The organism is Vogesella indigofera (assembly GCF_028548395.1).
Lineage (GTDB): Bacteria > Pseudomonadota > Gammaproteobacteria > Burkholderiales > Chromobacteriaceae > Vogesella > Vogesella indigofera_A.
Window position 1 is genome coordinate 1 of record NZ_JAQQLA010000003.1, and the last position, 225318, is coordinate 225318.

The following is a 225318-nucleotide window of genomic DNA, read 5'->3' on the forward strand; positions in this document are numbered from 1 at the left end:
GCTTCAGCATCGGCGACAGCAGCTACGCCGCTGGCGCCAGCGCCAGCATCGACGGCGTCGGCAGCCTGCAGCTGAACGCGGACGGCAGCTACCTGTTCACCCCGGCGGCCAACTACCACGGTGCGGTGCCGCTGGTCAGCTACACCGTCAGCGACGGCGTCAGCAGCGACAGCTCCACCCTCAGCATCAGCGTTACCCCGGTGGATGATAAAGGTGTGGCAGCCATCGACAGCAACACTACGCTGGAAGATACGGTTGTGGCTGGCAATGTGCTGGATAACGACAGTGATATTGATAGCGACCTGACGGTGGCTGGCTTCTCTGTGGACATCAATGGCGATGGCACCACAGAAAGCTTCACTGCGGGCCAGACGGCAACGATCAACGGTGTCGGGACACTGACCCTGGGCAGCGATGGCGGCTACACCTTCGCGCCGGCCGGCAACTGGAGTGGTGCAGTTCCAACGGTGACTTACACCACGAATACTGGTACCAGTTCTACCTTGAATATTGACGTAACACCGGTAGCAGACAAACCGGCTCTGACGATCAACAATTATCAGACCGTGGCTTCAATGAACTTTGAAGATGTGGCGCTGCCTTCCAAAGGTTATTCCGAGACGATCCAGATCAACACGATTTCGGGCACTAGCACGGTGGGCACCTGGAGCACATGGAACGGCAGTGGTTATGTCGAGGTCGGCAAGGAAGGCATCTACCAAGGCGGTAGCTCCAGCAACAAAGTCATGGAGATTGAAGCCGCCACCGGCGACAAGACCCTGTATGCAGATATCCAGGTTGAAGCCGGCCGCTTCTACGAGCTGGATTTCGATGTTGCAGCGCGCAATGGGCATATTGCCAGTTCCGGCATGTCGGTATCACTGGTCAAGCTGGATGCCTCCGGTAACGCGATCACCGGCTCGGCTGTCGTGCTGTACACCTTCTCTCCAACGGACAGTAGCTGGCACAACGTGACCGAGAACTGGACGGCAGAAACATCCGGGACTTATCGTTTGATCTTCACGTCTACGGATTCAGGTAACAGCTACGGCGCCCTGTTGGACAACATCACTTTCTCGGCGGTTGAGAACAAGGGCTACGAGAACAGTTTCTTCAGCCTGGGCGATATCAATACGGCGTTGACCGATACCGATGGCTCCGAAGAACTGGCGGTCGAGATTTCCGGCCTGCCGGTTGGGGCGGTGTTGAAGGATGGGGCCGGCCATGAACTGACGGTTGGTGCCAACGGCAAGTTGGACGTGACTGGCTGGAGTCTGACCACCCTGCAGATTCAGGTGGACCAGCCGGGCAACTACACCCTGACTGTGACCTCGACTTCCAGCGAAGTGGTAAATGGCAGTGTGGTGGATAGCGACAGCAGCCAAGCCAGCTTCACTATCACCGTACTGGATGTGGCCAACTTCACGGATGCCAACGAGGTCGTGACCATGGCGGAGGACGGTGTGCTGAGCGGTTCGGTGCTGACCGGAACCAGCAGCATCGAAGGCGCGGTAACGGTAAGCAGCTTCTCTATCGGTGGCAGCAGCTACACCGCTGGCCAGACTGCCACGGTTGCCAATATTGGTGCGCTGAAGGTCAATGCTGATGGCAGCTATGTCTTCACGCCGGTGAAAGACTTCAACGGCCCGGTGCCTACCGTGAATTACATCGTGACCGATGGCAAGACCACTGATGCCTCCACGCTGAATATTACGGTTACCGCGGTGGAGGATACCCCTGTGTCGTATAGCAACGGCAATAGTGGTGCCTACTGGCTGATGAACTACACATCGAATGCCAACGAATTCGACATGAAAGTGAAGAACGGCACGATGACGTTGGCCGTGGGCGAGTCGCTGCACTGGGACATTCTGGTGACCGACAGTGACCAGAATGCCACGCTGGCACTGATCAACAAGAGCCTGCCAAGCGGTGCGACACTGTCGTACGAGCGCCTATATGCCGAGAATGGCGAGGTGATGCTGCGGGTTTACCTCACCGTGACTGGCAACTCGGCAATCACCCTGTCGCAAGACAATCAGTTCACGATTGACGTCAATGGCGCCAGCGGCACTGCCTTGCTGATCAACTCGGACGAGTATGTTGGCGTACACCCCAACAATGAGTATGACTACAGCGCACAGTTCGATAATGGCAATGCATCGCAGTGGGACGACACTGACTGGCTGAGCAGCAACGTTAGAGGTGGTGAGCTCGCTACCTCGGCCTCAAGCCAGGCTGGCCAGACAGTCAGCTACGACAGTGGTGAAGATATCGCCTATGGCACCATCGGCGGCGATACTCTGAGTGGTGGTGCCGACAATGACTTCATCGATGGTCGGGCTGGCAACGATATCCTGCATGGCGATGCAGGTAACGATGTGGTGCTGGGTGGTCATGGCAATGACACGCTGTATGGTGATGCCGGTAACGACTACCTGGATGGTGGCCGCGGTAGTGACACGCTGTATGGCGGTAGCGGCAACGATGTGCTGAAAGGCGGCGCAGACAGCGATACATTGATTGGTGGTGCTGGTAATGACACGCTGACCGGTGGCACAGGCATCGACACCTTCAAGTGGGCGCTAGGGGATGCGGGTGCCGTGGGCTCGGCTGCGAGGGATAGCATCACCGACTTCAAGGCCGGTGTCGGTGGTGACGTACTGGACCTGAAGGACCTGCTGCAGGGCGAGAACAGCAGCAACCTGAGCAATTACCTGCATTTCGACAAGGATGCCGCCGGTAACGCCGTCGTGCAGATCAGTTCCAGCGGTAATGTTGTGGGTGGTTTCGATCAGGCCATCACGCTGGAAGGTGTGAAACTGTCTGACCTTGGGGCTGGTGATGCGAATATCATCAACAACCTGCTGGCGAATGGCAATCTGAAAGTGGATCTGTAAGCAGCGCAAACTGTCAGTGCAAAAGGGCCGGGTTTCCGGCCCTTTTTTATCGCCGTGATATTGGTAAACCGCCATGGTATGGCGCGAGCAATATGATCGCTTATGTTGACTGGTCAGATGCCGACAGTTGTAGTGTCAAGACCTGCTCGTGCGCCTAAGCTCGAGAAAAAAGCCAATCCGAACACGGATTGGCTTTTATGCGATGGTTTGCCTGAGACAAGCAGCCCGGTAGACTACGTTTGCCGGGTGAATACGGTGGCGGTGTTTTGCAATAGCAGGCACTCATGCCGACAGTCAGTCCATCGTCTGATGGTGTCCCCAGATATGGACACCGTCTTTGAGACCGGGTTCTTTGAGACTGTCAGGCGTGTTTCACAGCATGGATCGGTCTTGGATGCCCATCTTCAATCCGGACAGATTTGGAGCAAGACAGTCTGCCCGTGTCGATCGGTACGCTAGGCCCGAGCAGTGCTCGGGCCTAGCGTACGTTTTGCTGCCACCACGATGCTTACGGGTGGATGACCAGTGCCGTGAACGGTGGCAGGTAGGCCATGGCCGAGACGACCAGGCCGACCAGGCAGGCCAGTGCCAGCGAGTGGAAGAACACAAAGCGCAGGATCACGCCTTCCTTGCCGTAGTACTGGGTGGCGGTGGAGGCGACCACGATGGACTGTGCATCGATCATCTTGCCCATCACGCCGCCGGAGGAGTTGGCGGCGGTCATCAGGATCGGTGACAGGCCCAGTTGCTGTGCCGAGGCTTTTTGCAGGCCGCCGAACAGCACGTTGGCCGCAGTGTCGGAGCCGGTCAGTGCCACGCCCAGCCAGCCCAGCAGGGTGCCGAAGAACGGGTAGAACACGCCGGTATGCGAGAACGCCAGGCCGAGGGTGATGTCGACGCCGGAGAAGCGGGTGACATAGCCCAGTGCCAGCATCGCCACGATGGTGGTAAGCGAGTAGCGCAGCGACCAGAAGGTTTCCTTGTACACCTTCAGCATTTCGGATGGACGGTAGCCCATGATCAGCGCCGAGATCAGCGCGGCGACCAGAATGCCGGTGCCGGTGGTGGACAGCAGGTTGAACTTGTAGATGGCGGCTTCCAGATGCGGCTCGGTCACCACTGGCGGCATCTTGTAGATCAGGTTGTGCAGGCCCGGCCACTGGATTTCCAGCGTGAAGATGCTGTCCAGCAGTTTCTTGATGGTGGGCGAACCGAAGGCGAACACCGCCACAGACAGGATCAGCCACGGCAGCCAGGCGCGGATCACTTCGCCGGTGCTGTAGCCGTGATGCTTGTCGGAGATGATGGCCTTGGCGCCGTTGGCGGCTTCACCACCCATGGTGCCGGCGGTAGAGGTGTAGATTTCTTTCGGTTTCCATACTTTCAGGAAGCCGACCAAGGCGGCGATGGAGCATACCGAGGCGATAACAGCGACCAGTTCCGGCCCCATGGTGTTGGACACGATCAGCTGCGGAATGGCGAACGACAGGCCGGCTACCAGCACGGCAGGCCAGATGCGCATGGTATTGCGCCAGCCGCAGAACGCGATCAGCAGCCAGAACGGCACGATGATGGCGAAGAGGGTCATCTGGCGGCCAACCATGGACGAAATCTGCAGCACGTCCAGGCCGGTAACCTTGGCCAGGGTGGTGATCGGGGTGCCCAGCGCGCCGTAGGCCACCGGCGCGGTATTGGCGATCAGCGATAGGCCGGAGGCGGCCAGCGGCGAGAAGCCGAGGCCGATCAGCATGGCGCCGGTGACGGCTACCGGGGTGCCGAAGCCGCCGGCACCTTCAAAGAAGGCGCCAAAGCAGAACGCGATCAGCAGCAGCTGCAGACGGCGGTCGGTGGTGATGCCGGAGATCGACTCGCGCAGGATGGCGAACTGGCCTTTGCGCTCGGTCAGCTGGTACAGGAAGATCACGTTGAGGATGATCCAGCCGATCGGCAGCAGGCCGTTGGCGGCACCCAGCAGCGTGGCGCTGGCGGCCAGCTCGGCCGGCATGCCGAACACGCCGATGGCGACCAGCAGCGAGGTGGCCAGGCCCAGCAGCGCGGCCTTGTGCGCCTTGACGTGGAACAGACCCAGTGCGCCCAGCAGGACGATGACCGGGATGCTGGCGGCCAGCGTGGATAGCCACGGGCTGCCGAGCGGGTCGTATACGTGTGACCACATGATGTAACTCTCCTTGTTGTGATGCGCGATCTCGGTGCTGCTGCCTGACGGCAGGCGGTTGCGCGAGGCGTTATGTGCCGTGCGCGAACTTTAGCGGCAGCCGACGGTCGGCGTCATTTGGGGCTTGCCCTTGCGGGTTAACCCTCAGCGACCAGGTCAAGTTACTGAAAATAAAGGAAAAGGCGAAAAAATGGCCGCAACGCCGAATCGGTGTTGCGGCCAACCTTGTGACAGGCGGAGAGCTTACGACAGCGGGTGGGCGGAGACGCCGCTGTCATCCAGGCGCAGGTAGCCGGCACTGCCGTCGTGCCAGTCCTGGATCACCCAGCGTTCGCGCGGCTGGCCGGCCAGCGGGTAGTGATGCCGTGCCGGGCGATGGGTGTGGCCGTGAATCAGCGTGCAGCCAGGGTTGGCCGCAAGCAGGGTGAGCACGGCGTCTTCGGTCACGTCGCTGATTTCGTTGGGTCCGTCCTGCTGCTTGCGCGATTCGCTCTGCTCGCGGATGTGGCGGGCGATGGCGTGGCGTTCTGCCAGCGGCTTGAGCAGGAAGGCCTGCTGCCAGGCTGGCTGCCGCACCATGGCGCGGAACTGCTGGTAGGCGGTGTCGTCGCCGCACAGCGCGTCGCCGTGGCTGAGCAGGTAGCTGCGGCCGTAGGCCTGCAGCGCGTGCGGGTCGGACAGTAGCGTGGCGCCGCTGGCGGCGGCAAAGCCGGTGCCGAGCAGGAAGTCGCGGTTGCCGTGCATCACGTACAGCGGCGTGTGGCGGCTGAAGTCGCGCATCGCCGCGACCATGCTGCGGGCGAAGGCGTCATCGTCGTCGTCGCCGACCCAGTACTCGAACAGGTCGCCGAGGATGTACAGCGCGTCGATGTGGCCGGCCCACTGCCGCAGCGTGCGCTGGAACAGCTCGCCCAGCCACGGTGCTTCGGCGTGAAGGTGCAGATCGGAGATCAGGTGAATGGCCATCGTGCGGCACCATGAATAAGGGCCGCATGCAGCGGCCCCGGGTCTTGCGTGAACGGGATCAGGCGGCAGCCACGATCTCGGCTTTTTCGACGATGACCGGCTCGACCGGCACGTCCTGGTGACCACCGGTGCGGCCGGTTTTCACGCCCTTGATGCGGTCAACCACGTCCTGGCCGGCAACCACCTGGCCGAACACGGCGTAGCCCCAGCCCTGCATGGTTTCGCTGCGGAAGTCGAGGAAGTCGTTGTCCGACACGTTGATGAAGAACTGTGCGCTGGCGGAGTGCGGGTCCGGCGTACGTGCCATGGCCACGGTGTAAGTCTTGTTGGACAGGCCGTTGTTGGCTTCGTTCTCGATGGTGTCGCGGGTGTCTTTCTGCTTCATGTCGGCAGTGAAACCGCCGCCCTGGATCATGAAACCGTTGATCACGCGGTGGAAGATGGTGCCGTCGTAGTGGCCGTCCAGCACATACTGTTCAAAGTTGGCGACGGTTTTCGGTGCCTTGTCGGCAAACAGTTCCAGCGTGATGTCGCCGAAGTTGGTAGTCAGTTTGATCATGATGGGAGTCCTTGGGGATCAGGGTTTGTAAGTGGCTTTCTGGATGACGATGGGTTCCATCGGCACATCCTGCATGCCGCCAATGTAGCCGGTGCGCGACTTGGCAATGCGGTTGACGACGTCCATGCCGGCGGTCACCTTGCCAAACACAGTGTAGCCCCAGCCTGGCGGCGTCTTGCTGCGGAAATCCAGAAAATCGTTGTTGACCAGATTGATGAAGAATTGCGAGGTCGCCGAGTGCGGGTCGTTGGTGCGCGCCATGGCGATGCTGCCGATCACGTTCTTCAGGCCGTTGTCGGCCTCGTTGGCGATCGGCGCGCGTGTCGGTTTTTGTGACAGCGCACCGCCGTCGATGGTAAAACCGCCACCCTGGATCATGAAGCCGTCAATCACGCGGTGGAACACGGTGTTGTCGTAATGGCCAGCCTTGACGTAGCGGGTGAAATTGTCGACGGTCTTGGGCGCGCTTTGCGGTGCCAGCTCGACGGTGATCAGCCCCTTGTTGGTCTGCAGCTCCACTTTGGGTGCGGCGGTCGCCAGCAAGGGCAGCAACAGCAAGGCGAGGGCGGCAATCTTCTTCATGGCCATGGTTTCCGGAGAGTTGATGCGCGCAGTTTAGCATGAGGCCGCTGGCGATGTGCCAGCCGGCGCGGGCCGCGGCGCGTCCGTCAGCGGTTAAAGATTGTGCGGCAACGGCCGATAAAGCGATGAAGCAATAACACGACATGTAATCAGTAGGCGGAGAACGCAATGAAAAAAACGGTTTTGGCAGCAAGTCTGCTGGCACTGGTGTCCATGACGGCCTGCGCCTCGTCCGCGGCACCGGTGGTGCAGGAAGCGGCCGGCGAAGGCTGGATGGTGGTTGCCGATGCGCCTGCCGTGGCGGGAAGCCATGAGCAGCCGGGGATCTCCCGGCAGCCGGTGATGACCCAGGGCGGCGTGATGATGGGTGGCGGCTATGTCGGCCCGCTGTCCGAGCCGGCGGCCAAGGAAGTGGAAAAGTACAATGCACTGCGCATCCGCGTGGTCGGTTACGGCGCGCCGCCGGCCAACCGCAGCCTGTCGCCGGTGCAGCGTCGCCTGCTGGCGATGCGGGCCTCGCAGCTGGATGCCTATCGCGCGATGGCGGAGCAGGTGCAGGGCTTCAAGCTGTCCGGCAGCAGTACCGTCGGCAACATGATTGCGGCCAACGATAGCTACCGCGTGTTCGTCGATGCCTACCTGCGCGGCGTGCGACTGCTGTCCACCGAGTTCAAGGCCGACGGCAGCAGCGAGACCATCGGCGAGGTGGTATTGGACGAAGGCTTCTTCAAGGCTTATCGTAGCGCGCTGGTGACCACCGGCAACGTGGCGACCGCGGCGCGGGTACTGCCTGCCGCCGACGGCAGCAAGCTGGGATGTACCGACAGCGGTTGTGTCTACGGTGGCGACTACTATGTTTCGCAATGACGGCGCAGATGAAGACTAAACCATTCTGGTACGCCGCCCTGTGGGCGGCGTTTTTGTTGGCAGGGCCGGCGGCGGCCGAGGTGTATCGTGCCGAAGGCATGGCCTCGCTGGAGTCCGGTCGCGTCGCGGCGCGGCAGCAGGCAATCGAGGACGCGGTGCGGCAGATGGCGATGACCCACGCCGGCACGCTGCAGGCCACGTCGCGGCTCGATAATGGCGAGCTGAGCGAATCGAGCATGACCGGGCCGCTGACGCTGCCCGGCACGCCGCGCGTGCTGCAGGAAAGCCAGCGCGACGGGCTGCTGTTTGTCACGGTGGAAGTCGATACCGCCGAGCCGGTGTCCGCCGCCGAACCGGCCACCGCTGCGGCCAGTCAGGCTTGTGCCCGTCCGGCGACGCCGGCGGGGCGTTTCCTGACCCGGCGGCTGGTCAGCACCTATTTCGAGGTGGCGCAGCCGCAGGATGCCGGCGACCTGGGCAATCTGGCGACCTGGTTGCCGTCCGAGCTGTCGCGGCGGCTGAACGCGCTGCGCGACGTGCGCGCGCTGGATGCCGGCAACGTGTCGCTGTTTCCCGGTGGCAAGGTGCAGGAGCCGTGGCAGGCCAGTGACGCCGTGCGCGACATCGGCCGCCGCGAGGAGGTGCAGTTCGTGCTCGCCGGGCGGGTGCTGGATACCGGCGTCACCCGCAAGGAGCCGCGGCTGGGCGCGTTTGGCGGCGCCAGTGGCAGCGAGGCCGGGCTGTATTACACCGGGCCGCTGGCCGGCCTGTTCGGCGCCTCGGCACGGGTGGTGCCGGTGGAGCGCCGCTTCGCCATCGAATACTGGCTGTACGACGCGCTGACCGGTGGCGTGCTGGCCACCGCCACGGTGGCAACGACCGCGCGCGGCGCGGTACACGACAGCTCGCTGCGTGTCTTCGAACTGAGCCGCTTCCAGCAAAACGACTACGGCCGTAGCGTGGCGACGCTGCTGGATGGCGTTGCCGGCAAGCTGGCGAACACCATGCATTGCCTGCCGTTCGCAGCGCGGGTGGTGCGGGTGGACGGTGATCGCGTCTACCTGGGCGCCGGTACGCTGGACGGGCTGGCCAGTGCCGATCGCCTCATCGTCTACAAGCAGCAGCCGCAGACCGAGATCCGCCGTGGTGACGGCGTGGTGCTGGGGCTGCCGGAGCGGGTGATCGGTGACGTCGAGCTGCTGCAGGTGCAGCCGCGGCTGGCGGTGGCGATGCTGCGCAATGCCCGTGGCAAGGTGGATGTCGGCGACTGGGTGCGTTTCCCGGTGCGACGCTGAGCCTGTTGGCATGCCGGAAAGGTTGGCCGCAAGCGCCGTTTTGCGGCCAACCTTTGCTTTATGTGATGCCTGTTTGGCGCATGGCCGGAACTGATGCAGATCAGTTTTGTTGCAAATTGCTGTTGATAACGATTCTTGTCTTTATTACAATCGCTGCCATTGATGCCATGCCTGACAACGGGCTTTTAAGGAGTGTGACTGTGAACAAAAAGGTATTGCTTGCCTCGCTGCTGGCTGTCTTCGCAGGATCCGCTGCTGCGGAAGAAATCGTGGTGTACAGCTCCCGTGCCGAACAGCTGATCAAGCCGCTGTTTGACGCGTACAGCAAGGAAACCGGTGTTGCCATCAAGGTCATTTCCGACAAGGAAGGCCCGCTGATGGAGCGCCTGAAGGCAGAAGGCAGCAACTCCCCGGCCGACATCTTCCTGACCGTGGACGCCGGCAACCTGTGGAAGGCCGACGACATGGGCCTGTTCCAGCCGGTCAAGTCGGCCGTGCTGAACGGCAACATCCCGGCCAACCTGCGCGACCCGGACAACAACTGGTTCGGTCTGTCGGTCCGTGCCCGTACCATTTTCTACAACAAGAACACCGTCAAGCCGGCACAGCTGGCGTCCTACGAAGACCTGGCCAGCCCGAAGTGGAAGGGCAAGCTGTGCCTGCGTAGCTCGAAGAACGTCTACAACCAGTCGCTGGTTGCCACCATGATCGCCGACATCGGCCCGGTGGCCACCGAGCGCATGGTCAAGGGCTGGGTCAACAACCTGGCGACTGCACCGTTCGGCAACGACAACGCGGTACTGGAGGCGATTGCCGCCGGCCAGTGTGATGTCGGCATGGCCAACACCTACTACTACGGCCGTATCGTGGCCAAGAACCCGGCCTTCCCGGTCAGCCCGTTCTGGGCCAACCAGGCTGGCAAGGGCACTCACGTCAACGTGTCCGGCGCCGGTGTCGTGCGCTACGCCAAGAACGTGAAGGGCGCGGTGAAACTGCTGGAGTGGCTGTCGTCCGACAAGGCGCAGAACATGTTCGCCGACGTCAACTTCGAGTACCCGGCCAACCCGAAAGTGAAAGCCGATGCACTGGTGGCGTCGTGGGGCAACTTCAAGCACAACCTGATCAACGTCAAAGTGGCCGGCTCGAAACAGGCCGAAGCTGTGATGCTGATGGACCGTGTCGGCTACAAGTAATCCCGCAGTGGTATCAACCCGAGGGCGCCATGGCGCCCTTTTTCGTTTGCGAGGCCCGTGAATGTCGTTTGAGCCGCAAGGGCTAAAGGCGGATAATCCGTCTTTTGATTTTCGCCTTCATTTTTCTATGCCATCCGTTTTCCGACGCTGGCGCTGGCCGCTTGTCGCCTTGCTGATCAGCCTGCTGACGCTGATCCCCCTCGCCGTGATCGTGTTGTCGTCGCTGACGCCGGACCCGGTGATCTGGCAGCACCTGCTCGACTACGCATTGCCGGAACTGCTGAACAACACGCTGTGGCTGGTGCTGGGCGTGGCCGCCGGCGTGCTGCTGCTGGGCGTGCCGCTGGCTTGGCTGGTGGCGGTGTACGATTTTCCGGGGCGCAAGCACTTCAACTGGGCGCTGATGCTGCCGCTGGCGATGCCGGCCTACGTGATGGCGTTCACCCAGGTCGGGCTGTTCGACTTTTCCGGCCCGGTGCAAACCCTGCTGCGCGCACATTTCGACAATACGCGCTGGTTTCCGCCGATCCGCTCCACTGGCGGCCTGGTGCTGGTGATGAGCCTGGCGTTCTATCCCTACGTTTACCTGCTGGCGCGCAATGCCTTCTCCACCATGGGTCGCCGCGCGCTGGAGGTGGGGCAGACGCTGGGGCTGTCGCGCAGTGCCGGCTTCTGGCACATCGCGCTGCCGATGGCGCGGCCGTGGATCATGGGTGGCCTGATCCTGGCGCTGATGGAAACACTGGCCGATTTCGGCACCGTGTCGATCTTCAACTTTGATGCCTTCACCACCGCCATCTACAAGGCGTGGTTCTCGCTGTTCTCGCTGGATACCGCCAAGCAGCTGGCGTCACTGCTGGTGGCGCTGATCTTCGTGATGGTGGTGCTGGAGCAGTATGCGCGCGGCCGTCGCGCCTATGTGCAGGCCGGCCGCGCCGCACCGCTGCCGCGCCTGCGGCTGGCCGGGGTGCGTGCCTGGCTGGCCAGCGGCTACGCGCTGCTGGTGCTGGCCTTGGCCTTCGTGCTGCCGTTCGGGCAGCTGCTGGTCTGGTCGTGGGGCGCGCTGGAGCAGGAGTGGAACGAGGCGCTGTTCGGCTACGCGCTGCGCTCGGTGACGCTGTCAATGATGGCGGCGCTGATGATTGTCAGCATCGCCTTGCTGCTGTCCTATGCCCGCCGCCGTGACGGTGGCGCGCTGGTGCGGCTGCTGGCGCGGGTGGCGACGCTGGGTTATGCGGTACCCGGCACCGTGCTGGCGGTCGGCATCTTCGTGCCGATTGCCTGGCTGGACAATGTGCTGATCGAGCAGTTCTTTGCCGGCCAGGACGTCACTGCGGTGCTGAAGGGCACGCTGGCGGTGATGCTACTGGCCTACGTGTCGCGCTTTCTCGCCGTCGGTTACTCGGCGGTGGATGCGGCGATGAACCGCATCACGCGCAGCCAGGAAGAGGCGGCGCGCAACCTCGGCTATTCCGGCTTCGCGCTGCTGCGCCATGTGCACCTGCCGCTGCTGCAGGGCGGTCTGCTGACCGGGGTGCTGATGGTGTTTGTCGATGTGATGAAAGAGATGCCGATCACCATGATGACGCGCCCGTTCGGCTGGGACACGCTGGCGGTCAGGATTTACGGTTTGACGTCGGAAGGGGTGTTTGACCAGGCGGCGTTGCCGGCAGTGGTGCTGGTGCTGGTCGGTCTGATTCCCACCTTGCTGCTGTCACGTCAAAAGGATGTTGCTTGATGGATGCTTTGCTTCAGTTGAATGCGGTCAGCCAGGCCTACGCTGGTAAGCCGGTGATCGATAACATGTCGTTCCAGCTGGCGGAGGGCGAGATCGCCTGCCTGCTGGGCAGCTCCGGCTGCGGCAAGACCACGGTGTTGCGCTGCATTGCCGGTTTCGAGCCGCTGCGCGGTGGCGACATCCGCCTCAACGGCGAGCGCATCGCCGCCCCCGGCTACAACAAGCCGGCGCATCTGCGCGCGGTGGGGATGGTGTTCCAGGATTATGCGCTGTTCCCGCACCTGGACGTTGCGGCCAACGTTGGCTTCGGCCTGCGCGGCCTCGCCGACGGCGAGCGCAAGGCGCGCGTCGGGCTGATGCTGGAGGTGGTCGGCCTGTCGGCGCTGGCCGGTGCCTATCCGCACGAGCTGTCCGGCGGCCAGCAGCAGCGGGTGGCGCTGGCGCGCGCGCTGGCGCCGCGGCCGCGGCTCTTGCTGCTGGACGAGCCGTTTTCCAACCTCGACGTCGACCTGCGTCAGCGCCTGTCGCACGAGGTGCGCGGCATCCTGAAGGAGCAGGGCATGACCGCGATCATGGTCACCCACGACCAGCAGGAGGCATTCGCCATGGCCGACAAGGTCGGCGTGATGCACCACGGGCACCTGCAGCAGTGGGCGTCGCCGTACCAGCTGTACCACGAGCCGGCCAGCCGCTATGTCGCCGATTTCATCGGGCAGGGCGCGTTCGTGCCGGCGGTGATCAGCGGGCCGCAGTGCGTGACGCTGGAAGTGGGCGAGTATTGCAGCATGACGCCGCTGGCCTACCAGGTCGGCGCGCAGGTGGACGTACTGCTGCGTCCGGACGACGTGGTGCACGACGACCACAGCGAGCTGACCGCTACCGTCAAGGGCAAGGTGTTCATGGGGTCCGAGTTCATGTACACGCTGCAGCTACCGTCCGGGCAGCAAGTGCTGGCGCAGGTTCCCAGCCATCACAACCACGCCATCGGCGAGGCGATCGGCATCCGTTTGGAGCTGGACCACCTGATTGCCTTTGCGCGCTGAGCGGCCATGAAAAAACCCGGTGCCAGGCACCGGGTTTTTTCTTGCGGCCAACCTTGGCGCGGTTCAGCCCGCCAACCAGGTGTGAGGAATGGATTCCAGCCAAGTCTTGATCGAGCGGGCGTCCCGCACCCGCGCTGCCGAACTGTTGGCGGCCAGCAGCACGAAGACCAGCTTCTGGCTGCCGACTTCGGCTTCCATCACCAGACAGCCGCCGGCTTCGTTGATGAAGCCGGTCTTGGACAGCTCGATCGCCCACTGGCCTTCACGCACCAGCGCATTGCTGTTCTTGTAGTGCAGCGTGCGGGTAGCGGTCGGCTGTGCCGTGTACTCGGTCATGGTGGTGAACTGGCGGATCAGCGGATACTGGTTGGCCGCCTTGACCATGCGCACCAGATCCATCGCCGTGGCGCTGTTGCGCACGTCCAGTCCGGTCGAGTCGTAGAAGCTGGCGTTCTGCATGCCGATGGCGCGCGCCTTCTGGTTCATGCGCTCGATGAACGCCGGGCGGCCGCCGGGGTAGTAGCGCGACAGTACCGCCGCGGCACGGTTCTCCGACGACATCAGCGCCAGTAGCAGCATCTCGCGGCGGGTCAGCGTGGAGCCGACGGACAGGCGCGAGCCGGTGTTCTTCAGGCGGTCGATTTCCTCGTCGCTGATGGTCATCGGGCTGTCCAGTGGCAAGCCGGCGTCCAAGACCACCATCGCGGTCATCAGCTTGGTGATGGAGGCGATCGGCAGCTTTTGCCGGGCATTCTTTTCGAATACCATCTGCCCGGTGCGGCCGTCGACGATGGCGACCGAGTGCGAGCTTAATTGCGGCTGGGCGGCTTCCGACGGATGATAGCTTGTCGGCTGGGCGGCCATAATGGCGCCGCTGCTAAGCGCCAGCACGCAAGCAACAAATAAATTCTTTAGCATCTTTTTGTGGCTCCGATGCGTGGTGAGTTACGTGATAAAACAGATTTTATTTTAAATCGCCAGAATGGATTTGTCCGGATTGATTTTCTATTTATGCCATGAAAAACAATTGGACCAGCTATCCCTGGCGTGACGAATGGGTGAATGTCGATGAATATTGTTTTTCCGGAGAGTCCGTTCCATTTGCACCAGCCGTTTCCGCCGGCCGGTGACCAGCCGACGGCGATTGCATCGCTGGTGGAGGGGCTGGATGACGGCCTGTCATTCCAGACCTTGCTGGGGGTGACGGGTTCCGGCAAGACCTTCACCATGGCCAATGTCATCGCCCGCACCGGCCGCCCGGCCATCATCATGGCGCACAACAAAACGTTGGCCGCACAGCTGTACGCTGAAATGCGCGAGTTCTTTCCGGAGAATGCGGTCGAGTATTTCGTGTCCTACTACGATTACTACCAGCCGGAGGCCTATGTGCCGAGCCGGGACCTGTTCATCGAAAAGGATTCCAGCATCAACGAGCACATCGAGCAGATGCGGCTGTCGGCGACCAAGTCCATCCTCGAGCGGCCGGACTGCATCATCGTGGCCACCGTGTCGGCGATCTACGGTATCGGCGATCCGGCCGAATACCACCAGATGATCCTGCACCTGAAGGAGGGCGAGACCATCGCGCAGCGTGACATCATCGCGCGGCTGGTGACCATGCAGTACGACCGTGCCGATGTCGATTTCTCGCGCGGCGGCTTCCGCGTGCGCGGCGACGTGATCGACATCTTCCCGGCGGAAAGTGCCGAGCTGGCGGTGCGCGTCAGCATGTTCGACGACGAGATCGAAACGCTGATCTTGTTCGACCCGCTGACCGGCGCCACCAAGCAGCGAGTCGGCCGCTTTACCGTCTATCCCGGCAGCCACTACGTGACGCCGCGCGACACCGTGCTGCGTGCCTGCGAGCAGATCAAGCTGGAGCTGCGCCAGCGCATCGAGTGGTACCAGAAGGAAGGCAAGCTGGTGGAGGCGCAACGCATCGAACAGCGCACCCGCTTCGACCTGGAAATGCTGTACGAGATGGGCTTCTGCAAGGGCATCGAGAACTACTCGCGCCACTTTTCCGGTCGTGCGCCGGGCGATGCGCCGCCGACGCTGATCGATTACTTGCCGAAGAACGCGCTGATGTTCATCGACGAGAGCCACGTCACCGTGTCGCAGGTCGGCGCGATGTACAAGGGCGATGCCGCGCGTAAGCAGAACCTGGTCGAGTACGGCTTCCGCCTGCCGTCGGCGGCGGACAACCGGCCGCTGAAATTCCACGAGTTCGAGCGCCTGCTGCCGCAGACCATCTTCGTGTCCGCCACCCCGGCGGACTACGAGACCACGCATGCCGGCCAGGTGGTGGAGCAGGTGGTGCGGCCAACCGGCCTGGTGGACCCGGAGATTGAGATCCGGCCGGTGGCGACACAGGTCGATGATCTCTTGTCGGAAATTCGCCTGCGCATGGACCGCAACGAGCGGGTGCTGGTGACCACGCTGACCAAGCGCATGGCGGAGCAGCTGGCCGACTACTACACCGAGCACGGGCTGAAGGTGCGCTATCTGCACTCCGATATCGACACCGTGGAGCGGGTGGAGATCATCCGCGACCTGCGGCTGGGTATGTTCGACGTGCTGATCGGCATCAACCTGCTGCGCGAGGGGCTGGATATTCCGGAGGTGTCGCTGGTGGCGATTCTGGACGCCGACAAGGAAGGCTTTTTGCGCAGCGAGCGCAGCCTGATTCAAACCATCGGCCGTGCCGCACGTAATTTGCAGGGTCGTGCCATTCTTTATGCTGATAAAATTACCAATAGCATGAAGCGGGCCATTGATGAAACCGAGCGTCGCCGAAATAAACAATTGGCATTTAATGAAGCCAACGGTATTGTGCCGCAGGGCATCAACAAGAAAGTGCGTGATCTGATCGACGGCGTTTACGGCGATAATGCCGGTATCGGAAAGCGCAAGAGCGCGCTGTCGACGGTGGTACTCGATGAAAAAGCTCTGGCCAAGGAAATCAAGCGCATCGAAAAGGAAATGCTGGAAGCGGCGCGCAATCTCGAATTCGAAAAAGCGGCCAACCTGCGTGACCAGTTGAAAGTGTTAAAAGAACAAGCCTGGATCAATCCGCTGTAATCATGAAAAACAAAACCCTGCCGTCTGCCCGTTTCCGGGTGCTGTTCGTGTGCACCGGCAACATCTGTCGCTCGCCGACCGCGCACGCCATCCTCGCACGTGACGTTGGCCGCGCCGGTCTGGCGGCGCAGATCGCGGTCGACTCCGCCGGGACTTCGGCCTGGCATGCCGGCGAAGCGGCGGATCCGCGCACGGTAGCGGCGGCGCTGCGCCACGGTGTCGACATGAGCGCGTTGCGGGCACGGCCTTTCCGGCCGCAAGACTGGCAGCAGTTTGATCTGATCCTAGTTGCCGGTTACGATCATTTGGCACAATTGCGGCGGCAGATGCCGGCTGACTGGCCGGGAGAGCTGGCACTGATGCTGGCGGATGCCGAGGTGCCGGATCCCTACTATGGCGAGGAGGCCGGTTTTGAAGCGGTGTTTGCCTTGCTGGAGCAGGCGTCGCGCAACTGGCTGGACAAGGCCAGGGCGAAGTTGCCTGCGATATAACAAAACCTGACGCTGCGCCCGGGCGCCGCCAAAAGGGGAAAACATGGTCATGCCGCGTAAAGAAGGGCTGGATTTCAAGCCGCTGGAAGTCGCGCCCAGTCACACTGCCGACGCCATCCTGCCGCGCCAGCCTGGCCGGCTGGCACTGGGGCGCCAGGCGGTCATCGCCATCGGGTCGTCCACCGGTGGCACTGAAGCGTTGCGGGTGTTGCTGACCGCGCTGCCGGAGCAGATGCCGCCGATCATCATCACCCAGCACATGCCGGAAATGTTCACCAAGTCCTTTGCCGCGCGGCTGGATTCGCTGTGCAAGCTGCGGGTCAAGGAAGCGGAAGACGGCGAGCGCTTGCAGCCGGGCGTGGTCTATATTGCGCCGGGCCATTCCCACCTGCTGATCAAGCCGGCCAGCACTATCGGCTACGCCATCAGCCTGCACCAGGGGCCGCCGGTCAACCGCCACAAGCCGTCGGTGGACGTGATGTTCCGCGCTGCGGCCAACGTTATCGGCCGCAATGCCATCGGCGTGATCCTGACCGGTATGGGGCGCGATGGCGCCTCCGGCATGGGGGAGCTGAAAGAAGCGGGCGCCCACAATATCGCGCAGGATGAGGCGTCCTGCGTGGTGTTCGGCATGCCGAAGGAGGCCATCGCCCTCGGCGGCGCCCATGAAGTGCTGCCACTCAACAATATTGCCGCGCGCCTGATCGCGCTGTGCAGCCAGCGCCAGCATCAGGACTAAGCTGTTGTCCGGCGGCTGGCCCTGTCCTGTCATGAATTACATCGGTTACCCATGAAATATTTGCCTGTCCTGGTTGTGGAAGATGATGCCGACCTGCGCGAAGCGCTGGTCGATACCCTGGTGCTGTCCGGTTACGCGGTGCTGGAGGCGGCGGATGGCCAGTCGGCCTTGCAGGTGTTGCGCGACAACGCGGTCGGACTGGTGGTGTCGGATGCGCAGATGCAGCCGATGGACGGCTACACCCTGTTCCAGCAGGTCAAGGCCACCTATCCGGCTTTGCCCTTCGTGCTGATGACCGCCTATGGCGTGATCGAGCGTGCGATTGACCTGCTGCGTGCCGGCGCCAGCCACTACCTGCTGAAACCGTTCGAGCCGCAGCAGCTGATTGCCGAGGTGGAAAAATACCTGCTGCCGGAGCCGGAAGGCGACGCGGAACTGCTGGCCTATTCCGCGCCGATGAAACGCTTGCTGGCCATCGCGCGGCAGGTGGCGCCCAGCGACGCCAGCGTGCTGATCAGCGGCCCCAGTGGTGCCGGCAAGGAGGTGCTGGCCCGCTTCATCCACCGCCACTCGCGGCGCAGCGCGGCGCCGTTCGTCGCCGTCAACTGCGCGGCGATCCCCGACAACCTGCTGGAATCGACCCTGTTCGGTCACGAGAAGGGCGCCTTCACCGGTGCGGCCAACGTGCTGCCCGGCAAGTTCGAACAGGCGCAGGGCGGTACCATCCTGCTCGATGAAATCACTGAAATGCCGCTGCCCTTGCAGGCCAAGCTGTTGCGCGTGCTGCAGGAGCGCGAAGTGGAGCGCGTCGGCGGCACGCGCACCATCAAGCTGGACATCCGCGTGCTGGCCACCAGCAACCGTGAGGTGCAAGAAGAAGTCGCGGCCGGCCGCTTCCGCGAAGACCTGTTTTTCCGCCTCAATGTATTCCCGCTGGCGGTGCCGGCGCTGGGAGAGCGCACCGAAGATATTTTGCCGCTGGCGCGAAAATTGCTCGATAAGCACGCTAATGCCGTTTCCAAGCCGCGTCTGACCCTGGGCAAGGACGCGGAGCGTGAATTGACGGCCTATAGTTGGGAAGGTAACATCCGCGAGCTGGATAATGTGATGCAGCGGGCGGCAATTCTTGCCGCCGGGCCGGAAGTTTCTGCCGTCGATCTGATGCTGTCGCCATCGGCGATGGTGCTGCCGGTGGCAACGGACAGCGCCGTTGACGAATCCGACCTGGGTATGAAGGCGGTGGAGAAACGTCACATTCTTGATGCGCTGCAGGCGTGCGGGGGCGTCAAGAAACTGGCTGCAGAGCGCCTTGGCATTAGCGAAAGGACGTTGCGCTACAAGTTGCAGCGTTATCGTGAAGAAGACGCCGGTCCGGTTTGATGCCGCCGGCCTCACTGCAAGAGGTTACTATGTCCACGCAGGGTATCAATCAGCTATTGGGTGAGCTGCGCGCCATGTCATCGCTGGCCGCGGGCCAGGCGCCTGCGGTAGACAAGACCGCTCCCGAAGTCGATTTTTCTGATGTACTCAAGAGCACGCTGGAGCAGGTCAACCAGGTGCAGAACACCTCGCTTGAGCTGCAAAAGCAGTTTGAACTGGGTGAGGAAGGCGTTAACATCCAGGACGTCATGGTGTCGATGCAAAAAGCAAGTCTGAGCTTCCAGACCATGGTTCAGGCCCGCAACAAGCTGGTTTCGGCCTATCAGGAAATCATGAATACGCAAGTGTAGCGCCGTCTGTTTCGAGCTTCGGGCCTGCGGCGGTAAGATCAATAATGAAATAACCACTGTATGGCTGAATTGGTCGATAATACTGCGCCTGCCTGGAAGGGGCGTGCCAACGAAGTGTTGACACGTTTCAATGCCCTTCCCAATAACAAGAAAATCCTGTTCTTCACTGCCATTGCCGCAGTGTTGTCCATCGCGCTTGCCTTGCTGGTATTCAATCGCGAACCTCCCTACAAAGTACTGTTTACCGGTCTGGCCGATAGCGACGGCGGCCAGGTGACCGCCGCGCTACAGCAGATGAACGTGCCGTACCAGATTGGCGACGGTGGCGTGATTTCGGTGCCGAGCGAGCGCGTCTACGACACCAGGTTGAAGCTGGCGACGCAAGGCCTGCCCAAGGCCGGCGGTGTCGGTTTCGAGTTGATGGACAAGCAGAAATTCGGCATCAGCCAGTTTGCCGAGCAGGTCAACTACCAGCGCTCGATCGAAGGTGAACTGGCACGCACCATCGAGGCGGTTGCCGTGGTCGACAGTGCGCGCGTGCATCTGGCGATGCCGAAGCAGACGGTATTCGTGCGTGACCAGCAGCAGCCGACGGCATCGGTGATGCTGACCCTGCGTCCGGGGCGGATGCTGGATGGCGGGCAGATTGCCGGCATCATGCACCTGGTATCCAGCTCGGTGCCCAACCTGCCGCTGCGCAATGTGTCGATCGTCGATCAGGACGGCAATCTGCTGTCCACGGTGCCGGACCAGAACAATGGCTCGCTTGATCGCCGCCAGCTGGACTATGTGCGCCAGATCGAGGCCGACTACACCAAGCGCGTCGAAACCATTCTCGAGCCAATTTTCGGCAAGGGTAATGCCCGCGCCCAGGTGACGGCCAACGTGGATTTTTCCGAGTCGGAGCAGACCTCGGAGAGCTTCCGCCCCAATTCGACACCCAATCCTTCCGCTACCCGCAGCCAGCAGATCAGCGAAACACTGGGGCGCGACGCCAACCTGCCGTCCGGCGTGCCCGGGGCACTGACCAACCAGCCACCGTCGCCGGCGTCGGCGCCGTTGACGCTGCCGCCGGGCGCCGCGCCCGGTACCGCCACCCTGTCGGGCTTGCCGATGGGCACCGCCTCCGGTTCGCTGAGCCGCGAAATTACCACCAACTACGAAGTCGACAAGACCATCCAGCACACCAAGTCGCAGAAGGGCGCCATCAAGCGCCTGACCGCGGCGGTAGTGGTGAACTACAAGATGGTGCCCGACAATCAGGGGGTGTTGAAGGCGACGCCGCTAACGGAAAAGGAGTTCGGTCAGATCAATAATCTGGTTAAGGAGGCGGTCGGTTTCAACGCCGAACGCGGCGACTCGGTAAACGTGGTCAACGCCAGCTTTGCCGATGCGGTGCCGGTGCTGACGGTGCAGGACAAGGTGCTGGATTTTGCCAGCAACAATGCCTCCGATTTGCTGAAGTACGGCCTGTTGCTGCTGGCCATCCTCTATCTGCTGTTCGGGGTGGTGCGGCCGATCATGCGCGACGTGGTGAATCCGCCACCGCCGCCGCCGGCGGATGACCTTGAGAGCGCTGCCAGCAGCGGCCGCCTGCTGGCGGTCGCCGGTGAAGAGAGCGAGGAGGGCGAGTCGGAAGAGGACAGCGACAATCCGTCTCCGAAAGAGCTCCAGCGCCGTGTGTTCGAGGCTAATATGCAAAATGTTCGCGAGCTGGTGAAGTCCGACCCTCGCATGGCCGCGCAGATTATCAAGGAATGGATCAGCTCTGATGAGTGACGTCGGTGTTCGCCGCAGTTCCGTACTGTTGTTCAGTCTTGGTCAGTCGGAAGCGATCGAGGTCTTCAAATACCTTGGGCCCAAGGAAGTGCAGAAGCTCAGTCTGGCCATGGCCGGACTCAACAACCTGAGCCACGAGGAAGTGGAGAAGGTGGTGTCGCAATTCCAGGAGGAGTGCGCGGCCCGCGCCAACTTCGGTGCGACTGACGAGTACCTGCGCAACGTACTGGTGGAGGCGCTGGGTCCGGACAAGGCGGCCAACCTGCTCGACAAGATCCTGCAGGGCAACGACCACAGCGGCATCGAAAGCCTGAAATGGATGGATCCGTCTTCCGCCGCCGATCTGATCCGCAACGAACACCCGCAGATCATCGCCACCATCATGGTGCATCTGGATCCGGACCTGTCCAGTGCCATCCTGGCCTACTTCCCGGAGCGGGTGCGCAACGAAGTGCTGATCCGTACCGCGACGCTGGAAGGCGTGCAGCCGCAAGCATTGCGCGAGCTGAACGACGTGCTGACACAGTTGCTGTCCGGTGCCGATCGCGTCAAGAAGAGCGCGGCCGGCGGTGTCGGCATGACGGCCGAAATCCTCAACTTCCTCGGCTCCAACGTCGAAGCCTCGGCGCTGTCCTATATCCGTGAGTACGATCCGGAGCTGGCGCAGCGCATCCAGGACAAGATGTTCGTGTTCGAGAACATCCTGGAAATCGACGACCGCTCAATCCAGACCATCCTGCGCGAAGTGCAGTCCAACTCGCTGGTGGTGGCACTGAAGGGCACCAGCCAGGAACTGAAAGACAAGATTTTCCGCAATATGTCGTCGCGCGCGGCTGAAATGCTGCGGGATGACCTGGAGTCGAAAGGCCCGGTCAAGCTGTCCGAGGTCGAGGCCGAACAGAAGGAAATCCTCAAGATCGTGCGCAAGCTGGCCGACGAAGGCCAGATCGTGATTGCAAGCAAAGGTGGAGATGAAGGTCTTGTCGAATAACAATGTCATTCCTGCCGAGTCGCTGGGACAGTGGCGCAGCTGGACCATGGGCGAGCTGGGTAGCGCTGCCGCGGAGCCAGAGACGGCGCCGCCCGAGTTGGCGGTGCCAGCGCCGCAGCCGGAGGAGCCCCCTGTCGAGGGGGCTTCGCTCATTATGGCGGAGGCGTCGCAGGAGGCCGAGCCGCTCGATGCCGTGGCCGCTGCCGCCTATCCGACCGCGGCCGAGCTGGAGGCGATTCATCAGGAGGCGTGGCAGGCCGGCTACGATGCCGGTTTGCAGGCCGGCGTGAAGGCCGGGGAAGAGCGCGGCCGTGCCGAAGGCGCCGAGCGGGCGCTGCTCGAGGCGCAGCAGCAGTTCCAGCAGTACTGGCAGCCGCTGTCCGCGTTGCAGCAGTCGTTTGAGCAGGAATTGTCGCTGCTGGGTGCGCAGCTGTCGCAGGAGGTGCTGGCGCTGGCGGTCAGCTTTGCCGAGAAGGTGATAGGCGAAGTGGTGCGGCACGACCCGGCGGTGCTGCGCTCGCTGCTGACCGAGGCTCTGGATACGCTGGCCGACAGCGTGGCGCAGGTGAAGGTGCAGGCACACCCGGACGAACTGGCGACCTTGCAGGCCTTCCTGGGCGAGCAGTATCCGCAGTGGCGCATGCAGTGGCTGGCCAATGCCAGTCTCACGCGCGGCGGCTGCCGCATCGAGACACCGTCGGCGTCCATCGACCTGACGCTGGAAAGCCGCCTGCAGCTGCTGCGCAAGGGGCTGGGACTGACGGATGAGCATGCTGATTGAGCGGCAGCGCGACTTCTTGCGCCGTTGCGAACAGGCGCTGCGGCCACTGCCGACTTGGCAGGCGGAAGGGCGCCTGACGCGAGTGACCGGGCTGGTGATGGAGGCGGTCGGCCTGCGCTTGCCGGTCGGTAGCGCCTGCCAGATCATGGTGTCGGCCGATTATCAGGCCGAGGCCGAAGTGGTCGGCTTTGCCGGCGACCGTCTGTACCTGATGCCGCTCAGCAATGTGCACGGTCTGCAGCCGGGGCTTGCCGTCTGTGCGGTGCCCGAGATTAGACCGCCGTTGTACGACGAACCGGCCGATAGTGGCGGTACGGGGCGTATGCTGGGCCGCAAGGTGCCGGTGGGTATGTCGCTGCTGGGGCGGGTAGTGGATTCGCTGGGTCGGCCGCTGGACGGCGGTGCCGAGCCGATGGCCGAGGCGCTGTATCCGCTGTACAGCCAGCCGCTGAATCCGCTGCGGCGCTCACCGGTGCGCGATGTACTGGATGTCGGCGTGCGCGCGATCAACGGTCTGCTGACGGTGGGGCGCGGCCAACGTTTGGGCCTGTTTGCCGGCTCCGGTGTCGGCAAATCGGTGCTGCTGGGCATGATGGCGCGCTTTACCCGTGCCGATGTGGTGGTGGTCGGCCTGATCGGCGAACGGGGGCGCGAGGTCAAGGATTTCATCGAGCATATCCTCGGTGCGGAAGGCCTTGCGCGCTCGGTGGTGGTGGCGGCACCGGCGGATTCGCCGCCGCTGATGCGCTTGCACGGTGCCGCCTATGCGACCGCGCTGGCCGAGTACTACCGTGACCAGGGTCTGGACGTGTTGCTGCTGATGGACTCGGTGACCCGCTACGCGATGGCGCAGCGCGAAATCGCCCTCGCCATCGGCGAGCCGCCGGTCAGCAAGGGCTATCCGCCGTCGGTGTTCGCCAAGCTGCCGCAGCTGATCGAGCGCGCAGGCAATGCCGAAGCTGGCGCCGGCTCCATTACCGCGTTCTATACCGTGCTGTCCGAGGGTGATGACCAGCAGGATCCGGTGGCCGATTCGGCGCGTGCCATTCTCGATGGCCACTTCGTGCTGACCCGCGAGCTGGCCGAGTCTGGCCACTACCCGGCCATCGACATCGAACAGTCCATTTCACGGGTGATGGTCGACGTCACCACTCCGCATCACGTCAATCTGGCGCGCCGCTTCAAGCAGCTGTTCTCGCGTTACCAGCGCAGTCGCGACCTGATCAATGTCGGCGCCTATGTGCCCGGTTCCGATCCGCTACTGGACGAGGCGATGCGCCGTCATCTGCAACTGGTCGGCTTCCTGACCCAGCCGATGAACGAATACCACGACTTTGCCTCCTGCCTGACGCAGCTTGAGCAAGTGCTGACTGCCTAAGGCTAGGCCATGAGCAAATTCGACCTGCTGATCCGGCTGGCACAAGACAAGCTGGACGAGGCTGCCAAGCGCATGAAGCAGGCGCAGCAGGCGCAAACGCAGGCGGAGGCGACGCTGCGGCAAGTGGATACCTTTCTGGCCGACTACCAGCAGCGGGTGCTGCACATGGCGCAGCGTGGCCTGGCGGTCGGGCAGTGGCGGGATGCGCGCCTGTTTCTGGTCAAGCTGGAGGAGGCGCGGCAACAGCAGCAGCACGAGCTGGATCGTTGCGTGCAGCGTTTCCTGTTGGAGAAGCAGGCCTGGCTTGGCCTGCGCAAGCAGGTGAAGTCTTATCAGGTGCTGCAGGAGCGCGAAGCGGAGCGCCTGAGCGTGCGCCAGCGCAAGGCCGAACAGAAACAGATGGACGAATTTGCTGCCCGCATCAGCTCCCAGGACAAGGCTGAGTAACGCACTCTGCTGATTGGCACAATTCATGCTTTTGTCGGAGTGATGACAATAAGGAGCATGTCTAAATGGCCATTACCGTCCAGTCCGTTTTAAACCTGAGCGACAGCTCGGCTACCCCGAGCCAGGGCTATGTCAGCACTCCGGACTCCCCTTTTGCCATGTTCTTTGCCAACCAGTTGCAGGCATTCACCCTCGGCCAGCCGGGCGTGGTGGCGGCCGGCGACAGCGCGCTGCTGGACGGTATCGGTCAGCAACCGCGCGCTGCCACTGCCGCGGCGCAAGACGCGTCCTTGCTGTTGGGCGGTTTGTTCATGCCCGGCAATGCCGCGACCAACCCGCTGACCAGCGCTGCCGGCAAGGAGGCCGCAGCGCTTTCCTCCCTGTCTGACCCCGCGGCGCTCGGCGAAGCGCTGGCGGCGGAAGAGTTGGCCGCACTGGCCGGTGCCAAAACCAAGGCCACCAAAGGCGGCGAGACGGCCGGCGCATTGTCGGAACTGGCCGCGCTGACCGGTGATGCCGCCGCTGACGAAGCGCCGGCGCTGCCGGGACTGCTGGCCGCTGCCAGCAGCGACAAGCGGGTGCAACGGGCTTTGAAGGATGATGGCCTGTCCGCCGCGGTGGCGGTGCGGCTGGCCATGCGCGAGGCGGAAGCGGCCGAGGCCGGTTCCGAAGTGAAAACCTTGCCGCCGGCGCTTGCCGCCGGGCGGCAGGAATTGCCGACCGACTTGTCTGCCACTGGCGCCGGCGCCGGCAAGGAGCTGAAGGAGGTGCTGCTGGGCGGCACCATGGATCGCAGCAAGCAGTGGGGCGAAGCCTTTGGCCAGCAAGTGGTGAAGGCGGTCGAACGGCAGCTGGACTCCGCGCGCTTCCATGTCACTCCGGAAAAGCTGGGGCCGATCGAAGTCCAGATCTCCATGAACAAGGAGCAGGCGCAGATCGTGGTGACCACCTCCAACCTGATGGCCAAGGAGATCGTCGAGAGTCACCTGCCGACGCTGTCGCGGATGATGGAGCAGGCCGGCCTGCAGCTGGCCGATGCCCAGGTCTCCTCGCAGCAGCAGGGCCAGCAACAGCACGGCCAGCAGGCGCAGCAGCAGCGCGGCCGCGCCCAATCCGAGGCGATGTTGCCGCTGACTGAGCTGGAGTCCGCTGCACCGGCGGCGGCCATCTCCTCCGGCCTGAGCGTGACCGCCTGATTGGCCTGTCGTGCCGCGGGCTAAAACAAGGTTGGCCGCAAGCGGAAAGCGGCTTGCTGTTTCCCTGGAAATCTACTAAATGGCTGTTCAACTCGACAAGAAATGGAGAAAATAGGGGTTAAGCATTTCTTTTAAACGAGAGCAGGTATTGTCATGGCCGAAAAAGATAAAAAAGAAGACGTTAAAGAAGCCAAGCCCGCGGCAGGAGGCAATAACAAACTACTCTTGGTTGTCATCGTGTTACTGGTGCTGGTACTGGCCGCGGTGGGCGGTCTGGCCGCCTATGTGTTCCTGAGCAACAAGTCGGCCGGTGCCGATGCCAGCCACGCCACCGCCGAGCATGCGCCGGAAAAGAAAGAGAAAAAAGAAGGCCCGCCGGTGTTCGAGAAGCTGGAACCGTTTGTCGTCAACCTGAGCGGTGGCTCGTCGATGCTGCAAATCGAGCTGCAGGCCGAACTGTATGACGAAGCCGCCAAAAACAATATGAAAGCCTATCTGCCGAAAATCCGCAGTGCTCTGATCCTGTTGCTGTCGGCCAAGACCGAAGAGGAACTGCAGTCGGCGGACGGCAAGATCAAGCTGAAGGCGCAGATCAAGAAAATCATCAATGAGTCGATGGATGCCGGGGAAGAAGAGCCGGTTGAAAACGTGCTCTTCACATCCTTCATCATTCAGTTGCAGTAATCATGGCTGATGAAATCCTGTCCCAGGAAGAGGTCGACGCGCTATTACGCGGCGTGACCGGGGAAGAGGACAACGACGGCGCGGACAGCGACAACGGTGGCGTACGGGCCTATGACATCGGCCGCCAGGAACGCATCGTCCGCGGCCGGATGCCGACGCTTGAGATTATCAACGAGCGTTTCGCGCGCAATCTGCGTATCGGTTTTTTCAACTTCCTGCGCCGCAATGCCGAGATCTCGGTCGGGCCGGTGCGGGTGCTGAAGTACAGCGAGTTCATCCGTAACCTGGTGGTGCCGACCAACCTCAACCTGGTACACGTCAAACCCTTGCGCGGCACCGGGCTGCTGATTTTCGACCCGGACCTGGTATTCCTGGTGGTCGACAACCTGTTTGGCAGCGATGGCCGCTTTCACGTGCGGGTGGAAGGTCGCGACTTTACTCCGACCGAACAGCGCATCATCCGCAAGATGCTGGAAGTGGTGTTTGCCGAGTACCAGAAGGCGTGGGAGCCAGTGTACCCGATCGAGTTTGTCTATTTGCGCTCGGAGATGAATACCCAGTTTGCTAACATTGCCACCCCGACCGAGGTGGTGGTGGCGGCGACCTTCCATATCGAGCTGGGGGCCGGCGGCGGTGACTTCCACGTCTGTCTGCCGTACTCGATGATCGAGCCGCTGCGCGATCTGCTGGCCAGCAGCATGCAGGCCGACCGCACCGAGGTCGACAACCGCTGGGTCAACCTGATGCAGCACCAGGTACAGGCCGCCGAGGTGGAACTGGTCGCCACCCTGGCGCAGACCAAGGTGTCGCTGGGCGACATCCTCAATCTCAAGGTCGGCGATGTGGTGATGGTGGATTTGGCGGAGAAGGTGGTGGCCGACGTGTCGGGCATCCCGGTGCTGGAGTGCGGCTACGGCACGGTCTCCGGCAATTACGCACTGAAAGTGGAAACGATACTGTCTGGGGCGCAGGAGCTGTTTGAGCCGCCGCCGAGTGGAGAGCAAGAAGATGAGTGACGAGCAGGGTTTTGATCCGGATTCGGTTGCCGGAGCAGTTGACGAAGAAGTGTCCATGGACGACTGGGCAGCGGCCATGGCCGAGCAGGAAGTGGCCGACACCGCCGCCGCCGAGGTAAAACCGGCGACCAACCTGTTCCAGGACCTGTCCGGCAGCAGCCAGAGCCAGGCGGTGCCGCAGAATCTGGACATGATTCTGGATATCCCGGTACAGCTGACCGTCGAGCTGGGGCGTACCAAGATCGCGATCCGCAACCTGCTGCAGCTGGCGCAGGGCTCGGTGGTGGAACTGGACGGCCTGGCCGGCGAGCCGATGGACGTGCTGGTCAACGGCTGCCTGATCGCGCAGGGCGAGGTGGTGGTGGTCAACGACCGTTTCGGTATTCGCCTGACTGACATCATTACGCCCGTAGAGCGTATTCGCCGACTACAGAAATGAACCGATTGCTGATTGTGATGTTGTTGCTGCCGCTGTCGGTCAGCGCCGCCGTGCCCGCCGCCGATGCGGGCACTTCGCCGTTGTGGGGGCTGGTACAGGTAATGCTGGCGCTGGGGCTGGTGCTGGCGCTGATCGTCGGTGCTGCGTGGCTGTTCCGCCGCGTCAGCATGGGCGGCATGCTCGGGCGCTGGCAGCCGGCCAAGGTGGTCAGTGGCGTGATGGTCGGCCCACACGAGCGGGTGGTGATCGTCGAGCTGGAAGGGCAGTGGCTGGTGCTGGGCGTGACGGCGAAGCAGGTCAACCTGCTGACCAGCATGACCAGGCCGGAAGGCGCCGCCAATGCCGCTAGCGCGCCGGCGGCCACGCCACCCTTTGCCGAATGGTTGGCCGCAGCGCTGGCCAAACACCGCCGACCCTCCTCCAACGATACGCCATGAGCAAACTTCAACGATTGGGCGTGCTGGCGCTGCTGATGCTGCCGCTGGGCGGCCATGCCGCCGGCCTGCCGATGATGACCAGTGCGCCGGATGCGGCCGGCGGGCAAAGCTATTCGCTAAGCCTGCAGATGCTGCTGTTCATGACCTCGCTGAGCTTCATCCCGGCGATGCTGCTGATGATGACCTCGTTCACGCGCATCATCATCGTGCTGTCGCTGCTGCGCCAGGCGATGGGCACCATGCAGTCGCCGCCGAACCAGGTGCTGATCGGACTCAGCCTGTTCCTCTCCATTTTCATCATGTCGCCGACGCTGGACCAGGTGTACGCCAATGCCTGGCTGCCGCTGTCGGAGAACAAGATGTCGTTCGAGCAGGCCGCCGGCGAGGCGGCCAAACCGATGAAGGCATTCATGCTGACGCAGACGCGGGAAAAGGACCTGGCCTTCTTTATCGAGATCTCGCACTCGCCGGCACCGGCGACCCCGGCCGAGGTGTCGCTGAAGACGCTGATTCCGGCCTTCGTGATCAGTGAACTGAAAACCGCATTCCAGATCGGCTTCATGATCTTCATCCCGTTCCTGATCATCGACCTCGTGGTGGCCAGCATCCTGATGGCGATGGGGATGATGATGGTGTCGCCGGTGATCATTTCCCTGCCGTTCAAGATCATGCTGTTCGTGCTGGTCGACGGCTGGACGCTTTTGCTCGGCTCGCTGGTGCAGAGCTTCGGCGGGAGGTAGGTCATGACGCCAGAATCGGTCATCACCATGGTCCAGAATGCGCTGTTCATTCTGATCATCGTCGCCGCACCGCCGCTGGCGGTGTCGCTGCTGGTCGGCCTGCTGGTCAGCATCCTGCAGGCGGCGACCCAGATCAACGAGATGACGCTGACCTTCATCCCCAAGCTGATCGCCATGTTTCTGGTGCTGGTACTGGCCGGACCGTGGATGCTGACCACGCTGATGGACTACACCACGCGGCTGTTCCAGAGCATTCCGCTGGCCATCGGCTGACATGTTTGCCATCAGCGATGCCCAGATCAACCTGTTGGTTGCCTACTTCGTGTGGCCGTTCTCGCGCATTCTCGGCGTGCTGCTGGCCGATCCGCTATTCGCTTCGCGCAGCATCCCGCGTCGCTTCAAGGCCGGTTTTGCGCTGCTGCTGACGCTGCTGGTGGCGCCGCTGCTGCCGCCGTTGCCGACCGTGCCGCTGGTGTCGGCCGCCGGTTTGCTGATCGTGCTGCAGCAGCTGATGATCGGCATCATCATCGGCTTCGTGATGCGCATCGTGATCACTGCGGTGGAGCTGGCCGGCTTCATCATGGCGACGCAGATGGGCCTCGGCTTCGCGATGTTCTTCGATCCGCAGCACGCGGCACAGGTGCCGGCGGTGTCGCGGGTGCTGACCATCCTCACCACGCTGCTGTTTCTGGCCTTCGATGGCCACCACATCCTGCTTACTGCGCTGATGGATAGTTTCGACAAGATGCCGATCGGCGTCAGCGTGCCGGTACTGTCGCTGCGGCTGCTGGCGGAGTGGGGTGGTCATCTGTTCCTGTGGGGGCTGTGGCTGTCGTTGCCGGTGGTCGGCAGCCTGCTGGTGACCAACCTGGCCATCGGCGTGATGACGCGGGCGGCGCCGCAGTTCAACGTGTTTTCCTTTGGTTTTCCGCTGACGCTGATGATCGGCTTCATCGCGCTGTACCTGGTGCTGCCCTTGCTGGAGCCGGCGATCGCGCAAATTTACCGTGACGGTTTCGGCTTTATCAGCAAGCTGCTGATAGCCCCCTAGCTTTTTGCTAAAATCGGCATCCTGCGTTACCCAATTCATTTTTGCGGCGTGCACACGGTACGCCGCCGACTTTTTACTCGATTGAGGCTGCTATGGCTGGTCACAGCAAATGGGCGAACATCAAGCACAAGAAAGAACGCGCTGACGCCAAGCGCGGCAAAATTTTTACCCGCCTGATCAAGGAGATCACGGTGGCGGCCAGAATGGGTGGCCCGGACCTGGATTCCAACCCGCGCCTGCGCCTGGCGGTGGACAAGGCCTGGGATGCCAACATGCCGAAGGACAACGTGCAGCGCGCGATTGACCGTGGCGCCGGTACCCTGGAAGGCGTCGATTACATCGAGTGCCGCTACGAGGGCTACGGCATCGGCGGCGCGGCGGTGATGGTGGACTGCCTGACCGACAACAAGACCCGCACCGTGGCCGACGTGCGCCACGCCTTCTCCAAGTACGGCGGCAATATGGGCACCGATGGCTGCGTGGCGTTCCAGTTCAGTCACTGCGGCTACCTGGTGTTTGCACCGGGCGTGGATGAGGACGGCCTGATGGAAGCGGCGCTGGAAGCCGGCGCCGACGACGTGATCACCAACGACGACGGCTCGCTGGAAGTGATCACCGGCCCCTACGAATTCAGCGCCATCAAGGCGGCGCTGGAGAAGGCCGGCTACAAGTCGGAAATGGGCGAAGTGACCATGCGTCCGCAGAACGAGACCGAACTGAGCGGCGACGACGCGCTGCGCATGCAGAAGCTGCTCGACGCGCTGGAAGACCTCGACGACGTGCAGGATGTCTACACCTCCGCGGTGATGGACGAGTAATCCCGTGCTTCATAAAAAAAGACCTGCCGCGTGGCAGGTCTTTTTTTATGCTTGCCGCCCGTGACAAGGTTGGCCGCAAGGCTTGCGGCCAACCTTGTGTGTGCCGCTGCGCTGCCGTGCGGCGGGTTCAGAACACCGATTCGCCGCTGCGGGTGGTGAAGCGGTCCAGCGCCTCCAGTCCGGCCAGCGAATTGCCGCGCGCATCCAGCCCCGGGCTCCACACCGCGATGCTCATCTTGCCGGGCAGTACCGCCAGGATGCCGCCGCCGACGCCGCTCTTGCACGGCAGGCCGACGCGGTAGGCGAATTCGCCGGCGGCGTCATAGGTGCCGCAGGTCAGCATGATGGCGTTGACCTGCTTGGCCTGGCTGCGCGTCAGCCGCTGCGCACCGCTGACCGGCGAGGCGCCGTGGTTGGCGAGGAACAGCCCTGCACGTGCCAGCTCGGCCACGTTCATGCGCAGGCTGCAGGCGCGGAAGTAGTGCGCCAGCACCTGATCGACGTTGTTGAACAGGTTGCCGCAGCTCTTCATGAAGTGCGCCAGCGCCGCATTGCGATGACCGTGTTCCGATTCCGACGCTGCGATCACGTAGTCGAAATCCAGCGCCGGCTGTGCGCTTTCCTCGCGCAGGAAGTCGCGCAGCGCGCTGCTGGAATCGCCGAGCTGGCTCAGCGCGATGTCGGTGACCACCAGCGCGCCGGCGTTGATGAACGGGTTGCGCGGCACGCCCTGTTCGTACTCCAGCTGCACCAGCGAGTTGAACGGGTTGCCGGACGGCTCCTTGCCGACGCGCTGCCACAGTGCGTCGCCGTATACCGCCAGCACCCGCGCCAGCATGAACGCCTTGGAGATGCTCTGGATGGAGAAGCGCTTGTCGCGATGGCCGGTGGCGTACAGCTGGCCGTCCAGTGTCGCCACCGCCATCGCGAATTGTTGCGGGTCTTCGCCGGCCAGTGCCGGGATGTAGTCGGCGGGCGCGGCCTGCGCGAGATAGGGCTGGACATCGGCGGCGATGTCGTCGATCAGTTGCTGGATGTTCATGGTTCGCTGTCGCTCAGGTGTTGTTGTCGGTACTGCCCTGGCCGGCCGGGCGGTCTGTGCCGCCTCGTACTGGCCAGTTGCTTCCGCCGGCAGCCGTGGGCTGCCGGCAGGATCGGGGGCCGTTCAGGACGGCAGCGTCTCGGGTGCCCATTCCGCGACAAACACGTCACGGAACTGGTACAGCCATTGCAGGCGCTGTTCGCCCAGTGCGCGGCCGGCGGCGGTCTGCATGGTGGCGGGCAGCGTCGCCAGCTTCACCGCGATGTGGTCCAGCGCGTAGGCACGGTCATCCAGCGGCCGCTGCGCACCGAGCACGTCATCGCTGGCGGCCAGCGCGCTGTTCATGCGGCCGGCGGTGTAGAACAGCCGCGCCAGGCCGACGGCGCCGAGCGCGTCCAGGCGGTCGGCGTCCTGCACGATCTGCGCTTCCAGCGTCTGTGGCGCGATATTGGCGGAGAAGCTGTGCGCCTCGATGGCGTGCGCCACCGCCGGCAGCCGTGCCGCGTCGAAGCCGGCGGCGGCCAGGCGGGTGCTGGCCAGCACCGCCGCCTGGCGCGAGGCGAGGTGGCGCTCGGGGTGGTTCTTCGGCAGGTTGACCAGGTCGTGCAGGTAGCAGGCCACCATCACCACCAGCGCGTCGGCCTGCGGGTAGCTGGCCAGCAGCTGCCGCGCCGCATGCCAGACGCGGCCGAGGTGATTCAGGTCGTGGGCGCCGTCGTCGCCGGCCTGTTCGCGTGCCAGCGCGAGGCAGAAGGCTTGCCAGTGGTGCAGGTCTTGCATCGTCGATTCCTTGCAGAGGGGGCGGTATTAGAGGGCGCCGCGTACGGGCTTGTCAATGCGCGTTGCAGCATGCGCGGCAGATCGTTCAGGTGTGTCAAGGTTGGCCGCAACGGTGGCTGGCTGCGGCGTGTGGCGGCTCAGTCGCGCACCGGGCCGCGCAGCGACTTGACCTTGCCGCGCAGGCTCTTGCTGTCCATGCGCCGCTGGCGCGCGCCGTAGCTCGGCTTGCTGGCGCGGCGGGCTTTCTGCTCGTGGCTGACGCTGTCGACCAGCTGCTGCAGCCGTTGCAGCGCATCCTGCCGGTTCTGCTCCTGGGTGCGGTATTGCTGCGCCTTGATGATCAGCACGCCGTCCTTGCTCAGGCGCTGGTCCTGCAATGCCAGCAAGCGTTCCTTGATGTGTTCCGGCAGTGTCGAATAGCGGATCACGAAGCGCAGGTGGATGGCGGAGGACACCTTGTTGACGTTCTGGCCACCGGCACCCTGCGCGCGCACGGCGCTGATGTCGACTTCCAGCGGCGAAACCGGGTACTTGCTCATGCGGCCAACCTGTTGTCGCGCGCCGGGCCTGCGGCGGGTGCGTGGGTGATATCGATAGCAGCAGTCATGATTTCGGCTTTGTGCGGTGATTGGGCATAATGCGGCGATGGCCGCAGGGTGCGGAATAACTGGATTCTAGCGCCTTTCGATGATGGCGTACGCAGCCGGCAGGGCCGGCGAGGAGGGGTGATGACTGATTATCTGCAGCAGGCCGGGTTAGAACTGTCCACGGCGCAACTGGCCGCCGCGCAGCAGGCGCTGGCGACGGCGCTGACGGTGCCCGCGGCAGCGGACTATCCTGACTTGTATCGTTACCCGGTGCCCAAGCTGGGCGAGGGTGGCAGTTGTTCGCTGGTCGACGAGCTGGAGGCCGAGCCGTGGGACATCGCGCCACAGTTTGGCGGTGCGTCGCCGCCGCTGGCGCACCAGCTGCTGGCGTTGCAGGCCTTGCTGGACGCGGTGCTGGCGCAGGTGCCGGCCGACTGGCTGGGAGTGTACTGCCGGGTGCCGGGAGCGGAGGCCGACGTGCTGCTGAAACTGGCCTACCGCGGCCTGCCCAGCCGCGCCGAATTCCCGCTGACCGAGGCGTTTGCCGCCGCCAGCAACAACAGCAAGGTTGGCCGCAGCGGTCGCGGCGTGGTGATCGACGATGTGCGGCAATGGCAGAGCGAGGGCGGTGCCTACTACGAGTGCGATCCCAAGGTGCGCAGCGAGGTGTGCCTGCCTGTGTTTGACGCCGCCGGCAAGGTGATCGGCATTCTCGATGCCGAGTCGGCGCAGCCGGGGTTTTTTCACACCGGGCACCAGGCCACGCTGGCCGCACTGGCCTGCGCGCTGTCGGCGCACTTCGTCAGCCTGCGAGCGCTGGCCAAATCGGCGGCGCCAGCTCTTTAAACTGTAAGCTTTTGCCCCCACTATTCTTCAGATGAATGCACAACAAGTGGAAGCCAACGTGACTCAGCCTGATTCTCCGGTGCGCGTCGATTATGTCGCAACCTGCCAGTTACCCACGCAGTGGGGTGTTTTCGACATGCACGGCTTTGAAGAAGTCGGAGGGCGCGAGCACGTGGTGCTGACGCTGGGCGAGGTGACTGACGGCGCGCCGCTGACCCGCATCCACTCCGAGTGCCTGACCGGCGACGCGCTGTTTTCGCTGCGTTGCGACTGCGGCTTCCAGCTGGAAGCCGCGCTGGAGGCGATTGCCGCCGAAGGCCGTGGCGTGCTGGTGTATCTGCGCCAGGAAGGGCGCGGCATCGGCCTGATCAACAAGATCCGCGCCTACAAGCTGCAGGATGGTGGTGCCGATACCGTCGAGGCCAACGAACGGCTGGGCTTCCCCGCCGACATGCGCGATTTCCGCATCGCGCGCGAGATGCTGGCGCATCTGGGGGTGACGGCGGTGCGCATCATGACCAACAATCCGCGCAAGATCGACACCCTGCAACAGGCCGGCATCGAGGTGGCCGAGCGTGTGGCGCTGCAGGTTGGCCGCAATGCCTACAACGATCACTATCTCGACACCAAGAAAGCCAAGCTGGGTCATTTGTTCGGTCTTTGACTTCATGATCCGGCAGGCTGGCCGATAAGGTCAGTGTCGACGTGACAGGAAAGGGCGTGTGCCATGGTCAAGGTAACGGCAGTGGGGCCGGCGTTGCCGGTGGGCGAACAGTTGCCGCGCACCCCGGAGCTGCGCCATGCGGCAGGCGCCGGGCCGGCGGTGCCGCAGGATGCCTTCCAGCTCAGTCTGTTGGCACAGCATGCGCAACAGCTGGATCCGGACGAACACCCGGCGGCGGCGCTGGATCTGCCGCAACTGGAGGCGGAGCTGGCGCACTTGCTGCAGCTGCTGGAAGAGCGGCTGTACAGCATGCGCGAGCGTGCTCTGCTTGGTGGCGGTCATCCTTCCTACGGTTTGCTGCAGGAGTTGCAGCAGGTGAGCCAGGTGTTGCAGCGGCTGGTGCCGCTATGGCCGCAGTGTGCGCGGCCGGCGTGGCGGGCCGCGGTGGCGCCGCGACTGGCTGGGATATTCAATATCTGCCACTTCGTGTCGCGGGCGGTCACGCGGGCCGGCGAGCGCAGCGAAGTGCAGCACCTGCAGCAGACGTTACAGCAGAGCGAGCAGGCTTTGCGCTAGGGAGTGTTTGATCTGAAAGTGAATACTGGAAAACAAAAAACCGGCTCGTGAGCCGGTTTTTTGTTTTTTTTTTGGTGGAGATAAGCGGGATCGAACCGCTGACCTCTTGCATGCCATGCAAGCGCTCTCCCAGCTGAGCTATACCCCCAAAATGCTGGCGTCCCCACGGGGATTCGAACCCCGGTTATCGCCGTGAAAGGGCGACGTCCTAGGCCTCTAGACGATAGGGACTAAATTGTGGTGGAGATAAGCGGGATCGAACCGCTGACCTCTTGCATGCCATGCAAGCGCTCTCCCAGCTGAGCTATACCCCCACGGGACGCTGAAGAACCGGTTGATTCGTCAGCGAGGTGCGCACTTTAACGTGAAGCTTTCGCAGCGTCAAGCGCTTTTCTGCTTGAACTGCGCGTTACGCGGCGCACGGGCGCTGTTGCTGTCCAGTTGCGGCAGTTCGGTTGGCTGCTCGTCGGTGATTTCCGGTGGCGGGCTCAGCCAGCGCACGGTGTTGAGCGTGCCGGTGATGCGGTTGTTTTGCGTGCTGCTACAGCTGAGGCACACCGGCTTGCCGTTGCGCTCGCGGAAGGCCTGGTCGACGCGCTTGCCGTGGATCGGGCGCTGGTTCTCCTGCTGCCAGTTGAGCAGGGTTTCCGCCAGTAGCTGCGGCACGATGTCGTCCTTCTTGTAGCTGTCGCGATAGGCGTGCAGCCACAGTTCGCCGGCGCTGTCCTCGCTCAGCAGCGTGGTCTGGTAGCTGATGGTGACCGCGGCGCCGATATCCACCCAGTCGGCCAGTGCCAGCGCGTTCTCGCTGCGCAGGCGCACGCAGCCGTGGCTGCGAAAGCCGGGAACGCTGGCGGGCTGGTTAGTGCCGTGAAAGCCGAGGCCAAGCTTGGTTTCGCCAAAGCGGATGAACACCGGCCCCAGCGGATTGTCCGGCCCGGCGGCGACGGTGGTCTGCACCGGCTTGCCGGCGCGTACCATTTCGTCCTGGATCGATTTCGGGACGTGCCATACCGGGTTGCGGTAGATACCGGTGACGGCGTAGTTGCCGGTCGGGGTGTTGGTGACCATCTTGCCGACCGCCACCGGGTAACTGTTCACCAGCGTGCCGTCCTGGTACAGGAAAACACGGGTTTGCGGCAGGTTGACGACCAGGTGCTGGCCAGCGCTGCTGACCAAGACGTCCGGCTCCGGCGTCATGGCATAGCTGGAGACGGTGGCGGCCACGGTGCAGGCCGCAAGCAGGGACGAAAATTTCATTCTCTGGCGATTCAGGATAAACGGATACTCCGATGTTAGCAGATACGCCGGACGGCAACATCCGCCAAATGTGGCGGTGCACCGTGCTTTTTGTGACGCTTTCTGCGACAATTCCAGACTTTGTCTTTTGCCTTTTTACTTGCTGAAACAATGACTCAAGCGTCTGTAGTTGCCCATATCGAGTCGCTGGACCACGAAGGTCGCGGCATTGCTCGTGTCGATGGCAAGGCCATCTTCATCGATGGCGCGTTGCCATACGAAACAGTGACTTATCAAAGTTATCGCGTCAAGAAGAGTTACGAGAATGCGGACGTGGTGGATGTGCTGAAGCAAAGCTTCCTGCGCACCGACCCGTCCTGTCCGCATTTTGGCGTGTGTGGCGGCTGCTCGATGCAGCACGTCGAGTTTTCGGCGCAGGTCGCCATCAAGCAGCGCGTGTTGGAAGACGACCTGCAGCATATCGGCCGGGTCAAGGCCGAGGTGGTGATGCCGCCGATTGCCGGCGCCGCCTGGGGCTACCGCCACCGTGCCCGCCTGTCGGCGCGCTATGTCGCGAAAAAGGACGGCGTGCTGGTCGGCTTCCACGAGAAGCGTTCCAGCTTCATTGCCGACATGAGCGAGTGCCGCATCCTGCCGCCGCACATCTCGGCGCTGATCGTGCCGCTGCGCGAGCTGATCGCCAGGCTGTCAATCTACAACCGCATGCCGCAGGTGGAAATTGCGGTCGGTGCCGAGCTGGACGTGCTGGTGTTCCGCAATATGGACGACATCACCGAGGCCGACTTCGCCTTGCTGCAGGCATTCTCCGACCGCCACTCCACGCCGCAGCGCACGGTGCAGATCTGGCTGCAGCCGAAGGGGCCGGAGACCTGTTACCCGATCTACCCGCTGGATGCGCCGAAGCTGACCTACCGCCTGCGCGATTTCGACGTCGAGATGCCGTACTACCCGACCGAATTCACCCAGGTCAACCCGGAAATCAACAACGTGATGGTCAGCCGCGCCCTGCGGCTGCTGGACCCGCAGGCTGGCGAGCGCATTGCCGACATGTTCTGCGGTATCGGCAACTTCACGCTGCCGATCGCGCGCAGCGGTGCCATCGTGCACGGCATGGAAGGCAGCGAGGCGCTGGTGAAGCGGGCGGTGGAAAACGCCACCCACAACGGCTTGCAGCACAAGGTCAGCTACGAGATGGCCAACCTGTTCGAGGTGACCGAGGCGTCGTTTGCGGCACTGGGCAAGTTCGACAAGATGCTGGTTGACCCGCCACGCGACGGCGCGATGCAGCTGCTGAAGGCAATCACCGAAGACACCGCGCCACAGCGCATCGTCTACGTGTCGTGCAATCCGTCCACGCTGGCGCGCGATGCCGGGGTGCTGGTCAATACCAAGGGCTACACCCTGAAAACGGCGGGCATCATCAACATGTTCCCGCACACCGGCCACGTCGAGTCGGTGGCCTGGCTCGAGAAAACCGGTCCGTGCAAGACCAATGCCGAAGTTGCGGCGATGGAGGCGGCGGAAGAAGCGGTGCGCGAGGCGGCCCGTGCCGCGTCGATGGCGGCCCGCCAGGAGCGCGAAGCTTTGGCTGCCGCCGAGAAGGCGGTCGAAGTGGCGGAGAAGGTCGCCGCGAAAGAGGCCCGTCGTGCCGCCTATCTGGCCAGTGTCGCCGACAAGCCGGCGCAGTAACACGCGTCACTGCGCACAGCAGTGACAAGACAGGCCGCCGGTGCGAACCGGCGGCCTGTTTTTTTTTGCGCGTGCTGACGGTATTCAGAACACGGCGGTCTGCCGTGCCGCGGTCGCCGGTTGCGGCCAACGTTGGCCGCAACGGCCTTAGCCGCCGCTTTGCTGGCGTTGCAGCAACGGCAGGAACTCGTCGGCCGGGCTGTAACCGATGAGGCGTTGCTGCTCCTTGCCGTGGCGGTCGAAGAAGATCATGCCCGGCGGGCCGTACAGGCTGAAGCGTTGCAGCAGCACCTGGTGTTCCGGCAGGTTGGCGGTGACGTCGGCCTTCAGTAGCACCACCTTGGCCATGGCCTGTTGTACCGCCGGGTCGCGGAAGGTGGTGTCTTCCATCTCGATGCAGGACACGCACCAGTCGGCATAGAAATCCAGTAGTACCGGCTGGCCGCGGGCGGCATTAAGGGCGGCATCCAGCTCGGCCACGCTGCCGATCGTGCGGAACTGCGGCTTGCTGCTGTTGCCGGCGGTGGCGCCGAGTGCTGCCAGCGGGTAGCGGGCCGATTTGGCGCCGCTGAACACGCCGATCAGCTGCAGGGTGGCAACCAGCGCCAGTAGCAGGCCCAGTGCCTTGCCCAGCTTGAGCACGGACGACGCATTCGGCGGCAGCGGATCAAACGCTTTCAGGAACACCGAACTGGCCAGCGCCAGTGCCGCCCACAGCAGCATCACCACGATGGCGGGCAGGAAAGGCGTCGCCAGCCAGATGGCCACCGCCAGCATCACCACGCCGAACACCGCCTTGACCGTCTTCATCCACATGCCGGCCTTGGGTAGCACGTGGCCGCCAAAGGTGCCGACGATGACCAGCGGCAGGCCTAGCCCCATCGCCATGGCGTAGAGGGCGACACCGCCCAGCCAGGCATCGCCGGTCTGGCCGATGTAGCCCAGCGCCAGCGCCAGCGGCGGGCCGACGCAGGGGCCGATCAGCAGCGCCGACAGCACGCCCATGCCGAACACGGTCACGATATGGCCGCCGGACAGGCGGTTGCTGGAGGCGGCGAGGCGGGTCTGCCAGCTGGACGGCAGCTGGATGGACACGATATCGAACATGCCCAGCGCAAACACCACCATCAGCAGGCTGGCGCCGAGGATCACCGCCGGCTGCTGCAGCCACACGCTGAGCAGGCTGCCGGTCAGGCCGGCCACGATGCCGATGGCGGTGTAGCTGACCGCCAGACCCTGCACATAGGTCAGCGCCAGCAAGAAGCCGCGACGACGGGTGAGGTGCTGGCCCTGGCCGGCAATCAGCGAGGACACGATAGGCAGCAGCGGGTACATGCAGGCGGTGAACGCCATGCCCAGACCGGCGGCAAAGAAGGCCGCCAGCGTGGCGACCAGGCCTTCGCGCGGCGACGGCGAGCGGTTGTCGACCTGCGGTGCGGGCGGCTGCAGCCAGGGCGACAGCGTCTTACTGCCACCGCCGATGGCGAGGGTGTGGGTGTAGGGCGGGTAGCACAGGCCGGCATCGGCACAGCCCTGTACCGTGGCCTTGAGGGTGAACTGCTGCGGCGCGTCCGGACGCAGCGTCAGCAGCATCACGGTCGCCCCCGGTGGATAGGTGGCCTGCTTGCCGAAGTAGGGGTCATCCTTGGGCTTGCCGGCGGGCAGCGCCTGCTGCGTGATTAGCGCGGCCGGTATCGTCTCGAAGCGGCTGCGGTCGCGGTACAGGTAGTAGCCGTCGGCTACGGTCACCGTCAGCCGCAGCCGCGTTCCCTGGCGTTCGGCGGTGACGGCAAAGGCCTGCTCCGGCGGCAGCAGGTCGTCCTGATCCAGCGCGTGGGCAAGGTGGGGCAGCAGCAGGCTCAGCCACAGCAGGCAGCGGGTGAGGAAAGAGAAAATACGCTTGTTCATGACCTTGTGACCGCCAAAACGACGGTGCCTTGATAAGTTGTTGCGACGGTGCTGCCGTGGCTAAACGCACTGCCCTTATTTTGCCAAGCAAACGCTTGATATAATATGGGGCAACGAGGAGCGCCTGCCATGACCACCATCATTCATTTTGCCCACGCCAACAGCTTTCCGGCGTCGGTGTACCGCAAGTTGCACCAGTCACTGCGCGAACAGGGCTGCCACGTCGGCTACCTTGACTGCATCGGCCACGATCCACGCTATCCAGTGACCGACTGTTGGCCGCATCTGGTTGAGGAGACCGTTGCCTACCTGCGTCAGCATTATGACCGGCCGGTGGTCGGCGTCGGACATTCGCTGGGCGGTTTCATCCTGTTTTTTGCCGCCATTCGCCATCCGGAGCTGTTCAGCAAGCTGATCATCCTCGATTCGCCGTTGATGGGGCCGCTGCGCTCGCGAGGCATCTGGCTGGCGAAAAAGCTGGGCTTCATCGACCGCGTGACGCCGGGTGGCAATACCCTGAAGCGGCGAGACAACTGGGCCAGCATCGAATCGGTGTACGACTATTTCGCACGCAAGCCGATGTTTGCCCGCTTCGACCCCGACTGCCTGCACGACTATGCTGCGCTGGGCACGGTGGCGACCGCCGATGGTGGCCGCCAGCTGAAATTCCGGCCGGCGATCGAAAACGCGATCTACAACACGCTGCCGCATTCGGTGCCGCGCTACAAGGGACAGCTGCGGGTGCCGACGGTGTTTGTCGCCGGCGAGAGCAGCGACGTGCTGACGCCGGCCGATCTGGCCTATATTCGCAAGCACTTCGCTGTGAACATCATCGTGCAAAAAGGTTCACACCTGTTTCCGCTGGAGCAGCCGCAGGCCACGGCCGAACTGATCATGGCGCAACTGGCCGGCTGACTCAATCGCGGTGTTTCTGGCGGATCAGGTCGCGCACCAGGAAGCGGCTGGGGTTGACGGCATCCATGATGCTGCTCGGCAGCGGCGCCGGCTCGTCGTTCAGCAGGCTGGCGATGATTTCGCCGGCCAGCGGCGCGGTGACCATGCCGCGCGAGCCGTGGGCGGTGCTGACATACAGCCCCCTGATCAGCGGCGCTTCGGCGGCCAGCTTCAGCGAGGCATCGCGTGCCAGCGGCTGGTAGCGGTCGAGGAAGGCGTCGCGATCGACGACGGCACCGACCATCGGCAGGTAGTCCGGGCTGGTACAGCGCAGCGCAGCGCGGCCTTGGCACTGTGCCGGGGTGATGCCGTCACCACCCAGCGCCTGGTACAGCCGTGGCGCCATGCCGGCCAGCATCGCCAGGTTTTCTGTGTGCTCGGCGTCGTTGGCCGCCAGATCCTCGTACTCGAACTTGAAGGTGGCGCCGAGGCAGTGCCGGTCCTGGCGTGCGGGAGCGATATAGCCCTCGCCGCACAGCACGGTTTGCAGCCGGCCGCTGGCGGCGGTGGCGGCCAGCTCTGTGACCTGGCCGCGGATGCGCTTCACCGGCAGGTAGTAGGTCGGGTCGAACTGCATGGTGTCGTTGGCGGTGGCGACCACGGCAATGCTGCCGATCGCCAGCGGGTCGCTGCTGCCCATTGCCACCCAGCCGCCGTCTGCCGGGTTTTGCGCCAGCTCGGTCACCGCTTCCCCCAGGCGCAGGGTGATGTTGGGGTGATCCAGTAGCGTGTTGACCAGGCTGGGCGGGTTCAGCCAGCCGCCCTGCTCGAAGTAGAGGCCACCTTGCGGTACCTCGATGCCGGCGATGGCGGAGGCTTCGGCGGCATCGACGCGGCGCAGGATGTGCGGCGACAGCCCGGCGGCGGCCAGCCCTTGCTGGCGTTTCTCTTCGGCCGTGTCACCTGCCAGCTGCAGTACGCCGCAGCGCCGCCACTGCACGCCATCTTCCGGCAGCAGCTGGCTTAGCGTGCGCAGGGTGTAGCCGTAGCCGGACAGCACCAGCTGGGTCAGCGGGGTGAAGTGTGGCGACAGCTTGGTGTACAGCACGCCCTGCGGGTTGCCGGAGGCTTCCTGCGCCGCCAGCGGGTGGCGGTCGAGCACGGTGACCTGCCAGCCGCGGTTGGCCAGGCTGCGCGCGACGCTGGCCCCGGCGATGCCGGCGCCGATCACCACCGCGCTGCGTTCGCTGATGGTTTGCTGCGGGAGCGCGTACCATGGCGCGCGCCATTCGGCGAGCGGCGGGTGCTGCAGTTGGCCGCGCGTCATGTCCCGCTTTTTGCCGTGACCGGCGACTTTCTCGATGCTGAAGCCGGCGTCTTCCAGCCCGCGGCGCACGATGCCGGCGCTGGTGAAGGTGGCTAGCGTGGTGCCGCGGTGCGACAGCCGTGCCATGTGCTGGAACAGCGCCGGCTGCCACATCTCCGGATTCTTGGCCGGGGCGAAGCCGTCGAGGAACCAGGCGTCGATGCGCGCCTCCAGTAGCGGGAGGGTTTCCAGCACGTCGCCGATCAACAGCGTCAGGATCACGCGGCCGTTTTCCAGCACGAAGCGGTGCCAGCCCGGCGCCATGGCGTCGTATTGCTGCTGCAGCGCCGTGGCCTGGGCGGCCAGCTCCGGCCACATCGCCTGCGCCTGTACAAGGTCGGCGGCGGTGAGCGGGTGTTTCTCGGTGCTGACAAAAGACAGTCGGGCACTGGCCGGCGCGTGCTGCAGGAAGCACTGCCAGGCGACCAGGAAGTTCAGGCCGGTGCCAAAGCCGGTTTCACCGATGCTGAACAGTTGTTCCGGCGCCAGCGCCGCGAAGCGCTGCGGCAGCTGGTTGTGCTCGATAAACACGTGACGCGTTTCATCAAGGCCGCTTTCCCGGGAAAAGTAGACGTCGCCGTAATCGGCGGAAACGGGTTGACCGGAGCTCCAGTCAAGACGGGCGGGCGGAAAAGCTTGGCTCATGATGGGGTGCTGACTTTGCGAATGGCCGGTGCGCAACCGGCCAGGGGTCTGTAAATGGCTGGGCGCTATTGTCCGGCAGCAGGGCGGACGCCGCAAGGTTGGCCGCAGGCGGATTGCGGCCAACCTTGTGTTGCCGCAAATAAAAAGAACCGCACGGTGATAGCAGCACGCGTGCGGTTTACAAGGACAGCTCGGGGGGAGAGGCCGCTCAGCTGGCACTCTCCTGCAATTGGCTCAGGATCTGCGGGTTTTCCAGCGTCGACACGTCCTGGGCGATTTCCTCGCCGCGGGCGATGGAACGCAACAGGCGGCGCATGATCTTGCCGGAACGGGTTTTCGGCAGGTTGTCGCCGAAACGGATGTCGTCCGGTTGCGCCAGCTTGCCGATCTCGTGCGCCACCCAGTTTTTCAGTTCCGCGGTCAGGCGCTTGGCCTCCTCGCCGGTCGGGCGCGGGCCTTTCAGCACCACAAAGGCGACCACCGCCTCGCCCTTGACCTCGTGCGGCTTGCCGACCACCGCGGCTTCCGCCACCAGCGGGTTGGCTACCAGCGCCGATTCGATTTCCATGGTGCCGAGACGGTGGCCGGACACGTTCAGCACATCGTCGATGCGGCCCATGATCCAGAAGTAGCCGCTTTCATCGCGGTTGGCGGAGTCGCCGGCAAGGTAGTACTGGCCGTTGAATTCTTCCGGGAAGTAGGTGCTCTTGAAGCGCTCCGGGTCGTTCCAGATGGTGCGCACCAGCGACGGGAACGGCCGCTTGATGACCAGGAAGCCGCCCTTGCCCGGCTCTACCGGGGCACCGGACTCATCGACGATGTCGGCCATGATGCCGGGCAGCGGCAGGGTGCAGGAACCGGGTTTGGTGGCGATGGCGCCGGGCAGCGGCGCGATCATCGCGGAGCCGGTTTCGGTCTGCCACCAGGTGTCGACGATCGGGCAGCGCTCGCTGCCGACCATCTCGTAGTACCACATCCATGCCTCGGGATTGATCGGCTCGCCGACTGTGCCGAGCAGGCGCAGGCTGGACAGGTCGTACTGTTTCGGCAGTTCGGCACCGAGCTTGATCAGGGTGCGGATCGCGGTTGGTGCAGTGTAGAAGGTGGTGACCTTGTGTTGCTCGATCATGCGCCAGAAGCGGCCGGCGTCGGGATAGGTCGGCACGCCTTCGAAAATGACCTGGGTGGCTCCCATGCCCAGTGGACCGTAGCACACGTAGGAGTGGCCGGTGATCCAGCCGACATCGGCGGTGCACCAAAACACGTCGCTGGGCTTGTAGTCGAACACCCAACGGAAACTGTTGAGGGCACCGAGCAGGTAGCCGGCGCTGCTGTGCTGGATGCCTTTCGGACGGCCGGTGGAGCCGGAGGTGTACAGAATAAACAACGGATCGTCGGCCTGCATCCATTCTGGCTCGCAGGATTCCGGCTGGCCGTCGATCAGCTTGTGCCACCAGATGTCGCGGCCGTCGTGCCAGGTGCTGGCACCGCTATTGGTGCGTTGGTAGACCACGGTGGCGATCACCGTTTCGCTGCCCGGCATCGCCAGCGCCTCGTCGACCATCGCTTTCAGCGGCACGATCTTGCCACCGCGCAGGCCTTCGTTGGCGGTGACCACCACTTTGGCGCCGGCATCCTGGATGCGGTCGTGTACCGCGCCGGCGGAGAAGCCGCCAAATACCACCGAGTGGATGGCGCCGATGCGGGCGCAGGCCTGCATCGCGACGATGGCTTCGATCACCATCGGCATGTAGATCACCACGCGGTCGCCTTTGCTGACGCCCAGCGATTTCAGGCCGTTGGCGAACTGGCAGACGCGGCGGTGCAGTTCGGAATAGGTGACACGGGTGACCTCGCCGTCATCCGCTTCGAAAATGAGGGCAATCTTGTTGGCATTGACTGCCAGATGGCGATCCAGACAGTTGTAGGAAACGTTGAGCACGCCATCGTCGAACCATTTGAAGAACGGTGCATTGCTGTCGTCCAGTACGCGCGAGAACGGCTTTTTCCAGCTGATCAGCTCTCGCGCCAGATCCCCCCAGAAGGACAGGTAGTGATCGTCAGCCTGTTCGCACAGGGCGTAGTAGGCGTCCGGCCCGGAAACCGTGGCCTTGCGGCGGAAGTCTTCTGCCGGGTCAAAGCTGCGGGTTTCGCGCAGGATGGAGTCAAGAGTAGACATAAAGCGTTCCTTGCAAACATGATTCGCGGACAGCAACTGGCCGCACCCGTACGGGTGCGGCCATTTTTACACGACTCGCTTAGTGTTTGGATGCACCTGCGGCACCAATACCGGTCATCGAGCGTACGAACTGTGCTTCGAACTTGGCTTTTTCTTCAACCGCCGACTTGGACTTGTCGAGTACCGAGATCAGCCAGGTGAACACGAAGGCCAGGGTGATCGAGAAGATCGCCGGGTTCTTGTACGGGAACAGTGCGGTTTCATGCTTCAGCACGTCTACCCATACCGCCGGGCCCATCACGATCAGGCCAACTGCGGAGATCAGGCCGATGAAGCCGCCGACTACCGCACCGCGAGTGGTCAGGCCTTTCCAGAACATGGACAGGAACAGTACCGGGAAGTTGGCGGAAGCAGCGATCGAGAAGGCCAGACCAACCATGAAGGCGATGTTCTGCTTTTCAAACAGCAGGCCGAGCAGAATCGCGATCACGCCCAGTACCACGGTGGTGATCTTCGATACACGGATCTCGTCGGCTTCGTTGGCTTTACCCTTCTTGATCACGGAAGCGTACAGGTCGTGCGATACCGCCGAGGCACCGGACAGGGCCAGACCGGCAACCACTGCCAGGATGGTGGCGAAGGCAACCGCCGAGATGAAGCCGAGGAACAGGTCACCACCAACCGCATTAGCCAGATGGATCGCCGCCATGTTGCTGCCACCGATCAGCTGGGTCACTTCCTTGCCGTTCTTGACCACGGTTTCCATCATCGATGGCTGTTCCAGCAGCAGCATGATCGCGCCGAAGCCGATGATGAAGGTCAGGATGTAGAAGTAGCCGATGAAGCCGGTCGCGTAGAACACCGATTTACGGGCTTCCTTGGCGTCGGACACGGTGAAGAAGCGCATCAGGATGTGTGGCAGACCGGCGGTACCGAACATCAGTGCCAGGCCCAGCGAGATGGAGTCGATCGGATCAGCCTTGCCCGGTGCCATGATTTCGGCGCCCTTGGCGTGGATGGCGACCGCTTTCTGGAACATCATCTCAGGACTGAAGCCAACGGTGGCCAGTACCATGAAGGCCATGAAGCTGGCACCGCCAAGCAGGATGACGGCCTTGATGATCTGTACCCAGGTAGTGGCCAGCATGCCGCCGAAGGTGACGTACATCACCATCAGGATGCCAACCAGAACCACCGCGGAGGAGTAGCTCATGCCGAACAGCAGCTGGATCAGCTTGCCGGCACCAACCATCTGCGCGATCAGGTACAGCGCCACCACCACCAGGGTGCCGGTTGCGGCAAAGGTCCGTACCGGCGTCTGTTGCAGACGGTAGGAGGCAACGTCGGCAAAGGTGAACTTGCCGAGGTTGCGCAGGCGTTCTGCCACCAGGAACAGGATGACCGGCCAGCCGACCAGGAAGCCGATGGAGTAGATCAGGCCATCGTAACCCTTGTCGAACACCATCGCCGAGATACCGAGGAAGGAAGCGGCGGACATGTAGTCACCGGCAATCGCCAGACCGTTCTGGAAACCGGTAATGCCGCCACCGGCGGTATAGAAGTCACTGGCGGAGCGGGTGCGTCGCGATGCCCAGTAGGTAATACCCATGGTGAAGGCGACAAACAGGAAGAACATGATGATGGCGTGCCAGTTGGTCGCCTGCTTGGTGACTTCGCCTTCAAAGGCGCCGGCAGCCAGGGCCAGAGCCGGCAGGCCGGTCAACGCGGTGGCGCAGAGGGTTTTCGTCCAGCTTTTCATTGTTTGGCATCCTCGACGATTTGTTGGTTCAGTTGGTCAAACTCGGTATTGGCCTTGCGGACATAGATGCCGGTCAGGACGAATGCCGAGATGATGATGAAAATGCCAACCGGAATGCCGACCGTAGTGGTTCCGCCCGACAGCGATGCACCAAGTACATTGGGTGCGAAGGCCAGCACCAGGATAAAGCCGTAGTAGATAGCCAGCATCAGGATACTCAGCTGCCAGCCAAGGCGGGTCCGCTTGTGAACAAGCTCTTTGAATTTGGGGTTGCTTTGTACCCGTGTAAGGATATCTTCATTCATCGTTGTCTCCTCCCATTTCTCGCCGGCCGCAAGTGCGGTTAGCGTGTGCCTGCAATCTAAAAGTCGACTCGCCGATGTGGCTAATCGTTTTTTCTGATAGCAGGAATTAACTTCACCGTTTTTTTTGGGAATTTTTCTTTTTTATTAGGCACTTGCATTCGAGTATTTACTTTATTGATGGAGGATATCAGCAATCGTTATCCAGCTTTTTGTGTGCATGCCTTGTGGGTTGGTGGGGAACTTGTACAAAATGGCCAAAAACCCGCCTTTGCAATGCAAAAGTAGCGCGCCCCCAGCCGATCAGGAGAGTCGTCCAGCATGGAAATCTACCAACTGCGCACCTTTGTTACGGTGGCTCAGCAAGGCCATCTGACTCAGGCCGCCGAGCTGCTTCACTTGTCGCAGCCGGCGGTAACGGCGCAGATTAAGGCCATTGAAGAAGAAGTCGGCATGTCCTTGTTCGAGCGCACGGCGGGTGGGGTGGTGTTGACGCTGGCTGGGCAGGAGCTGTTGCCGCGTGCGCAGGACATTCTGGTATCGGCGCGGCAGCTGCTTGACCATGCCCGTAGCCTGAAGGGGCCGCTGAGCGGCAAGGTGCAGATCGGCATTGCGCTGACCCCGGACGTGTTGCGGGTCGGCCCCTGGGTGGCCGGGTTGGCCGAGCGCTTTCCGTTGCTGGAGGTGTGCCTGCACCAGGGTGTTACCGGCGACGTGCTCAATGCGGTGCGCAAGAAAGAGCTGGACGCCGGTTTCTATCTCGGCAAGAACCCCTACGTCAACGTGCACACCCTGTTGTTGACCCAGTTGCGCTTGCGCATCGTGATGCCCAAGGGTTGGCTTGCACGGATCAATGCGGCCAACCCCAAGGAGCTGGGGCGCCTGCCGTGGGTCGGTATTTCCCAGTTTTCCAGTCTGTCGAAGATCGTGTCCGAGCTGTGGCGGGAGCTGAACATCGCCCCGAAAAAGGTATCGGAGTGCGACAACCTGTTTACCGCTTCCGAGCTGGTGCAAGCCGGTGTCGGTCTCGCCTTGTTGCGTGAGGAAGATGCGCTTCGTGCCGCCGAGCGCGGCGTGGTCGATCTGGTGCCGGAGATCGTGAAGATGGCGGAGCTGCAGTTTGTCTATCCGGCCGACCGGGCCGACGACCCGATTCTGCAGACGCTGGTTGCCGGCCTGCAGCCGGTGTGGGGCCTGAACAGCAACCTTGCTGTCTGATGTCGTCTTACCTAATCCGGGGGCATACTATGGCAACGGTTTTTCAGCAGTATCTCGACGCGGTACAGGCCAATCAGCAACGCATGTTGGTCGCACAGGCCGATTGTTGGCGTAGCTGGTGCCGGCTATCGTTGCCGACCGCCGGTGCGCCGGGGCTGATCGGGCAGCTGGATGCGCCGATGATGTCGAGTGCCTCGGTGCTACAGGCATCAGCCGACGCGCAGCATGACCTGCTGCTGGTGCTGGAACGCTGGTTTGGCGAACAGCAGAAAACCTGGCTGCGGCAGTCGCCGCTGCTCACTACTGCACCCTGTACGCTGCCACTGGATCTCGGCTTTTCCGGCTACCTGATCGCATCGCGTGCCAGCCGCCAGATCCAGCATTTTGCTTCCACCCGCTTTTCCTATGCCACGCTGTCCGCGGTGCGTGGTGCCCATCACGCTTATCGCAAGTGTCGTAATAACCCTGTTGCCCCTTCGGTGTTTAATCCGCGCCCGGCCGTCTAGAATGGCGGGGTCGTGCCTGAGCCTTGCTTTGCTAGACCGTCGTTAGGTTGTTCTGCTGCGGATTTTCCTGCCCGTACATCGTTGCCTGCCGTGGCGTTGCCGAGCTATATGCAGGCAGGACGCCAGCAGCGTCTCGCCGCTGGTGTCCTGCCTGTCGTCGTATCCGCATGCCGTGCCTGGTGCGACGCTGATTGGCAACAGCAGCGTGCGTTACTTTTGTCGCTTCCGTTTGCTAGCGTTGACCTGTGCCGTATTGCAGGCTTGGGCGTGATGTGCCAAGCGAGTCCGACGCGGATGCTACTGTGTGCCGCGCCGGTCTGACGCGGCGGGTGAGCGGCTTAGCGCCCGCGGCTGAGCGAGCCGATGGTGGCGCCGAGCAGGATCAAGGCGCCGGCGATCCAGGTAACGGTGTTCAGTTCGCCCAGTCCGCTGACAGCCAGGATCAGAGTGGAGAGCAAGGGGGTGAGATAGGATAGCGCACCGATCTGTTTCGGGTCGCCTTCCTTCATCGCCTTGTCCCACAGGAAGAACGATGCACCCAGTGGTCCGACCCCCATCAGCAGCAGTGCCAGCCATTCCTCATTGTTGGGAACGATTGCCGGTTCGAACAACCAGTGGCAGAGTGCGGCAAGCAGGCTGGATAGCAGGCAGAAGCCGCCGACCGCTGCGTTAGGGAATGGTGGCAGCTTGCGTGTCGCCAGGCTGTAGCTGGACCAGGTGAAGGCTGCGGCGATTGCGAACAGATAGCCGATCGGCAGGCTGTCGGCAAAGTCGAATTGGCCCTTGCTGACAATCAAGACCGCGCCACAAAAACCGACAGTTGCCGCCAGGATGTGGCGACCGGTCAGTTTGCCCAGCCCGAACAGCGGGCTAAGCACGACAATCAGCAGTGGCCACAGATAATTTAGCAGATTGGCTTCCAGTGCTGGTGCGGTACGAAAAGCGGTAAACAGCAGGCAGTGATAACCGAAGATGCCGGCGACGCCAATCAGCAGAGTGCACGGTGCCACTCTCCAGTCGCGGATGCGGTGAATGGCGAGCAGGCTGCCGATGAAAAGCGCCACAGCGGTGACCAGAAATGGCGGCAGGCGCTGGGTAAATGCACCCAGCGCGGCCAGGGAAGACCACAGTAAAATAGCGAGTAATGCTGGCAGTAAAGTAAATTTTTTCATCCGTAAATCATAACTTGGCCGGCGTGGAATGAATAGCCGGCCGACGGACTTTTACGGGGCGTGATGTGGCCCGTAATTCAGAAAGGAACCGTAATGAACCAGTCGCAGGTATTGGATTATTTGAGTCAGCATGGTGCCATGCTTGGTGCCGATGGTGATGTGGTGTTGGCCAATGGCGGGAGCCAGCAGGTGTTGTCATTTGAGCAGGATGGACATGCCGTACTCACCCAGTTTGTTTTGTTGAAAATACACGGCGACGATGCGGAATCATTCCTGCAGGGGCAATTTTCTTCCGACGTAAAATTACTGGATGGCAGTGCGGCGCAATGGAGCAGTTATTCCAATGCCAAGGGCCGGATGCAGGCCAGTTTCCTGTTGTGGCGCATTGAACAGGCCTTTTTCCTGCTGCTGCGAAAAGATATCGCTGAGGCTTTCCGCCGCCGCCTTTCCATGTTTGTCCTACGTGCCAAGGTGAAAGTCGAGGCGGTCGACAGCGTGATTGTTGGCGAATATCTGGCTGCAACGGAAACGGGTCGCCCTACTTTTGAACCGACCTTGGCGGGTACTGCCGAGTGCGCGGTGGTGTCGATTGGCGAGCAGATCCGTATTACCTGCCTGGGGGCAGATGAAGCCGCCGCGCTGCCGCCGTTTGCCGGCAAGTTGCTGACCAGCCGCCTGTTTGATGTCTTCTTTATCCGTGCCGGCATTCCCTGGGTGTCGCAGGCAACCTATGAGGCATTCGTGCCTCAAATGGCGAATCTGGATCTGATCGGCGGTATCAGTTTCCGCAAGGGATGTTATCCGGGTCAGGAAATTGTGGCGCGTACCCAGTATCTGGGCAAGGTGAAACGCCGCATGTTTGTGGTGGAAGTCAATGCCGACGAGTGCGCTGCCGGCATGGATGTGCAGGTTGAAGCAACCGGTGAACAGGCTATCGGCAAAGTGATGTTAAGCGTGCCATTGGCAGCGAAAAAATATCTGGCACTGGTGGTGATGCAAATTTCGGCCTGGGCGGGGCAGCCTTATCTTGCCGGTGTGCCGCACTCGCAATTGTTGCGCTTGGAAGCACCGTATTTAATCCCTGATTTGCAAGAGGGTTAATTTCGGATTCTAATATAATGCTTGACGCAGGGCGGCTGGTAATCTAATTTTCGGTATATTCTGGCTGGCTTTGTTTATTGAAGGGGGTTTTAAATGGATTTGAGTACATTCGATTTTGCCGAATTGCTGCAGCTGAAAAATGACGTTGATGTTGAGGTTCGCCGTCGCGAAGTGGAAGAAAAAGCCAAAGCCAAGAAACAGATTCTTGAAATTGCCAAGGCTTATGGCTTCAGTGTTGAAGATGTACTTGGTGGCAAGGTGGCACCAACGGCCAGTGGCCGTAAACCGGTAGAAGTCAAATACCGCCATCCGAATGATGAATCGCTGACCTGGACCGGTCGTGGTCGCAAGCCGCTGTGGGTTGTCGCGTTGCTGGATTCCGGTATTGATCTGGATAGCTTGCGCGTGTAAATGAGCTGACGGGTTGTGGATAGCAAAACGCCGTGTGCAAACACGGCGTTTTCTTTTGCAGCGGAACATTCACGATTCATTATAGAATGCGCTGGTAATGAGAGCCTGCTTGATTGTGTGAGTGCTTAACTTCGGTTTAGGTCATGGCAAAACTGGATTTTTTTTCGTTCGGCGACAAACGCAAATCCCATCCCCTTGATGACGTCAAGTCGGTAACCGAGTGGTACGCCGCAATCCAGCGGGAATTTGCCGCCGGTAGCCATGACCAGATCACCAAGCTGCTGTCGCAGTTCAATCAGGACATCGACAGCCCTGGCGTCGCCACGCTGGAAGCCATCATCGAACTGGACCGGCTGGGGCATGTCCCGCACCAGCAGTTGTGCGCCCAGTATCTGAGTTCCAAGCTGTTGCCGGCCATTGAGCTGCAGCAGCGGGCGCAAATCCTGTCCTATGGCCGCCAGCTGGTGGCCGCCTTCCAGCGCTTCATGAGTTTCGACCCCGAGGGCGAGGAAGCGCCGCAGATCCGGCTGCTGTTGCCGCTGGTGATCGGCAAGATGCTGTTTTATCTCACCGAGAATGCGCTCTGGCATTACTACCGTCATGCCTCGCTGGATGAGGTGATGTGGAGCAACGTCAACCAGCTGTTCCGCTATGCCGAAGAGCAGGCCATCGACGCGGTGCCGTTGCAGCTGTTTCCCGGTGAGGCGACCACGACTATTCATGACCTGTATCTGGCGTTCCTGATGACCTCGCTGCTGAACAGCGGCAACCTGACTTCCCGCCAGATTCACCTCGCCTATCAACTGGCGCTGATGCTATCCAACCGCATGACGCTGTCCCGCGACCTGTCCGGGGAGAGCAGTTTCATCGTCAATATCCAGCATGCGACGCCACCGAGCCGTGCGCACAATGTGCCGCAGCTGCAGGGCATTCGTGTCTGGTCCACCACGGAGCTGGTCGACCAGATCAATGCCTGGCTGGCGGTGTATGACGGCGGTAGTACGCCGCAGGCATTGCGCGAGCGTTTCAGCCGGGGCGTTGATCCGGGCCTGCTGCGCTTTCTGGTGCGCGAGTGGGCGGTCAAGCCGTTCCGCTTCGAGCGGGCGGAGCGAGTGCCGGTGGCCAGCAAGCAGCTGGAGGTTGGCCGCACGCTGAGCGGGGTACACCGGCTGGTACGCGAGTATGAGGAATTCCTGGCGCAGGGCGATCGCCAGGAAAGCCCGTCGGTCAGTGTCGAAGAGGTTGCCGAAATCCGCATCTACGGCTTCCTGACCGGTCGCCGTCGTGAAAAAAGCGTGGCCCAGGACGAGGTGGTCAAGGTTGCCACCGGCACCGAGTTGCAGCTGTGGGATATCGAGAACCAGAGCGACAGCGGCCTGGGGGTGTCCTTGCCGGCGGCGGGTGCGGAGTGGCTGTCGCTGGGGGCGTTGCTGGCGACGCGGGAGGCCGGGCAGCAGGCGTGGAGTCTGAGCATCGTGCGCCGCATCAAGCGCGACGACAAGGAGCGCATGTACCTCGGTTTGCAGCTGCTGAGTTCGCGCCCGGTGGCGGCGTACACCAAGGCGGAGAACGGCCGCAATGCCGATCTGACCCTGCCAGTCGGCATGGTGTGGAATCAGGGCGAGATCGCCTTGTTTGCCTCGGCGATGAAGGGCGGCGTGAAGTGCAACACCCTGCTGATTCCGCTGTTCAGCTACGCGCACGGCAAGAAGCTGCAGATGTTCGCCAAGAACAAGGGCTTTCTGGTGGCGCTGGGGCGGGTGCTGGAGAAGGGTGCCGACTGGTGCCAGGTGGAGATCGAGCTGATCCGGCAGTTGTAGTCGCTGCCGCCAAATAAAAAGCCACGATAAGGATCGTGGCTTTTTTATTGTGTGCGGTGCTGCTTCAGCGCAGGTCTTTCAGTACACCGTAAATGGCGCTCAGACTGGCTTCGCCGAGACGCAGGCTGCGCTGGCCATTCCAGCCGAAGTCGTCATCCGGCAGGTTGTCGTTGTCCTTGAACGGCATTTCCAGGGTGTAGGCCAGGCAGTTGAACTGGTTGCCGACCCAGGCGGTCGCCATCGCAAGGTTGGCCGCACCGGGGGCATCCTTGTCGTAGCCGTGCTCGTCCTGGAAGTCGGGCGATGCCACGCGCAGCTGCTGCTTGAATGCGCTTTCCAGTGCCGCGATGCGCTCGTTGTAGCTAGGCACACCTTCGGTACCGGCGACAAACACGTACGGAATCGCTTCGTCACCGTGGATGTCGAGGAACAGGTCGACGCCGGTTTCCAGCATCTTGTTGCGGACATGAAACACTTCCGGGCTGGTTTCCAGACTCGGATTCAGCCACTCGCGGTTCAGGTTGGCGCCGGCGGCGTTGGTGCGCAGGTTGCCCAGAATGGCGCCGTCCGGATTCATGTTCGGTACCACGTAGAAGGTGGCCCGGTCCAGCAGTGCGCGCGAAGTCGGATCCTGTGTGTCGAGCAGGCGGGTGAGCAGGCCTTCGACAAACCATTCCGCCATCGTTTCACCCGGGTGCTGGCGGGCGATGACCCAGATCTTGAGGTCGGACTCGACCTCGTGGCCGATGGTCAGCAGGTTGATATCGCGCTGCTGCACCGTCGAGCCGAGGTCGGACACCTGGCACAGACCGGAGCTTTGCGCCATGCCGATCAGGTTCAGGTGCTGCTCGTGCGAGTACGGCTCGAAGTAGGCGTAGTAAACGCTGCCGGCCAGCGGGACGTGCTCGATCACCAGCTCGTCGCCGTCCAGATAGGTCGGTACGCGGAACCAGTTGACGCGATCGTAGGACGCCACCGCCTGGTAGTCTTCCCAGCCCTTGGGATAGGCGGTTTCCTTGATGTTAAGGAAACGCAGCTTGCACAGCTCGTAGGCGGCACCCTGCAGCCGGAAGTAAAACCATTGGGCAAAATCGGAGGCATTATCTTTGCGGATGCGAAGCTGAATGTCTTCAAAGTTATTGAGCGCGATAACCTCGATACTGCCGGCGTCGAAATTGCTGCTGATTTTCATGCTGCGGTATGTCCGTCTGTTACTGGTAGCCGGTTATTGTAACGCGTTGCGCTGCCGGCGGCACGCTTGCCGTGGCCGCGCGCGGCGCCATGAAAAAACCTGCCACGGGCTAGCGGTGGCAGGTTGTGCTGGCCATTGCGTCGCAATGGCGTATATCAGGCTGCGGACGAGCGCTTGGCGGCAGTTTTCACGGCGTCCACGGTGGCGCTGTTGGCGGCCTTGACGCTGGAGTCGGCAAACTCGGCAACTTGCTGCGCGGCCTTGGTCATCGAGTTGATCGCGGCGGCGCCGGCGGCGATGCCGGATTTCAGTGCGTTGACGGCGGTTTCGGAACCGACCGGTGCATTCTTGCTCAGCAGGTCGATATTGCTGATCACCGACTTGTTCAGCTCGTTGAAGTTGCTTTCCGCGATCTTGCCCAGTTCGGCCTGGGTTTCGGACACGATGTCGTACACGCTGCGCGAATTGGCGACAGCCTGTTCCAGATTCTGGGTGGCCAGCTTGTTCAGGCGGGTCAGGGCATCCTGTGGTGTTTTCAGGCTGCTCAGTTCGCGGGTCAGCTTGACGTTTTCTTCCAGCGACTGCTTGGACAGCTCGAAATTGAGCTTGACCAGGCGTTCAGTGCTGTCCAGGGAGATTTGTGCGGCGCGGAACAGTGCCTCAAAACCATTCAGGGACAGTTTGCTCAGTTGTTCGGTTGGATTGATCATTTGGGATTCCCTCACTCGCTGTTGATGTAACTCGGTCTGGTCCGGTGTGTCGTCATTGTTGTTGTACTTTTTTTGTCGCATCATACCGGTCTGTTGCGCTGCACAATGACAACTTGATGGTAGCGTAACTTCGAAATCGGCGCCTAGAAGTTTTGCTCTACCGTGTTGCATTTATGATAATGTGGCGCCACACAACAGAAAAATAGGCATGGGAGTGTTACATGAGTGTTGAAAAGCGGGTCATCAAGAAGTACCCCAATCGCCGTTTGTACGATACCGCCACTAGTTCCTACATCACACTGGGCGATGTGAAGCAGCTGGTGCTGGATAATGTGGATATCCAGGTTGTGGACGCGAAAACCCACGACGACATCACGCGTGGCGTGCTGCTGCAGATCATCCTGGAAGAGGAGAACGGCGGCTCGCCGATGTTCAGCTATGAAGTGCTGACCCAGTTCATCCGTTTTTACGGCCAGGCGATGCAGGGCATGATGGGACCGTTCCTGGAGAAGAATCTGCAGCTGTTCACCCAGCTGCAGTCGCGCATGCAGGAGCAGGCCAAGACCATCTACGGCGACAATCCGATGGTGAACGCCAAGATGTGGGGAGACTTCCTCAACTTCCAGGGCCCGGCGATGCAGAACATGATGACTAGCTACCTGGACCAGAGCACCAATATGTTCCTCGACATGCAGAACCGCATGCAGGAACAGGCGCGCACCATGTTCAGCGGCTTCGGCTTCCCGGCCTACCCGCCTAGCCGCGACGACGACAAGAACCCGCCGAAGTAGTTTTTTTCCCGCGCGGTTTTTTCTATAATGTGCAGTTCACAGCCGGACGTTGATGCAACGTCCGGCTTTCTGTATTGAATTTCTTCAAGGTTGTGTCCCATGTCGCACGTTGCACCAAAAGTAGGGTTTATCAGTCTGGGCTGTCCGAAGGCGGCCAGCGATTCCGAGCAGATCCTCACCCGCCTGCGTGCGGAGGGCTATGAAATTTCCGGTACTTACGATGGTGCCGATCTGGTGGTGGTCAACACCTGTGGCTTCATCGATGCTGCAGTGCAGGAGTCGCTGGATGCCATCGGCGAGGCGCTGACCGAGAACGGCAAGGTGATCGTCACCGGCTGTCTCGGCGCCAAGGGCGACGTGATCCGCGACAACCATCCGTCGGTACTGGCCGTCACCGGCCCGCACGCCACCGACGAGGTGATGGGGCACGTGCACAACCACCTGCCGAAGCCGCACGACCCGTTCGTCGACCTGGTGCCGGACATCGGCGTGCGCCTGACGCCGAAGCACTACGCCTACCTGAAGATTTCCGAAGGCTGCAACCATCGCTGCACCTTCTGCATCATCCCGTCGATGCGTGGCGACCTCGACAGCCGCCCGATCCAGAACGTGCTGGCGGAAGCCGAGAACCTGGCGAAGGCCGGCGTCAAGGAACTGCTGATCATCTCGCAGGACACCTCCGCCTACGGCGTCGACGTCAAGTACAAGCTGGGCTTCCACAATGGCCGTCCGGTGAAGATGCGCATGACCGAGCTGTGCGAGGAACTGGGCAAGCACGGCATCTGGGTGCGTCTGCACTATGTCTACCCATATCCGCACGTCGACGAAGTGATCCCGCTGATGCGCGACGGCAAGATCCTGCCGTACTTGGACATCCCGTTCCAGCACGCCAGCCAGAAAATCCTGAAGCTGATGAAGCGTCCGGCCAATAGCGACAATGTGCTCGGCCGCATCAAGAAGTGGCGCGAGATCTGCCCGCAGCTGGTGATCCGCTCCACCTTCATCGTCGGCTTCCCCGGCGAGACCGAGGAGGACTTCGAAGAACTGCTGGCCTTCATCCGCGAGGCACAGCTGGACCGCGTCGGCTGTTTCACCTACTCGCCGGTGGAGGGCGCGGCCGCCAACGAGCTGCCGGACCCGGTGCCGGACGATGTGAAGGAGGAGCGCAAGGAGCGCTTCATGGCGGTACAGGCCGAGATCAGTGCCGCAAGGTTGGCCGCACGCATCGGCCAGCGCCTGCAGGTGCTGGTCGACGAGATCGACGAGGAGGGCACCGCGGTGTGCCGCAGCTACGCCGATGCGCCGGAGATCGACGGCCTGGTGTTCGTCGAGGACGCTGCCGGCCTTGCGGTCGGTGATTTCGTCGAGGTCGAGATCGTCGATGCCAGCGAGCACGACCTGTGGGGCGAACGCGTGTAAACGCCACCCGATGATGGACAACGCGGCGCAAGGTGCAGACCTTGCGCCGCTTTTTCATTCCTGCTCAGTTTTTTTGAACATGGCCTGCAGATTTTTGTGCTTTTTTATCGAATGGCCGGTTTGTATAGTGTTCCCATCAACCCCTGACCAGGAGCCACCCCATGACCGACCCGCAATGGCAATCACGAACCGTCGAACAGCAAGTCAGCGGCATGCCGACTTCGGACGGTGCCGGCGTCAAGCTGACGCGCGTACTGACGCAGAACCTGCAGCGGCGGCTGGATCCGTTTCTGATGCTGGATGAATTCCGCTCCGACAATCCGGGCGACTACATCGCCGGCTTTCCGTCGCATCCTCACCGTGGCTTCGAGACGGTGACCTACATGCTGGCCGGGCGCATGCGCCACCGCGATAGCGGCAACAACGAAGGCCTGCTCGGGCCGGGTGGCGTGCAGTGGATGACCGCCGGCCGCGGGGTGATCCACTCCGAGATGCCGGAACAGGAGGATGGGCTGATGCACGGTTTCCAGCTGTGGATCAACCTGCCGGCGGCGCGCAAGATGATCCCGGCCGCCTATCGCGACATTCCGGCGGCGGAGATTCCGCTACTGCAGGAGGCGGACGGCGTGGCGGTGAAGGTGATCGCGGGCCAATACCGCGCGCAGGCGGGGGCGATCCGGCAGCCGGATACCGAGCCGCTGTATCTCGACCTGCAACTGCCGGCGGGCGGCACGCGCGACATCGACATCGCCGCCGGCCACAACGCCTTTGTCTACGTCTACCACGGCAGCGTCAGCATCGGGGGCGTCAGCGTGCCGCAGCAGCGCATGGCGATACTCGGCAACAGTGGCGACGGTGTGCGCCTGCACAGCGACGATGGGGCCAGCGTGCTGGTATTGTCCGGGCAGCCGCTGCGTGAGCCGATCGCCCAGTACGGCCCGTTCGTGATGAACACGCGCGCCGAGCTGGAGCAGGCATTTGCCGACTACCAGCAGGGCCGTTTGGCCTGATGCCGCACAAGGTTGGCCGCAGGCGATGCGGCCAACCTTTTTCATTCGCAAGCTTTTTTCCATTCGATTGACGCGGAGATTTCCCCATGAGTGCCATCAGCCAGCGTATTGAACCGCGCCAGCAGGACATCGGCTTTGTCGTGCGGCGCCTGTTGCCGGTGCGCGGTATGCGCAGTGTCGGACCGTTCGTATTCCTCGATCACATGGGGCCGGCGTATTTCGTCGCCGCCGGCACCGCTGGCGACGTGCGCCCGCATCCGCACATTGGTCTTGCCACCGTGACCTACCTCAGCCAGGGCGCGATGATGCATCGCGACAGCCTGGGCACGGTGCAGCGCATCGAGCCGGGTGCCATCAACCTGATGGTGGCCGGGCGCGGCATCGTCCATTCCGAGCGCATTCCGGCCGACATCCGTGCCGCCAACGTGGCGGTGGAGGGGTTGCAGATGTGGCTGGCGCTGCCGCTGGCGCAGGAGCGCTGTGCACCGGCGTTCTATCACTACCCGGCAGAGGTGTTGCCGCAGCATGACTTCGAACGCGGCAGCGTGCAGCTGCTGATCGGCACCGCCTTCGGCATGGTGTCGCCGGTGAAAACCTTTGCCCCGACGCTGTATGCCGCCTGGCAGTTGCAGGGCGGCGGCGTGCTGTCGCTGCCGCAGGACGTGGCCGAGCGTGCGCTGTACCTGATCGAGGGCGAGGTGCAGGTTGACGGTGAAGTCATCCGCGCTGGCGAATTGGTGATATTGTCCGACAGCGCGCGCGAGTTGCGCGCCAGCGCCTGCGTGCAGGGCGTGATCTTTGGCGGCGCAGCGCTGGACGGGCCGCGCTATCTGGACTGGAACTTCGTGGCCAGTGACAAGTCTCTGCTGGCGGCGGCGCGGGACGATTGGCAGGCCGGCCGCTTTGCCATGGTACCCGGCGAGAGCGAGTTCATCCCGCTGCCGGCGTGAGTGGCGGGGCGGGACGGCGGATCAGGCCTTTGTCATGACTGGGCGGGTTTTTGCGTGAAGGAATAACCCTGCTTGTGGTAAGATTATTTCCTATTAATCATTATCAAATGACGGTGTTCAGTATAAATAGTTACTGCATTGTCTAACGAATGTCTGGAGCTGATTGCGTGTCGTTTTCCCGGTCCGTCGAGTCTATCCTGTCACGCCAGGTACTGAGCTGCCTGCCCACCGCCACGGTGAGCGAGGCGGCTTTTGCCATGTGCCGCGAACGCTGTGGCGCCATCATCGTGATGGACGAAGGCGGGCAGCCGGTCGGGGTGTGGACCGAGAGTGACGCGGTACGGCTGGACCTGCAGCAGCCGGGCGTGGCCGCAACGCCGGTGGCAGCGGTGATGTCATCACCGGTGCGCACCATTCCCGCCAATGCCACCATCCAGGAAGTCACCGCGCTGCTGCACAAGCAGCGCATGCGCCATCTGGTGGTGACCGAGCCGGGCGGCGACCGCGTGATGGGTGTGGTGTCGACCACCGACATCGTCATCAATCAGGAAGCCGAGTTCTTCCTACGCCTGAAGCGGCTGGATGCGATGGTGCATGTGCCGCTGGCCACCATCGCCGCCACCGCCGATATCGGGGCCGCCACCCAGCTGATGCGCGAGCACAAGGCCGAGGCGCTGGGCGTGACCTACGCCGACGGCAGCTGGGGCATCCTCACCCAGCGCGACATGTTGCAGCACCTGGCGCAACCGCGCGGCGGCCTGACGGTGGCCGATCTTGCCAGCCATCCGCTGCGCACGGTGCCGGTGCACATGACGCTGCTGGCCGCGCGCAAGGTGCTGCTGGAGCACCAGCTGCGCCATCTCGGCGTCACCGACGGCAGCGGGCAGTTGCTGACCATCATCGGCATGTCCGACATCCTCGCCACCATCGAGCAGGAATTCCTCGCCGAGCTGCATCACGCACTGCGCGAGCGAGACGAGGCGCTGCTGCGCTCGCGGCAGAGCCTGCTGATGGCGGACAAGGTGTTCGAGTCGACGATGGAGGGCATCGTCATCACCGACAGCAAGGGGCTGATCCAGTCGGTCAACCCGGCGTTTTCCCGTATCACCGGCTACTCGCGCGACGAGGCGATCGGCCATACCCCGGCCTTGCTCAAGTCCGGGCGCCAGTCGGCGGACTTCTACGAGCACATGTGGCGGCAGCTGAAAAGCGACGGTTTCTGGCAGGGCGAGGTGATCAACCGCCGCAAGAACGGCCTGCTCTATACCGAACATCTGACCATCACCGCCATCGGCGACGATCAGGGCGTGACCCAGCACTACGTCGCGGTGTTTGCCGACATCACCCAGCGCAAGCAGGCGGAGGAGCGGCTGCATTTCCTCGCCAACCACGATGCGCTGACCGGGCTGCCCAACCGCACCCTATTTGCGGAAAAGCTGCAGGCGGCGGTGGAGCAGGCGCGTGAGCAGCAGCAGCGCTTTGCGCTGATGTTCATCGATCTGGATCGTTTCAAGCTGATCAACGACACGCTGGGGCACCAGGCCGGTGACGAATTGCTGGTCAAAATCTCGCAGCGGCTGCAGGAAGAGGCGCCGGGCAGCAGCACTGTGGCGCGCCTGGCCGGTGACGAGTTCACCATCCTGCTGCCCAATACCGGCAGCCTGACCACGCTGGCCAGCATGGCGCAGGACATGCTGGACAGCATTACCGGCGAGCTGGTGCTGGGCGGCAACAGCAAGGTGTTTGTTTCCGCCAGCCTCGGCATCGCGGTGTTTCCCGATGACGGCCGCACCGCCGACAGCCTGCTGGTTAATGCCGATGCCGCGATGTACCGCGCCAAGAACCGCGGCAAGAATACCTTCCAGTTCTACACTGCCGACATGAATGCCAGCGCCATGGCGCGGCTGAAGCTGGAGTACAGCCTGCACCGCGCGCTGATCAAGGACGAGTTCCAGGTCTGGTACCAGCCCAAGGTCGATCTTGCCAGTGGCGCGCTGGTAGGCATGGAGGCGCTGATCCGCTGGCAGCATCCGGAAATGGGCTTTGTGCCGCCGGTGGAGTTCATTCCGGTGGCGGAGGAGTGCGCGCTGATCGTGCCGATCGGCGCCTGGGTGCTGCAGGAAGCCTGTCGTCAGACCAAGCTGTGGGCCGACCGTTGCGGCTTTGGCGGCCGGGTGGCGGTCAACCTGTCCGGGCGCCAGATCAAGTTCGGTAACATCGTGGAAACGGTGGCGCAGGTGCTGCAGCAGACCGGCCTGCCGCCCTCGCAGCTGGAGCTGGAGATCACCGAGAGCACGGCGATGGACAGCGACGGCGAGGTGATGAAGGCACTGGAAGGGCTGCGCGCGATGGGCATCACGCTGGCGATCGACGATTTTGGTACCGGCTATTCCTCGCTGGCCTACCTCAAGCGCCTGCCGGTGCAGGTGCTGAAGATCGACCGCTCCTTCATCAAGGACCTGGATCGTGACAAGGACGATGCCGCCATCGCCTCGGCGGTGATTTCGCTGGGCCGCAGCCTGGGCTTGTCCATTGTGGCCGAGGGCGTGGAAACGCCGGCCCACCGCGCGTTCCTGATCGGCCAGGGTTGTCATCAGGCGCAGGGCTACCTGTTCGGCAAGCCGCAAACCGCCGCCGATTTCCAGCACCTGCTGTGCTAGCCGTTCCCAGCTAGGGCCGGACGCCAAAAAGCCGACGCGATGCGTCGGCTTTTTGCTGCAAGGTTGGCCGCAGGCGTTGCGGCCAACCTTGTGCTCGGCGTCAGCCGCCGATCTTGTCCTTGCCGCCCATGTACGGGCGCAGTACCGCCGGGATAGTGACCGAACCGTCGGCGTTCTGGTAGTTCTCCAGCACCGCCACCAGCGTGCGGCCCACCGCCAGGCCGGAGCCGTTCAGGGTGTGCACGTAGCGGTTCTTGCCGTCGGCGTCCTTGAAGCGCGCCATCATGCGCCGCGCCTGGAAGTCGCCCATATTGGAGCAGGAGCTGATCTCGCGGTAGGTGTTCTGCGCCGGCAGCCACACTTCCAGGTCGTAGGTCTTGTGCGAGCCGAAGCCCATGTCGCCGCTGCACAGCGTCACCACGCGGTACGGCAGCTCCAGCGCCTGCAGGATCACCTCGGCGTGGCCGACCATCTCTTCCAGCGCGGCGAAGGAATGATCCGGATGCGCGATCTGCACCATTTCCACCTTGTCGAACTGGTGCTGGCGGATCAGGCCGCGGGTGTCGCGGCCGTAGGCGCCGGCTTCGGAGCGGAAGCACGGCGAGTGGGCGGTGAACTTCAGTGGCAGCTCGTCGTGCTTCAGCACCGACTCGCGCACCATATTGGTCATGGTGATTTCCGAGGTGGAAATCAGGTACTGCGCCTGGGCCGCCGCTTCGCCGCCACGCTCGACGCGGAACATGTCCTCGGCGAATTTCGGCAGCTGGCCGGTGCCGTACAGCACGTCGCTGTTGACGATGTACGGGGTGTAGGTCTCGCTGTAGCCGTGCTTGTCGGTGTGGGTGTTCAGCATGAACTGCGCCAGTGCACGGTGCAGCTGCGCGATCTGGCCGCGCAGCACGGTAAAGCGGGCGCCGGACAGCTTGGCGCCGGTCTCGAAATCGAGGCCCAGCGGGCTGCCGACATCGACGTGATCCTTGACTTCAAAGTCGAACTCGCGCGGCGTGCCCCAGCGGCGGGCTTCCACGTTGCCGCTCTCGTCACTGCCGGCCGGCACCGATTCGTGCGGCAGGTTGGGGATGGTCAGCAGCCAGTTGTCGATGTGGTTCTGCACGGCGGCGAAGGCTTCTTCGGCGGCTTTCAGCTCGTCACCCAGCGACGCGACCTGCGCCATGATGGCAGACACGTCCTCGCCGTTCTTTTTGGCGATGCCGATCTGTTTCGAGCTGCTGTTGCGCTGCGATTGCAGTTCCTGCATGCGGGTTTGCAGGGACTTGCGCTCTGCCTCCAGTTTATTGAAGGCATCGGTTTCCAGGGTGTAGCCACGGCTGGCCAGACGGGCCGCCACTTCATCGATATTGCTGCGCAGCAGTTGAATATCCAGCATTGTTTTCAGTCCTGTATTTCTGTCTCGGGTAGGGTGTGGCCGGCAACACGGCACGGGCGGGCCTCGCTCGCGGCCGCGGTTGCGCCCGCCGGCACAAAGTTTCCCCGCAAGTTTACCGGCTGCAGGGGGCAGTTGTCCCGTTTTGCCGTGCCGTCGCCGCGTAGCTGGTGGTCGAAAAAGCGGCCGCACAGCAGCTAACTGCATGGATTGCCTTGCTATTGTTTGCTGCATATGCCGTAAAGATTAAAGTAACATGCAAACGTTATGTAATACTTGTAACGGATATTAATTATTGATTTTGAATGTCAGGGGGAAATACGTGTCCAGAACTCATGTTATGGCGCTGTGCCTTGCGGCAGCGGTGGTGGCGACCGGTTGCGCGCTACCGAAAGCGAATCAGGGGGTGTCTGTCAGCCAGACCACGCGGGGTGTCGAAATCCGCTCTTCCGATTCCATCCTGTTTGACTCCGGCCAGTATGAAGTGAAGACCTCGGCGCGACCGTTCCTCAACCAGGTGGCCGGCCTGCTGACCTCGCGAACCAAGAGCAATGTACTGATCGAGGGTCATACCGACAGCGTCGGTGGCCGCGACTTCAACCAGGATCTGTCCGAGCTGCGCGCCTTGTCGGTGATGAAGGCGCTGGTCGATCGTGGCGTGCCCAAGACACGCATCAAGGCGCTGGGCTACGGCATGAGCCGGCCGCTGGCGGACAACGCGACCGAAGCCGGCCGCCAGATAAACCGCCGCACCGACATCATCATTCTCGGTGAGCGGCAGGAGAACCTGGGGCAGGATCCGTTCAAGGGCATGATCGACAGCGTGGTCAGCTTCGGCAAGGGCCTGTTCAAGTAATTCAACGCAACGGCACTCGCCGGCGAGTGCCGTTTTCATTTTGCAAAGTAAGGAATGTTCATGGCTGATTGCCCCGCCTGCCACGCCGTCAATCGCGACAGTGCGCGTTTTTGTCTGAATTGCGGTCACGCGCTGCAGGCTGTACCGGCCACGCCGCCAGCGGCGCCGCCGGTCAGCGACAGTTGTGCCTGCCCGGCCTGCGGCGAGGAAAACCGTATCGGTCGCAAGTTCTGCAAACACTGCGGCAGTGCCATGTTGGCCGCAACGGATGCCGCCCCGGTGCTTGCTGCACCGCCAGCTGCGCCAGTTGTCTCGGCCATTGTGGTGGCGGCTGCCGATGCGCCAGCCAGTGCCGCCGCCGAAGAGGCCGCGGCCATCTTGCCGCTTGAGTCTGCTGTCGCGGTGGTCCGCGACGAGGACGGGGCACGGATGGAAGAGGAGGGACCCCAGGCAGTGCTGGCCAGCACCGAATCGGCGCCACTTGTTACGGTGGCGCTCGCATCGGACGCGGAGTGTGTGGCCGTCGCGACCATCGCCGGCAGCGAGCCGCTGGCACCAGTCGTTGCCGCTGAAGCAGAGCTGGACAGTGACGCCGCGCCAGTGGTGCTTGCCGTGCCGGTCGCCGGCAACGAGCAGTCTTTGCTGGAAACAGCAGTGGTCGTTACCGAGGCCATTGTGCAGCGTGCACCGGAGCCGGTGTGTGTGACCGCGGCTGTGCCCGAAGCACTGGCCATGCCGCCGTCTGTGGTGATGGCTGCGGAAAGTACTGTTGGCGTGGCCTCGGTCGCGGTGAGCACCAGCCAGTGGCAGGCACCCGTAGCCGCACCTGACTCTGTGGCATTGGCCTCCACGGTTAGCGAGAGCGTGGCGTCGCCTGCCCGTACGCCATCCCCGGCTGCTGTCAGCGCTGTTGCGCTGTTTGCCGAGCCGGCGGCGGCAGGGACGTCGCAGGTGTCCGCGGCTATCGATTCCGCAGTGATAACTTTGGCGGCAGGCGCGGTCACAACGGCGATACCGGCCGAGGCACCCGCCACGGCACGGCCTGTGGCACAACCGGCGCCAACACCGGCGGAGGCGCCCGAAGTGCAGCCTCGTGTCGTGCCAGCGCTGACCGCAGCCACGTTTGCGCCGGTCGTCACCGATAGCCGAAACGACACATTGCCGATACCTCTAAGCGCTGTATCGGAGGCGGCGGCCAATCCTAATAGCGTCGTTGCGGCCAACGTTGCGACGACCGTGGTGCCGACGGTGCGGCCGTGGTGGCACTGGGCGCTTGGCGCCCTGCTGCTGGGCATGACGGCGGCCGCGGTGATGCTGAGCGGCGTGTTCAGCAGCGGCGCTCAGCCGGCGGCGGCGACCGCGACCGCGTCGGAGCCGGCTGCAATTGCCTTGCAACCGGGCACCGGCCCGTTGCAGGAGCAGACCACGGTGCCGGCCGGCAGCAGTGCGGCGGCGGCGGTGGCGCCGGTAGTGACGCCGACGGTCGCGGCTCCGCCGGTGGTGAATGCGGCATCGGAGCCGACTCCCGCACCCGCTCCGGCGAACGATGAACTGGTGGTGCCCCAGCCGATGCCGGAGATCAAGCCGGCGACCAAGCCTGCCGCAGTAGCGCCGGCCGCCAAGACACCGCCGAAGAGCGAGGCGAAAGCCAGCAGCCAGCACGATGAAATCCGGCGCAAGAAAGAAGAACTGAAACGACAACTGGGCCTGCAATAAGCCGCTCACTGCCATAACTGGAGAATGATCCTGATGAAAATGTCGCAGCAACTTAAAAATACCGGCTCGCTGCTGGATGCTACCGAGGCGTTGGGCAACTGGCGGGCACTGACGCTGTTTGCGGCCAGCCTGCTGGGGGCGGCGCTGGTGTTCGGCGTGTTGGCCATGACCCAAAGCGCTTTCGGTCTGTTCCTGGGGGCGCTGCTGTCGTGGCTGGTGGCGTTTTACGGCGTCAACGCGGTCGGCATCATGCTGATGGATGCCAGTCGCAACGGGCAGTCGCGCAAGATGGCGGCGGCGGTGATGGCGTCGTTGTTCAGTAGCCATCGCCTGCTGCTGGTCGGGCTGGTGGCGCTGGCTGGCATGCTGCTGCTGTTGCTGCTGGTCGCCATCGTGCTGCTACTGTGCAAGATTCCGCTGCTGGGGCCGCTGCTGTTCACCTTTGCGCTGCCGCTGACCGCCTTGCTGCTGGGTTTTGCCTTTTTCGCGCTGGCCTACGTGTTCTACCCACTGGCGGCGTCGGCGGTGTGGAGCGGCGCCTCGGTGCGTGAAACGCTGGTCAATCTGCTGGCAATCGCACGCCAGCGTCTGGTGTCGGTGGTGGTGAAGGAGCTGGTGCTGGCACTGGTGGTGCTGGTGTCGGCCGGCATTATCGGCGGCATCGTGTTTTCCGGGCTGGGCATGGTGATGAGCATGTCGGCCGGCATTCTGGGCGGCATCGATGGCCTGGGCATGCAGTCGATGGCGATGATGGCGATGGGCGGCATGGGTGAGGGCGGTGGCTATGTGATCGCCGGCGGGCTGGGTTCCTCGCTGCTGCTGGCGGCGGCGATGATCGTTCCGGGGCTGATCGCGTTGCAGGGCTGCTGCCAGATCTACCTGTCGTCGATTGACGGACTGGATGTCAGCGCTACCGAGCAGGAACTGGCGCGTCGCCAGCAACAGCTGGAGCAGAAGACGCAGCAGATCAAGCAGAAGATCGAGGAGCAAAAACAGCAACTGGCGACCGCGACACCGGCACCGGCTGCCGCCACCAATACCGCCATGGCTCTGCTGCATTGCCCGCACTGCAAGGCGCTGCTAGAAGACGCCGACGACCGCTTCTGCGGCGAGTGCGGCAAACCGGTAAAGGACGACTGATGAGCCGCTTCTGCACCCAGTGCGGCACGGTCAACGAAACCGATGCCCGTTTTTGCGACGCCTGCGGCAAGCCGCTGAAGCCAAGAACGCCAGTGCCGGCGGCGACACCATCCGCTAGCGCGGCGATGGAACTTGACACGCCGCTAACGCTGGCGTTGCCGGCCCGCCGCCTGCCGTGGCCATGGCTGGGTGGCGGCATCGCGCTGTTGCTGCTGCTGGCCGCGGCGGCCTGGTACTGGCTGCAGCCGCAAGAACCGTCCAAGGACGTGTTCATGGCGGCGATCAACCAGCATCTGTCTCAGCACGACGCCGATTACCGGCGCAAGGTGTGTCTGCGCAATCTGCCATATGGCAAGCAGTCGCTGGTGACCAGCCCGTTCGATCAGGCAAGCAACGCCTGGCTCGGCGAGCTGGTCAAGGCCGGCCTGTATGCCGCGCCGCAAAAGATCAGCAACGGCTTCTTTGGCGAGCAGCTGGAATACCAGCAGACCGATCTGGCGCGGACGGCGGTGGTGGACGGTCGCCTGTGTGTCGGTAGCGGCATCGAGGCGGTGACGGTGACGCAGTGGTCGCCGCCGCAGACGATGGGCGAGTTGCTGGTGTCGCAGGTGCACTATGACTTCCAGCCGCGACAGCCGGTGGCGTGGCTGACGCCGGCCATCCGCCGCGAGCTGTTTGGCGAGGCGGGCAAGGGCGAGGCGCGCATCATGCTGCTGCGCAAGGATGGTCGCTGGCAGGTGGCCGACGATGGCGAGCGCCAGGCGCTGGAGGCGGCGGTATTCATGCAGGCACTGGCCAAGGAAGGCATCGAGCGTGCTGGCGAGCAGGCTAGCACCGGCCTGAAGGCGTGGCTGGGCCGCCTGTTCGGCCCGGCGGAGCCGTCGGCGGACGACATCTGGCAGGCGTTGCTGGACTATTCGCCGTTGCTGGCCGGCCAGCAGCAGGGCTACGCCAAGCAGGACTGCACCGCGCTGGCGCAGCAGCCGGAAACCTTCAGCTGCCGCATCCGTGTTGGCGGCAGCAGCGAGCGGGTGCTGCTGTCGAAGAACGGTGACGGCGGCTGGCAGCTGCGCCTGCCGTAAACCGTCAGCGGGGCCATCACCCGATGGCTGGCCAGCCAAACAGCAAAGCGCCGCGTTTCAGTGTTGAAACGCGGCGCTTTGCACAGGTGCTGACGGTCTGCCGATTGCTGCTGGCTAGTTACGGCTTGCCCGGCAGGCTGTCGGCGGCGGCGTCATTTTTGCCGGGCTATTTGGCGTCTTCGTCGAGCTGGCGTAGGAAGGCCAGCTTGTCGGCGATCTTGCTTTCCAGGCCGCGTGGCACCGGCTCGTACCAGTGCACATCTTCCAGGCCTTCCGGCATATAGGTTTCGCCCGCCGCGTAGGCGTGCGGCTCGTCGTGGGCGTAGCGGTAGTCGTGGCCGTAGCCCAGCTCTTTCATCAGCTTGGTCGGTGCGTTGCGCAGGTGTACCGGTACCGGCCGCGACTGGTCCTGCGCCACGAAGGCGCGCGCCGCGTTGTAGGCCTTGTAGCCGGCGTTGCTCTTGGCGGCGATGGCGAGGTAGATCACCGCTTGCCCCAGCGCCAGCTCGCCTTCCGGGCTGCCCAGCCGCTCGTAGGTGAGGGCGGCGTCGTTGGCGATCTGCATCGCGCGCGGATCGGCGAGGCCGATGTCTTCCCACGCCATGCGCACGATGCGCCGCGACAGGTAGCGCGGGTCGGCGCCGCCGTCCAGCATCCGGGAGAGCCAGTACAGCGCGGCGTCGGGGTTGGAGCCGCGCACCGATTTGTGCAGCGCGGAGATCTGGTCGTAGAAGGCGTCGCCGCCCTTGTCGAAGCGACGCGCGTTGACGCTGAGCACTTCGCCGAGGAAGGCGTTGTCGATGCGGCCAACCTTGCGTGCCAACGCCGCGGTGCGGGTCTGTTCCAGCAGGTTGAGGAAACGGCGCGCGTCGCCGTCGGCGTAGCCGGCCAGCGCGTCGCGGGCGTCGTCGTCAAACTGCAGTCCGTCCAGCGCGCCCTGCGCCGCGGCGCGGCGGAACAGCGCCAGCAGCTCGTCCTGGCTCAACGATTGCAGCACGTACACCTGTGCTCGTGACAGCAGCGCGGCGTTGACCTCGAACGACGGGTTTTCGGTGGTGGCGCCGATGAAGGTCAGCAGCCCGGACTCGACGAACGGCAGGAAGGCATCCTGCTGGCTCTTGTTGAAGCGGTGCACCTCGTCGACAAACAGGATGGTGCGGCGGCCGCTGCGTTGCAACGTGGCGTGGGCGCGCTCCACCGCCTCGCGGATGTCCTTGACGCCGGACAGCACCGCCGACAGCGGGATGAAGTCGGCGTCGAAGGCGCTGGCGAGGATGCGCGCCAGCGTGGTCTTGCCGACGCCGGGCGGCCCCCACAGGATCATCGAGTGCGGCACTTGCGCCTCGATCGCCATGCGCAGCGGCTTGCCGCTGCCGATCAGGTGTTGCTGGCCGATGACGTCGTCGAGCGAGGTTGGCCGCAGTGCTTCGGCCAGCGGCTTGTGGGGTTCTTTGGCAAACAGGTCGTTCATGCGCTGATTTTACGTGCAAACCGGTATTTCTGCCGCGCTGATCGTGTGGCCATGCACGCCGCTGGCATGGCTGCGGGCAAGCAATGCTAGAATCCGGCGACTGTACCCCACCCTGCGAGTTTTCCGGCCATGACCCCGATGCTGTCCCTGTTTGTGAGCAAATACCTGTTCGTGCTGGCGGCGCTGCTACCCATCATCAACCCGCCCGGACTGGTGCCGTTTTTCATCTCGCTGACCTCGCACAACAGCAATGCGCAGCGCGCGTTCCTGGCGCGGCGGATCGCGATCTACTGCTTCCTGCTGCTGCTGGGCAGCATGTATATCGGCGGTGTGGTGCTGGAGTTCTTCGGCGTGTCGCTGCCGGTGGTGCAGGTCTCCGGCGGCCTGCTGATCACCATTGCCGCCTGGCGCATGCTCAACGACGCGCCGGCGGAGGCATCGCCGCAGCTGGCGCAGGGCGAGCACCGCGAGGCGCTGAAGCAGCGTGCGTTCTATCCGCTGACCTTCCCGCTGACGGTGGGGCCGGGCTCGATTTCGGTGGCGATCACCATCGGCGCCTCGCTGACCGGTACCGGCTCCGCGCTGGCGCGCTACACCATCGCGCCGGTGGCCAGCCTGGCGGCGGTGGCCACCATCTGCCTGGCGATCTGGGTGTGTCTGCGCAATGCCGACAAGCTGTTCCGCTATCTGGGGCAGACCGGCTCGGTGGTGTTCCTGCGCCTGACCGCCTTCATCCTGCTGTGTCTGGGGGTGCAGATCATCTGGCTGGGACTGAGCGGGCTGCTGGAGCCGCTGCTGGCGGTACGGCGCTAAAGGTTGGCCGCAAGGAGATGACAGGGCGCGCTACGGCGCGCTTTTTGCTGCCCGCGTGCGCACGACCTCGCGCAGTTTCATGACCAGGATCACCGACGACAGCAGCAGCGTCAGCGCGTTGGCCAGCACCACCGGCAGCGCCGCGATGGAGAGGCCGTACAGCAGCCAAGTGCCGGTGCCGCACACGAACATCAGGTACATCGATAGCGAAATGCTGCGCGTGTCGCGGGTGCGCAGGGTGTGCAGCACCTGTGGCAAAAAGCTGCCGGTGGTGAGCAGGGCGGCGAGGTAGCCCAGTTGAGTGGTATCCATAGCGTGCTACCGGGAAAGGTCTGGCGGTGAGAGAAGGGCTTGCCGTTCATTCTGCGGCAGCGGTGCTTGTAAGCGAAGCACTACATCGCCGCGGCAGCCGCGGAACAGGCTGTTCTGTTGCGGCGCTGGCAGCGAGGGGTACAATGGCCGGCTTGCCTCGTCCGGAATGCTATTGATGTTGACTTTGTCGTTTCTGTGCGCGTTTGCGTTTCTTGCCGGCCTGATCGATGCCGCCGTCGGTGGCGGTGGCCTGATCCAGATCCCGGCGCTGTTCAATGCGCTGCCGAATGCCTCGGTTCCGGCGCTGTTCGGTACCAACAAGATGGCCTCGGCGATGGGTACGCTGTCGGCGGCCCGTTCCTACCTGCGCCAGGTCACCATCCCGTGGCGACTGGTGCTGCCGGCGGCGGCGGCGGCGTTCGTGATGTCGTTCGCCGGTGCTGCGGCGGTGAGCCTGATCCCGCCGGCGGTGATGCGGCCGCTGGTGCTGGTGCTGCTGATCGTGATGGCGGTGTACACCTTCCGCAAGAAGACCCTCGGCGCGGTGCACGCGCCGGTGGCGATCGGCCGCCGCGAGCTGGTGGTCGGCTTGCTGATCGGCGGTGCCATCGGCTTTTACGACGGCCTGTTCGGGCCGGGTACCGGCAGCTTCCTGATGTTCCTGTTCGTGCGCTTTTTCGCCTTCGACTTCCTGCACGCCTCGGCCTCGGCCAAGGTGGTCAACCTGTCGACCAATATCGCGGCGTTGAGCTTCTTCATCCCGACCGGCAACGTGCTGTTCGGCTATGCGCTGCCGATGGCGGTGTGCAATGTCGCCGGCGCCATGGTCGGCTCGCACATCGCGATGCGCAAGGGCGCCGGCTTCGTGCGCATCCTGTTCCTGCTGCTGGTCAGCGTGCTGATCCTGAAGCTGGCCTACGACATGCTGAAGTAAGCGGCTAGCGTGTTGCGGCCAACTGTTGCAGGCAGGCCGGGCACAGGCAGTCGCCGCCGCCATCGGCGCTGGCGAGTGGCGGCAGGGCCATGCACCAGCAGCCGCCGTTGTCGCCACCGGTGCCGCACTGGAACGCCTGGCCGCAACGGCGGCAGTTCAGCTCGCGCAGCGGCAAGGGCTGGCGCAGGCTGGCGATGCGCTGCAACGCGGCCTGTTTCTGCGTGTTGCTGGCCGCGGCCCAGCCGCTGATCTCCGCCAGCGTGCGCAGGCAGCCGGTGCAGTAGCGGCCGCTGACATCGAGCTGGCATTGCTTGACGCAGGGCGAGGCGATGTCGTCAGGCATCGCCGTCGGCCTTCTTGCAATCAAAGACGACATGCGCCAGCAACAGCTGGCAGGCACGGTCGCTGTGCAGCTGCAGCGTACCGGCATGCTCCAGCCACAGCAGGTCGAACGGCTGCAGCGTGTCGCTGGCCCCGTCACTGTTCACCGTCACCGCGCCACCCTGTGCCACGAACAGCAGCAGCGGGCCGTCGTGTGCCAGCGTCAGGCTGCCGGCGAGCGACAGCCGTTCGGCACGGTGCCGGCACTGGCTGCGACGGGTCATGATGTTGAAATCTCGCACCTTGCCGGCCAGGCGCTGGCTGCTGATCGGCCATTCGCCGGCAAAATGCAGCAGCGGGCTGTCCGCTTGCAGCGTGGCCAGTGGCGCACCGTCGCGCTGCAGTTGCAGGCCGCTGCCTTCCAGCAGCGTCAGGGTACGGTCGATGCCGTCAAAGCGCGAGAACGGGCCGTCGCTGTCGACATCGGCGACGCTGACGCGCAGCGCAAAGTCGTCAAGGTTGGCCGCAGCAGGGCGGATCAGCAGCTGGCGGGTGATGCCGCCGCCGTTTTTCCACGGGCTGGGCGGGCAGGCGGCAAAGCGTACGATGTGCATGAGGGTCGGTGCCGGACAGGGAAAGGCGCGATGGTAGCACGCGTCCGCCGCCGGTCGCAGCGGGCAGGGCGCCGGCGCGCAAGCCTGGCCGCGATCGCCGCCGGGCGGAATTGACACAATGCTGCCGCCACTGCCGTCGCCGGGGGCGCGCGGCCGGTAGTCAGGGCCGCCGGCATGGCAGGATGTGCCGCCATGACGCGTATCGGCGCAAGCCTGCGGCGCAAACGTCAAGCTGCTTGCCGCAGCGCGGCGCGATGCCTCGTGATAGACTTCTGCATCCGGATTTTGTCACCCTGTCTGCCGGCCGGTGGCTACCCGTACACCGCCGGCAGCAAGCAATTCAACACTTTGGAGCCCCGCATGTCCTCTTCGATCTTCGCCGCCGTGGAAATGGCGCCGCGCGACCCGATTCTTGGCCTGAACGAAGCCTTCAACGCCGATCCCCGTCCGACGAAAGTCAACCTGGGTGTCGGCGTTTATTACGACGACAACGGCAAGATCCCGCTGCTGGCCGCCGTGAAGGCCGCCGAAAAGGTACGTCTGGAAGCGATGCCGCCGCGCGGCTACCAGCCGATCGAAGGCCCGGCCACGTATACCTCCGCGGTGCAGAACCTGCTGTTCGGTGCCGACAGCGCGCTGACCGCCGCCGGCCGCGTGGTGACCGCTGAAGCGCTGGGTGGTACCGGCGCCCTGAAGATCGGTGCCGACTTCCTGAAGCGCCTCAATGCCGATGCCAAGGTCTACATCAGCAACCCGTCGTGGGAAAACCACCGCGCGCTGTTCGAGTCCGCCGGCTTCATCGTGGAAAACTATCCGTACTACGATGCCGCCACCCGTGGCGTGAACTTCGAGGCGATGAAGGCCTTCCTGCTAGGCCTGGACGCCGGCTCCGTGATCGTGCTGCACGCCTGCTGCCACAACCCGACCGGCGCCGACATGTCCGACGCACAATGGGCGGAAGTGGTGGAAGCCTGCCGCAGCCGCGGTCTGGTGCCGTTCCTCGACATGGCCTACCAGGGCTTTGCCGACGGTATCGAGCCTGATGCGGTCGCGGTGCGCCTGTTCTCCGCCTCCGGCCTGCAGTTCTTCGTGTCCAGCTCCTTCTCCAAGAGCTTCTCGCTGTACGGCGAACGCGTCGGCGCATTGTCGATCGTGACCGAGAGCAAGGAAGAGTCCGCCCGCGTGCTGTCGCAGCTGAAGCGCGTGATCCGCACCAACTACTCCAACCCGCCTATCCACGGCGGTGCGGTGGTGGCGGCGGTACTGTCCAGCCCGGAACTGCGCCAGCAGTGGGAAGACGAACTGGCCGGCATGCGCGAGCGTATCCGCGCCATGCGCGTGGCACTGGTGGAAGCGATCCAGGCCCAGGGCGTGGCACAGGACTTCAGCTTCGTGATCAAGCAGCGCGGCATGTTCTCCTACACCGGCCTGACCGTGGCCCAAGTCGAGCGCCTGAAGGAAGAGTTCGGCATCTACGCCGTCTCCACCGGCCGTATCTGCCTGGCGGCACTGAACAGCAAGAACATCGGCTATGTCGCCGAAGCGATTGCCAAGGTGGTCAAGGCCTGATCGTTCCGGCCGGCATCGCCACAAAAAAACCCCGCTGTCGGACAGCGGGGTTTTTTCATGGCTGTTGCGCGGCCGGGCTTACGGTTCCAGCCCGACGCGGAACACCTCCAGCGGCGGCGCGCTGAGCGGGAACCAGCGCTTGTGGATGGCCTGGAAGCTGCCGTCACGCTTCATGTCGCGCAACGCCTGCTCCCAGGCCAGCACCTGCTGCCGCGATGTGCCCTTGGAGAAGGCGAGGTACAGCGCCAGCGATTCCAGCGTCGCGATGCGCTCCACCGCGTTGTCGGCCACCCCCAGCCGCTGCAGCACCTGCGGCACCACGATATTGCCCTCCGCCCACAGCCGCACGCGGCCGGCCAGCAGCATCTTGGCCGAATGCTGCGGGTCGGTGGTGGCGGTGACGTTGTAGCCGTGCGCCCGCGCGCTGCTCTCGAAAATGCTGCCGCGATAAGCCGCGGTCGGCAGCCGCCGTCGCACGTCGCCCATGTCACGCAGCTGCTGTGCCTGCTCGCGCAGCGCAAACACGTCGGTGCTGGAGATCGCCACCGGCCCCAGCAGCGTCATCCTGCCTTCGCGCTCGGCATTGCGGCCCACGGTGAACAGCAGCACGTCCGGTTCGTTTAGCAGGTGATGATAAGCGCGCGCCCACGGCTGCACCTGGATGACATTGCGGTTGCCGGTGCGCTTTTGCAGCTCTTGTACCACTTCCACCGCCATGCCGGCGGCACCGTCCTGGCTGTTGCGGAAGCTGAGCGGTGGCCAGTCTTCGGTGTAGATTGCCAGCGCGCGGCTCAGCTGGCTGCAGCCGGCCAGCAGCAGGAACAGCACAAGGAGGGGGTATCGCATATGAATATCCTGACGGGCTGGGGCGCCAGTTTACTATAGGCGGGGACGAACGGTACGGCGCGGTGGCCGCCGGCAAAAAAACAGGTTGGCCGCAGTGTTGCGGCCAACCTTGTACGGCAGGCGCTGCGGGTGTTACAGCGCGCGGGTGTGCTGCTGCAGCCAGGCTAGTGCCGCGCCGTTCAGCTGCGGTGCCAGCTGTTCGTGCACGCAGTGGTGGTAGTCGTTGAGCCAGTCGATTTCTTCCTGATTCAGCAGCGTGCGTTCGATGCAGCGCAGGTCGATCGGGCACAGCGTCAGCGTCTCGAAGCGGAGGAAGTCGCCGAATTCGTTGCTGGCGGCGGCCACGTTCAGCAGCAGGTTCTCGATGCGCACCCCCCACTGCCCGGGGCGGTAGATGCCCGGCTCGTTGGAGGTGATCATGCCCGGTAGCATCGCCATGCTCGCTTCCGGCTGCGAGCGCGAGATGCTCTGCGGGCCTTCGTGCACGTTGAGGAAATAGCCGACGCCGTGGCCGACGCCGTGGCCGAAGTCGATGCCGTGCTGCCAGATCGGCGCCCGCGCCAGCGCGTCCAGCATCGGCGACAGCGTGCCCTGCGGAAACTGTGCGCGCGACAGGGCGATCATGCCTTTCAGCACCAGCGTGAAGTCGCGCTTCTGCTCGGCGCTGGGCTGACCCACCGCCACCACGCGGGTGATGTCGGTGGTGCCGCCCAGATACTGGCCGCCGGAGTCGATCAGCAGCAGGCCGTCGCCTTCGATCGCCGCGTGGTGGGCCGCGGTGGCGCGGTAGTGCGGCAGTGCGCCGCCCGCGTTGAAGCCGGCGATGGTGGCGAAGCTGGGCGACACGAAGCCGGGGCGGCGCGCGCGTGCGGCGGTGATCTGCTCGTCGATGGTCAGCTCGGTGATGGCTTCGCGGTTGACCGCGCCCTCGAACCAGGCAAAGAACTCGGCCAGCGCCACGCCGTCCTGCACCATGGCGTCGCGCACGTGCTGCGCCTCGGCCTCGCTCTTGCGCGACTTGAGCAGGGTGGAAGGGTTGATGGTCTCGATCACGGCAACATTGGCCGCGACCGCGGCGCGCAGGCCGAGGGTCACGCGGCGCGGGTCCAGCAGCAGGCGGCTGTCTGCCGCCAAGGCCGCCAGCGCGGCCTTGGCCTGCTCGTAGCCGGCGACGGCGATGCCGTCTGCGGCCAGTCTTTCCATCAGCCCAGCGTCGACCTTGCCGTCACCGACGAACAGGGTGCCGCCACGGTCGTTCAGCAGCAGGTGGCTGACGAACACCGGGTTGTAGTTGACGTCGCCGCCGCGCAGGTTCAGCAGCCAGGCGATGTCGTCCAGCGTGGAGATGAAGTGATGGCTGGCGCCGTGCTGCCGCATCGCGTCGCGCACCGCGGCCAGCTTGTCGGCGCGGCGGGTGGCGGCGTAGGGCGGCAGGTGTTCGTACACCGGCTGGCTCGGCAGCGGCGGGCGATCCGGCCACACCGCTTGCAGCGGGTCGAGATCGCTGCGCAGCGTGATGCCGGCGGCGAGGAGCTTGTCCTGCAGCGCACGGGCGCTGGCCAGGCCGAGCACGTCGCCGTCCACCGCCAGCACGTCGCCGGCGCCAAGGTTGGCCGCAAGCCAGTCCAGATGCAGCGGCTGCGCCACGGTCTGGATCTTCATCAGTTGGATGCCACTGCCGGCCAGCTCCTGCTCCGCCTGTACCCAGTAGCGGCTGTCGGCCCACAGGCCGGCAAAATCGGCGGTGACGATCAGGGTGCCGACCGAGCCGTGAAAGCCGGACAGCCAGCGCCGGCCCTGCCAGTACGACGGCAGGTACTCGGACAGGTGCGGATCGGAGGACGGAATCAGGCAGGCGGCGATGCCTTGCTGCTGCATGTGGCGGCGCAGTGCGGCCAGGCGGGTAGGGATGGTGTGCGTCATCGTGCTTCTCGGTGGGAGATTGTATGCATTCTGCGATGGCGGGGTGTTTTGTGCAAATTATTTTGCTAATTGGCGCAATAGTCTGTCTTTTTGTAAATGAATAGGGCATGAAAAAAGCCGGAGCAGGCTCCGGCTTGGTTTTGCGTGTGGCAGGCTTACTTGCGTTCTACCGCCAGCGCCACGCCCATGCCGCCACCGATGCACAGTGTCGCCAGGCCTTTCTTGGCGTCGCGACGCTGCATTTCGTGCAGCAGGGTGACCAGCACGCGGCAGCCGGAGGCGCCGATCGGGTGACCCAGTGCAATGGCGCCGCCGTTGACGTTGACCTTGTCGGCACCCCAGCCCAGCTCTTTCGCCACGCCCAGTGCCTGGGCGGCGAAGGCTTCGTTGGCTTCCACCAGGTCGAGGTCTTCCACTTTCCAGCCGGCCTTGTCCAGCACCTTGCGGGTGGCGGCTACCGGGCCGATGCCCATGATTTCCGGCGCGCAGCCGGTCAGTGCGTAGGACTTGATGGTGGCCAGCGGCGTCAGGCCCAGTTCGGCGGCCTTGGCGGCGGTCATCAGCATCACCGCGGCAGCGCCGTCGTTGATACCGGAGGCGTTACCGGCGGTCACGGAACCGTCTTTCTTGAACGCCGGGCGCAGCTTGGCCAGCGATTCGGCGGTGGTGCCAACCTTGATGTATTCGTCGCTGGCGAAGGCAACCGGGTCGCCCTTGCGCTGCGGTACCATCACCGGCACGATTTCGTCGGCGAACTTGCCGGCTTTTTGTGCGGCTTCGGCGCGGTTCTGCGATGCCAGTGCCAGCGCATCCTGCTCGTCGCGGCTGATCTCGTACTTGGCGGCCACGTTTTCGGCGGTGATGCCCATGTGGTACTGGTTGTAGACGTCGGTCAGGCCGTCGGCGACCATGGTGTCCACCAGCTGGGCGTTGCCCATGCGGAAACCGTCACGCGAGCCCGGCAGGATGTGCGGCGACAGCGACATGCTTTCCTGGCCGCCGGCGATCACGATCTCGGCATCGCCGTTGGCGATGGCCTGGGCACCCAGGTGCACGGCACGCAGGCCGGAGCCGCATACCACGTTGAGGGTGGAGGCCGGGGTCGACACCGGCAGGCCGGCCTTGATCAGCGCCTGGCGCGCCGGGTTCTGGCCGGCGCCGGCGGTCAGCACCTGACCGAGGATCACTTCGCTCACTGCTTCCGGCTGCACGCCGGTCTTCTCCAGCAAACCCTTGATAACGGTTGCACCCAGCTCCGGCGCCGGGATTTTGGACAGCGAACCACCAAAGCTGCCGACAGCGGTACGCAGGGCGGCAACGATCACGATATCTTGCATGAGAGTTTCTCCACGAGTGTGTTTGCTTATTATTGGCTACAGTGCTGTTGTGCGATGCACAAGAAACACTGTAGCACAATCATGAACCGGGTTGATTACTGCATGGCCGCCAGTTGCGGCATGGCTTTGGCCTGCACGTACAGACCCGGTGCCGGGCACAGCGGCGGCAAGTCCTTGCTGCCCATTGCCTTCGGTGCGGCCACTTTCTTGCCGGACTGCGGCGCCAGCCAGCCGTCCCAGTCTTTCCACCAGCTGCCGGGCATGCTCTGCGCGGTTTCCAGCCAGGTATCGGCGTCGGCGGTCAGGGTGTCGTTGACCCAGTAGTTGCGCTTGTCCTTGGTTACCGGGTTGATGGAACCGGCGATGTGGCCGGAGGCGCCGAGGATGAAGCGGCGCGAGGCGGCGCCTTCCAGGAACTTGACGCCGTCGAAGGCCGACTTCCACGGCACGATGTGGTCTTCACGCGCGGCAAAGATGTACACCGGCACCTTGATCTTGCGCACGTCGATCTTCACGCCGCACAGCGTGATGCTGTCTGGCTTGGTCAGCGCGTTGCGGTCGTAGAACTCGCGCAGGAAGAAAGTGTGCATCGGCATCGGCAGGTCCACCGCGTCGTTGTTCCAGTACAGCAGGTCGAACGGTGGCGGCGTCTTGCCCAGCAGGTAGTTGTTGACCACGTAGTTCCACACCAGGTCGTTGGCGCGCAGGCTGGCAAAGGTACGGCCCAGCTCCTTGCCGCTGACGATGCCGCCGTTGCCGGCGGCCAGCTTGGCCTCGCGGCCCTTGAAGAAGTTGTCATCGAGGAACACCTTGATCTCGCCCGGATCGGTGTGGTCGATCAGCGAGGTCATGAAGGTGGCGGAATCGATGTAGTTCAGGCCGCGCGCTTCCATCACGCACAGCGCGGTGGTGAGGATCACGCCGCCGATGCAGAAGCCCAGCGCGTTCATGCTGCTCTGCTTGGTGATCTTGCGCACAGCTTCGGCGGCGGCGATCACGCCTTCCTCGATGTAGTTGTCCCACTGGTACTGCTTCATCTCCGGGGTCGCCGATTTCCAGCTCACCAGGAACACGCGGTAACCCTGGGCCACGAAATGGCGCACCATGGAGTTGTCCGGCTGCAGGTCCATCAGGTAGTACTTGTTGACGCACGGCGGCACGATCAGCAACGGCTTTTCGTACACTTCGCCAGTGGTCGGCGTGTACTGGATCAGCTCCATCAGATCGTTGCGGAACACCACTTCGCCCGGGGTGCAGGCAATGTTCTTGCCGATCTCGAACTTGGTCTCGTCCGACATCGAGATGTGACCCTTCTGGATGTCTTCCATCATGTTCTTCATGCCTTCGACCAGGCTCTCGCCCTTGGTCTCGATGGCCTGCTTGATCACTTCCGGATTGGTCAGCATGAAGTTGGTCGGCGCCATGGCGTCGATGTACTGGCGGGTGATGAAGGCCAGTCGTTCCTTGTCTTCGCCTTCCAGATGGGTCTGGTCGGCGAGGTCGGTCATCCATTTCGAGGTCAGCAGGTAGCTTTGCTTGATGAAGCTGTAGAACGGATGCTCGTTCCATTCCGGTGCCGAGAAACGGCGGTCAGTGCTCGCCGCCGGGGCAGCGGTGGCACCATTCTGGCCCAGGAACTGCATCCACAGGTTCATCTGCTGCTGGTACAGGCTGTTCTGCATCGCGATGAACTGGGTGGCGTTGTTGACCATCTGGTTCCAGGCGCCAGTCATCGGGTTGGCCGCATCTTGCGGCGTCAGGCCGCTGCTCATGGAGTTGACGAACTGCTGCATCCACTTTTGATTGGCCTCGGACAGATTGGCAAAAAAGCTGTCCAGCGGGTTGGGGGTTTCCTGGCTCATTGGTTCTCCTTCGAAAGTGGAAAGACGATCAAGCACCATCCCGCCCTGCATGCAGGCTGTTTTCTTGCTGGCACTGTCGGTAGATGGTTACGACTGTACCACCGCTTTATGACAAAACACAGCGCCTTATTGTTGCAGCGCAGGAATATCGTTGCGGGCTCGCAAACGCCATGCCAGCCGCGGCAAGGGCAGCCGTCCGGACGGGTGGTGCGGATGATGGCGGCAGTATAACCCGTCTCATGCCTTTGGTATGTTGCGATGCGCCAATCGCTGGCCGAGGTGGGCTGGAAAGGCTGGCCGCAATGGCGGCAAGGTTGCCCTGTGGCGACAGGAAAATCATACTGCAACCGTGGCTGCGCTTTGCCTGCCTCCAGCCCGGCCCATACCATTTCAGAAAAGGAAACATTAAATGCACGTGCAGCTGTCGGGGACCGCGCAGCGGGTGAATACGGTGTTCTGCATCGGGCGCAATTACGCCGCCCATGCCGCCGAGCTTGGCAACGCGGTGGAAAGCGAACCGGTGGTGTTCCTGAAACCGAACGCGGCGCTGCTGCGCGAGGGCAGTCCCATCGTGCTGCCGGACTACTCGCAGGAGGTGCACTACGAGTGTGAGCTGGTGTTGCTGATCGGCAAGGACGCCGACCACGTCGACGAAGCCGCCGCGCTGTCCTGCATTGCCGGCTACGGCATCGGCCTGGACCTGACCGCGCGCGACGTGCAGTCGGTGGTGAAGGCCAAGGGGCTGCCGTGGACCAAGGCCAAGGGTTTTCGCGGCGCCGCCTGCGTGTCGGATTTCGTGGCGGCCAACCTCGTCGCCGATCCGGCGCGGCTGCAGTTCGATCTGCACGTCAACGGCGAGCCGCGCCAGCACGGCGATACCGCGCTGATGCAGTTCCCTGTGGCGACCATCGTCAGCTACCTGTCGCGCATCTACGGCCTGCGCGCTGGCGACCTGGTATTTACCGGCACGCCGGAAGGGGTGGGGCGGTTGCAAGGCGGTGATCGTCTGCAGCTGGAACTGCCTGGGCTGCTGCAGGCAGCGTGGCAGGTCGCGCCATGAGCAAGGCAAGGTTGGCCGCAAGCGCGGATGACGACAAGGTACGGCTGGACAAGTGGCTGTGGGCGGCGCGCTTTTACAAGACGCGGCAGCTGGCGCACGAGGCGCTGGAGCTGGGGCGGGTACTGGTCGGTGGCGAGCGGGTCAAGGGCTCACGGGTGGCGAAGGAAGGTGACCAGCTGCTGATCCGCATCGAGCGGCTGGAGTACAAGGTCTCCATCCTGGCGCTGGCGACGCAGCGGCGGCCGGCCAGGGAAGCGCAGCTGCTGTATAGCGAGAGCGAGGCGTCGGTGAGCGCGCGCGAACACCAGATCGCGCTGCAAAAGGCCGAACACGCCAGCTATCCGCACGGCGACGGCCGGCCAACGAAAAAGGCGCGTCGCGACATTTCCCGTTTCAAGGACAGCTGGTGAGCCATAGGCGAGGGCCGGCAATGGCGCTATCATGCCGCCCCGCACCTGTTTTCGCCCTTGCCTGAAAGAAAAATCCGCCATGCCCGCCGTTGCCGACCTGCGTCCGTTCGCCGCGTTCTACTTCAGCTATTTCGCCTTCCAGGGGCTGTTCGGCCCGTTCTGGGGGCTGTACCTCGAATCGCTGTCGTTCAGTACGGTGCAGATCTCGGTGCTGATGGCGCTGTCGACGCTGGCGCGCATCGTGGCGCCGGGGCTGTGGGGCTGGCTGGCCGATAAGCGTGGCCGGCGGCGCAGCATCATCCTGTCGACCTCGCTGCTGTCGGCGCTGGCGTTTGCCTTTGTCGGGCTGGATAACGGCTTCTGGTGGGTGTTCGTCAGCCTGGCGGTGTCGCACTTCTTCTGGGCGGCGGCGCTGCCGCTGGTCGAGGCCAGTACCGCGCACCTGACGCGCGCTACGCCGGGGCGCTACAGCCGGGTGCGGGTGTGGGGCTCGATCGGTTTTGTCACGCTGTCGCTGGTCGGCGGCGCCTTGCTGGAGCTGCTCGGGCTTCGTAACCTGCCGTGGGCGGTGCTGGCGCTGCTGCTGCTGATCGCGCTGGCCGCCTGGTTCGTGCCGGAGGTGCACGGCGCGCCGCGCAGTACATCGCGACAGTCGATTGCCGGCACCCTGCGCCGGCCGCAGGTGCTGGCGCTGTTCGCCTGCTGCTTCCTGCTCGCCTTCGGCATGGGGCCGTACTACACCTTCTATTCGATCGGCCTGCAGCAGGCCGGCTATGGCAAGAGTGCCATCGGCTGGCTGTGGTCGGTGGGGGTGCTGTGCGAGATCGGCATCTTCCTGCTGATGCCGCGGCTGATGGCACGCTTCACGCTGGAGCAGCTGATGCTGGCATCCTTGCTGGTGACCGCGCTGCGCTTCGTGCTGATTGCGCTGCTGCTGGCACAGCCGGCGGTAGCGGTGTTCGCGCAGACGCTGCACGCCTTCACCTTCGGTGTGCACCACGCGGCGGCGGTGGGGCTGATCCACCGCTACTTTGCCGAGCAGCACCAGGCGCGCGGCCAGGGGCTGTACGTGATCGCCTCCTTTGGCGTCGGCGGCAGCGCCGGCGGCCTGCTCGGCGGCGTTCTGTGGCCGTATGGCGGGGTGACGCTGACCTTTGCCGTGTCCGCGGTGGTGACCTTCCTTGGCGTGCTGGTGTGCTGGCGCTGGCTGCGCTCGCCGCCGGCAGCGGCGCAGGGCTGACACAAGGTTGGCCGCAGCCCTTACACCGCCTTGCGGCGAGCTTACGCCGACAGCAGCATCACCAGTTTCAGTCCCGGTGCGTTGGCCAGTCGCAGCGTCAGCTGCTGGTAACTGACCCGTCCCAGTTGCGCGTGGTTGAAGGCGCGCTCGCCGCCTTCGCGGCTCTGAACGTCCTGCTGCCGCCACAGGCTGTCGAAGTCGCCGCTCTGCCGGCGCAGGCCGTCTAGCAGGGCGGCGACTTCGCCGTCATCGCGACGGGCGCTGATCTCGGCGCGGAATTCCGCCACCATGCGCCGCGCCCGCGTCGGCCAGTCGTCGACCAGCTGCGGCGCCAGCGGGTGCAGGAACATGAAGTGCAGCAGGTTGTGGCGCGGCTCAGGCTGGTCCAGCCAGCCGCAAAACAGGGTGGCGGCCTGCGCGTTCCACGCCGGCACGAACCACAGCCCGTCCAGCACATAGGCCGGGCCATCGATCTTGCCGACCGCCAGCGCCAGCGCCTGCTGCGCCTCCGGATCACTGGCGAGGTGGGCGTCGTCCGGGTTCTTCTGCCCGGCGAGGTTGAACAGGTAGTCGCGTTCGGCGCGGCTCAGCAGCAGTGCGTCGGCCAGCCGTGCCAGCGTGGCGGCCGATACCGACTGCGTGCGGCCCTGCTCGATCCAGGTCAGCCAGGTCGGGCTGATGCCGCACAGTGCGGCGACTTCCTCGCGGCGTAGTCCCTTGGCGCGGCGGCGGCTGCCGGCGGGCAGGCCGGCCTGCTGCGGCGACACACGCTCGCGGTGGCTGCGGATAAAGTCGCCCAGCGGGCTGGTGTGGCGTTCGTCGTTCATGGTGTTCGCGGCTTAGCTTGGTAGTATCACTACTAGTATAAATGCTTATCTTGTACTAGGAACCGGCTTGATCAATGATAGGACTACTACGCACGGCCCGCGGCCGGCCCAAGCTTGGCCGCAACGGCCTGTTCCGCCTGGGGCGGACGTGACAGAATGACCGGATCCACTGCCGGAATGTTGTCGGCAAACTCATCGAGAAAGCAGAACCATGACCGCACAGACCCTCTACGACAAGCTGTGGAGCAGCCACGTGGTGCACGAAGAAGCAGACGGCACCGTATTGCTCTATATTGACCGTCATCTGGTCCACGAAGTGACCAGCCCGCAAGCCTTCGAAGGCCTGAAGCTGGCCAATCGTCCGCTGTGGCGCGTGGACTCGGTGGTGTCGACCGCCGACCACAACACCCCGACCGACCACTGGGACGAGGGCATCAAGGACCCGATCTCGCGCCAGCAGGTGGAAACGCTGGACGCCAACATCAAGGCCTTCGGTGCGCTGGCCTACTTCCCGTTCAAGGACAAGGGTCAGGGCATCGTGCACGTGATGGGGCCGGAGCAGGGCGCCACCCTGCCGGGCATGACCGTGGTGTGCGGTGACAGCCACACCTCCACCCACGGCGCTTTCGGCGCGCTGGCGCACGGCATCGGCACCTCCGAGGTCGAGCACGTGATGGCCACCCAGACGCTGGTGGCGAAGAAATCCAAGAACATGCTGGTGCGCGTCGACGGCAAGCTGCCGACCGGCATTACCGGCAAGGACGTGGCGCTGGCGATCATCGGCAAGATCGGCACCGCCGGCGGTACCGGCTACGCCATCGAGTTCGGCGGCGAAGCGATCCGCGAGCTGTCGATGGAAGGCCGTATGAGCCTGTGCAATATGGCCATCGAAGCCGGCGCCCGTTCCGGCCTGGTGGCGGTGGACCAGAAGACCATCGACTACGTGAAGGGCCGCCCGTTCGCGCCGAAGGCCGAACAGTGGGATGCCGCCGTGGCGTACTGGAACACGCTGCACAGCGACGACGGCGCACAGTTTGACGAGGTAGTGGTGCTCGACGCCACCGCCATCCAGCCGCAGGTGACCTGGGGCACCTCGCCGGAAATGGTGACCGACATCAACGGCCGCGTGCCGGACCCGGAGCAGGAAAGCGACCCGGTGAAGAAGGGCAGCATCGAGCGCGCGCTGGCCTATATGGGTCTGCAGGCCAACACCCCGATCAACGAGATCCCGGTGGACATCGTGTTCATCGGCTCCTGTACCAACAGCCGCATCGAAGACCTGCGTGAAGCCGCCGCGGTGGCCAAGGGTCGCAGCAAGGCGGCCAACGTCAAGCAGGTGCTGGTGGTGCCGGGCTCCGGTCTGGTCAAGGCGCAGGCCGAGGCCGAGGGGCTGGACAAGGTGTTCGTCGCCGCCGGTTTCGAATGGCGCGAACCGGGTTGCTCCATGTGCCTGGCGATGAACGCCGACCGCCTGCAACCGGGCGAGCGTTGCGCGTCCACCTCGAACCGCAACTTCGAAGGCCGTCAGGGCCAGGGCGGCCGTACCCACCTGGTGAGCCCGGCGATGGCCGCCGCCGCCGCGGTGGCCGGCCACTTTGTCGACATTCGCGCGCTGTAAGCGGGCCACAGCTAGGAGAACAGACATGACAATGCGACTTCTGACTGCGCTGGCCTTGCTGGCGGCAGTCACCGGATGCAATACCGTGGCCGGTGTCGGCCAGGATCTCAGAAACGCAGGTTCCGCCATTGAAAGGGCAGCACAATGAAGGCATTTACCACCCTTGACGGCCTCGTGTGCCCGCTGGATCGCGCCAACGTCGATACCGACGCCATCATCCCCAAGCAATTCCTGAAGTCGATCAAGCGTTCCGGCTTCGGCCCCAACCTGTTCGACGAATGGCGTTACCTCGATCACGGCGAGCCGGGTATGGACAACAGCCAGCGCCCGCTGAATCCGGACTTCGTGCTCAACTTCCCGCGCTACGCCGGCGCGCAGGTACTGCTGGCGCGCGAGAACTTCGGCTGCGGCTCTAGCCGCGAACATGCGCCGTGGGCACTGGAAGACCAGGGCTTCCGCGTGGTGATCGCGCCGTCGTTCGCCGACATCTTCTTCAACAACTGCTACAAGAACGGCCTGCTGCCGATCGTGCAGCCGGCGGAAGTGGTCGACCAGCTGTTCCGCGAATGCGAAGCGACCGAAGGCTACCAGCTGCAGGTGGACCTGCCGACGCAGACCATCACCACGCCGTCCGGCAAGGTGTTTTCCTTCGACATCACCGAGCACCGCAAGCACTGCCTGCTCGGCGGCCTGGACGAGATTGGCCTCACGCTGAAGCACGAAGCCGAGATCAAGGCCTTCGAGAGCAAGCATCGCGCGGCGCAGCCGTGGCTGTTTGCCTGAACCCACCACCAAAGGTTGGCCACAATGCGGCCAACCTTGTCCTCCACGCTACGGGATAAAGATCATGAAAATTGCAGTCTTGCCAGGTGACGGCATCGGTCCGGAAATCATTGCCCAGGCGCAGCGCGTGCTGGAAGTGTTGCGCAGCGACGGCCTGCCGATCGAGATGGAGCAGGCGCCGCTGGGTGGCGCCGCCTACGACGAGTTCGGCCATCCCTACCCGTCGTTCACGCAGAACCTGTGTCGCGATGCCGACGCGGTGCTGCTCGGCGCCGTCGGCGGCCCGCAGTACGACAATCTGGAGCGCGCGCTGCGCCCGGAGCGCGGCCTGCTGGCGATCCGCAAGGATCTCAACCTGTTCGCCAACCTGCGTCCGGCTATCCTGTATCCGGAGCTGGCCAACGCGTCCACGCTGAAGCCGGAAGTGGTGTCCGGCCTCGACATCATGATCGTGCGCGAGCTGACCGGTGACATCTACTTCGGCCAGCCGCGCGGCATCGCCGTCAACGAGCTGGGCGAGCGCGAGGCGTACAACACCATGCGCTACAGCGAGGGCGAAATCCGCCGCATCGCCCACGTCGCTTTCGGCATCGCGATGAAGCGCGGCAAGAAGCTGTGCTCGGTGGACAAGGCTAACGTGCTGGAGACCACCGAGTTCTGGAAGGAAATCATGATCGATGTGGCGCGCGAGTACCCGCAGGTGGAACTCAGCCACATGTACGTCGACAACGCCGCCATGCAGCTGGTGCGCAACCCGAAGCAGTTCGACGTGATGGTGACCGGTAACATCTTCGGCGACATCCTGTCCGACGAAGCCTCGATGCTCACCGGTTCCATCGGCATGCTGCCGTCGGCATCGCTGGACCAGAACAACAAGGGCCTGTACGAGCCTAGCCACGGCTCGGCACCGGACATCGCCGGCAAGGACCTGGCCAATCCGCTGGCCACCATCCTGTCGGCGGCGATGATGCTGCGCTACACCTTCAACCAGGAAGCCGCCGCCCAGCGCGTGGAAAACGCGGTGAAAACGGTGCTGGCGCAGGGCTATCGCACCGCCGATATCTTCGAGGCCGGATGCGAGAAAGTCAGCTGCTCCGGCATGGGCGATGCGGTGGTAGCAGTCTTGTAATTTGCATCTTTAATGTTGTTTGAATAAAAAACGTCAGCCCCATTGTGCGAGCCGCTGTTGCCCTGCACAATGGGGCTGATCACTACATAAAGCCGGTCTGTCAAGAGATGACTGGCGAGACAGTTTCAAACACCCAAGACATTCAGGAGAATTATCGTGCGAGTAGGTTTTGTTGGCTGGCGCGGCATGGTCGGTTCCGTGCTGATGCAGCGCATGCTGGAAGAGAATGATTTTGCCGTTATCGACGAACCGGTGTTTTTCACGACCTCCAATGTCGGTGGTGCCGCCCCCAACGTTGGCCGCGACGTACCGCCGCTGAAAGACGCGCGCAACATCGACGAGCTGAAGGCGATGGACGCCATCGTCACCTGCCAGGGCGGTGACTACACCACCGAGGTGTACGCCAAGCTGCGTGCCGCCGGCTGGAACGGCTACTGGATCGACGCCGCCTCCACGCTGCGCATGGAAGACAACGCCATCATCGTGCTCGACCCGGTCAACAGCAACGTGATCGAAGCCGGTCTCGCCAACGGCGTCAAGGACTTCATCGGCGGCAACTGCACCAACTCCATCATGCTGATGGGCATGGGCGGCCTGTTCCGCGAGGGCTTGGTGGAGTGGGTGTCCTCGATGACCTACCAGGCGGCCTCCGGCGGCGGCGCCAACCACATGCGCGAACTGCTGAAGGGCATGGGCGTGGTGCACGCCGCGGTGGCCGACGAACTGGCCACGCCATCGTCCGCCATCCTCGATATCGACCGCAAGGTTGCCGCCACCATCCGCGAAGACGTACCGACCGAATTCTTCGGCGCGCCACTTGCCGGCGGCCTGATCCCGTGGATCGACAAGCAGCTCGACAACGGTCAGTCCAAGGAAGAGTGGAAAGGCCAGGCCGAGGTGAACAAGATTCTGGGCACCGATGCAACCATTCCGGTCGACGGCCTGTGCGTGCGCATCGGCGCCATGCGCTGCCACAGCCTGGCGCTGACCGTGAAACTGAAAAAAGACCTGCCGCTGGCCGAGATCGAGGCCATCATCAAGTCCGGCAACGACTGGGTGAAGTGGGTGCCGAACGACCGCGACATCACCGTCAAGGAATTGACACCGGCCGCCATCACCGGCAGTTTGCAGATCGGCGTCGGCCGCGTGCGCAAGCTGAACATGGGCGGCGAGTACCTGTCGGCCTTCGTGATCGGCGATCAGCTGCTGTGGGGCGCGGCCGAACCGCTGCGCCGTATGTTGCGGATCCTGATTGAACGCTAAAATAGTGCGATACTGTTAGCCAAGGGCGCCAACGGCGCCCTTTTTGTTTTCTAGAACTGGATAAATGAATGTCTGAAACCCTGCGTATTGCTGTTGTTGGTGTCACCTCGCTGGTTGGCGAGGCCGTGCTTGAATTGCTGGCCGAACGTGCGCTGCCGATCGGCCGCGTGTTTGCGCTGGATGTGGCGGAAAAGGACGGCGAAACCGTGTCGCTGGGCAATCTCGAGCTGGATGTGGCCACGGTGGATGATTTTGACTTTGCCAATGCCTCGCTGGCGATCTTTGTCGGCGGCAGCGAGCTGTCGCGCCGCTTCGTGCCGGAAGCACGCAATGCCGGTTGCGCCGTGATCGACTTCAGTTCGGTGTACCGGCTGTCCGAGGACGTGCCGCTGGTGGTACCCGGCATCAACGACGCCGCACTGGATGATCTCGGCGAAGGCCTGCTGCTGGCGGTACCGAACTGCACGGTGACACCGGTCGCCAAGGCGTTGGCCGCACTGCAGGCCTGCGGTCTGGAGCGGGTGACCATTGCCAGTTACCAGTCGGTATCCGGTACCGGCCGCGCCGCGCTGGAAGAGCTGGCCAACCAGACCACCGCGCTGTTTGGCGCCCGTGACATTGAGCTGGAGGTCTACCAGAAGCGCATCTCCTTCAACGTGCTGCCGCTGATCGGTGACGTCGACGAGCAGGGCATCAGCGAAGAAGAACAGTCGCTGGTCGACGAGCTGCACAAGGTGCTGGCCAATCCGCAACTGCGGGTCGAGGCCAGTTGCGTGCGGGTGCCAGTCTTCTTCGGTCACGGCTGGGCGGTGACACTGCAGACCCGCGATCCGTTGAATGCGGAGAAGGCACGCGAGCTGCTGGCCGCCGGCGGTCTGCAAATCGTTGACGATCCGCGTGGCGAGCTGCCTTATGTCACGCCACTGGAAGCGTCCGGCAACGAGGCGGTCTGGGTCAGCCGCGTGCGGCAGACCGCCGGTGGTACCGTGTCGTTCTGGCTGGCGGCCGACAATGTCCGCGCCGGTGCCGCAGAGCCTTGCGTGGCGCTGGCCGCAGCCTTGATGAAGCGTGGCTATTTTGCCTGAGCCGGAATCTCAAGGTACTATGTCGCTATACTGATTTGGCTATCCGCTTGCAAGATTTATCAGGCCGGCTTAAAAATCGGCCGGTACCATGCTTATGCAAATGGTGGATAAATGAGCAGCAACGGCGCTAGAGCAAAACAACACACCGAAAGGTAGCAAAAAAGAATGCTGGCCAAGAAAAAACTGAGCGTATTAATGCTGTCAGTGGCATTTTCTTCTGCAGCCTGGGCGGGTTTGGGGGGGGTCGTCGTCAAGTCCAATCTTGGCGAACCGTTGCGTGCCGAAATCGAGCTGAGCGGCTCGGATGGCGAAGTGCAGCGGGTTGGCCTGGCCACCCTGGATACCTTTCGCGAGTTGAAAGTCGATTACGCGCCGCTGCTGAGCAGCCTGCGTTTCACGCTGGCCCAGCGTGCCAACGGCCGGCCGTATATCCGGGTCACGTCGCTGGCGCCGATCAGCGAGCCCTATCTGCGCTTTGTGGTGGAAGCGAAAATGCCGAGCAGCCGCTCGGTGCGCGAATATACCGTGCTGCTGGATCCGGTCGACTACGCGCTGCCGGCCAATCCGTCACCGGCACCTACATCGGTTGCGGCCCGGCCGGCGAGCGAGCGGCTGGCGCCGGCGCCTAGGCGGCCGTCTCCGCCGCGTGTTGAGCGCGAAGCCGTCAATCGTGCACCGCCGGACCGTATCAGCGTGCGCTCGGGGCAGACCCTGCACCAGCTGGCGGCGTCGTTGGCGCTACCCAATGTTTCGCTGCGCCAGGTAATGGCTGCGCTGCTGGAGGCCAATCCGCAGGCCTTCGTCGCCGGCAATCCCGACCAGTTGCGTGCCGGCGCACGCCTGAAGGTGCCGCCACTGTCGCAAATCCGTGCCCTGGGGCGCGAACGCAGCAACAGCCTTCTCGCCGCCGATCGTGCACCGCAGGCCACCGCGGCCGCACCCGTTGCCGCCGCAGCGGCTGTGGCGCCGGCAGTGGCATCCGCCAAACCGGCCGTCGCTGCGGAACAGCTGGTGAAGCTGGAGCCGGTCACCGCGCCCGCCTCGGCGCCAGCGGTTGACGCCTCTGCCGTGGTCTCCGAGCAGGCGCTGCAACTACAGCAGGCGCAGCAAAAAATCACCGAACTGGAAAAACGCCTCAATGCACTGCAGGCGGCGGCAACGTCGCAGCCGGCCCCGGCCGCCGAGGAGCGCGGCGAGCCGTTGCTGGATCAGGTGATGGCCTACTTGCCGCTGATTGGCGGCGCACTGGCCGCAGTATTGCTGGGGCTGGCGGCCATCATCATGCTGCGCCGCCGTCGTGCCGCGGGTACGGGCCACACTGGCGCGGCCAGCACCCTGCGCAAGTCGTCGCTGCATCAGCCCAATACCGAGCCGATGACCGCCGGCAATACTTTCCTCACCGACTTCACCCGTAGCGGCACCGGCGGTGCCGAGGCCGGCGATGTCGACCCGATCGCCGAAGCCGAGGTCTACCTCGCCTACGGTCGCGACCAGCAGGCCGAGGAAATCCTGAAAGAAGCGCTGGCGAAAGACCCAACCCTGCACGAGGTGCGCGCCAAGCTGCTGGAAATCTACGCGTCACGCCAGGATCGGGCCGCCTTCGAACCGCACGCCAGATCGCTCCATGACGCGCTGGGCGGGCAGGGCACGCTATGGGACAAGATCGCCAAGCTGGGGCGCGGCATCGATCCCGCCAATGCCCTGTATGGCGGTGTTGCCGTCGCCGGCGAAGCGGTGGCTGACAGTGCCTTCGTGGCCTCGCCGATGGACATCGACCTCGACAACGAACTGATGGGCAGTGTGCCGGCCGTCGCTGCAGCAGTGGCTGAGCCGGTCGCGCCGGCCGTGGACGATGATCCGCTGCGTGCGGCCCTGCTCGGCGATGATCCGTTCGCAGTGGATGCGCCCCCCAAGGCGCTGGCGCCGGAGCTGGATATCGAGAGCCTGCTGGCCAGCGCCGAGCAGGTGGTGGCAGAGCCGGCGCCGGTCGAACCGGAGCCGGAAGAGAACAAACACATGCTGGACTTCGATTTCCAGCTTGACGAACCGGTGAGTGCCGCCAGTCCGCTGGAAACGTTGGCCGCAGCCGAGCCGGATGCCAACAGCGTCGATTTCGACTTCGGTCTGGACAGCCTGGGCGCGGAAACGCCGGCAGTCAGCACCGAAGGCATGTCGGTGTCGGACGATCCGCTGTCGACCAAGCTGGATCTGGCCCGTGTCTATCTGGACATGGGGGACAAGGACGGCGCGCGCGAAGTGCTGGAAGAGCTGGTGGCCGAGGCCGGCGGTTCGCTGAAGCAGGAAGCCGCCAACCTGCTGTCCTCGCTTTAATGCCACAGCTGGCGACCGTCGATGAAAACCAACGCTAGTTCCCCGAGCTTTGCCCTGCGCCCGGTGCTGGCCGGCCTGCTGACCGCCTGCGCGGTGCTGCCGGCCTGGGCCGGCCTCGGTGCGCTGCGGGTGCTGTCGGCGGCCGACGAGACGTTTTACGCCGAGGTGGCGGTCGAGCCGGAGGCTGGACTCAGCGCGCCGACGGCGTCGCTGGCGTCGCTGGAGCGTTATCCGATGCTGGGGCCTTACGCCGAAGCGGTACGCCAGCTGGCGATCCGTACCAGCGAGGTGTCGCCCGGCCGCTACCTGATTACCTTGTCCGGTCCGGTGCTGCCCCGTGATCAGGGCCTGCATTTTGCCCTTGAGCTGTCATGGCCTTCCGGTCGCGCCATCCGCGAATATCACCTGCCGGCATCCGGGCAGTGGCCGGTGACACCGGACAAGAAGCCTTCGCCGCACAGTGTCTTACCGGCGGACAAACCGAGTTTTATCACCGGTGCCGCCGCACCCGCCTTCGGTACCGGGCGTTTACTGTCGGTACGCGGGCTACCGCTGCGCATGGAAGTCGAGCTGCTGGGCGACTGGCCGGCGGCCGAGCACGCCAGCCAGTTTCAGCTGGCGGCACTGCACGGGCTGGGCGATGCGCAAGCGGTGCGCTTTGCGCTGCGCAGCCGTGGCGGGCGCCAGTTCTTGCGGCTGCACCATCCGCAGCCGGTGACCAGCCGCCACATCGGTTTTGAATTGCAGGCCCGGCTGGGCGAGACCGAGGTGGTGCGCCGTTTCAGTGTCGCCGTGCCCAGGGCCGGCCAGCGCTATCGCAAGCACGTGGCCCCGTCGGCGCAGGCGCTACCGGTGGACGGCTACCGCGTCAAGGCGGGGGATAGTCTTAATCGGCTGGCGCAACGCTACGCCCCGGCGGCGCGACAGGCCTGGATGGCGGCGGTTCTGGCGCGTAATCCGCAGGCCTTTGCCGGTGGTGATCGTGACCTGCTGTTTGCCGGTGCCTGGCTGGTATTTCCGGATGGCAAGCCGGCGCCCACTGCCATTCAGCACGGCTTGTCGGCGACCGCCCCGGCCAAGGCTGCCGCGACGCCACCGGCCCCGGTCGCCTCTGCGCCGTCAGTCGCAGCGCCGCAGCCGTCCGAGCAGATCGGCCAGCAATTGAAGGCGGCGCAGCAACGCATGAAATGGCTGGAAGCGGAAATCAGCCGGCTGGAGGCCAGCCCGGCGCCCGCAGCGGCCAGTGCCGCACCGGCGATGCCGCCGTTGTCGGACAGCGAAGCGGCGTTTCTTGATGGCCGCTTGACGGAGTGGGTGCTGACCGGGATCGGCGGCATTTCCGTGGCCAGCCTGCTGGCGTGGATGCTGCTGCGGCGCCGCAAGCAGAAACCGGCGGACAGCGCAGTGGACGCAGGCCAGATGCCGGCCGCGCCGCCGCCCGTGGTGACGGCAGCGGCTACGCTGGTGCCGCCGCCCGCGCCGGCCGACGAGATCCGGCTCGATACGGTCGACGTACTGGCCGAGGTGGAAGTGTTGCTGGCTTATGGCCGTAGCGAGGCGGCCGAGAGCCTGCTGCGCAATGCCCTTCGCGCCGAGCCGGAACGTGAGGATCTGCGCATCAAGTTGCTGGACCTGATCGCTGCGCAGGGCAATCGCGGCGAGTTCGAGGCGGTGGCACTGGATGTGCTGGCGGTATTCGGCCCGCTGAGCAGCCTGTGGACGCGGGTGCAGCAGCTGGGTGCCACGCTGGACGCGGACAACCCGCTGTATCGCGCCATCGAGCGGCCGATGAGCGAGGCCGTGGTGCTGGCGTCTGCGTCGGCCACGGCCGAGGCGCCCGAGGTGCCGTTGTCGGCAGCCGCTGCGGTGGTCTCGGAGCCGTTACCGGAGCCGTCGCCTGTGGTGCCGGAGCCTGAGCTGCCTGAGTTCGTGGTGCCAGAGCCGGTGGCGCCGCGCCGCGTGGCTGACTTTGCCGCCAATGACCGGCAGCCGGTGTCGGTGGCGGGCGAGCTGTCGGAGCAGGCGGCGATTGCCGAACTGGCACAGCTGTATCGCGAGATGGGTGACAGCGAGATGGCCGATACCCTGCTGCGCGATGCCGGGCTGCTGGAAGCGCCCAAAGAAGCGGTGGACGGTTCCTGATCGTGCGCGGCCATCCCGCGCTGGCGCTGGTGGCATGGTTGCTGCTGGTACTGGTGCTGCAAGCCTGGTCCTGGCCGGCGCTTTCCCTGTTGTTCCTGTGTTGTCTTCCCCTGTTATGGCAGCAGCTATCCCTGGCGCTGCGGCGCATGCGCTGGTTGCTGCTGACCCTGCTGCTGGTGACCGCCTGGTCGGTGCCGGGTGATGCGCTGTTTGCCGCCGCGTGGTCGCCGTCGCGGCAGGGGCTGACGCTGGCACTGCAGCAGCAGTTGCGGCTGCTGTTGCTGATGGCGAGCCTGCGCTGCGTCTGGCTGCAACTGGGGCAGCAGGGCATGCTGCAGGCGCTGGCGTGGCTGCTGCAACCGCTGGTGTGGTTTGGTCTGCCGCTGGAGCGCGTGCTGCTGCGGCTGGGGCTGACGCTGTTTTACGCCGAGCAATGGTTGCAGCATCCACCGGCGCTGAGCCTGGCGGCGTGGCGCGCGGCGCTGGCGGCGCAACTGACACAAGCCCCGGCGGATGAGGTAAAGTTAGGCTTTTCGCCGTGGACCATGCGTGACACGTTGGCCTTGTTGCTGCTGTTGCTGTTGTCCGGCTTACTCGTGAAAGTGGGACAATGAGAGTTGCGTTGGGTGTGGAGTATGACGGCCGTGCGTTTTCCGGCTGGCAGACGCAACCCGGTGGTAACACCGTGCAGGACAAACTGAACCAGGCGCTGTCGCGCATTGCCGGTCATCCGGTGACCACCCTCGCCGCCGGCCGTACCGATGCCGGCGTGCATGCGCTGATGCAGGTGGTGCACTTCGACAGTGATGCCGTCCGCCCGCTCAACGCCTGGGTGCGCGGCGTCAATGCCCATCTGCCGCCCGAGATCGCCGTGATGTGGGCGCGGGAAGTCAGTGACGAATTTCATGCGCGTTTTTCCGCGTTTTCCCGCTCTTACCGCTATTTCCTGCTGACGCACCCGGTGCGCCCCGGGCTGACCGCCGGTCGCGTCGGCTGGTACCACCAGCCGCTGGATGTGGCCGCGATGCGCGCGGCGGCGGAGGTGCTGCTGGGGCGGCACGATTTTTCCAGCTTTCGCGCCGCCGAGTGCCAGGCCAAGTCGCCGCTGAAAGACCTGCAGCAGCTGGACATCAGCGAAGTCGACGGCCTGCTGCGCTTCGACCTCACCGCCGACGCCTTCCTGCACCACATGGTGCGCAATATCGTCGGCGCGCTGCTGTATGTCGGCAGAGGCAAGCTCGATACTGCCGGCATGGCGACGTTGCTGGCGGCGGCGGATCGCACCAAGGCGCCGCCGACCTTCATGCCCGACGGGCTGTACCTGACCGGGGTCGGCTATCCGGCGCAGTTCGAACTGCCGTCGCAGGCCCAGGCCGCGCGCCTGACCTTGTGGAGATAAGATGAGCGTTCGCATCAAAGTCTGTGGCTTTACCCGCGTCGAGGATGTGGTGGCTGCGGCCAACCTTGGCATCGACGCCATCGGCCTGGTGTTCTACGACAAGAGTCTGCGCCACGTCGGCATCGCGCAGGCACAGGCCATCATCGCCGCGCTGCCGCCGTTCGTGACCGTGGTGGCGCTGTTCGTCAACGCGACGCGCGAGGAAATCGAGGCCGTGCTGGCGCAGTGCGCCATCGACGTGCTGCAGTTTCACGGCGAAGAGTCGCCCGAGTTCTGCCGCAGCTTCCGGCGCCCGTACCTGAAGGCGGTGCGGGTGCAGCCCGGTACCGATCTGCAAACGTTGGCCGCACAGTATCACGACGCCCGCGGCCTGCTCACCGATGCCTTTGTCGAGGGCGCACACGGCGGTACCGGCAAGACCTTCGACTGGACGCTGATCCCGCCGCAACTGCCGTTGCCGCTGATCCTGTCCGGCGGCCTGGACGAGCACAATGTCGCCGACGCCGTGCGTCGCGTGCGCCCGGCGGCGGTCGATGTCTCCAGCGGTGTCGAGGCCGGCAAGGGCATCAAGAGCCCGCAGCGGGTGGCGGATTTCGTCGCCGCGGTGCGGGCGGCACAGAATTAACACGGTGCGCCACAGCGTGCCGTCACCATCATCAAACCATCAGGAGCATTCCATGAGCAGTTATGACTTCCCCGATGCACGCGGTCACTTCGGCCCGTACGGCGGTGTCTATGTAGCGGAAACATTGATGGCAGCACTGGACGAGCTGAATGCCGAGTATGCCCGTGCCAAGGCTGATCCGGCTTTCTGGCAGGAATATCACTACGAACTGAAACACTTTGTCGGCCGTCCGAGCCCGATTTACCACGCCAAGCGCTGGTCGGAACAGCTCGGCGGTGCGCAGATCTACTTCAAGCGCGAAGATCTCAACCACACCGGCGCGCACAAGGTCAACAACACCATCGGCCAGGCGCTGCTGGCGCGGCGCATGGGCAAGAAACGCGTGATCGCCGAGACCGGTGCCGGCCAGCACGGCGTGGCCTCGGCTACCGTTGCCGCCCGCTACGGCATGGAGTGCGTGGTGTACATGGGCTCGGAAGACGTCAAGCGCCAGGCGCCGAACGTGTTCCGCATGAAGCTGCTCGGCGCCACTGTGGTGCCGGTGGAGTCCGGCTCCAAGACGCTGAAGGACGCGCTCAACGAGGCGATGCGCGACTGGGTTACCAATATCGACAGCACCTTCTACATCCTCGGCACCGCCGCCGGTCCGCACCCGTACCCGATGCTGGTGCGCGACTTCCAGCGCATCATCGGCATCGAGGCCAAGGAGCAGATGCAGGAAATGGTCGGCCGCCAGCCGGACATGGTGGTGGCCTGCGTTGGCGGCGGCTCCAACGCCATTGGCATTTTCCATCCCTATGTCGAGGTGGACGGCGTGCGTCTGGTCGGCGTCGAGGCTGGCGGTGACGGGGTGGCGACCGGCCGCCACGCGGCGCCGCTGACGGCCGGCAAGCCGGGCGTGCTGCACGGCTTCCGCAGTTACCTGATGCAGGACGAGAACGGCCAGATCATCGAGACCCATTCGGTGTCCGCCGGTCTGGATTACCCGGGTGTCGGTCCCGAGCACAGCCTGCTGAAGGACATCGGACGTGCCGAATACGTGGCCATCAACGACGACGAGGCACTGAAGGCGTTCGAGGACTGCTGCCATCTGGAAGGCATCATCCCGGCGCTGGAGTCCAGCCACGCGCTGGCGCACGCCGCCAAGGTGGCGCCGACCATGGGCAAGGATCAGATCATTCTGGTCAACCTGTCCGGCCGTGGCGACAAGGATATCAATACCGTCGCCGGTCTGATGGGTCTGACCCTGTAATGTGGCTAGGGTTGGCCGCACGCTGCGGCCAACCTTTGCTGCTCCCCGATGATACCGGCCTGACTGATTGTCAGGCCGGCTGCAAGGAAACGCGTGATGAGCCGTATTGCTGAAACCTTTACCCGCCTGCAAGCCGCCGGCGAAAAAGCCCTGATCCCGTTCATCACCGCCGGCGATCCCGATCCCGGCCTGACCGTTAGCCTGATGCACGGTCTGGTGGAAGGCGGTGCCGACGTGATCGAACTGGGTGTGCCGTTCTCCGACCCGATGGCCGACGGCCCGGTGATCCAGCGCGCCAGCGAACGTGCACTGCTGCACAAGGTCGGCCTGCGCAACGTGCTGGACATGGTGCGCGAATTTCGCCGCAGCAACCAGCAGACCCCGGTGGTGCTGATGGGCTACCTCAACCCGGTGCACGTGCTGGGCTACGAGGTGTTTGCGCAGGAAGCCGCTGCCGCCGGCGTCGACGGCGTGCTGACCGTGGACTGCCCGCCGGAAGAGGCGGGCGAGCTGTCGGCGGCGCTGATCGCCGCCAAACTCGATCCGGTATTCCTGATTGCGCCGACCACGCCGATGGCGCGGGTCAAGCAAATCGCCGCTCTGGCGCGCGGTTATGTCTACTATGTGTCACTTAAAGGCGTGACCGGTGCCGGAAATCTGGACATTGACGACGTAGCGCGTAAAATTGCCGCCCTTAGAGAATTTATTGATGTGCCGATCGGTGTCGGCTTCGGAATCCGCGATGCCGAAACGGCGCGCGCCATCTCTACCGCCGCGGATGCGGTGGTGGTCGGTAGCCGTCTGGTGCAGGAAATCGAAGCGGCGACCCCCGAAACTGCCAAAGAGCAGCTTACCCGTCTGGTGGCATCACTAAAGGATGCCATCCGTTAGAACAATGCTGGTCACCCGTGCCAGCACCCTGCGGCCAACGTTACCGTTGGCCGCAACGTATTGATTCAAGGAGTCAGCAATGAGCTGGTTGAATAAACTCCTGCCGCCGAAGATCAAGCGCGATCCGCGCACGAGCAAGGCGTCGGCGGTACCGGAAGGTTTGTGGAGCAAGTGCCCCGCGTGTGAGGCGGTGCTGTACCACACCGACCTGCAGGCCAATTTGCAGGTATGTCCCAAGTGTGACCATCACCACTCGCTGAATGCCCGCGAGCGGCTGGACATGCTGCTGGATGCGGAAGGCCGTCGCGAGATCGGCGCCGAGGTCAAGCCGATCGACATCCTGAAGTTCAAGGACAGCAAGAAGTACCCTGACCGTCTGGTTGCCGCGGCGGAAAGCACCGGCGAGGACGACGCGCTGGTGGTGATGCAGGGCAGTATCCACAACATGCCGGCGGTGGTCGCCGCCTTCGAGTTCCGCTTCATCGGCGGCTCGATGGGTTCGGTGGTCGGCGAGCGCTTCGTGCGTGGCGTGCAGGCTGCGGTCGAGGCGCGCGCGCCGTTCATCTGCGTCGCCGCCTCCGGTGGTGCGCGGATGCAGGAAGGCCTCAACTCGCTGATGCAGATGGCGAAGACCTCCGCCGCGCTGCAGCTGCTGTCCGACTACCAGCTGCCGTTCATCTCCATCCTCACCGACCCGACCATGGGCGGTGTGTCCGCCTCGTTCGCCTTCCTCGGTGACGTGGTGATAGGCGAGCCGGGTGCGCTGATCGGCTTTGCCGGCCCGCGCGTGATTGAGCAGACAGTGCGCGAGACGCTGCCGGAAGGCTTCCAACGCTCGGAGTTCCTGATCGAGAAAGGCGCGCTGGACATGATCGTCGACCGCCGCGAGCTGAAGCTGCGCGTGGCGACGCTGGTAGCGCTGCTGATGAAGGAAGCACAGCCGGTCAGCGCCTGACCCTCGCTGCAGCCAAAAAAACGCCACGGCTTGCCGTGGCGTTTTTGCGTTTGCGGCCAACGTTGGCCGCAAGCGGCTGGCCTAGTACAGCACGCGGCAGCGCAGGGTGCCGGGGATCTGCTGCAGTGCCTCCAGTGCCGGCTGGCTGGCGGCGCTGTCGGTTTCGATCACCACGTAGCCGATCTCGTCGCTGGTCTGCAGGTACTGCGCGGCGATGTTGATGCCGAGCTTGGAGAAGGCGTCGTTGATGCGCGCCAGCACCCCGGGCTGGTTCTTGTGGATGTGCAGCAGGCGACACTTGCCGTGGTGCGCCGGCAGCGAGGCCTCGGGGAAGTTGACCGCAGTCAGCGTCGAGCCGTTATCGCTGTATTTCACCAGCTTGGCGGCCACTTCGCTGCCGATATTGGCCTGTGCCTCCAGCGTGCTGCCGCCGATGTGCGGTGTCAGGATCACGTTGTCGAATTCGCGCAGCGGCGACAGGAACTCCTCGCCGTTGCCTTCCGGCTCCACCGGGAACACGTCGATGGCGGCGCCGGCCAGGTGCTTGCTGGCTAGTGCGGCGGCCAGCGCCTCGATCACCACCACCGTGCCGCGCGAGGCGTTGATCAGGTGGCTGCCGGCCTTCATCGCCGCCAGCTCGGCGGCGCCGAACATGTCCTTGGTCTGTGCCGTTTCCGGTACGTGCAGGGTGACCACGTCGGACTCGGCCAGCAGGTCGTGCAGCTTGCCGATCTGGCGCGCGTTGCCCAGCGGAAGCTTGTTCTCGATGTCGTAGAACACCACCTTCAGGCCCAGGCTTTCCGCCAGCACCCCGACCTGGGTGCCGATGTGGCCGTAGCCGACGATGCCCAGCGTCTTGCCGCGCACCTCGAAGCTGCCTTCTGCCGACTTCAGCCAGCCGCCGCGATGGGCAAGGGCGTTTTTCTCCGGGATGCCGCGCAGCAGCATGATGCTTTCGGCGATCACCAGCTCGGCCACCGAGCGGGTGTTGGAGAACGGCGCGTTGAAGACCGGGATGCCACGGCGGGTGGCGGCGGCGAGGTCAACCTGGTTGGTGCCGATGCAGAAGCAGCCGACGGTGATCAGCTTTTTCGCCGCCTCCAGCACTTCGTCGCTGAGCTGGCTGCGCGAGCGGATGCCGACGATGTGGGCATCGGCGATGCGCTCCTTCAGTTCGCTATCGGGCAGCGCCTTCTTGTGATACTCGATAGTGTGGTAACCATTGTCACGGAAGGTGTCGAGTGCACTCTGGTGCACACCTTCCAGCAGCAATACCTTGATCTTGTCCTTGGCGAGCGATACGGTTTGCATGATGCGAATGGCCCTTTGTTGACTAAATTTCTCGGGTATTATGACCCCGATTGCCGTTTTTTGACTAGAGAGAGCGCACATGCTTGCACCGCAACAGCTGGCCGAACTGAGCCGCCTGCTGGCCGCCGACCGCGTGGCCACCGATACCGATACCCTGACGCGCTACGGCCTGGACTGGACGCGCTATTTCACGCCCGATGCCGCCGCGGTGCTGTTTCCGAAAACGGTGGACGAGGTGGTGGCGCTGGTGCGCTGGGCGCAGCGCGAGCAGTTCGCGCTGGTACCGTCCGGCGGCCGTACCGGCCTGTCCGGCGGCGCGGTGGCGCGCAACGGCGAGCTGGTGGTGTCGTTCGAGCGCATGAACGCGATCCTGGAGCTGGACAAGGTTGGCCGCACCGTGCGCTGCCAGGCGGGGGTGATCACCAAGACGCTGCAGGAGTTCGCGTTGGCCAACGGCCTGTACTACCCGGTGGATTTTGCCTCCAGCGGCAGCAGCCAGATCGGCGGCAATATCGCCACCAACGCTGGCGGCATCAAGGTCGTGCGCTACGGCATGACCCGCGAATGGGTGGTCGGGCTGAAGGTGGTCACCGGCGAGGGAGAGGTGCTGGAGCTGAATCATGGTCTGGCCAAGAACAATACCGGCTACGACTTCCGCCACCTGTTCATCGGCTCGGAGGGCACGCTGGGCTTCATCGTCGAGGCCACGCTGCGGCTGGCGCGGCCGCCGGCGGAACTGGCGGTGATGGTGCTGGCGGTGCCGAATCTTGCTGACATCATGAATATTTTCAACGCCTACCGCGACAAGCTGGACCTGACCGCGTTCGAGTTCTTCTCCGAGCAGGCGCTGCGCCACGTGCTGGCGCGCGGCACGGTGCAGCGGCCATTCGACGAGGCCGCCGAGTACTACGTGCTGCTGGAGTTCGAGAAGATCGCGCCGGACACCGAAACGCAGGCGCTGGCGCTGTTCGAATACTGCGCCGAGCAGGGCTGGCTGGTCGACGGTGTGCTGTCGCAGTCGCAGCAGCAGGCGGTGGAACTGTGGCGCCTGCGCGAGGACATCAGCGAGTCCATCACCCCGTACAAGCCGTACAAGAACGACATCGCGGTGGTGGTCAGCAAGGTGCCGGCCTTTGTCGCGCAGCTGGACGAGATGCTGGCGCGCGAGTATCCGCAGTTCGAGGTGGTGTGGTTCGGCCACATCGGCGATGGCAACCTGCACATCAACGTGCTGAAGCCGGAAGCACTGGCCATCGACGACTTCCGCCGCGCCTGCGAGCAGGTCAACAAGTACGTGTTCGAGCTGGTGCGTGACTTCAACGGCAGCATGTCGGCGGAACACGGCGTCGGCCTGCTCAAGCATGACTATCTTGACGTAAGCCGCAGTCATGCCGAAATCAGATTGATGAAAGCGATGAAATCGCTTTTTGATCCGGATGGCATTATGAACCCGGGCAAGCTGGTGTAAGCGGCAGACGATGCCCGAAAAATGCGCGGCGTCAGCAAACTGCTGACGCCGCGCTGTTTTTTTTGGCTTTCAACAGCTTATCCACAGCTTTTTCCCTGTTTTGCTGTGGATAAGCGTCTAATCCAGTTGGCAGGGGCTGATCACGATGCCGGCGCGCAGGCCGATGCCGACCTTGGGGTTGGGGAACAGGATGCGTTCCTCGCCGCCGTCGGCGACATAACGGATATCGCCATCTTCGGCAATTGTCATGCCATGCGGAAGAGCGGTGAAGTTCTCCACGCTGTCGGCCAGGTGCAGCTTGAACTGCTCGCTGTGCTTCACCAGATCGTACTTGGCGTGGAACACCGCGAAGCGGCTGGCGTCGTAGGCTGGCAGCGGCGGGGTGCTGCCGGAGACCAGCCGCCGCAGCGCGCGGTCGATGCCGGCGAAGCGGGCGAGGTCGTTGTCGCCGAACGGCCGCGCCTTGCCCAGCTCCAGCGTCAGCGCGTCGGCGTGGAAATGGTGGCTGGTGTAGTAGCTGAAGGTGGCCGCCGGCTTGCTGTGCAGCAGCAGGGTGCTGACGTCGGCGCTTTCCAGCCACAGCAGCTGTTCACGCTTGTGCGGCCGGCCGTCGGTGTAGGGGTAGATGGCGAACTTCTCGAACACCGAGCCGCGGATGGCGGTGTGCAGGTCGTAGTGCAGGCGCTGCACGCCGGCCGGCGCGGCGCGGAAGAAGCCGGCGGCCAGCTGTTCCAGCTCGGCGGCGCGACGCGCTTCCTGTGCCTGCGGCTGGCTGATGTGGGCGCCGTTGAACAGCCGGTTCATGTCGTAATCGGTAAAGCGCGCGCCGCTACGCATCGCCACCGGGTTGCCCAGCATGACCAGCAGCCGGCAGCGCAGCGGCATGGCGCCGGCGAGCAGGTCGTTGACGATGCTGTTGACTACTTCGATCGGGGCGGTCTCGTTGCCGTGGATGCCGGTGGACAGCAGCACGTGGTCCAGCGTGTCGGCGGCGTCCAGCGGTGCCAGCGCCAGCACGCCTTCGGCCAGCCACTGCAGGCTCAGGGTCGCGGTCTGCCACTGGCGGGGGGCGGCAAAGCGGCCGTCCAGCGTGGCGTGCAGAAAATCACGGGCGGGAGCAAACGGCGTCATGGGGTGTCCTGTGCTTGTGGTATTGCCCCATTCTAAACAAATGCCCGCCGGCGCCAACGTGACTGTCACCGCCGTGTCCGAATGTGGCGCAAACCGGACATTCGCCGCCGCAGAACTGGTTCATGATCTGCGGCGACTGATCTCGATGGAGCGATGCCGCGTTGAAAACGGCCACGGCCTGCTGGTTGGTATCCGGGTCAACGTCGCTGGCGCCGCCATTTTCATCTTGTCTCGCTTAAGCGCGCGCGACCATGAACACGTTCTCAGGCGTCGGCAAAGCGGCTGATCTGCTGCGCGAAGGCGGCCGGCGCCTCGAGGTGGATGGCGTGGCCGGCGCCGGGCAGTACCGTCAGTGTCGAGCCGGCGATGCCCTGGTGCAGCAGTTCCGACTGGTACAGCGGGGTGAGGCGGTCTTCGCTGCCGACGATGATGTGGGTCGGCACCCTGATCTCGTCCAGCCAGCTGCGCGCGTCGTGCTCGCGGATGCCGGCCAGGATGCGCTCCACCCCCGGCCAGTCCACCGTGGCGGCGATGGTGCGCAGGTCCGGCAGCATCTGCGCACTGCTGACGAAGAAGCGGCTGGAAAACAGCCACGGTAGGCTGATGTCGAAGCGCAGGCCGGGGCCGCCGGCCTGTTGCGCCGCGCTCCAGCTCTGTGCGATGTAAACGTTGGCCGCATCCGACCACGCCAGCGTCGAGGCCAGCAGCAGTCGCGACAGCCGCGCCGGATGGCGGCGGGCGAAGTGCAGCGCCACCATGCCGCCGTAGGACAGGCCGGCGAGGTAGCACTGCTCGATGCCGAGGTGGTCGAGCAGCGCGGCGGCGTCATCGGCCTGCTGCGTCAGCGGGTAGCTGTCCTGCACCCGCCGCTCGCTCTGGCCCTGGCCCTGGAAGTCGAGACGGATCAGCTTGAAGCGCGGCTCCAGTAACGGCGCCATCAGCGTCCAGGCGGCTGTGCTCATGGTCAGCCCGTTGAACAGCAGCAGTGGCTGTTCGCCGTGGCCACTGACTTCGTAATACAGCTGGCGTCCGTCGTGCTGCAGCATGGGCATGGCGTCTTCCTTGTCGGGTACGGTTAATGTCAGTGTGGTGCAGGTAGCGCCGGCTCGCAATAGCGGCCGCCGCCGTCATCGCCGATTTGTCATATTGTTGCGCTAGCCTTGCCGCTCTTGGAAACGGACTTGTGCAATGGAAACCATGCTGGAAACCGTCACGATCAGCGTCGCGCCGGGCTTGGCGCATCAGGCGCTGCTGGAACAGATCATTCGTCAGGGGCAGGTGCAGGTGGTGTTCCAGCCCATCGTGCAGCTGGCAGACGGCGAGCTGTACGGCTACGAGGCGTTGGTGCGCGGGCCGTCCAATTCCATTCTGCATTCGCCGGTGATGCTGTTCGAGCAGGCGGCGCGTGCCGGCCTGTCCGGGGTGCTGGACCAGGTCTGCATCGCCGCGATCCTGCGCCAGTTCGCGCTGCGCCAGCTGCCGGGCATCCTGTTCATCAATGTCATTCCCGATACCCTGCTCAGCGCCGATGTCTCGGTCGAGACGCTACTCGGCCTGCTGCAGCTGAACGGGCTGTCGCCGCAACAGGTGGTGCTGGAACTGACCGAAACCCGCCCCAATGCCGGCTACCCGGTGCTGCGCCAGGTGGTGGACGAGTTGCGCCGCACCGGCCTGCGGCTGGCGCTGGACGATCTGGGCGAGGGCTTTTCCAATCTGCGGCTGTGGTCGGAGCTGCGTCCGGATGTGGTCAAGCTGGACAAGTATTTCGTGCAGAACATCCACGCCGATCCGCTGAAGGCGCAGTTCGTGCGCTCGCTGGTGGACATGGCGCGCGCCTCCGGTGCGCTGCTGGTGGCGGAAGGCGTGGAGCAGGCGGAAGAGTTGCGCGTGCTGCGCGAGCTGGGGGTGGCGATGGGGCAGGGCTACCTGATCGCACGGCCGCAGGCCGAGCCGGCGCGCGCGCGCCACTACCCGTTGCCGCGCGCGCCGCAGCACGCCGGCGACCGACGCCGGCCGGTGGCGCACGACCTGCTGCAGGAGGTGCCATACCTAACGACCGCGCACAGCTGCGAGCAGGCCTACCAGATGTTTGCCGCCTCGCTGCAGCGGTTTGCCATTCCGGTGTTGCACGAGCGGCGTCCGGTGGGCTTGCTGACCCGGCACCATGTGCTGGAAACCTTCGCCAAGCCGTTCAACCGCGAGCTGTTTGCCAAAAAGCCGTGCATGGCGCTGGCCGATGCCAGGCCGCTGCTGGTGTCGGCGGAGATGGACATCCAGTCGCTGTCCGGGCGGGTGGTGGAGGCGGAGCAGCGCTACCTGGTTGACGGGTTCATCATCGTCGAGGACGGTGCCTATCTCGGCATGGGCACCGGTTACGACCTGATGCGCCTGATCAGCGAGATGCAGCTGTCGGCGGCGCGGTATGCCAACCCGCTGACCGGGCTGCCGGGCAATGTGCCGATCGGCGAGGAGGTGCAGCGGCTGCTGGAGGGCGAGCGCCCGTTCGTGGTGGCCTATGTCGATCTCGATCACTTCAAGCCGTTCAATGACCACTACGGCTACGGCGCCGGCGACGACCTGATCCGCGAACTGGGGCGGATTCTGCTGTCGCAGCTGGACATGACGCTGGATTTTGCCGGTCACATCGGCGGCGATGACTTCGTGCTGTTGTTGCAGAGTTGCAACTGGCGGCGCCAGCTGCAGGCCATCATTCAGTTGTTCGATCAGCGGGTGCAGGCGTTCTTTTGTGCCGCAGCGCGCCATGCCGGTGGCTATCACATCGCTGATCGCGGCGGCCAGATGCAGTTCTTCCCGCTGACCAGCGTGTCCATCGGGGTGCTGCCGGTGTTGCCGGGGCGCTTCCGGTCGCACTACGAAGTGGCAGCGGCGGCGACGCAGGCCAAAAAAATGGCGAAAAAACAGGAGGGTAGCAGCCTGTTTGTCGAAGCGCGCGAATTCCCCGTTTTGGTGCGGCCAACGGCGCTGGCCGTTTGAGTAATTAAACAGTTTTTGCCATTATTGCTGTCGGCATCGACGTTCATGCTGCAGGGCAGCATGAACGTGATAGCTAAGTCCATGATTCACGTCCGTTTTTTATTTCACTGCTTTTCTTGCTGGTTTCCCGTTTCTCCTTGTCAATTTTATTAAACGTGCGCTACTCTTTTTTCGACGGGTGGCGGTATTTGTGCGTACAGCGTGGCGGGCGATGGTCGTCTGCGGCGCGCCGTGCGACGGCGGGTAGGGTACTTGCCGCATACCTGGCGGCGCCTGCCATGCCGTAAACGGCGCCGCAGCGGGCGCAAAACTCCCGTTTTGGCGGTGCTTGCCGGTAAATGCCAGTGGCTGCGGATATTGCCTGCAAGGTTGGCCGCAAGTTAGGGTGTCGCTTTATGTTGAACGGCGCTACGTCCACCGCGTCATGATGACGAAGACGTACGAAAATATCACAGGGACGAACCACGTCCTTCAGGGGAAACAATCATGGTTGATGCTGCAAAGCAGTCTGCTAGCGAAAAGCCTTATTTGTCGATTGCCAATATCGTCAAGAAATTCGGGGACACCACCGCCGTCGACGGCGTGACACTGGATATCCAGCGCAAGGAAATCTTTGCCCTGCTCGGCAGCTCCGGCTGCGGCAAGTCCACCCTGCTGCGCATGCTGGCGGGCATGGAGCGGCCCACTTCCGGCCAGATCATTCTCGATGGCCAGGATATCACCAAGCTGGCGCCGTACGACCGCCCGATCAACATGATGTTCCAGAGCTACGCGCTGTTCCCGCACATGTCGGTGGCGGACAACATCGCCTTCGGCCTGAAGCAGGACAAGATGCCCAAGGGCGAGATCGACGCCCGCGTGGCGGAGATGCTGGATCTGGTGCAGATGCGCAAGTACGCCAACCGCAAGCCGTACCAGCTGTCCGGTGGCCAGCAGCAGCGTGTCGCGCTGGCGCGCAGCCTGGCCAAGCGCCCGAAGCTACTACTGCTGGACGAGCCGCTGGGCGCGCTGGACAAGAAGCTGCGCCAGCAGACGCAGCTGGAGCTGGTCAACACCTTGGAGAGTGTGGGCGTGACCTGCATCATGGTGACCCATGACCAGGAAGAGGCGATGACCATGGCCACCCGTATCGGCATCATGAGCGAGGGCCAGCTGCTGCAGGTGGGCACCCCGGCGGAAATCTACGACTACCCCAACTGCCGCTTCACCGCCGAATTCATCGGCGACACCAACCTGTTCACCGGCCCGGTGGTGGTCGACGAGCCGGACCGTGTCGAGATCGAGGCCGCCGAGCTGGGTGGCCGCATCTGGATCGACCACGGCATCACCGGCCCGAAAGGCATGCAGGTGTGGGCCAGCATCCGGCCGGAAGACGTGCGCGTCGACCGTGATCCGGTGGCCGCCGGCCCCAACGCCGCCAAGGGCTCGGTAGCGGAGATCGCCTACTTCGGCAGCTATTCCGTCTATCACGTCAAGCTCGGCAGCGGCAAGGTCCTCAAGGCGATGGTGCCGGTCAACCGCTGGCACGAGGCCAACCTGGAGCCGCCGACCTGGGGTGATCAGGTCTACGTCAGCTGGCGTGCCGACATGCCGGTTGTGCTCACCCGTTAAGGAGCTGTGACATGAATATCCAGCGCCTCTTCAAGCGCCTCAAGCCCGGTCGCGGCACGGTGATCTCGATCCCGTACTTCTGGCTGCTGCTGTTTTTCCTGGTGCCGTTCTTCATCGTGCTGAAGATCAGCTTCGCCGAGCAGGATCTTGCCATTCCCCCGTTCACCAGTCTGATGAACCTGGAGGAGGGCGGGCTGCTGCACCTTACGCTCAATCTCGGCAACTTCGACTTCATCCTCAGCGATGACTTCTACGCCAAAACCTATTTGTCCTCGTTGCAAACCGCGCTGTTCACCACACTGATGTGCTTGCTGCTGGGCTACCCGATCGCCTACGCCATTGCGCGTACCGATCCGGCGCGGCGCAACGTGCTGCTGATGCTGGTGATGCTGCCGTTCTGGACCTCGTTCCTGCTGCGCGTCTACGCCTGGATGGGCCTGCTCAACGAAAACGGCCTCATCAACAGCTTTCTGCTGGCGATCGGCCTCATCAACGAGCCGTTGATGCTGTTCCACAACGACTTCTCGCTGTATCTGGTGATGGTGTACGCCTACCTGCCATTCATGATCCTGCCGCTGTTCTCGCACCTGGTGAAAATGGACGGCCGCCTGCTGGAAGCGGCCAGCGATCTTGGTGCCGGCCCGATCAAGGCCTTCCTCACCATCACGTTGCCGCTGTCCAAGAACGGCATCATCGCCGGTTCGATGATGGTGTTCATCCCGGCGGTCGGTGAGTTCGTGATTCCGGAGCTGGTCGGTGGCCCGGATACGCTGATGATCGGCAAGGTGCTGTGGAACGAGTTCTTCGACAACAACAACTGGCCGATGGCCGCCGCGGTGGCGACGGTGATGGTGCTGTTGCTGATCGTGCCGATCGCGTTCCTGCACCGCTTCGAAACCCGCCAGCTGGAAGGAAAAGGCAATGACTAATCAGCAAAAACTGTCTCCCTTCCTCAAGGGCATGCTGCTGCTGGGGCTGCTGTTCCTGTACATCCCCATCGTCAGCCTGATCGTGTACTCGTTCAACGACTCCAAGTTGGTGACGGTGTGGGGCGGCTTCTCCACCAAGTGGTACGCGTCGCTGTTCCAGAATGAGCAGATCATCTCGGCGGTGGAATTGTCGGTGCAGATCGCGCTGGCCAGCGCCACCGCGGCGGTGACGCTGGGCACCATCGCCGGCTTCGTGCTGGCGCGCTTCAAGCGCTTCCCGGGCAGCTCGCTGTTCGCCGGCATGATGACGGCGCCGATGGTGATGCCGGAGGTGATTACCGGCCTGTCGATGCTGCTGCTGTTCATCTCGATGCAGCAGCTGATCGGCGTGCCGGCCGAGCGCGGCTTCTTCACCATCTGGGTCGGCCATACCACGCTGTGCATGGCCTACGTGTCGGTGGTGGTGCGTTCGCGGCTGCTGGAAATCGACCAGTCGCTGGAAGACGCGGCGATGGATCTGGGCGCGCGCCCGCTGAAGATCTTCTTCGTGATCACGCTGCCGCTGGTGGCGCAGGCGATTGCCTCCGGCTTCCTGCTGTCGGTGACACTGTCGCTGGACGACCTGGTGATGACCGCCTTCCTGTCCGGGCCCGGCTCCACCACGCTGCCGCAGGTGATCTTCTCCAAGGTGCGTCTCGGCCTCAATCCGGAAATCAACGCGCTGGCGTCGATTACCGTGCTGGTGGTCGGCGTGCTGGTGATCGTTGCCAACTACCTGATGCTGAATTCGCAACGCAAGCGCGAACGTGCGCTGGCGGCGGCGATGCGCGAAAGCAGCGCCGGCTGACGCTGATGGGCGCCGCCCGGCGCCCCCGGACGGCGGAGTTGCCCGACTCCGCCGTTTTTCTTGTCTGTCACGGGTGATTTTTTGCCAAAAAGGGATGGATCTTGCCGTTTGCCCTGCCGTTTTCCTGACCACAAACGAGGACTTTATGCTCAATTACGCCCACCAGCCGCATGCCCCATCCTATTACGCCGCCACTGCCGTGCCGTGGGAGCCCGGGGCCGCCCTGCAAGGGCGGGTGGACTGCGACGTGTGCGTGATTGGCGGCGGCCTGACCGGGGTGTCCACCGCACTGAATCTGGCCGAACGTGGCCTGCGCGTGGTGCTGCTGGAAGGCTCGCAGATCGGCTTTGGCGCCTCCGGCCGCAACGGCGGCCAAGTGATCGCCGGCTACGCCTGCGAAATGGACACCATCCGCCAGCAGCTGGGCGACGAGCTGGCCAAGGCGTTCTGGCAGATGTCGCTGGAGGCGATCGACATCATCGAGCAGCGGGTGCAGCGACACGGCATTGCCTGCGACTGGACGCGCGGCTACTGCACCGCGGCGGTGAAACCGGCGCACCTCGACGACCTGCTGGCCTGGCAGCACGAGGCGGAAAGCTTCTACGGCTATCGCCACTACACGCTGTGGGACAAGGAGACGTTGGCCGCCAATCTCGCCTCCGAGCGCTACCAGGGTGGCCTGTTCGATCCGCTGGCCGGGCATATCCATCCGCTGAACTACCTGCTGGGGCTGGCCACCGCCGCGCGCAACGCCGGGGTGACGTTGCACGAAAACTCGCCGGTCACCAGCATCGATACCGGTATCGGCACTGGCGGCCGGCCGCTGGTGCGGACCGCGCAGGGCGAGGTGCACTGCCAGCAGCTGGTGCTGGCCTGCAATGCCTTCGTCGGTCAGTTGGTGCCGGAGCTCAACCGCCGCATCATGCCGGTCGGTACCTATGTCATTGCCACCCAGCCGCTGGGCGAGGCGCGCGCGCGCGGCCTGATCGCCAACAATATGGCGGTGTGCGACACCAACTTCGTCCTCGACTACTACCGCCTGTCCGCCGACCAGCGCCTGCTATTCGGCGGCAAGGTCAGCTACTCCGGACGCGAGCCGCGCGATCTGGCCGGCAGCATGCGCGCCGACATGCTGCGCGTGTTCCCGCAGCTGGCTGACGTGCAGATCGACTATGCCTGGGGCGGCTTCTGCGACATCACCATGAACCGGGCGCCGGACTTCGGCCGCATTGCGGCCAACGTTTACTACGCGCAGGGCTTCTCCGGCCACGGCGTGGCCATCACCGGGCTGGCCGGCAAGGTGCTGGCCGAGGCGATCACCGGCGACGACCAGCGCCTGAAGCTGTTCGAGCGGCTGCGCCATCGCCGCTTCCCCGGTGGCGAGCTGCTGCGCACCCCGGCGCTGGTGCTGGGCATGGCCTGGTACCGGCTGCAGGATCACTTCTGAGCCGGTCGCCAGCGCGCTGACCGGGGCGTACCCCGCACTGGCCAGCCGTCATCCGCCGGTATTCGCGGGGCGCCCCGACTATATTGAGGCAACGGCGTCTTGTCCCGGCGTGACGTGCCCCGCAACGGTGCGCCGGTGCTGGCATTGTTCGTCATGTTGCAGTGCGGCATCAGCTTGTGGCCGCGGTGTTGAATATCATGGACGCGTCACGCGCCGAACGTTGCCGCCGGATGGTCGCGGAACGGTTAAAAAACATTCACATGACGCCGCTACACTGGGCTGTCGGCAGCAGGGGTGGCCGGTGTCGTGTTGATTAAAATGGACGGCCCAAAATTGTGCTTGTCACAGCGCGTGATATTGCTAAAATCCGCGCTCATTTTGCGGCGATCAGCCGTTTATTGCGCGCTCCGACATCCCAGGCCCACATGAAGCTTTCTTAGCCCGAAAGCCGCGCACTAAGGAGCAGTTTTTCCAAATTTTTAGCAGGAAATCCTTTCATGGCTTGGACTGTGGCAGATAGCCGGAGCCTCTACGGCATCCGGCATTGGGGGGCTGGCTATTTCAACGTCGGCGAGAGCGGTTGCGTCAAGGTGCGTCCTAACGCCAACCATCAGCGCGAAATCAATCTGTACGAACTGGCTCACACGCTGTCGGACAAGGGTCTGGACATGCCGCTGCTGGTGCGTTTCCCGGACATCCTGCAAGACCGCGTCACCCGCCTGTGCCGCGCGTTTGACAACGCCATCGCCGGCATCGGCTACGACAACCAGTACACCGCGATCTACCCGATCAAGGTCAACCAGCAGGAGGCGGTGGTCAAAAGCATCATCGCCACCCCTGATGTGTCCATCGGCCTCGAAGCCGGCTCCAAGCCGGAACTGATGGCGGTACTGGCGCTGGCGCCCAAGGGCTGCACCATCATCTGCAACGGCTACAAGGACCGCGACTACATCCGTCTGGCACTGATCGGCCAGCGTCTGGGCCACCAGGTGTTCCTGGTGATCGAGAAGGAGTCCGAGGTCGATCTGCTGATCGAGGAAAGCCTGAAGCTGGGCGTGAAGGCCAATATCGGCCTGCGCGTGCGGCTGTCGTCGCTGGCGTCCAGCAAGTGGGCAGACACCGGTGGTGACAAGGGCAAGTTTGGCCTGTCCGCCGGCCAGCTGATTTCGGCGGTGGACAAGCTGGTGGCCGCCGGCCACGGTGACACCGTGCGCCTGATGCACTTCCACATGGGCTCGCAGATCGCCAACATCGCCGACTACCGTGCCGGCTTCCGCGAGGCGATCCGCTACTTCTCCGAGCTGCGCGCGCTGGGCCTGCCGGTCGATCACGTCGATGTCGGCGGTGGTCTGGGCGTCGACTACGACGGCACCCACTCGCGCAATGCCAGCTCCATCAACTACGACATGGACGAGTACGCGCAGGTGATCGTGTCGATGCTGCACGAATTCTGCGCCGAGAACGACATCCCGCATCCGCGCATCCTGTCCGAATCCGGCCGCGCGATGACCGCGCACCACGCGGTGCTGATGATGAACGTCACCGACGTCGAGCGCTTGCCGGACACCATGCCGCAGATCGACGACGTCAGCCTGCTGGCCAAGCCGGTGGCTAAGCTGTTCGAACTGATGAGCCTCACCGACGCCGAAATGGTGACCGAGACCTACTACCGCGCCAGCCACCTGGCGTCGGAAGTGTCGGACATGTACGCCGAAGGCCGTCTGACGCTGAAGGAAAAGGCCGTCGCCGAACAGCTGCACGCCGCGCTGTGCCGCCGCCTGCTGTCGCAGCTGACCGCCAGCCAGCGTTCGCAGCGCCAGGTGTTCGACGACCTGACCGACCGTCTGGCCGACAAGTACTTCTGCAACTTCTCGGTGTTCCAGAGCCTGCCGGATACCTGGGCCATCGACCAGGTGCTGCCGATCATGCCTATCCACCGCCTCAACGAACAGCCGACACGACGTGCGGTGCTGCAGGACCTGACCTGCGATTCCGACGGCAAGGTCAAGCAGTACGTCGACGAGCAGAGCATCGAGTCCAGCATGCCGGTGCACGAGGTGAAGCCGGGCGAGGAGTACCTGATCGCGGTGTTCCTGGTCGGCGCCTACCAGGAAATCCTGGGCGACATGCACAACCTGTTCGGCGATACCGACTCGGTCAACGTCTACGTGCGCGAAGGTGGCCGCCTGTCGTACGAGGGGGTGGAGGAGCACGACACCATCGAGGACATGCTGCGCTACGTGCACCTGTCGCCGGAGGAAATCCTCAACTGCTACGAAGCCAAGGCGCGTACCGCCGGCCTGAGTGCGGAAGAGCGCTCCAGCTACTTCGCCGAATTCTGCCGCGGTCTGAAGCAGTCGTCGTATCTGAACGTCTGAGCGCGGGCATGAGCCGCGTCGCTTGACGCGGCACTCCGCCCGTACAAAAGGTTGGCCGCAAGCCTCACGCTTGCGGCCAACCTTTTTTATTGTGTGCCATCGCAGCTCGCGAAGAAGGCAAACACCTCCGGTACCAGATGGGCGACATTGCAGCGCAGCCACGGCGTGGCCTCCGGCTGTACCCGGAACAGCACGCCCGGTGCCAGCAGGATGTCTTGCTGCAATGCCGCTTCGGTGCAGCGGACCGCATCCAGTGCCGGCGGGAGCTGTACCCAGGCAAACAGGCTGGGAGCCGGTTCGGCAAATACCGGCCAGCCCAGTGCCTCGAAGCCGCTTCTGGCGGCAAGGTTGGCCGCCAGCAGGCGATCGCGCAGTTTCTGCAAGCGCCGGCGGCAGCTGCCATCGGTCAGCATGGACTGTGCCAGCTGCTCGTTGATCAGTGACGAAGTCAGTCCGGTCAGCATCTTGTGGTTGACGAGGGCGTCGATCACCTCGTCGTTGGCCACCACATAGCCGACTCGCAAGGACGGTGCCAGTGTTTTCGAGACGCTGCCGATATGGATGACGCGCTGGGTGCCGGCCAGTGCCTGCAGCGGTGTGCTGCCCGGCTCGGCCAGCGCGGCGGACACATCGTCCTCCACCACCCAGCAGGCGTGCTGCTCGGCCAGTTGCAGCACGCGATGGGCGGTGGCGTGATCGTAGCTGGCACCGGTCGGGTTGTGCAGGCGTGGGTTGGTGAAAAAGGCGCGCGGCTGGTGTGCCTGCATCAGCTGCGCCAGTTGCGCGGAGTCGGGGCCGTGCGCGGTCCACGGTACGCCGATGACGCGGGCGCCGGCCATCTTCAGCAGGGTGATCAGGTTGCAGTAACCGGGATCGTCTACCAGTACCACGTCGCCACTATTTACCAGCATCTTGATAACCAGTTGCAGCGCCTGGCTGGCGCCCTGCGTCAGCAGGATATTGTCGGGTGTCGCCGGCAGGCCCTGGGCGCCAAGGTTGGCGGCCAGGGTTTGTCGCAGGCGCAACAGCCCCATCGGGTCGCCATAGTGGGCCGGCGGCTGCGGGTCGCGGCCGAGGGCGCGCAGACTGCGGGCCAGCCCGTTCTGGTCGTACCAGTCTGCGGGTAACCAGCCGCTGCCCGGCTGGCGATCGCTATCGGCGGGGTTGAAGTGGTTGTCGATCAGCCAGTAGGCATCGGCGGTTTTTTGCGGTTGGCGCGGAGCGGCAACCTGGCCACTTCCGGCTCGCGGCCGTACGTAAAAGCCGTCGCCGCGCCGTGCAATCAATACGCCGTCGGCAACCAGCCGGTCGTAGGCTTCCACCACGGTGAAGGTGCTGACGCCGTGGCTGGCGGCAAACTGGCGAATGGACGGCACCTGTTCGCCGGCGCGCCATTGCCGGCGGTGCACGGCATCCTGTACTGCTGCAGCGATGCGTTCGATGAGCGAGCCGCTGAAGGCATCCAGTTGCAAGGACATGAGGTCTCCACTGTATTGGTGATCCGGCCTGTACAGCCTTGGTCGACAACAGGACGGTCGTACATGGTAGCGGGTTTGTGTCCGCCATACAGTAGCGGCACTCACTCGGAGAACAGGGACACGACATGAACAAGCGATCAATAGCAGTACTGGCACTGCTTGCTGCCAGCAGCCAGAGCGTATTGGCCGAAGAGCCGCTGCGCATCGTGACGGAAGGGACTTTTCCGCCGTACAGCATGACCCGGGCCGACGGCAGCCTGACCGGCTTTGATGTCGATATTGCCAAGGCACTGTGCAGTGAAATGAAGATGAAGTGCGAGATCAAGGCGAATGATTTTGAAGGCATGATCCCCGGGCTGATCGCGAAGAAATTCGATGTGGCCGTGGCCTCGATGGCGATTACCGAGGAGCGCAAGAAAGCCGTGGCGTTCAGCGACAAATATCAGGGTGGCTACAGCACCCTGATCGGCAAGACCGGCCAGAAGCTGGATGGCACGCCAGCAGGCATGAAGGGCAAGACCATCGGCATCCAGCAGGGCACCATTCAGGCGAACTATGCCCGGGCGAAATATCAGCCGGCAGGTGTCAGGCTCAGCACTTACAGCACGGTCGAGAATGCGTTCCTCGATGTGGTTAGCGGCCGCATCGATGCCTTGATGATCGATGTGGGTGGTGCCTATGAATTGAAGAAAAGCCCGAAAGGCAAGCTGGTCGAGATGTTCGGTCCGAAAATGAACGATGTGAAATATTTCGGCACCGGCTCCGGTATTGCCGTGCGCAAGGCAGACAAAGCCCTGCTGGGCAGGATCAACGCCGCGCTGAAGACCATTCTGGCAAACGGCAGCTACAAGAAGATCAACGACCAGTATTTCGACTACAACCAGTACGACTGAGTCCGGCGGCGAGCTTCCACTCTCACTTTGACCCGGCCGCTGCCGGGTGTTTTTTTGGCAACGATCATGCATATCCAGAACCATACCCTGCCGGGCGTCATGCCTGGCACGCAGCATGTACTGAACAGCTACCACTTTGGCAAAGAGGGGAGCGGCCCGCATGTCTACCTGCAGGCGGGACTGCATGCAGATGAATTGCCAGGAGTCGTACTGCTGCATCGCCTGTGCCGCCGGCTGGAGTTACTGGAGGGAGAAGGCCGCATTCGCGGCCGGCTGACGGTGGTGCCGATGGCCAATCCGCAAGGCATGACCCAGCACCTGCAGGGACAGCACTCCGGCCGTTTTGACGGAGTCAGTGCCGAAAACTTCAATCGCCATTACCCGGACCTGAGTGACGCCGCCGCGGCACGGCTGGATGCGACAGCGGATAGTGCCAAGGTGCGCCAGGCGCTGCGGCAGGCATTGGTTGCGCAGCCGGCGGTCAGCACAATCGATGCCTTGCGTCACACCCTGTTCGATATGGCCTTGCAGGCAGATATGGTGCTGGATGTGCATTGCGACAGCGAAGCCGTGCTGCACCTTTATGGCAATAACCGGCATCAGGCGGCGGCGGGTGAGCTGGCCGGTTTTCTGCAGGCCGGGGCCACCTTGCTGTGCGACGAGGCCGGTGGCATGTCGTTCGATGATGCGGTGGTGCAGAACTGGCGCCGGCTGGAGCAGCGGCTGGGCGTGACGCTGGCGATTCCGCTGGCGCTGACGGTCGAGCTGCGCGGGGTGGCGGATGTCGAGGACAGGCTGGCGGCGCGTGACGAAGGCGGCCTGCTGGCATGGCTGCGCTGGGTCGGCGTGCTGGAGGGCGAGAAAGTGGCGCCACCGCAGGCGCCGCAAGCCGCAACGCCATTGGCCGGGGTCGAGACCATCGTGGCGCCGCATGGTGGCGTGGTGGTGTACCAGGCGACACCGGGGCAGGTCTTGGTTGCCGGCTCGCGTATTGGTTATCTGCTCAATCCGCTGGATGGTAGCCAGACGCCTTTGCTCAGCCAACGTGGCGGCTATTTCTATGCCCGTGTCGCCAACCGGCTGGCGACGACGGGGGCGGAACTGGTGTTTCTTGCCGGCGCCGGTGTCTGGCGCAATGGTAACTTGCTGTCGGCGTAAGGCGCAGTTGGTGACAGGAAAGGTTGGCCGCAGTATTGCGGCCAACCTTTTTTATGGTGCGAAGGTGCTACCGGTCTAGCCCGGCTTGCCGTCGGCCCGCTTTTTCGCCAGCAGCGGCAGGCCGAACCAGGCCCAGCCGAGCAGGCCCACGAGCAGGCTCAGCGCCGCCAGCACATAGCCGCGCAGGGCGAACGCCGGCAGCAGGTCGGCGCTGACGCGCAGTAGCGCCACGCCGTGCAGCAGCAGGTACAGCCACCACAGGCCGCGGCTGGCCTGCAGCGGATGACCGGCATGGCCCAGCATCACTCGCGAGGCGAAGCCGACCAGCATGGTGATGAAGAAGCCGACCGTCACCGCGTGTAGTCCGGCCAGCGACGACACCAGACCGAAATCGGCCAGCGTCAGCAGCAGGAAGGCCAGCGGCAGCCAGGCAAAGGCGAGGTGCAACATGGCCAGCAGGGGCACGCTGCGACTGCGCCACGACTGCCAGCGATAGAGGCAGGTGGCGCTGAGGCCGCACAACAGCAGGCTTGCCGGCCACAGCGGCAACTGGGCAATGGCAAGCACGCCGTACAGCCAGCTGCCGCCCAGTAGTGCCAGCAGCAGCCAGCGCGGCCGCCACACCTGGTAGGGCGCAATCACGCTCTGGGTGAAGAACGGCAGCATGCGGTGGCTGACGGCGAGGAAGACCGGCAACAGGAAACCCCACAGCGCCAGGTTGCGCATCCACCACCACGCCGCCGCCACGTCGGCCAGCAGCCAGTACAGCATCGCCAGCAGGCCACCGCAGCCGGCCAGCAGCGCGGCCAGTACCGCCTGCGCGTGCAGGCGGTCGCTGACGCTGCTCTGGCGAAGCAGTTGCTGCATGGTCTGCGCCAGCAGCGCCAGCGCCGCCAGCCACAGCAGTGCGGCGGCAGCCAGCCAGTAGTGCGAGCCGGGCAGTGCCGCCAGTGCGCAGAGCAGGGCGGTGAACAGCAGCAGCGGGATCAGCACGCAGCGCCAGCGTGCCGGCGAGGCGGCGTTCAGCCAGCGCGGCGCGGCGGTCAGGATGAAGCCGGTCATGAAAAACGGAAACAGGCCGTACAGCATCAGCGCCGCGTGCGCCTGCAGCGGGCTGAGCTCGCGGTGCAGGCTGGCGCCTTGCTGGCGCAGCAGCAATTCGCTGCTCCAGACCGCCAGCAGTAGCAGGGCGGCGAGCAGGCCGGGCAAGAATGCCGCGCGATGGGGGGTGGCGGCCAACCTTTGTAATACGGGGAGGGGCGACATGCGGGATATCCTGGCTTGGTGCAAAACCGAAGTGTCGGTAATCTTGACGCCCCTGCCAATGACGCGAATCAAGCGCACAGGCCGCGCCGGCAGATCGGCACCGGTGGCGGGAAGCGGCGAAATTCCAGACAAATCCGGCGCCTATCTATAAAAATATTTCTAACCATCTGATTTTAGAGGATTTTATTGTGTTTGCACATTGTTGGACATTTCAGGGAAATGTGTAAGCCGATGTCGCAAAGAGGATATGGCCTGTTTCCATGATTGGATTAGAATCGGTAACAGACACTGTTCACACAATAAATCCAGTACAGATTGCAATAAGGAACTATCAATGAGCACCAACGTTACCCGCGATACCTTTGATCAGGTCATGGTCCCGAACTACGCACCGGCAGGTTTCATCCCGGTCAAGGCGGCCGGCTCCCGCGTGTGGGATCAGCAAGGTCGTGAATTCATCGATTTTGCTGGCGGTATTGCGGTTAATTCTCTGGGGCACTGCCATCCGGAGCTGGTTGCCGCGCTGACCGAGCAAGCCAACAAGGTCTGGCACCTGTCCAACGTGTTCACCAACGAGCCGGCGCTGGAACTGGCCTCGCTGCTGACCGAAACCACCTTTGCCGAGCGCGTGTTCCTGTGCAACTCCGGCGCCGAGGCCAACGAGGCCGCGTTCAAGCTGGCGCGCAAATACGCCGCTGACCACTACAGCGCCGACAAGCACGAGATCATTTCCTGCACCAACTCCTTCCACGGCCGTACGGTGTTCACCGTCAACGTCGGTGGCCAGCCGAAGTACACCGAAGGTTTCGGCCCGAACCCTGCCGGCATCACCCACGTGCCGTTCAACGACATCGACGCGCTGAAGGCCGCCATTTCTGACAAGACCTGCGCGGTGGTGATCGAGCCGGTACAGGGCGAAGGCGGCGTGCTGCCGGCTACCCAGGCCTACCTGGATGCGGCACGCGAACTGTGCAACCAGCACAATGCGCTCTTGGTGTTCGACGAAGTGCAGACCGGCGTCGGCCGTACCGGCTCGCTGTACGCTTACCAGGAATACAACGTGACCCCGGATATCCTGTCCTCGGCCAAAGGCCTGGGCGGCGGCTTCCCGGTGGGCGCGATCCTGACCACCAGCGAGATTGCCAAGAGCCTTGGCGTCGGCACCCACGGCACCACCTACGGCGGCAACCCGCTGGCATCGGCGGTGGCCAAGAAAGTGATCGAGATCGTCAGCCGTCCGGAAGTGCTGGCCGGCGTGCGTGCCAAGCACCAGCGTTTCGTCGATGGCCTGAACGCGATCAACGCCAAGTACAACGTGTTCAAGGAAATCCGCGGCATGGGTCTGCTGATCGGCGCCGTGGTGTCCGACGAGTTTGCCGGCCGCGCCCGTGAATTCCTGAAAGCCGCCGAAGCCAAACAGCTGATGGTGCTGGTTGCCGGCCTGTCGGTTGTGCGTTTTGCGCCGTCGCTGGTGATCGAAGACAAAGACATCGACGAAGGTCTGGCACGTTTCGATGCCGCCATCGCCGAACTGGTTGCTGCCAACCGCGCCTGATTTCCGTTTCCGGAACCTAATCAAATCCGCATTCTGGGGAACTCCGCTGCCGCTACGGTAGCGGAGCGGGGCTTGCTGCGCCCGGTTCCGGAACACCACGAGGGAGAAATAACCATGTTGATCGTGCGTCCAGTACGCATTTCCGATCTGCCAGTCATTGAAACAATGGCGGTGGACAGCGGGATTGGCGTCACCAGCTTGCCGAACAATCGGGAAAAGCTCTACGAAAAAATCCAGACCTCGCTCGGCGCCTTCGAGCACGAGGCGGTGGCCGGTACCGGCCGTGAATACTATATGTTCGTGCTGGAAGACGACGGCCAGGTGGTCGGCACCGCGTCGATCAGCGCCTCCGCCGGCTTTGAAGAGCCGTTCTACAGCTACCGCAGCGAAACCATGGTGCACGCCTCGCGCGCGCTGAAGGTGAACAACCGCATCCACGTGCTGAACATGTGCCACGACCTGACCGGCATGGTGCAGCTGCTCGGCTTCTACTGCCGGCCCAACCTGTCGCTGCGCGCGCTGGAATTGCTGTCGCGCGCCCGACTCCTCTATATGGCGGCCGCACGCGAGCGTTTCGGCCGTCGCATCCTGGTCGAGATGCAGGGCATTCTCGACGCCAACGCGCAGTCGCCGTTCTGGGACGCCATCGGTCGCCGCTTCTTCAATATGGACTTCCCGCAGGTGGAGCAGGCCTTCGCCCAGCGCAGCAAGACCTTTATTGCCGAGCTGATGCCGACCTACCCGATCTACGTGCCGCTGCTGCCGGATCAGGCGCAAAACGCCATCGGCCAGATCCACCCCGATTTCGAGCGTCCGTTCAACATCCTCAGCCGCGAAGGCTTCGAGGCCGACAACTACATCGACATCTTTGACGGCGGCGCGGTGCTGACCGCCGAGGTCGACCAGCTGTTCAGCATGCGCCAGCAGCTGCGGGCGCAGGTTGAAGTGGCGCCGGTGCTGCCGGAAGGCGCTGAAGAGATGGTGATTTCCAATCATCGCAGCGACCAGTTCGCCCTGGCGCAGGCACACGCCAGCCTGGTGGACGACGTGTTGTTCATCACACCGGATACCGCGCGCGCGCTGTCGCTCGCCAGCGGCCAGATCGCCTGTGTCGCGCCGCTATTGCAAGCAGAACAAGGGAGGGTTGCAGCATGATGGTGATTCGCCCGGTCAAGGCGTCCGATCTGGACGGCCTGATGGAGCTGGCGCGCAGCGCCGGCGTAGGTCTGACCTCGTTGCCGGTGAACGAAGAGCGCCTCAGCGCCCGTATCGCCCGCTCCGAGAAAAGCTTCAGCGGCGAGGCCGATCTGGCCGAACGCGGCTACGTGTTCGTGCTGGAAGACACCGCCAGTGGCCGTGTCGGCGGCATCTGCGCGCTGGAGGCGGCAGTCGGCCTGAAAGAGCCGTGGTACAACTACCGTGTCGGTACCATCGTCCATGCCTCGGAAGAGCTGGATGTTTACACCCGTCACGAAACGCTGTTCCTGTCCAACGACCACACCGGCTACTCCGAGCTGTGCACGCTGTTCCTGCACCCGGATTTCCGCGTCAACAAGAACGGCGGCCTGCTGTCCAAGAGCCGCTTCCTGTTCCTGGCGCAGTTCCCGGAAATGTTCGGCAAGGTGGTGGTGGCGGAGATGCGCGGCGTGTCCGACGCCGCCGGCAACTCGCCGTTCTGGGAAGCGCTCGGCCGCCACTTCTTCTCGATGGAATTCGCGCAGGCCGATTACCTGACCGGCGTCGGCCAGAAGGCTTTCGTCGCCGAGCTGATGCCGAAATTCCCGGTCTACATCGACTTCCTGCCGCAGGACGCGCAGGCGGTGATCGGCCAGACCCACGACAACACCCGCCCGGCGGTGGCGATGCTGCACAGCGAAGGCTTCCGCTACGAAGGCTACGTCGACATCTTCGACGCCGGCCCGACGGTGCAGGCCTACACCCGCGACATCCGCGCGGTGCGCGACAGCCGCCTGCTGGCGGCCAACGTTGACGACAGCGCGGAAAGCGCGGCCACCGGCTTCTATCTGGTGTCCAACACCGGCTTTGACGGCTTCCGCGTGCTGCTGGCCGAACTGGCGCCGGGCGCGGACAGCGTCAAGCTGAGCGCGGAACAGGCGGCAACACTGAATATCAAGCAGGGCGATGTGGTGCGTGTGGTGGCACTGTCGCCGAAGGAGACTGCATAAATGGCAACGCAATTCATCAACGGCAGCTGGTTGTCCGGTAGCGGCGAACAGCTGAACAAGAACAATCCGGCCACCGGCATCCTGATCTGGCAAGGCCAGGCCGCCGATGCGCAGCAGGTCGACGCCGCCGTGCGCGCCGCGCGTGCCGCGTTCAAGGGCTGGGCACGCACCGCGCTGGACGAGCGTCTGGCCGTCATCCGCCGCTTTGGCGAACTGCTGAACAGCAACAAGGCCGCACTGGCGGAGATCATCGCCAAGGAAACCGGCAAGCCGATGTGGGAAGCGCAGACCGAAGTCACCACCATGGTGAACAAGGTCGAGATCTCGATCAAAGCCTATAACGAGCGCACCGGCGAACGCGCCGCGCCGATGGGCGACGCGCAGGCGGTATTGCGCCACAAGCCGCACGGCGTGGTGGCGGTGTTCGGCCCGTACAACTTCCCCGGCCACCTGCCAAACGGCCACATCGTGCCGGCGCTGATCGCCGGTAACACCGTGATCTTCAAGCCGTCGGAGCTGACGCCGTGGACGGCGCAGGAAACCGTGCGCCTGTGGCACGAGGCCGGCCTGCCGGCAGGGGTGATCAACCTGACCCAGGGCGCCAAGGAAACCGGCATCGCGCTGGCCAATCACGACGGTATCGACGGCCTGTTCTTTACCGGCAGCTCCGGCACCGGCAACCTGCTGCACAAGGCCTTCGGCGGCCAGCCGGAGAAAATCCTGGCGCTGGAAATGGGTGGCAACAATCCGCTGATCGTCGGCAATGTTGCCGATGTCGATGCCGCGGTGCATCACGTGATCCAGTCCGCCTTCGTTTCCGCTGGTCAGCGCTGCACCTGCGCGCGCCGCCTGCTGGTGGCGGAAGGCGCCGCCGGCGATGCCTTCATCGCGCGGCTGGTACAGGTTGCGGCCAACCTCAAGGTTGGTCTCTACAACGACGAGCCGCAGCCGTTCATGGGTTCGGTGATTTCCAATGCGGCCGCCGACGCGCTGCTGGCAGCACAGGCAACGTTGAGCGCAAGCGGCGGCAAGGTGCTGCTGGAGATGAAGCGCTTGTCCGAGGTCGGCGCCATCCTGTCGCCGGGCATCATCGACACGACCCACGCGCAGCGTCCGGACGACGAATTCTTCGGTCCGTTGCTGCAGATCATCCGCTACCACGATTTTGACCAGGCCATTGAGCTGGCCAACGACACCCGCTTCGGCCTGGCCGGCGGTGTGCTGTCCGACGATCGCGGCCAGTACGAGCAGTACCTGCTGGAAAGCCGCGCCGGGGTGGTGAACTGGAACAAGCCGCTGACCGGTGCCTCCAGTGCTGCACCATTTGGTGGCATCGGCGCCTCCGGCAATCACCGTCCTAGTGCCTATTACGCCGCCGACTACTGCGCGTGGCCGGTAGCGTCGCTGGAATGCGACAGCCTGACCGTTCCGTCTCAACTTTCTCCGGGGATCGTACTGTGAGCAACGCTTTTGAAGTGAACTTCGACGGCCTGGTGGGCCCGACGCACAACTACAGCGGCCTGTCCTACGGCAACGTCGCTTCCACCGGCAACCAGAATGCCGCCTCCAATCCGCGTCTGGCCGCCAAGCAGGGCCTGGCCAAGATGAAGGCGCTGCACGATCTCGGCTTCAAGCAGGGCGTGCTGGCGCCGCACGAGCGCCCGGACGTGGCCTCGCTGCGCCTGCTGGGCTTTGGCGGGACCGACGCACAGGTGATCGCCCGCGCCGCGAAGGAAGCGCCGGCCATCCTGGCGGCCGCCACCTCGGCGTCGTGCATGTGGACCGCCAACGCGGCCACCGTCAGCCCGTCCGGCGACACCGCCGACGGTCGCGTGCACTTCACGCCGGCCAATCTGAACAACAAGTTCCACCGCTCCATCGAGCATCCAACCACCCGTCGCATCCTGCAGGCGATGTTTGCCGACGAGTCCCGCTTTGCGGTGCACCCGGCACTGCCGGCGCAGATGCACTTCGGCGACGAGGGTGCGGCCAACCATACCCGCTTCTGCCATGAATACGACGGTGCCGGTGTCGAGTTCTTCGTATTCGGTGCTGCCGCCTTTGACAGCCGTTATCCGAAGCCGGCACGCTTCCCGGCACGGCAGACGCTGGAAGCTTGCCAGGCGGTCGCCCGCCTGCATGGCCTGAAGGAAGCTGGCGTGGTCTACGCGCAGCAGGATCCGGATACCATCGACGCCGGCGTGTTCCACAATGACGTGATCTCGGTCGGTAACCGCAACGTGCTGTTCCATCACGAGAAGTCGTTCCTGCATCAGGCCGAGGTGCTGGCCGAGCTGGATCGCAAGCTGGCCGCAGCCGGTGGCAACTTCATTGCCATCGAAGTGCCGCTGGCGGAAGTCAGCGTCGAAGAGGCGGTGAAGAGCTACCTGTTCAACAGCCAGCTGCTGTCCAAGCCGGACGGCAAGATGATCATCGTGGTGCCGGAAGAGTGCCGCAACATCGAGCGGGTGTGGACTTACCTGCAGAAGATGAGCAGCTCGGGCGGCCCGATCGACGAGGTGCGCGTGTTCGACCTGAAGCAGAGCATGCAGAATGGCGGCGGCCCGGCTTGTCTGCGCCTGCGCGTGGCGCTGTCGGCGGCGGAGATTGCGGCGGTCAATCCGAACGTAATGATGAGCGATGCATTATTTGGCACGCTTAATGCTTGGGTAGACCGTCATTATCGCGACCGCCTGTCACCGGACGATCTGGCCGACCCGCAACTGCTTGTCGAGTGCCGTACCGCACTGGACGAACTGAGCGGCATCCTGGCACTGGGCTCGGTGTATCCTTTCCAGATGGTGTAATTAAACCCATACGGAAAATGCATTTGCATACAGGCCATCTGCGATCATGTCGCAGGTGGCTTTTTTGTTGTGTGAGTGCAAAAGCAAATAAAATCGATTGTATCCATAAACGGTTTTTTCCTTTTGCGCGGATTTGGTGCATCGGTGGCGAATTTATGATTCGAATTGAAACAAATGTGGTTCGTTTGCGAAAAGAAAGGAAAATTTTTAAAAATAATACGCGCGAAAAAGAACATCAAAAAAAGCCTTTGGTTGCAACGCAACATTGAATTGCGGTCAGGTTTTTTTGCTGTTTTTTTTAATTAAATCAATGACTTGTGTTGTGTTAAAAAAATCGTAAAAAAACCTGAATTTCTCAAGTTTTTAAGATTGACAGTCGATTGGATACGCTAGCATAATCCGCTCGGCTTGTCGGACAGAAACCCAACTGCCGACCTTTGCACAGAAGACGGTAAAAGAGGGTAAACCCCGTATAAATCGTCGGGACAATCATCCTTAGGAGATCCCACCGTGGACATTTTTCTGCAACAGATCCTGAACGGCCTCGTGCTGGGCAGCATTTATGCCCTGATCGCACTTGGTTACACCATGGTGTACGGGATCATGGGCCTCATCAACTTCGCGCACGGCGAAGTCGTGATGTTTGGCGCCATGGTTACCATCACCGTTGTTACTTCCCTGATGAATGCCGGTGTCGCTCTGCCGGGTCCGATGCTGGTGCTGATCGGCCTGCTGGTCGCCATTCCTGCCTGCATGCTGCTGGGCTACACCATCGAACGCGTGGCTTACCGCCCGCTGCGTAACGCACCCAAGCTGGCACCGCTGATCACCGCGATCGGCCTGTCCATCGTGCTGCAGCAGGTTGCCATCCTGATCTGGGGTCGTAACTACATCCCGTTCCCGGCCATCCTGGATCACGAAACCATCGAGATCTTCGGCGCTACCATCACCAAACTGCAACTGGGTATCGTTGGCCTGTGCCTGCTGCTGATGGTCGGTCTGCTGGTCGTGGTCGAGAAGACCAAGCTGGGCCGTGCGATGCGCGCCACCAGCCAGAACCCGGCGGTTGCCAGCCTGATGGGCGTCAACGTCAATACCATCATCTCCGCGACCTTTGTGATGGGTTCGGCGCTGGGTGCCATCGCCGGTGTGATGGTTGCCACCAACTATGACCAGGCTCACTACTATATGGGCTTCATGATCGGTCTGAAGGCGTTTACCGCCGCGGTGCTGGGCGGTATCGGCAACCTGGGTGGTGCAGTTGCCGGTGGCATCCTGCTGGGCATTATCGAAAGTCTGGGTGCTGGCTATATTGGTGACCTGACCGGTGGTTTCCTGGGTTCGCACTATCAGGACATCTTTGCCTTCGCTGTGCTGATCGTCGTTCTGATCTTCCGTCCTTCTGGCCTGCTGGGCGAGAAAATGGCCGATCGCGCCTAATAGGGAGAGACAAGTGAGCATGACTATGGATACCAACAAAAAACTGGCGGTCTTTATTGCCTCCGCCATCGTGCTGGCCGTGCTGCCGTTCGTGGTCGGCAATACCCTGGGTAACTCCTGGGTGCGCACCATCGACTTCGCGCTGCTGTACGTGATGCTGGCGCTGGGTCTGAACATTGTGGTCGGCTTTGCCGGTCTGCTGGACCTGGGCTTCATCGCCTTCTACGCCGTCGGTGCCTACACCTTCGCGCTGTTGGGCTCGCCACACTTCGACATTCACCTGCCGTTCTACATCTCGATCCCGATCGGTGCCGGTCTGGCCGCGATGTTCGGCTTGCTGCTGGGTACCCCAGTGCTGAAGCTGAAGGGTGACTATCTGGCGATCGTGACGCTGGGCTTCGGTGAAATCGTCCGGATCTTCATGAATAACCTGAACGCGCCGGTGAACATCACCAACGGGCCGCAGGGTATTAACCTGATCGATCCGATCCAGATCGGTGGCGTGTCGCTGGGCAAGGCCATCGAGGTATTCGGTTTCAGCCTGAACCCGGTGCACATGTACTACTACGTGTTCCTGTTCCTGACCGTGCTGGTGGTGATCATGGTTTACCGCCTGCAGCACTCCCGTATCGGCCGTGCCTGGGTGGCGATGCGTGAAGACTCGATCGCCGCGGCGGCAATGGGCCTCAACATCCGCAACATCAAGCTGCTGGCCTTTGCGCTGGGCGCGCTGTCCGGTGGTGTTGCCGGTGGCCTGTTCTCGACTTTCCAGGGCTTCATCTCGCCGGAGTCGTTCGGCCTGCTGGAATCGATCATGATCCTGGCGATGGTGGTACTGGGTGGCATGGGGCACATCCCAGGCGTGATCCTGGGGGCCGTGGTGCTGACCATTGCGCCGGAAATCCTGCGTGACGTGATCGGTCCGCTGCAGATGCATACCTTCGGCAAAATGATTGTCGACCCGGAAAACGCACGCATGCTGCTGTTCGGTGCAGCGATGGTGATCATGATGCTGGTTCGTCCGGAAGGGATGTGGCCGTCCAAGCGTCGTGCTGCTGAATTCAAAGATGCGAAGAAAGGTTAAGCCATGTCTGAAGTTTTGCTGAAAATCGAAGGCATCAACAAGCGTTTTGGCGGCCTTCACGCACTGAGTAATGTCAGCCTGCACATCAACAAGGGCGAGATTTATGGCCTGATCGGTCCTAACGGCGCCGGCAAGACCACGATGTTCAACGTGCTGACCGGCCTGTACACCCCGGACGAAGGTAGCTTCACCTTTGACGGCAACGATCTGTTCCGTGCGCCACCGCACGTGGTGGTGAATACCGGTATCGCCCGTACCTTCCAGAATATCCGTCTGTTCCACGAGATGACGGCGCTGGAAAACGTGATGGTTGGCCGTCACATCCGCTCCAAAGCCAATGCGCTGGGTGCGGTACTGCGCAACAAGGCCACCCGCGACGAGGAAGCCTCGATCGAGGCCAAGGCTTGGGAACTGCTGCGCTATGTCGGCATCGAGGATGTCGCCTACGAGCGTGCCAAGAACCTGTCCTACGGTCACCAGCGTCGTCTGGAAATCGCCCGTGCGCTGGCCACCGAGCCGAAGCTGCTGGCGCTGGATGAACCGGCCGCCGGCATGAACCCGAGCGAGACCGAGTCGCTGAAGGCGTTGATGGAAAAGATCCGCGACGGTGGTGTCACCGTGCTGCTGATCGAACACGACGTGAAGCTGATGATGGGCCTGTGCGATCGTATCGCCGTGCTCGACTATGGCAAGAAAATTGCAGAAGGTGTGCCCGAAGTGGTACGTAAAGATCCGAAAGTGATCGAGGCTTATCTGGGAGTGGCACACGAATGAGCATTCTAGACGTCAAGAACCTGCAGGTTTCCTACGGTGGCATTCAGGCCGTCAAGGGCATCGACTTCCACATCAACAAGGGCGAACTGGTGACCCTGATCGGTGCCAACGGCGCCGGCAAGACCACCACGCTGAAAACCCTGGTCGGCATGGTCAAGATCGCCGGCGGCAGCATCAGCTTTGATGGCAAGGACACCACCAGCATCGCCACCCACGACTTCGTGCGTAACGGTCTGGTGATGGTGCCGGAAGGCCGTGGCATCTTCGGCAAGCTGACGGTGGAAGAAAACCTGCAAATGGGTGGTTTCCATCGCAACGACAAAGATGGCATCCAGCGCGACATCGAGCGCGGCTACGAGCTGTTCCCGCGCTTGAAGGAGCGCCAGAAGCAGCTGGCCGGCACCCTGTCCGGTGGCGAACAGCAGATGGTGGCAATGGCGCGCGCGATCATCTCGCAACCGAAGTTGCTGCTGCTGGACGAGCCGTCGATGGGTCTGGCACCGCTGATCGTGGAAAAGATCTTCGAGATCATCCAGATGGTGGCGGCCGAAGGCGTGACCATGCTGCTGGTGGAACAGAACGCCAAGCTGGCGCTGCAGGTATCGCAGCGCGGCTACGTGATGGAAAGCGGCAAGATCAGCATGAGCGGCCCGGCGAAGGAATTGCTGGACGACGAGCGCGTGCGTAACGCCTACCTCGGCGGTTAACCCCGTCCGGCCACGGGCGCGGCCAACCGGCCGCCCCGTGTGTGCTTGCCCGAGGCGGGTATTGCCGCCGTGTCGCGAGAACAATAACCATGTTTGACACCCTCAGCCCCGATGTCCTGCTCCGCCAGGCACTCGGGGCTTTGTTTTTTCCGCCGCTGAACGGACTGTTGCTGCTGCTGGCCGGCAGCTACTGGCGGCGGCGGGCACCGGCGGCTGGTCGCTTGCTGTTGCTGCTGGCGCTGCTGCTGAGCTATCTGCAGGCAACGCCGTGGCTGGCGATGCGTCTCAATGGCGCGCTGGAATCGTTTGCGCCGGCCACGCTGGTGCAGGTGCGTAGCACCGGCGCCATCGTGGTGCTCGGTGGCGGCCAGCGTCCGGCGCCGGAGTATGCGGCCAACGTGCCGTCCGGCGACAGCCTGGCGCGGCTGCGCTATGGTGCCTATCTGGCACGGGCCAGCGGCTTGCCGCTGCTGCTGACCGGCGGTGCCCCCAGCGGCGGCGAGGCCGAGGCGGTGGTGATGGCGCGCGTGCTGCAGCAGGATTACGGCATCACCCCGCGCTGGGTGGAGGCCGCCGCGGAAACCACCGCCGACAATGCCCGCCTGTCTGCCGCGCTGCTGCGCGAGGCCAAGGTTGGCCGCATCACGCTGGTGACGCAGGCCTGGCACATGCCGCGCGCGCTGCCGCCGTTCCGTGCCGCCGGCCTGCAGGTGGTGGCAGCGCCGACCGGCTATAGTCGTTATGACGGCATCTGGCTGCAGCACTGGCTGCCGAGCGGGCGCGCGATGCAGGAGGTGTATCAGGCGGAGCGCGAATGGCTGGGGCTGCTGTATTATCGCTTGCGTTCCCTCATTACAGGATTAAGCACATGAACACCGGCGCGCTGATCATCGGAGACGAATTATTGTCTGGCAAACGCCAGGACAAACACATGCCGGCACTGATCCGCCTGCTGGCGGAACGTGGCATGAAGCTGGCCTGGGTCGAGTACCTTGGCGACGATCCGGCGCGCATCGAGGCGGCACTGCGGCGCGCCTTTGCCAGTGGCGATCTGGTATTCAGCTTTGGCGGCATCGGCGCCACGCCGGACGACTACACTCGTGCCTGTGCCGCGCAGGCGCTGGACGAGGCGCTGGAGATCCACCCCGAGGCGAAGCAGCTGATCGAAGGCCGCTTTGGTGCCGACGCCTATCCGCACCGCATCAACATGGGCCGGCTGCCGGCCAGCGCACGGCTGATCCCCAATCCGGTCAACCAGATGCCGGGCTTTTCCTGTCGCGACGTACACTTCGTGCCCGGCTTTCCCAATATGGCGTGGCCGATGGTGGCGTGGGTGCTAGACACGCAGTACCGCGCCCTGTTTTCCGAGCATCCGGACGTGGAACAGGGCTGCATTGCCATCGATGCGCGCGAGGGCGACCTGATCACGCTGATGCAGGAATTCGTGGCGCGTTACCCGACGCTGCGTTTCTCCAGCCTGCCCAATTTCGGCACCGACGCCATCCCGCAGATGCACATCGAGTTCGGCTTCAGCGGCCAGCCTGCGCTGGTGGCGATCGCGCTGGGCGAGTGGCGCAAGGCGCTGCTGGCCAAGGGCTACGAGGTGCGCGACAAGCCGGCGAGCTAGCTACTGCCGTGACAGCAGGCTAACAGCCGGGGCTGCCGGGACGGATGCCGCGGGAGGTATTTTCCCGTACTCAGGCGCCGCGACAAGACAAAAGGTTGGCCGCAAGCATCACTGCTTGCGGCCAACCTTTTGTCGTTGTGGCGTACGGCGCTGGCAGGCGCCAGCGGCTTAGTTGACGAAGCGCATCGAGAAGTCGATGGCGCGCACGTCCTTGGTCAGCTTGCCGATGGAAATGCGGTCGACCCCGGTCTCGGCGATGGCGCGCACGCTGTCCAGGTCGACGCCGCCGGAGGCCTCCAGCTGCGCACGGCCGGCGCTGCGGCGCACGGCCTCGCGCATCTCGTCCGGCGACATGTTGTCGAGCAGGATCAGCGGGCAGGCGGCGGCCAGCGCCTCGTCCAGTTCGGTCAGGTTTTCCACTTCCACCTGCAGCGTCACGTGCGGCGGCGCGATGGCGCGAGCGGCTTTGAGCGCCGCGGTGATGCTGCCGTTGGCGATGATGTGGTTTTCCTTGATCAGGATGCCGTCGTAGAGGCCGACGCGCTGGTTGGCGCCGCCGCCGACGGTGACGGCGTACTTTTGCGCCAGGCGCAGGCCGGGCACCGTCTTTCGGGTGTCGTGGATCACGGCGCGGGTGCCGGCAACGGCATCGACGTAGCGGCGCGTTTCGGTGGCGACGCCGGACAGCGTCTGCAGGAAGTTCAGGCCGCTGCGTTCGGCGGTGAGCAGCGCCTGTGCCGGGCCGCTGATGGTGCACACCACGTCACCGTTGCCGATGCGGGCGCCTTCGGCGACGTGCCACTGCACCTGGCAGCGCGCGTCGATCTGGCGATAGCACTCTTCCAGCCACGCCTGGCCACACAGCACCGCCGCTTCGCGTGCCACGATGCGCGCTTCGCCCGGCTGGTTCGGGCACAGGGCGGCAGTCCAGTCCTTGTCGCCGATGTCTTCGGCAAGGGCAAGGCTGACGGAGTGGGCGATCAGGTGCTGGGCGGGCAAGGTCGGCATGATGGTCGGAGTCCGGGGCAAAAAGCGCGATTTTACCCCGCTTTGGCGTGGCGGTGGGGTGCTCTGCTATGATGAAGTTCTGTCGCCCGTCCCGATCCGCCAATGAATTTTCCCGATACGCTGTTTTCCCTGCCACTGTTGTGGGCCGCCACCGGACTGATGTTGCTGCTGCTGTCGCTGGCTGCGTGGCGGGTGCCGTGGCGCACGCTGCCGCACGGCGCGGTCAGTGCCTGGACGGCAGCCTGTGTGCTGCTGGCCGCGATGTGGCTGGTCAAGGCCGGCCTGCAGCCGGGGTTGTCGTTTCACCTGCTGGGGGCGGCGATCTTCACCTTGCTGATGGGGCCGGCGCTGGCGCTGCTGGCACTGGCGCTGGTGCTGCTGTTGCAGGTGGCGGCAGGGCAGCTGGACTGGCTGGCGCTGGGGCTGAATTTCTGCGTGACGCTGTTGCCGGCGGTGGCGGTGACCGCGCTGGCGCTGCGCCTGGCGCAGCGTTATCTGCCGGCGCACCTGTTCGTCTATGTCTTCGTCAACGCCTTTCTCGCCGGCGGCCTGAGCCTCATTGCCGCCGCCGCCAGCGGCATGGCGCTGCTGTGGCTGCTGGGGGTGTACGACTGGCCCTACCTGCTGGATAACGCGCTGCCGTTCTATTTCCTGCTGTCGTGGTCGGAGGCGTTTACCAGCGGGCTGGTGCTGTCGATCATGGTGGTGTACCGGCCGCAGTGGGTGCGCAGTTTTGATGACGCGCGCTATCTGGCGCGATGACTGAAAGGGGAGTGTGATGCAGTTTGCATTCTGGGCCATCCTGCTGGCCGCGGCGATGCCGCTGCTGTGGGCGGTGCTGGCCAAAAGCGGGCCGGGTTTCGACAATCACCAGCCGCGGCTGTATCTCGCGGGGCTGCAGGGCTGGCGCCAGCGCGCACAGTGGGCGCAGCAGAATTCCTGGGAGGCGTTCGCGCCGTTTGCCGCCGCCGTCATCGTCGCCTACCTGATGATGGTGACCCCGCAGCAGCTGGATGCGGCGGCCGCGGTCTTCATCGTGGCGCGGCTCGGTTATGGCGTGTGCTATCTCGTCGACTGGGCCACGCTGCGCTCGCTGTGCTGGACGGCGGGCTTTGGCGCGGTGGTGTACCTGTTCCTGACTGCGGCGCATTTGCTGTGATGCCAGTGGGGGAAAACAATGCGGCCAACCTTGTCCAAGGTTGGCCGCATTGCGTTGCTGCTTGTTTGTTTCCGGTTACAGCATGATCGGTTCGGCTTCCAGTGCCACGCCGTAGCGCGCCAGCACCGTGGCCTGGACCTTGGCCGCCAGCGCGGCGATTTGCCGGCCGCTGGCGTGGCCGTAGTTGACCAGCACCAGCGCCTGTTTGGCGTGCACGCCGGCGTCGCCGTCGCGGTAGCCCTTCAGGCCGGCCTGGTCGATCAGCCAGCCGGCGGCCAGCTTCACCTTGCCCTCGCCGGCCGGGTAGTGCGGCAGCGCCGGGAAGCGCGCCAGCAGCGCGGCGGCCTGCTCACTGTCGACGATCGGGTTCTTGAAGAAGCTGCCGGCATTGCCCAGCTGCGCCGGGTCCGGCAGCTTGCTCTGGCGGATGGCGATCACCGCGCGGCTGACGTCCTGCGCACTCGGCGTGCCGCTGATGCCCATCGCCTGCAGTTGCTGGGCGATGTCACCGTAGCCGGTCTTGCTGAGCGCGTGACGCGACAGGCGGAAGCGCACCGAGGTCACCAGATAACGGCCGGCGTGCTGCTTGAACACGCTGTCGCGGTAGGCAAAGCGGCAGTCGGCATTGGCCAGCGTCACCGGCGCGCCGCCGTGGTGCAGGTCGGCGCACACCACTTCCGTGATGCAATCCTTCACCTCCACGCCGTAGGCGCCGATGTTCTGGATCGGGCTGGCGCCGACGGTGCCGGGGATCAGACTGAGGTTTTCCAGCCCGCACCAACCCTGCTGCAGGGTGTGGCAGACAAAGTCGTGCCAGTTTTCGCCGGCGGCGGCCTCGATGATCACGCTGTCGCCTTCGTCGGCCAGCAGACGGATGCCCTTGAGCAGGATGCGCACCACGGTGCCGGGATAGTCGTCGCACAACAGCAGGTTGCTGCCGCCGCCCAGCCACAGCACCGGGCCGTCCAGCTCGGCCAGCAGGGCCGGCAGCTGGCTCAGCTGGTGCAGTTCGGTGTAGCGGCGTGCGCTGGCGGCAATGCCGAAGGTGTTGAACGGTTGCAGCGAAACGTGTTGCTGGAAGGTGATGGTCACGAAGCGGGCCTCACAGGGTTTGACGATGCAGGCGCTGCCTGCTGATATGGGAAAGGTAGCCGACCAGGGTCAGCCCCGCCACGCTGAGGCTGACCACCAGTGCCGCCCAGAAGCCGTGCACGCCCAGTCGCGGCAGCAGCCAGTCGGTCAGCCCCAGCACCATGCCCAGCCCGAGGCCGAGACCCCAGAACGACACGATATGGATCGCCATCGGCAGGGTGGTGATCTTGTAGCCGCGCAGCGCGCCGGAGGCCACCGTCTGCATCGCGTCGGTCAGCTGGTAAAAGGCGGCGAACAGCATCAGCGTGCTGCCCAGCGCCACCACCGCCGGGTCCGGGCTGTACATGGCGATGATCTGGTGGCGGAACAGCAGCACCAGCAGCATGGTCAGCACTGCGGCCGCGATACTGAGTGCGATGCCGAGGCCGCTGATCAGTCGCGCCTGCAGGTAGTCGCCGCTGCCGATGCTCTGGCCGACGCGGATGGTCAGCGCGGTGGCGATGCTCTGCGGGATCATGTAGATCAGGCTGGAGAAATTCAGCACCGCCTGGTGGCTGGCCACCACCAGGGTGCCCAGCTGCGCGATCAGCAGCGCGATGAAGGAAAACAGGCTGACCTCGACGAAAAAAGATAGCCCGATCGGTAGCCCCAGCTTCAGCATCGCCGGAAAGCGCGACCATTGTGGCCAGCTGAATTGCTGCGTCAGGCCGTAGCCGGCCAGTGCCCGGTTGCGGGCGAGGTAGACGAACAGCGTGATGGCGTTGAACCACATCACCACGCCGGTGGCCCAGCCGCAGCCGGCGCCGCCCAGCTGCGGCAGGCCGAACAGGCCGTGGATCAGCATGTAGTTGAGCGGAATATTCAGCAGCAGCGCGATCAGGCTCACCACCATGATCGGGCGCGGGCGGTTGAGGCTGGAGGCAAAGGCGTGCAGCGCACGGTGCATCATCGCCGCCGGCATACCGAAGGCGGCACCGTCGATGTACAGCATCACCTTGTCTTCCACCGCCTCCGGCAGGCTCAGCCACTGGCGCAGCAGCGGCTGGATCGCCAGCATCAGCAGCACGCCGAGGCAGCCGAGCAACAGCCCGAACCACAGGCCCTGGCGTGCGGTTTCGCCGATGCGACGGGTTTCGCCGGCGCCGAACTGATGCGACAGGATCGGGTTCAGTGCGCTGACGATGCCCATCAGCGTGACATAGACGGTGATGAAGATGCTGGCCCCCAGCGACACCGCCGCCAGATCGTCGGTGCTGACGCGGCCGGCCATCACCGTGTCGACAAAACCGGTCGCGACCTGGGCGATCTGCGCCACCATCATCGGCAGCGCCAGATGGCTCAGGGCGCGGGTTTCTTCGCGGATGCGCGGCCAACCAGCCTTATCAAGGTGAAACAGCATGTCAATCCAGCTCGGGAGCAAACCGCCGATTATAGCCGGATCGGCCGTGCGGCGTCCGAGCCGCGCAGCGGGCTCAGGCGATACCCGGGCGGCGCAGGTGGCAGCTGATGATCAGCGCGTTGCCGAACAGGCGGTTGATCTGCAGCGCCTGGTCGACATCGACATCCTGCAGCAGCAGCTTGCCCTGTTGCAGGCTGGCGGCCAGGCCGCGTTCGCTGGCCCAGGCCAGCAGCGTGGTCAGCTGGCGGGCGCCGGCATTGTCGCCGAGATGGATGGCGCGCAGTTCGCCGCGCAGAATCGGAGTGGAACGGGCAGGGGTGGTGGCAAACTCGGTGTAACGGTCTTGTTCGCAGTCGTACATGGTCTCGGTCTTCCTTGTCGGTCGCCCGGACTATCCGAACGACGCTTTAGCAGAGTTGGTTTAACGGCGCCCTGCAAGTTGTCGATTAACTCGGCGCCATGCGTTTTCACGCGGGGTACGGCTTTGCGGCAGCAGAAAACAAAAAACCCGCTGGCCAGTGGCTGCAGCGGATCGCTTGATCTGACGCTTTAGCTGGCATTTATAATGCGCCCGCAAGCTGATATCAAATCGGCGCAGTGACAACGTTACGACAGGCTGCCGCCGCTTGTCAAGCCGCTGCGGCGCGCGGCTGCCGGCAGCAGTATTGGCAGGCAGGTGGAGCCAGTTTTGCGAATCGCGCTATAATCCGCCGCCTGAACGCGGACTTTGTGTCCTTTTTTTCTTTCTCAGTGTAGCCCCGATGATCCGTAAACTCATCAGTCGAATCTTCGACTTGCCTGCCAGCCTGGCCGGCAACAAGAGCAAGCCGCGTGTGCTTGCCCTGGCCCAGCACGGCGTGCGCCGTGACGCACTCAGCCATGCCGCCCTGCGTGTGGTATCGCGGCTGCAGGACGCCGGTTTTTCCGCCTATGTCGTCGGTGGCGCGGTGCGGGACCTGCTGCTGGGAGTCACGCCCAAGGATTTCGACGTGGCCACCAGCGCCACGCCGGAGCAGGTGCACCACCTGTTCCGCCGCTCGCGCATCATCGGTCGCCGCTTCCGCATCGTGCACGTGATGATGGGGCCGGAGACCATCGAGGTGACCACCTTCCGTGGCGGCGAAGTCGCCAACAAGAACGAAACCGGTCGCGTGATGGCGGACAACACCTACGGCAACCAGGTCGAGGACGCGCTGCGTCGCGACTTCACCGTCAATGCGCTGTTCTACAACCCGACCGATGAAACCATCATCGACTATCATCACGGCGTGAAAGACCTGCGCGCCAGGAAGCTGGTGATGATCGGCCCGCCGGCGCGCCGCTATCAGGAAGACCCGGTGCGCATGCTGCGCGCGGTCAGGCTGGCTGCCAAGCTGGATTTCACCATCGACGAGCATACCCGCAAGCCGATTGCGGCCAACGCAGCGCTGCTGCGTAACGAGCCGCCGGCGCGGCTGTTCGACGAGCTGCTGAAGCTGCTGCACTCCGGCCACGCCTACGCCTGCCTGAAGATGCTGCGCGACGAAGGCCTGTCGCAGGGGACGTTCCCGTTGCTGGACGCAGTGATGGACGAGCCGGGCGGCGAGACCTTCCTCAAGAACGCGCTGGCCAACACCGACGAGCGCGTGCGTGCTGACAAGCCGGTGTCGGTTGGCTTCATGCTGGCGGCGATGCTGTGGGCGCAGGTGCGCAACCGCTGGCAGCAGCGCCTGCAGCAGGGCGAGCGCGATATCGCGGCACTGGTCGAGGCAATGGCGGAAGTGGAAACGCTGCAGGACAACGACTTTGCTATTCCGAAGCGCTTCTCCGCCACCATGCGCGAGATCTGGTTCCTGCAGCCGCGCTTCGAGAGCCGTGCCGGGCAGCGCCCGTTCCGCTTTGTCGAGCAGCCGCGCTTCCGCGCCGCCTATGACTTCTTCTGCCTGCGCGCCGATGCCGGCGAGGTGCCGCGCGAGCTGCAACAGTGGTGGGATGACTTCCAGAACGGCGATACCGCCGAGCGCCAGCAGCTGGTTGACGATGCGCGCAACAGCGGCGGCGAGGCCGCCAATCCGGAGCGCAAGAAGCGCCGGCGACGGCGCAAGCCGTCTGCCGCCGCGGGTGGCGGGGAGCCGGCGTGACCCTGGCGGTGATTGCGCTGGGCAGCAATCTGGAAAATCCGGTGCAACAGGTGGAAGCGGCGCTGCAAAGGTTGGCCGCATTGCCGGCCACGCGGCTGGTGCGCCGTTCCGCCTGCTACCGCACCGCTCCGGTCGGCTACGCCGAGCAACCCGATTTCATCAACGCGGTGTGCGAAGTGGACACCGCGCTGGACGCCGAAGCGCTGCTGGCGCAGTTGCTGCAACTGGAGCAGGACTTCGGCCGCGTGCGCAGCTTCCGCAACGCACCGCGGGTGCTGGACCTCGACCTGCTGCTGATGGACGGCGTCACGCGCGACAGCGAGTTTTTGACGCTGCCGCACCCGCGCATGCACGAGCGTGCCTTCGTGATGCTGCCGCTGGCGGAAATGGCGCCCGAGCGGCAGCTGCCGCAGGGCCGGGTGAGCGACATCGCCGCCGCGCTCGATGGCAGTGGTGTCAGCCGCCTGCCGCGCAGTAAATAACCCCCGGCAGCAGCGGCTGCCCCTCCAAGGAGTATGTGATGACGCAACTGCGCTATGTCGTGGTGGAAGGCCCCATTGCTTCCGGCAAGGCCGCCCTGGCGCGCCGGCTGGCGGATCATTGGGCGGTGCGCCTGCTGGCGGAGAGTGCGGCACAAAACCCGTTTCTCGAGCGTTTCTACCGCAATCCCCCGCATCACGGCCTCGCTACCCAGCTGTCCTTCCTGCTGCAGCGTGCCGATGCCGCCCATGACATGCTCAACGGCGACTTGCTGGCTGCACCGCTGGTGGCCGACTTCCTGTTCGAGAAGGACGCGCTGTTTGCCGAGCTGACGCTGGAAGACGACGAGCTGGCGCTGTACCGCCGTATCGCACCGGCGGTGCTGCGCGCCCATCCGGTGCCAGACCTGGTGATCTACCTGCAGGCGTCGCCGGAAACGGTGCAGCAGCGGCTGGAGCGGGCGGTGGCCAGCGGCGCGTTGTCGCCGCTGCCGGCAGGCTATGTCCAGCGCGTACACGCCGCCTACAGCACCTTTTTCCACGCCTACGAGGGCGCGCCGCTGCTGATCGTCAACACCGATCATCTTGATTTGGTTGAAGGTGATGATGATTTCGGGCTATTGTTGCGCTGCATCAGCGAGATGCGAGGCCAACGCAGTTACTTCAACAAGGGTATCTGAACCCTGCCCGGCCGGAAGGCGGAACCATCAGTTCCGCACCGCGGCCGCCCCTGCGTATCCGGGTGGTCACCCGCACCCCGGTCGCAGCTGCACGCAACGAGGAAATACAGAACATGAAAATAACCGTTAATACTTTGCAGACCATGGCCGCCGAAGGCCGCAAGATCAGCATGCTGACCTGCTACGACGCCAGCTTCGCCAGCCTGCTGGATGGCGCCGGTGTCGACATCCTGCTGATCGGCGATTCGCTGGGCATGGTGATGCAGGGGCGGGATTCGACGCTGCCGGTGACCATGGAACAGATGGAATACCACACCCGCTGTGTCGCGCAGGGTAGCAAGAACGCGATGGTGCTCGGCGACATGCCGTTCGGCAGCTACCAGGAAAGCCCGGCACAGGCGTTTGCCAATGCCGCACGCCTGATGCAGGCCGGCGCACACATGGTCAAGATCGAGGGTGGCGCCTTCATGGCGGAAACCGTGCGCTTCCTGGTGCAGCGCGGCGTGCCGGTGTGCGCCCATATCGGTCTCACCCCGCAGTTCGTCAACACCTTTGGCGGCTACAAGGTGCAGGGCAAGAGCGAATCCGATGCCGAGCGCATCATGGCCGACGCCCGCGCGCTGGCCGACGCCGGTGCCAGCATGGTGCTGATGGAGTGCGTACCGGCGGTGCTGGCGAAGAAGATCACCGAAGCGATCAGCGTGCCGACCATCGGCATCGGCGCCGGTCTCGACGTCTCCGGCCAAGTGCTGGTGCTGTACGACGTGCTCGGCGTGTATCCAGGCAAGAAGGCGCGTTTCGTCAAGGACTTCATGGCCGAGGCGCAAAGCATCCAGGGCGCGGTCAGCGCCTACGTCGCAGCGGTGAAAGCACAGACTTTCCCGGCGCCCGAACACTGTTTCTGAGTCCGTCCCATGCAAATCATCCGTAGCATTGCCGAGCTGCGCGCCTGGCGCAAAACCGCCGGCAGCGTCGCCTTTGTCCCGACCATGGGCAACCTGCACGAAGGCCATCTGGCGCTGGTCGCCGCCGCGCGGCAGCACGCCGAACAGGTGGTGGTCAGCATCTTCGTCAACCGCCTGCAGTTTGGTCAGGGCGAGGATTTCGACGCCTACCCGCGCACCTTCGAGGCCGATGGCGACAAGCTGCGTGCCGCCGGCGTCGCGGTGCTGTTCTTCCCCGACGAGCGCGAGCTGTATCCACGCATCAAGCAGGACTTCAACGTCGAGCCGCCGCATATCCAGAACGAGCTGTGCGGCGCCTTCCGCCCCGGTCACTTCCGCGGCGTGGCTACCGTGGTCGCCAAGCTGTTCAACATCGTGCAGCCGGACGTCGCCTGCTTCGGCAAGAAGGACTTCCAGCAGCTGCACGTGATCCGTGCCATGGTCGACGACCTCAACATGCCGATCGAGATCGTGCCGGTCGACACCGGCCGCGCCGACGACGGCCTGGCGCTGTCGTCGCGCAACGGCTACCTCAGCGCCGATGAGCGCGCCGAGGCGCCGCGGCTGTACCGCCAGCTGTCCGCCATCCGCGCGGCGCTGCTGGCCGGCGACAGCAATTATGCGGCGCTGGAAAAGGCCGCCTGCGACGAGCTGAACGACCACGGCTGGCGCGTGGACTATGTCGAGATCCGCCAGGCCGACACGCTGGAGATCGCCCACGTCGGCGAGGCGCGGCTGGTGGTGCTGGCGGCGGCGCGTCTGGGCCGTACCCGGCTGATTGACAATATCGAAGTGGCGCGCTGACCCGCCGCGCCGCAAGCAACAACAGGAAGACCGAACCATGCAGCGTTCCATGCTGAAATCCAAGCTTCACCGCGTCACCACCACCCACGCCGAACTGCACTACATCGGCTCCTGCGCCATCGATGAAAACCTGCTGGAAGCGGCCGACATCAAGGAATACGAAGAAGTGCAGATCTGGAACGTGACCAACGGCGAGCGTTTTGCCACCTACGCCATCCGTGCCGAGCGCGGCTCCGGTGTGATCTCGGTCAACGGTTCCGCTGCGCGCCGCGCCGCGCCCGGCGACCTGCTGATCATCGCCTCGTTTGCCGCTTACGAGGACAGCGAACTGGCCAGCCACACGCCGAAGCTGGTATTCGTCGACGAGCGCAACCAGATGACCGAGCTGGCGTCGCTGACGCCGGTACAACCGGCCTGATTGCCATCGTGACCCGTTCGAAACAAGCCGCCCACAGAGGCGGCTTTTTATTGTCTGAACACAACCGAGAAAAGGAGAAATGATGAGTTTTCTGACAACCGACCTCTACGATGCCAACGAGGGCCGCGTGGCGGTGGTGGAGCCGATGTTCCGCGCCTACGGCGGCCGCGCCCGCTTTGCCGGCCAGGTGGTGACGTTGAAGGTGTACGAGGACAATACCCGCGTGCGCGAAGTGTTGGCCGAGCCGGGGCAGGGCAAGATCCTGGTGGTCGATGGTGGCGGCTCCAAACGCTGCGCATTGCTGGGCGACCAGATTGCCGAGCTGGCGGTGAAGAACGGCTGGGAAGGCGTGGTGATTTATGGCTGCATCCGCGATTCGGTGGCCGTCAACGCACTGGACATCGGCGTGCGCGCGCTGGATACCAACCCGAAGAAAACGGTGAAGCGTAACGAAGGGCAGCGCGATCTGGTGCTGGCTTTCGGCGCGGTCGAGTTCGTGCCCGGCCACTGGCTGTATGTCGATGAGGACGGGCTGCTGCTGTCGGCGACGCCGCTGTTGTAAGTCATTGCGGCCAACGTTGGCCGCAGACGCAAAAAAGCCAGCCTCGTGGGGCTGGCTTTTTGCGTTTGCTGTCTTACTCGCCGACCACGTCGACACCGGCGGGCGGGGTGAAGCGGAACTGTGCCGGGTTGACCTTGGCGTTGCGCTGCAGGTTCTTGAACTGGATGCGGGTGATATTGCCGAAGCTGTCGGCCAGCTCCATTTCCACCAGCTGGTTGGCGGTGAAGCCCATCTTGATCGATTCAAACGTGTTATCGGCCTTTTTCGGGCTGGCGGCCAGCCATTCCACCTTGCCGGTCTTGCCGACTTCGCGCAGCTGGTAGTCGCGCTCGATGGCGTTGCTGCCGGCCAGCAGCGCCGCCGGCGAATTGCCCAGCGCGCCGGCCTGGTCGCGGCGGGTGACCTGTGCCAGCTCCTTGTCGTACAGCCACAGTGTCTTGCCGTCGCCGACGATCAGCTGCTCGAATGGCTGGGCGTAGGTCCAGCGCAGCTTGCCGGGGCGCTGGATCTGCATGGTGCCGTGTGCGGTTTCCTGGCGCTGCTTGCCGCTCACCGTCTGGGTGAAATCGGCGGCCAGGGTCTTGGTACCGGCGATAAAGGCCTTGAACTGCGGCAGCGCGGCGGCGTGTACCGGCAGCGTGGCGGCCAGCAGCAGGCCGAGTAGGGCTTGTTTCATGCGTATCCTTAACTGGCGCGGGCGGTTGTCCCTGTTGCTATGACCCGCCCGCCGGGGCCGCGTTCAGCTGAAGCGGTTGGTAATCGGGTAGCGCCAGTCCTTGCCGAAGCCGCGATGGGTGATGCGCGGGCCGACCGGCGCCTGGCGGCGCTTGTATTCGTTGATCTTCAGCAGGCGCACCACGCGGTTGACATCGGCCTCGGCATAACCGGCCTTGACGATGTCGGCGGCGGACTGGTTTTGCTCGACGTAGCGCGCCATGATCGCGTCCAGCACGTCGTACGGAGGCAGACTGTCTTGGTCTTTCTGGTCCGGGCGAAGTTCCGCCGATGGCGGCCGGGTGATGATGCGTTCCGGAATGATCTCGCCCTGGGTGTTGCGCCAGCGGCACAGCGCAAACACCAGCGTCTTGGCCACGTCCTTCAGTACTGCGAAACCGCCAGCCATGTCGCCGTACAGCGTGCAGTAGCCGGTGGTCATCTCCGACTTGTTGCCGGTGGTCAGCACCAGCTTGCCGGATTTGTTGGACAGCGCCATCAGCAGCGTGCCGCGGATGCGCGCCTGCAGGTTTTCCTCGGTGGTGTCGGCCTCCAGCCCGGCGAACGATGGCGCCAGCGCGTTCATGAAGCTTTCGTACATCGGCCAGATTTCGATTTCGTCGTACTTCACGCCGACGCGCTGCACCATGTCGCGGCTGTCGTCGACGCTGATGTCGGCGGTGTAGCGTGACGGCATCATCACCGCGTGCACCTTGTCGGCGCCCAGCGCGTCGACCGCGATGGCCAGCGTCAGCGCGGAGTCGATGCCGCCGGACAGGCCCAGCAGCACGCCGGGGAAGCCGTTCTTGCCGATGTAGTCGCGCACGCCCACCACCAGCGCGCGGTACGCGCTCTCCAGCTCGTCCGGCAGCACGGCAAGGTTGGCCGCAACGATGTCGCCGTCGACGATGTCGAGCAGCAGCAGTTCGTCGTCGTAGGCGGCGGCCTGCGCTACCACTTCGCCGGCCTTGTTCAGCGCGAACGAGGCGCCGTCGAACACCAGTTCGTCCTGGCCGCCGGTGAGGTTGACGTAGGCCATCGGCAGGCCGGTTTCCTGCACCCGGTAGCGCATCACCTCGTGGCGGGTGGCGATCTTGTTGCGATGGAACGGCGACGCGTTCAGCGACACGATGACCTCGGCGCCGGCATCGGCGGCTTCGGCGGCCGGTTCCACCGACCAGCCGTCCTCGCAGATGATGATGCCGACCTTGACGCCGTTCTGCTCGAACACCAGGGGTGCGGCGCCGGGGGTGAAGTAGCGGCACTCGTCGAACACTTCGTTATTGGGCAGCAGCATCTTGTGGTACTGGCCGAGACGGTTGCCATCGCGCAGCACGGTGGCGGCGTTGAAGCGCTCGTGGCCGAGGCGGGCAGGGTGGCCGATCACCAGCGTGATGCCGTCCAGCATTTCCAGTTCGTCGAGGCCGGCGTAGATGGCGCGGTAGAAGTGTTCGCGCAGCAGCAGGTCTTCCGGGCTGTAGCCGGTCAGCGCCAGCTCCGGCGTGACCAGCACGTCGGCACCCTGCGCCATGGCCGTCTTGGCCAGCTCGAGGATTTTGCGGGTGTTGCCGGCGATGTCGCCGACAACCGGGTTGAACTGGGCAAGTGCAATGCGCATCGGGAGAACCACCAGTAGAGAATCGATCGGCTAATTTTAGCGTTGTCTCGCCCGTACCGCATAAAAAACTTGCGCAACGGCCGACTCGCTTATACAATGCGCCTCCTCTGTTGCTTGAGCGGGAACGCCGGTGATAGGCCATCTAGGAGAGGTGGATGAGTGGTTGAAGTCGCACGCCTGGAAAGCGTGTTCAGGGTAATACCCTGACGGGGGTTCGAATCCCCCTCTCTCCGCCAGATTTCCATCGTGCCACTGTGGCGGTGCGATATTGCAGTGCACCTCACGGAGAGGTGGATGAGTGGTTGAAGTCGCACGCCTGGAAAGCGTGTTCAGGGTAATACCCTGACGGGGGTTCGAATCCCCCTCTCTCCGCCAGTATTGAAAAAGCCAGCTGCTTGCAGCTGGCTTTTTTGCGTTTGCGCTACGGCCCCGGCAGCTGCCAGTCGCCCTTGCTGCGGAACGGGATGTCCCCCAGCGTGCCGACACCGAACACGGTGCCGTCAATCTCGTAGCGCAGCGCCGTGTTGTTGCCCGCCAGTTTGCCTAGCTGCGTCAGCCAGCCGGAGAGCGAGGTGTGCAGCAGCACCTTGACGGTGTCGTTGCCCAGCGCCGGGATGCTGAATGGCTGGCTGCTGGCGCCGCGGGCAAAGTTGTTGCCGTCGAGGCTGACATTGAAGCGCAACCCCTTTGCGCTGAGCGGCTGCTGGTTTGGGTTGCTGATGCGCAGTGTGACCTCGAACTCCTGCTCGAACAGCGTGGCCTTGCCGGTGGGCTGGATGTCGGCCAGTTGCACTTCCGGCTGCGGCCGCGACAGGCTGGCGCAGCCGCTGAGTAGTGCCGCCAGCAGCAGCGGGGTCAGGTATTTCAGCATCGGTGCCTCCATTGGCGGCGTGGTGGACAATACTCAGTGTACTTGTCAGCCTGTGACCGTGCGTTGGTGTTTTATCGATATCTGTTGCGCCACGGTTGCATGTGGTGACGCTTTGTTTCATATTGATGTGCTATTCGTTCAGGATATATGACGCTTCATGTCGTGCGGGTGCGGCTGGCGCGGGCGGTCATGGCAGTGGCGAGGAGCAAGATGAACGCAGCAAAGAAAATCCGTTTGTACCTGCAGTCCGGGCAGGATGCGGCCCAGGTCGAAATCCTGCTGCAGCTGGCGTTCAGCCTGCAGACCGGCAAGCCATTTCAGTTGCAGCCGCTGCATGACCTGGACGAGCCGTATTTCGATACCGCGCTGCAGCTGATCCGCGAGTGGCATCTGGATCACCACATCGCCTCACGCAGCAAGTTGCTGGAAATGATCTACGCCCGCGGTCAGCGTGCCGTCGCGCGCAATGCGCCGCCGCCGGCTGTCACGGAACATTAACCTTGCCGGACTAAGCTTGCCTGGTTGCATCCTGTTTCGCTGATAGTCCCTGCAATCCTGTCGCAATTTGGCCCGCTACCGCGGGCCTTTTCTTTATCGGTCGCAGTCCGGCCACTGCAGCTGGCCGTGACAGGCCTCGTTGAGGCTGGCGACCAGCGCCGCGCACTGCGATTCGGCAATGCTGAAGCTGAGCAGTACCGCCGTGCCATGCTCCACCGCCAGCAGTTGCGCGTCGGCCGCCTGCAGCAGGCGGCGCAGCCTGCCTTCCAGCGGGTAGGGCGCGAGGCACTGCAACTGTTGCTGGCGGATCAGCGGCAGTCGCACCGCCTGTTCCAGCGCGCTGGCGACGCTGTCGGTGTAGGCGCGCACCAGGCCGCCGGCGCCGAGCTTCACACCGCCGTAGTAGCGCACCACGCTGGCCAGTACGCCCTCCAGCTGCTGGTGACGCAGCACTTCCAGCATCGGCCGGCCGGCGGTGCCGGACGGTTCGCCGTCGTCGTTGGCCGCGGAGTGGCCGCCGGCCATCAGCGCCCAGCAGACGTGTGCCGCCGCCGGGTGCGCTGCTTTCAGCGCCGCGATGCGTGCCAGTGCGGCTTCGCGATCCGCCATGGGCTCGACGCAGCCGAGGAAGCGGCTTTTCTTGATCTCGATCTCGCTATGGACCGCGTGTTGCAGGGTGAAGGGCATGCTGGTTCGGCAGGTAAGAATTCAGACGGTTGCGGCCAGCCTTGGCGCGATGGCGACAAGGTTGGCCGCAAATGATGGCAGTGTTTCAGCCGCGGAGCATGAACTAGAGCGCGCCGGCCGTGCGTCAGCAGCCCGGATGCAGTCCCGTTTGCACGGCTGCTACATATAGATAGTAGTAGCAACGATGCAGGCATCAGCAGCGAGATCGCCGGCGGACGGTCTGTGTGCTGCGCCACGCGCATCACACCAGGGTCGGTGCGCCTGGCCGGCGGGCGCGGCCACGATTGTCGCAGTTTTGCCGACAGTGGACGAGGGCGACTAGCGGTTCAGCGCCAGACGCAGGCCAAAGCCGACAAAGGCGACGCCGAGCACGCGGTCGAGCAGGCGCTGCAGTCGTGGCGAGCGCAGCCAGGCGCCGGCACGTGCCGCCACCAGCGCCAGCACGCCGAACCACAGCACCCCCATTAGCGCGTGGATCAGTGCCATCAGCACGCTCAAGGTAAACACGTCCTCGCCGGGGGCGATGAACTGCGGCAGAAAGGTGACGTAGAACAGGCCGACCTTGGGATTGAGCAGGTTGGTCAGCACGCCGCGCCACAGCCATTGCCAGCCGCTGGTCGCCGTGCGCTGCGCGTCCGGCTCGCCCAGCGAAGTGGCACGACTGCGAAGCAGCTGCCAGCCCAGCCATAGCAGCCATAGCGCACCGCCAATGCGCAGCGCGGTATAGGCGGTTTCCGATGCCGCCAGCAGCGCACCGAGGCCAGCGGCCACCAGCAGCCCCCACAACAGTACGCCGCCGCAGATGCCGATGCCAGCCAGCCAGGCGGTGCGCCGCCCTTCGTTGATCGCGGTGCGCAATACCAGTGCGGTATCGAGGCCGGGGGTGATGGTGAGGACGGCGGCGGCGAGGCTGAATAGCAGCAGGGAGTTGCTCATGGCGGGGCTTTCCGGGCGGGTGGCGGGGTGATGATCTTGCCATGAATGCGTCAGGGCGGGGAGGGGTGGTGTTGCGTTGCTGTTGCGGTCGCCGAAGGGTGGGCTATATTTTTGTTGCGTTTCGATCGCAGGCGAAAACGTTCTTGCGTTATATTTTATATTGTCCAACAAGTTGATTTTAGATTGTATACAATAGGCAAGTTGGCAAATAAAATTGATAGAGGTGAGTTCTCATGCAGTTTCAGGCATTCGCGCGCAAACAAACCGCACTCCGTGACGCCATTACGGCAGCCTATCGCCGTGACGAGCAGGCTTGCGTCAAGACACTGACCGCCGAGGCGCAGATGTCGTCCGAGCAGGTGAGCTCGGTCAAGATCCTGGCCGCCAAACTGGTTTCGAAAGTGCGCAGCGAGCGCACCAAATCCAGCGGTGTTGACGCGCTGATGCATGAGTTCTCTCTCTCCAGCCAGGAAGGCGTGGCGCTGATGTGCCTGGCCGAAGCGCTGCTGCGCATCCCGGACCGCGTCACCGCCGATCGCCTGATCCGCGACAAGATTTCCGGCGGCGACTGGAAGTCTCACTTGGGTAACAGTTCCTCGCTGTTCGTCAACGCTGCTGCCTGGGGCCTGCTGGTCACCGGCAAGCTGGTGTCGTCGCACAGTGCGCACGGCCTGTCTTCGGCCTTGACCCGCCTGATCGCCAAGGGTGGCGAGCCGCTGATCCGCAAGGGTGTCGATCTGGCGATGCGCATGCTGGGTAAGCAGTTCGTGACCGGCGAGACCATCGACGAAGCACTGGTCAACGGCCGCGAGCGCGAAACCAAGGGCTACCGTTTCAGCTACGACATGCTTGGCGAAGCGGCGATGACCGAGGCCGACGCACAGCGCTACCTGCGTGACTACGAAGTCGCCATCCACGCCATCGGCAAGGAATCCAACGGCCGCGGTATTTACCAGGGCCCCGGCATCTCGGTGAAGCTGTCGGCGATCCACCCGCGCTACGCGCGCATGAAGCACGAGCGGATGATGGCGGAGTTGCTGCCACGTCTGAAACAGCTGTTCCTGCTGGCCAAGCAGTACGACATCGGCCTCAACATCGACGCCGAAGAAGCCGATCGTCTGGAGATCTCGCTCGACCTGATCGAAGCGCTGGCCAATGACCCGGATCTGGACGGTTTCGAAGGTATCGGCATCGTGGTGCAGGCCTACCAGAAGCGCTGTCCGTACGTGATCGACTACCTGATCGACCTCGCCCGCCGCAGCAAGCACCGCTTCATGGTGCGGCTGGTGAAGGGCGCCTACTGGGATGCCGAGATCAAGCGTGCCCAGGTCGACGGCCTCGACGGCTATCCGGTGTACACCCGCAAGGTCTACACCGACGTGTCCTACCTTGCCTGCGCCAAGCGCCTTCTGGCGGCACAGGATGCGATCTATCCACAGTTCGCCTCGCACAACGCCTACACCCTGTCCGCGGTGTACCACCTTGCCGCCGGCAAGGACTACGAATTCCAGTGCCTGCACGGCATGGGCGAAAGCCTGTACGACCAGGTGGTCGGTGCCGACAACCTCGACAAGCCGTGCCGCATCTACGCGCCGGTCGGTTCCCACGAAACCCTGCTCGCCTATCTGGTGCGCCGCCTGCTGGAGAATGGTGCCAACTCCTCGTTCGTGAACCGCATCGTTGACGAGAGCGTGTCCATCGACGAGCTGGTGGAAGACCCAGTCGCCGAAGCGCTGCGTCAGGGGGGTGAGCCGCATCGCAAGATCACCCTGCCGCGCACCCTGTACGGTGCCGAACGTCTCAATTCGCTGGGCATGGACCTGTCCAACGAGCATGTGCTGCAGCAACTGAACGACGCGCTGAATGCCGGCGCCGCGCAGAGCCTGCACCTGAAGCCGATGTTGGCCGCAGGCCCGCTGAGCGAAGGCGTGGCGCAGAACGTGCTGAACCCGGCCAACCTGCAGGACGTGGTCGGCACCATCCAGGAAGCCAGTGCCGCCGATGTCGAGTTGGCCTTGCAGCAGGCAGTGCTGGCTGCGCCGCAATGGGCTGCCACCGCGCCGGCCGAGCGTGCCGCCTGCCTGGAACGCATGGCCGACCTGATGGAACAGCACATGGCCACCCTGATGGGGCTGGCCGTGCGTGAGGCAGGCAAGACCTTTGCCAACGCCATCGCCGAAGTGCGCGAGGCGGTCGATTTCTGCCGTTACTACGCGACACAAGTACGTCGCGAATTCGATAACCAGACCCACCCGGCGCTGGGCCCGGTGGTGTGCATCAGCCCGTGGAACTTCCCGCTGGCGATCTTCATCGGCGAAGTGGTGGCCTCGCTGGCCGCCGGCAACGTGGTGCTGGCCAAGCCGGCCGAGCAGACCGCGCTGATCGCCGGTTTTGCCGTGCAGCTGCTGCACCAGGCCGGCGTGCCTGCCGGTGCGCTGCAGTTCCTGCCGGGCCGTGGCGAAGTGGTCGGTGCCGCACTGACCCGCGACGAGCGCGTCAAGGGCGTGATCTTCACCGGTTCCACCGAGGTGGCGCAGCTGATCAACCGTACCCTGGCCAAGCGCAGCGGCGAAGTGCCGCTGGTAGCCGAAACCGGTGGCCAGAATGCGATGATCGTCGACAGCTCGGCGCTGCCGGAGCAGGTGGTGGCTGACGTGATGTCGTCCGCCTTCGACTCCGCCGGCCAGCGCTGCTCGGCGCTGCGCGTGCTGTACCTGCAGCAGGACATTGCCGACAAGGTCATCACCATGATCAAGGGCGCGATGGACGAGCTGCGTGTCGGCAACCCTGCACTGCTGGAAACCGACATCGGCCCGGTGATCGACGCCGAGGCGCAGCAGGGCCTGCTGCGTCACATCGACAGCATGAAAGGCAAGGCGCGCGACTGCTACCAGGCGCGGCTGACGCCGGAGTGTGCCGACGGCACCTTCGTGGCGCCGACCCTGTTCGAGATCGACAGCGTCAGCCTGCTGCAGCGCGAGGTGTTCGGCCCGGTGCTGCACGTGATCCGCTTCTCGGCGCAGGATATCGACCACGTGGTGGATGAAATCAATGCCACCGGCTACGGCCTGACCCACGGCATCCACAGCCGCATCGACGAGTCCATCGACAACATCGTCGCTCGCATCAAGGTCGGCAACGTCTACGTCAACCGCAACATCGTTGGCGCCGTGGTCGGCGTGCAGCCGTTCGGTGGCGAAGGCAAGTCCGGTACCGGTCCGAAGGCTGGCGGCCCGTTCTACGTCTACCGCCTCAGCGGCGCCAGCTGGAATCCGGAACTGGCGGCCAACCCGGTGGTGCCAGCGCTGTCCGAGCTGGACCGCCTGCAGGGTGTGCTGTCGCAGTTGCTGCCGGATGCCACCGCCCAGACTCGTCTGCGCGAAGCCATCGCCTACGCCCGTCGCCACACGCCGCTGGCGAACATGGTGACGCTGCCCGGCCCGACCGGCGAGCGCAACAGCCTGCACTTCGCCGCCCGGGGCCGTGTCGGTTGCCTGGCGCTGACGCTGGAAGGCCTGCTGCAGCAACTGGTGGCAGTATTTGCCACCGGCAACAGCGCAGTGCTGCTTGACGGCGCGCTGACCGCCGCCTTGCCTGCGACGCTGGCCGGCTTCTTCGTGGTCAAGGGTGGCGATGTCGCCAACGCCGACGTGACTGCCGTGCTGTACGAGGGCGATGCTGCCGACCGCCTGCGCCAGACCCTGTCACAGCGTGACGGTGCGCTGATTCCGCTGCTGACCGCGGATGAGGACGGCTACAACCTGCATCGCCTGGTTGTAGAGCGCGCAGTGAGCGTAAACACCACAGCTGCAGGCGGTAATGCCAGCCTGATGAGCATTGGTGACTAAATCAGACTTGCCTGAGGTTGGCCGCATTGGAATAATGCGGCCAACCTTGGCATTTTGCCTTGGAGCGGCACAATCGTTCCGATGTCTTTCCCTGACATAACTAGAGAAGAGAAACATGCAACTGACCAAAATGACCCGCCTTTCCCTCGCTGTTGCTGCTGCGCTGACTTTGGCTGCGTGCGGCAATAAAGAAGAAGCCCCGGCCGACGCGTCTGCCGCTCAATCCGGCGCCGCTGCTGGTGAAGTCGTGAAGCTCGGCTTTGCCGCGCCACTGACCGGCCCACAGTCGCACTACGGTGAAGAGTACAAAAACGGCGTGACCCTGGCGATCGAAGATGCCAACGCCGAGAAGCCAACCATCGGCGGCAAGCCGGTGACCTTCGAGCTGGTGGCAGAAGACGACCAGGCTGACCCGAAAACTGCGACCCAGCTGGCGCAGAAGTTCGTCGACAACCAGGTAAGCGGCATTGTTGGTCACTTCAACTCCGGCACCTCGATCCCGGCTTCGAAGATCTACTCCGACGCAGGCCTGCCACAAGTGGCAATGGCGACTGCCCCGGCTTTCACCCAGCAAGGTTACAAGACCACTTTCCGCTCCATGACTTCCGATACCCAGCAAGGTTCGGTAATGGGCAAGTTCGTGGTTGAGAAGCTGGCAGCCAAGAAGATCGTCATCGTTGACGACCGCACCGCTTACGGCCAAGGTCTGGCTGACGAATTCGAGAAGTCGGTCAAGGCCGCCGGTGGCGAAGTCGTGAAGCGCGAGTTCACCAACGACAAGGCAACCGACTTTGCCGCCATCATCACCTCGATCAAGGGTTCTGCACCTGACGTGGTGTTCTTCGGTGGTGCTGATGCGCAGTCCGCCCCGATGGCCAAGCAGATGAAGCGTCTGGGCCTGAAGGCACCGCTGGTATCCGGTGAAATGACCAAGACCCCGACCTTCCTGAAGCTGGCTGGTAAGGAAGCCGAAGGCACCATCGCCTCGCTGGCAGGCCTGCCGCTGGAAAAAATGCCTAAAGGCGCCGACTACGCTACCCGCTACAAGGCCCGCTTCAACGCGGACGTGGCGACCTACTCGCCATACGGATACGACGCGACTCGCGTGATCATTGCGGCGATGAAAGAGGCGGATTCGATCAAGCCGGCTGACTACCTGCCGAAACTGGCCGCGATCAACTACTCCGGCGTGACTTCCGCGGCCTGGTCCTACGACCAGAACGGCGACCTGAAAGACGGTGGCATCACCGTGTACAAGGTTGAAGGCGGTGAGTGGAAAGTAATGGAAACCGTGGGTGGCGCCGGCGCTGCCGCTGCACCTGCTGCTTCCGCTGCCCAGTAAGCTTCAGCTGGCAGGACAAAAAACCGGCACAGGCTTTTGTGCCGGTTTTTTTATGGCTGTTATTTCAGTTGCAGGCGGTTGCTGCTGCTGTTGTCTTGTTGCAGGGTTGGGGCGGCTGAAGGGCGTTGGCGACCGGCGCTGCGGCGAAAGCGGGTACGGGCTGTGGCTGACCGACTCCCGGTAGCGATGCCCGGCAGGCGTGCTGCTGCTGGTGTTGCGAGGGTGGACTGGATACGACAAGAGGCACCACTACCGGGGTAGTTGATGCCTCCTGTTTTTCGCGAGCGTCCTTGAGAAGCACGATGCTCTGCAAGGTAGGAGGGGGTGGTGCCGCTGCTGCGACACGCATCACACCGCTGGCTGCGATTTTATTGCCGGCGAGCAGCGCTGTCCGCGCCGCCTGCCGGCGTCTGCTTATGCGTCCGGTACGTTCAGCGAGTTGATGCTGAAACCGCCATCGACATAGGTGATTTCACCGGTGATGCCCGACGCCAGGTCGGACAGCATGAAGGCGGCGGTGTTGCCGACTTCCTCGGTGGTCACGTTGCGGCGCAGGCAGGACTGGTTGGCCGCCATCGACAGCAGCTTGCCGAAACCGGAGATGCCGGCTGCGGCCAGGGTCTTGATCGGACCGGCGGAAATGGCGTTCACGCGGATGCCGTCCTTGCCCAGGCTGGCTGCCATGAAGCGGACCGAAGCTTCCAGGCTGGCCTTGGCCAGACCCATCACGTTGTAGTTCGGGATCGCACGCACCGCGCCGAGGTAGGACAAGGTCAGCAGCGCGCCGTTGCGCCCCTGCATCATCGGACGGGCGGCCTTGGCCAGTGCCGGGAAGCTGTAGGCCGACACGTCGTGTGCGGTCTGGAATGCTTCGCGGGTCAGTGCATCGAGGAAATCACCTTCCAATGACTCGCGCGGGGCGAATGCAATGGCGTGTACCAGGCCGTCGAGGCCGTCCCATTCCTTGCCAAGGTCAGCAAACAGCTGATCGATTTCCTGATCGTTCTGTACGTCGCAGCGGAATACCTGTGTGCTGCCGAAGTCGGCGGCCATTTCGCGGACGCGGTCTTCCAGTTTGTCTACGACATAAGTGAACGCCAGTTCAGCGCCCTCACGGTGACAGGCCTGCGCGATACCGTAGGCAATCGACCGGTTAGAAATCATGCCGGTAATCAGGATCTTTTTACCCTGCAAGAAACCCATGTTGAATCCTTCGTTATTTTCAAGCAAGCGCGCATTATAACCGCCTATTGTCCGACAGTGTTTGTTCTCTCTGCGCTTGTCGTGCGCAGTGTGTTGAAACAGCCCCTGTCAAGGCTTGCTGCCCGTGCCGGGTATTGCTACCATCGGCCATCAAACCTGAAATTGACAGACTTCGAGAGGAAGACGATGAGCGACCTGATCCTGCATGTGACTGATGATTCTTTCGAACAAGAAGTACTTAAGTCCGAGCAGCCGGTGCTGGTGGATTACTGGGCCGAGTGGTGCGGTCCTTGCAAGATGATTGCACCGATCCTGGATGATGTTGCCAAGGAATATCAGGGCCGTCTGACCGTTGCCAAGCTGAACATCGACCAGAACGAAGCCACCCCGCCGAAGTTCGGCATCCGTGGCATCCCGACGTTGATGCTGTTCAAGGGCGGCGAAGTGGCCGCAACCAAGGTTGGCGCTTTGTCCAAAACGCAACTGGTTGAATTCCTGAACAATAACCTGGCCTGATTGAATTGACACGCCTGTACTGATCGGCTATCTTCAAGCCAGATCTTCAAAAGTCGAGCGACCTGACACGGTCGCTCGATTCTCATCTGATTTCCCCTGTACTCACTAGCAGCGCATCCCGTTTTTTGTCCCGTTACCGGTCGACGCCACACATACCATGCATTTATCCGATCTCAAGCATCAGCACGTCAGCGAACTCGTAGAAATGGCCATCGCCAACGAGATCGACGGTGCCAACCGCCTGCGCAAGCAGGATCTCATCTTTGCCATCCTGAAGCATCAGGCCAAAAAAGGCGAAAGTATTTTCGGCGAAGGCACCCTGGAAGTGCTGCCTGACGGGTTCGGCTTTCTGCGTAGCCCGGAAGCGTCCTATCTGGCTGGCCCTGACGATATCTACGTCAGCCCGTCGCAGATCCGCCGCTTCAACCTGCATACCGGCGACACCATCGATGGCGAGATCCGCACTCCGAAAGAGGGCGAGCGTTACTTTGCACTGGTCAAGGTCGACAAGGTCAACGGCGGTCCGCCGGAAGCGGCCAAGCACAAGATACTGTTCGAAAACCTGACGCCGCTGTTTCCGACCGAACGCCTGGTGCTGGAACGTGACATCAAGGCCGAAGAGAACATCACCAGCCGCATCATCGACCTGATCGCGCCAATCGGTAAAGGTCAGCGCGCCTTGCTGGTGGCGCCGCCAAAGTCGGGCAAGACGGTGATGCTGACCCATATCGCGCACGCGATCACCACCAACCATCCGGAAGTGGAAATGATCGTGCTGCTGATCGACGAGCGCCCGGAAGAAGTGACCGAAATGCAGCGTTCGGTGAAGGGCGAAGTGGTTTCCTCGACCTTCGACGAACCGGCCACCCGTCACGTGCAGGTTGCCGAAATGGTGATCGAGAAGGCGAAACGTCTGGTCGAGCACAAGAAGGACGTGGTGATCCTGCTGGACTCCATTACCCGTTTGGCCCGCGCCTACAATACCGTGATCCCGTCCTCCGGCAAGGTGCTGACCGGTGGTGTCGACGCCAACGCCCTGCAGCGCCCGAAACGTTTCTTTGGTGCGGCGCGTAATATCGAAGAAGGCGGCTCGCTGACCATCATCGCCACCGCACTGGTGGATACCGGTTCGCGCATGGACGACGTGATCTTCGAGGAGTTCAAGGGCACCGGCAACATGGAGCTGCACCTCGACCGTCGCATGGCGGAGAAGCGTACCTTCCCGGCGATCAACATCAACCGCTCCGGCACCCGCCGCGAAGAGCTGCTGATTCAGCAGGATCAGCTGCAGCGCATCTGGGTGCTGCGCAAGCTACTGTACCCGATGGACGATCTGGAGGCGATGGAGTTCTTGCTGGGCAAGATCAAGGCCACCAAGACCAACCTGGCGTTCTTTGATTCGATGCGTCGCTGAGACGCCAGGCATGACTGTTCAAACGCCAGGTTTCCCTGGCGTTTTTCTTTGCAGAAGCGAAATAATGAACTGGATGGATTTACTGCTGGATCTGGACGGCTATTCGATCATCGGTACGGTGGCGTTTGCGGTTTCCGGCTATCTGCTGGGGGTGCGCAAGCATCTCGACCTGCTGGGGGTGGTGATTGTCACGCTGCTGACGGCGATCGGCGGTGGTATCATCCGCGACATGCTGGTTGGCCGCATGCCGATGGTGTTCCTCGATAACACCAACCTGGTGGTGATCGCGCTGACCGTGCTGCTGGCGTGGCTGGTGCGGCTGCACAAGCGCGAGAACGAGGTGCTGACCACGCTGTTCATCATCGCCGACTCCATCGGTCTGGTGGCCTTCAGTCTGGCCGGGGCCAAGCTGGGGGTGGAGTTCCACCTCAATGCCTTCGGCGTGATCCTGCTCGGTTTTGTGACCGCGGTCGGTGGCGGCATCGTGCGCGACATGATGGTCAACGACGTGCCATTCATCCTGCACAAGGATTTTTACGGCACGGTGTCGATCGTGGTGGCGGCGCTGCTGTTCCTGCTCAGCCGCTTCGGCTGGGACCATCTGCTGGCGGTGCAACTGGTATTCGTCGCCGGCGTGGCGTTGCGCCTGCTGGCGCACTGGGGCGAGCTGTCGCTGCCCAAGCTGGCGGCACAGCGGAAAGGACGGGATAACTGATGTGGCCTGCCGAGTTCGAGCGTGCCCACGCCTGGTTTGCCGCGGCACTGGCGCAGATGTCGGCGGTGGCGGACGACGAGGGGCTGTTGCCGCGGCCGCAGGCGCACAGCCAGGCGGCGGTATTGCTGGCCATCGTCTGGCAGCAGGGCGAGCCCAGCGTGCTGCTGACGCGGCGTACCGCGCACCTGCGCAGTCATGGCGGCCAGATCAGCCTGCCCGGCGGCAAGCTGGAGCCGCAGGACGCGGACGCGGCCAGTGCCGCCTTGCGCGAGGCGGAGGAGGAGGTCGGCCTGCCGCCGGCGCTGGTGCAGCTGGCCGGGGTGATGCCGCCCTACGTCACCATCACCGGTTACGAGGTGACGCCGGTGCTGGGTCTGCTGGCGCAACCATTCCAGCCGGTGCCGGCGCCGGACGAGGTTGACGAGGTGTTCTTCGTGCCGCTGGCACATCTGATGGATGTCGCCGCCTACCAGCGCCACGCGGTGCAGCGTGATGGCCTCAGCGGCCACTACTATGCGATCAGCTACGGCGACTACTTTATCTGGGGGGCCACGGCGGCGATGTTGCGGCGACTGGCGCTACACCTAGCGGTGTGGTCGCGCTGAGACTGCCGGTAATCTTGAAACGAAAAAAACCACCGCAGTGCGGTGGTTTTTTGTTTGCGGCCAACCTTGGCGTTTAGCGCTTCGGCGGGCTGAACAGCGCCGAGGTCTGGCGCGGCTTGCCGCTGCCGCCTTGGCGTGGCTTGCCGCCACCACCGGCCGGTTTGCCGCTGCCGCCATTGCGCGGCTGGCCTGCTGGCTTGCGCAGCGGGGCATCCTCGGTCGGCGAAATGCCCAGTGCGTGCAGCGTCAGCGTTGGCTGGCGAGGGCCGTCGTCATGGAAGTAGTTGCCGTTCGGCTCCTGCTGCGGATTGCGCTTGGGCGCGTTGTTGCGCGACTCGTTGCGACGCGGCTCGGCGGCGGCCTGTGGCTGACGCGGTTTGCCGACCGCCGGCTTGGCGCTGCCGTTGGCCGTTTTGGCGGCGGCGGGCTTGCCGTTGTTGCGTGCAGCGGCCGGGCGAGCGGCGTCATCGCGCGGCTCGTTGCGACGGCCGTTGCTGTCACCCTGGCGCGGTTTGGTTTGCGCTGCCGGCTGGCGGCGCTGGTTGCTGCCACCGCTGCCTTCGCGGCGCTTGCTGCTGCCTTTTGGCGGCGTGGCGGTCGGGGTCAGCGCGCCGTGGATGTAGCGGCCAAGGCCAATTTCGATGGCCTGTGGTTCTTCGTTAGGGTTGGCCTCGAAGCCGGGCACGGTGAAACGGTCCACGGTCTGCTTGGTCAGCTTTTCGATGTCACGCAGGAAGCCCAGCTCGTCCACGCAAACCAGCGAGATCGCCTCGCCGACGCAGCCGGCGCGGCCGGTACGGCCGATGCGGTGCACGTAGTCTTCCGGTACGTTCGGCAGCTCGTAGTTGACCACGTGCGGCAGTTCTTCGATGTCCAGGCCGCGGGCGGCGATGTCGGTGGCAACCAGAACCGGCAGGCTGCCGTCCTTGAAGCCAGCCAGGGCCTTGGTGCGCGCGCCCTGGCTCTTGTTGCCGTGGATCGCCATCGAGGCGATGCCGGCTTTTTCCAGTTTCTCGGCCAGGCGGTTGGCGCCGTGCTTGGTACGGGTGAACACCAGTACCTGGTGCCAGTCACCGCCCTTGATCATCTCGATCAGCAGCTCGGTCTTGCGGTCGCGGTCGACCAGATGCACTTTCTGGGTGATCTGGGCGTTGGTCTGGTTCGGACGTGCCACCTCCACCAGCTTGGGCTGGTTCAGCAGCTTGTCGGCCAGAGTCTTGATCTCGCTGGAGAAGGTGGCCGAGAACAGCAGCGTCTGGCGCTCCTTCGGCAGCATCGCCAGCACTTTCTTGATGTCGTGGATGAAGCCCATGTCCAGCATGCGGTCGGCTTCGTCCAGTACCAGGATCTCGACGCCGGACAGGTCGACGGTCTTCTGACCGGCGTGGTCCAGCAGGCGACCCGGTGTCGCCACCAGGATGTCGACCGGCTTGCGCAGCTGGGCGATCTGCGGGTTGATGCCGACGCCGCCGAACATCACCATCGATTTCAGCGGCAGGTATTTGCCGTACTCGCGTACGGATTCTTCTACCTGGGCGGCGAGTTCGCGGGTTGGGGTCAGCACCAGTGCGCGCGGACGGCCTTTCTGCTTGGACGGTTGATCCATCAGGCGGTGCAGCAGCGGCAGGGTGAAACCGGCGGTTTTACCGGTACCGGTCTGCGCTGCGGCCAGCAGGTCGCCGCCTTGCAATACTTGAGGGATGGCCTGCGCCTGGATCGGGGTAGGCTGGGTGTAGCCGGTATCGGCTACGGCACGCAACAGTGGCTCGGCAAGGCCTAGTGCGGCAAAAGTCAGTTCGGACATTTATTGTGCAATCAGGATGTCTGCCCATTGCAAAGACAATACCAATCCGGGCGGACAAAAATAGTGTTTTCAATGGAGGACCCGGCGGGAGAGTGCGGGTCTGAAGAAAAGGTCGCGGTGATTGGTGGCACGCGATTCGCTAGTGTACTCCGATTGCCGGCGTTGTGCAGCGAATCATTGACAATAAATTGCAGGTATGCGGTTTGGGTGAGGCGGGGTGCTGCATTGCAACACCCCGCCCGGCGCCGTCAGTGGCGGAAGTGGTTCACGATGCTGGAGAAGTCCAGCTTGCCATTGCCGTCGGCGACGTGGCTTTCGTACAGGTTGCGCGCCAGCGCGCCCAGCGGGTTGGCGGCGTGGCTTTGCAGCGCGGTTTCCTCGGCAAGGCCGAGATCCTTCAGCATCAGCTCCGACATGAAGCCGCCGCTGTAGCCGCGGCTGGCCGGGCTGTTCTCCATCACGCCCGGCCACGGGTTGTACAGCTCAAGCGCCCAGTTGCGGCCGGAGCTTTTGCTCATGATCTCGGACAGTACCGCCGGATCGAGGCCGTTTTTCACCCCCAGTGCCAGTGCCTCGGCGGTGCCGGCCATCAGGATGCCGAGCAGCATGTTGTTGCACACCTTGGCGGTCTGGCCGGCGCCGATGTCGCCGGCGTGGAAGATGTTCTTGCCCATCGCCGCCAGCAGTGGCCGCGCCGCTTCAACGTTGGCCGCATCGCCGCCGACCATGAAGGTGAGAGTGCCGGCGGCGGCGCCGGCGGTGCCGCCAGACACCGGTGCGTCGAGGAAGCGCAGGCCGGCGTCGCTGGCGGTGCTGCCGACGCCGCGTGCGGTGTGCGCGGCGATGGTGCTGCAATCGAGCACCAGCGTGCCGGCGGGCAGGCGTGCGATCAGGCCGTCGTCACCGAGGTAGAGCCCTTCGACATGACGCCCGGCCGGCAGCATCGAGATCACCGCGTCGGCGTCCTGTATCGCCTCGGCGACGCTGGCGGCTGCCTTGCCGCCGTGCTCGCTGAAGTGTTGCAGCGCCTCGGCGGAGAGGTCGACCCCGCTGACGCTGAAACCGGCTCGCACCAGATTGATGGCCATCGGGCCGCCCATGTTTCCCAGGCCGATAAAGGCAATATGTTGCATGTCTTGCTCCTCTTGCGTGTGTCAGTGCAGCGTGGCCAGCGGGTGATCCTGCTCGCGCCACGGCGAGCGGAAGTGCTGCGCCACCCAGTGTTGGTCAACTGCGGCCAGCGTCGGGCGCGACCACTGCGGGTTGCGGTCCTTGTCGACCAGCAGCGCGCGTACGCCTTCGCGGAAATCCGGCGCGGCGCAGAAATTCAGCGACAGAACCAGCTCCATGCGCAAGGCCTCGGCCAGCGACAGGTGTCTGGCGCGGCGAAAAATCTCCCAGGTGACGGCGGCGCTGCTCGGGCTGCCGGCGGCGTAGCTTTTGGCGGCCGCCGCCAGCCACGCGTCCTCGAAGGCGGTGTGGCGCAGCGCCTGGTCCACCGCTGCCAGCGAGCCCTTGTTCATCAGCTGGTGGATCAGCGGCAGGCAGCGCGAAACATTGCTGTCGGCCAGCGCGTCGCCGTTGCCGGCTTCCAGCTCGCCCAGCAGCGCGGTGAGCTGGCCATGGTTGGCTGTGCTGTCGGCGTGCCAGCCGCTGGCGGTCAGGGTGGCCAGCAGCTGCGGCCAGCCGTCCTGCGGCAGGATGTGGTCGGCGAGATTGCACAGCAGCGCGTCGCGCGCGTTCAGCGGCGCGCCGGTAAGACCGAGAAACAGGCCGGCCCTGGCCGGCATGCGCTGCAGGAACCAGCTGCCGGCGACATCGGGATACAGGCCGATGCTGATTTCCGGCATCGCGATGCGGGTGCTGGCGGTAGCGACGCGGTGGCTGGCACCGGCCATCAGGCCGAGCCCGCCGCCCATCACGATGCCGCTGCCCCACAGCAGGATAGGCTTGGTGTAGGTGTGGATGCGGTAATCTAGTGTGTATTCGGCGGTGAAGAACGCCTCGGCCTGCGGATTGGGCCACTGCTGCTCGGGGTCGCTGACCAGCGCGTCGCGCATCGCGCGCACGTCGCCGCCGGCGCAGAAGGCCTTGTTGCCGGCGCCGCGCAGCAGCACGGCGACGATGCCGTCATCCTGAGCCCAGATCGACAGCCGCGCGTCGAGCAGGCGGATCATGTCGCCGTTGAGCGCGTTGAGCGCCTTTTCTGCGTTCAGCGTGGCCACGCCGAGGCGGTGGCCGCTGGCGGTGCTGATTTCTTCAAACAGTACGACGTCGTTCATGCTGCTCCCTTACTTGTGCTTATCACGCTGCTATCGCGGCGCCCGAGCCTGGTGCGGTTAGCGGTTTTGCCACTGCGGCGTACGCTTCTGCAGGAAGGCCTGCACCCCTTCGCGCTGGTCTTCCGTATCGAACAGCTTGATGAACAGCTCGCGCTCGTGGATCAGGTTGGCCGCAGGCGGGGCGTGGCGCGCGGCCTGTACCAGGGTCTTGCAGGCGGTGACCGAGCAGGGCGACTGGCGGCCAACCTTTTCTGCCAGCGCCAGCGCCGCGTCGCGGGCGGCGCCTTTCGATACCACTTCTTCCACCAGCCCGATGCGCAGCGCGGTGGCGGCATCGACGCGCTCGCCGCACAGGATCATGCGCTTGGCCCAGCCTTCGCCGACCAGGTGCGGCAGGTTCTGCGTGCCGCCGGCGCAGGGCAGCAGGCCGACGGCGGCCTCCGGCAGCGCCATCTGCACCTGTTCCTCGGCAATGCGGAGGTCGCAGGCCAGCGCGCACTCCAGCCCGCCGCCCATCGCGTAGCCGTTGATGGCGGCGATGCTGACGCCGCGGAAGGTGGACAGCGTCTCGAACGCCTCGCCGAACAGGATGGTCATGCTGGCGGCGACGCCCTTGTCGCCGTCGGCGAACAGCTTGAGGTCGGCGCCGGCGGAGAAGAATTTTTCGCCTTCACCGGTGATCACCAGCGCGTAGATGTCGCGGTCGGCGTTGAGATCGGCCACCAGCCGCTTCAGCGCCTGCAGGCTGTCGTAGGTCCAGGTGTTGGCCGGTGGGTTGGCGATGGTGATCAGGGCGGTGTGGCCGCGTTTTTCAACAATCAGGTTGGCGTAGTCTTGCATGTTCGGTTCCTGTGTTTGCCACCTCAGGTCTGGCGTTGCCGGCAACGGCGGCCTGGCGCTGTGGTGCGGGTGGGGCTGGCAATGTCTCTATTTCAATCGCGGTCAGCGCAGGTTTTCCAGTGCGCCGTCCTGCAACAGCTTGCGTGCGATGATCACACGCATGATTTCGTTGGTGCCTTCCAGAATCTGGTGTACGCGGTTGTCGCGTACGTAGCGCTCCAGCGGGTATTCCTTGATATAACCGTAGCCGCCAAACAGCTGCAGTGCCTCGTTGGCGACCTTGAAACCAACGTCGCTGGCGAAGCGTTTCGCCATCGCGCAGTAGGCGCTGGCGTCCGCGCTGGCGTTGTCCAGCTTCCATGCGGCCAACCTGACCATCTGCCGTGCGGCGACCAGTTCGGTGACCATGTCGGCGAGGCGGAACTGCACGCTCTGGAACTCGGCAAGCGGCTGGCCGAACTGCTGCCGTTCCTGTACGTAGCGGGTGGCGGCGTCCAGCGCCGCCTGCGCGGTGCCGACCGAGCAGCTGGCGATGTTGATGCGGCCGCCGTCCAGCCCCTTCATCGCGAAGCCGAAGCCCTGGCCTTCCTCGCCCAGCAGGTTGGCCGCCGGTACCACCACGTTGTCAAAAGTGATGGCGCGCGTGGGCTGGCTGTTCCAGCCCATCTTCTTTTCCTTCTTGCCGTAGACGATGCCGGGCAGGTCGGCCGGCACCAGCAGCGCGGAGATACCGCGCGCGCCGGCGCCGCCGGTGCGCGCCATCACCACCAGCACGTCGCTGCTGCCGGCTCCGGAGATGAAGGCCTTGCTGCCGTTGAGGATGTAGTGCTCGCCGTCGCGCTCTGCACGGGTGCGCAGGTTGGCCGCATCGGAGCCGGCGCCCGGCTCGGTCAGGCAGTAGCTGCCGAGCAGCTCGCCGCTGGCCAGTTGCGGCACCCACTGCGCCGCCACTTCCGAGCGGGCAAAGCTGCCGACCATCCAGCTCACCATATTGTGGATGGTGAGGTAGGCGGTGGTGGAGGTGCAGCCGCCGGCCAGCGCCTCGAACACGATGGCGGCATCCTGCCGCGTCAGGCCGAGGCCGCCGTACTGCTCCGGCGTGTACAGGCCGCAGAAGCCCATTTCGCCGGCGCGGCGGATGGCGTCCACCGGGAAGATTTCCGCCTCGTCCCAGTGTGCTGCGTGCGGCGCCAGCTCGTTATCGGCGAAGGCGCGCGCGCTGTCACGAAAGGCGATTTGTTCGTCGCTGAGTGCGAAGTCCATGCTTGGTTCCTTTTCTGCTTCGCCGGCCGCCGCGCCGCGCCACGGGCACGGGGCGGCTGCGGCCAACGTTGCGCTTATTTCAGCTGGATGGTGGTGTGCACCTTGCCGCTGCTGGCCTCGTCGTCGAACCAGCGGCTGGTGACGGTCTTGGTCTGGGTATAGAACAGCACCACCTGTTTGCCGTAGGGGCCGAGGTCGCCGAGCTTGGACGCGCGTGAGCCGGTGAACGAGAACAGCGGCACCGGCACCGGGATCGGCACGTTGATGCCGACCTGACCGACGTCGATCTCCTCCTGGAAGTGGCGCGCCGCGGCGCCGCTCTGGGTGAAGATGGCGGTGCCGTTGCCGTTGGGGTTGGTGTTGATGATGGCTATGGCCTCGTCGAGGCTGTCGGCGGCCATCAGGCACAGCACCGGGCCGAAGATTTCCTGGTCGTAGATCGCCATCCCCGGCTTGACGCCGCTGAAGATGGTGGGGCCGACGAAGTTGCCGTGCTCGAAGCCGGCCACGCTGACGCTGCGGCCGTCCAGCTCCAGCGTGGCGCCTTGCTCGACGCCCTTGGCGATCAGGGTGGCGACGCGGTCCTTGGCGGTGCAGGAAATCAGCGGCCCGATGTCGGGGTTGGTATGGCCGGGGCCGACCTGCAATGTCTTGGCCTTGGCCACCAGCTCGGGAATCCATGCTTGCGCGTCGCCGACCAGCACCGCCACCGTCAGCGCCATGCAGCGCTGGCCGGCGGCACCGAAGGCGGCACCGGTGAGCTGGTTCAGCGCCTGTTCCTTGTTGGCGTCCGGCAGCACGATGGCGTGGTTTTTGGCGCCCATCATGCACTGCACGCGCTTGCCGTTGAGGCTGGCGCGGTTGTAGACGTGGGTGCCGACCTTGCTGGAGCCGACGAAGGAGATCGCCTTGATGTCGGGATGGTCGCAGATCGCGTTGACCACCTCCGCGCCGCCGTGCACCACGTTGAGCACGCCCGGCGGCACGCCGGCTTCCAGTGCCAGCTCGACCAGGCGCATGGTTACCATCGGGTCCTGCTCCGACGGCTTCAGCACGAAGGTATTGCCGGTGGCGATCGCCATCGGGAACATCCACAGCGGGATCATCGCCGGGAAGTTGAACGGGGTGATGCCGGCGCAGATGCCCAGCGGCTGCATCACGCTGTAGGTGTCGACGCCGCCGGCGACGTTCTCGGCGTAGTCGCCCAGCTGCAGGCTGCCGATGTTGGCCGCATGCTCGACCACCTCCAGGCCGCGGAACACGTCGCCTTCGGCGTCGGCCAGCGTCTTGCCCTGTTCGGCGGTGAGGATGGCGGCCAGCTCCTTCATGTGTTCGCGGATCAGCTGCTGCAGCTTGAGGAAGATGCGGGCGCGGGTGCCGATCGGGGTTTTCTTCCAGCTCTTGAAGGCGGTCTTGCCGGCGGCAACGGCGGCGGCCACTTCGGCGGTGGTGGCCATCGGTACCCGTGCCAGCACTTGCTGGGTGGCCGGGTTGATCACGTCACGCCATTCGCTGGTGGTCGATTCGATGAATTCGCCGTTGATCAGCAGCTTGACGGTAGGCAGGTGCGACATGGTGTTTCTCCTTTGCGGGCGGCGTGGCGCGTGCGGCTGGCGGCCGTGGTGTTAGATAATTAGTGCACGTTGACGTAAACGTCAATTTAATCTCAATTTAGAGCAAGCGCTTGGTTTTTTTGAGGGCGCAATACAAGCAGCGCAAACCGTGTGGCTATGCTGTTGCGTGGCGGGTACAGGCGGCGGTTGGTATTGCCGGTCATCTGTCTGCATAGACCGCCGCCGGCGGCGAAAGTGCGGCCGCCGACCCGGCCCGGTGCGGCGTTCAGGCCAGGCTGCGCTCGTCGGCGATGACCTTGCCGTCGGCGGGCAGGCTGCCGGGGGCGCACAGCACCACCTCGCCGCGCAGCTTGCACACCTCGCGCAGGCTGGCGGCAAGGTTGGCCGCAAGGCTGCTGTCGTGCTGATCACCGACCTCGGCGTGCAGCGTCATCACGTCGAGCTGCTCATGCTGCGTCACCACCAGCCGTGCACGCCGCACCGCCGGGTGGCGCTGTGTCACCGCGTGTACCTGTTCCGGGTGCACGAACATGCCCTTGATCTTGGTGCTCTGGTCGGCGCGACCGAGCCAGCCACGTATGCGCTGGTTGCTGCGCCCGCACGGCGACGGGGTGTCGATCAGCGCCGACAGGTCGCCGGTGGCAAAGCGCAGCAGCGGATAGTCGCGGTTGAAGCTGGTGACCACCACCTCGCCGATCTCGCCGGCCGGCACCGGCTCGCCGCTACCGGGGCGCACGATCTCCAGCAGCACGCCCTCGTCGATGACCATGCCCTGATCCGGTGCGGTTTCGTAGGCGATCAGGCCGAGGTCGGCGGTGGCGTAGCACTGCAGTACGCTGATGCCGCGCGCGGCGAACCAGGCGCGCAGGCTGGCCGGCAACGCCTCGCCGCTGACCAGCGCCTTGTTGAGATGCGGCAGCGCGACGCCGAGCTGGTCGGCCTTTTCCAGAATCAGCTTCAGGAATGACGGCGTGCCGGTGTAGGTGCTGGCGCCGAGATCGCGCAGCGCCGCCACCTGCAGTTCGGTCTGGCCGGGGCCGGCGGGGAACACCGCGCAGCCCAGCGCGCGGGCGCCGGCGTCGAGCATGAAGCCGCCGGGGGTGAAGTGGTAGGAAAAGGCGTTGTGCACCAAGTCACCGGCGCGCACGCCGGCGGCGTACAGCGCGCGGCTGAGGCGCCAGAAGTCGTCGCCGTGGCCCTGCGGCTCGTAGATCGGGCCGGGCGAGGCGAACAGCCGTGCCGCCTGTCCCGGCGCCAGCGCGGCGAAGCCGCCGAACGGCGGCGCCGCTTGTTGCGCGGCGATCAGTGCCGACTTGCGTGTCAGCGGCAGGCCGGCCAGCGCCTGCAAGGAGGTGATGTCGGCCGGTTCGATGTCGGCGAGCAGCGCGGCGTAGGCGGCGCTGTGCGCCTTGGCGTGGGCGATCTGCGCCGGCAGCGCGGCCAGCTGTGCGGCCAACCTTGCGGCGGGGGCGCGGGTTTCCAGTGCGTCGAGGTAGGGCATGGTGACTCCTGTCGGGGGCGGCGAGGGCGGGCGCGTCACGCCAGCCAGCGTTTGCGGCGGCGGTAGTGCTTCACCTCACGGAAGCTCTTGCGGCCTTCGCCGCCGAGACCGAGGTAGAACTCCTTCACGTCCTCGTTGCTGCGCAGCTCGTCGGCGCTGCCGTCCATTACCACGCGGCCGTTTTCCAGGATGTAGCCGTAGTGGGCGTAGCGCAGCGCGACGTTGGTGTTTTGTTCCGCCAGCAGGAAGCTGACGTTTTCCTGCTGGTTCAGTTCGCGAACGATCTCGAAGATCTCCTCGACGATCTGCGGCGCCAGCCCCATCGACGGCTCGTCGAGCAGGATCATCTTCGGGTCGGCCATCATCGCGCGGCCGATGGCGACCATCTGCTGCTCGCCGCCGCTGGTGTAGCCGGCCTGACTCTGGCGCCGTGTCTTCAGTCGCGGGAAGTAGTGGTAGATGCGCTCCAGCGCCAGCTTGATCTCGCTGCGGCTGATGGCGCGGGTGTAGGCGCCGGTGAGCAGGTTTTCCTCGACGGTGAGGTGGCCGAAGCAGTGGCGGCCTTCCATCACCTGGATCACGCCCTGTTTCACCAGCTGGTCCGGGGTGCCGTTGTCGATGCGCTGGCCGCGGTATTCGATGGTGCCCTTGGTGATGTCGCCGCGCTCGGAGCGCAGCAGGCTGGAGATCGCCTTCAGCGTGGTGCTCTTGCCGGCGCCGTTGGCGCCGAGCAGGGCGACGATCTGGCCTTCCGGCACGTCCAGCGACACGCCCTTGAGCACCAGAATGACGTGGTTGTAGATCACTTCGATGTTGTTGACCGACAGCAGGTAAGGCGTTGCGGTGGCTTGCATGGGCGTAGGCTCCGTGAGGGCCGGGGCGGAACCCCGGCCGGGTCAGCAGTGAGGTCGGCAGGCGCCGGCGCGCGCCACGGCGGCGCGGCCGGTGCCGGCGGCATTACTTCTCGGCGGCGCAGTCACGCAGCTTCATGCTCTTTTCCTGGCTGTACTTGTCGACCGAGGCCTTGATCAGCGGCAGGGTGACGCCGGTGTCGGCCTTGATCCAGCCGGAAACCGGTTTCCAGTCCTTGCCGTCCCACTGCATGAAGCGGGTGTAGCCGCTGCCTTCGTGGTTCTGGCAGCTGGTTTTCACCTGCGGGAACATGTCGGTCACGCCCAGTTCCTGCTGCCGCTTGGCGTCGATGTTGAGGTTTTCCATGCCCCAGCGGATCTGGTCGCCATTGAGTGTCTTGGCGCCGTATTTCTTCTGCGCGGCGCGGATCGCCTCCACCATCAGGATGCCGCTGACCACGCCGCGGTTGTAGTTGACGGTACCGATGAAGCCCTTGTCGGAGAGGTTGCCCTTGCCGGCGCCGTACACGGTCTTCTCGATGTTCTGGATCACCGGGAACTGCTTGCCGTCCAGCGCGAAGCTGCCGGCGATATAGCCCTTGGCGGCGTCGCCGGCGGCGATGGCGTCTTCTTCCGAGCCGCCCCACCAGTTGGCGACGATGTTTTCACGCGGGAAGCCGACCTTCTGCGCCGATTTCAGCGCCGCCGGCGTCATCACCCCCCAGCTGCGCAGCAGCACGAAGTCGGGACGCGCGCGGCGGATTTCCAGCCACTGCGACTGCTGCTCGGTGCCGGGCGCCGGCACTTCCACGTGCTGCAGTTCAAAGCCGTACTTCTTCGCCATCGCGTCCAGCACCGGGATGGTTTCCTTGCCGTAGGCGGAGCCGTGGTACAGGTTGACGATCTTCTTGCCCTTCAGGTTCTGCATGCCGCCGACGCGCTGGCCGAGGAACTGCACCTTGGCAGTGGCCTGGCTCCAGTAGCTGGTGATCAGCGGGAACACGTACTTGAAGGCGCGGCCGTCCTGCGCGTCGGCGCGGCCGAAGCCCATGGTCATCAGCGGAATCTTGTCCTTCTCGGCGCGATCCATGGTGGCGTAGGTGATGCCGGTGGACATGAAGTTGAACGCCGAGGCGCCGCCGTTCTTCGCTTTCAGACGCTCGTAGCATTCCACGCCGCGGTCGTTCTTGTACTCGGTCTCGCACTCCTCGTAGGTGAGCTTGACGCCGCCGACGCCGCCTTCCTTCAGGTTGACGTAGTTGAGGTAGTCGATCATGCCGCCGTAGAACTTGGCCCCGCCGGAGGCGTAGGCGCCGACACGGTAGCTGGGGATCGGGATGAACTGGTCGGCGGCCTGGGCCACACTGGCAACGGTCAACAGGGCGAGCGATACGGCAACAGCGGATTTCTTCATGGTGATGTCTCCTGGTCTTTCTCTGTTGTGGTGCTGCTTGGGGTCATGCTTCGGCTGGCCGCGACCTTGCGGCCAACCTTTGGGTCGTTGCCGGGCGCGTCAGTGCGGGAACGGCCACACGCGCAGTTTTTCCTTGGCGATCTGCCACAGCCGGGCGAGGCCGTGCGGCTCGACGATCAGGAAGAAGATGATCAGACCGCCGAACAGCATCATTTCCAGGTTGGCGAGGAACTGGGTGCTGATGGTGTCGTGGAAGGCCTGGCCGAGCAGGTTGAGGCAGATCGGCAGCAGCACGATGAAGGCGGCGCCGAGGAAGGAGCCGAGGATGCTGCCGACGCCACCGACGATGATCATGAACAGCACCTGGAAGGAGCGGTGCAGGTCGAAGGCCTGCGCATCGACGGTGCCCAGCAGCACGAAGGCGTACAGCGCGCCGGCCACGCCGCAATAGAAGGAGCTGATGGCGAAGGCGAGCAGCTTGGTGCGCAGCATCGGGATGCCGATCACCTCGGCGGCGACGTCCATGTCGCGAATCGCCATCCAGGCGCGGCCGATGCTGGCGCGGGCCATGTTCTTCGCCGCCAGCGCCATCAGCGCCACGATGGACAGCGTCAGCAGGTACTTGCTGGCCGGGGTGTCGATGGCGATGCCGAATACCTGCATCGGCGGTGCCGAGATCACACCGGAGCTGCTGTAGTTGGTGAACCAGCCGAACTTGGTGAACACCCACTCGATGAAGAACTGCGCCGCCAGCGTCGCCACCGCCAGGTAGAAGCCCTTGATGCGCAGGGACGGCAGGCCGAAGGCGACACCGACCAGCGCCGCCGACAGGCCGCCGAGGAAGATGGCGAGCAGCAGCGGCATGCCAGGCATGCGCAGCATGAAGTTGTAGGTGGCAAACGCGCCCACCGCCATGAACGCCGCCGAGCCCAGCGACAGCTGCCCGGCGTAACCGGTGAGGATGTTCAGCCCCAGCGCCGCCAGCGACAGGATCAGGAACGGGATCAGGATGCCAGACAGCAGGTAGTCGCTGCCCAGCCCCGGCAGCACCACGAAGGCGAGCGCGAGCAGGGCGGCGATGAACAGCCGGTCCTGGGCGATGGTGAGGATGGCGGAGTCCGCCGCGTAGGAACTCTTGAACTGACCCGATTCACGGTAGAACATGGTTTACACCCTCTCGATATGTTTTTCGCCGAACAGGCCTTCCGGACGCACCAGCAGGAACAGCAGCGCCAGCATGTAGGGGAACCAGTTCTCGATGCCGCCACCGACGAACGGCCCCAGGTAGACCTCGGCCAGCTTCTCGCCGGCGCCGATGATCAGGCCGCCGATGATGGCGCCCGGCACCGAGGTGAAGCCGCCGAGGATCAGCACCGGCAGCGCCTTCAGCACCACCAGCGTCAGCGCGAACTGCACGCCGAGGCGCGAGCCCCACAGCAGGCCGGCGACCAGCGCCACGAAACCGGCGACGCCCCACACGATGGCCCAGATGTGCTTCAGCGGAATGCCGACCGACATCGCTGCCTGGTGGTCGTCGGCCACTGCGCGCAATGCGCGCCCCAGCTTGGTCTTGCTGAAGAACAGCGCCAGCGCCGCCACTAGCGTGCCGCCGACCGCGGCGGCGAACAGGTCGAACTTGGAGATGAACACGCCGCCGACATCGAACGGCTCGTCGGCGATGCCCAGTTCCAGGCCGTGCACGTCGGTGCCCCACACCATCTGAGCCAGCCCTTCGAGGAAGAAGGACAGGCCGATGGTGGCCATGAATAGCGTGATCGGCGGCTGGTTGACCAGCGGCCGCAGCACCACCCGCTCGATACCGACGCCGAGCAGCACCATCAGCGCCAGCGTCAGCAGCAGCGCCAGCCAGAACGGCACGCCCATCGCCTGGATGGAGACAAAGGACAACGCGGCAAACAGCACCATCGCGCCCTGCGCAAAGTTGAACACGCCGGAGGCCTTGTAGATCAGCACGAAGCCCAGCGCCACCAGCGAATACATCACGCCGGCGAGCAAGCCGCCCACCAGCACCTCAAGGAAAAACTGCCATTCCATGTCTTGCTCCTTGCCGCGTGCGGCCAACGTTGGCCGCACGCGGCGTTAACGGGTACCTCGAAAAACCTGCTGCGCCAGCCGATTGCTGCGTTGCATCGTCCTCGCTCCCTCGTTGTACGCCTTATACTATCTCGGTCGCTGTGGGCGCTGCGCCTTGCACTCGACTGGCTCGCGACGGTTTTTCGAAGTGCCCTAACGGCGATTAGTGGGAGGTGCCGAGATAGGCGGCGATCACGTCGGCGTTGCCGCGGATCTCGTCCGGGGTGCCGTCGCCGATCTTCTTGCCGTAGTCGAGCACCACCACGCGGTCGGAGATGTCCATCACCACCCCCATGTCGTGCTCGATCAGCACGATGGTGGTGCCGAACTCGTCGTTGACGTCGAGGATGAAGCGGCACATGTCCTGCTTTTCCTCCACGTTCATGCCGGCCATTGGCTCGTCCAAGAGCAGCAGCGTCGGCTCGGCGGCCAGCGCCCGCGCCAGCTCGACGCGCTTTTGCAGGCCGTAGGGCAGGCGCCCGACCGGGGTCTTGCGGATGTGCTGGATTTCGAGGAAGTCGATGATCTTTTCCACCTGCTCGCGGTTGGCGATTTCCTCGCGCTGGGTGCGGCCCCAGTACAGCGCCTGCTGGATGAAGTTGGAGCGCATCTTCAGGTTACGGCCGGTCATGATGTTGTCCAGCACGCTCATGCCCTTGAACAGCGCGATGTTCTGGAAGGTGCGCGCGATGCCCTGACGCGCCGCCTCGTGCGGCCGCATCTTGCTGCGCGCCTCGCCGCGGTAGATCACGCGGCCCTGCTGCGGGTGGTAGACGCCGTTGATCACGTTCAGCATCGAGCTCTTGCCGGCGCCGTTGGGGCCGATGATGGACAGCACTTCGTGCTCGCGCACTTCCAGGCTGATATTAGTCAGCGCCTTGACGCCGCCGAATGACAGCGAGATGGCTTCGGCTTGCAGGATGACGTCGCCGATTTTGCGGTGCGGGTTCATGCGGCCTCCTTGGCGGTGGCGGGGAAGGTCTTGGCGTCGCGGATTTTCACCGTGGCGCGGATATTGCCGCTGCGGCCGTCCTCGAACTTCACCTGTGCGTCGATGGTGCAGTCGCGCTCGTCGCTGTTGAGGGCGGCGATCAACGGCGCGTAGCGCTCGGCGATGAACTTGCGGCGTACCTTGCGGGTGCGGGTCAGCTCGCCGTCGTCGGCGTCCAGCTCCTTGTGCAGGATCAGGAAGCGCTTGATCTGGCTGCCGGCCAGCCGCGGGTCGGTAGCGAGGTCGGCGTTCATCTTCTCGATGCACTCGCGGATCAGCTCGTACACCGGCTCCTGGCCGGCGAGGTCGGTGTAGCCGGTGTAGGCGAGGCCGCGCTTTTCCGCCCAGTTGCCGACGGCGATCAGGTCGATGTTGATGAAGGCTGTGGCGTAGTCGCAGCCGTCGCCGAAGGCGACCACTTCCTTGATCTGCTGGAAGAATTTCAGCTTGTTTTCCAGGTATTTCGGTGCGAACAGGCTGCCGCAGTTCATGCGGCCAACGTCCTTGGCGCGGTCGATGATCTTGAGGTGGCCGTCCTCGTCGAAGAAGCCGGCATCGCCGCTGTGCACCCAGCCTTCGCTGTTGCGCGTCTCGGCGGTGGCGTCGTCGCGCTTCCAGTAGCTGTGGAAGGTACCGGGGCCGCGGAACAGCACCTCGCCGCTGTCGGCGATCTTCACTTCCACGCCCGGTACCGGCACGCCGACGGTGTCCGGCTTGACCTTGTCGTTGGGGTGCACGCACACCATCACGTAGGCTTCGGTCTGGCCGTACAGCTGCTTGATGTTGACGCCGAGGGCGCGGTAGAAGTCGAACAGCTCGGGGCCGATGGCCTCGCCGGCGGTATAGGCGAGCTTGAGGCGGGTGAAGCCGAGCACGTTCTTCACCGGGCCGTAGACCAGCAGTTCGCCGAGCTTGTAGCCGACGCGGTCCCAGAAGCCGACCGGCTTGCCTTCCAGGATGGCGGTGCCGACGCGGCGGGCGTGGTCCATGAAGTAGTGGAACATCTGGTACTTGATGCGGCCGGCGTCTTCCATGCGGATCATCACCTGGGTCAGCAGGTTTTCGTACACGCGCGGCGGGGCGAAGTAGTAGGTCGGCCCGATCTCGCGCATGTCGGTCATCACCGTGTCGCTGGACTCGGGGCAGGACACGCAGAAGCCGGTGACCATCGATTGTGCGTAGGAGAACAGGTTGTCGCCGACCCACGCCATCGGCAGGTAGGCCAGCACTTCCTCGTGCTCGGTGAGGCCTTCAAGGTTGGCCGCATTGCGCGCGGTGATGATCATGCTGTCGTTGGTGTGCAGCACGCCCTTGGGATTGCCGGTGGTGCCGGAGGTGTACAGCATGATCGCCGGATCGCCGCCGCGGCCCAGATCAACCATGTTCTGGAACAGCAGCGGGTGCTCGTCGTGCTGCACGCGGCCGGCGCCGAGGATTTCGGCGATGTCGTACAGGCCGCTGTGCTGGTAGTGGCGCAGGCCGCGCGCGTCGTCGTAGACGATGGCCTGCAGCGTCGGCAGGCGGTCGCGGATTTCCAGCAGCTTGTCGACCTGTTCCTGGTCCTCGACCACCGCCATCGCCACTTCGGCATCGGACAGCACGAACACCATTTCTTCCGCCGCCGAATCCTGGTACAGCGGCACCGGCACGCCGCCCAGACACTGCGCCGCCATGATCGCCATGTACAGGCGCGGGCGGTTGTCGCCGATCACGGCCAGACGGTCGCCGCGCTTGAAGCCTTTGCTGGCAAGGCCGAGGGCGAGGGCGCGCACTTCGGCCGCCACTTCCTGCCAGCTCCAGGTCTGCCAGATGCCGAGGTCTTTCTCACGCATTGCCGGGCGCGCGCCACGTTGCTGGGCATGGGCCAGCAGCAGCTTGGGGAACGTGTCTGCCGTGTGGCCATGCTCAATGACGGGGCGGACAGTTTCAGGCTTGGCCATTCTCGTGTCTCCTCTTGTGTTTTTGGGGCGGCAGCAGGCTGCCACGGGTGGTGCGTGGCCCGGGAACGGGCGGGGGTGAAGCCGGGTAAAATCAGACAGGCTTGTGGCCAGTGGGAATGCGGAAGGCTTGTGGCCTTTGCGTTGACGTAAACGTCAACTTTGTGTGACTAAGCTAAAGCAAGCGCTCGGTTTTATGCAAAGGGTTTTTATGAACGACGGGTTTACTGCGTTGCGTCATGTTGTGCTTCCGTCACAGCGGCGGGCGCTGCCGTGACGGAAGTGTCTGATCTGGCTGGGAAATCGGCTCAGTAGGCGTAGAAGCCCTTGCCGGATTTGCGGCCGAGATGGCCGGCGGCGACCAGCTGTACCAGCAGCGGGCAGGCGCGGTATTTCGAGTCGCGGAACTCGCGGTGCAGGATGTCCATGATGGACAGGCAGGTGTCCAGCCCGATCAGGTCGGCCAGCGCCAGCGGGCCGATCGGGTGGTTCATGCCCAGCTTCATCACGGTGTCGATGTCCTCGGCGGTGGCCAGGTTTTCGTACAGCACGAAGGCGGCCTCGTTGATCATTGGCATCAGCACGCGGTTGGAGACAAAGCCGGGGCCGTCCTTCACCGTCACCGGCGTCTTGCCCAGCTGCAGGCTCAGTGCGTGGATGGCGGCGTGGGTGGCGTCGTCGGTTTGCAGCGCGCGGATGATTTCCACCAGCTGCATCAGCGGCACCGGGTTCATGAAGTGCATGCCGATCACCCGTTGCGGCTGCGGTACCCAGGCGGCGATGGTGGTCAGCGAGATCGACGAGGTGTTGCTGGCGAGGATGGTGTTGGGGCCGACGATGCCGGCCAGCTCGCGGAAGATCTGCTCCTTGATGGCGGCGTTTTCGGTGGCGGCCTCGATCACCAGCTGGCAGTCGCCGAGTGCGGCGAGGCCGGTGCGGCCGTGGATGCGCGCCAGTACTTCGCCGGCGCCGGCCTCGGTCTGCACGCCTTTTTTCACCAGTCGCGCGAGGCTGCTGCCGATGCTGGCGAGGCCGCGCGCCACGGCGGCATCGCTGACGTCGGCCATCACCACGCTAAAGCCGGCCTGGGCAAAGACCTGGGCAATGCCGTTGCCCATGGTGCCGGCGCCGATGACGCCAATCTGCTTGAATTCCATAGCTGTTCTCCTGGTTGGGGTGCTCTAAAATTATTTCCAGTTTACGTTAACGTCAACTAAAGTGATAGCAAGGGCACGGAAGTGTGGCGCTGGCGGCGTGCTTTGTTGCCGGCGCAGGGCGTTGCCGGATGTCCGGCAGGGGCCGGCCGTATTACAATTGCGGGTGGCCGACAAGAGCCGATTATCTGGACCGTTAAGCAAGGGGGTTGCCGTGGTTGTCACTGCTGATCGTACATTCAGCATTTCCGAGTTGGCGCAGGAGTTCGATGTCACCACCCGGGCGATCCGATTTTACGAGGCCGAGGGCCTGCTGACGCCGGAACGCAAGGGGCAGCGTCGCATCTATTCGCGGCGGGATCGGGTGCGGCTGATGCTGACGCTGCGCGGCAAGCGCATCGGCCTGTCGCTGCAGGAGATCCGCGAGTTGTTCGAGCTGTACGATGCGGCCAACACCGATGAGCCGCAGCTGATGAAATTCGTCGACATCCTGTCGCGGCGCGAGCGGCAGCTGTTGCAGCAGCTGGACGACATCCAGTTGGTGTTGAAGGAAATCGGCCAGCTGCGCGGCCAGTGCGAGCAGTGGATGGAAAAGCGCACCGGCGGTCTGCCCGATCTGTAGCCGGCACCGGCCGGTTTTTGTGTTTGTGCCACAGCCGCTGCGATGCGGCTTGTTTTTTGTGGTTAGTTTACGTTAACGTAAACGTATATTTCACCGCAGAGGAACCGGATGATGCAGAACGATGCAATTGTGATTGTCGGAATGGCGCGCACCGCGATGGGCGGTTTCCAGGGCAGCCTGTCCGGCCAGAGCTCCAGCGAGCTGGGCGCGGTGGCGATCCGCGCCGCGGTGGAACGCGCCGGTGTGGCACCGGAAGCGGTGGAAGAAGTGATCATGGGCTGCGTGCTGCCGGCCGGTCAGGGCCAGGCCCCGGCGCGCCAGGCGGCGATCAAGGGCGGCCTGCCGCTGGCGGCGGGGGCCACCACCATCAATAAGATGTGCGGCTCCGGCATGAAGGCGCTGATGCTGGCGCACGACCTGCTCAAGGCGGGCAGCAATACGGTGATGGTGGCCGGCGGCATGGAAAGCATGAGCAACGCGCCCTACATCATCCCCAAAGCGCGTGGCGGCCTGCGTCTCGGTCACGGCGAGCTGAAAGATCACATGTTCCTCGACGGCCTGGAAGACGCCTACGACAAGGGCAAGCTGATGGGTGTGTTCGCCGAGCTGTGCGCGGAGAAGTACGGCTTCAGCCGCGCGGCACAGGACGACTACGCGATCGCCTCGCTGACCCGTGCCCAGCACGCGATCACCAGCGGTGCGTTCAAGAGCGAGATCGCGGCGGTGACCGTGGTTGGCCGCAAGGGCGAGGAAGTGGTGGCCGAGGACGAGCAGCCGCTGAAAGCCAACCTGGACAAAATTCCGACGCTGAAACCGGCGTTCAAGAAGGACGGCACGGTGACGCCGGCCAACGCCAGCTCCATCTCCGATGGTGCCGCGGCGCTGGTACTGATGCGCGAGAGCGAAGCCGCCGCCCGCGGCCTGACGCCGCTGGCACGCATCGTTGGCCACAGCACCCACGCGCACGAGCCGGCCTGGTTCTCCACCGCACCGGTGGGCGCGATGCAGAAACTGCTGGCCAAGGCCGGCTGGACGGTGGACGACGTCGACCTGTTCGAGATCAACGAGGCGTTTGCGGTGGTGACCATGGCGGCGATGCACGATCTCGGCCTGCCGCACGCCAAGGTCAACGTCAACGGCGGCGCCTGCGCGCTGGGGCACCCGATCGGCGCCAGCGGTGCGCGCATCGTGGTGACGCTGATCGCGGCGCTGCAGGCGCGCGGGCTGAAGCGCGGTGTCGCCAGCCTGTGCATCGGCGGCGGCGAAGCCACCGCGCTGGCGCTGGAATTGGTGTAGGGGGCGGGCCATGCTGCTGACGACAGAACAGGAACAGGTGGTTGATGCGGTGCGCGACTTTGTGCAGGGCGAAATCGCCCCGCACGCCGCTGAATGGGACAAGAGCCACAGCTTTCCGCGGCAGGCACTGCGGGGGCTGGGCGAGCTGGGCTGCTTCGGCCTGACCGTGGCGCCGCAGTGGGACGGCGCCGGTTTCGACTACGTAACGTTGGCCGCGGTGATCGAGGAGATCGCCGCCAGCGACGGCGCGCTATCCACCATCATCTCGGTGATCAATTCGGTGGGTTGCGGCCCGATCGAGCGCTTCGGCAACGACTGGCAGAAGGACACCTTCCTGCGCCCGATTGCGCGCGGCGAGTGGATCTCGGCGTTCTGCCTTACCGAGCCGGATGCCGGCTCCGACGCCGCCGCGCTGCGCAGCCGTGCGGTGCGCGACGGCGACGACTACGTGATCAACGGCGTCAAGCAGTTCATTACCAACGGCAAGCACGCCGATGTCGCCATCGTGTTCGCGGTCACCGATCCGGCCGCCGGCAAGAAGGGCATCAGTGCCTTCCTGGTGCCGACCGCCGCCGCTGGCTACACCGTGGCCAAGGTGGAAGACAAGATGGGGCAGCATGCGTCCGACACTTGCCAGATCGTGTTCGACAACGTGCACGTGCCGGCCAGTCATCTGTTGGGTAAGGAAGGCGAGGGCTACCGCATCGCGCTGGCCAATCTGGAATCCGGCCGCATCGGCATCGCCGCGCAGTGTCTGGGCATGGCGCGCGCGGCACTGGAGTTTGCCACCCGCTACGCCACCGAGCGCCAGACCTTTGGCCAGGCCATCATCCGCCACCAGGCGGTCGGTTTCCGCCTGGCGGAAGCGGCGGCGCGGCTGGAAGCGGCGCGACAGCTGGTGCGGCACGCCGCGGCGCTGAAGGATGCCGGCAAGCCGTGCCTGAAGGAATCGAGCATGGCCAAGCTGGTGGCCTCCGAGATGGCCGAGGCGGTGTGCTCGGCGGCGATCCAGACGCTGGGCGGTTACGGCTACCTGTCCGATTACCCGCTGGAGCGCATCTACCGCGACGTGCGCGTGGCGCAGATCTACGAAGGGACTTCCGACGTGCAGAAGCTGGTGATCGCCCGCGCGCTGGAGGACGAAGTACGCTGATTTTTTGAGTGGGTCGTTGTTAGGGTTGGCCGCAGCACATGCTGCGGCCTTTTTTATGGCAGTCCGCCGCTTGCGGCCAACCTTGCGGCCGCTGCCGCGCGCTGGGGGGCTAGAGCGTGATCGGCAGGATGCCGGTTTCCTTCACTTCCTCCATCACCACATAGCTGCGCGACTCGTTGGCCTGCGGCAGCTTCAGCAGGATGTCGCCGAGGATGTTGCGGTACATCGACATGTCCGGCAGCCGCACCTTTAACAGGTAGTCGTACTCGCCGGATACCAGGTGGCATTCCAGCACGTCCGGCAGCTTCTGCACCTCGCGGCGGAAGGCGTCGAAAATGTCGCCGGACTTGGCCGACAGCTTGATCTCGACGAAGACCAGCAGGCTGGCACCCAGCGCTTGCGGGTTCAGTTTCGCGTGATAGCCTTCAATTACGCCTTCACGCTCCAGCCGGCGCACGCGCTCGGTGCACGGCGTGGTGGAGAGGCCGACTTTTTCCGCCAGCTCGGTCATGGCGATGCGGCCGTTTTCCTGCAGGTGCAAAAGGATCTTGCGGTCGATGCGGTCCAGCTGGCGGGACAGGTTCAGATTGCTGCGCTGCGTTTTCACTAAATAACCACCGATTAACAGGTAAGTTGACTGCCGTTTAGCTGTAACTAAGTTGAAAAAACTGTCTTGCAATCAATATACTACGCAAATTCACTGAAAGTGCAAATGCGCTTTTGGATCCGGGAAAAACAGGCTCCGGCCTGATCAAGACAGCATAACTGGCAGGAGAGATCATGAAAGTAATCGTGCTTGGCGGCGGCGTTATCGGTATTTCGACCGCATGGTATTTGGCAAAGGCAGGCGTGGAGGTGACGGTGATCGAGCGTCAGCCCGGCCCGGCGCTGGAAACCAGCTTTGCCAACGCCGGCCAGATCTCTCCGGGCTATGCCGCACCGTGGGCGGCGCCTGGCATCCCGCTGAAGGCGGCCAAGTGGCTGTTCCAGAAGCACGCGCCGCTGGCGATCCGTGTCGATGGCAGCACCTACCAGTGGGAGTGGATGGCGCGCATGTTCGCCAACTGCAACTACCAGGATTACAACATCAACAAGGGCCGCATGATGCGCCTGGCCGAGTACAGCCGCGACAAGATCCGCGAGCTTACGGCCGAGACCGGCCTCAACTTCGAAGGCCGCACCGGTGGCACGCTGCAGCTGTTCCGCAGCCAGCAGCAGGTGGATGCGATGGGCAAGGACATCGAGGTGCTGAAGGAGTGCGGCGTGGAGTACCAGGTGCTGGATGCCGACGGCTGTGCCCGTGTCGAGCCGGCGCTGAAAAAGACCAAGCACAAGCTGAAGGGCGGCCTGCGCCTGCCGAACGACGACACTGGCGATTGCCAGCTGTTCACCTCGCACCTGGCGGAAATGGCGGCGGCGATCGGCGTCAAGTTCCTGTGGGGCAAGAGCATCGAGGCCATCGAGCACTACGGCGACAAGATCACCGCCGTGCGCGTCGACGGCGAACAGCTGACCGCCGACCACTACGTGGTGGCCACCGGCAGCTACTCGCGCGAGATGGTGAAGGCGCTGGGTATCGACATCCCGGTATACCCGGTCAAGGGCTACTCGCTGACGGTGCCGATCACTAACGCCAAGGGCGCGCCGGTATCCACCGTGCTGGACGAGACCTACAAGATCGCCATCACCCGCTTTGACGATCGCATCCGTGTCGGCGGCATGGCCGAGCTGGCCGGTTTCGACCTGAGCTTGAACCCGAAACGCCGCGCCACGCTGGAAATGGTGGTCACCGACCTGTATCCGGACGGCGGCGACGTGTCGCGTGCCGAATTCTGGACCGGCCTGCGTCCGATGACGCCGGACGGCACGCCGATCATCGGCGGCACCCGCTTTGCCAACCTGTCGCTGAACACCGGTCACGGCACGCTGGGCTGGACCATGAGCGCCGGCTCCGGCAAGGTACTGGCCGACCTGATCACCGGCACGCAGCCTGAAATCCTGATCGACGGCCTGTCGATGCAGCGTTACGCCAAGGGCGGCGAGACACTGGTGGTGCCGATGGCGCGCCCGCTTGCGGCCAACGTGTAAGGAACATCATGCGTCCGTTGATTGCAAGCATCCGTCTCGATCATTTTCGTCAAAATTACCTGCTGGCGCGCCAGCAGCACGGCGGCCGCGCACTGGCGGTGGTGAAGGCCAACGCCTACGGTCACGGCGCGGTGCGTTGTGCGCAGGCGGTGGCCGACGTCGCCGACGGCTTTGCCGTGGCCTGCCTGGAAGAGGCGCTGCAGCTGCGCGCTGGCGGCATCAGCGGCCCGATCCTGCTGCTGGAGGGCGTGTTCGAGGCGGCCGAGCTGGCCGAGGTGCAGGCGCACGGGCTGTGGCTGGTGGTGCAGAACCGCGAGCAGCTGGGCATGCTGCTGGCGACGCCGGCCGACAAGCCGTACCGCGTGTGGCTGAAGATGGATTCCGGCATGCACCGCGCCGGTTTCTTCCCCGCCGACTACGCCGCTGCCTACCAGCGGCTGGCTGCCAGCGGCAAGGCCGACGCCATCGTCAAGATGACGCACTTCGCCCGTGCCGACGAGCCGGGCTGCGACGCCACCGCGCTGCAGCTGGCCGCCTTCGATGCCGCGACCGCCGGTCTGCCCGGCGACAGCAGCGTCGCCAACTCCGCCGGCATCATGATCCACGAGCGTGCGCACCGCGACTGGGGCCGCCCCGGCATCATGCTGTACGGTTCGACGCCGCTGCCGGACGGCCATGCGGCCAACGTTGGCCTCAAGCCGGTGATGCGCCTCACCAGCCGCGTGTTCGGCGTGCGCGAATTGCCTGCCGGTGAGCCGGTCGGCTACGGCGCCAGCTTTGTCACCACGCGGCCGACCCGCGTCGGCCTGATCGCCGGCGGTTATGCCGACGGCTATCCGCGGCTGGCATCCACCGGCAGCCCGGTGGCGGTCGATGGCCAGCTCAGCCGCATCATCGGCCGCGTATCGATGGACATGATCACCATCGATCTGACCGACCTGCCGCAGGCCGGCATCGGCAGCGAGGTGGAATTGTGGGGCGAACAGGTCAGCGTCAATGCCGTGGCCGCCCAGGCCGGTACCATCAGCTACGAGCTGCTGTGCAACGTGAAGCGGGCGCACTTGCAGTATCTGGACTGAACGCGGCCGGCACGGTGCCTGTCCTGAAAAATGCCCGGCCTCGTGCCGGGCATTTTTGCTGGCGACAATGTCGCGAAATGTAACTGAAATCTGGCGGCGGCTTGATATTTGGCAAACGAGTGCGCCGCCTGTGTCATGATAATGGCTTCTCGACGTCTTCTGCCTGCTTGCGGAGCCAATGACCATTTTCCATTCCACGACCTGGGTCAAACTGCTGGGCTTGTTGCCCGGCGAGCTGAACCCGAACGAAGCCAGCTGGCTGGTGACGCCGCGGCATCACATGCCGCTGATGAGCAATCGTCGCGCTCAGATGATCCTGAACCGGGTGCGCCTGTTTGCCAGCCTGTTTGCGGTGCTGACCCCTCTGTGGATGTTCGTCGACCTGCTGGTGCTGCCCAATCCGCTGGCATGGCAACTGGCGCTGCTGCGGCTGGGCGCCACCGGCTGTTTCGCCTTCATCGTCTACTGCTACCGGCCGGAGGTGACGCTGTTCAACGCCTGGCGCGGCATGGCGATGCTGTTTGCCATCCCCACGCTGTTCTACGTGGTGTCCTACGTGCTGCTGACGCACTACCAGCTCACCGGCGCCTCGGCCGCGGTCGGCACCGGTTACGCCTTCCTGCCGTTCATCCTGCTGGCCGGTTTCGCCATTTTCCCGCTGACGCTGCTGGAGAGCGTGATCTTCGCCGCGCCGATCCTGGTGGCGCACGTCACCGCCGGCTATTTCCAGTTCTCGGTGGTGGACTGGCCGTCGTTCTGGGGCGCGTTCTGGCTGCAGGGGCTGATCGCCGGCGTGGCGGCACTGGCCGGTGTCTGCCAGTTGGCGTTCATGATCGCGCTGGTGCAGCAGGCGGTGCGCGATCCGCTGACCGGTGCCTTTTCGCGCCGCAGCGGCGAGGAGGTGCTGGAGTTGCAGTTCATTCTGGCCAGTCGCAGCGGCAGCCCGTTTTCGGTGGCGTTCATCGACATCGACCATTTCAAGGCGATCAACGACCAGTTCGGCCACCAGCAGGGCGATGTCATGTTGAAGCAGTTTGCGCAGACGCTGACCCAAGGCCTGCGCAAGGGCGACGTGCTGGTGCGCTGGGGCGGCGAGGAATTCCTGCTGCTGCTGCCGAACATCGATTGCCGCCAGGCGATGCACGCCTTGCAGCGCCTGCGTCGCAACGGCTTCGGCCTGCGGCCGGACCAGACACCGCTGACCGCCAGCATCGGCGTCGCCGACATGCTGGAGGAGGGGTGTAACGACTGGCGTCAGCTGATCGAGATCGCCGACCAGCGCATGTACGCCGCCAAGCAGCAGGGCCGCAACCGCGTCATCGCCGGCAGCGAGCCGGCGCCGAACCTGCAGCCGGCCCTGGCCTGAGTCGCCGGCTGTCACGACAACGCCCCCGCATGCGGGGGCGTTTGCTTTGGGCCGGCGGCGTCAGGCCGGCGACGGGAGCTGGGCGCCAAGCTGCTCGCCCCATTGCTGCAGTTGTTCCAGGATCAGTAGCTGCTGCGGCTCGGCGGCGGCGCGCAGGGTGGCGATTTCCTGCTGGAAAGCGGAAAAGGTGCGCCCCGGCGGCGTGCCCAAATGCAGCTTGCGCGCGCACCACTGCTGCCAGTGCTGGCGTTCTTCCGCGCTGAGGCTGTCGGGGAAGTTGCGTGCGCGATAGCGGTACAGCAGGCGCTGCAGCTGCGGGTCATCGAAGCTTTCGCGCGCTGCGGCCAGTGCCGGTGCCGACAGGCCGCGCAGGCGGTTGAGGGTGCGCCGGTCCTGGTTGGAGACAAAGCCGCCATACAGGTTTTCATCGACATCCGGCGTTTCGCCCGGCTCGCGGCGGAACACCTCGCGCCACAGCGGCGCGAGATCGGGCAACGTTTGTGCGTGGCCGGCATGGCGCTGCACCGCCGCCATGTCGATGCCCAGCTGCTGCGCCCGCTCCGCGCGCAGCACGCGCAGGTCGCTGATCACGAACGGCGACTTGTTGATGTGGATGCTCTTGATCGGCAGCCGGCTTTCCCCCCCTGCCAGTTCACTGCTCTTGGTGAACAGCCGGTGACGAACGTTGGCCGCATCCAGCGCCAGCAGTTCGCGCGGATCGTGCGCCAGATCCCAGACCAGTACCTCGTTCTTGTTGCTGGGATGCTCGGCCAGCGGCCATACCAGCGCCAGATTGCCGCGCTCGCTGCCGAACATGCCTGAGACGTGAATCAGCGGCACCGGCTGGTGCAGCTGCAGCTGGTGCCGCACCGCATCCTTTTGTCGCAGGCTGAGGCAGAACGCGAACAGCCGCGGCTGTTTGTCACGGATCAGTCGCGCCAGCGCGATGGTGGCACGTACGTCGGATAGCGCATCGTGGGCAGCGTCGTGGGCCAGGCCGTTGGCGGCGGTCAGGTGTTCCAGCTTGAAGCTGGGCAGGCCGTTGTCGTGGCGCGGCCAGTTGATGCCTTCCGGACGCAGCGCGTAGGTGGCGCGTACCACGTCCAGCAGGTCCCAGCGGCCGCAGCGGTTTTGCCATTCGCGGGCGTAGGGGTCGATCAGGTTGCGCCAGAACAGGAAGCGGGTGACTTCGTCGTCGAAGCGGATCGAGTTGTAGCCGACGCCGATGGTGCCCGGCTCGGCCAGCTCGCGTTCGATGGCGGCGGCAAACTGCTGTTCCGGCACCCCGAGTTCGGCGCAGCGCTGCGGCGTGATGCCGGTGAGCAGGCAGGCTTCCGGCGCCGGCAGGTAGTCGCGGGGCGGTTGGCAGTACAGCATTACCGGCTCGCCGATCTCGTTGAGCTCGGCATCGGTGCGGATGCCGGCAAACTGTGCCGGGCGGTCGCTGCGCGGCACCGCGCCAAAGGTTTCGTAGTCGTGCCAGAAGAAGGTCGGGGCTGACATGCTGGTTCCGCTCCACTAAAAGCGTGATTGTCGCACTGCGGCTGCTTGCGGCCAACCTTGCGCCGCGCGGGCGCATGGCACTATGACGATTTCCCTCCTATTCTGAATGGCGGCCCCTGCTGCTGTGCAGTCATGGCCCGCATCGATCAACTCCGCGCTGTCGGTGACCTATGACGCACATACCGGACAAGTTGGCCACGGCGGACATCCAGTTGCTGTTGTCGCGGCAGCAGGGGTTGTTGTGGTTGGTGCAACAGCTACCGGACATGGCCTGGCTGAAGGATGCCACCGGGCGTTACCTCGCCTGCAATCGTCGCTTCGAGGCCTTTGCCGGCGTCAGCCGCCAGGCCATCATCGGCCAGAGCGATACCATGGTGCTGGGGCCGCAGCAGGCGGCGGCACTGAGCCAGGCCGACATCGCCGCGCTGGCGGCGGAAGAACCGTTGTCCAGCCAGCAGTGGCTGGTGTCCGCGGTAGACGGGCAGCGGATCCTGCTGGAGATCGTGACCACGCCGCTGCAGGCCGAAGACGGCGTGTTCGGCGTGCTCGGCACCGCGCGCGACATTACCCGCCAATACCTCAGCGACCTGGCGTTGCGCGCCAGCCAGGACCGTTTTCGTGCCATTTTCGAAAACACCGACGCGCTGGCGATCCAGGGCTACGCGCCGGATGGCACCGTGCTGTACTGGAACCATGCCTCGGAAGCGCTGTACGGCTATAGCGCCACCGAGGCGCTGGGGCGCACCCTGTTCGAGCTGATCATCCCGCCGCCGGCTAGGGCGCACGTCGAGGCCGAGGTGGCGTGGATGTTCCGCGAGCGGCGCGGCGTGCCAGCCGCCCGTCTCGGGCTACAGCACAAGGATGGCCATATCGTGCAGGTCTACTCCAGCCACGCGATGGTGGAGTCGCCGCAGAGCGGGCTGACCCTGTTCTGCCTCGACATCGACCTGACCGCGCTGGTCCGCGCCGAGGCGGCGTGGCGTGATAGCGAGCGGCGCTACCGTGTGCTGTTTGACGCGTCCGGCGACGGCATCTTCGTGCTGCACGGGCAGATCATCGTCGACTGCAACCAGGCGGCGGCGGAGATTTTTCACTGTGAGCAGGCCGACCTGACCGGGCAGTCGCTGGAGGTGCTGTCGCCCTTGCGGCAGGATGGCGGCGTGTCGTCGCGGCAATTGCTGGGCAGCTATCTACACCCCGATAGCGATAGCCCGGCGCGCCGTTTCGAGTGGCGCCATCTGCGCCGCGACGGCAGCGAATTCGATGCCGAGTGGATCGTGACGGCGGTGGAAATCGCTTCGGTGCCGCATTGCCTGGTGTCGTTTCGCGATATCACCGAAAAGAAGAAGTCGGCGCAGCTGATCTGGGAGCAGGCCAACTTTGACTCTCTGACCGGCCTGCCCAACCGTCACCGCTTCCTCGACCGCTTTGCGCTGGAGCTGCGCAAGAGCGAGCGCAGCAACGGCCAGCTCGCGCTGCTGTTCATCGACCTGGATCACTTCAAGGAAGTTAACGATACCCTCGGCCATCGCGCCGGCGACCTGCTGCTGAAAGAGGCGGCACTGCGCCTGCTGGGTTGCATCCGTGAGACCGACACCGTGGCCCGCCTCGGCGGAGACGAGTTCACCATCGTGATCAGCGATATGGACTCGGAGCAGTCGCTGGAGCGGGTGACGCAGCAGGTGCTGCAAAGGTTGGCCGCACCGTTTTGCCTTGGCGACGAGCAGGTGTACGTGTCGGCCAGCATCGGCATCACACTGTTTCCGCAGGACGGCGACAATATCGACGCCTTGCAGCGCAATGCCGACCAGGCGATGTACGCGGCCAAGAAGGCGGGGCGCAACGGCTACTGCTATTACGCGGCGATGCCCCGGGCCTCGCTGGCCTGATCCACCTTGCGTAGGTCTGGCCGCTGGGTCGCTGCAGTATGGCAAAACGCCCGTCACAGCTTGTGACGGGCGTTATGTTGTCGGGTGCCGGCTGACGCTTCAGCTCAGGTCGATTAGCTCAAGTCCTGGCGCAGTGCCTCGGTAAAGCTGAGCCCGGCCAGCTCGCGCATGCCGCGCGAGATGTAGTACAGCACCGCCATCATCATCACCAGCGACGGGATGGCGATCATCGGGTAGCTCAGCAGCGTCATGCGGCCCAGCTCCTCGTTGAAGGCTTCGGTGCCGGACGGGCTGGTGACGATCCACTTCGCCAGCACGTAGTTCATCACCGAGGAAAAGAAGAAGGTGGCGCTGAGCAGGTAGGTCGCCTTCAGCAGGCGCGCCTCGAACTGGCGGGTGTTGCCGCGCTGCTCCAAGTGCTGCTGCACCTTGGCGACGTCGATCACCGCCGGGGTGTAGAGCACGGTCTTGATCAGCGGGTAGCGGGTGCGGGTCGAGACCAGCACCGCGATGCCGATCAGGCCGGGGATGGCGGCTTCCTTCACCGCCAGCCACTGCGCATCCAGATGCAGCAGGCCGATGCCGCCGGTGAGCAGAATGCTGACCAGGCCGAGGGTGGCAATGAAGTTGGTCTTGCGGTTGCGCAGCAGGTCGTACAGCCCCCAGCCCAGCGGAAAGGCCAAGGCCAGCAGCAGTGCATTGACGGTGCCAAGGTACTGTTCCGCGCTGAGCTTCATCAGGATCAGCGAGGGAATCACGATGTTGATGATCAGCTCGATGAGCTGATTGTTTTTCTTTGCTGCGGCCATGGTTGTCCTGTGGCAATGGGCAAGCCTGCGACCGTATCCGAGCGCAGGGCTGGGTTTGTTCGGCTACAAGGAGGTTAGAGCGCGCGCGGTGGCGATGGTTCGCGCGGCCACCGGGTACGGTGGCGACATTCTAGCGGTTGTTGAAGGCGCGGGCCAAAAAAACAGGCCCTGCCCGCCACCGAGGTCGGTGGCGGGCAGGGCCGTGTCGCTTCGTGCGATCAGCTGGCTTGCGATTGCAGGTAGTTGTTGATGCCCATGGCCTTGATCAGCTTCAGCTGCTGCTCCAGCCAGTGCGCGTGGTCGACTTCGGTGTCGTCCAGCAGCTTGGTCAGGATGCTGCGGGTGACGAAATCGTGTTCCTTTTCCGCCAGCACGATGGCCTTTTTCAGGGCGGCGGCGACTTCGTATTCTGTTTCCAGATCGTTGGCCAGCATCGACGGCACGTCCTTGCCGATGCGCAGCTTGCCGCGCGGGGCGATGTCCGGCACGCCGTCGAGGAACAGGATGCGTTCGATCAGCATCTTGGCGTGGCCCATTTCCTCGTCACGCTCGTGGTGCAGGCGTTCGTACAGCTTGCTGTAGCCCCAGTTGCCGTACATTTCGCTGTGGATGAAATACTGGTCAACCGAGGTCATTTCTGCCGTCAGCAGGGTGTTCAGGGCTTCGATGATTTTCTTGCTGCCTTGCATGGTGCCGCTCCTCAGTCTTCCATTTGCGATTGCAGGTAGTTGGCAAGGCCAACGTCCTTGATCAGGGTTTGCTGGGTTTCCAGCCAGTCCACGTATTCTTCTTCCGCTTCCAGCAGCTCGGTCAGCTCTTCGCGGGTAACGTAGTCTTCCGCTTTTTCGCTGAGGGTGATGCTCTTGCGCAGTTCGCCGATATGGCCGCTGACCAGGGTAATGTCACAGGCCAGCATTTCCTCGACATTCTCGCCGATCATCAGCTTGCCCAGTTGCTGCAGGTTGGGCAGGCCTTCCAGGAACAGGATGCGCTCGATCAGCTCGTCGGCGCGTTTCATCGCCTTGATCGACTGCTGGTAGAAATGCTTGTTGAGGCCGTTCAGTCCCCAGTTCTTACACATGCGGGCGTGCAGGAAAAACTGGTTGATGGCAGTCAGCTCGTTGCACAGAACGGTGTTGAGCGCCTTGATTACGGCTTTGTCGCCTTGCATGGGAGGGACTCCTTCATCATAAATCGTATTGATATATTTTAATTCAATATCGGGTAAGGGCAAGGTATTAATCGTTTTTGAAAACGGCGGATTATTTTTTGGCGGATATTTCTTTTAATAATCAAGCCTTGTCGGCGCTATTTATTTTTGGGTGCCAATTAACCATTTTCCGGGTAGGTGCAAACCAACTGAAAATCAGTTTTATTTGGCGGCCGTTAATCGCAAGGTTGATCCGTCAGGGACGGCAGCAAGCGCCAGCATGGCAGTCGGTCATGACATGCAGAAGTCGCAATTTCATGACGCGGCGCCTATACCGGTAAAACCATGTCCAATTCTTGCCGGGGAGTGACCAGATGAGTCTCAATGTGCTTGCCGTTTGTGGCAGTTTGCGTCAGAAATCCACCAACAAGGGCCTGATGCGTTATGCGGTGGCCAACGCACCGCAGGGCATGCAGATCGTGGTGGCCGATCTGGCTGAGATGCCGTTCTACAATGCCGACATCACGGTTAAGCCGGCGGTGGTGGTGACGCTGTTGCAGCAGTTTGCCGACGCCGACGCCTTGCTGCTGGTGTGCCCGGAGTACAACTACTCGATGGCGCCGGCGCTGAAAAACGCGCTGGACTGGGCGTCGCGCGAGCCGGGCAACGCGCTGCTCAGCGGCAAGCCGGCGGCGATCATGGGCGCAGCCGGCGGCATGGGCAGTTCGCGCGCGCAGTACCACCTGCGCCAGAGCAGCGTGTTCCTCAATCTGCACGTCCTGAACCAGCCGGAGGTGTTCGCCAACGCGTTCAGCGCCTCCTTCGATGGCGACGGCAACCTGGTGGATACCGCGATCCAGGAGAAAATCCGTCTGCAGCTGGCGGCGTTGCAGGTCTGGCACCGGCAGCTGAAAGGCTGAGCCGGACGCGGCGGCGATAAGCAAAACACCCCGCCTCGGCGGGGTGTTGGCGTTGCGGCCAACGTTGGCCGCAGGGCAGGGCTTACTGGATGATGCCGCCGCCGAGGCAGATATCACCGTCGTACAGCACCGCCGACTGGCCGGGGGTGACCGCCCACTGCTTGTCGCGGAAGGTCAGCGTGGCACGGCCATCGACGATCGGCGACAGGCTGCACGGCGCGTCGGCCATGCGGTAGCGGTTCTTGGCGGCGTAGTCGCCGGCAGCCGGCGGCTGCGGCAGCGTCCACGACAGGTCGTCCATCGCCAGCGTCGACTTCAGCAGCAGCGGGTGGTCATGGCCTTGCACCACGATCAGCTTGTTGCCGAGAATGTCCTTGCCGGCAACGAACCACGGCTCGCCGTTGCCGTCCTTGTTGCCACCGATGTTGAGGCCCTTGCGCTGGCCCAGGGTGTAGAACATCAGCCCGACGTGCTCGCCGACGGTCTTGCCGTCCGGGGTGATCATCTCGCCCGGCTTGGTCGGCAAGTAGCGCTGCAGGAACTCGCGGAACGGGCGCTCGCCGATGAAGCAGATGCCGGTGGAGTCCTTCTTGGCGGCAGTCGGCAGTCCGGCTTCCTCGGCCAGGCGGCGCACCTCGGTCTTGCGGATGTCGCCCAGCGGGAACAGCGCCTTCGCCAGCTGGTGCTGCTGCAGGCGGTACAGGAAGTAGCTCTGGTCCTTGGTGTGGTCGACACCCTTCATCAGGTAGTGCACGCCGTCCTGTTCCAGCTTGCGCGCGTAGTGGCCGGTGGCGATGCAGTCGGCACCCAGCTCCAGCGCGTAATCGAGGAAGGCCTTGAACTTGATCTCGGCGTTGCACAGCACGTCCGGATTGGGGGTGCGACCGGCGGAGTACTCCTTCAGGAAGTAGGAGAACACGCGGTCCTTGTACTCCTTGGCGAAGTTGACGATCTCCATGTCGATGCCGACGATGTCGGCCACGCTCATCGCGTCCAGCGCGTCCTGCTTGATGGAGCAGTATTCGTCGTCGTTGTCGTCTTCCCAGTTCTGCATGAACACGCCGATCACCTCGTGGCCCTGCTGCTTCAGCAGCCAGGCGGTGACCGACGAATCCACGCCGCCGGACATGCCGACGACAATACGTTTTTTACCCGTCACGGAGAAAATCCTTCCTTCCAAATAGCAAGAGGCACCACCACCGGCGGTGCCCCGAAATCCCGGAACCAGCTGTCGATCACCCAATCCTGGCCTGATGTCACGTCGCGCACGGCCACCGCCGCGTGATGGTCGAACAGCAGCGGCGCACGATGCACCTGGCCCAGCAGCTGGTGGTGGCGCAGCCAGCCCTTGCCGGCCAGCAATTGCAACAGCACCAGCACATTATGGCTGTGATCGAGACAATCCATGCGGCCAACGTTGGTTGCATCTTCGTGATTGCCGCCGCGGTCGCTGGCGATCGGCGCCGCGCGCGCCGCGCGCTGGTAATAGGACAACACGATGTCCTGCAGTGCCGCGCGCTCGTCGGCGGCGTTGGCGACGTCATCCAGCCGCTGTCTAAACCATATCTGGGCAGTGTCGTCCAGTTCAATGCGGCGGTTGCGATCGCAGCCGTAATGGTAACAGAGCGTCAGTTCCTCCGCACCGGCGGCCACGGCCGGCAGCGCCGTGAGCAGCGCAATCGACAGCCAGCGCATGAGGGGTGGCATCGGCTCAGCCCGGCAAGTGGTGATGGATCAGGTCGAGGCTGGCGCGCTGGCCGGCCAGGTAGTCCTGCAGGCAGCGCCCCACCAGCGGACTGCGCCACAACGCTGCGCTGGCCATGATCTCGTCTGCGCTCAGCCATTCGGCGGCGAGGATGCCGTCGTCCAGCCGCTGCGCCGGGTCATGCGCGCCGGCGTTACCGCAGAAGGCGAAGCGCAGATAGGTGATGTCGCTGCCGGCCTTGTCCGCCAGATAGATGCCGACCAGCGCCTGCGGCGTGAAGGCGTGGGCGGTTTCCTCGCGCGCCTCGCGCACCACCGCCTGCAGCAGGGTTTCGCCGTATTCCAGATGACCGGCCGGCTGGTTGAGGCGGACGCCGTCGTCGGTCTGCTCGCGCACCATCAGGAAGCGGCCGTCGCGCTCGATGATGGCGGCGACTGTGGTATTCGGTTTCCATTGCGTGCTGCTCATCGCGGATTTGCCTTTCACTTAATTGACAATCGTTATCATTGTCTTCTAGTATTGAAATCAAGATCAATTCTTATTCAGGATTCATGCCATGTACGTCTGCCTTTGCCACGGAGTAACCGATCGCGATATCCGCGCCGCCGTTTGCAATGGTGCCACGCGCATGAGCGATCTGGCGCGCGAACTGAAGGTCGCCACCGAGTGCGGCAGCTGTGCCTGTCAGGCCAACCAGATCCGCAAGCAGACGCTGCTGCAGATCAGCGAGCCGGAACTGGCCGCCGCCTGAGTCCGGCAATCTCCCGCAGTCGCCACAGCCCGTCAAGCACCTGACGGGCTTTTTGCTATCCTGAAAACAGCACGCCTGCTGCCAGTACCGGGGAACACGCGTACAATGCGCGCCAAACCTTACGGAGAACGAACATGACCGAATTCAATGAACTAGATCTGGAGCGTCTGGAAACGCTGCTGACCCCGCTGTCGCAGGCCGGCACCACCATGCGCCCGGACGAAGTGCAGGGCTTCTTCTGCGCGCTGGCGTGCGGCCCGGACAAGCTCACCATCGACGACTGGCTGGAAGACGTGCTCGGCGATGCGCCGGCTTTTGAAAGCGCCGACAGCGAAGCCGAGATCAAGGCGCTGCTGCAGAAGTACTACGATGCCGCCGCCGAGGCGCTGGCCGACGGCGACCTGCCGGAACTGACGCTGTACAGCGAGGAAGAGGGCGAGGCGCCGGACTTCCGCCCGTGGTGCAATGCCTTCATGTACGCGCTGGACGTGGTGCCGACCGACTGGTTCGACGCCGCCGACGACGAAGGCTTCGAAGAGCTGCTGATGCCGGTGATGGCGCTGGGTGGCATGTTCGATGCCGACGGCGACGAGCCGGCGATGATGGAATTTACCGCCGCCGAGCTGGAAAGCTTCAAGAGCGAGCTGGACGAAGCGGTACTGGCGGTCTACGGCTACTGGCGTGCCAAGGAGCAGGCACCGGTGACCATGCGTCGCGAAGGCGACAAGGTTGGCCGCAATGATCCGTGCCCGTGCGGCAGCGGCAAGAAGTACAAGGCCTGCTGCGGTCAGAACTGATCGTGCCGGAACACGCCGCCTGACGGACTGCGCGCAGCCCGCAGGCGGTTTTTGTTTGCCGGCGGCGCATTCCCGCCCTTGCCATCTGGCGCCATCGCGCGCTGTTTTTCCCCGACGGATACCCATGACCGAACCCACGATTGCCCCCGACACCGCGTCCGAAGACGCCATCGGCGCGCTGAACGCCTATCTGCAGCAATACCACGCCACGCTGGTGACCACCGAAGGCAGCTACGCCGTCTCGGTACAGGGGCAGATCAAGGTCGGCAAGCGCACCGTGCCTTACCACTTGGTACCGGACGCCGGCTTCCTCGGCAAAACCGGCAAGTGGCGCAAGCTCGACGCCGCCGAACGGCTGGCGCTGGTGCAGTTGCGCTGGAACGACGAGGCGCGCGAACGTCTCGAAGCGCAGCTGCTGCGCTGCGCCGGCCAGGTGATGACGCTGGCAAACGAACACCGCGTTGATCCGCAAAGCGCGCTCAACGCGCTGCAGGCCAAGTACGAGCTGGCGCGGCTGCGCTGCGAGCTGGCGCTGGACCGTATCGCGGCGCTGGTGGCGACCCGTGCCGCCGCCAGCCAGGCGGAGAAGACCCGCAACGCGATCAACCTGTCGCTGTACCCGGAGTCGTTCACCCTCGCCGCCGGCATGCAGCGCCACTTCATCGCGGTGCTGGGCCCGACCAACTCCGGCAAGACCCACGCCGCGATGGAACACCTGGCGCAGGCGAAAACCGGCGTCTACCTCGCGCCGCTGCGGCTGCTGGCGATGGAAAACTACCAGCGCCTGCTTAATGCCAACGTCGCGGTCAGCCTGATTACCGGCGAGCAGCGCAAGCTGCACCCGCACGCCAGCCACGTGGCCAGTACCGTGGAAATGCTCAACCCCAACCGCGCGGTGGACGTGGCGGTGATCGACGAAATCCAGCTGCTGGACGATCCGGATCGCGGCGCGGCTTGGACGGCGGCGGTGTGCGGCGTACCGGCGCAGACGGTGTACCTGCTCGGCGCGCTGGAAGCCAAGGAAGCGATCCAGTCGCTGGTCAAGCGCGTCGGCGGCACGCTGGAAATCCGCGAGCTGCAGCGCAAGTCGCCGCTGGAAATGGAAAAGGCGCCGCTGGGCAGCCTGAAAAACCTGCGCGCCGGCGACGTGCTGATCGCCTTCTCGCGCCGCGAGGTGCTGAACTGGCGCGACCAGGCCATCGCGCAGGGTATGAGCGTGTCGGCGATCTACGGCAACCTGTCGCCGGAAGTGCGCCAGGCGCAGGCCGAGCGCTTCATCGACGGCGAAACGCAGGTGGTGGTCGGTACCGACGCCATCGGCATGGGGCTGAACACCCCGGCGCGACGGGTGATCTTCACCACCTCCAGCAAGTGGGACGGCTACGCCGAAGGTACCATCGCCGCCGCGCTGGCCAAGCAGATCGCCGGCCGTGCCGGTCGTTTCGGTCAGCACGAGACCGGCTACGTCGCCGGCTTCGACGGCAAGACGCACAAGGTGATCGCCGCCTTGCTGCAGCAAAAGCTGGAGCCGCTGCCGAGCACCGGTTTCTACGTGGCGCCCAACCTGTCCTACCTGCAGCAGATCGCCGAGGCCAGCGGCCAGGAGCGGCTTCAGGCACTGCTGGAACTGTTCGCCAAGCACATCAACGTGCACGACGAATTCTTCCTGCCGGCCAACCTCAGCGACCAGATCGAGAAGGCGAAGTGGCTGGACACGCTGAAGCTGCCGCTGGACGACCGCTTCCTGTTCAGCCTGTGTCCGGTGTCGACCAAGATCGCGATGCTGGAACAGGCGCTGCAGGACTGGGCCGAGTGCCGCGCCAAGGGCAAGCAGGCGTCGCTGCTGCGCATGGAAGGCCGTGGCGGCCGCAACGAGCTGCAGTTCCTCGAGGACACCTGCAAGCTGTACTCCGCCTACGCCTGGCTCAGCTACCGCATGCCGGAAACCTTCCCGCACGGCGAGCTGGCGCAAAGCCTGATGCAGTCGACGTCGGAGAAGATCGACGCGCTGCTGCAAGTGCAGAACACCCGCCACCGGCAGCAGCGCAAGCCGGCGCACAAGCCGACCCACATCACGCCGCCACACCGCAGCGGCCAGCCCAAGGTTGGCCGCAAGCCGCGCAGCTGATGCCGGTGCGCTGAATAGCCAAACGCCCGCCGGAGCAATCCGGCGGGCGTTTTGTGTTGTGGCGGTAGCTTGCGGCCAACCTTGGCCGGCTGCGCCATGTCCGGGTGCGGCTCAGGCTGGCAAGGTCAATATCAGGCGCCTGCCTTGCCCGTCGCGAAGGTGTGCAGAGGGCACTGGCGTTTGATGTGCATCATGGCGCATTACGGATGGAGATCTAGGTTTAAGGAACCACGGCGAATGGCCGGCTGTTATCAATGGCAGGTTAGATGTCGTGAGCGCAGGGCGTGTTGCGCGCTGATGTGCGCCGACGGCATGGCTGCCGCAGCCGCCTTCATTGTTCACTATCTCAACGACACGGGCGTCAAGCGCGGCTTTGCTGCTGGCAGAGTCCGCGCGAATGGTGACGGGTCTGAGTTGCTTGTTTGAAGGAAATAACATGAAAACCATGAATCTGAAGCCTGCCACGCTGCTCATCGCCGGCCTGGCAGCCATGTCGTCCTTCGTCCAGGCCCAGACCCTGGACAAGATCCTTGAGACAAACAGGATCACCGTGTCCTACCGCGAGGCGGCGGTGCCATTCAGCTACCGGCCCGGCCAAGGCAAGGCGATGGGGTTTGCGGTAGATCTGACCGAGGCCATTGTCGGTGACGTGCGGACAAAGCTGAACAAGCCGGGGCTCGTGGTGGCCTATATGCCGGTCACCGCCCAGGACCGTATCCCCTTGCTGGTGAACGGTAGCTATGACCTGGAGTGCGGTTCCACCACCAATAACGCTGCCCGCGGCAAGGTCGTCGCGTTCGCGGTCAGCCACTTCTATGCCGGCACCCGTCTGCTGGTGAAAACCGGCAGCAAGATCAGGAATTACGCCGATCTGGCCGGGCAAACGGTCGCCACCACCGCGGGCAGTACCAACGAGAAAGTCATGCGCAAGTACAGCGCCGATCACAATCTGGACGTGCAGTTCGTGCTAGCCAAGGACTACGCCGAGTCGCTGGCCTTGCTGGAAAACAATAGCGCAGCTGCGCTGACGCTCGACGATATCCTGCTGTTTGGCCTGCGTGCCAACGCCAAGGATCCGACCGCGCTGAGCGTCGTCGGTGACACCTTGCAGGTGGAGCCCTACGGCTGCATGCTGCGCAAGGATGATCCCGAGTTCAAGAAGCTGGTGGATGGCACCATGGCGCGGCTGATGCAGTCCGGCGAGTTTTCCCGGCTGTACCAGAAGTGGTTCGAGTCGCCGATTCCCCCGAATGGTGTGGTGCTGAACATGCCGATGAGCGATCGCCTCAAGGTCAACCTGAAGGCGCTCAGCGACCAACCGGAGCAGTAGGGCGCGGTGGGATCTGGCCACGGTAGCGCTGCCAGCTGGTGGGGTGGAGCCTGCTCACAAGTGCTGGCCCAGCGGTTTGTGGGGTGTCTCACGCTGAAACGCCCGTCGGAGTCATCCGGCGGGCGTGCTGTTCTGCTAGGCCCAGTGGCCAGCAACCGGACGGCGTGTCGCCCGGAGTGTCTGAATTCCCGATAAATCCGGCTGTGGTGTCCAATAGTGAATGGATTGTGGTGCTGCGGTTGCAGCCAAAACACAGGGCGTGGTGGATCAGCTCTTACGGCAACCTGCCTGTGGTGGTTGACGTGCGGTTGTCGTTCATAGAGGGGGCATGATGAAACCCGAGTTTGCCGTTATTGCCGTAGGGCTGCTGTTGTACCCGCTTGCTGCCAGCGCCGGTATGGAGGAGGCGAGCGCGGCCTATCAGCGCGGCGAATACGCCGTGGTCTTGCAGGAGTTGACGCCGCTGGCAGCGCAAGGCCATGCCCAGGCTCAGGCTAGACTGGGCATGTTGTATGAACATGGGCAAGGCGTTGCCCAGGACTATGCCGAGGCCGCCAAGTGGTACCGGCGGGCGGCAAGCCAGGGATTCGCCAAGGCCGAGTATGGTCTTGCCAACCTGTACCAGTACGGCCGCGGTGTAGCGCAGGATTACGCGCAGGCCGTCGAGTGGTACCGTGCTGCCGCGGCGCAGGGATTCGCCGCCGCCCAGTCCGCCCTGGGCGATATGTACCTGCACGGCAGGGGTGTCAGCCAGAGTCACGCCTTGGCGCACGAGTGGTATCTGAAGGCGGCCGGGCAAGGGGATGCCGATGCACAGTTAAACCTGGGTGTGATGAGCGAACAGGGGGAAGGCGTCGCCAAGAATGCGGCCGATGCGGCTGGCTGGTACCGCAAAGCGGCACAGCAGGGCAATGCCAAGGCCCAGCTATATCTGGGCGATATGTATCGTTTTGGCCATGGAGTTGGCAAGGACGACGCGCAGGCGCTGCAGTGGTACGGCGCGGCCGCCAGACAGGGGCAGGCGCTCGCACAATATAATCTGGCGATCATGTATGAGCAGGGCCAAGGCGTCGCCAAAAGCGAGGCGGACGCCGCCATGTGGGCGCGCGAGGCAGCCGGCAACGAGGTGCCCGGTGCACAAATGCTGCTGGGCACGATGTACCTGCGTGGCCGGGGCGTCGCCAAGAACGAGGATGAGGCCATCAGGTGGTTGCGCTTGGCCGCCAAGCAGGGATATCAACCTGCGATAAGCCAGCTGGAGCTGGCCGAGCAGTTCCGGGCCGCGGGGCAGGGGGATGCCAAGGCACAGTACGAAGTGGCGCACTATCTGGCGATGATGGGCGGCGCCCCGTCGCAGGTGCTCGAGTTCCTGCGTCGCTCCGCCGGGCAGGGTTACCCCGAGGCGCAATATGATCTGGCCGCACTCTATGAGCAGGGTGACGCGTTGCCACAAGATCCGGTACAGGCGGCCAACTGGTACCGTAAAGCCGCGGAGCAGGGACTCGCCGCTGCGCAATACCGTCTCGGCCTGATGTACGAGCAAGGCACGGGCGTGGACAAAAACGCCCAGGAAGCCGAGAGGTGGTACCGCAAGGCCGCCGAACAGGGGCTGGCCAGCGCGAAAAGCAAACTGAAGAAATAAACCGTATTCCAGCTGTGTTATCCCAGGCGGAAGCCGGGTCCGGAAACCGGCGCTGCCCATCGCGGCGGGTGGCGCCATGTTGCGGCCAATCTTGTGGCCGCTACGATTCGTCTGTGCCAGCGTTTACATCCGGGCATGCAATAGGCCAAATCATGCCAATGCGCTGTCTATAATGGCTCAACGCTGGTCCTCTCTTCGTTACGGTACGCGACGCAGCGTCTTCTGCCTCTTAAATCCTGCACGAGGAACACATCATGAAACGTTTTCAGCGCACGCTCGCCCTTGTTGTCTGCTGCTCCATGCTCAACGTCAGCATGCTGCAGTCCGCCCAGGCCGCCATGGTGAGCACCGAAGAAGTCGCCCGCCTGGGCGCTACCAGCAGTCCTGATTCCGGCCACGCCCGGCTGGCCGCGGTGATGGCACGAGACAATGTGCGTAGCGAAATGGAACGTCTCGGCATCGACCCGGCCAGCGCGCAGGAGCGCGTCGCCGCGCTGACCGACGAGGAAGCGGCCAATCTGGCCGACCAGATTGACAAGGCGCCCGCCGGCGGCATCATCGGCGCCATCCTGTTTGTATTCTTCGTGTTGCTGGTCACCGATGTCCTCGGCTTTACCAAGGTGTTCCCGTTCACCCGCTCCGTGCGCTGAGCGGTAAGCCGATGCTGACAACGCTGATCCGGCAGTTGGGGGCGCTACGACTGGCGCTCCCGGCTGCGCTGTGTTCGCTGCTGCTGGCCGCCTGCGCCAGCACGCCGCTGCAGCCGGTCACGCTCGCGCCCGGTGAGCCGACCCGCGCCGAGCTGGTCGATACCCCGTTCTTCCCCGATGACAGCCATTTCTGCGGCCCGGCGGCGCTGGCGACCAGCCTGTCCGCCGTCGGGCTGGCGACCACGCCGGCGCAGCTGGTGGGGCAGGTATTCCTGCCGGGGCGGGAAGGCTCGCTGCAGATCGAGATGCTCAGCGGTGCGCGGCGCCAGGGCGCGGTGGCGATGGTGATCCCCGGCACGCTGACGGCGCTGAAACAGGAAATCGATGCCGGGCATCCGGTGGTGGTGCTGCAGAACCTGGGCTTGTCGTGGGCGCCGTCCTGGCACTACGCGGTGGTGGTCGGCTACGACCTTGAGCGGGAGCAGTTGCTGCTGCGCTCGGGGCCGATGCGGCGGCAGGTGATGACGCTGCGCACCTTCGGCCATACCTGGCAGCGCAGCCGGTTCTGGGCCTTCGTCGCGCTGCCGCCGGGGCGTTTGCCGGCGAGTGTCGCGGAACAGGATGCGACGCGGGCGCTGGTGGCCTTCGAGCGCAACGCCAAGCCGGCGGCGGCGGTCACCGCCTATCGCGCGGCGTTGCAACGTTGGCCGCACAACGCCACGCTGGCGATGGGGCTGGGCAATGCGCTGTACGGCGCCGGTGACTTGCCGGCGGCTGTGCAGGTGTTCCGCGACACCGCCACAACGCACCAGCTGGCGGCCGCCTACAACAACCTGGCGCGCATCCTGCTGCAACAGGGGCGTGCTGCCGAGGCCCGGCAGGCGGCGACGGATGGCCTGGCACTGGCCGGCCCGCTGCGTGCCACGCTGCTGGACACGCTGCGCGACATCGAACAGGCCGCCATGTCGCAGCCCGGCTCCTGACGCGGCGTTGCTCCCACTTCAACCTCAACGCGGCAAAATAATTGCCCCGGTGCCGCCAGCTCGCCGCCAGCGGCCGCAGTGCGTGGCCAAATCACACTGCGGCCAACCTTGGTCGTCGCCGCTTGTGCTCAGTCCTGCTGCCGGAACGGCAGATGCTCCGCCATCTCGTCCTGATACTGTGCAACCGCCTGCTGTTCGCGCCGCAGGAAGTCGCCGATCATGCCGCGCAGGCGCGGGTCGGCGATGTGGAATGCCGACCACGTCGCTTCAGGCACAAAACCGCGGCTGACCTTGTGCTCGCCCTGGGCGCCGGGCTCGAAGTGCTGCAGTCCTTCGCGGATGCAGTAATCGATGCCTTCGTAGAAGCACAGCGCAAAGTGCAGGCTGTGGTAATCCGCAGCCGCGCCCCAGTGGCGGCCGTACAGGGTGTCATCGCTGCGGTAGCAGATGGCGGCGGCGACCACCGCGTCGCTGGCGTCGCGCGTCAGAAACACCACCAGCTGCCGCGCCAGCGTGCGGCCAATCTCGCGGAAGAAACCGAGGCTGAACGCAGGGTGATTGCCGAAGCGGCGGAAGGTCGACACGTAGTGCGGGTAGATCTGCCGCCACAGCGCGTCGTCGATGTCGTCGCCGTGGCGAATTTCGATGCGCAGGCCGGCCTCGGCGACGCGACGCCGTTCGCGCTTCACCTTCTTGCGCTTGTCGGCACAGAAGGTGGCGAGGAAGTCGTCGAAGTCGCGGTAGCCGGCGTTGTGCCAGTGGAACTGGCAACCGCGACGCAGCAGGAAGCCCTGGCTGGCCAGCGCTGCGCGCAGCGCGGCATCGTCGTCCAGATACAGGTATTGCAGCGAGGACGCCTGTTCGCTGCTAGCCAGCTGCAGGCTGGCGTGCAGCAGCGCGCGGCTGACGCTGGCGCGGTCGGCGTCGCGGTGGATCAGCTGCCGCGCGCCGCTGGCCGGGGTGTAGGGGATGCCGCACACCAGTTTCGGGTAGTAGCGCTGGCCGAGGCGCTGGTAGGCGTCGGCCCACGCCCAGTCGTGCGAGAAATCGCCGAACGAGTGCGTGCGCAGGTACAGCGGCTGCGCGCCAAGCAGGCTGCCGTCGTCGGCGTGCAGCGTGACGTGCGCCGGCTGCCAGCCCAGTGCCGGCGCCACCGCGCCGTGGCGCTCCGCCGCCGCCAGGAAGGCGTGGCTGAGGAAGGGCGAGCCGGTGACGTTGAGCGCATTCCAAAGGTTGGCCGCAATGTCGTCGATGGCGGTGTGGAAGCGGCAGTGCATCGCGGGCCTCAGGGACGGCGCCACACGCTGGCCAGCCACGGTTGCTGCTCGCGTGGCAGGCCCGGCGGGCGGTAGTAGTGTTCCAGCGGGGCAAAGCCGGCGGCCTGCAACAGCGCCTGCCATTGCGGCCAACTGTGCCAGCAGCCGTAGCGCTCGCCCTGCCAGCCTTCCTCGCCGTTGCCGCGCGGATTGGAGCAGAACAGCACGCCGCCGGGCTTGAGGGTGGCGAACAACTGCGCCAGCACCCGCGGCAGCTCGGCACTAGGGATGTGGAACAGCGCGGCATTGGCGAACACGCCGTCGAAGTGCGCCGCCGGCAGTTGCAGCTGCAGGAAGTCCTGCTGCCATACCTCGCAGCCGCTGTACTCGCGCGCCATCGCTACGAAGCGCGCCGCGCCGTCCAGCCCGATCGCCCGGTGGCCGAGGTCATGAAACGTCTTCAGGTCGCGCCCCGGGCCGCAGCCGAAATCGAGGATGGTCTGTGGCGCCGGCGGCAGGTGGCGCAGCAGGCTGGCGATGTTCTGGCTGACGTCGTGGTCGCGGGTGCCTTGCCAGAAGTCGTCGGCGTTGCGCTGGTAGTGCGCCAGCGTGCGCTGGCTGATGCGCGGATCGGTTGCCATGGCGGACGGATGGGGGTGGTGGTGATGGCCGATTGTAAGCGCTGTCGCCCGGCAGTGGGCAGGCGTGGCGCGCCTGTTCTGCTAAACTAGCGCGATTTCCACCTTGCCGGACGTAATCGTCATGCATGTCAGCTTTCAACACCGCCGCCAGCGCCTGCTGGCGCAACTGGGCGACGCAATCGCCATCCTGCCCACCGCGCCGGAAGTGATCCGCAACGCCGATGCCCACTATCCCTACCGTGGCGACAGCCATTTCCTGTACCTGACCGGCTTTAGCGAGCCGGAAGCGGTGCTGGTGCTGGACGGCAAGGCCGGCAAGGCGCTGCTGTTCTGTCGCGACAAGAATCCGGACAGCGAGATCTGGGACGGCTTCCGCTATGGCCCGGCTGCGGCGGCGGAGGCGTTCGGCTTTGACGAGGCGTACAGCATCGGCGAGCTGGACCAGCGCCTGCCACCGTTGCTGGCCGACCACGCGGCGTTGTACTGGGCGGTGGGGCGCGACACCGGCTGGGATGCGCACATCGCCGGCTATCTGCAGCAGGCACGGCTGCAGGCGCGCGTCGGCAAGGACGCGCCGCAGCAGTACGGCGATCTGCTGGCGCTGATCGACGAGATGCGCCTGATCAAAGACGAGCGTGAAATCGCCGTGTTACAACAGGCCGGCCGCATTTCCGCCGAAGCGCACGTCCGCGCGATGCAGGCCTGTCGCCCCGGCATGATGGAGTACCAGATCGAGGCCGAGCTGCTGCATCACTTCGTGCGCCACGGCGCGCGGCAGCCGGCGTACGAGAGCATCGTCGCCGGCGGCGCCAACGCCTGCACGCTGCACTATGCGGCCAACAATGCCCGCCTCAACGACGGCGATCTGCTATTGATCGATGCCGGCTGCGAGTTCAACGGCTACGCTGGAGACATCACCCGCACCTTTCCGGTCAACGGCCGTTTCAGCGGCGCGCAGCGCGACGTGTACGAGGTGGTGCTGGCGGCGCAGCTGGCGGCGATTGCCGCGGTACAGCCCGGCGCGCGGCTGGATGCGCCGGCCGACGCCGCGCTGCAGGTGCTGGTGCAGGGCATGCTGGACCTGAAACTGCTGGCCGGCAGCGTGGCCGGGGTGATCGAATCCGGCGACTACCGCCGCTTCTACATGCACGGCATCGGCCATTTCATCGGCCTGGACGTGCACGATGTCGGCGCTCGCCGTCCGGGCGGGCAGTGGCGCAGTTTCCAGAGCGGCATGTGCACCACCATCGAGCCGGGGCTGTACATCCGCCCGGACGACCGCGTGCCGGTGGCGTTCCACAACATCGGCATCCGGATTGAAGACAACGTGCTGGTGACCGACGACGGCCACCAGGTGTACTCCGACGACGTACCGAAGCGCATCGACGACATCGAAGCGCTGATGAAACAACATTGACTCCGAACGAGGCCGCCGCGAGAGGCGGAACGAGCATGCAAGGCGTACCCGAACATAGTGAGATTGTCATCGTTGGCGGCGGGCCGGTCGGCGCGCTGGCGGCATTGCGGCTGGCGCAGGCCGGCCGTGACGTGACGCTGATCGAGGCACGGGCCAAGGATGCGCCGCTGCGCGATGCGCGAGCGCTGGCGCTGTCGTGGTACAGCCGCCAGCAGCTGGCCGCCGCCGGCGCCTGGCCGGACGAGCTGCCGGCGACGGTGATCGACAGCGTGCACGTGTCGCAGCAGGGCGGTTTCGGCCGCACCGTGCTGACGCAGCAGGATCTGGGCCTGCCGCATCTGGGCGCGGTGGTGGACTATCCGGCGCTGACCGCGGCGCTGGCAACGGCGCTGGAGCAGGCCGGCGTGCGCGTGCTGTGGCAGGCGCGGGTGAGCAAGGTCGCGTCGCTGGCGCGCTACGCCAGCGTGTCGCTGACCCTGCACGAACAGCAGCATCTGCTGACCTGCCGGCTGCTGGTGCTGGCCGAGGGCGGCGCGCTGGCGGAATCGCTGCCCGGCATCCAGCGCCATGTGCACGACTATCAGCAAAGCGCGGTGCTGGCGATGGTCAATGCCAGTCAGCCGCACCGCAATATGGCGTACGAGCGCTTCTCGGCGCAGGGGCCGTTTGCGCTGCTGCCGCACGGCGAACAGATGATGCTGGTGTGGACGCGCAGCCACGACGAGGCGGCACGACTGCACGCCGCCGACGGCAGCGTGCTGCTGGCCGAACTGCAGCAGGCCTTCGGCGAGCGGCTGGGCAAGTTTGTCAGCGTCGGCGAACGCGCGGTGTTCCCGCTGGCGCTGCGACAGCTCAACAGCGTGCACAGCGGCCGCGTGGTGATGATCGGCAATGCGGCGCAGACCATGCACCCGGTGGCGGCGCAGGGTTTCAACCTCGGCCTGCGCGATGCGGTCGGGCTGGTGGCGGCGCTAGAGGGTGCCGCTGATCCGGGCGATGCCGCGCTGCTGCGCCGCTACGGTGCCGCGCGCCGCGTCGACAGCCACGCGGTGGTCGGCTTCACCCACGGCCTGGTGCGGCTGTTTGACGGCCAAGGCATCGCGGTGAAGGCGCTGCGCGGGCTGGGCATGAGCGCCATCGATGCGGTACCGCCGCTGCGCAAGGCGTTTGCCGGGCATCTGGTATTCGGTGTCGGCGTCTGATGCGGCCAACGTTGGCCGCAAGCATCGGCAGCCGGACACAACTGAAAGAGAAACATGTCGGACAAGTTTGACGTAATCGTGGTCGGTGGCGGGCTGGTCGGCGCCGCGCTGGCGCTGGCGCTGGATAAGCAGGGCAAGCGGGTGGCGCTGGTCGAAGGCCAGGCCGAACGCTTTGATGTGCTGGAGCTGGGCTGGGATGCGCGCATCTATGCGGTCAGCCCCGCCAACCGCGCCTTCTTGCAGCAGCTGGGCGCGTGGCCGGATGCTTCGCGCTTGGGTGTGATCGGCAGCATGGACGTCCGTGGCGATCAGGGCGGTCAGATCGCCTTTTCCGCCGCCGATGCCGGCGCCGAGGCGCTGGCGTGGATCGCGGAAAACCGCTGGATGCTGGCCGCGATCTGGCAGCGGCTGCAGCAGGCCAGCGGTGTCGAATTGCTGAGCGGGGTGCGGCCGCAGCTGCTGCGCCACAGCGCGCTCGCAGCGGCGATCGTGCTCGACGACGGTCGCGAGCTGCAGGCGCAGCTGATCGTCGGCGCCGACGGTGCCAACTCGTGGGTGCGGCAGCAGAGCGGCATCGCCGCCAGCATCAAGCCCTACGGTCACAGCGGCGTGGTGGCCAACTTCGCCTGCGAGCGGCCGCACGGCAATATCGCGCGGCAGTGGTTCCTCGGCGACGGCATCCTCGCCTGGCTGCCGATGCCGGGCAACCGTATCTCGATGGTGTGGTCGACCAGCCAGCCGGAGCCGCTGCTGGCGCTGGATGGCGCACGGCTGGCGGCTGCGGTGGCCGCGGCCGGTGACCATGCGCTGGGCGAACTGACGCTGCTGTCGCCGGCGGCGGCCTTCCCGCTGCGCCTGATCACGCCGGACAACGTGATCGCGGAGCGGGTGGCGCTGGTCGGCGATGCCGCCCATACCGTGCATCCGCTGGCCGGACAGGGCGTCAACCTCGGCTTCCAGGATGCGGCAAGGTTGGCCGCAGTGCTGGCCGGCGCCCGCGATTGCGGCGAATGGCTGACGCTGCGCCGCTACGAACGAACGCGCAAGGAAGCGGTCAGAACCATGCAACTGACCTGCGACGCACTGTTTCAGCTGTTCCATGCCAAGCAGGCACCCGGTCTCGCCTGGCTGCGCAACGCCGGCCTCAACCTGACCAACCGCCTGCCCCTGATCAAAAAACAACTGGCCCGCCACGCGGTGGGTTTTTAACCAGAAGAAAGCACAACCATGATTCTGCCAATGCGCCGTCTTGCCCTCGCCACCCTGATGATGCCCTTGCTGGCCTGCTCCGCCTCCGCCGAGACGCCGGACCAGGTGCGCGCCGCCTTCAAGAGCAAGTTTCCGCAGCACGAAGTCAGCAGCGTGCAGCCGGCGCCGGTGGCGGGGCTGTTCGAGGTGGTGGTGAAGATGAAGCAGCAGCAGCAGGGGCGCGCGCAGTACAGCGTGGTGTATACCGACGCCTCGGTGGAGCACCTGATCACCGGCGACCTGATCGACACCAAGACCCGCACCAGCGTGACCGAAGAACGTCTGGCGGAGCTGAACAAGGTGACCGTGGAGTGGGCCAAGCTGCCGCTGGACAAGGCCATCAAGGAAGTGCGCGGCAAGGGTGAGCGCAAGCTGGTGGTGTTCTCCGATCCGGATTGCCCGTTCTGCAAGAAGCTGGAGCGCGAGTCGCTGAGCCAGCTGGACAACGTGACGGTGTATACCTTCCTCTACCCGCTGGCACAGCTGCATCCGGATGCGCCGCGCAAATCGCGCCAGATCTGGTGCAGCAGTGACCGTGCGGCAAGCTGGCTGAGTTTCATGCGCCAGAGCAAGGCGCTGAGCGGCAGCGACAAGTGCGCGACGCCGCTGGCCGAAATCGCGGCGCTGGGTGAACGCCTCGGGATCAGCGGCACCCCGGCGCTGGTGTTCCCGAACGGTGAACTGGTGGCCGGCGCCATTCCGCTGGCGGAAATCGAGCGTCATCTGGCGGCAAAATAAAGCACGCTAGCTGTGCAAGGGCGGGAAAGTGTTTGCCGGCATGGTGACCGACCGTGCGGCAAGGCTTTCCCGTTTTGCTTGTGTGCTTTTTATTTCAAATGCATGAGGTGTTGAATAAAGAAATAGTGCATTTTGATTTATGCATATTAGTTATTTGTGCTGGCTTGTTGCGATTTGTAGCGCCAGCACAGGTACTTTTAAATCACCGTTGACAATGATGACGGGCCAACTAGGCTAAAAACAGTGGCGGCAAGGGGCAAGGGCAGACTTCGGGCCGGCTATTGCCGATAAACCCAGTATGCGCTGCGGATGGAGTCGCGCGCTGGTGGCTGGTTTTCGGCTGTGACCACGCATTTTTGCTGCTGTTTTGCACTCAAGCTGGCAAAATTCATTACACTGCTGCAGTGAGCGCATTGTTTTTAAAGCTGTTTTATAGAAATTTCAATTGCTGCCATGGCTTCCTGCGGCGTGATGCTTCGCATTCAACCGGAATTGAGCGTAATTTATGACGTTGATAAAAAAATCGATGACGATAAGCAAAGGTTTTACCCTGATTGAATTGCTGCTGGTGGTGGCGGTCGTCGGCATCCTGGCCGCGATTGCCATGCCGGCCTATTCCGGCTACATCCAGAAAAGCCGGCGTACCGATGCGACGGTGGCGATACGCGCGGTCCAGTTCGCGCAGGAGAAGTATCGCGGCAACAACACCAGTTACGGCACGCTGGCTCAGATCGGCATGCCGGCGACGACTGAGAGTGGCTATTACACCATTGCCGTCAGCAGCGCCACAGCCACCGGCTATGTGGTGACGGCCACGGCAGTTTCCGGCAAATCACAGGCCACGGATTCCGACTGCACCGCGATCCAGCTGCAGCAAGCGGCAGGCAGCATCACCACCACGCCTAGCGCGTGCTGGAGCAAGTGACATGAAGCATCCGGCTAGTACGGCAGCAGGTGTTGGCCGGGGCTTTACCCTGATCGAGCTGGTGGTGGTGCTGGCCATCACTGGCATTCTGATGGTGATGGCGGTGCCGGTGCTGAATGAGCAGATCGACAAGCGCCGGCTGGTGGCGGTTGCCGATGCCATCTATGGCGACATGCAATATGCGCGCTCGGAAGCCATCCGCAATAACCAGAATGTGCAGATCAGCTTCAGCAGTGGCGCCAGCTGGTGCTACGGCATGATCTTGGGGGCGACGGCTTGCGACTGTTCGGTGGTGGCCAGCTCCAGTACCGGTTATTGCGCGCTGAAACGGGTGGACTATCTGGACTTCCAGAAGGTATCGATCCCGGCTTCGGCGGGGATCAGTTTCAGCGGCAACAAGACAGGGTTCGACCCCGTGCGCGGCGTAGCACTGGGTACCGGTCACGTGATCATGGAATCGGCACTGGGCAAGCAGGCGCAGGTGAACTTGGCGCTGCTTGGCCGCATCAGTGTCTGCGCGCCGGCAAGTGTCGGGCTAACGGGAACCTATCCGGCATGTTGAAACCTACTCGGCAGCGCGGCTTCACCCTGATCGAGCTGATGGTGGCGCTGGTAATCGGCCTGGTGTTGATGCTGGGGCTGACCACCTTCCTGATCAACAACATTCGCAGCAATAGCGACACGCTGAAGGCGATCCGTCTGAACCAGGAAATGCGTGCCACCATGATGCTGATGAGCCGCGAGCTGCGACGCGCCGGCTACTGGGCCAGCACCGCGTCCGCTACCAACCCGTTCCAGACCATGACCACCTCGACCGCCGGCTGCGTGCTGTATAGCTATGACCGCAATGCCACGGCATCGGCAACGGTGCCCAGCGATGTACAGTACGGCTTTTTGCGGGCGAGCGGCGCGGTCTACATGCGCAGCAGTGGTGCAAGCTACAACTGCACTCCGGGGGCAAACAACGTCTGGGAAGCGGTGACCGATGACAATGTCACCAATATCAGCGCACTGAGCTTTGTGCCCAGTAGCGCCTCCGGCACCATTGCCATCACCCTGGTGGGCGAGCTGAAGAATGCCAGCGAGGTCAAGCAGACGCTGACGGAAACGGTCAAGCTGGAAAATGGCCCGCTTACCTTCAATTGAGGGCTGCAATATGCGTAACGGAATCATGACTGCCACATCAAGGCGACAGCAAGGCATGGCCACGCTGACCATGTCGCTGGTGGTGCTGTTTCTTGCCAGCCTGATGGTGTTCTATACCAGCTCCGGCATGCTGTTCGAGATCAAGACCGGGAACAACCAGCTGTACCAGTCGAAGGCGATGGAAGCGGCTCGCGGTAGTGTGGAGCACTCGATGGCATGGCTGGTCAACAGCAGCAATACCAGCAGTCTGGCGTGGACGACGGATGCCACCGGCCCGGCCGGTACCAACCAGAAGGCGACGGCGGCATCGTTCCCGTCTTCGGTGAGCGAGCAGAGCATTGGTGGTTACACGGTCGCGGTGTCGCTGTGGCGCAACTCTGCGACGCCGACGGTTCTGGAGGTAAGTGCGGCAGCCAGCGGCGATGCCAATGCCACCATCCGTCAGAGGATTCGCCTCGGCACCACCACGGTGACAACGACTACACCGAATACGTTGAATATTGCCAGCATTGCTCCGATCGTGATCAATGGTGGGCTGAGTGGTGTAACTGGCACTCCGGATGTTTATCCTAGTACTACCGGCGGGGTTGCAATCGTCACCTCTTCATCTAATACCGCAGATATCAATGTCGGTCATTTGGATCTGAATGGTGGCACCATCAGTTATGGTGCATTTGCAGGGGATGCTTGGAGCTTTATTTTCCCGAATACCACCAAAGCAGAAATGAAAGCGGCGGCTGACTTCGAAAAAATATATTACTACGATGCCGCTTTGCAGCCCCCTAATCCCTGGCATGACAGCATAGGTACGGCAAGCGATCCGGTTATCCTGATTTTTGATGTTGGCGCTGGTTGCCCGAAAGTGAATGGCAGTGTCACGATTTATGGCTTGGTTTATTACGGCAACAGTTGCGCTGATAATGGCTGGGGCGGGGCAACCATTTACGGTAGTATGGTTGCTGATATGTCGATTACCAAGCTCAATGCTAATGCCGAGTTTTCTGGTTGGTCGGTCAATAGTGGTTCTGGCGTAATTACCCTGCCGCCAACCACGACTACCAGTACTGCGCAAACCTTTGCCAAGTTGGCCGCATCATGGAGAGACTTCTGATGGCCCGTGCTGGTCACCAAACCGGCTTCAGCTTGCTGGAAATGCTGATCACCATCATCGTACTGGCCAGTGGCCTGCTCGCCATCGGCAGCATGTATGGCGCGATACTGAACGCCAACACCCTGTCCAAGCAGCGCAGCGAGGCAGTGGTGCTGGCGGAGAAGAAACTGGAAGAATTAAGGGGGCAAAGTTACGCCAGTCTGGTGTCGGCAACGGATACGGTCACTGCTGTCAGTTCCAGCGGCAGTAGCGCCAATTACCAGCGCAGCTGGTCGGTTACTGTTGCTAGTGGCGGCTTGGCCTACAAGGATGTCGGTGTGACGGTTACCTGGGCGGACAGTAAAAATCAGTCGCAGAATATTGTGCTGTCAACCCGCATTAGTAATGTCAGTGCCACGCCGGTGACGATTCCATAAAAAGTCACTGCTCTATCCGTCATCCAGTGCCGGTTGTCACAAGAAATTCGAGATATTACCAATCATAAAAACAGGGCGTAACGGTTCGTTACGCCCTGTTTCATTTTGTCGCTTGCGCTATGCAACCGTAAGGTTACAAGGCGCAGGCCGTGCTTAAGCGTGGTGACTTACGCCTTGACCACATTGGCTGCCGCTTGCAGATACTTGCCACGGCTGTCGACAATCAGGTCGCTATGCTTGCTGATCAGCTCGTAGTCAAAGCGGTCGTGATCGGTAGCCAGCAGGATGCAGTCGTATGCGGCCAACGTTTCGGCAGTCAGCGCCACGCTGGACAGCTCGAAGTGGTGCTCGCGCATCTTCGGGAACACCGGCACGTGCGGATCGCTGTAGCTGATGTCGGCGCCCAGATCGCGCAGTTTTTCCATCAGGAACACCGACGGGCTTTCGCGCATATCGTCGACGTTCTTCTTGTAGGCGATACCCAGTACCAGAATCTTGCTGCCGTTGATCGCCTTCTTGCGCTGGTTCAGTGCCGCGGCGATCTTGCTGATCACATAGTCCGGCATCGACGAGTTCACTTCACCAGCCAGCTCGATGAAGCGGGTGTGCACGCCGTATTCGCGCGCTTTCCAGGTTAGGTAGAACGGGTCGATCGGGATGCAGTGACCGCCCAGGCCCGGGCCGGGGTAGTAGGGCACGAAGCCGAACGGCTTGGTGGCGGCGGCGCGGATCACTTCGTGAATGTCGATGCCCATCTTGTCGGCGACGATCTTCATCTCGTTGACCAGGCCGATGTTGACCGCGCGGTGGATGTTCTCCAGCAGCTTGGTCATCTCGGCGGCGCGGGTGGACGACACCGGCACCACCTTGTCGATTACCGCGCTGTACAGGGCGACACCGACTTCCTGGCAGGCCTCGGTCACGCCGCCGCACACCTTGGGAATGGTGCGGGTAGTGAAGTCAGGGTTGCCCGGATCTTCGCGCTCCGGCGAGAACACTAGGAACGCATTCTCGCCAATCTTGAAACCGCGCGATTCGATGCGTGGCAGCAGCTCTTCGTCGGTGGTGCCCGGGTAGGTGGTCGATTCCAGTGACACCAGATGGCCTTCACGCAGGTAAGGCACCAGGCTGTCGATGGTGTTCAGCACGAAGGACAGGTCTGGCTCACGGTACTTGTTCAGTGGCGTCGGTACACACAGGATCAGCGCGTCGGCTTCCGGGGCGCGGCTGAAGTCGGTGGTGGCTTCGAAGTCGCGCTCACGAGCGAGCTGGATGCTGTCGGCGCTGATGTGCTCGATATAGCTTTTCCCTTGCTGCAGGCTGTCGACCTTGTTCTTGTCAATGTCAAAGCCGAGGACTTTGTAGCCGACTTCGGCAAAGCGCAGCATGAGCGGCAAGCCGACATAACCCAGTCCGACGATGCCGATCACGGCAGACTTGTCCTGAATGCGAGAGAGGAAGTTCTGTTTCACCAAGAGTCCAATACACAAAGCAGTGCCCATCACGGACACTGTCTAAAAGCGGAAAAAGTTAGTGCCGAATTGTGCTACCAGCCCCTGAAAAGAACAAGCTTGGCAGCGCTTTCGCAGTGTATTTTCTGCGGCAGGGCATGGGGGAAAGGCGGACTGTCCGCATTTGGTGGGCAAAATGGATTTGGGTGTTAGCGATATGCGGTAAAAGCAGACAAGGCCAGTCATGGTTAACCATGACCGGCCTTGTTGGTGCTGGCTGCGGCCGAAGTTTATTGTGCGGTGCGTATGACCGCCTATCAGGCCATCAGCGATTTGACGACATTGATGTAGTTCTGCATCGCTTCTTCGGCGCTTTGGCCCTTCAGCTTTTCCCACGAGTCAAACTTGGCGCGGTTGATGAAATCCATCATGCCCGGGCGTTCACCACTGACATCGCCGGCAGTGGCTTGCTTGAACAGGGAGTACAGCTGCAGCATGGTCTGGTTGTCCGGGCGTTCGGCCAGGGTGGTGACATCTTTTTGTGCTTGTTCAAACTGGGTTTTCAGATCGGACATGTGGACTCCTTGCGAAAGTGAGCGGCACTCTTGGTGGCCGGCTTGTTGATGTGTTGTTTGCTCTGCGCGGCAGCATGTTGGGCTGCCAAGCTGCTTATAATTTACCATGAAACGATCGTTTTAAAACGGACTGATTGCTCGTGCTGACCTTATCATTTTTGTCGCGAAGCAGAGTGCTAAGCAGTTGCATTCTTGTTGAGTGGGGGAGGGCGTCTTTTTTTGTCGAATCTTTCAATTCATATGTAATTTTTTGTTTCAAAGTATGGAATTTGTGCTGCTTGCCGGCTCGATCTCGGTTTACTGTAAGTAAATGGCTGTATCGTGGCGTGGCATGATCATTGCTCGTTACCGCGGAGATCAGGCAATCGTATTGTTTCTGCTAAGGGAAGATGAATGACGGATGGCTTAATGCCCCCCGCCGACCAGGTGCAGCAGCTGCAAGCGCAGCTGGCTGCGGCACTGGCTGAAATTGCCCACCTCAAGGAAAAGCTGGATGCCGCGCTGGACGGCACCGGCATCTGTATCTGGCAGGGGCATCCGCAAAGCGGCGACTTGACCGTATTCAACTACCAGAATTTCGAGATCGGCGACATGGCGCCGCACTTCGGCCTCTGGCTGGCCAAGCTGCATCCGCACGACAAGCAGGCGGTACTGGATAACTACTATGCGCACCTTGCCGGCAAGACCCCTTGCTACGAGGCGGTGTACCGCACGTTTGCCCCGGATGGAAGCGTGTGCTGGCTGTGGGATCGCGGCCGGGTGGTGGAGTGGGATGACGCTGGCCAGCCGCTGCGCATTCTGGGCGCTCACCGCGACATTACCCAAGAGAAAGAGCACGAGGCGCAGCTGGCGATGCAGGCGCGGCTGGACCCGCTGACCGGGCTGGCGAATCGTCGCGGCCTGCTCGATTTTCTGAAGAACATCGATCGTCGCGGCGGCAGCTACGCGCTGGCGATGGTGGATGTCGATCACTTCAAGCAGTTCAACGATCTGCACGGTCACGATATCGGTGACCGGGTGCTGATTGCCATTGCGCGCAGCCTGTCGGCGCCGTTGTCCGATTACGACCTGTGCGGGCGCTGGGGCGGGGAAGAGTTTCTGCTGGTGCTCGGCAATGCCGATATGGCCGCCGCCAACGACGTCATCGTGCAGCTGCACCAGGCGGTGCAACGCTTGACGGTCAGCTCCGGCGAGCAGGACTTGTCGACCACGGTCAGTATCGGTCTGACCGTGCACCAGCCGGGAGAAAGTTTCGATGAGGTGTTGCTGCGCGCCGACCGGGCGTTGCTGAGCGCCAAGCGCAAGGGGCGCAATATGGTCTGCCGCCGTTAGCGGCGCGGGCCGGCTGTGGCAAGAGGCTTGGGGCGCGTGCCCGACTGGCCTGCAATGAAACAGAAAAACGCCCCCGTACGGCAAGTGCCGTAACGGGGGCGTTCACGTTCGGATGACGGGGCTTAGTTCAGGCCCGGCATGGTGTAGCCTTCGATCTTGGCGGCGCTGACCAGCTTGGTCAGGTAGTCGTGCATCGCCTGACGGCCAGCCATTTCGTTCAGGTACTGCCCCAGGCGATCCTTGATGTCTTCAAAGGCGATCTGGCCACCTTCGTTGCGCTGGTTGACCTGGATGATGTGGTAGCCGAACTGGGTTTCCACCAGGTTCGGGGTGATCTGGCCGGCGTCGGTACCGAATACCGCCTGTTCGAATTCCGGCACCATCTGGCCGCGGCCGAATTGGCCGAGATCGCCGCCCTGCTTGCCGGACGGGCAAGTGGAGTGCTCGCGTGCCAGATCGGCAAAGCGCGACGGGTTGGCCTGAACTTCAGCCAGCACGCCTTCCGCCTTGGCGCGGGCCAGGGTGGCGGACAGCTCGTCGCCGCTACCCAGCGGGAACAGGATGTGGCTGGCCTTGGCGCTGTCGCCTTGCTTGAATTGCTGCTGGTTGGCTTCGTAGTAGGCGATGCAGGCGGCTTCGTCGGCCGGAACGAATTGCAGTTCCTTGTCGAGCAGGGCGCCAATGGCCTGGCCTTCGTTGGCGGTATCAAAGCCGCTTTCCTGAGCCTTTTGCAGCAGCAGCTGGTGCAGTACCAGTTGCTGGATCGCGGCGTCGCGCGGGCTAGGGGTATCGGCGTGGTTTTCCAGCTCGGCTTGTACCATTGCGTCGGTAATTTCAACGCCGTTAACGATGATGGCCATGAGGTGTCCTGTCTGATGGTGGCACCGTGGTGCCGGTTTTGAAATAAGTGCAATGCAGGTGGGGCTGACGGCAGGAATCTCAATCCCGTGCTGCCGATTTCTCTGCCGCCGCTTGCGGCCAACCTTGTGCTGGGGATGCGCTGCAAGGCCGGGTGCGGCATTCGGCCGTCGCCAGACGGCGGCCCCGTAAAACTGCGCGCCATCTTAGCACGCGCGGCTCGCCTTTCCTTGTCGCGTGTCACGCGGATGCGTCTGCAGCTGGCTGGCCTTGCCAGTACCGCTGGCCGCGTTGGCGGCGACAGGGTTTAGCGCGGGTTGGCGCTACTGTTGCTGGCAGGCCAGTACCGCGCGCACGGTATTGAGGTGGATGGCGACGGTGTCGCTGATCGGCTCCGCGTAGCCGCCAGCCATCACCACCGCCAGCGGCCACTGTCGCGCCTCGCACAGCGCCAGCACCTGCGCGTCGCGCGCCTGCAGTCCGGCCATGCTCAGCTGCAGTCGTCCGAGGCGGTCGCCCTGGTACGGGTCGGCGCCGGCAAGGTAGAACACGATATCCGGCACAAAGTTGGCCGCAAGCTGCGCCAGCGCCGGTGCCAGTGCCGCGAGATAGACCACGTCGCCGCAGTCGTCGGCAAGGTCGACATCCAGCGTCGACGGGCTGCGGCGAAACGGAAAGTTCCTGGCGCCGTGCAGCGACAGCGTGAACACCGAGGCGTCGCCGGCGAAGATGGCGGCGGTGCCGTTGCCCTGGTGCACGTCGAGATCGATCACCGCCGCGCGGCGGATGCGGCCTTCCTGTTGCAGCACGCGGATGGCGACCGCGACATCGTTGAACACGCAGAAGCCGCTGCCCTGCTGGCAGTTGGCGTGATGGGTGCCGCCGGCCAGATTGATGCCGTGGCCGTGCAGCAGTGCCGAACGTGCCGCGGCGATGGTGGCGCCGGTGGAGCGGGCGCTACGCTCGACCAGTGCCGCGCTCCACGGCAGGCCGATCTCGCGCATGATCGCCGGGGCGATGCTGCCGTCGAGCATGGCCTGGATGTAGTCGGTATCGTGGGCCAGGGCCAGCTCCGCTGGCGTCGCCGCCGGTGCGGTCGCCATGTGTGCTGCGGCAATGGCCTCGACCGCGCTGGCCAGCAGCGCGTACTTCTCAGCCGGGAAACGGTGGCCGGCGGGGAGTGGCAGCGGGAACTGGTCGGTGCGGTAGATCTGCATCAGTCGGCCTTGAGCAGGGCGAAGCGCGGCACGCTGTGGCCGTCGATGGTGACTATTTCACGGAACATCGCCAGTGGCCGCACCCACAGCTTGCCTTCGCCGTACAGCGGGCGGTACACCACCAGCTGCTCGCCGCTTTCGGAGTGGGTGGCGACATCGATGACCTGGTACAGCTGGTCCTTATAGTGGCGATAGGTGCCGGGTACGACGGTGGTGGGCATGGCGGCTCAGGTGATAAAAGGGTGGTAAAGAGGGGGCAAGGTTGGCCGCAACGGCAGCCGTCGCCGGTGGCTTAGTCCGGCAGGTGGCAGCTGCGCCCCTGCTCCAGGTGTTTGACCGCGCTGACGATCAGGTAGTCCCGGCCATGGCGCGCATCGTACCTGGCAAACAGCGCAAGGTAGGTCGGCCGCTGCGGATCGAGGCCGGCACCAAGCAGGGTGGGAATCACCGGCTGCGGATTGTCTGTCGCATCGACCAGCAGGTAACGGCTCCTGGCTGCATCGCAGCGGGTCAGCACCAGTTGCGTGCCGTGGCGGCTGACGGTGCCGATGGATAGCTCGTTGCCCAGCGCCGGCAGGCTGCACAGCAGCAACAGGGTGGCAATACGCAGCATGGCATGCTCCTTGGTGACGGCGTGCGGCCAACGTTGGCCGCACGCGCCGTGCTTACCAGAGAACCTTGACGGTCTGTTCGCCCAGCCAGTCCTGCAGCGTCAGCAGCAGGCCGTCGTCGAGGCGCACGCCCCATTCCGGCGGCAGCATTAGGTCGCCGCGCGCCTGACCATTGTTGTAGCTGATGCGCACCGGGCAGCCGGCGTCCTCGCTGCGGTACGGTGTCAGGATGTTGCGCAGGGTGGTGACGTCGTGGCGCTTGTCCATCTGCACTGCCAGGCTGCGCGCGTAGCGGCTGCGTGCCTCGCCCAGCTCGTAGACGTTGTCGGCGATGATGCGCAGGCCGCCGGAGAACTTGTCTTCGCTGACCTTGCCTTCCACCACCAGCACCACGTCGTCCTTCAGCCGGGTGCGGTTGGCGTCCACCGCTTCGGCAAACAGGCTGACCTCGATCTTGGCGGTGCCGTCGTCCAGCTGCACGAAGGCCATCTTGCCACGGTTGCCGACCTTGGTGCGGATGCCGGTGACGAAGCCGGCCAGGAGCTGCGGTTCGCGCTTGGGTGCCAGCCGGTTCAGCGGCGTCTTGATGAAGCCGCGGACCTCCTTCTCGTAGGCGGTGAACGGATGGCCGGACAGGTAGTAGCCGATGGCGATTTTTTCTTCCGACAGCTGTACCGCCGGCGTCCACGGCTTGCAGTCCACCATTTCCACGCCGGGGGCGATGTCGTCGTCGAACATGTCGAACAGGCCGCCCTGATTGGCGTTGGCCGCTTCCTGATCGGCGGCGGTCATCGCCAGGCCGACGTTGGCGAACAGACGAGCGCGGTTGGGGTCGATGCTGTCAAAGGCGCCGGCACGGATCAGCGATTCGATCACCCGCTTGTTGACCAGTTTCTTGTCGGTGCGCTGGCAGAAATCGAACAGGCTGGTAAATGGGCCGCTGTCGTTGCGCACCGCCACGATGTGATCGACGGCCGATTCGCCGGTGCCCTTGACCGCGCCCAGTGCGTAGCGGATGTGCTTGCGATCGACGGGCACGAAACGGTAGAAGCTGTGGTTGACGTCGGGCGGCAGGAATTTGAGGCCGTTTTTGCCATCGATACTGTCGTCGTAAAAAATCTTCAGCTGGTCGGTGTTATCCAGTTCCGACGACATGGTGGCGGCCATGAAGGCGGCGGTATGGTGCGCCTTCAGCCAGGCGGTCTGATAGGACACCACGGCATAGGCGGCAGTGTGCGACTTGTTGAAGCCGTACTCGGCAAACTTGGCCATCAGGTCGAACAGCATTTCCGCGAGCTTGGGGTCGTACCCCTTGACCTTGGCGCCCTCGGCGATCTTGCCGCGGTGTTCGGCCATCTCTTCCGGCTTTTTCTTGCCCATCGCGCGGCGCAGCATGTCGGCACCACCGAGGGTGTAGCCGCCGATGATCTGCGAGATCTGCATCACCTGTTCCTGGTACACGATCACGCCGTAGGTCGGATCGAGACAGGCCTGCAGGTCGGGGTGGTAGTAGTCCACCTCCTGCTTGCCGGCCTTGCGCAGGATGAAGTCGTCCACCATGCCGGAGCCGAGCGGGCCGGGGCGGTACAGCGCCAGTACCGCAATGATGTCTTCGAAGCGGTCCGGCTTCAGCTTTTCCAGTAGCCGCTTCATGCCGTCCGATTCAAGCTGGAACACGCCGGTGGTATTGGCCTGCTGCAGCACCTTGTAGGCGGCCGGATCGGTGAACTCCAGCAGGTTGATGTCGGTGGTGAAGCTGGGGTCCAGCGCCTTGATGTAGCGCACCGCCAGGTCGATGATGGTCAGGTTGCGCAGGCCGAGGAAGTCGAACTTCACCAGCCCGATCTGCTCCACGTCGTCCTTGTCGTACATCGATACCGGCACGGTGTCGTCGCCGGCCGCCTGGTACAGCGGGCAGAAGTCGGTCAGCTTGCCCGGCGCGATCAGCACGCCACCGGCGTGCATGCCGATGTTGCGGGTCATGCCTTCCAGCTTTTTCGCCAGTTCCCACAGCTCGCGCAGTTCTTCCTCGTTCTCCAGCCGCTGCTTCAGCACCGGCTCCATCTCCACCGCGTCGTCCAGCGAGTACTGCTTGCCCGGCGCCGCCGGGATCAGCTTGGACACGCCGTCGCAGAACATGTAGGGCAGGTCCAGCACGCGGCCAACGTCGCGCACTACCGCCTTGGCCGCCATGGTGCCGAAGGTGGCGATCTGCGACACGGCCTCGGCGCCGTAGGCCTGGCGCACGTACTCGATCACGCGGTAGCGGTTGTCCTGGCAGAAGTCGATGTCGAAGTCGGGCATCGATACCCGTTCCGGGTTGAGGAAGCGCTCGAACAGCAGCGCGTAGGCCAGCGGGTCGATGTCGGTGATGCCGAGGCTGTAGGCGACTAAGCTACCGGCACCGGAGCCGCGACCCGGCCCCACCGGGCAGCCGTTGTTCTTGGCCCAGATGATGAAGTCGGCCACGATCAGGAAGTAGCCGGGGAAGCCCATGTCGATGATGGTCTTGCACTCGATTTCCAGGCGGGCGTCGTACTCCGGGCGCCGGGTGGCGCGAACCTCCGGATCGGGGAACAGCTTCTCCAGCCGCGTTTCCAGCCCTTCGCGCGACAGGTGCACCAGATAGTCGTCCAGCGTCATGCCTTCCGGCGTCGGGAAGTCCGGCAGGTAGTTCTTGCCCAGCTGCACGCTGATATTGCAGCGTCGGGCGATTTCGACGCTGTTTGCCAGCGCCTCCGGAATGTCGGCAAAGCGTGCCTGCATCTCGTCGCCGGACAGGAAGTACTGGCACTCGGCAAAGCTCTTCGGCCGCCGCTTGTCGGACAGGGTGTAACCCTCGGCGATGCACACCCGCGCCTCGTGCGCCTTGAAGTCGTCCGGCTCCATGAACTGGATCGGGTGGGTGGCCACCACCGGCAGCCCGGTTTCACCGGCCAGCCACAGCGTGGACTGCACGATGTTCTCGATCTGCTGGTTGTCGAGGCGCTGCAATTCAAGGTAGAAGCCGCCGGGGAACAGGCGCGCCCAGTACTCGGCGCGGGCGCGGGCCTCGTCGGGGTTGCCGTTGGTGAACGACACGCCGATATCGCCGAGATGGGCGCCGGACAGGCACAGCAGGTTGCTGTTGTCGCCGTGTTCCAGCCATTCGCGCTTGATCTCGGCGCGGCCGCGGTACTGGTTGCCGGTGTAGGCGGCGGCCAGCAGCTCGGACAGACGGCCGTAGCCGGCGCGGTTTTTCACCATCAACATCAGGCGGAACGGCTTGTCGCGATCGTCTTCGTTCTCCAGCCAGATGTCGCAGGACACGATTGGCTTGATGCCCTTGTTGCGGCAGGTCTTGTAAAACTTGACCATGCCGAAGATGTTCATCAGGTCCGACATGCCCAGCGCCGGCATGCCATCCTTGACGGCGCGCTTGACGGCGTCATCAAGGCGCACGATGCCGTCGCTGATGGAGAATTCGGAATGGAAGCGGAGGTGGACGAAGCGCGGTGAGTTCATCGCGCCATTGTAGCGGGGCAGGGCACGGGCGTCATGCCCTGTTGCCCGTGCATGGCATGCCGTACTGCGTCAGCCGGCGCGGTGCGGTGAGCAGCGACTCATGGCCGCAGTTGCGGCGGATCGTCGGGGTAGGCTTCGGAGTCCACCCGTGGTGGCTGGAAGCCGTTGATCTGGCGGGCGGATTTTTCCAGCAGCAGTACGATGCTGGTGTTGAGCGCGCCAAAGCCCCAGGCGATCAGGAAGAATACCGAGTAGGCGGACAGCTTGTCGGCAAACAGCTGCGCGCCGTGCAGGGTCAGCTCCTGCGGGTCGAAGATCGAGAAGAACAGGCCGGTGGCGAGCGCGGCAATGATGAAGGATGGCCAGAACAGCAGGATGGCTTGGCGCATGATGGTGGTACCCCGGTGGTTGCCTCATTTCAGCCTAGCGGCCGCCACCGCAAAAAGCAAAAACCGCGCATGACGCGCGGTTTTTGCGGGGGCTGGCAGCCTTACTTGACGCGGTTGGCGTACATGAAGTTTTCCATCTTGCTTTCGGCAAGGTTGGACCAGCCGTGCTGCAGGGTGCGGAATTTCTTCCACTCGGTATAGATCTTCCGGAAGTCCGGGTTCTTGGCAGCCTCCTGCTCGTACAGTTCGAACGCCGCCTTTTGGGCTGCCTTCATTACGTCGGCCGGATACTGGTGCAGCTTGGTGCCTTTTTGCAGCAGGCTGACCAGTGCCACCGGGTTCTTGGCGTCGTACTCGGCCTGCATGCTGAGGTTGGCTTCGGCAGCGGCGGCTTCGAAGGCGGCCTTGTACTCGGCCGGCAGCTTGTCCCACTCCTTCTTCGAGACATAGAACGACACGTTCGGACCCGGCTCCCAGAAGCCCGGGTAGTAGTAGTGCTTGGCGACCTTGTAGAAACCGAGCTTCTCGTCGTCGTAGGGACCGACCCATTCGGTGGCGTCGATGGTGCCTTTTTCCAGTGCCGGGTAGATGTCGCCACCAGCCAGGGTTTGCGGTACCGCGCCCAGCTTGGCCATGATCTCGCCGCCGAAGCCCGGAATGCGCATCTTCAGGCCCTTGAGATCGGCCAGCGACTTCACTTCGTTGCGGAACCAGCCGCCCATCTGGGTGCCGGTGTTACCGCCCGGGAAGTTGACGATGTTGTACTTGGCGAAGAACTCGCGCAGCAGCGGCATGCCGCCACCGTAGTACAGCCACGCGTTCTGCTGGCGCGAGGTCAGGCCGAACGGCATGGTGGTGTCGAAGGCGAAGGTCTTGTTCTTGCCGACGTAGTAGTAGCTGCAGGTGTGACCACACTCGACGGTGCCGTTCTGCACCGCATCCAGCACCTGGGTGCCGGGCACGATCTCGCCGCCCGGGAAGCTGCGGATCTGGAACTTGCCGCCGGTCAGCTCGGCCACGCGCTTGGACAGCTGCTCGGCGCCACCGTAGATGGTGCCCAGGCTTTTCGGAAAGCTGGAAGCCAGGCGCCAGCGGATGGTCGGGCCTTCGGCGGCCAGTACCGGTGCCGATACCCCGGCGCCTACCAGGCCGGCCGCACCGGCTTTCTTCAGAAACGAACGTCTTTCCACCTTGATCTCCTTTGTGTTGTGCTTGCTGTGTGTCCCGGGCGATGCGTGCCGCCAGAGGATGTTATCGGTATTACGGTTATGCTTTTGCGAGCGAGGCATATTGCCACTGGCATGATGCCCCGCTTGCCGCTTATTGGCCAGTCAGTTCCTTGAGCAGTGCGTCCGACTGCTGGCTGTCGCTCTCGCCGGCGGAGGCTTCGCTGGCCGGGATCTCGATGCCCTGCGGCAGGTCGCTGCTTGGTGCCGCTTCCATCTGCTGCATGATCGACGCCGCATCGTCGGCGTTGGTCTTCACCTCGGCGTGCAGCGAGCCGGTGACCAGCCCCGGGAAGGCGATCAGGGCGCCGACCATGATCAGCTGCATCACCACGTAAGGTACCGCTCCCCAGTAGATTTGCGTGCTGCGAACTTCCTTCGGTGCCACGCTGCGCAGGTAGAACAGCGCGAAGCCGAACGGTGGGTGCATGAACGAGGTCTGCATGTTTACCGCCAGGATCACGCCGAACCAGACCAGATCGATGCCGAGGTTCTGCGCCACCGGCGCCAGTAACGGCACCAGGATGAAGGCGATCTCGAAGAAGTCGAGGAAGAAGGCGAGGAAGAACACCATGATGTTGACGGTGATCAGGAAGCCGGTGGCACCGCCGGGCAGGCTGGTGAGCAGGTGCTCGACCCATTTATCGCCGTCAACGCCGAGGAAGGCGATGCGGAACACGCGGGCGCCGATCAGGATGAACACCACGAAGGTGGACAGCTTGACGGTGGAATCCATCGCCTGCTTCAGCAGCGAAGTGTCCAGACGGCGGTTCATCATCGCCAGGATGATGGCGCCGACCGCGCCCATGGCGCCGCCCTCGGTCGGGGTGGCAATGCCGAGGAAGATGGTGCCCAGTACCAGGAAGATCAGCAGCAGCGGCGGAATCATCACCAGCACCACGCGCTTGCCCAGTGCCGCGCCGCGCAGGGTGCGGGCCTCCGGTGGCAGCGCCGGTACCCACTGCGGTTTCACCAGTGACACCATGAAGATGAACACGGCGTAGAACGCGCACAGCAGCAGGCCGGGCAGCATGGCGCCGGTGTACATGTCACCGACCGAGGTGCCCAGCTGGTCGGCCAGCACGATCAGCACCAGCGACGGCGGGATGATCTGCGCCAGCGTGCCGGAGGCGGCGATCACACCGGTGGCGATGCGGGTGTCGTAGCCGTAGCGCAGCATGATCGGCAGCGAGATCAGCCCCATCGAGATCACCGAGGCGGCCACCACGCCGGTGGTGGCCGCCAGCAGTGCGCCGACGAAGATCACCGCGTAGGCGATGCCGCCACGCATGGTGCCAAACAGCTGGCCGATGGTGTCCAGCATGTCTTCCGCCAGTCCGGAGCGTTCCAGGATCAACCCCATGAAGGTGAAGAACGGGATCGCCAGTAGCGTGTCGTTGCGCATGATGTCGTAGACCTGATTGGGCAGGGCCTGCAACAGCTCGGGGCGCAACAGATCGAAGTGGATGCCGATCCAGCTGAACAGCAGGCCGACAGCGGACAGGGCAAAGGCAACCGGGTAGCCGATCAGCAGAAAGAAGATCAGCGACACGAACATGATCGGGGCCATCAGATCGAGACTCATACCGGCTCCTTGTGCGGATCGTTGGACTTGATGGCCGGATTGGGAATCAGGCCCTGCAGGAAGGCAACGCGCTTGATCAGCTCGGACAGGCCTTGCGCCATCAGCAGCGCAAAACCAACCGGGATCAACAGGAACACCGGCCAGCGCACCAGACCGCCGGCGTCGGACGACATCTCGCCGCTGTTCCAGGCGTCGATGAACATCGGCCAGCCGAAGCTGATCAGCAGGTAGCAGACCGGCATCAGGAACAGCAGGGTGCCGACAATGTCGACGACGGCCTGACCGCGCTCGGACAGCTTGCCGACCAGCAGATCAATGCGGATGTGTTCGTTCTTTTGCAGGGTGTAGGCGGCTGCCAGCAGGAAGATGGCAGAAAACAGGTACCACTGGATTTCCAGCAAGCCGTTCGAACTGATGTTGAACAGTTTGCGCACCACAGCGTTACCGGCGCTGATAAGCACGACCACCAGGACAAGCCAAGACGCAGCCTGACCGATGCGTGCGTTGATCGCGTCGATAAGACGCGACAAGGCAAGCAGCAATTGCACTGTTTTCTCCTATGTGTGTTGTGAGGCTCTGTGGCCTTGTTCTTTTGCGACGCTCTCCAACGTCGCCACCGTCTAGCGGTGTGTAACTATAAGAGCATAGTCATTTGCACTTGCAAAGCGGCATGACGTAAGGGATTACCCTTGCTTGTGCCAGCCCAGGGTCAGGCGCAGGTGGCCGGGCGGGGTGGTGATCGCTTTCAGCTGCAGGTGGCGGGCGAGGGATTTGCCGGGGAAGGTCTGTGTCCGCCAGCGTGTGGCCAGCGGCAAGTGGTCGAGGTGGACAACGATGTGTTGCGGCTGGATGTCGAGGAAAGCCAGCTCTGCGGCCAACCTTTGCAGCAGATGGCTGCCCAGGCCGGCATCCAGCGCCGTCAGCAGCAGGGTGCCGAGCGCGCGCCGGATCAGGCCGCTGTCCTGCGGCGTGCCCTGCAGGCGGTAGTGGATCAGCAGGGTGCGCTTTGGCCAGTCGAGCTCGCCGAAGTGGAAGAATAATTGCAGGCGTGCGCGCAGCGGCTGTTGTATATCCAGCTCCAGCACGCTTTCCTCAGGCTGCAACTGCAGGTCGAGTACCTGCAGTTGCTCGCTGTCGAGCTGCTGTTGCAGGCTGGCCAACAGCAGCGCCGCCGGCAGCGAGGCACCGTCGCGGTGCAGTTTGGGCAGCAGTGACTGCCACTGCTGCCAGCGTTGCCGCCAGGGCGCGGTGCTCATGGTGCTTAGCCGAACAGGGTGCGCGCACCCTCGAAGCGGCTGGCGAAGTAGCGGTTGTCCAGCCGGTCGACGCGGATCACGCTGTTGCTGCGCGGTGCGTGCACGAACTTGCCGTCGCCGATATAAAGCCCCATGTGCGAGAACGGCCGGTTCATGGTGTTGAAGAACACCAGATCGCCGACCTGCAGTTGGTGGTTGCCGATCGGTCGCGCCAGCGCCGCGATCTGTGCCGCATTGTGCGGCAGCTTGATGCCGGCGGCGTGCTGGTAGATGTAGGCCACCATGCCGCTGCAGTCGAGACCGGCCTCCGGGTTGCTGCCACCGAACTGGTAGTCGATATCGAGCAGGCTGAGGGTGTAGAGCAGGATTTCGCGGCTGACGCCGTCGGCCTTGAGCGCCGACAGGTTGCTTGCTGCCGGTGGACGCGGCTTGGGCTTGACGGCGGTTTTCGAGGGAGTGCTGGCGCAGCCCGCCAGCAGGGCGAGTAGCAAGAGGGCGGGCCAGCGGCGGGTCATGACTGTTTGCTCTCCAGGGTTTCCCAGCGTTCGAGCTTGTCCAGCAGCAGCAGTTCGATTTCCTCGATGCGCGCCTGCCACTGGCGCGCATCCTGCGGCGCATCGCGGTACACGTTCGGGTCCAGCAGCTTCTGGTTCAGTTCGGCCTGCTCGCCTTCCAGCGCCGCGATTTCCGCCGGTAGCCGTTCCAGTTCGCGCTTCTCATTAAAGCTCAGTTTTTGCGTGCGGTTGCTGCGATCGCGCTCGCTCTTGGCGGTTTCGACGTTGGCCGCAGCCTCCTTGCGCGGTGCCTCCTGCTTCAGCGCCGCCATGCGCGCCTTGGTGTCGAGCCAATCCTGGTAGCCGCCCGGATACTCTTCCAGCTTGCCGTTGCCCTCGAAGGCGATCACCTGCGTCACCACGTTGTCGAGGAAGGCGCGGTCGTGGCTGACCAGGAACACGGTGCCGTTGTACTGCTCGATCAGTTCTTCCAGCAGTTCCAGTGTATCGATGTCGAGGTCGTTGGTCGGTTCGTCCAGCACCAGCACGTTGGCCGGGCGGGTGAACAGTCGCGCCAGCAGCAGGCGGTTGCGTTCGCCGCCGGACAGCGACTTCACCGGGCTGCGCGCGCGCTGCGGCGAGAACAGGAAGTCTTCCAGATAGCTCATCACGTGCTTGCGCTGGCCGCCGATTTCGACGAAGTCGTTGCCCTGGCTGATGATGTCGGCGACGCTGGTTTCTTCGTCCAGCTGGGTGCGGAACTGGTCGAAGTAGGCGACTTCCAGCTTGGTGCCGCGCTTGATGCTGCCGCTGTCGGCTTCCAGCTCGCCGAGGATCAGCTTCAGTAGCGTGGTCTTGCCGGCTCCGTTGGGGCCGATCAGGCCGATCTTGTCGCCGCGCAGGATGCGGGTGGTGAAGTCGCGGATCAGTTGCTTGCCGTCAAAACCCTTGCTGACGTGCTCCAGCTCGGCTACCAGCTTGCCGGAGCGTTCACCGGCGTCGAGCTGGAAGTTGACCTGGCCGACCCGTTCGCGGCGCGAAGCACGTTCGCGGCGGATCTGTTCCAGACGGCGCACGCGGCCCTCGTTGCGGGTACGGCGTGCCTCGATGCCCTTGCGGATCCACACTTCTTCCTGTGCGTGGAACTTGTCGAACAGACGATTCTGTTCTTCCTCGATCGCCAGTTCTTCTGCCTTGCGCACCTGGTAGGCGCTGAAGCTGCCGGGGTAGCTGCGCAGGATGCCGCGATCCAGCTCGATGATGCGGGTGGCGACGTTGTCGAGGAAGCGGCGATCGTGGGTGATCAGCAGCACGCTGCCGCTGAAGTTCTTCATCAGCCCTTCCAGCCACTCGATGGCGCTCATGTCGAGGTGGTTGGTCGGTTCGTCCAGCAGCAGCACGTCCGGGCGCGAGGCCAGCGCACGCGCCAGCGCTACGCGTTTTTTCCAGCCGCCGGACAGGTCGCTGACCAGCGTATCCGGGTTGAGGTCGAGGTGCGACAGCGTGGTGCTGATCAGCGCGTCGAACTGCCAGCCGTCCCGCGCTTCCAGCTCTTGCTGGATGTGGGTCATGCGCGCCATCACCTGCTCATGGTTGGCCGCAGGGTCGGACAGCTGCTGGGTGATGTGGTGGTAGTCGGTGAGCAGCTGCTGCAGCTCGCCCAGCCCCTCGGCCACCGCCTCGAACACGGTGTGGCCCTCGCTGAACAGTGGCTCCTGCGGCACGTTGGCGACCTTGAGGTCGCCCTGCTGGTTGATGCGGCCGTCATCGAGCTTGATGCTGCCGGCAATCGCCTTCAGCAGCGACGACTTGCCGGCGCCGTTGCGGCCGATCAGGCCGACGACTTCGCCGGGCTCCAGCGAGAAATCCACTTTGTCGAGCAGGGCGTGGTGACCAAAGGCGAGGCAGGCTTTTTCTACGGTAATCAGGGCCATGATGGTATGCGGGAGGCTGTCTTCTTATTGCAATGGAGCGGATTGTAGCATGTGGCTGCATCGCCCTTCGCCTCGGGGGCGGTCGCTGTTACAATGCGCGCCAACCGAAGACCTGCGCTGCAGGTCAATGCGAAAGGATTTGCCATGTACTTTGTTGATCGCTCCGTTGCCGTTATCAAGCCCAAGGCCCCGTTTCTGGCGTGGCTGAATGCCGTACCGGACAACGACATGATCGAATTGTCGCTGGACGCGCTGCGTGCCGACTGCACGGTGATCCTTTTGCCCGAATTCGACGAGCCAGAAGAGGCGATCAGCCACATCGACGAGATGTTCGACAAGCTGTTTCGCATCGAGCTGTCGTCGTGGTACGAAGACGAGGCGCTGTGGCCGCAGGACCGCTCGCTGAAAACCTTCTGGGAGTGGTTCGACGTCGAGGTGCACTCCACGCTGCTGGACACCGTCGACGCCGACATCATGAATTCTCCGGTCGACGTTGACGAAGACTGACCGTCGCCGCGATGCACGCTAGCCGCGTCAGCCCCATTGCCGCCACGCTGGCACCGTCACGCCTCGCCGTCGCACTGGTGAGCGTGGCGCTGCTCATGCTGCTGGCGGCCGCGGGCTGTGGCTGGCAGGTACTGCGCCAGAGCGGCATGCTGCGGCCAACCTTCGACGGCTTTGCCGTCGACATGCGCGGTGTGCTGCAGTTGCAGCAGGGCGGCCGGAGCTGCCG

Annotated in this window: 208 protein-coding genes and 5 tRNA genes (1 of these 213 only partly in view); 130 read left to right on the forward strand and 83 right to left on the reverse strand. The window is 63.9% G+C overall.

What is annotated here, in order from left to right; genetic code table 11:
- Positions 1–2900 (forward strand): tandem-95 repeat protein (locus tag PQU89_RS02010; protein WP_272764384.1); only part of this gene is annotated, 2900 nt, incomplete at its 5' end.
- Between the two features lie 508 nt (positions 2901–3408).
- On the opposite strand, the gene PQU89_RS02015 is transcribed toward PQU89_RS02010, so the two are convergent.
- The 4 genes from PQU89_RS02015 to PQU89_RS02030 all read right to left on the reverse strand — a co-directional run bounded on the left by PQU89_RS02015 (position 3409) and on the right by PQU89_RS02030 (position 7183).
- Positions 3409–5076, reverse strand: coding sequence for an L-lactate permease (locus PQU89_RS02015; RefSeq protein ID WP_272764385.1), 1668 nt, complete (start codon positions 5074–5076; stop codon positions 3409–3411).
- A gap of 243 nt (positions 5077–5319) precedes the next feature.
- Positions 5320–6042 (reverse strand): UDP-2,3-diacylglucosamine diphosphatase, encoded by a 723-nt coding sequence (locus tag PQU89_RS02020; RefSeq protein WP_272764386.1) that lies wholly within the window; start codon positions 6040–6042, stop codon positions 5320–5322.
- Positions 6043–6100: 58 nt separating this feature from the next.
- Positions 6101–6601, reverse strand: a complete 501-nt coding sequence (locus PQU89_RS02025; RefSeq protein ID WP_047967390.1) for a peptidylprolyl isomerase — start codon at positions 6599–6601, stop codon at positions 6101–6103.
- Positions 6602–6619: 18 nt separating this feature from the next.
- The gene (locus PQU89_RS02030; RefSeq protein ID WP_047967444.1) at positions 6620–7183 is read right to left on the reverse strand and encodes a peptidylprolyl isomerase; all 564 of its coding nucleotides are present in this window, start codon (positions 7181–7183) and stop codon (positions 6620–6622) included.
- Between the two features lie 168 nt (positions 7184–7351).
- Between PQU89_RS02030 and PQU89_RS02035 the strand changes: the two genes are divergently transcribed.
- From PQU89_RS02035 to PQU89_RS02055, 5 genes are all read left to right on the forward strand, one after another.
- Positions 7352–8050 carry an LPP20 family lipoprotein gene (locus PQU89_RS02035; RefSeq protein WP_272764387.1) on the forward strand — a complete coding sequence of 233 codons (699 nt, stop codon included), beginning with the start codon at positions 7352–7354 and terminating at the stop codon, positions 8048–8050.
- An 8-nt stretch (positions 8051–8058) separates the two neighbouring features.
- Positions 8059–9345: a flagellar assembly protein T N-terminal domain-containing protein gene (locus PQU89_RS02040; RefSeq protein WP_272764388.1), complete on the forward strand. Its 1287-nt coding sequence runs from the start codon at positions 8059–8061 to the stop codon at positions 9343–9345.
- Positions 9346–9512: 167 nt separating this feature from the next.
- Positions 9513–10538, forward strand: a complete 1026-nt coding sequence (locus PQU89_RS02045) for an extracellular solute-binding protein (protein ID WP_373322772.1) — start codon at positions 9513–9515, stop codon at positions 10536–10538.
- A 127-nt stretch (positions 10539–10665) separates the two neighbouring features.
- A complete protein-coding gene (locus tag PQU89_RS02050; protein ID WP_272764390.1) occupies positions 10666–12276 on the forward strand; it encodes an ABC transporter permease in 1611 nt (536 codons plus the stop codon).
- Entirely contained in the window at positions 12276–13319 is a 1044-nt protein-coding gene (locus PQU89_RS02055; protein ID WP_272764391.1) for an ABC transporter ATP-binding protein, read from the forward strand. Before PQU89_RS02050 ends, PQU89_RS02055 begins: the two co-directional genes overlap by 1 nt.
- A 63-nt stretch (positions 13320–13382) precedes the next feature.
- On the opposite strand, the gene PQU89_RS02060 is transcribed toward PQU89_RS02055, so the two are convergent.
- Positions 13383–14237, reverse strand: a complete 855-nt coding sequence (locus tag PQU89_RS02060; protein ID WP_272757879.1) for a serine hydrolase — start codon at positions 14235–14237, stop codon at positions 13383–13385.
- 150 nt (positions 14238–14387) lie between these two features.
- Between PQU89_RS02060 and uvrB the strand changes: the two genes are divergently transcribed.
- From uvrB to PQU89_RS02155, 19 genes are all read left to right on the forward strand, one after another.
- A complete protein-coding gene (gene uvrB, locus PQU89_RS02065) occupies positions 14388–16400 on the forward strand; it encodes an excinuclease ABC subunit UvrB (protein ID WP_272764997.1) in 2013 nt (670 codons plus the stop codon).
- 2 nt (positions 16401–16402) lie between these two features.
- On the forward strand, positions 16403–16891 hold the full coding sequence (locus PQU89_RS02070) for a low molecular weight protein-tyrosine-phosphatase (protein ID WP_272764392.1): 489 nt from the start codon (positions 16403–16405) through the stop codon (positions 16889–16891).
- Positions 16892–16940: 49 nt separating this feature from the next.
- Complete coding sequence (locus PQU89_RS02075) at positions 16941–17630, forward strand: chemotaxis protein CheB (protein WP_272764393.1); 690 nt, start codon at positions 16941–16943, stop codon at positions 17628–17630.
- Between the two features lie 51 nt (positions 17631–17681).
- Positions 17682–19010: a sigma-54-dependent transcriptional regulator gene (locus PQU89_RS02080; protein WP_272764394.1), complete on the forward strand. Its 1329-nt coding sequence runs from the start codon at positions 17682–17684 to the stop codon at positions 19008–19010.
- A gap of 29 nt (positions 19011–19039) precedes the next feature.
- Positions 19040–19360, forward strand: a complete 321-nt coding sequence (fliE, locus tag PQU89_RS02085; RefSeq protein ID WP_047967399.1) for a flagellar hook-basal body complex protein FliE — start codon at positions 19040–19042, stop codon at positions 19358–19360.
- Between the two features lie 60 nt (positions 19361–19420).
- On the forward strand, positions 19421–21139 hold the full coding sequence (gene fliF / locus PQU89_RS02090) for a flagellar basal-body MS-ring/collar protein FliF (protein WP_272764395.1): 1719 nt from the start codon (positions 19421–19423) through the stop codon (positions 21137–21139).
- The gene (gene fliG / locus PQU89_RS02095; RefSeq protein ID WP_047967401.1) at positions 21132–22130 is read left to right on the forward strand and encodes a flagellar motor switch protein FliG; all 999 of its coding nucleotides are present in this window, start codon (positions 21132–21134) and stop codon (positions 22128–22130) included. The genes fliF and fliG overlap by 8 nt, the downstream gene beginning before the upstream one ends.
- A complete protein-coding gene (locus PQU89_RS02100; protein ID WP_272764396.1) occupies positions 22120–22911 on the forward strand; it encodes a FliH/SctL family protein in 792 nt (263 codons plus the stop codon). Before fliG ends, PQU89_RS02100 begins: the two co-directional genes overlap by 11 nt.
- Positions 22895–24289: a flagellar protein export ATPase FliI gene (gene fliI / locus PQU89_RS02105; protein WP_272764397.1), complete on the forward strand. Its 1395-nt coding sequence runs from the start codon at positions 22895–22897 to the stop codon at positions 24287–24289. The genes PQU89_RS02100 and fliI overlap by 17 nt, the downstream gene beginning before the upstream one ends.
- Positions 24290–24298: 9 nt before the next feature.
- Positions 24299–24736, forward strand: coding sequence for a flagellar export protein FliJ (gene fliJ, locus PQU89_RS02110; protein ID WP_272764398.1), 438 nt, complete (start codon positions 24299–24301; stop codon positions 24734–24736).
- Positions 24737–24801: 65 nt separating this feature from the next.
- Entirely contained in the window at positions 24802–25932 is a 1131-nt protein-coding gene (locus tag PQU89_RS02115) for a flagellar hook-length control protein FliK (RefSeq protein WP_272764399.1), read from the forward strand.
- Positions 25933–26085: 153 nt separating this feature from the next.
- Positions 26086–26616 (forward strand): flagellar basal body-associated FliL family protein, encoded by a 531-nt coding sequence (locus PQU89_RS02120; protein WP_272764400.1) that lies wholly within the window; start codon positions 26086–26088, stop codon positions 26614–26616.
- 2 nt (positions 26617–26618) lie between these two features.
- Positions 26619–27632 (forward strand): flagellar motor switch protein FliM, encoded by a 1014-nt coding sequence (gene fliM, locus PQU89_RS02125; RefSeq protein WP_272764401.1) that lies wholly within the window; start codon positions 26619–26621, stop codon positions 27630–27632.
- Entirely contained in the window at positions 27625–28071 is a 447-nt protein-coding gene (gene fliN, locus PQU89_RS02130; protein ID WP_047967407.1) for a flagellar motor switch protein FliN, read from the forward strand. The genes fliM and fliN overlap by 8 nt, the downstream gene beginning before the upstream one ends.
- Positions 28068–28508: a flagellar biosynthetic protein FliO gene (fliO, locus tag PQU89_RS02135; RefSeq protein ID WP_272764402.1), complete on the forward strand. Its 441-nt coding sequence runs from the start codon at positions 28068–28070 to the stop codon at positions 28506–28508. The genes fliN and fliO overlap by 4 nt, the downstream gene beginning before the upstream one ends.
- Positions 28505–29248, forward strand: a complete 744-nt coding sequence (gene fliP / locus PQU89_RS02140; RefSeq protein ID WP_272764403.1) for a flagellar type III secretion system pore protein FliP — start codon at positions 28505–28507, stop codon at positions 29246–29248. The genes fliO and fliP overlap by 4 nt, the downstream gene beginning before the upstream one ends.
- Before the next feature lie 3 nt (positions 29249–29251).
- Positions 29252–29521, forward strand: coding sequence for a flagellar biosynthesis protein FliQ (gene fliQ / locus PQU89_RS02145; RefSeq protein WP_272764404.1), 270 nt, complete (start codon positions 29252–29254; stop codon positions 29519–29521).
- A 1-nt stretch (position 29522) separates the two neighbouring features.
- Positions 29523–30299, forward strand: a complete 777-nt coding sequence (gene fliR / locus PQU89_RS02150; protein WP_272764405.1) for a flagellar biosynthetic protein FliR — start codon at positions 29523–29525, stop codon at positions 30297–30299.
- A 92-nt stretch (positions 30300–30391) separates the two neighbouring features.
- Positions 30392–31117 (forward strand): YebC/PmpR family DNA-binding transcriptional regulator, encoded by a 726-nt coding sequence (locus tag PQU89_RS02155; RefSeq protein WP_272764406.1) that lies wholly within the window; start codon positions 30392–30394, stop codon positions 31115–31117.
- Between the two features lie 127 nt (positions 31118–31244).
- Here the strand turns inward: PQU89_RS02155 and PQU89_RS02160 are convergent, their stop codons facing one another.
- From PQU89_RS02160 to arfB, 3 genes are all read right to left on the reverse strand, one after another.
- Positions 31245–32159, reverse strand: coding sequence for a glutaminase (locus PQU89_RS02160; RefSeq protein ID WP_272764407.1), 915 nt, complete (start codon positions 32157–32159; stop codon positions 31245–31247).
- Positions 32160–32282: 123 nt separating this feature from the next.
- Positions 32283–32939: an HD domain-containing protein gene (locus PQU89_RS02165; RefSeq protein ID WP_272764408.1), complete on the reverse strand. Its 657-nt coding sequence runs from the start codon at positions 32937–32939 to the stop codon at positions 32283–32285.
- 137 nt (positions 32940–33076) lie between these two features.
- The gene (arfB, locus tag PQU89_RS02170) at positions 33077–33478 is read right to left on the reverse strand and encodes an alternative ribosome rescue aminoacyl-tRNA hydrolase ArfB (RefSeq protein ID WP_272764409.1); all 402 of its coding nucleotides are present in this window, start codon (positions 33476–33478) and stop codon (positions 33077–33079) included.
- A gap of 189 nt (positions 33479–33667) precedes the next feature.
- Between arfB and PQU89_RS02175 the strand changes: the two genes are divergently transcribed.
- The 3 genes from PQU89_RS02175 (at position 33668) to PQU89_RS02185 (ending at position 35612) form a co-directional block, all read left to right on the forward strand.
- Positions 33668–34372 carry a GAF domain-containing protein gene (locus PQU89_RS02175; protein ID WP_272764410.1) on the forward strand — a complete coding sequence of 235 codons (705 nt, stop codon included), beginning with the start codon at positions 33668–33670 and terminating at the stop codon, positions 34370–34372.
- Between the two features lie 31 nt (positions 34373–34403).
- Complete coding sequence (gene ribA, locus PQU89_RS02180) at positions 34404–35036, forward strand: GTP cyclohydrolase II (RefSeq protein ID WP_373322773.1); 633 nt, start codon at positions 34404–34406, stop codon at positions 35034–35036.
- A gap of 63 nt (positions 35037–35099) precedes the next feature.
- On the forward strand, positions 35100–35612 hold the full coding sequence (locus PQU89_RS02185) for a hypothetical protein (RefSeq protein ID WP_272764412.1): 513 nt from the start codon (positions 35100–35102) through the stop codon (positions 35610–35612).
- A gap of 72 nt (positions 35613–35684) precedes the next feature.
- Here PQU89_RS02185 and PQU89_RS02190 read toward each other — a convergent pair.
- The 4 genes from PQU89_RS02190 to PQU89_RS02205 all read right to left on the reverse strand — a co-directional run bounded on the left by PQU89_RS02190 (position 35685) and on the right by PQU89_RS02205 (position 36872).
- Positions 35685–35760: transfer RNA gene (locus PQU89_RS02190), tRNA-Ala, on the reverse strand.
- A 7-nt stretch (positions 35761–35767) separates the two neighbouring features.
- A tRNA-Glu gene (locus tag PQU89_RS02195) sits at positions 35768–35843 on the reverse strand.
- A 7-nt stretch (positions 35844–35850) separates the two neighbouring features.
- Positions 35851–35926: transfer RNA gene (locus tag PQU89_RS02200), tRNA-Ala, on the reverse strand.
- Positions 35927–35993: 67 nt separating this feature from the next.
- Entirely contained in the window at positions 35994–36872 is an 879-nt protein-coding gene (locus tag PQU89_RS02205; protein WP_272764413.1) for a L,D-transpeptidase, read from the reverse strand.
- Positions 36873–37022: 150 nt separating this feature from the next.
- Here PQU89_RS02205 and rlmD point away from each other — a divergent pair, with 150 nt between their 5' ends.
- The gene (rlmD, locus tag PQU89_RS02210; RefSeq protein WP_272764414.1) at positions 37023–38561 is read left to right on the forward strand and encodes a 23S rRNA (uracil(1939)-C(5))-methyltransferase RlmD; all 1539 of its coding nucleotides are present in this window, start codon (positions 37023–37025) and stop codon (positions 38559–38561) included.
- A gap of 147 nt (positions 38562–38708) precedes the next feature.
- Here the strand turns inward: rlmD and dsbD are convergent, their stop codons facing one another.
- Positions 38709–40469, reverse strand: a complete 1761-nt coding sequence (gene dsbD / locus PQU89_RS02215) for a protein-disulfide reductase DsbD (RefSeq protein ID WP_272764415.1) — start codon at positions 40467–40469, stop codon at positions 38709–38711.
- A 129-nt stretch (positions 40470–40598) separates the two neighbouring features.
- Between dsbD and PQU89_RS02220 the strand changes: the two genes are divergently transcribed.
- Positions 40599–41384: an alpha/beta fold hydrolase gene (locus PQU89_RS02220; protein WP_272764416.1), complete on the forward strand. Its 786-nt coding sequence runs from the start codon at positions 40599–40601 to the stop codon at positions 41382–41384.
- Position 41385: 1 nt separating this feature from the next.
- Here the strand turns inward: PQU89_RS02220 and mnmC are convergent, their stop codons facing one another.
- The 4 genes from mnmC to PQU89_RS02240 form a co-directional block, all read right to left on the reverse strand.
- The gene (gene mnmC / locus PQU89_RS02225; RefSeq protein WP_272764417.1) at positions 41386–43374 is read right to left on the reverse strand and encodes a bifunctional tRNA (5-methylaminomethyl-2-thiouridine)(34)-methyltransferase MnmC2/FAD-dependent 5-carboxymethylaminomethyl-2-thiouridine(34) oxidoreductase MnmC1; all 1989 of its coding nucleotides are present in this window, start codon (positions 43372–43374) and stop codon (positions 41386–41388) included.
- Between the two features lie 208 nt (positions 43375–43582).
- On the reverse strand, positions 43583–45553 hold the full coding sequence (gene acs, locus PQU89_RS02230) for an acetate--CoA ligase (protein WP_272764418.1): 1971 nt from the start codon (positions 45551–45553) through the stop codon (positions 43583–43585).
- A gap of 79 nt (positions 45554–45632) precedes the next feature.
- Positions 45633–47312: a cation acetate symporter gene (locus tag PQU89_RS02235; RefSeq protein ID WP_272764419.1), complete on the reverse strand. Its 1680-nt coding sequence runs from the start codon at positions 47310–47312 to the stop codon at positions 45633–45635.
- Positions 47309–47617 (reverse strand): DUF485 domain-containing protein, encoded by a 309-nt coding sequence (locus tag PQU89_RS02240; protein ID WP_047967425.1) that lies wholly within the window; start codon positions 47615–47617, stop codon positions 47309–47311. The genes PQU89_RS02235 and PQU89_RS02240 overlap by 4 nt, the downstream gene beginning before the upstream one ends.
- 318 nt (positions 47618–47935) lie before the next feature.
- On the opposite strand from PQU89_RS02240, the gene PQU89_RS02245 reads away from it, so the two are divergent.
- The gene (locus PQU89_RS02245; protein WP_272764420.1) at positions 47936–48832 is read left to right on the forward strand and encodes a LysR family transcriptional regulator; all 897 of its coding nucleotides are present in this window, start codon (positions 47936–47938) and stop codon (positions 48830–48832) included.
- A 29-nt stretch (positions 48833–48861) separates the two neighbouring features.
- Positions 48862–49338 carry a hypothetical protein gene (locus tag PQU89_RS02250; RefSeq protein WP_272764421.1) on the forward strand — a complete coding sequence of 159 codons (477 nt, stop codon included), beginning with the start codon at positions 48862–48864 and terminating at the stop codon, positions 49336–49338.
- Between the two features lie 338 nt (positions 49339–49676).
- Here the strand turns inward: PQU89_RS02250 and PQU89_RS02255 are convergent, their stop codons facing one another.
- The gene (locus PQU89_RS02255) at positions 49677–50510 is read right to left on the reverse strand and encodes a DMT family transporter (RefSeq protein ID WP_272764422.1); all 834 of its coding nucleotides are present in this window, start codon (positions 50508–50510) and stop codon (positions 49677–49679) included.
- A 93-nt stretch (positions 50511–50603) separates the two neighbouring features.
- Here PQU89_RS02255 and ygfZ point away from each other — a divergent pair, with 93 nt between their 5' ends.
- The 3 genes from ygfZ (at position 50604) to PQU89_RS02270 (ending at position 53842) form a co-directional block, all read left to right on the forward strand.
- Positions 50604–51611 (forward strand): CAF17-like 4Fe-4S cluster assembly/insertion protein YgfZ, encoded by a 1008-nt coding sequence (gene ygfZ / locus PQU89_RS02260; RefSeq protein WP_272764423.1) that lies wholly within the window; start codon positions 50604–50606, stop codon positions 51609–51611.
- A gap of 93 nt (positions 51612–51704) precedes the next feature.
- Positions 51705–52022 carry an H-NS histone family protein gene (locus PQU89_RS02265; RefSeq protein ID WP_272764424.1) on the forward strand — a complete coding sequence of 106 codons (318 nt, stop codon included), beginning with the start codon at positions 51705–51707 and terminating at the stop codon, positions 52020–52022.
- A gap of 143 nt (positions 52023–52165) precedes the next feature.
- Positions 52166–53842 carry a cyclic-di-GMP receptor FimW-related protein gene (locus PQU89_RS02270; RefSeq protein ID WP_272764425.1) on the forward strand — a complete coding sequence of 559 codons (1677 nt, stop codon included), beginning with the start codon at positions 52166–52168 and terminating at the stop codon, positions 53840–53842.
- Between the two features lie 64 nt (positions 53843–53906).
- On the opposite strand, the gene PQU89_RS02275 is transcribed toward PQU89_RS02270, so the two are convergent.
- Positions 53907–55034 carry a M14 family metallopeptidase gene (locus PQU89_RS02275; RefSeq protein WP_272764426.1) on the reverse strand — a complete coding sequence of 376 codons (1128 nt, stop codon included), beginning with the start codon at positions 55032–55034 and terminating at the stop codon, positions 53907–53909.
- A gap of 155 nt (positions 55035–55189) precedes the next feature.
- A complete protein-coding gene (locus PQU89_RS02280; RefSeq protein ID WP_272764427.1) occupies positions 55190–55744 on the reverse strand; it encodes a phasin family protein in 555 nt (184 codons plus the stop codon).
- Positions 55745–55965: 221 nt separating this feature from the next.
- On the opposite strand from PQU89_RS02280, the gene phaR reads away from it, so the two are divergent.
- The 5 genes from phaR (at position 55966) to PQU89_RS02305 (ending at position 62574) form a co-directional block, all read left to right on the forward strand.
- Positions 55966–56535 (forward strand): polyhydroxyalkanoate synthesis repressor PhaR, encoded by a 570-nt coding sequence (gene phaR, locus PQU89_RS02285; RefSeq protein WP_047967434.1) that lies wholly within the window; start codon positions 55966–55968, stop codon positions 56533–56535.
- Between the two features lie 99 nt (positions 56536–56634).
- The gene (rimO, locus tag PQU89_RS02290) at positions 56635–57954 is read left to right on the forward strand and encodes a 30S ribosomal protein S12 methylthiotransferase RimO (RefSeq protein ID WP_272764428.1); all 1320 of its coding nucleotides are present in this window, start codon (positions 56635–56637) and stop codon (positions 57952–57954) included.
- A 161-nt stretch (positions 57955–58115) separates the two neighbouring features.
- Positions 58116–58964 carry a pirin family protein gene (locus PQU89_RS02295; RefSeq protein WP_272764429.1) on the forward strand — a complete coding sequence of 283 codons (849 nt, stop codon included), beginning with the start codon at positions 58116–58118 and terminating at the stop codon, positions 58962–58964.
- A gap of 86 nt (positions 58965–59050) precedes the next feature.
- Positions 59051–59914 (forward strand): pirin family protein, encoded by an 864-nt coding sequence (locus tag PQU89_RS02300; protein ID WP_272764430.1) that lies wholly within the window; start codon positions 59051–59053, stop codon positions 59912–59914.
- 167 nt (positions 59915–60081) lie between these two features.
- Positions 60082–62574 (forward strand): EAL domain-containing protein, encoded by a 2493-nt coding sequence (locus PQU89_RS02305; protein WP_373322774.1) that lies wholly within the window; start codon positions 60082–60084, stop codon positions 62572–62574.
- A gap of 100 nt (positions 62575–62674) precedes the next feature.
- Here the strand turns inward: PQU89_RS02305 and serS are convergent, their stop codons facing one another.
- Positions 62675–63961, reverse strand: a complete 1287-nt coding sequence (gene serS / locus PQU89_RS02310; RefSeq protein WP_272764432.1) for a serine--tRNA ligase — start codon at positions 63959–63961, stop codon at positions 62675–62677.
- A gap of 337 nt (positions 63962–64298) precedes the next feature.
- Here serS and PQU89_RS02315 point away from each other — a divergent pair, with 337 nt between their 5' ends.
- Genes PQU89_RS02315 through PQU89_RS02330 form a run of 4 tightly spaced genes read left to right on the forward strand, consistent with a single transcriptional unit; the run spans position 64299 to position 68752 of the window.
- On the forward strand, positions 64299–64814 hold the full coding sequence (locus tag PQU89_RS02315; RefSeq protein WP_272764433.1) for an OmpA family protein: 516 nt from the start codon (positions 64299–64301) through the stop codon (positions 64812–64814).
- 60 nt (positions 64815–64874) lie between these two features.
- Positions 64875–66530, forward strand: a complete 1656-nt coding sequence (locus PQU89_RS02320) for a zinc-ribbon domain-containing protein (RefSeq protein WP_272764434.1) — start codon at positions 64875–64877, stop codon at positions 66528–66530.
- Positions 66531–66554: 24 nt separating this feature from the next.
- Entirely contained in the window at positions 66555–67670 is a 1116-nt protein-coding gene (locus PQU89_RS02325; RefSeq protein WP_272764435.1) for a zinc ribbon domain-containing protein, read from the forward strand.
- Positions 67670–68752 (forward strand): zinc ribbon domain-containing protein, encoded by a 1083-nt coding sequence (locus PQU89_RS02330; protein ID WP_272764436.1) that lies wholly within the window; start codon positions 67670–67672, stop codon positions 68750–68752. Before PQU89_RS02325 ends, PQU89_RS02330 begins: the two co-directional genes overlap by 1 nt.
- 166 nt (positions 68753–68918) lie before the next feature.
- Here PQU89_RS02330 and PQU89_RS02335 read toward each other — a convergent pair whose 3' ends face one another.
- Entirely contained in the window at positions 68919–70223 is a 1305-nt protein-coding gene (locus PQU89_RS02335; protein ID WP_272764437.1) for a replication-associated recombination protein A, read from the reverse strand.
- 138 nt (positions 70224–70361) lie between these two features.
- On the opposite strand from PQU89_RS02335, the gene PQU89_RS02340 reads away from it, so the two are divergent.
- Positions 70362–71036: a MarC family protein gene (locus PQU89_RS02340; RefSeq protein WP_272764438.1), complete on the forward strand. Its 675-nt coding sequence runs from the start codon at positions 70362–70364 to the stop codon at positions 71034–71036.
- Positions 71037–71066: 30 nt separating this feature from the next.
- Here PQU89_RS02340 and PQU89_RS02345 read toward each other — a convergent pair whose 3' ends face one another.
- Positions 71067–71348: a SemiSWEET transporter gene (locus PQU89_RS02345; protein WP_272764439.1), complete on the reverse strand. Its 282-nt coding sequence runs from the start codon at positions 71346–71348 to the stop codon at positions 71067–71069.
- A gap of 175 nt (positions 71349–71523) precedes the next feature.
- On the opposite strand from PQU89_RS02345, the gene PQU89_RS02350 reads away from it, so the two are divergent.
- A complete protein-coding gene (locus PQU89_RS02350; protein ID WP_272764440.1) occupies positions 71524–72282 on the forward strand; it encodes a sulfite exporter TauE/SafE family protein in 759 nt (252 codons plus the stop codon).
- Positions 72283–72286: 4 nt separating this feature from the next.
- Here PQU89_RS02350 and PQU89_RS02355 read toward each other — a convergent pair whose 3' ends face one another.
- Together PQU89_RS02355 and PQU89_RS02360 are read right to left on the reverse strand one after the other, a co-directional pair.
- Entirely contained in the window at positions 72287–72625 is a 339-nt protein-coding gene (locus PQU89_RS02355; RefSeq protein ID WP_272764441.1) for a cysteine-rich CWC family protein, read from the reverse strand.
- Positions 72618–73217, reverse strand: coding sequence for a HutD/Ves family protein (locus PQU89_RS02360; RefSeq protein WP_272764442.1), 600 nt, complete (start codon positions 73215–73217; stop codon positions 72618–72620). The genes PQU89_RS02355 and PQU89_RS02360 overlap by 8 nt, the downstream gene beginning before the upstream one ends.
- A 372-nt stretch (positions 73218–73589) precedes the next feature.
- Between PQU89_RS02360 and PQU89_RS02365 the strand changes: the two genes are divergently transcribed.
- Positions 73590–74786 carry an amino acid aminotransferase gene (locus PQU89_RS02365; protein ID WP_441372848.1) on the forward strand — a complete coding sequence of 399 codons (1197 nt, stop codon included), beginning with the start codon at positions 73590–73592 and terminating at the stop codon, positions 74784–74786.
- Between the two features lie 78 nt (positions 74787–74864).
- On the opposite strand, the gene PQU89_RS02370 is transcribed toward PQU89_RS02365, so the two are convergent.
- From PQU89_RS02370 to PQU89_RS02385, 4 genes are all read right to left on the reverse strand, one after another.
- On the reverse strand, positions 74865–75632 hold the full coding sequence (locus tag PQU89_RS02370) for a substrate-binding periplasmic protein (RefSeq protein ID WP_272764444.1): 768 nt from the start codon (positions 75630–75632) through the stop codon (positions 74865–74867).
- 132 nt (positions 75633–75764) lie between these two features.
- Positions 75765–77555 carry an aminopeptidase P family protein gene (locus PQU89_RS02375; RefSeq protein ID WP_272764445.1) on the reverse strand — a complete coding sequence of 597 codons (1791 nt, stop codon included), beginning with the start codon at positions 77553–77555 and terminating at the stop codon, positions 75765–75767.
- Between the two features lie 155 nt (positions 77556–77710).
- The gene (locus tag PQU89_RS02380; RefSeq protein ID WP_272757825.1) at positions 77711–78892 is read right to left on the reverse strand and encodes an acetyl-CoA C-acetyltransferase; all 1182 of its coding nucleotides are present in this window, start codon (positions 78890–78892) and stop codon (positions 77711–77713) included.
- 95 nt (positions 78893–78987) lie between these two features.
- On the reverse strand, positions 78988–80754 hold the full coding sequence (locus tag PQU89_RS02385) for a PHA/PHB synthase family protein (RefSeq protein ID WP_272764446.1): 1767 nt from the start codon (positions 80752–80754) through the stop codon (positions 78988–78990).
- Between the two features lie 409 nt (positions 80755–81163).
- Here PQU89_RS02385 and PQU89_RS02390 point away from each other — a divergent pair, with 409 nt between their 5' ends.
- The 3 genes from PQU89_RS02390 to PQU89_RS02400 all read left to right on the forward strand — a co-directional run bounded on the left by PQU89_RS02390 (position 81164) and on the right by PQU89_RS02400 (position 83464).
- Complete coding sequence (locus PQU89_RS02390; protein ID WP_272764447.1) at positions 81164–81814, forward strand: fumarylacetoacetate hydrolase family protein; 651 nt, start codon at positions 81164–81166, stop codon at positions 81812–81814.
- Positions 81811–82224 (forward strand): RNA-binding S4 domain-containing protein, encoded by a 414-nt coding sequence (locus tag PQU89_RS02395; RefSeq protein WP_272764448.1) that lies wholly within the window; start codon positions 81811–81813, stop codon positions 82222–82224. Before PQU89_RS02390 ends, PQU89_RS02395 begins: the two co-directional genes overlap by 4 nt.
- Before the next feature lie 79 nt (positions 82225–82303).
- Positions 82304–83464 (forward strand): MFS transporter, encoded by a 1161-nt coding sequence (locus tag PQU89_RS02400; protein ID WP_272764449.1) that lies wholly within the window; start codon positions 82304–82306, stop codon positions 83462–83464.
- 41 nt (positions 83465–83505) lie between these two features.
- Here the strand turns inward: PQU89_RS02400 and PQU89_RS02405 are convergent, their stop codons facing one another.
- Positions 83506–84291, reverse strand: a complete 786-nt coding sequence (locus PQU89_RS02405; protein ID WP_272764450.1) for a helix-turn-helix transcriptional regulator — start codon at positions 84289–84291, stop codon at positions 83506–83508.
- A 211-nt stretch (positions 84292–84502) separates the two neighbouring features.
- On the opposite strand from PQU89_RS02405, the gene leuC reads away from it, so the two are divergent.
- The 14 genes from leuC to accD all read left to right on the forward strand — a co-directional run bounded on the left by leuC (position 84503) and on the right by accD (position 99764).
- Positions 84503–85909: a 3-isopropylmalate dehydratase large subunit gene (leuC, locus tag PQU89_RS02410; protein ID WP_272764451.1), complete on the forward strand. Its 1407-nt coding sequence runs from the start codon at positions 84503–84505 to the stop codon at positions 85907–85909.
- 31 nt (positions 85910–85940) lie between these two features.
- Positions 85941–86057, forward strand: a complete 117-nt coding sequence (locus PQU89_RS02415; RefSeq protein WP_202902737.1) for an entericidin A/B family lipoprotein — start codon at positions 85941–85943, stop codon at positions 86055–86057.
- Positions 86054–86692, forward strand: a complete 639-nt coding sequence (gene leuD / locus PQU89_RS02420) for a 3-isopropylmalate dehydratase small subunit (RefSeq protein ID WP_272764452.1) — start codon at positions 86054–86056, stop codon at positions 86690–86692. Before PQU89_RS02415 ends, leuD begins: the two co-directional genes overlap by 4 nt.
- A gap of 64 nt (positions 86693–86756) precedes the next feature.
- On the forward strand, positions 86757–87821 hold the full coding sequence (gene leuB / locus PQU89_RS02425; RefSeq protein ID WP_272764453.1) for a 3-isopropylmalate dehydrogenase: 1065 nt from the start codon (positions 86757–86759) through the stop codon (positions 87819–87821).
- Positions 87822–87977: 156 nt separating this feature from the next.
- Complete coding sequence (gene asd, locus PQU89_RS02430) at positions 87978–89084, forward strand: aspartate-semialdehyde dehydrogenase (RefSeq protein WP_272764454.1); 1107 nt, start codon at positions 87978–87980, stop codon at positions 89082–89084.
- 68 nt (positions 89085–89152) lie between these two features.
- Positions 89153–90169, forward strand: coding sequence for an aspartate-semialdehyde dehydrogenase (locus PQU89_RS02435; protein WP_272764455.1), 1017 nt, complete (start codon positions 89153–89155; stop codon positions 90167–90169).
- Positions 90170–90364: 195 nt separating this feature from the next.
- The gene (locus tag PQU89_RS02440) at positions 90365–92500 is read left to right on the forward strand and encodes a motility hub landmark protein FimV (RefSeq protein ID WP_441372802.1); all 2136 of its coding nucleotides are present in this window, start codon (positions 90365–90367) and stop codon (positions 92498–92500) included.
- A 21-nt stretch (positions 92501–92521) separates the two neighbouring features.
- Positions 92522–94642: a type IV pilus assembly protein FimV gene (locus PQU89_RS02445; protein WP_272764457.1), complete on the forward strand. Its 2121-nt coding sequence runs from the start codon at positions 92522–92524 to the stop codon at positions 94640–94642.
- A gap of 2 nt (positions 94643–94644) precedes the next feature.
- A complete protein-coding gene (locus PQU89_RS02450) occupies positions 94645–95256 on the forward strand; it encodes a hypothetical protein (protein WP_272764458.1) in 612 nt (203 codons plus the stop codon).
- Positions 95253–96041 (forward strand): tRNA pseudouridine(38-40) synthase TruA, encoded by a 789-nt coding sequence (gene truA / locus PQU89_RS02455; RefSeq protein ID WP_272764459.1) that lies wholly within the window; start codon positions 95253–95255, stop codon positions 96039–96041. Before PQU89_RS02450 ends, truA begins: the two co-directional genes overlap by 4 nt.
- A gap of 1 nt (position 96042) precedes the next feature.
- A complete protein-coding gene (locus PQU89_RS02460) occupies positions 96043–96666 on the forward strand; it encodes a phosphoribosylanthranilate isomerase (RefSeq protein WP_272764460.1) in 624 nt (207 codons plus the stop codon).
- A 52-nt stretch (positions 96667–96718) separates the two neighbouring features.
- Positions 96719–97918 (forward strand): tryptophan synthase subunit beta, encoded by a 1200-nt coding sequence (trpB, locus tag PQU89_RS02465; RefSeq protein WP_272764461.1) that lies wholly within the window; start codon positions 96719–96721, stop codon positions 97916–97918.
- A gap of 96 nt (positions 97919–98014) precedes the next feature.
- Positions 98015–98809, forward strand: coding sequence for a tryptophan synthase subunit alpha (gene trpA / locus PQU89_RS02470; RefSeq protein ID WP_272764462.1), 795 nt, complete (start codon positions 98015–98017; stop codon positions 98807–98809).
- 79 nt (positions 98810–98888) lie between these two features.
- Complete coding sequence (gene accD, locus PQU89_RS02475; RefSeq protein WP_047967122.1) at positions 98889–99764, forward strand: acetyl-CoA carboxylase, carboxyltransferase subunit beta; 876 nt, start codon at positions 98889–98891, stop codon at positions 99762–99764.
- A gap of 81 nt (positions 99765–99845) precedes the next feature.
- On the opposite strand, the gene serA is transcribed toward accD, so the two are convergent.
- Positions 99846–101075, reverse strand: a complete 1230-nt coding sequence (gene serA, locus PQU89_RS02480) for a phosphoglycerate dehydrogenase (protein WP_272764463.1) — start codon at positions 101073–101075, stop codon at positions 99846–99848.
- A gap of 79 nt (positions 101076–101154) precedes the next feature.
- Between serA and PQU89_RS02485 the strand changes: the two genes are divergently transcribed.
- Positions 101155–102543: a D-2-hydroxyglutarate dehydrogenase gene (locus tag PQU89_RS02485; protein ID WP_272764464.1), complete on the forward strand. Its 1389-nt coding sequence runs from the start codon at positions 101155–101157 to the stop codon at positions 102541–102543.
- A 117-nt stretch (positions 102544–102660) separates the two neighbouring features.
- On the opposite strand, the gene astE is transcribed toward PQU89_RS02485, so the two are convergent.
- Positions 102661–103674, reverse strand: coding sequence for a succinylglutamate desuccinylase (gene astE, locus PQU89_RS02490; protein WP_272764465.1), 1014 nt, complete (start codon positions 103672–103674; stop codon positions 102661–102663).
- Positions 103675–103732: 58 nt separating this feature from the next.
- Here astE and PQU89_RS02495 point away from each other — a divergent pair, with 58 nt between their 5' ends.
- Positions 103733–103960 carry a hypothetical protein gene (locus tag PQU89_RS02495; RefSeq protein WP_272764466.1) on the forward strand — a complete coding sequence of 76 codons (228 nt, stop codon included), beginning with the start codon at positions 103733–103735 and terminating at the stop codon, positions 103958–103960.
- Here the strand turns inward: PQU89_RS02495 and PQU89_RS02500 are convergent.
- Entirely contained in the window at positions 103938–104726 is a 789-nt protein-coding gene (locus PQU89_RS02500) for an alpha/beta fold hydrolase (RefSeq protein ID WP_272764467.1), read from the reverse strand. The two genes, PQU89_RS02495 and PQU89_RS02500, sit on opposite strands and share 23 nt — an antisense overlap.
- A 136-nt stretch (positions 104727–104862) precedes the next feature.
- Between PQU89_RS02500 and PQU89_RS02505 the strand changes: the two genes are divergently transcribed.
- From PQU89_RS02505 to speA, 6 genes are all read left to right on the forward strand, one after another.
- Positions 104863–106668 carry a GGDEF domain-containing protein gene (locus PQU89_RS02505; RefSeq protein WP_272764468.1) on the forward strand — a complete coding sequence of 602 codons (1806 nt, stop codon included), beginning with the start codon at positions 104863–104865 and terminating at the stop codon, positions 106666–106668.
- Between the two features lie 486 nt (positions 106669–107154).
- On the forward strand, positions 107155–108279 hold the full coding sequence (locus PQU89_RS02510) for an ABC transporter ATP-binding protein (protein ID WP_189372502.1): 1125 nt from the start codon (positions 107155–107157) through the stop codon (positions 108277–108279).
- A gap of 11 nt (positions 108280–108290) precedes the next feature.
- Positions 108291–109208, forward strand: coding sequence for an ABC transporter permease subunit (locus tag PQU89_RS02515; protein ID WP_272764469.1), 918 nt, complete (start codon positions 108291–108293; stop codon positions 109206–109208).
- Positions 109201–110055, forward strand: coding sequence for an ABC transporter permease subunit (locus PQU89_RS02520; protein WP_272764470.1), 855 nt, complete (start codon positions 109201–109203; stop codon positions 110053–110055). Before PQU89_RS02515 ends, PQU89_RS02520 begins: the two co-directional genes overlap by 8 nt.
- A 145-nt stretch (positions 110056–110200) precedes the next feature.
- Entirely contained in the window at positions 110201–111502 is a 1302-nt protein-coding gene (locus PQU89_RS02525) for an NAD(P)/FAD-dependent oxidoreductase (protein ID WP_272764471.1), read from the forward strand.
- A 497-nt stretch (positions 111503–111999) separates the two neighbouring features.
- Positions 112000–113880 (forward strand): arginine decarboxylase, encoded by a 1881-nt coding sequence (gene speA / locus PQU89_RS02530; protein ID WP_272757800.1) that lies wholly within the window; start codon positions 112000–112002, stop codon positions 113878–113880.
- Between the two features lie 86 nt (positions 113881–113966).
- Here speA and PQU89_RS02535 read toward each other — a convergent pair whose 3' ends face one another.
- Positions 113967–115358: an aminotransferase-like domain-containing protein gene (locus PQU89_RS02535; protein ID WP_272764472.1), complete on the reverse strand. Its 1392-nt coding sequence runs from the start codon at positions 115356–115358 to the stop codon at positions 113967–113969.
- A 125-nt stretch (positions 115359–115483) separates the two neighbouring features.
- Between PQU89_RS02535 and PQU89_RS02540 the strand changes: the two genes are divergently transcribed.
- Together PQU89_RS02540 and PQU89_RS02545 are read left to right on the forward strand one after the other, a co-directional pair.
- A complete protein-coding gene (locus PQU89_RS02540) occupies positions 115484–116251 on the forward strand; it encodes a transporter substrate-binding domain-containing protein (protein ID WP_272764473.1) in 768 nt (255 codons plus the stop codon).
- A gap of 66 nt (positions 116252–116317) precedes the next feature.
- Entirely contained in the window at positions 116318–117409 is a 1092-nt protein-coding gene (locus tag PQU89_RS02545) for a M14 family metallopeptidase (protein WP_272764474.1), read from the forward strand.
- 75 nt (positions 117410–117484) lie between these two features.
- On the opposite strand, the gene PQU89_RS02550 is transcribed toward PQU89_RS02545, so the two are convergent.
- Positions 117485–118675 (reverse strand): NnrS family protein, encoded by a 1191-nt coding sequence (locus PQU89_RS02550; RefSeq protein ID WP_272764475.1) that lies wholly within the window; start codon positions 118673–118675, stop codon positions 117485–117487.
- Between the two features lie 334 nt (positions 118676–119009).
- On the opposite strand from PQU89_RS02550, the gene PQU89_RS02555 reads away from it, so the two are divergent.
- The 11 genes from PQU89_RS02555 to PQU89_RS02605 all read left to right on the forward strand — a co-directional run bounded on the left by PQU89_RS02555 (position 119010) and on the right by PQU89_RS02605 (position 130855).
- Positions 119010–120230, forward strand: coding sequence for an aspartate aminotransferase family protein (locus tag PQU89_RS02555; RefSeq protein ID WP_272764476.1), 1221 nt, complete (start codon positions 119010–119012; stop codon positions 120228–120230).
- A gap of 114 nt (positions 120231–120344) precedes the next feature.
- Positions 120345–121385: an arginine N-succinyltransferase gene (locus PQU89_RS02560; RefSeq protein ID WP_272757794.1), complete on the forward strand. Its 1041-nt coding sequence runs from the start codon at positions 120345–120347 to the stop codon at positions 121383–121385.
- A complete protein-coding gene (gene astA / locus PQU89_RS02565) occupies positions 121382–122416 on the forward strand; it encodes an arginine N-succinyltransferase (protein WP_272764477.1) in 1035 nt (344 codons plus the stop codon). The genes PQU89_RS02560 and astA overlap by 4 nt, the downstream gene beginning before the upstream one ends.
- Positions 122417–123877 (forward strand): succinylglutamate-semialdehyde dehydrogenase, encoded by a 1461-nt coding sequence (astD, locus tag PQU89_RS02570; RefSeq protein WP_272764478.1) that lies wholly within the window; start codon positions 122417–122419, stop codon positions 123875–123877.
- Entirely contained in the window at positions 123874–125223 is a 1350-nt protein-coding gene (gene astB, locus PQU89_RS02575; protein ID WP_272764479.1) for an N-succinylarginine dihydrolase, read from the forward strand. Before astD ends, astB begins: the two co-directional genes overlap by 4 nt.
- Before the next feature lie 510 nt (positions 125224–125733).
- Positions 125734–126663, forward strand: coding sequence for a branched-chain amino acid ABC transporter permease (locus PQU89_RS02580; RefSeq protein ID WP_272764480.1), 930 nt, complete (start codon positions 125734–125736; stop codon positions 126661–126663).
- 25 nt (positions 126664–126688) lie between these two features.
- Complete coding sequence (locus PQU89_RS02585) at positions 126689–127747, forward strand: ABC transporter permease subunit (RefSeq protein ID WP_272764481.1); 1059 nt, start codon at positions 126689–126691, stop codon at positions 127745–127747.
- A 3-nt stretch (positions 127748–127750) separates the two neighbouring features.
- Positions 127751–128521: an ABC transporter ATP-binding protein gene (locus PQU89_RS02590; RefSeq protein ID WP_272764482.1), complete on the forward strand. Its 771-nt coding sequence runs from the start codon at positions 127751–127753 to the stop codon at positions 128519–128521.
- The gene (locus PQU89_RS02595; protein ID WP_272764483.1) at positions 128518–129228 is read left to right on the forward strand and encodes an ABC transporter ATP-binding protein; all 711 of its coding nucleotides are present in this window, start codon (positions 128518–128520) and stop codon (positions 129226–129228) included. The genes PQU89_RS02590 and PQU89_RS02595 overlap by 4 nt, the downstream gene beginning before the upstream one ends.
- Positions 129229–129317: 89 nt before the next feature.
- A complete protein-coding gene (locus tag PQU89_RS02600; RefSeq protein ID WP_272764484.1) occupies positions 129318–130100 on the forward strand; it encodes a YdcF family protein in 783 nt (260 codons plus the stop codon).
- Complete coding sequence (locus PQU89_RS02605) at positions 130097–130855, forward strand: competence/damage-inducible protein A (RefSeq protein ID WP_272764485.1); 759 nt, start codon at positions 130097–130099, stop codon at positions 130853–130855. The genes PQU89_RS02600 and PQU89_RS02605 overlap by 4 nt, the downstream gene beginning before the upstream one ends.
- A gap of 168 nt (positions 130856–131023) precedes the next feature.
- Here the strand turns inward: PQU89_RS02605 and nadC are convergent, their stop codons facing one another.
- Positions 131024–131863, reverse strand: coding sequence for a carboxylating nicotinate-nucleotide diphosphorylase (nadC, locus tag PQU89_RS02610; RefSeq protein ID WP_272764486.1), 840 nt, complete (start codon positions 131861–131863; stop codon positions 131024–131026).
- Between the two features lie 102 nt (positions 131864–131965).
- Between nadC and PQU89_RS02615 the strand changes: the two genes are divergently transcribed.
- On the forward strand, positions 131966–132625 hold the full coding sequence (locus tag PQU89_RS02615; protein ID WP_272764487.1) for an energy-coupling factor ABC transporter permease: 660 nt from the start codon (positions 131966–131968) through the stop codon (positions 132623–132625).
- Positions 132626–132641: 16 nt separating this feature from the next.
- Positions 132642–133022 (forward strand): MAPEG family protein, encoded by a 381-nt coding sequence (locus PQU89_RS02620; protein ID WP_272764488.1) that lies wholly within the window; start codon positions 132642–132644, stop codon positions 133020–133022.
- Between the two features lie 75 nt (positions 133023–133097).
- On the opposite strand, the gene murB is transcribed toward PQU89_RS02620, so the two are convergent.
- From murB to PQU89_RS02635, 3 genes are all read right to left on the reverse strand, one after another.
- Positions 133098–134114, reverse strand: a complete 1017-nt coding sequence (gene murB / locus PQU89_RS02625; protein WP_272764489.1) for a UDP-N-acetylmuramate dehydrogenase — start codon at positions 134112–134114, stop codon at positions 133098–133100.
- Positions 134115–134124: 10 nt separating this feature from the next.
- The gene (locus PQU89_RS02630; RefSeq protein ID WP_272764490.1) at positions 134125–135513 is read right to left on the reverse strand and encodes an MATE family efflux transporter; all 1389 of its coding nucleotides are present in this window, start codon (positions 135511–135513) and stop codon (positions 134125–134127) included.
- Between the two features lie 73 nt (positions 135514–135586).
- Positions 135587–135874, reverse strand: a complete 288-nt coding sequence (locus PQU89_RS02635; protein WP_272757781.1) for a hypothetical protein — start codon at positions 135872–135874, stop codon at positions 135587–135589.
- A gap of 400 nt (positions 135875–136274) precedes the next feature.
- On the opposite strand from PQU89_RS02635, the gene pcnB reads away from it, so the two are divergent.
- The 7 genes from pcnB to rraA all read left to right on the forward strand — a co-directional run bounded on the left by pcnB (position 136275) and on the right by rraA (position 141520).
- Positions 136275–137633: a polynucleotide adenylyltransferase PcnB gene (gene pcnB / locus PQU89_RS02640; protein WP_272764491.1), complete on the forward strand. Its 1359-nt coding sequence runs from the start codon at positions 136275–136277 to the stop codon at positions 137631–137633.
- Positions 137630–138115, forward strand: coding sequence for a 2-amino-4-hydroxy-6-hydroxymethyldihydropteridine diphosphokinase (gene folK / locus PQU89_RS02645; protein WP_272764492.1), 486 nt, complete (start codon positions 137630–137632; stop codon positions 138113–138115). Before pcnB ends, folK begins: the two co-directional genes overlap by 4 nt.
- Positions 138116–138153: 38 nt before the next feature.
- On the forward strand, positions 138154–138792 hold the full coding sequence (locus PQU89_RS02650; protein WP_272764493.1) for a deoxynucleoside kinase: 639 nt from the start codon (positions 138154–138156) through the stop codon (positions 138790–138792).
- Between the two features lie 113 nt (positions 138793–138905).
- Positions 138906–139697: a 3-methyl-2-oxobutanoate hydroxymethyltransferase gene (gene panB, locus PQU89_RS02655; protein WP_047967093.1), complete on the forward strand. Its 792-nt coding sequence runs from the start codon at positions 138906–138908 to the stop codon at positions 139695–139697.
- Positions 139698–139706: 9 nt separating this feature from the next.
- Positions 139707–140540, forward strand: coding sequence for a pantoate--beta-alanine ligase (panC, locus tag PQU89_RS02660; protein WP_272764494.1), 834 nt, complete (start codon positions 139707–139709; stop codon positions 140538–140540).
- A 37-nt stretch (positions 140541–140577) separates the two neighbouring features.
- Complete coding sequence (gene panD / locus PQU89_RS02665; RefSeq protein WP_047967091.1) at positions 140578–140958, forward strand: aspartate 1-decarboxylase; 381 nt, start codon at positions 140578–140580, stop codon at positions 140956–140958.
- Between the two features lie 82 nt (positions 140959–141040).
- Positions 141041–141520, forward strand: a complete 480-nt coding sequence (gene rraA / locus PQU89_RS02670; RefSeq protein ID WP_272764495.1) for a ribonuclease E activity regulator RraA — start codon at positions 141041–141043, stop codon at positions 141518–141520.
- 73 nt (positions 141521–141593) lie between these two features.
- On the opposite strand, the gene lolA is transcribed toward rraA, so the two are convergent.
- Entirely contained in the window at positions 141594–142196 is a 603-nt protein-coding gene (gene lolA / locus PQU89_RS02675; RefSeq protein ID WP_272764496.1) for an outer membrane lipoprotein periplasmic chaperone LolA, read from the reverse strand.
- A 63-nt stretch (positions 142197–142259) separates the two neighbouring features.
- Positions 142260–143852, reverse strand: coding sequence for an NAD+ synthase (locus PQU89_RS02680; RefSeq protein WP_272764497.1), 1593 nt, complete (start codon positions 143850–143852; stop codon positions 142260–142262).
- Between the two features lie 145 nt (positions 143853–143997).
- Between PQU89_RS02680 and PQU89_RS02685 the strand changes: the two genes are divergently transcribed.
- Both PQU89_RS02685 and PQU89_RS02690 read left to right on the forward strand, forming a co-directional pair.
- Positions 143998–144088 (forward strand) — tRNA-Ser (locus PQU89_RS02685).
- Positions 144089–144136: 48 nt separating this feature from the next.
- Positions 144137–144227, forward strand: a tRNA-Ser gene (locus tag PQU89_RS02690).
- Positions 144228–144273: 46 nt separating this feature from the next.
- Here the strand turns inward: PQU89_RS02690 and PQU89_RS02695 are convergent.
- On the reverse strand, positions 144274–144723 hold the full coding sequence (locus PQU89_RS02695; protein ID WP_272764498.1) for an LEA/WHy family protein: 450 nt from the start codon (positions 144721–144723) through the stop codon (positions 144274–144276).
- Positions 144724–144933: 210 nt separating this feature from the next.
- Here PQU89_RS02695 and PQU89_RS02700 point away from each other — a divergent pair, with 210 nt between their 5' ends.
- Entirely contained in the window at positions 144934–145221 is a 288-nt protein-coding gene (locus PQU89_RS02700) for a hypothetical protein (protein ID WP_272764499.1), read from the forward strand.
- Between the two features lie 93 nt (positions 145222–145314).
- Here PQU89_RS02700 and PQU89_RS02705 read toward each other — a convergent pair whose 3' ends face one another.
- Both PQU89_RS02705 and PQU89_RS02710 read right to left on the reverse strand, forming a co-directional pair.
- Positions 145315–145908 carry an IMPACT family protein gene (locus PQU89_RS02705; RefSeq protein WP_272764500.1) on the reverse strand — a complete coding sequence of 198 codons (594 nt, stop codon included), beginning with the start codon at positions 145906–145908 and terminating at the stop codon, positions 145315–145317.
- Positions 145909–146226: 318 nt separating this feature from the next.
- Positions 146227–146844 carry a LysE family translocator gene (locus PQU89_RS02710; protein ID WP_272764501.1) on the reverse strand — a complete coding sequence of 206 codons (618 nt, stop codon included), beginning with the start codon at positions 146842–146844 and terminating at the stop codon, positions 146227–146229.
- 233 nt (positions 146845–147077) lie between these two features.
- On the opposite strand from PQU89_RS02710, the gene putA reads away from it, so the two are divergent.
- A complete protein-coding gene (gene putA / locus PQU89_RS02715) occupies positions 147078–150692 on the forward strand; it encodes a trifunctional transcriptional regulator/proline dehydrogenase/L-glutamate gamma-semialdehyde dehydrogenase (RefSeq protein WP_272764502.1) in 3615 nt (1204 codons plus the stop codon).
- A 115-nt stretch (positions 150693–150807) separates the two neighbouring features.
- Complete coding sequence (locus PQU89_RS02720; protein ID WP_272764503.1) at positions 150808–152034, forward strand: branched-chain amino acid ABC transporter substrate-binding protein; 1227 nt, start codon at positions 150808–150810, stop codon at positions 152032–152034.
- A 414-nt stretch (positions 152035–152448) separates the two neighbouring features.
- On the opposite strand, the gene fabI is transcribed toward PQU89_RS02720, so the two are convergent.
- Entirely contained in the window at positions 152449–153237 is a 789-nt protein-coding gene (fabI, locus tag PQU89_RS02725) for an enoyl-ACP reductase FabI (RefSeq protein WP_189372537.1), read from the reverse strand.
- A gap of 186 nt (positions 153238–153423) precedes the next feature.
- Here fabI and trxA point away from each other — a divergent pair, with 186 nt between their 5' ends.
- The 4 genes from trxA (at position 153424) to PQU89_RS02745 (ending at position 156487) form a co-directional block, all read left to right on the forward strand.
- Complete coding sequence (gene trxA, locus PQU89_RS02730) at positions 153424–153753, forward strand: thioredoxin TrxA (RefSeq protein WP_047967082.1); 330 nt, start codon at positions 153424–153426, stop codon at positions 153751–153753.
- 157 nt (positions 153754–153910) lie between these two features.
- Complete coding sequence (rho, locus tag PQU89_RS02735) at positions 153911–155167, forward strand: transcription termination factor Rho (protein WP_047967081.1); 1257 nt, start codon at positions 153911–153913, stop codon at positions 155165–155167.
- A 64-nt stretch (positions 155168–155231) separates the two neighbouring features.
- Positions 155232–155882: a trimeric intracellular cation channel family protein gene (locus tag PQU89_RS02740; RefSeq protein ID WP_272764504.1), complete on the forward strand. Its 651-nt coding sequence runs from the start codon at positions 155232–155234 to the stop codon at positions 155880–155882.
- Positions 155882–156487 (forward strand): CoA pyrophosphatase, encoded by a 606-nt coding sequence (locus tag PQU89_RS02745; RefSeq protein ID WP_272764505.1) that lies wholly within the window; start codon positions 155882–155884, stop codon positions 156485–156487. Before PQU89_RS02740 ends, PQU89_RS02745 begins: the two co-directional genes overlap by 1 nt.
- Positions 156488–156560: 73 nt before the next feature.
- Here the strand turns inward: PQU89_RS02745 and PQU89_RS02750 are convergent, their stop codons facing one another.
- The 14 genes from PQU89_RS02750 to PQU89_RS02815 form a co-directional block, all read right to left on the reverse strand.
- The gene (locus tag PQU89_RS02750; RefSeq protein WP_272764506.1) at positions 156561–158291 is read right to left on the reverse strand and encodes a DEAD/DEAH box helicase; all 1731 of its coding nucleotides are present in this window, start codon (positions 158289–158291) and stop codon (positions 156561–156563) included.
- A 248-nt stretch (positions 158292–158539) separates the two neighbouring features.
- On the reverse strand, positions 158540–159424 hold the full coding sequence (gene mmsB, locus PQU89_RS02755; protein ID WP_272764507.1) for a 3-hydroxyisobutyrate dehydrogenase: 885 nt from the start codon (positions 159422–159424) through the stop codon (positions 158540–158542).
- Positions 159425–159445: 21 nt separating this feature from the next.
- Positions 159446–160573: an enoyl-CoA hydratase/isomerase family protein gene (locus PQU89_RS02760; protein ID WP_272764508.1), complete on the reverse strand. Its 1128-nt coding sequence runs from the start codon at positions 160571–160573 to the stop codon at positions 159446–159448.
- 57 nt (positions 160574–160630) lie between these two features.
- Positions 160631–161413, reverse strand: coding sequence for an enoyl-CoA hydratase (locus PQU89_RS02765; RefSeq protein ID WP_272764509.1), 783 nt, complete (start codon positions 161411–161413; stop codon positions 160631–160633).
- A 102-nt stretch (positions 161414–161515) separates the two neighbouring features.
- On the reverse strand, positions 161516–162676 hold the full coding sequence (locus tag PQU89_RS02770) for an acyl-CoA dehydrogenase family protein (RefSeq protein ID WP_272764510.1): 1161 nt from the start codon (positions 162674–162676) through the stop codon (positions 161516–161518).
- A 74-nt stretch (positions 162677–162750) separates the two neighbouring features.
- On the reverse strand, positions 162751–164250 hold the full coding sequence (locus tag PQU89_RS02775; protein ID WP_272764511.1) for a CoA-acylating methylmalonate-semialdehyde dehydrogenase: 1500 nt from the start codon (positions 164248–164250) through the stop codon (positions 162751–162753).
- 265 nt (positions 164251–164515) lie between these two features.
- On the reverse strand, positions 164516–165751 hold the full coding sequence (locus PQU89_RS02780; protein ID WP_272764512.1) for a phenylacetate--CoA ligase family protein: 1236 nt from the start codon (positions 165749–165751) through the stop codon (positions 164516–164518).
- A 35-nt stretch (positions 165752–165786) separates the two neighbouring features.
- Complete coding sequence (locus PQU89_RS02785; protein ID WP_272757756.1) at positions 165787–166605, reverse strand: ABC transporter ATP-binding protein; 819 nt, start codon at positions 166603–166605, stop codon at positions 165787–165789.
- Between the two features lie 103 nt (positions 166606–166708).
- On the reverse strand, positions 166709–168016 hold the full coding sequence (locus tag PQU89_RS02790) for an ABC transporter substrate-binding protein (protein ID WP_272764513.1): 1308 nt from the start codon (positions 168014–168016) through the stop codon (positions 166709–166711).
- 99 nt (positions 168017–168115) lie between these two features.
- Positions 168116–169180: a branched-chain amino acid ABC transporter permease gene (locus PQU89_RS02795; RefSeq protein WP_272764514.1), complete on the reverse strand. Its 1065-nt coding sequence runs from the start codon at positions 169178–169180 to the stop codon at positions 168116–168118.
- Between the two features lie 3 nt (positions 169181–169183).
- The gene (locus PQU89_RS02800; protein WP_047965979.1) at positions 169184–170071 is read right to left on the reverse strand and encodes a branched-chain amino acid ABC transporter permease; all 888 of its coding nucleotides are present in this window, start codon (positions 170069–170071) and stop codon (positions 169184–169186) included.
- A 202-nt stretch (positions 170072–170273) separates the two neighbouring features.
- Complete coding sequence (locus PQU89_RS02805) at positions 170274–171062, reverse strand: ABC transporter ATP-binding protein (RefSeq protein ID WP_047965980.1); 789 nt, start codon at positions 171060–171062, stop codon at positions 170274–170276.
- Positions 171059–173041, reverse strand: a complete 1983-nt coding sequence (locus tag PQU89_RS02810) for an AMP-binding protein (RefSeq protein ID WP_272764515.1) — start codon at positions 173039–173041, stop codon at positions 171059–171061. The genes PQU89_RS02805 and PQU89_RS02810 overlap by 4 nt, the downstream gene beginning before the upstream one ends.
- Before the next feature lie 305 nt (positions 173042–173346).
- Entirely contained in the window at positions 173347–174195 is an 849-nt protein-coding gene (locus PQU89_RS02815) for a 3-hydroxybutyryl-CoA dehydrogenase (RefSeq protein WP_272764516.1), read from the reverse strand.
- 211 nt (positions 174196–174406) lie between these two features.
- On the opposite strand from PQU89_RS02815, the gene PQU89_RS02820 reads away from it, so the two are divergent.
- The 3 genes from PQU89_RS02820 (at position 174407) to PQU89_RS02830 (ending at position 177263) form a co-directional block, all read left to right on the forward strand.
- Complete coding sequence (locus PQU89_RS02820) at positions 174407–174814, forward strand: MerR family transcriptional regulator (protein WP_120811183.1); 408 nt, start codon at positions 174407–174409, stop codon at positions 174812–174814.
- Between the two features lie 108 nt (positions 174815–174922).
- Positions 174923–176110 (forward strand): acetyl-CoA C-acyltransferase, encoded by a 1188-nt coding sequence (locus PQU89_RS02825; protein WP_441372803.1) that lies wholly within the window; start codon positions 174923–174925, stop codon positions 176108–176110.
- A gap of 10 nt (positions 176111–176120) precedes the next feature.
- Positions 176121–177263, forward strand: coding sequence for an acyl-CoA dehydrogenase family protein (locus PQU89_RS02830; protein ID WP_272764517.1), 1143 nt, complete (start codon positions 176121–176123; stop codon positions 177261–177263).
- A gap of 109 nt (positions 177264–177372) precedes the next feature.
- On the opposite strand, the gene PQU89_RS02835 is transcribed toward PQU89_RS02830, so the two are convergent.
- Positions 177373–177870, reverse strand: a complete 498-nt coding sequence (locus PQU89_RS02835; RefSeq protein ID WP_272764518.1) for an Lrp/AsnC ligand binding domain-containing protein — start codon at positions 177868–177870, stop codon at positions 177373–177375.
- Positions 177871–178043: 173 nt separating this feature from the next.
- On the opposite strand from PQU89_RS02835, the gene PQU89_RS02840 reads away from it, so the two are divergent.
- From PQU89_RS02840 to PQU89_RS02850, 3 genes are all read left to right on the forward strand, one after another.
- The gene (locus PQU89_RS02840) at positions 178044–179351 is read left to right on the forward strand and encodes a D-amino acid dehydrogenase (RefSeq protein ID WP_272764519.1); all 1308 of its coding nucleotides are present in this window, start codon (positions 178044–178046) and stop codon (positions 179349–179351) included.
- A gap of 8 nt (positions 179352–179359) precedes the next feature.
- Entirely contained in the window at positions 179360–180430 is a 1071-nt protein-coding gene (gene alr, locus PQU89_RS02845) for an alanine racemase (protein WP_272764520.1), read from the forward strand.
- A gap of 178 nt (positions 180431–180608) precedes the next feature.
- Complete coding sequence (locus PQU89_RS02850) at positions 180609–181796, forward strand: GGDEF domain-containing protein (protein ID WP_272764521.1); 1188 nt, start codon at positions 180609–180611, stop codon at positions 181794–181796.
- Positions 181797–181856: 60 nt separating this feature from the next.
- On the opposite strand, the gene sbcB is transcribed toward PQU89_RS02850, so the two are convergent.
- Positions 181857–183299, reverse strand: coding sequence for an exodeoxyribonuclease I (sbcB, locus tag PQU89_RS02855; protein ID WP_272764522.1), 1443 nt, complete (start codon positions 183297–183299; stop codon positions 181857–181859).
- A 170-nt stretch (positions 183300–183469) separates the two neighbouring features.
- Here sbcB and PQU89_RS02860 point away from each other — a divergent pair, with 170 nt between their 5' ends.
- Complete coding sequence (locus tag PQU89_RS02860) at positions 183470–185188, forward strand: sensor domain-containing protein (RefSeq protein ID WP_272764523.1); 1719 nt, start codon at positions 183470–183472, stop codon at positions 185186–185188.
- Positions 185189–185301: 113 nt separating this feature from the next.
- Here PQU89_RS02860 and PQU89_RS02865 read toward each other — a convergent pair whose 3' ends face one another.
- The 3 genes from PQU89_RS02865 to bfr (PQU89_RS02875) form a co-directional block, all read right to left on the reverse strand.
- On the reverse strand, positions 185302–185997 hold the full coding sequence (locus tag PQU89_RS02865; RefSeq protein ID WP_272764524.1) for a VC0807 family protein: 696 nt from the start codon (positions 185995–185997) through the stop codon (positions 185302–185304).
- Positions 185998–186215: 218 nt separating this feature from the next.
- The gene (gene bfr, locus PQU89_RS02870; RefSeq protein ID WP_272757742.1) at positions 186216–186686 is read right to left on the reverse strand and encodes a bacterioferritin; all 471 of its coding nucleotides are present in this window, start codon (positions 186684–186686) and stop codon (positions 186216–186218) included.
- A gap of 11 nt (positions 186687–186697) precedes the next feature.
- Positions 186698–187168: a bacterioferritin gene (bfr, locus tag PQU89_RS02875; protein ID WP_272757741.1), complete on the reverse strand. Its 471-nt coding sequence runs from the start codon at positions 187166–187168 to the stop codon at positions 186698–186700.
- A 353-nt stretch (positions 187169–187521) separates the two neighbouring features.
- On the opposite strand from bfr (PQU89_RS02875), the gene PQU89_RS02880 reads away from it, so the two are divergent.
- Positions 187522–188067, forward strand: coding sequence for an NADPH-dependent FMN reductase (locus tag PQU89_RS02880; protein WP_272764525.1), 546 nt, complete (start codon positions 187522–187524; stop codon positions 188065–188067).
- Positions 188068–188149: 82 nt separating this feature from the next.
- Here PQU89_RS02880 and mnmA read toward each other — a convergent pair whose 3' ends face one another.
- The 3 genes from mnmA to PQU89_RS02895 are packed head-to-tail and all read right to left on the reverse strand — an operon-like array spanning position 188150 to position 190240.
- Positions 188150–189226, reverse strand: a complete 1077-nt coding sequence (gene mnmA, locus PQU89_RS02885; RefSeq protein ID WP_272764526.1) for a tRNA 2-thiouridine(34) synthase MnmA — start codon at positions 189224–189226, stop codon at positions 188150–188152.
- Positions 189223–189762, reverse strand: coding sequence for a hypothetical protein (locus PQU89_RS02890; RefSeq protein WP_272764527.1), 540 nt, complete (start codon positions 189760–189762; stop codon positions 189223–189225). The genes mnmA and PQU89_RS02890 overlap by 4 nt, the downstream gene beginning before the upstream one ends.
- Positions 189763–189778: 16 nt before the next feature.
- Complete coding sequence (locus PQU89_RS02895; protein ID WP_272764528.1) at positions 189779–190240, reverse strand: NUDIX hydrolase; 462 nt, start codon at positions 190238–190240, stop codon at positions 189779–189781.
- A gap of 88 nt (positions 190241–190328) precedes the next feature.
- Between PQU89_RS02895 and PQU89_RS02900 the strand changes: the two genes are divergently transcribed.
- From PQU89_RS02900 to PQU89_RS02930, 7 genes are all read left to right on the forward strand, one after another.
- Positions 190329–190523 carry a (2Fe-2S)-binding protein gene (locus tag PQU89_RS02900; RefSeq protein WP_047965996.1) on the forward strand — a complete coding sequence of 65 codons (195 nt, stop codon included), beginning with the start codon at positions 190329–190331 and terminating at the stop codon, positions 190521–190523.
- 134 nt (positions 190524–190657) lie between these two features.
- Entirely contained in the window at positions 190658–191320 is a 663-nt protein-coding gene (locus PQU89_RS02905) for a YecA family protein (protein ID WP_272764529.1), read from the forward strand.
- Between the two features lie 124 nt (positions 191321–191444).
- Positions 191445–193448, forward strand: a complete 2004-nt coding sequence (locus PQU89_RS02910; protein ID WP_272764530.1) for a helicase-related protein — start codon at positions 191445–191447, stop codon at positions 193446–193448.
- Between the two features lie 436 nt (positions 193449–193884).
- Positions 193885–194778, forward strand: a complete 894-nt coding sequence (locus PQU89_RS02915) for a transporter substrate-binding domain-containing protein (protein WP_272764531.1) — start codon at positions 193885–193887, stop codon at positions 194776–194778.
- A 328-nt stretch (positions 194779–195106) separates the two neighbouring features.
- A complete protein-coding gene (locus PQU89_RS02920; protein ID WP_272764532.1) occupies positions 195107–196420 on the forward strand; it encodes an SEL1-like repeat protein in 1314 nt (437 codons plus the stop codon).
- A 254-nt stretch (positions 196421–196674) separates the two neighbouring features.
- Positions 196675–197070, forward strand: coding sequence for a PA2779 family protein (locus tag PQU89_RS02925; RefSeq protein WP_272764533.1), 396 nt, complete (start codon positions 196675–196677; stop codon positions 197068–197070).
- A gap of 11 nt (positions 197071–197081) precedes the next feature.
- On the forward strand, positions 197082–198053 hold the full coding sequence (locus PQU89_RS02930) for a PA2778 family cysteine peptidase (protein WP_272764534.1): 972 nt from the start codon (positions 197082–197084) through the stop codon (positions 198051–198053).
- 128 nt (positions 198054–198181) lie between these two features.
- Here the strand turns inward: PQU89_RS02930 and PQU89_RS02935 are convergent, their stop codons facing one another.
- Complete coding sequence (locus PQU89_RS02935; RefSeq protein ID WP_272764535.1) at positions 198182–199330, reverse strand: GNAT family N-acetyltransferase; 1149 nt, start codon at positions 199328–199330, stop codon at positions 198182–198184.
- A gap of 8 nt (positions 199331–199338) precedes the next feature.
- Complete coding sequence (locus tag PQU89_RS02940) at positions 199339–199950, reverse strand: class I SAM-dependent methyltransferase (RefSeq protein ID WP_272764536.1); 612 nt, start codon at positions 199948–199950, stop codon at positions 199339–199341.
- A gap of 121 nt (positions 199951–200071) precedes the next feature.
- On the opposite strand from PQU89_RS02940, the gene PQU89_RS02945 reads away from it, so the two are divergent.
- The 9 genes from PQU89_RS02945 (at position 200072) to PQU89_RS02985 (ending at position 208153) form a co-directional block, all read left to right on the forward strand.
- Positions 200072–201367: an aminopeptidase P N-terminal domain-containing protein gene (locus PQU89_RS02945; protein WP_272764537.1), complete on the forward strand. Its 1296-nt coding sequence runs from the start codon at positions 200072–200074 to the stop codon at positions 201365–201367.
- A 35-nt stretch (positions 201368–201402) separates the two neighbouring features.
- Positions 201403–202569 carry an FAD-dependent oxidoreductase gene (locus PQU89_RS02950; RefSeq protein WP_272764538.1) on the forward strand — a complete coding sequence of 389 codons (1167 nt, stop codon included), beginning with the start codon at positions 201403–201405 and terminating at the stop codon, positions 202567–202569.
- A gap of 54 nt (positions 202570–202623) precedes the next feature.
- Positions 202624–203778: a UbiH/UbiF family hydroxylase gene (locus PQU89_RS02955; protein ID WP_272764539.1), complete on the forward strand. Its 1155-nt coding sequence runs from the start codon at positions 202624–202626 to the stop codon at positions 203776–203778.
- Between the two features lie 18 nt (positions 203779–203796).
- The gene (locus PQU89_RS02960; protein ID WP_272764540.1) at positions 203797–204555 is read left to right on the forward strand and encodes a DsbC family protein; all 759 of its coding nucleotides are present in this window, start codon (positions 203797–203799) and stop codon (positions 204553–204555) included.
- Positions 204556–205081: 526 nt separating this feature from the next.
- A complete protein-coding gene (locus PQU89_RS02965) occupies positions 205082–205480 on the forward strand; it encodes a type IV pilin protein (RefSeq protein ID WP_272764541.1) in 399 nt (132 codons plus the stop codon).
- 1 nt (position 205481) lies between these two features.
- Positions 205482–206042, forward strand: coding sequence for a GspH/FimT family pseudopilin (locus PQU89_RS02970; protein WP_272764542.1), 561 nt, complete (start codon positions 205482–205484; stop codon positions 206040–206042).
- Entirely contained in the window at positions 206036–206626 is a 591-nt protein-coding gene (locus tag PQU89_RS02975; RefSeq protein ID WP_272764543.1) for a PilW family protein, read from the forward strand. The genes PQU89_RS02970 and PQU89_RS02975 overlap by 7 nt, the downstream gene beginning before the upstream one ends.
- 55 nt (positions 206627–206681) lie before the next feature.
- The gene (locus PQU89_RS02980) at positions 206682–207737 is read left to right on the forward strand and encodes a hypothetical protein (RefSeq protein ID WP_272764544.1); all 1056 of its coding nucleotides are present in this window, start codon (positions 206682–206684) and stop codon (positions 207735–207737) included.
- Entirely contained in the window at positions 207722–208153 is a 432-nt protein-coding gene (locus tag PQU89_RS02985; protein WP_272764545.1) for a type IV pilus modification PilV family protein, read from the forward strand. The genes PQU89_RS02980 and PQU89_RS02985 overlap by 16 nt, the downstream gene beginning before the upstream one ends.
- Positions 208154–208320: 167 nt before the next feature.
- Here the strand turns inward: PQU89_RS02985 and PQU89_RS02990 are convergent, their stop codons facing one another.
- Positions 208321–209625, reverse strand: a complete 1305-nt coding sequence (locus PQU89_RS02990; protein WP_272764546.1) for a nucleotide sugar dehydrogenase — start codon at positions 209623–209625, stop codon at positions 208321–208323.
- A 296-nt stretch (positions 209626–209921) separates the two neighbouring features.
- Positions 209922–210179 carry an acyl-CoA-binding protein gene (locus PQU89_RS02995; protein ID WP_272764547.1) on the reverse strand — a complete coding sequence of 86 codons (258 nt, stop codon included), beginning with the start codon at positions 210177–210179 and terminating at the stop codon, positions 209922–209924.
- A gap of 408 nt (positions 210180–210587) precedes the next feature.
- Between PQU89_RS02995 and PQU89_RS03000 the strand changes: the two genes are divergently transcribed.
- A complete protein-coding gene (locus PQU89_RS03000; RefSeq protein ID WP_272764548.1) occupies positions 210588–211511 on the forward strand; it encodes a diguanylate cyclase domain-containing protein in 924 nt (307 codons plus the stop codon).
- 122 nt (positions 211512–211633) lie between these two features.
- Here PQU89_RS03000 and PQU89_RS03005 read toward each other — a convergent pair whose 3' ends face one another.
- The 12 genes from PQU89_RS03005 to PQU89_RS03060 form a co-directional block, all read right to left on the reverse strand.
- The gene (locus PQU89_RS03005; RefSeq protein ID WP_272757718.1) at positions 211634–212371 is read right to left on the reverse strand and encodes a peptidylprolyl isomerase; all 738 of its coding nucleotides are present in this window, start codon (positions 212369–212371) and stop codon (positions 211634–211636) included.
- Between the two features lie 321 nt (positions 212372–212692).
- A complete protein-coding gene (locus PQU89_RS03010; protein ID WP_272764549.1) occupies positions 212693–213586 on the reverse strand; it encodes a histone deacetylase family protein in 894 nt (297 codons plus the stop codon).
- Positions 213586–213807 carry a DUF1653 domain-containing protein gene (locus PQU89_RS03015; RefSeq protein WP_272764550.1) on the reverse strand — a complete coding sequence of 74 codons (222 nt, stop codon included), beginning with the start codon at positions 213805–213807 and terminating at the stop codon, positions 213586–213588. Before PQU89_RS03015 ends, PQU89_RS03010 begins: the two co-directional genes overlap by 1 nt.
- A 71-nt stretch (positions 213808–213878) precedes the next feature.
- Entirely contained in the window at positions 213879–214199 is a 321-nt protein-coding gene (locus PQU89_RS03020) for a hypothetical protein (protein WP_272764551.1), read from the reverse strand.
- A 52-nt stretch (positions 214200–214251) separates the two neighbouring features.
- Entirely contained in the window at positions 214252–217701 is a 3450-nt protein-coding gene (dnaE, locus tag PQU89_RS03025) for a DNA polymerase III subunit alpha (protein ID WP_272764552.1), read from the reverse strand.
- Positions 217702–217799: 98 nt separating this feature from the next.
- A complete protein-coding gene (locus PQU89_RS03030; RefSeq protein ID WP_272757712.1) occupies positions 217800–218090 on the reverse strand; it encodes a hypothetical protein in 291 nt (96 codons plus the stop codon).
- Positions 218091–218191: 101 nt separating this feature from the next.
- A complete protein-coding gene (locus PQU89_RS03035; RefSeq protein ID WP_272764553.1) occupies positions 218192–219280 on the reverse strand; it encodes a TRAP transporter substrate-binding protein in 1089 nt (362 codons plus the stop codon).
- Positions 219281–219410: 130 nt separating this feature from the next.
- Complete coding sequence (locus PQU89_RS03040) at positions 219411–220901, reverse strand: TRAP transporter large permease (protein ID WP_272764554.1); 1491 nt, start codon at positions 220899–220901, stop codon at positions 219411–219413.
- The gene (locus PQU89_RS03045) at positions 220898–221449 is read right to left on the reverse strand and encodes a TRAP transporter small permease subunit (protein WP_047966020.1); all 552 of its coding nucleotides are present in this window, start codon (positions 221447–221449) and stop codon (positions 220898–220900) included. The genes PQU89_RS03040 and PQU89_RS03045 overlap by 4 nt, the downstream gene beginning before the upstream one ends.
- 135 nt (positions 221450–221584) lie before the next feature.
- Positions 221585–222157, reverse strand: a complete 573-nt coding sequence (locus PQU89_RS03050; protein ID WP_272764555.1) for a hypothetical protein — start codon at positions 222155–222157, stop codon at positions 221585–221587.
- Between the two features lie 5 nt (positions 222158–222162).
- Positions 222163–222672, reverse strand: coding sequence for a C40 family peptidase (locus tag PQU89_RS03055; protein ID WP_272764556.1), 510 nt, complete (start codon positions 222670–222672; stop codon positions 222163–222165).
- Complete coding sequence (locus PQU89_RS03060; RefSeq protein WP_272764557.1) at positions 222669–224585, reverse strand: ATP-binding cassette domain-containing protein; 1917 nt, start codon at positions 224583–224585, stop codon at positions 222669–222671. The genes PQU89_RS03055 and PQU89_RS03060 overlap by 4 nt, the downstream gene beginning before the upstream one ends.
- A gap of 144 nt (positions 224586–224729) precedes the next feature.
- On the opposite strand from PQU89_RS03060, the gene PQU89_RS03065 reads away from it, so the two are divergent.
- Positions 224730–225092, forward strand: a complete 363-nt coding sequence (locus PQU89_RS03065; RefSeq protein WP_272757706.1) for a hypothetical protein — start codon at positions 224730–224732, stop codon at positions 225090–225092.
- An 11-nt stretch (positions 225093–225103) separates the two neighbouring features.
- Positions 225104–225318 carry the 5' portion of a protein YgfX gene (locus PQU89_RS03070; protein WP_272764558.1) on the forward strand. The gene runs 187 nt beyond the window's last position, so only the first 215 of its 402 coding nucleotides appear in the window; the start codon lies at positions 225104–225106; its stop codon lies off the right edge, out of view.

Coding starts and splice junctions, on each gene's coding strand:
- dnaE (WP_272764552.1), bottom strand. CDS start 217,701: ATGAACTCACCGCGCTTCGTCCACCTCCGCTTCCATTCCGAATTCTCC.
- PQU89_RS02370 (WP_272764444.1), bottom strand. CDS start 75,632: ATGCGATACCCCCTCCTTGTGCTGTTCCTGCTGCTGGCCGGCTGCAGC.
- PQU89_RS02295 (WP_272764429.1), top strand. CDS start 58,116: ATGACCGACCCGCAATGGCAATCACGAACCGTCGAACAGCAAGTCAGC.
- PQU89_RS02560 (WP_272757794.1), top strand. CDS start 120,345: ATGTTGATCGTGCGTCCAGTACGCATTTCCGATCTGCCAGTCATTGAA.
- PQU89_RS02795 (WP_272764514.1), bottom strand. CDS start 169,180: ATGTTCTACCGTGAATCGGGTCAGTTCAAGAGTTCCTACGCGGCGGAC.
- PQU89_RS02720 (WP_272764503.1), top strand. CDS start 150,808: ATGCAACTGACCAAAATGACCCGCCTTTCCCTCGCTGTTGCTGCTGCG.
- PQU89_RS02395 (WP_272764448.1), top strand. CDS start 81,811: ATGAGCAAGGCAAGGTTGGCCGCAAGCGCGGATGACGACAAGGTACGG.
- PQU89_RS02740 (WP_272764504.1), top strand. CDS start 155,232: ATGAACTGGATGGATTTACTGCTGGATCTGGACGGCTATTCGATCATC.
- fliQ (WP_272764404.1), top strand. CDS start 29,252: ATGACGCCAGAATCGGTCATCACCATGGTCCAGAATGCGCTGTTCATT.
- PQU89_RS02045 (WP_373322772.1), top strand. CDS start 9,513: ATGCCTGACAACGGGCTTTTAAGGAGTGTGACTGTGAACAAAAAGGTA.
- fliJ (WP_272764398.1), top strand. CDS start 24,299: ATGAGCAAATTCGACCTGCTGATCCGGCTGGCACAAGACAAGCTGGAC.
- PQU89_RS02980 (WP_272764544.1), top strand. CDS start 206,682: ATGGCCACGCTGACCATGTCGCTGGTGGTGCTGTTTCTTGCCAGCCTG.
- acs (WP_272764418.1), bottom strand. CDS start 45,553: ATGTCTACTCTTGACTCCATCCTGCGCGAAACCCGCAGCTTTGACCCG.
- PQU89_RS03005 (WP_272757718.1), bottom strand. CDS start 212,371: ATGGCCATCATCGTTAACGGCGTTGAAATTACCGACGCAATGGTACAA.
- rlmD (WP_272764414.1), top strand. CDS start 37,023: ATGACTCAAGCGTCTGTAGTTGCCCATATCGAGTCGCTGGACCACGAA.
- PQU89_RS02375 (WP_272764445.1), bottom strand. CDS start 77,555: ATGACGCACACCATCCCTACCCGCCTGGCCGCACTGCGCCGCCACATG.
- putA (WP_272764502.1), top strand. CDS start 147,078: ATGCAGTTTCAGGCATTCGCGCGCAAACAAACCGCACTCCGTGACGCC.
- PQU89_RS02860 (WP_272764523.1), top strand. CDS start 183,470: ATGACGCACATACCGGACAAGTTGGCCACGGCGGACATCCAGTTGCTG.
- PQU89_RS02810 (WP_272764515.1), bottom strand. CDS start 173,041: ATGGCCAAGCCTGAAACTGTCCGCCCCGTCATTGAGCATGGCCACACG.
- trpA (WP_272764462.1), top strand. CDS start 98,015: ATGAGCCGTATTGCTGAAACCTTTACCCGCCTGCAAGCCGCCGGCGAA.
- PQU89_RS02155 (WP_272764406.1), top strand. CDS start 30,392: ATGGCTGGTCACAGCAAATGGGCGAACATCAAGCACAAGAAAGAACGC.
- fliI (WP_272764397.1), top strand. CDS start 22,895: ATGAGCATGCTGATTGAGCGGCAGCGCGACTTCTTGCGCCGTTGCGAA.
- lolA (WP_272764496.1), bottom strand. CDS start 142,196: ATGAAACAAGCCCTACTCGGCCTGCTGCTGGCCGCCACGCTGCCGGTA.
- trpB (WP_272764461.1), top strand. CDS start 96,719: ATGAGCAGTTATGACTTCCCCGATGCACGCGGTCACTTCGGCCCGTAC.
- PQU89_RS02020 (WP_272764386.1), bottom strand. CDS start 6,042: ATGGCCATTCACCTGATCTCCGATCTGCACCTTCACGCCGAAGCACCG.
- mmsB (WP_272764507.1), bottom strand. CDS start 159,424: ATGCAACATATTGCCTTTATCGGCCTGGGAAACATGGGCGGCCCGATG.
- PQU89_RS02115 (WP_272764399.1), top strand. CDS start 24,802: ATGGCCATTACCGTCCAGTCCGTTTTAAACCTGAGCGACAGCTCGGCT.
- PQU89_RS02600 (WP_272764484.1), top strand. CDS start 129,318: ATGTTTGACACCCTCAGCCCCGATGTCCTGCTCCGCCAGGCACTCGGG.
- PQU89_RS02315 (WP_272764433.1), top strand. CDS start 64,299: ATGGCGCTGTGCCTTGCGGCAGCGGTGGTGGCGACCGGTTGCGCGCTA.
- ribA (WP_373322773.1), top strand. CDS start 34,404: ATGAATGCACAACAAGTGGAAGCCAACGTGACTCAGCCTGATTCTCCG.
- PQU89_RS02030 (WP_047967444.1), bottom strand. CDS start 7,183: ATGAAGAAGATTGCCGCCCTCGCCTTGCTGTTGCTGCCCTTGCTGGCG.
- PQU89_RS02590 (WP_272764482.1), top strand. CDS start 127,751: ATGTCTGAAGTTTTGCTGAAAATCGAAGGCATCAACAAGCGTTTTGGC.
- PQU89_RS02355 (WP_272764441.1), bottom strand. CDS start 72,625: ATGCCTGACGACATCGCCTCGCCCTGCGTCAAGCAATGCCAGCTCGAT.
- PQU89_RS02385 (WP_272764446.1), bottom strand. CDS start 80,754: ATGAGCCAGGAAACCCCCAACCCGCTGGACAGCTTTTTTGCCAATCTG.
- phaR (WP_047967434.1), top strand. CDS start 55,966: ATGAGTGTTGAAAAGCGGGTCATCAAGAAGTACCCCAATCGCCGTTTG.
- PQU89_RS03050 (WP_272764555.1), bottom strand. CDS start 222,157: ATGAGCACCGCGCCCTGGCGGCAACGCTGGCAGCAGTGGCAGTCACTG.
- PQU89_RS02205 (WP_272764413.1), bottom strand. CDS start 36,872: ATGAAATTTTCGTCCCTGCTTGCGGCCTGCACCGTGGCCGCCACCGTC.
- PQU89_RS02750 (WP_272764506.1), bottom strand. CDS start 158,291: ATGTCCGAACTGACTTTTGCCGCACTAGGCCTTGCCGAGCCACTGTTG.
- nadC (WP_272764486.1), bottom strand. CDS start 131,863: ATGCCGACCTTGCCCGCCCAGCACCTGATCGCCCACTCCGTCAGCCTT.
- PQU89_RS03060 (WP_272764557.1), bottom strand. CDS start 224,585: ATGGCCCTGATTACCGTAGAAAAAGCCTGCCTCGCCTTTGGTCACCAC.
- PQU89_RS02745 (WP_272764505.1), top strand. CDS start 155,882: ATGTGGCCTGCCGAGTTCGAGCGTGCCCACGCCTGGTTTGCCGCGGCA.
- PQU89_RS02790 (WP_272764513.1), bottom strand. CDS start 168,016: ATGAAGAAATCCGCTGTTGCCGTATCGCTCGCCCTGTTGACCGTTGCC.
- PQU89_RS02775 (WP_272764511.1), bottom strand. CDS start 164,250: ATGTCGCACCTGCCTACCGTCAAGCTGCTGATCAACGGCGAATTCATC.
- PQU89_RS02540 (WP_272764473.1), top strand. CDS start 115,484: ATGAACAAGCGATCAATAGCAGTACTGGCACTGCTTGCTGCCAGCAGC.
- PQU89_RS02350 (WP_272764440.1), top strand. CDS start 71,524: ATGTTGACTTTGTCGTTTCTGTGCGCGTTTGCGTTTCTTGCCGGCCTG.
- PQU89_RS02245 (WP_272764420.1), top strand. CDS start 47,936: ATGGAAATCTACCAACTGCGCACCTTTGTTACGGTGGCTCAGCAAGGC.
- PQU89_RS02970 (WP_272764542.1), top strand. CDS start 205,482: ATGAAGCATCCGGCTAGTACGGCAGCAGGTGTTGGCCGGGGCTTTACC.
- PQU89_RS02585 (WP_272764481.1), top strand. CDS start 126,689: ATGGATACCAACAAAAAACTGGCGGTCTTTATTGCCTCCGCCATCGTG.
- fliE (WP_047967399.1), top strand. CDS start 19,040: ATGTCCACGCAGGGTATCAATCAGCTATTGGGTGAGCTGCGCGCCATG.
- PQU89_RS02760 (WP_272764508.1), bottom strand. CDS start 160,573: ATGAACGACGTCGTACTGTTTGAAGAAATCAGCACCGCCAGCGGCCAC.
- PQU89_RS02630 (WP_272764490.1), bottom strand. CDS start 135,513: ATGCTGTTTCACCTTGATAAGGCTGGTTGGCCGCGCATCCGCGAAGAA.
- PQU89_RS02015 (WP_272764385.1), bottom strand. CDS start 5,076: ATGTGGTCACACGTATACGACCCGCTCGGCAGCCCGTGGCTATCCACG.
- PQU89_RS02265 (WP_272764424.1), top strand. CDS start 51,705: ATGGATTTGAGTACATTCGATTTTGCCGAATTGCTGCAGCTGAAAAAT.
- PQU89_RS02960 (WP_272764540.1), top strand. CDS start 203,797: ATGATTCTGCCAATGCGCCGTCTTGCCCTCGCCACCCTGATGATGCCC.
- PQU89_RS02390 (WP_272764447.1), top strand. CDS start 81,164: ATGCACGTGCAGCTGTCGGGGACCGCGCAGCGGGTGAATACGGTGTTC.
- PQU89_RS02060 (WP_272757879.1), bottom strand. CDS start 14,237: ATGCTAAAGAATTTATTTGTTGCTTGCGTGCTGGCGCTTAGCAGCGGC.
- PQU89_RS02250 (WP_272764421.1), top strand. CDS start 48,862: ATGGCAACGGTTTTTCAGCAGTATCTCGACGCGGTACAGGCCAATCAG.
- PQU89_RS02330 (WP_272764436.1), top strand. CDS start 67,670: ATGAGCCGCTTCTGCACCCAGTGCGGCACGGTCAACGAAACCGATGCC.
- bfr (WP_272757742.1), bottom strand. CDS start 186,686: ATGCAAGGCAGCAAGAAAATCATCGAAGCCCTGAACACCCTGCTGACG.
- PQU89_RS02815 (WP_272764516.1), bottom strand. CDS start 174,195: ATGGAATTCAAGCAGATTGGCGTCATCGGCGCCGGCACCATGGGCAAC.
- PQU89_RS02770 (WP_272764510.1), bottom strand. CDS start 162,676: ATGGACTTCGCACTCAGCGACGAACAAATCGCCTTTCGTGACAGCGCG.
- serA (WP_272764463.1), bottom strand. CDS start 101,075: ATGCAAACCGTATCGCTCGCCAAGGACAAGATCAAGGTATTGCTGCTG.
- dsbD (WP_272764415.1), bottom strand. CDS start 40,469: ATGAACAAGCGTATTTTCTCTTTCCTCACCCGCTGCCTGCTGTGGCTG.
- PQU89_RS02890 (WP_272764527.1), bottom strand. CDS start 189,762: ATGCGCTGGCTGTCGATTGCGCTGCTCACGGCGCTGCCGGCCGTGGCC.
- PQU89_RS02340 (WP_272764438.1), top strand. CDS start 70,362: ATGCTGTCCCTGTTTGTGAGCAAATACCTGTTCGTGCTGGCGGCGCTG.
- panC (WP_272764494.1), top strand. CDS start 139,707: ATGCAAATCATCCGTAGCATTGCCGAGCTGCGCGCCTGGCGCAAAACC.
- PQU89_RS02930 (WP_272764534.1), top strand. CDS start 197,082: ATGCTGACAACGCTGATCCGGCAGTTGGGGGCGCTACGACTGGCGCTC.
- PQU89_RS02880 (WP_272764525.1), top strand. CDS start 187,522: ATGAGTCTCAATGTGCTTGCCGTTTGTGGCAGTTTGCGTCAGAAATCC.
- PQU89_RS02165 (WP_272764408.1), bottom strand. CDS start 32,939: ATGCAAGACCTGCACCACTGGCAAGCCTTCTGCCTCGCGCTGGCACGC.
- PQU89_RS02345 (WP_272764439.1), bottom strand. CDS start 71,348: ATGGATACCACTCAACTGGGCTACCTCGCCGCCCTGCTCACCACCGGC.
- accD (WP_047967122.1), top strand. CDS start 98,889: ATGAGCTGGTTGAATAAACTCCTGCCGCCGAAGATCAAGCGCGATCCG.
- PQU89_RS03030 (WP_272757712.1), bottom strand. CDS start 218,090: ATGCGCCAAGCCATCCTGCTGTTCTGGCCATCCTTCATCATTGCCGCG.
- PQU89_RS02680 (WP_272764497.1), bottom strand. CDS start 143,852: ATGCGCATTGCACTTGCCCAGTTCAACCCGGTTGTCGGCGACATCGCC.
- PQU89_RS02780 (WP_272764512.1), bottom strand. CDS start 165,751: ATGCCCTACCTCGACGCACTGGAAACCCGCGCCCCCGCCGCAAGGTTG.
- PQU89_RS02240 (WP_047967425.1), bottom strand. CDS start 47,617: ATGAATGAAGATATCCTTACACGGGTACAAAGCAACCCCAAATTCAAA.
- PQU89_RS02800 (WP_047965979.1), bottom strand. CDS start 170,071: ATGGAATGGCAGTTTTTCCTTGAGGTGCTGGTGGGCGGCTTGCTCGCC.
- alr (WP_272764520.1), top strand. CDS start 179,360: ATGCGTCCGTTGATTGCAAGCATCCGTCTCGATCATTTTCGTCAAAAT.
- PQU89_RS02270 (WP_272764425.1), top strand. CDS start 52,166: ATGGCAAAACTGGATTTTTTTTCGTTCGGCGACAAACGCAAATCCCAT.
- PQU89_RS02900 (WP_047965996.1), top strand. CDS start 190,329: ATGTACGTCTGCCTTTGCCACGGAGTAACCGATCGCGATATCCGCGCC.
- PQU89_RS02320 (WP_272764434.1), top strand. CDS start 64,875: ATGGCTGATTGCCCCGCCTGCCACGCCGTCAATCGCGACAGTGCGCGT.
- pcnB (WP_272764491.1), top strand. CDS start 136,275: ATGATCCGTAAACTCATCAGTCGAATCTTCGACTTGCCTGCCAGCCTG.
- PQU89_RS02700 (WP_272764499.1), top strand. CDS start 144,934: ATGAACGCAGCAAAGAAAATCCGTTTGTACCTGCAGTCCGGGCAGGAT.
- PQU89_RS02515 (WP_272764469.1), top strand. CDS start 108,291: ATGAATATCCAGCGCCTCTTCAAGCGCCTCAAGCCCGGTCGCGGCACG.
- PQU89_RS02160 (WP_272764407.1), bottom strand. CDS start 32,159: ATGAACATCCAGCAACTGATCGACGACATCGCCGCCGATGTCCAGCCC.
- PQU89_RS02400 (WP_272764449.1), top strand. CDS start 82,304: ATGCCCGCCGTTGCCGACCTGCGTCCGTTCGCCGCGTTCTACTTCAGC.
- PQU89_RS02440 (WP_441372802.1), top strand. CDS start 90,365: ATGCTGTCAGTGGCATTTTCTTCTGCAGCCTGGGCGGGTTTGGGGGGG.
- fliG (WP_047967401.1), top strand. CDS start 21,132: ATGAGTGACGTCGGTGTTCGCCGCAGTTCCGTACTGTTGTTCAGTCTT.
- PQU89_RS02965 (WP_272764541.1), top strand. CDS start 205,082: ATGACGATAAGCAAAGGTTTTACCCTGATTGAATTGCTGCTGGTGGTG.
- panB (WP_047967093.1), top strand. CDS start 138,906: ATGAAAATAACCGTTAATACTTTGCAGACCATGGCCGCCGAAGGCCGC.
- PQU89_RS02850 (WP_272764521.1), top strand. CDS start 180,609: ATGACCATTTTCCATTCCACGACCTGGGTCAAACTGCTGGGCTTGTTG.
- fliN (WP_047967407.1), top strand. CDS start 27,625: ATGAGTGACGAGCAGGGTTTTGATCCGGATTCGGTTGCCGGAGCAGTT.
- PQU89_RS02975 (WP_272764543.1), top strand. CDS start 206,036: ATGTTGAAACCTACTCGGCAGCGCGGCTTCACCCTGATCGAGCTGATG.
- PQU89_RS02070 (WP_272764392.1), top strand. CDS start 16,403: ATGAAAAACAAAACCCTGCCGTCTGCCCGTTTCCGGGTGCTGTTCGTG.
- PQU89_RS02910 (WP_272764530.1), top strand. CDS start 191,445: ATGACCGAACCCACGATTGCCCCCGACACCGCGTCCGAAGACGCCATC.
- mnmC (WP_272764417.1), bottom strand. CDS start 43,374: ATGAGCCAAGCTTTTCCGCCCGCCCGTCTTGACTGGAGCTCCGGTCAA.
- fliM (WP_272764401.1), top strand. CDS start 26,619: ATGGCTGATGAAATCCTGTCCCAGGAAGAGGTCGACGCGCTATTACGC.
- serS (WP_272764432.1), bottom strand. CDS start 63,961: ATGCTGGATATTCAACTGCTGCGCAGCAATATCGATGAAGTGGCGGCC.
- arfB (WP_272764409.1), bottom strand. CDS start 33,478: ATGAGCAAGTACCCGGTTTCGCCGCTGGAAGTCGACATCAGCGCCGTG.
- PQU89_RS02325 (WP_272764435.1), top strand. CDS start 66,555: ATGATCCTGATGAAAATGTCGCAGCAACTTAAAAATACCGGCTCGCTG.
- PQU89_RS02925 (WP_272764533.1), top strand. CDS start 196,675: ATGAAACGTTTTCAGCGCACGCTCGCCCTTGTTGTCTGCTGCTCCATG.
- PQU89_RS02710 (WP_272764501.1), bottom strand. CDS start 146,844: ATGAGCAACTCCCTGCTGCTATTCAGCCTCGCCGCCGCCGTCCTCACC.
- PQU89_RS03010 (WP_272764549.1), bottom strand. CDS start 213,586: ATGCAGATCTACCGCACCGACCAGTTCCCGCTGCCACTCCCCGCCGGC.
- rimO (WP_272764428.1), top strand. CDS start 56,635: ATGTCGCACGTTGCACCAAAAGTAGGGTTTATCAGTCTGGGCTGTCCG.
- leuD (WP_272764452.1), top strand. CDS start 86,054: ATGAAGGCATTTACCACCCTTGACGGCCTCGTGTGCCCGCTGGATCGC.
- PQU89_RS02300 (WP_272764430.1), top strand. CDS start 59,051: ATGAGTGCCATCAGCCAGCGTATTGAACCGCGCCAGCAGGACATCGGC.
- PQU89_RS02175 (WP_272764410.1), top strand. CDS start 33,668: ATGACTGATTATCTGCAGCAGGCCGGGTTAGAACTGTCCACGGCGCAA.
- PQU89_RS02555 (WP_272764476.1), top strand. CDS start 119,010: ATGAGCACCAACGTTACCCGCGATACCTTTGATCAGGTCATGGTCCCG.
- PQU89_RS02535 (WP_272764472.1), bottom strand. CDS start 115,358: ATGTCCTTGCAACTGGATGCCTTCAGCGGCTCGCTCATCGAACGCATC.
- PQU89_RS02380 (WP_272757825.1), bottom strand. CDS start 78,892: ATGCAAGATATCGTGATCGTTGCCGCCCTGCGTACCGCTGTCGGCAGC.
- fliF (WP_272764395.1), top strand. CDS start 19,421: ATGGCTGAATTGGTCGATAATACTGCGCCTGCCTGGAAGGGGCGTGCC.
- PQU89_RS02985 (WP_272764545.1), top strand. CDS start 207,722: ATGGAGAGACTTCTGATGGCCCGTGCTGGTCACCAAACCGGCTTCAGC.
- panD (WP_047967091.1), top strand. CDS start 140,578: ATGCAGCGTTCCATGCTGAAATCCAAGCTTCACCGCGTCACCACCACC.
- PQU89_RS02805 (WP_047965980.1), bottom strand. CDS start 171,062: ATGAACCCGCACCGCAAAATCGGCGACGTCATCCTGCAAGCCGAAGCC.
- trxA (WP_047967082.1), top strand. CDS start 153,424: ATGAGCGACCTGATCCTGCATGTGACTGATGATTCTTTCGAACAAGAA.
- PQU89_RS02620 (WP_272764488.1), top strand. CDS start 132,642: ATGCAGTTTGCATTCTGGGCCATCCTGCTGGCCGCGGCGATGCCGCTG.
- leuB (WP_272764453.1), top strand. CDS start 86,757: ATGAAAATTGCAGTCTTGCCAGGTGACGGCATCGGTCCGGAAATCATT.
- PQU89_RS02550 (WP_272764475.1), bottom strand. CDS start 118,675: ATGTCGCCCCTCCCCGTATTACAAAGGTTGGCCGCCACCCCCCATCGC.
- PQU89_RS02075 (WP_272764393.1), top strand. CDS start 16,941: ATGCCGCGTAAAGAAGGGCTGGATTTCAAGCCGCTGGAAGTCGCGCCC.
- astE (WP_272764465.1), bottom strand. CDS start 103,674: ATGACGCCGTTTGCTCCCGCCCGTGATTTTCTGCACGCCACGCTGGAC.
- PQU89_RS02025 (WP_047967390.1), bottom strand. CDS start 6,601: ATGATCAAACTGACTACCAACTTCGGCGACATCACGCTGGAACTGTTT.
- astD (WP_272764478.1), top strand. CDS start 122,417: ATGGCAACGCAATTCATCAACGGCAGCTGGTTGTCCGGTAGCGGCGAA.
- PQU89_RS03065 (WP_272757706.1), top strand. CDS start 224,730: ATGTACTTTGTTGATCGCTCCGTTGCCGTTATCAAGCCCAAGGCCCCG.
- fliO (WP_272764402.1), top strand. CDS start 28,068: ATGAACCGATTGCTGATTGTGATGTTGTTGCTGCCGCTGTCGGTCAGC.
- PQU89_RS02865 (WP_272764524.1), bottom strand. CDS start 185,997: ATGGCCGCAGCAAAGAAAAACAATCAGCTCATCGAGCTGATCATCAAC.
- PQU89_RS02945 (WP_272764537.1), top strand. CDS start 200,072: ATGCATGTCAGCTTTCAACACCGCCGCCAGCGCCTGCTGGCGCAACTG.
- PQU89_RS02955 (WP_272764539.1), top strand. CDS start 202,624: ATGTCGGACAAGTTTGACGTAATCGTGGTCGGTGGCGGGCTGGTCGGC.
- uvrB (WP_272764997.1), top strand. CDS start 14,388: ATGAATATTGTTTTTCCGGAGAGTCCGTTCCATTTGCACCAGCCGTTT.
- PQU89_RS02445 (WP_272764457.1), top strand. CDS start 92,522: ATGAAAACCAACGCTAGTTCCCCGAGCTTTGCCCTGCGCCCGGTGCTG.
- fliP (WP_272764403.1), top strand. CDS start 28,505: ATGAGCAAACTTCAACGATTGGGCGTGCTGGCGCTGCTGATGCTGCCG.
- PQU89_RS02915 (WP_272764531.1), top strand. CDS start 193,885: ATGAAAACCATGAATCTGAAGCCTGCCACGCTGCTCATCGCCGGCCTG.
- PQU89_RS02705 (WP_272764500.1), bottom strand. CDS start 145,908: ATGCCCTTCACCCTGCAACACGCGGTCCATAGCGAGATCGAGATCAAG.
- PQU89_RS02185 (WP_272764412.1), top strand. CDS start 35,100: ATGGTCAAGGTAACGGCAGTGGGGCCGGCGTTGCCGGTGGGCGAACAG.
- PQU89_RS02935 (WP_272764535.1), bottom strand. CDS start 199,330: ATGCACTGCCGCTTCCACACCGCCATCGACGACATTGCGGCCAACCTT.
- PQU89_RS02840 (WP_272764519.1), top strand. CDS start 178,044: ATGAAAGTAATCGTGCTTGGCGGCGGCGTTATCGGTATTTCGACCGCA.
- PQU89_RS03015 (WP_272764550.1), bottom strand. CDS start 213,807: ATGCCCACCACCGTCGTACCCGGCACCTATCGCCACTATAAGGACCAG.
- PQU89_RS02615 (WP_272764487.1), top strand. CDS start 131,966: ATGAATTTTCCCGATACGCTGTTTTCCCTGCCACTGTTGTGGGCCGCC.
- PQU89_RS02460 (WP_272764460.1), top strand. CDS start 96,043: ATGAGCGTTCGCATCAAAGTCTGTGGCTTTACCCGCGTCGAGGATGTG.
- PQU89_RS02940 (WP_272764536.1), bottom strand. CDS start 199,950: ATGGCAACCGATCCGCGCATCAGCCAGCGCACGCTGGCGCACTACCAG.
- PQU89_RS02275 (WP_272764426.1), bottom strand. CDS start 55,034: ATGAAAATCAGCAGCAATTTCGACGCCGGCAGTATCGAGGTTATCGCG.
- PQU89_RS02500 (WP_272764467.1), bottom strand. CDS start 104,726: ATGCCCATGCTGCAGCACGACGGACGCCAGCTGTATTACGAAGTCAGT.
- PQU89_RS03020 (WP_272764551.1), bottom strand. CDS start 214,199: ATGCTGCGTATTGCCACCCTGTTGCTGCTGTGCAGCCTGCCGGCGCTG.
- PQU89_RS02605 (WP_272764485.1), top strand. CDS start 130,097: ATGAACACCGGCGCGCTGATCATCGGAGACGAATTATTGTCTGGCAAA.
- PQU89_RS02785 (WP_272757756.1), bottom strand. CDS start 166,605: ATGCAAGCCACCGCAACGCCTTACCTGCTGTCGGTCAACAACATCGAA.
- PQU89_RS02920 (WP_272764532.1), top strand. CDS start 195,107: ATGATGAAACCCGAGTTTGCCGTTATTGCCGTAGGGCTGCTGTTGTAC.
- PQU89_RS02050 (WP_272764390.1), top strand. CDS start 10,666: ATGCCATCCGTTTTCCGACGCTGGCGCTGGCCGCTTGTCGCCTTGCTG.
- PQU89_RS02120 (WP_272764400.1), top strand. CDS start 26,086: ATGGCCGAAAAAGATAAAAAAGAAGACGTTAAAGAAGCCAAGCCCGCG.
- PQU89_RS02415 (WP_202902737.1), top strand. CDS start 85,941: ATGCGACTTCTGACTGCGCTGGCCTTGCTGGCGGCAGTCACCGGATGC.
- PQU89_RS03000 (WP_272764548.1), top strand. CDS start 210,588: ATGCCCCCCGCCGACCAGGTGCAGCAGCTGCAAGCGCAGCTGGCTGCG.
- speA (WP_272757800.1), top strand. CDS start 112,000: ATGGCTTGGACTGTGGCAGATAGCCGGAGCCTCTACGGCATCCGGCAT.
- PQU89_RS02895 (WP_272764528.1), bottom strand. CDS start 190,240: ATGAGCAGCACGCAATGGAAACCGAATACCACAGTCGCCGCCATCATC.
- PQU89_RS02520 (WP_272764470.1), top strand. CDS start 109,201: ATGACTAATCAGCAAAAACTGTCTCCCTTCCTCAAGGGCATGCTGCTG.
- astA (WP_272764477.1), top strand. CDS start 121,382: ATGATGGTGATTCGCCCGGTCAAGGCGTCCGATCTGGACGGCCTGATG.
- PQU89_RS02905 (WP_272764529.1), top strand. CDS start 190,658: ATGACCGAATTCAATGAACTAGATCTGGAGCGTCTGGAAACGCTGCTG.
- PQU89_RS02635 (WP_272757781.1), bottom strand. CDS start 135,874: ATGTACGACTGCGAACAAGACCGTTACACCGAGTTTGCCACCACCCCT.
- leuC (WP_272764451.1), top strand. CDS start 84,503: ATGACCGCACAGACCCTCTACGACAAGCTGTGGAGCAGCCACGTGGTG.
- bfr (WP_272757741.1), bottom strand. CDS start 187,168: ATGCAAGGCGACAAAGCCGTAATCAAGGCGCTCAACACCGTTCTGTGC.
- PQU89_RS02055 (WP_272764391.1), top strand. CDS start 12,276: ATGGATGCTTTGCTTCAGTTGAATGCGGTCAGCCAGGCCTACGCTGGT.
- sbcB (WP_272764522.1), bottom strand. CDS start 183,299: ATGTCAGCCCCGACCTTCTTCTGGCACGACTACGAAACCTTTGGCGCG.
- PQU89_RS02830 (WP_272764517.1), top strand. CDS start 176,121: ATGCTGCTGACGACAGAACAGGAACAGGTGGTTGATGCGGTGCGCGAC.
- PQU89_RS02485 (WP_272764464.1), top strand. CDS start 101,155: ATGCTTGCACCGCAACAGCTGGCCGAACTGAGCCGCCTGCTGGCCGCC.
- PQU89_RS02035 (WP_272764387.1), top strand. CDS start 7,352: ATGAAAAAAACGGTTTTGGCAGCAAGTCTGCTGGCACTGGTGTCCATG.
- PQU89_RS02595 (WP_272764483.1), top strand. CDS start 128,518: ATGAGCATTCTAGACGTCAAGAACCTGCAGGTTTCCTACGGTGGCATT.
- PQU89_RS02765 (WP_272764509.1), bottom strand. CDS start 161,413: ATGCAAGACTACGCCAACCTGATTGTTGAAAAACGCGGCCACACCGCC.
- PQU89_RS02650 (WP_272764493.1), top strand. CDS start 138,154: ATGACGCAACTGCGCTATGTCGTGGTGGAAGGCCCCATTGCTTCCGGC.
- PQU89_RS02040 (WP_272764388.1), top strand. CDS start 8,059: ATGAAGACTAAACCATTCTGGTACGCCGCCCTGTGGGCGGCGTTTTTG.
- PQU89_RS02695 (WP_272764498.1), bottom strand. CDS start 144,723: ATGCTGAAATACCTGACCCCGCTGCTGCTGGCGGCACTACTCAGCGGC.
- PQU89_RS02280 (WP_272764427.1), bottom strand. CDS start 55,744: ATGATCAATCCAACCGAACAACTGAGCAAACTGTCCCTGAATGGTTTT.
- PQU89_RS03040 (WP_272764554.1), bottom strand. CDS start 220,901: ATGAGTCTCGATCTGATGGCCCCGATCATGTTCGTGTCGCTGATCTTC.
- PQU89_RS02510 (WP_189372502.1), top strand. CDS start 107,155: ATGGTTGATGCTGCAAAGCAGTCTGCTAGCGAAAAGCCTTATTTGTCG.
- PQU89_RS02405 (WP_272764450.1), bottom strand. CDS start 84,291: ATGAACGACGAACGCCACACCAGCCCGCTGGGCGACTTTATCCGCAGC.
- PQU89_RS02995 (WP_272764547.1), bottom strand. CDS start 210,179: ATGTCCGATCTGAAAACCCAGTTTGAACAAGCACAAAAAGATGTCACC.
- PQU89_RS02435 (WP_272764455.1), top strand. CDS start 89,153: ATGTCTGAAACCCTGCGTATTGCTGTTGTTGGTGTCACCTCGCTGGTT.
- PQU89_RS02545 (WP_272764474.1), top strand. CDS start 116,318: ATGCATATCCAGAACCATACCCTGCCGGGCGTCATGCCTGGCACGCAG.
- rraA (WP_272764495.1), top strand. CDS start 141,041: ATGAGTTTTCTGACAACCGACCTCTACGATGCCAACGAGGGCCGCGTG.
- PQU89_RS02255 (WP_272764422.1), bottom strand. CDS start 50,510: ATGAAAAAATTTACTTTACTGCCAGCATTACTCGCTATTTTACTGTGG.
- PQU89_RS02335 (WP_272764437.1), bottom strand. CDS start 70,223: ATGAACGACCTGTTTGCCAAAGAACCCCACAAGCCGCTGGCCGAAGCA.
- PQU89_RS02505 (WP_272764468.1), top strand. CDS start 104,863: ATGGAAACCATGCTGGAAACCGTCACGATCAGCGTCGCGCCGGGCTTG.
- PQU89_RS02950 (WP_272764538.1), top strand. CDS start 201,403: ATGCAAGGCGTACCCGAACATAGTGAGATTGTCATCGTTGGCGGCGGG.
- fabI (WP_189372537.1), bottom strand. CDS start 153,237: ATGGGTTTCTTGCAGGGTAAAAAGATCCTGATTACCGGCATGATTTCT.
- ygfZ (WP_272764423.1), top strand. CDS start 50,604: ATGAACCAGTCGCAGGTATTGGATTATTTGAGTCAGCATGGTGCCATG.
- PQU89_RS02080 (WP_272764394.1), top strand. CDS start 17,682: ATGAAATATTTGCCTGTCCTGGTTGTGGAAGATGATGCCGACCTGCGC.
- PQU89_RS02220 (WP_272764416.1), top strand. CDS start 40,599: ATGACCACCATCATTCATTTTGCCCACGCCAACAGCTTTCCGGCGTCG.
- fliR (WP_272764405.1), top strand. CDS start 29,523: ATGTTTGCCATCAGCGATGCCCAGATCAACCTGTTGGTTGCCTACTTC.
- PQU89_RS02235 (WP_272764419.1), bottom strand. CDS start 47,312: ATGAAAAGCTGGACGAAAACCCTCTGCGCCACCGCGTTGACCGGCCTG.
- PQU89_RS02525 (WP_272764471.1), top strand. CDS start 110,201: ATGCTCAATTACGCCCACCAGCCGCATGCCCCATCCTATTACGCCGCC.
- PQU89_RS03055 (WP_272764556.1), bottom strand. CDS start 222,672: ATGACCCGCCGCTGGCCCGCCCTCTTGCTACTCGCCCTGCTGGCGGGC.
- PQU89_RS02825 (WP_441372803.1), top strand. CDS start 174,923: ATGATGCAGAACGATGCAATTGTGATTGTCGGAATGGCGCGCACCGCG.
- rho (WP_047967081.1), top strand. CDS start 153,911: ATGCATTTATCCGATCTCAAGCATCAGCACGTCAGCGAACTCGTAGAA.
- truA (WP_272764459.1), top strand. CDS start 95,253: ATGAGAGTTGCGTTGGGTGTGGAGTATGACGGCCGTGCGTTTTCCGGC.
- PQU89_RS02360 (WP_272764442.1), bottom strand. CDS start 73,217: ATGCACATCGTACGCTTTGCCGCCTGCCCGCCCAGCCCGTGGAAAAAC.